Annotated in this window: 174 protein-coding genes, 2 tRNA genes, 1 pseudogene and 1 riboswitch (1 of these 178 only partly in view); of the genes and pseudogenes, 82 read left to right on the plus strand and 95 right to left on the minus strand. The window is 48.9% G+C overall.

Annotation, left to right across the window (positions count from 1 at the left end):
* A protein-coding gene (gene smc / locus DBY95_RS04715; protein WP_107723546.1) for a chromosome segregation protein SMC crosses the window boundary here: on the minus strand, positions 1–570 show its 5' end (the start). It extends 2,916 nt beyond the left edge of the window; 570 of the gene's 3,486 nt are visible here — the first part of the coding sequence; it begins with the start codon at positions 568–570; the stop codon falls past the left edge of the window.
* 362 nt (positions 571–932) lie between these two features.
* Here smc and DBY95_RS04720 point away from each other — a divergent pair, with 362 nt between their 5' ends.
* A complete protein-coding gene (locus tag DBY95_RS04720) occupies positions 933–2,369 on the plus strand; it encodes a transferrin-binding protein-like solute binding protein (protein ID WP_107723547.1) in 1,437 nt (478 codons plus the stop codon).
* Positions 2,370–2,428: 59 nt separating this feature from the next.
* Here DBY95_RS04720 and DBY95_RS04725 read toward each other — a convergent pair whose 3' ends face one another.
* Positions 2,429–3,223 (minus strand): thymidylate synthase, encoded by a 795-nt coding sequence (locus DBY95_RS04725; RefSeq protein ID WP_107723548.1) that lies wholly within the window; start codon positions 3,221–3,223, stop codon positions 2,429–2,431.
* Positions 3,224–3,637: 414 nt separating this feature from the next.
* Between DBY95_RS04725 and gdhA the strand changes: the two genes are divergently transcribed.
* Positions 3,638–4,972 (plus strand): NADP-specific glutamate dehydrogenase, encoded by a 1,335-nt coding sequence (gene gdhA / locus DBY95_RS04730; protein WP_003745850.1) that lies wholly within the window; start codon positions 3,638–3,640, stop codon positions 4,970–4,972.
* 66 nt (positions 4,973–5,038) lie between these two features.
* Here the strand turns inward: gdhA and recG are convergent, their stop codons facing one another.
* The 4 genes from recG to grxC all read right to left on the minus strand — a co-directional run bounded on the left by recG (position 5,039) and on the right by grxC (position 11,348).
* Positions 5,039–7,078, minus strand: coding sequence for an ATP-dependent DNA helicase RecG (gene recG, locus DBY95_RS04735; protein ID WP_107723674.1), 2,040 nt, complete (start codon positions 7,076–7,078; stop codon positions 5,039–5,041).
* 249 nt (positions 7,079–7,327) lie between these two features.
* Positions 7,328–10,372, minus strand: a complete 3,045-nt coding sequence (locus DBY95_RS04740) for a TonB-dependent siderophore receptor (RefSeq protein WP_107723675.1) — start codon at positions 10,370–10,372, stop codon at positions 7,328–7,330.
* Positions 10,373–10,634: 262 nt separating this feature from the next.
* Positions 10,635–11,069: a protein-export chaperone SecB gene (gene secB / locus DBY95_RS04745; protein WP_003745844.1), complete on the minus strand. Its 435-nt coding sequence runs from the start codon at positions 11,067–11,069 to the stop codon at positions 10,635–10,637.
* A gap of 21 nt (positions 11,070–11,090) precedes the next feature.
* On the minus strand, positions 11,091–11,348 hold the full coding sequence (grxC, locus tag DBY95_RS04750; protein WP_003684090.1) for a glutaredoxin 3: 258 nt from the start codon (positions 11,346–11,348) through the stop codon (positions 11,091–11,093).
* 237 nt (positions 11,349–11,585) lie between these two features.
* On the opposite strand from grxC, the gene rng reads away from it, so the two are divergent.
* A complete protein-coding gene (gene rng, locus DBY95_RS04755) occupies positions 11,586–13,079 on the plus strand; it encodes a ribonuclease G (protein WP_049331553.1) in 1,494 nt (497 codons plus the stop codon).
* Between the two features lie 57 nt (positions 13,080–13,136).
* Here rng and DBY95_RS04760 read toward each other — a convergent pair whose 3' ends face one another.
* The 4 genes from DBY95_RS04760 to DBY95_RS04775 form a co-directional block, all read right to left on the minus strand.
* On the minus strand, positions 13,137–13,805 hold the full coding sequence (locus tag DBY95_RS04760; protein ID WP_049331554.1) for a membrane protein: 669 nt from the start codon (positions 13,803–13,805) through the stop codon (positions 13,137–13,139).
* Positions 13,806–13,835: 30 nt separating this feature from the next.
* Positions 13,836–14,462, minus strand: coding sequence for a phosphoribosylglycinamide formyltransferase (purN, locus tag DBY95_RS04765; RefSeq protein ID WP_049331556.1), 627 nt, complete (start codon positions 14,460–14,462; stop codon positions 13,836–13,838).
* A 96-nt stretch (positions 14,463–14,558) separates the two neighbouring features.
* The gene (locus tag DBY95_RS04770) at positions 14,559–15,374 is read right to left on the minus strand and encodes an FKBP-type peptidyl-prolyl cis-trans isomerase (RefSeq protein ID WP_107723549.1); all 816 of its coding nucleotides are present in this window, start codon (positions 15,372–15,374) and stop codon (positions 14,559–14,561) included.
* Positions 15,375–15,534: 160 nt separating this feature from the next.
* Complete coding sequence (locus tag DBY95_RS04775; RefSeq protein ID WP_107723550.1) at positions 15,535–16,800, minus strand: Glu/Leu/Phe/Val family dehydrogenase; 1,266 nt, start codon at positions 16,798–16,800, stop codon at positions 15,535–15,537.
* A gap of 421 nt (positions 16,801–17,221) precedes the next feature.
* Here DBY95_RS04775 and DBY95_RS04780 point away from each other — a divergent pair, with 421 nt between their 5' ends.
* From DBY95_RS04780 to DBY95_RS04790, 3 genes are all read left to right on the plus strand, one after another.
* Positions 17,222–17,935, plus strand: coding sequence for a phosphoglycolate phosphatase (locus DBY95_RS04780; RefSeq protein WP_107723551.1), 714 nt, complete (start codon positions 17,222–17,224; stop codon positions 17,933–17,935).
* Positions 17,936–18,034: 99 nt separating this feature from the next.
* Positions 18,035–18,496, plus strand: coding sequence for a recombination regulator RecX (recX, locus tag DBY95_RS04785; protein ID WP_107723552.1), 462 nt, complete (start codon positions 18,035–18,037; stop codon positions 18,494–18,496).
* A 75-nt stretch (positions 18,497–18,571) separates the two neighbouring features.
* Positions 18,572–18,733 (plus strand): hypothetical protein, encoded by a 162-nt coding sequence (locus DBY95_RS04790; RefSeq protein ID WP_039861975.1) that lies wholly within the window; start codon positions 18,572–18,574, stop codon positions 18,731–18,733.
* A gap of 119 nt (positions 18,734–18,852) precedes the next feature.
* Here DBY95_RS04790 and DBY95_RS04795 read toward each other — a convergent pair whose 3' ends face one another.
* From DBY95_RS04795 to gmk, 3 genes are all read right to left on the minus strand, one after another.
* Positions 18,853–21,009, minus strand: a complete 2,157-nt coding sequence (locus DBY95_RS04795) for a RelA/SpoT family protein (protein ID WP_107723553.1) — start codon at positions 21,007–21,009, stop codon at positions 18,853–18,855.
* A gap of 105 nt (positions 21,010–21,114) precedes the next feature.
* On the minus strand, positions 21,115–21,321 hold the full coding sequence (rpoZ, locus tag DBY95_RS04800; RefSeq protein WP_107723554.1) for a DNA-directed RNA polymerase subunit omega: 207 nt from the start codon (positions 21,319–21,321) through the stop codon (positions 21,115–21,117).
* A gap of 52 nt (positions 21,322–21,373) precedes the next feature.
* On the minus strand, positions 21,374–21,991 hold the full coding sequence (gmk, locus tag DBY95_RS04805) for a guanylate kinase (protein WP_107723555.1): 618 nt from the start codon (positions 21,989–21,991) through the stop codon (positions 21,374–21,376).
* 168 nt (positions 21,992–22,159) lie between these two features.
* Here gmk and DBY95_RS04810 point away from each other — a divergent pair, with 168 nt between their 5' ends.
* Positions 22,160–22,720: an adenine phosphoribosyltransferase gene (locus DBY95_RS04810; RefSeq protein WP_003682296.1), complete on the plus strand. Its 561-nt coding sequence runs from the start codon at positions 22,160–22,162 to the stop codon at positions 22,718–22,720.
* Positions 22,721–22,765: 45 nt separating this feature from the next.
* Here the strand turns inward: DBY95_RS04810 and DBY95_RS04815 are convergent, their stop codons facing one another.
* From DBY95_RS04815 to DBY95_RS04825, 3 genes are all read right to left on the minus strand, one after another.
* On the minus strand, positions 22,766–23,503 hold the full coding sequence (locus tag DBY95_RS04815) for a toxin-antitoxin system YwqK family antitoxin (RefSeq protein ID WP_107723556.1): 738 nt from the start codon (positions 23,501–23,503) through the stop codon (positions 22,766–22,768).
* A gap of 225 nt (positions 23,504–23,728) precedes the next feature.
* Complete coding sequence (gene prmB, locus DBY95_RS04820) at positions 23,729–24,628, minus strand: 50S ribosomal protein L3 N(5)-glutamine methyltransferase (RefSeq protein WP_107723557.1); 900 nt, start codon at positions 24,626–24,628, stop codon at positions 23,729–23,731.
* Positions 24,629–24,723: 95 nt separating this feature from the next.
* The gene (locus tag DBY95_RS04825) at positions 24,724–26,979 is read right to left on the minus strand and encodes a nitric-oxide reductase large subunit (RefSeq protein WP_107723558.1); all 2,256 of its coding nucleotides are present in this window, start codon (positions 26,977–26,979) and stop codon (positions 24,724–24,726) included.
* 400 nt (positions 26,980–27,379) lie between these two features.
* Here DBY95_RS04825 and nirK point away from each other — a divergent pair, with 400 nt between their 5' ends.
* The 4 genes from nirK to DBY95_RS04845 all read left to right on the plus strand — a co-directional run bounded on the left by nirK (position 27,380) and on the right by DBY95_RS04845 (position 32,219).
* Complete coding sequence (gene nirK / locus DBY95_RS04830) at positions 27,380–28,540, plus strand: copper-containing nitrite reductase (RefSeq protein WP_107723559.1); 1,161 nt, start codon at positions 27,380–27,382, stop codon at positions 28,538–28,540.
* A 175-nt stretch (positions 28,541–28,715) separates the two neighbouring features.
* The gene (locus DBY95_RS04835) at positions 28,716–29,471 is read left to right on the plus strand and encodes a formylglycine-generating enzyme family protein (protein WP_107723560.1); all 756 of its coding nucleotides are present in this window, start codon (positions 28,716–28,718) and stop codon (positions 29,469–29,471) included.
* Positions 29,472–29,680: 209 nt separating this feature from the next.
* Positions 29,681–29,950 (plus strand): 30S ribosomal protein S15, encoded by a 270-nt coding sequence (rpsO, locus tag DBY95_RS04840; RefSeq protein ID WP_036491726.1) that lies wholly within the window; start codon positions 29,681–29,683, stop codon positions 29,948–29,950.
* A 175-nt stretch (positions 29,951–30,125) separates the two neighbouring features.
* Positions 30,126–32,219: an AsmA family protein gene (locus DBY95_RS04845; RefSeq protein ID WP_107723561.1), complete on the plus strand. Its 2,094-nt coding sequence runs from the start codon at positions 30,126–30,128 to the stop codon at positions 32,217–32,219.
* Between the two features lie 267 nt (positions 32,220–32,486).
* On the opposite strand, the gene ubiD is transcribed toward DBY95_RS04845, so the two are convergent.
* Positions 32,487–33,965: a 4-hydroxy-3-polyprenylbenzoate decarboxylase gene (gene ubiD / locus DBY95_RS04855; RefSeq protein WP_107723563.1), complete on the minus strand. Its 1,479-nt coding sequence runs from the start codon at positions 33,963–33,965 to the stop codon at positions 32,487–32,489.
* Positions 33,966–34,214: 249 nt separating this feature from the next.
* On the opposite strand from ubiD, the gene DBY95_RS04860 reads away from it, so the two are divergent.
* From DBY95_RS04860 to trmA, 7 genes are all read left to right on the plus strand, one after another.
* The gene (locus tag DBY95_RS04860; RefSeq protein WP_107723564.1) at positions 34,215–34,877 is read left to right on the plus strand and encodes a DedA family protein; all 663 of its coding nucleotides are present in this window, start codon (positions 34,215–34,217) and stop codon (positions 34,875–34,877) included.
* A gap of 66 nt (positions 34,878–34,943) precedes the next feature.
* Complete coding sequence (locus DBY95_RS04865; RefSeq protein WP_107723565.1) at positions 34,944–35,927, plus strand: asparaginase; 984 nt, start codon at positions 34,944–34,946, stop codon at positions 35,925–35,927.
* A 13-nt stretch (positions 35,928–35,940) separates the two neighbouring features.
* Positions 35,941–36,708: a TatD family hydrolase gene (locus DBY95_RS04870; protein ID WP_107723566.1), complete on the plus strand. Its 768-nt coding sequence runs from the start codon at positions 35,941–35,943 to the stop codon at positions 36,706–36,708.
* A gap of 287 nt (positions 36,709–36,995) precedes the next feature.
* Positions 36,996–38,264: an NRAMP family divalent metal transporter gene (locus DBY95_RS04875; protein ID WP_107723567.1), complete on the plus strand. Its 1,269-nt coding sequence runs from the start codon at positions 36,996–36,998 to the stop codon at positions 38,262–38,264.
* Between the two features lie 155 nt (positions 38,265–38,419).
* Complete coding sequence (gene prfA / locus DBY95_RS04880; RefSeq protein ID WP_049329850.1) at positions 38,420–39,496, plus strand: peptide chain release factor 1; 1,077 nt, start codon at positions 38,420–38,422, stop codon at positions 39,494–39,496.
* A 161-nt stretch (positions 39,497–39,657) separates the two neighbouring features.
* Positions 39,658–41,160 (plus strand): phosphate acetyltransferase, encoded by a 1,503-nt coding sequence (pta, locus tag DBY95_RS04885; RefSeq protein WP_107723568.1) that lies wholly within the window; start codon positions 39,658–39,660, stop codon positions 41,158–41,160.
* A 117-nt stretch (positions 41,161–41,277) separates the two neighbouring features.
* Entirely contained in the window at positions 41,278–42,360 is a 1,083-nt protein-coding gene (gene trmA / locus DBY95_RS04890; RefSeq protein ID WP_107723569.1) for a tRNA (uridine(54)-C5)-methyltransferase TrmA, read from the plus strand.
* Between the two features lie 69 nt (positions 42,361–42,429).
* On the opposite strand, the gene DBY95_RS04895 is transcribed toward trmA, so the two are convergent.
* A complete protein-coding gene (locus DBY95_RS04895; RefSeq protein ID WP_107723570.1) occupies positions 42,430–43,470 on the minus strand; it encodes a zinc-dependent alcohol dehydrogenase family protein in 1,041 nt (346 codons plus the stop codon).
* 162 nt (positions 43,471–43,632) lie between these two features.
* Between DBY95_RS04895 and mutY the strand changes: the two genes are divergently transcribed.
* The gene (gene mutY, locus DBY95_RS04900; RefSeq protein WP_107723571.1) at positions 43,633–44,667 is read left to right on the plus strand and encodes an A/G-specific adenine glycosylase; all 1,035 of its coding nucleotides are present in this window, start codon (positions 43,633–43,635) and stop codon (positions 44,665–44,667) included.
* A gap of 6 nt (positions 44,668–44,673) precedes the next feature.
* On the opposite strand, the gene DBY95_RS04905 is transcribed toward mutY, so the two are convergent.
* Together DBY95_RS04905 and DBY95_RS04910 are read right to left on the minus strand one after the other, a co-directional pair.
* A complete protein-coding gene (locus tag DBY95_RS04905; RefSeq protein WP_107723572.1) occupies positions 44,674–45,030 on the minus strand; it encodes a hypothetical protein in 357 nt (118 codons plus the stop codon).
* 3 nt (positions 45,031–45,033) lie between these two features.
* Positions 45,034–45,231, minus strand: coding sequence for a zinc-finger domain-containing protein (locus DBY95_RS04910; RefSeq protein ID WP_003745781.1), 198 nt, complete (start codon positions 45,229–45,231; stop codon positions 45,034–45,036).
* Between the two features lie 112 nt (positions 45,232–45,343).
* Here DBY95_RS04910 and DBY95_RS04915 point away from each other — a divergent pair, with 112 nt between their 5' ends.
* Entirely contained in the window at positions 45,344–45,838 is a 495-nt protein-coding gene (locus DBY95_RS04915; RefSeq protein WP_199903864.1) for a DMP19 family protein, read from the plus strand.
* Between the two features lie 63 nt (positions 45,839–45,901).
* Here DBY95_RS04915 and DBY95_RS04920 read toward each other — a convergent pair whose 3' ends face one another.
* Both DBY95_RS04920 and DBY95_RS04925 read right to left on the minus strand, forming a co-directional pair.
* The gene (locus DBY95_RS04920; RefSeq protein ID WP_107723574.1) at positions 45,902–46,675 is read right to left on the minus strand and encodes a M48 family metallopeptidase; all 774 of its coding nucleotides are present in this window, start codon (positions 46,673–46,675) and stop codon (positions 45,902–45,904) included.
* 108 nt (positions 46,676–46,783) lie between these two features.
* The gene (locus DBY95_RS04925) at positions 46,784–47,692 is read right to left on the minus strand and encodes a serine hydrolase (protein ID WP_371459479.1); all 909 of its coding nucleotides are present in this window, start codon (positions 47,690–47,692) and stop codon (positions 46,784–46,786) included.
* Positions 47,693–48,005: 313 nt separating this feature from the next.
* Between DBY95_RS04925 and clpX the strand changes: the two genes are divergently transcribed.
* Positions 48,006–49,271, plus strand: coding sequence for an ATP-dependent Clp protease ATP-binding subunit ClpX (gene clpX, locus DBY95_RS04930; RefSeq protein WP_107723575.1), 1,266 nt, complete (start codon positions 48,006–48,008; stop codon positions 49,269–49,271).
* A gap of 189 nt (positions 49,272–49,460) precedes the next feature.
* Here clpX and DBY95_RS04935 read toward each other — a convergent pair whose 3' ends face one another.
* Entirely contained in the window at positions 49,461–49,811 is a 351-nt protein-coding gene (locus DBY95_RS04935) for a hypothetical protein (protein ID WP_107723576.1), read from the minus strand.
* A 427-nt stretch (positions 49,812–50,238) separates the two neighbouring features.
* Here DBY95_RS04935 and DBY95_RS04940 point away from each other — a divergent pair, with 427 nt between their 5' ends.
* Complete coding sequence (locus tag DBY95_RS04940; RefSeq protein ID WP_107723577.1) at positions 50,239–51,633, plus strand: DEAD/DEAH box helicase; 1,395 nt, start codon at positions 50,239–50,241, stop codon at positions 51,631–51,633.
* Between the two features lie 182 nt (positions 51,634–51,815).
* On the opposite strand, the gene acnB is transcribed toward DBY95_RS04940, so the two are convergent.
* Both acnB and DBY95_RS04950 read right to left on the minus strand, forming a co-directional pair.
* Positions 51,816–54,401 carry a bifunctional aconitate hydratase 2/2-methylisocitrate dehydratase gene (gene acnB / locus DBY95_RS04945; RefSeq protein ID WP_107723578.1) on the minus strand — a complete coding sequence of 862 codons (2,586 nt, stop codon included), beginning with the start codon at positions 54,399–54,401 and terminating at the stop codon, positions 51,816–51,818.
* A 200-nt stretch (positions 54,402–54,601) separates the two neighbouring features.
* Entirely contained in the window at positions 54,602–55,639 is a 1,038-nt protein-coding gene (locus DBY95_RS04950) for a sensor histidine kinase (protein ID WP_107723579.1), read from the minus strand.
* A gap of 93 nt (positions 55,640–55,732) precedes the next feature.
* Here DBY95_RS04950 and argH point away from each other — a divergent pair, with 93 nt between their 5' ends.
* Positions 55,733–57,112 (plus strand): argininosuccinate lyase, encoded by a 1,380-nt coding sequence (gene argH / locus DBY95_RS04955; RefSeq protein ID WP_107723580.1) that lies wholly within the window; start codon positions 55,733–55,735, stop codon positions 57,110–57,112.
* 168 nt (positions 57,113–57,280) lie between these two features.
* The gene (locus DBY95_RS04960) at positions 57,281–57,805 is read left to right on the plus strand and encodes a hypothetical protein (protein ID WP_107723581.1); all 525 of its coding nucleotides are present in this window, start codon (positions 57,281–57,283) and stop codon (positions 57,803–57,805) included.
* A gap of 50 nt (positions 57,806–57,855) precedes the next feature.
* On the opposite strand, the gene fumC is transcribed toward DBY95_RS04960, so the two are convergent.
* Complete coding sequence (gene fumC / locus DBY95_RS04965) at positions 57,856–59,244, minus strand: class II fumarate hydratase (RefSeq protein WP_107723582.1); 1,389 nt, start codon at positions 59,242–59,244, stop codon at positions 57,856–57,858.
* Between the two features lie 308 nt (positions 59,245–59,552).
* Here fumC and DBY95_RS04970 point away from each other — a divergent pair, with 308 nt between their 5' ends.
* The 7 genes from DBY95_RS04970 (at position 59,553) to DBY95_RS05000 (ending at position 67,300) form a co-directional block, all read left to right on the plus strand.
* Positions 59,553–61,472 carry a TonB-dependent receptor gene (locus tag DBY95_RS04970; RefSeq protein ID WP_107723583.1) on the plus strand — a complete coding sequence of 640 codons (1,920 nt, stop codon included), beginning with the start codon at positions 59,553–59,555 and terminating at the stop codon, positions 61,470–61,472.
* Between the two features lie 57 nt (positions 61,473–61,529).
* Positions 61,530–62,507 carry an ABC transporter substrate-binding protein gene (locus DBY95_RS04975; RefSeq protein ID WP_049248358.1) on the plus strand — a complete coding sequence of 326 codons (978 nt, stop codon included), beginning with the start codon at positions 61,530–61,532 and terminating at the stop codon, positions 62,505–62,507.
* 147 nt (positions 62,508–62,654) lie between these two features.
* Positions 62,655–63,497: a GIY-YIG nuclease family protein gene (locus DBY95_RS04980; RefSeq protein WP_107723584.1), complete on the plus strand. Its 843-nt coding sequence runs from the start codon at positions 62,655–62,657 to the stop codon at positions 63,495–63,497.
* Positions 63,498–63,600: 103 nt separating this feature from the next.
* On the plus strand, positions 63,601–64,398 hold the full coding sequence (locus DBY95_RS04985) for an ABC transporter permease (protein ID WP_107723585.1): 798 nt from the start codon (positions 63,601–63,603) through the stop codon (positions 64,396–64,398).
* Positions 64,398–65,090 (plus strand): ATP-binding cassette domain-containing protein, encoded by a 693-nt coding sequence (locus tag DBY95_RS04990; RefSeq protein ID WP_009310824.1) that lies wholly within the window; start codon positions 64,398–64,400, stop codon positions 65,088–65,090. Before DBY95_RS04985 ends, DBY95_RS04990 begins: the two co-directional genes overlap by 1 nt.
* A gap of 309 nt (positions 65,091–65,399) precedes the next feature.
* Positions 65,400–66,014, plus strand: coding sequence for a CadD family cadmium resistance transporter (locus tag DBY95_RS04995; protein ID WP_036491903.1), 615 nt, complete (start codon positions 65,400–65,402; stop codon positions 66,012–66,014).
* A 188-nt stretch (positions 66,015–66,202) separates the two neighbouring features.
* Positions 66,203–67,300: an NnrS family protein gene (locus DBY95_RS05000; RefSeq protein WP_107723586.1), complete on the plus strand. Its 1,098-nt coding sequence runs from the start codon at positions 66,203–66,205 to the stop codon at positions 67,298–67,300.
* Positions 67,301–67,351: 51 nt separating this feature from the next.
* Here DBY95_RS05000 and pgi read toward each other — a convergent pair whose 3' ends face one another.
* From pgi to zwf, 5 genes are all read right to left on the minus strand, one after another.
* A complete protein-coding gene (pgi, locus tag DBY95_RS05005; RefSeq protein WP_107723587.1) occupies positions 67,352–68,995 on the minus strand; it encodes a glucose-6-phosphate isomerase in 1,644 nt (547 codons plus the stop codon).
* 143 nt (positions 68,996–69,138) lie between these two features.
* Positions 69,139–69,987, minus strand: coding sequence for a DNA-binding transcriptional regulator HexR (gene hexR / locus DBY95_RS05010; protein ID WP_004519348.1), 849 nt, complete (start codon positions 69,985–69,987; stop codon positions 69,139–69,141).
* Positions 69,988–70,063: 76 nt separating this feature from the next.
* Positions 70,064–71,044 (minus strand): glucokinase, encoded by a 981-nt coding sequence (locus DBY95_RS05015; protein WP_039861966.1) that lies wholly within the window; start codon positions 71,042–71,044, stop codon positions 70,064–70,066.
* Positions 71,025–71,720 carry a 6-phosphogluconolactonase gene (gene pgl / locus DBY95_RS05020; protein WP_107723588.1) on the minus strand — a complete coding sequence of 232 codons (696 nt, stop codon included), beginning with the start codon at positions 71,718–71,720 and terminating at the stop codon, positions 71,025–71,027. Before pgl ends, DBY95_RS05015 begins: the two co-directional genes overlap by 20 nt.
* A gap of 63 nt (positions 71,721–71,783) precedes the next feature.
* A complete protein-coding gene (gene zwf / locus DBY95_RS05025) occupies positions 71,784–73,229 on the minus strand; it encodes a glucose-6-phosphate dehydrogenase (RefSeq protein ID WP_107723589.1) in 1,446 nt (481 codons plus the stop codon).
* A 481-nt stretch (positions 73,230–73,710) separates the two neighbouring features.
* Here zwf and edd point away from each other — a divergent pair, with 481 nt between their 5' ends.
* On the plus strand, positions 73,711–75,546 hold the full coding sequence (gene edd, locus DBY95_RS05030) for a phosphogluconate dehydratase (protein WP_107723590.1): 1,836 nt from the start codon (positions 73,711–73,713) through the stop codon (positions 75,544–75,546).
* Between the two features lie 90 nt (positions 75,547–75,636).
* Positions 75,637–76,275, plus strand: coding sequence for a bifunctional 4-hydroxy-2-oxoglutarate aldolase/2-dehydro-3-deoxy-phosphogluconate aldolase (locus DBY95_RS05035; protein WP_003745733.1), 639 nt, complete (start codon positions 75,637–75,639; stop codon positions 76,273–76,275).
* 104 nt (positions 76,276–76,379) lie between these two features.
* On the opposite strand, the gene DBY95_RS05040 is transcribed toward DBY95_RS05035, so the two are convergent.
* From DBY95_RS05040 to DBY95_RS05075, 8 genes are all read right to left on the minus strand, one after another.
* Positions 76,380–76,748 carry a hypothetical protein gene (locus tag DBY95_RS05040; RefSeq protein ID WP_107723591.1) on the minus strand — a complete coding sequence of 123 codons (369 nt, stop codon included), beginning with the start codon at positions 76,746–76,748 and terminating at the stop codon, positions 76,380–76,382.
* 68 nt (positions 76,749–76,816) lie between these two features.
* Complete coding sequence (locus DBY95_RS05045; protein ID WP_107723592.1) at positions 76,817–78,427, minus strand: NAD(P)-binding protein; 1,611 nt, start codon at positions 78,425–78,427, stop codon at positions 76,817–76,819.
* A 69-nt stretch (positions 78,428–78,496) separates the two neighbouring features.
* Positions 78,497–80,212 carry a DUF4178 domain-containing protein gene (locus DBY95_RS05050; RefSeq protein ID WP_107723593.1) on the minus strand — a complete coding sequence of 572 codons (1,716 nt, stop codon included), beginning with the start codon at positions 80,210–80,212 and terminating at the stop codon, positions 78,497–78,499.
* 170 nt (positions 80,213–80,382) lie between these two features.
* Positions 80,383–80,910 carry a hypothetical protein gene (locus DBY95_RS05055; protein WP_107723594.1) on the minus strand — a complete coding sequence of 176 codons (528 nt, stop codon included), beginning with the start codon at positions 80,908–80,910 and terminating at the stop codon, positions 80,383–80,385.
* A gap of 78 nt (positions 80,911–80,988) precedes the next feature.
* The gene (gene speD / locus DBY95_RS05060; protein WP_107723595.1) at positions 80,989–81,372 is read right to left on the minus strand and encodes an adenosylmethionine decarboxylase; all 384 of its coding nucleotides are present in this window, start codon (positions 81,370–81,372) and stop codon (positions 80,989–80,991) included.
* On the minus strand, positions 81,369–81,515 hold the full coding sequence (locus DBY95_RS10600) for a hypothetical protein (RefSeq protein ID WP_162837292.1): 147 nt from the start codon (positions 81,513–81,515) through the stop codon (positions 81,369–81,371). The genes speD and DBY95_RS10600 overlap by 4 nt, the downstream gene beginning before the upstream one ends.
* 1 nt (position 81,516) lies before the next feature.
* Positions 81,517–83,037 carry a DUF4178 domain-containing protein gene (locus tag DBY95_RS05065; protein ID WP_234394586.1) on the minus strand — a complete coding sequence of 507 codons (1,521 nt, stop codon included), beginning with the start codon at positions 83,035–83,037 and terminating at the stop codon, positions 81,517–81,519.
* A gap of 203 nt (positions 83,038–83,240) precedes the next feature.
* On the minus strand, positions 83,241–84,254 hold the full coding sequence (locus DBY95_RS05075; protein ID WP_070607995.1) for an SPFH domain-containing protein: 1,014 nt from the start codon (positions 84,252–84,254) through the stop codon (positions 83,241–83,243).
* A gap of 431 nt (positions 84,255–84,685) precedes the next feature.
* Between DBY95_RS05075 and DBY95_RS05080 the strand changes: the two genes are divergently transcribed.
* Positions 84,686–85,516 (plus strand): outer membrane beta-barrel protein, encoded by an 831-nt coding sequence (locus tag DBY95_RS05080; protein WP_070823170.1) that lies wholly within the window; start codon positions 84,686–84,688, stop codon positions 85,514–85,516.
* Positions 85,517–85,717: 201 nt separating this feature from the next.
* On the opposite strand, the gene DBY95_RS05085 is transcribed toward DBY95_RS05080, so the two are convergent.
* Positions 85,718–86,116, minus strand: a complete 399-nt coding sequence (locus DBY95_RS05085) for a DUF350 domain-containing protein (RefSeq protein ID WP_039861961.1) — start codon at positions 86,114–86,116, stop codon at positions 85,718–85,720.
* 205 nt (positions 86,117–86,321) lie between these two features.
* Between DBY95_RS05085 and DBY95_RS05090 the strand changes: the two genes are divergently transcribed.
* On the plus strand, positions 86,322–87,074 hold the full coding sequence (locus DBY95_RS05090; RefSeq protein WP_107723597.1) for a CPBP family glutamic-type intramembrane protease: 753 nt from the start codon (positions 86,322–86,324) through the stop codon (positions 87,072–87,074).
* Positions 87,075–87,147: 73 nt separating this feature from the next.
* Here DBY95_RS05090 and DBY95_RS05095 read toward each other — a convergent pair whose 3' ends face one another.
* A complete protein-coding gene (locus DBY95_RS05095; RefSeq protein ID WP_003686176.1) occupies positions 87,148–87,495 on the minus strand; it encodes a hypothetical protein in 348 nt (115 codons plus the stop codon).
* A 173-nt stretch (positions 87,496–87,668) separates the two neighbouring features.
* On the opposite strand from DBY95_RS05095, the gene DBY95_RS05100 reads away from it, so the two are divergent.
* Both DBY95_RS05100 and DBY95_RS05105 read left to right on the plus strand, forming a co-directional pair.
* Positions 87,669–88,559, plus strand: coding sequence for a DMT family transporter (locus tag DBY95_RS05100; RefSeq protein ID WP_063067993.1), 891 nt, complete (start codon positions 87,669–87,671; stop codon positions 88,557–88,559).
* A gap of 18 nt (positions 88,560–88,577) precedes the next feature.
* Positions 88,578–88,934 (plus strand): STAS/SEC14 domain-containing protein, encoded by a 357-nt coding sequence (locus DBY95_RS05105; RefSeq protein ID WP_003686136.1) that lies wholly within the window; start codon positions 88,578–88,580, stop codon positions 88,932–88,934.
* A gap of 157 nt (positions 88,935–89,091) precedes the next feature.
* Here the strand turns inward: DBY95_RS05105 and argS are convergent, their stop codons facing one another.
* The gene (argS, locus tag DBY95_RS05110; RefSeq protein ID WP_107723598.1) at positions 89,092–90,810 is read right to left on the minus strand and encodes an arginine--tRNA ligase; all 1,719 of its coding nucleotides are present in this window, start codon (positions 90,808–90,810) and stop codon (positions 89,092–89,094) included.
* A 153-nt stretch (positions 90,811–90,963) separates the two neighbouring features.
* Between argS and DBY95_RS05115 the strand changes: the two genes are divergently transcribed.
* Entirely contained in the window at positions 90,964–91,500 is a 537-nt protein-coding gene (locus DBY95_RS05115; protein WP_107723599.1) for an isochorismatase family protein, read from the plus strand.
* A 13-nt stretch (positions 91,501–91,513) separates the two neighbouring features.
* Positions 91,514–92,014 carry a GNAT family N-acetyltransferase gene (locus DBY95_RS05120; protein ID WP_107723600.1) on the plus strand — a complete coding sequence of 167 codons (501 nt, stop codon included), beginning with the start codon at positions 91,514–91,516 and terminating at the stop codon, positions 92,012–92,014.
* Positions 92,015–92,070: 56 nt separating this feature from the next.
* Here the strand turns inward: DBY95_RS05120 and tehB are convergent, their stop codons facing one another.
* The 4 genes from tehB to DBY95_RS05140 all read right to left on the minus strand — a co-directional run bounded on the left by tehB (position 92,071) and on the right by DBY95_RS05140 (position 94,182).
* Positions 92,071–92,940, minus strand: a complete 870-nt coding sequence (tehB, locus tag DBY95_RS05125) for an SAM-dependent methyltransferase TehB (protein ID WP_070504464.1) — start codon at positions 92,938–92,940, stop codon at positions 92,071–92,073.
* Positions 92,941–93,062: 122 nt separating this feature from the next.
* The gene (locus DBY95_RS05130) at positions 93,063–93,437 is read right to left on the minus strand and encodes a DUF5376 family protein (RefSeq protein ID WP_049330917.1); all 375 of its coding nucleotides are present in this window, start codon (positions 93,435–93,437) and stop codon (positions 93,063–93,065) included.
* A 2-nt stretch (positions 93,438–93,439) separates the two neighbouring features.
* Complete coding sequence (locus tag DBY95_RS05135; RefSeq protein ID WP_070504467.1) at positions 93,440–93,790, minus strand: EndoU domain-containing protein; 351 nt, start codon at positions 93,788–93,790, stop codon at positions 93,440–93,442.
* Positions 93,787–94,182 carry a DUF5376 family protein gene (locus tag DBY95_RS05140; protein ID WP_070504471.1) on the minus strand — a complete coding sequence of 132 codons (396 nt, stop codon included), beginning with the start codon at positions 94,180–94,182 and terminating at the stop codon, positions 93,787–93,789. The genes DBY95_RS05135 and DBY95_RS05140 overlap by 4 nt, the downstream gene beginning before the upstream one ends.
* A 325-nt stretch (positions 94,183–94,507) precedes the next feature.
* Between DBY95_RS05140 and rnhA the strand changes: the two genes are divergently transcribed.
* The 4 genes from rnhA to DBY95_RS05160 all read left to right on the plus strand — a co-directional run bounded on the left by rnhA (position 94,508) and on the right by DBY95_RS05160 (position 96,932).
* A complete protein-coding gene (gene rnhA, locus DBY95_RS05145) occupies positions 94,508–94,945 on the plus strand; it encodes a ribonuclease HI (protein WP_107723601.1) in 438 nt (145 codons plus the stop codon).
* Positions 94,946–94,955: 10 nt separating this feature from the next.
* The gene (locus DBY95_RS05150; RefSeq protein WP_070504477.1) at positions 94,956–95,270 is read left to right on the plus strand and encodes a hypothetical protein; all 315 of its coding nucleotides are present in this window, start codon (positions 94,956–94,958) and stop codon (positions 95,268–95,270) included.
* Positions 95,267–95,665, plus strand: a complete 399-nt coding sequence (locus tag DBY95_RS05155; RefSeq protein WP_070504480.1) for an HIT family protein — start codon at positions 95,267–95,269, stop codon at positions 95,663–95,665. The genes DBY95_RS05150 and DBY95_RS05155 overlap by 4 nt, the downstream gene beginning before the upstream one ends.
* Positions 95,666–95,738: 73 nt before the next feature.
* Positions 95,739–96,932, plus strand: coding sequence for an LD-carboxypeptidase (locus tag DBY95_RS05160; RefSeq protein ID WP_107723602.1), 1,194 nt, complete (start codon positions 95,739–95,741; stop codon positions 96,930–96,932).
* Positions 96,933–96,993: 61 nt separating this feature from the next.
* Here DBY95_RS05160 and serC read toward each other — a convergent pair whose 3' ends face one another.
* A complete protein-coding gene (gene serC, locus DBY95_RS05165; protein WP_107723603.1) occupies positions 96,994–98,100 on the minus strand; it encodes a phosphoserine transaminase in 1,107 nt (368 codons plus the stop codon).
* A 343-nt stretch (positions 98,101–98,443) separates the two neighbouring features.
* On the opposite strand from serC, the gene rimP reads away from it, so the two are divergent.
* The 5 genes from rimP to DBY95_RS05190 all read left to right on the plus strand — a co-directional run bounded on the left by rimP (position 98,444) and on the right by DBY95_RS05190 (position 107,072).
* Positions 98,444–98,875 (plus strand): ribosome maturation factor RimP, encoded by a 432-nt coding sequence (gene rimP, locus DBY95_RS05170; protein ID WP_199903854.1) that lies wholly within the window; start codon positions 98,444–98,446, stop codon positions 98,873–98,875.
* A gap of 27 nt (positions 98,876–98,902) precedes the next feature.
* A complete protein-coding gene (nusA, locus tag DBY95_RS05175) occupies positions 98,903–100,408 on the plus strand; it encodes a transcription termination factor NusA (RefSeq protein ID WP_107723605.1) in 1,506 nt (501 codons plus the stop codon).
* An 11-nt stretch (positions 100,409–100,419) separates the two neighbouring features.
* The gene (infB, locus tag DBY95_RS05180) at positions 100,420–103,314 is read left to right on the plus strand and encodes a translation initiation factor IF-2 (protein WP_107723606.1); all 2,895 of its coding nucleotides are present in this window, start codon (positions 100,420–100,422) and stop codon (positions 103,312–103,314) included.
* Between the two features lie 351 nt (positions 103,315–103,665).
* Positions 103,666–106,404 (plus strand): calcium-binding protein, encoded by a 2,739-nt coding sequence (locus DBY95_RS10740; protein ID WP_107723607.1) that lies wholly within the window; start codon positions 103,666–103,668, stop codon positions 106,402–106,404.
* A gap of 110 nt (positions 106,405–106,514) precedes the next feature.
* Positions 106,515–107,072, plus strand: a complete 558-nt coding sequence (locus tag DBY95_RS05190; protein WP_107723608.1) for a nitroreductase family protein — start codon at positions 106,515–106,517, stop codon at positions 107,070–107,072.
* A gap of 78 nt (positions 107,073–107,150) precedes the next feature.
* Here the strand turns inward: DBY95_RS05190 and DBY95_RS05195 are convergent, their stop codons facing one another.
* From DBY95_RS05195 to yajC, 4 genes are all read right to left on the minus strand, one after another.
* A complete protein-coding gene (locus DBY95_RS05195) occupies positions 107,151–108,032 on the minus strand; it encodes a carbohydrate kinase family protein (protein WP_107723609.1) in 882 nt (293 codons plus the stop codon).
* Positions 108,033–108,356: 324 nt separating this feature from the next.
* Positions 108,357–109,292 (minus strand): protein translocase subunit SecF, encoded by a 936-nt coding sequence (gene secF, locus DBY95_RS05200; RefSeq protein ID WP_003686183.1) that lies wholly within the window; start codon positions 109,290–109,292, stop codon positions 108,357–108,359.
* A gap of 3 nt (positions 109,293–109,295) precedes the next feature.
* Positions 109,296–111,149 carry a protein translocase subunit SecD gene (gene secD / locus DBY95_RS05205; protein WP_107723610.1) on the minus strand — a complete coding sequence of 618 codons (1,854 nt, stop codon included), beginning with the start codon at positions 111,147–111,149 and terminating at the stop codon, positions 109,296–109,298.
* A 75-nt stretch (positions 111,150–111,224) separates the two neighbouring features.
* The gene (gene yajC, locus DBY95_RS05210) at positions 111,225–111,491 is read right to left on the minus strand and encodes a preprotein translocase subunit YajC (RefSeq protein WP_003675720.1); all 267 of its coding nucleotides are present in this window, start codon (positions 111,489–111,491) and stop codon (positions 111,225–111,227) included.
* 177 nt (positions 111,492–111,668) lie between these two features.
* Between yajC and DBY95_RS05215 the strand changes: the two genes are divergently transcribed.
* The 4 genes from DBY95_RS05215 to DBY95_RS05230 all read left to right on the plus strand — a co-directional run bounded on the left by DBY95_RS05215 (position 111,669) and on the right by DBY95_RS05230 (position 117,094).
* On the plus strand, positions 111,669–112,727 hold the full coding sequence (locus DBY95_RS05215) for a histone deacetylase family protein (protein ID WP_107723611.1): 1,059 nt from the start codon (positions 111,669–111,671) through the stop codon (positions 112,725–112,727).
* A gap of 232 nt (positions 112,728–112,959) precedes the next feature.
* The gene (locus DBY95_RS05220; protein WP_003745670.1) at positions 112,960–114,024 is read left to right on the plus strand and encodes a 2,3-butanediol dehydrogenase; all 1,065 of its coding nucleotides are present in this window, start codon (positions 112,960–112,962) and stop codon (positions 114,022–114,024) included.
* Positions 114,025–114,142: 118 nt separating this feature from the next.
* Positions 114,143–115,285: an NADH-dependent flavin oxidoreductase gene (locus tag DBY95_RS05225; protein ID WP_107723612.1), complete on the plus strand. Its 1,143-nt coding sequence runs from the start codon at positions 114,143–114,145 to the stop codon at positions 115,283–115,285.
* A 213-nt stretch (positions 115,286–115,498) separates the two neighbouring features.
* Entirely contained in the window at positions 115,499–117,094 is a 1,596-nt protein-coding gene (locus DBY95_RS05230; protein WP_107723613.1) for a peptide chain release factor 3, read from the plus strand.
* 49 nt (positions 117,095–117,143) lie between these two features.
* Here the strand turns inward: DBY95_RS05230 and DBY95_RS05235 are convergent, their stop codons facing one another.
* Positions 117,144–117,914 (minus strand): sulfite exporter TauE/SafE family protein, encoded by a 771-nt coding sequence (locus tag DBY95_RS05235; RefSeq protein WP_107723677.1) that lies wholly within the window; start codon positions 117,912–117,914, stop codon positions 117,144–117,146.
* Between the two features lie 195 nt (positions 117,915–118,109).
* Between DBY95_RS05235 and DBY95_RS05240 the strand changes: the two genes are divergently transcribed.
* Positions 118,110–118,655: a TIGR00645 family protein gene (locus DBY95_RS05240; protein ID WP_004519303.1), complete on the plus strand. Its 546-nt coding sequence runs from the start codon at positions 118,110–118,112 to the stop codon at positions 118,653–118,655.
* A 68-nt stretch (positions 118,656–118,723) separates the two neighbouring features.
* On the opposite strand, the gene DBY95_RS05245 is transcribed toward DBY95_RS05240, so the two are convergent.
* Positions 118,724–119,674, minus strand: a complete 951-nt coding sequence (locus DBY95_RS05245; protein WP_004519302.1) for a bile acid:sodium symporter family protein — start codon at positions 119,672–119,674, stop codon at positions 118,724–118,726.
* 204 nt (positions 119,675–119,878) lie between these two features.
* The gene (locus DBY95_RS05250) at positions 119,879–120,766 is read right to left on the minus strand and encodes a YicC/YloC family endoribonuclease (protein ID WP_234394587.1); all 888 of its coding nucleotides are present in this window, start codon (positions 120,764–120,766) and stop codon (positions 119,879–119,881) included.
* A gap of 137 nt (positions 120,767–120,903) precedes the next feature.
* Between DBY95_RS05250 and rph the strand changes: the two genes are divergently transcribed.
* From rph to DBY95_RS05265, 3 genes are all read left to right on the plus strand, one after another.
* Positions 120,904–121,632, plus strand: coding sequence for a ribonuclease PH (rph, locus tag DBY95_RS05255; RefSeq protein ID WP_003745651.1), 729 nt, complete (start codon positions 120,904–120,906; stop codon positions 121,630–121,632).
* Between the two features lie 171 nt (positions 121,633–121,803).
* The gene (locus DBY95_RS05260) at positions 121,804–123,024 is read left to right on the plus strand and encodes an aspartate kinase (protein ID WP_107723614.1); all 1,221 of its coding nucleotides are present in this window, start codon (positions 121,804–121,806) and stop codon (positions 123,022–123,024) included.
* A 336-nt stretch (positions 123,025–123,360) separates the two neighbouring features.
* Positions 123,361–124,011, plus strand: coding sequence for a hypothetical protein (locus tag DBY95_RS05265; protein ID WP_107723615.1), 651 nt, complete (start codon positions 123,361–123,363; stop codon positions 124,009–124,011).
* Between the two features lie 87 nt (positions 124,012–124,098).
* Here the strand turns inward: DBY95_RS05265 and DBY95_RS05270 are convergent, their stop codons facing one another.
* Positions 124,099–124,539 carry a DNA polymerase III subunit chi gene (locus tag DBY95_RS05270; RefSeq protein ID WP_107723616.1) on the minus strand — a complete coding sequence of 147 codons (441 nt, stop codon included), beginning with the start codon at positions 124,537–124,539 and terminating at the stop codon, positions 124,099–124,101.
* A 37-nt stretch (positions 124,540–124,576) separates the two neighbouring features.
* Positions 124,577–127,063, minus strand: a complete 2,487-nt coding sequence (locus DBY95_RS05275) for a heavy metal translocating P-type ATPase (protein WP_107723617.1) — start codon at positions 127,061–127,063, stop codon at positions 124,577–124,579.
* Between the two features lie 362 nt (positions 127,064–127,425).
* On the opposite strand from DBY95_RS05275, the gene DBY95_RS10745 reads away from it, so the two are divergent.
* Positions 127,426–127,551, plus strand: a complete 126-nt coding sequence (locus DBY95_RS10745) for a hypothetical protein (protein WP_003678791.1) — start codon at positions 127,426–127,428, stop codon at positions 127,549–127,551.
* A gap of 68 nt (positions 127,552–127,619) precedes the next feature.
* Here the strand turns inward: DBY95_RS10745 and hflX are convergent, their stop codons facing one another.
* From hflX to lptF, 4 genes are all read right to left on the minus strand, one after another.
* Entirely contained in the window at positions 127,620–128,780 is a 1,161-nt protein-coding gene (gene hflX / locus DBY95_RS05280) for a GTPase HflX (protein WP_107723618.1), read from the minus strand.
* A gap of 44 nt (positions 128,781–128,824) precedes the next feature.
* Positions 128,825–130,045: a glycosyltransferase gene (locus DBY95_RS05285; protein WP_234394588.1), complete on the minus strand. Its 1,221-nt coding sequence runs from the start codon at positions 130,043–130,045 to the stop codon at positions 128,825–128,827.
* A gap of 119 nt (positions 130,046–130,164) precedes the next feature.
* Entirely contained in the window at positions 130,165–131,235 is a 1,071-nt protein-coding gene (gene lptG / locus DBY95_RS05290; protein ID WP_070645464.1) for an LPS export ABC transporter permease LptG, read from the minus strand.
* Positions 131,232–132,347, minus strand: a complete 1,116-nt coding sequence (gene lptF, locus DBY95_RS05295) for an LPS export ABC transporter permease LptF (protein ID WP_004519285.1) — start codon at positions 132,345–132,347, stop codon at positions 131,232–131,234. The genes lptG and lptF overlap by 4 nt, the downstream gene beginning before the upstream one ends.
* A 158-nt stretch (positions 132,348–132,505) precedes the next feature.
* On the opposite strand from lptF, the gene DBY95_RS05300 reads away from it, so the two are divergent.
* The 3 genes from DBY95_RS05300 to znuD all read left to right on the plus strand — a co-directional run bounded on the left by DBY95_RS05300 (position 132,506) and on the right by znuD (position 137,005).
* Positions 132,506–133,915 (plus strand): leucyl aminopeptidase, encoded by a 1,410-nt coding sequence (locus DBY95_RS05300; protein ID WP_107723620.1) that lies wholly within the window; start codon positions 132,506–132,508, stop codon positions 133,913–133,915.
* A 100-nt stretch (positions 133,916–134,015) separates the two neighbouring features.
* Positions 134,016–134,498, plus strand: a complete 483-nt coding sequence (locus DBY95_RS05305) for a cupin domain-containing protein (protein WP_107723621.1) — start codon at positions 134,016–134,018, stop codon at positions 134,496–134,498.
* Positions 134,499–134,716: 218 nt separating this feature from the next.
* Positions 134,717–137,005 (plus strand): TonB-dependent zinc receptor ZnuD, encoded by a 2,289-nt coding sequence (gene znuD, locus DBY95_RS05310; RefSeq protein ID WP_107723622.1) that lies wholly within the window; start codon positions 134,717–134,719, stop codon positions 137,003–137,005.
* 85 nt (positions 137,006–137,090) lie between these two features.
* On the opposite strand, the gene DBY95_RS05315 is transcribed toward znuD, so the two are convergent.
* From DBY95_RS05315 to sdhC, 16 genes are all read right to left on the minus strand, one after another.
* The gene (locus DBY95_RS05315; protein WP_107723623.1) at positions 137,091–137,903 is read right to left on the minus strand and encodes a phosphatidylserine decarboxylase; all 813 of its coding nucleotides are present in this window, start codon (positions 137,901–137,903) and stop codon (positions 137,091–137,093) included.
* A gap of 225 nt (positions 137,904–138,128) precedes the next feature.
* A complete protein-coding gene (locus tag DBY95_RS05320; protein ID WP_070645454.1) occupies positions 138,129–138,395 on the minus strand; it encodes a hypothetical protein in 267 nt (88 codons plus the stop codon).
* On the minus strand, positions 138,376–138,783 hold the full coding sequence (locus DBY95_RS05325) for a phage holin family protein (protein WP_107723624.1): 408 nt from the start codon (positions 138,781–138,783) through the stop codon (positions 138,376–138,378). Before DBY95_RS05325 ends, DBY95_RS05320 begins: the two co-directional genes overlap by 20 nt.
* Positions 138,784–138,893: 110 nt before the next feature.
* A complete protein-coding gene (locus DBY95_RS05330; protein ID WP_107723625.1) occupies positions 138,894–139,262 on the minus strand; it encodes a DUF883 family protein in 369 nt (122 codons plus the stop codon).
* Positions 139,263–139,456: 194 nt separating this feature from the next.
* Positions 139,457–140,347, minus strand: a complete 891-nt coding sequence (gene sucD / locus DBY95_RS05335) for a succinate--CoA ligase subunit alpha (RefSeq protein ID WP_003678822.1) — start codon at positions 140,345–140,347, stop codon at positions 139,457–139,459.
* Between the two features lie 10 nt (positions 140,348–140,357).
* Positions 140,358–141,524, minus strand: a complete 1,167-nt coding sequence (sucC, locus tag DBY95_RS05340) for an ADP-forming succinate--CoA ligase subunit beta (RefSeq protein WP_003675098.1) — start codon at positions 141,522–141,524, stop codon at positions 140,358–140,360.
* A 71-nt stretch (positions 141,525–141,595) separates the two neighbouring features.
* Positions 141,596–141,883 (minus strand): hypothetical protein, encoded by a 288-nt coding sequence (locus DBY95_RS05345; protein WP_004519272.1) that lies wholly within the window; start codon positions 141,881–141,883, stop codon positions 141,596–141,598.
* A 124-nt stretch (positions 141,884–142,007) separates the two neighbouring features.
* Entirely contained in the window at positions 142,008–143,441 is a 1,434-nt protein-coding gene (gene lpdA / locus DBY95_RS05350) for a dihydrolipoyl dehydrogenase (protein ID WP_101755269.1), read from the minus strand.
* 258 nt (positions 143,442–143,699) lie between these two features.
* Positions 143,700–144,881, minus strand: a complete 1,182-nt coding sequence (odhB, locus tag DBY95_RS05360) for a 2-oxoglutarate dehydrogenase complex dihydrolipoyllysine-residue succinyltransferase (RefSeq protein ID WP_063075931.1) — start codon at positions 144,879–144,881, stop codon at positions 143,700–143,702.
* 99 nt (positions 144,882–144,980) lie between these two features.
* Positions 144,981–147,809 (minus strand): 2-oxoglutarate dehydrogenase E1 component, encoded by a 2,829-nt coding sequence (locus tag DBY95_RS05365; protein WP_107723627.1) that lies wholly within the window; start codon positions 147,807–147,809, stop codon positions 144,981–144,983.
* Positions 147,810–148,018: 209 nt separating this feature from the next.
* On the minus strand, positions 148,019–149,302 hold the full coding sequence (gene gltA, locus DBY95_RS05370) for a citrate synthase (protein ID WP_107723628.1): 1,284 nt from the start codon (positions 149,300–149,302) through the stop codon (positions 148,019–148,021).
* Between the two features lie 123 nt (positions 149,303–149,425).
* Entirely contained in the window at positions 149,426–149,674 is a 249-nt protein-coding gene (locus DBY95_RS05375; RefSeq protein ID WP_003678830.1) for a succinate dehydrogenase assembly factor 2, read from the minus strand.
* A gap of 3 nt (positions 149,675–149,677) precedes the next feature.
* Positions 149,678–150,385: a succinate dehydrogenase iron-sulfur subunit gene (locus DBY95_RS05380; RefSeq protein WP_003678833.1), complete on the minus strand. Its 708-nt coding sequence runs from the start codon at positions 150,383–150,385 to the stop codon at positions 149,678–149,680.
* Between the two features lie 119 nt (positions 150,386–150,504).
* Positions 150,505–152,268, minus strand: coding sequence for a succinate dehydrogenase flavoprotein subunit (gene sdhA / locus DBY95_RS05385; protein WP_004519265.1), 1,764 nt, complete (start codon positions 152,266–152,268; stop codon positions 150,505–150,507).
* A 2-nt stretch (positions 152,269–152,270) separates the two neighbouring features.
* Complete coding sequence (gene sdhD / locus DBY95_RS05390) at positions 152,271–152,612, minus strand: succinate dehydrogenase, hydrophobic membrane anchor protein (RefSeq protein ID WP_003678837.1); 342 nt, start codon at positions 152,610–152,612, stop codon at positions 152,271–152,273.
* Positions 152,606–152,983, minus strand: a complete 378-nt coding sequence (sdhC, locus tag DBY95_RS05395) for a succinate dehydrogenase, cytochrome b556 subunit (RefSeq protein ID WP_049336763.1) — start codon at positions 152,981–152,983, stop codon at positions 152,606–152,608. The genes sdhD and sdhC overlap by 7 nt, the downstream gene beginning before the upstream one ends.
* Positions 152,984–153,444: 461 nt before the next feature.
* Here sdhC and DBY95_RS05400 point away from each other — a divergent pair, with 461 nt between their 5' ends.
* A complete protein-coding gene (locus tag DBY95_RS05400) occupies positions 153,445–153,828 on the plus strand; it encodes a YkvA family protein (RefSeq protein WP_049329785.1) in 384 nt (127 codons plus the stop codon).
* An 83-nt stretch (positions 153,829–153,911) separates the two neighbouring features.
* Here the strand turns inward: DBY95_RS05400 and DBY95_RS05405 are convergent, their stop codons facing one another.
* The 4 genes from DBY95_RS05405 to dapF form a co-directional block, all read right to left on the minus strand.
* A complete protein-coding gene (locus tag DBY95_RS05405) occupies positions 153,912–154,412 on the minus strand; it encodes a membrane lipoprotein lipid attachment site-containing protein (RefSeq protein ID WP_371440888.1) in 501 nt (166 codons plus the stop codon).
* Positions 154,413–154,566: 154 nt separating this feature from the next.
* Positions 154,567–155,499, minus strand: a complete 933-nt coding sequence (cysK, locus tag DBY95_RS05410; protein WP_107723629.1) for a cysteine synthase A — start codon at positions 155,497–155,499, stop codon at positions 154,567–154,569.
* A gap of 106 nt (positions 155,500–155,605) precedes the next feature.
* Positions 155,606–156,208 (minus strand): hypothetical protein, encoded by a 603-nt coding sequence (locus DBY95_RS05415; RefSeq protein ID WP_107723630.1) that lies wholly within the window; start codon positions 156,206–156,208, stop codon positions 155,606–155,608.
* Positions 156,205–157,056 carry a diaminopimelate epimerase gene (gene dapF, locus DBY95_RS05420; protein WP_107723631.1) on the minus strand — a complete coding sequence of 284 codons (852 nt, stop codon included), beginning with the start codon at positions 157,054–157,056 and terminating at the stop codon, positions 156,205–156,207. Before dapF ends, DBY95_RS05415 begins: the two co-directional genes overlap by 4 nt.
* Before the next feature lie 180 nt (positions 157,057–157,236).
* Here dapF and DBY95_RS05425 point away from each other — a divergent pair, with 180 nt between their 5' ends.
* Together DBY95_RS05425 and DBY95_RS05430 are read left to right on the plus strand one after the other, a co-directional pair.
* Positions 157,237–157,728, plus strand: coding sequence for a NemA protein (locus DBY95_RS05425; RefSeq protein WP_107723632.1), 492 nt, complete (start codon positions 157,237–157,239; stop codon positions 157,726–157,728).
* Positions 157,729–157,867: 139 nt separating this feature from the next.
* A tRNA-Asn gene (locus tag DBY95_RS05430) sits at positions 157,868–157,943 on the plus strand.
* 261 nt (positions 157,944–158,204) lie between these two features.
* On the opposite strand, the gene DBY95_RS05435 is transcribed toward DBY95_RS05430, so the two are convergent.
* Positions 158,205–158,771: a hypothetical protein gene (locus DBY95_RS05435; protein ID WP_107723633.1), complete on the minus strand. Its 567-nt coding sequence runs from the start codon at positions 158,769–158,771 to the stop codon at positions 158,205–158,207.
* Between the two features lie 25 nt (positions 158,772–158,796).
* On the opposite strand from DBY95_RS05435, the pseudogene DBY95_RS10605 reads away from it, so the two are divergent.
* A pseudogene (locus tag DBY95_RS10605) lies at positions 158,797–158,859 on the plus strand (transposase); the annotation flags it as partial.
* Positions 158,860–159,112: 253 nt separating this feature from the next.
* Here DBY95_RS10605 and DBY95_RS05440 read toward each other — a convergent pair.
* Positions 159,113–159,448, minus strand: a complete 336-nt coding sequence (locus tag DBY95_RS05440) for a YbaB/EbfC family nucleoid-associated protein (RefSeq protein ID WP_003678854.1) — start codon at positions 159,446–159,448, stop codon at positions 159,113–159,115.
* A gap of 90 nt (positions 159,449–159,538) precedes the next feature.
* Positions 159,539–161,542, minus strand: a complete 2,004-nt coding sequence (dnaX, locus tag DBY95_RS05445) for a DNA polymerase III subunit gamma/tau (protein ID WP_107723634.1) — start codon at positions 161,540–161,542, stop codon at positions 159,539–159,541.
* A gap of 198 nt (positions 161,543–161,740) precedes the next feature.
* Here dnaX and DBY95_RS05450 point away from each other — a divergent pair, with 198 nt between their 5' ends.
* Positions 161,741–162,454 (plus strand): aldose epimerase, encoded by a 714-nt coding sequence (locus DBY95_RS05450; protein ID WP_107723635.1) that lies wholly within the window; start codon positions 161,741–161,743, stop codon positions 162,452–162,454.
* 58 nt (positions 162,455–162,512) lie between these two features.
* On the opposite strand, the gene mltB is transcribed toward DBY95_RS05450, so the two are convergent.
* The 5 genes from mltB to rpsF form a co-directional block, all read right to left on the minus strand.
* Positions 162,513–163,592, minus strand: a complete 1,080-nt coding sequence (gene mltB / locus DBY95_RS05455; protein ID WP_070825675.1) for a lytic murein transglycosylase B — start codon at positions 163,590–163,592, stop codon at positions 162,513–162,515.
* A gap of 208 nt (positions 163,593–163,800) precedes the next feature.
* Complete coding sequence (rplI, locus tag DBY95_RS05460) at positions 163,801–164,253, minus strand: 50S ribosomal protein L9 (protein ID WP_003678862.1); 453 nt, start codon at positions 164,251–164,253, stop codon at positions 163,801–163,803.
* A gap of 16 nt (positions 164,254–164,269) precedes the next feature.
* On the minus strand, positions 164,270–164,500 hold the full coding sequence (gene rpsR / locus DBY95_RS05465; RefSeq protein WP_003678863.1) for a 30S ribosomal protein S18: 231 nt from the start codon (positions 164,498–164,500) through the stop codon (positions 164,270–164,272).
* A gap of 6 nt (positions 164,501–164,506) precedes the next feature.
* Positions 164,507–164,809: a primosomal replication protein N gene (gene priB, locus DBY95_RS05470; protein WP_191620669.1), complete on the minus strand. Its 303-nt coding sequence runs from the start codon at positions 164,807–164,809 to the stop codon at positions 164,507–164,509.
* Positions 164,806–165,177 (minus strand): 30S ribosomal protein S6, encoded by a 372-nt coding sequence (rpsF, locus tag DBY95_RS05475; protein ID WP_107723636.1) that lies wholly within the window; start codon positions 165,175–165,177, stop codon positions 164,806–164,808. The genes priB and rpsF overlap by 4 nt, the downstream gene beginning before the upstream one ends.
* Before the next feature lie 245 nt (positions 165,178–165,422).
* On the opposite strand from rpsF, the gene hscA reads away from it, so the two are divergent.
* The 3 genes from hscA to fdx all read left to right on the plus strand — a co-directional run bounded on the left by hscA (position 165,423) and on the right by fdx (position 168,158).
* Complete coding sequence (gene hscA / locus DBY95_RS05480) at positions 165,423–167,282, plus strand: Fe-S protein assembly chaperone HscA (protein ID WP_107723637.1); 1,860 nt, start codon at positions 165,423–165,425, stop codon at positions 167,280–167,282.
* A 79-nt stretch (positions 167,283–167,361) separates the two neighbouring features.
* Positions 167,362–167,724 carry a TIGR02328 family protein gene (locus tag DBY95_RS05485; RefSeq protein ID WP_107723638.1) on the plus strand — a complete coding sequence of 121 codons (363 nt, stop codon included), beginning with the start codon at positions 167,362–167,364 and terminating at the stop codon, positions 167,722–167,724.
* A 92-nt stretch (positions 167,725–167,816) separates the two neighbouring features.
* Complete coding sequence (gene fdx / locus DBY95_RS05490; RefSeq protein WP_003686005.1) at positions 167,817–168,158, plus strand: ISC system 2Fe-2S type ferredoxin; 342 nt, start codon at positions 167,817–167,819, stop codon at positions 168,156–168,158.
* A gap of 75 nt (positions 168,159–168,233) precedes the next feature.
* Here fdx and DBY95_RS05495 read toward each other — a convergent pair whose 3' ends face one another.
* The gene (locus DBY95_RS05495) at positions 168,234–168,854 is read right to left on the minus strand and encodes a hypothetical protein (RefSeq protein ID WP_107723639.1); all 621 of its coding nucleotides are present in this window, start codon (positions 168,852–168,854) and stop codon (positions 168,234–168,236) included.
* Positions 168,855–169,165: 311 nt separating this feature from the next.
* Between DBY95_RS05495 and iscX the strand changes: the two genes are divergently transcribed.
* From iscX to metE, 3 genes are all read left to right on the plus strand, one after another.
* Entirely contained in the window at positions 169,166–169,363 is a 198-nt protein-coding gene (gene iscX / locus DBY95_RS05500; protein ID WP_003682097.1) for a Fe-S cluster assembly protein IscX, read from the plus strand.
* Between the two features lie 171 nt (positions 169,364–169,534).
* The gene (gene metF / locus DBY95_RS05505; protein ID WP_049323818.1) at positions 169,535–170,416 is read left to right on the plus strand and encodes a methylenetetrahydrofolate reductase; all 882 of its coding nucleotides are present in this window, start codon (positions 169,535–169,537) and stop codon (positions 170,414–170,416) included.
* Positions 170,417–170,505: 89 nt separating this feature from the next.
* Positions 170,506–172,782, plus strand: a complete 2,277-nt coding sequence (gene metE, locus DBY95_RS05510) for a 5-methyltetrahydropteroyltriglutamate--homocysteine S-methyltransferase (protein WP_107723640.1) — start codon at positions 170,506–170,508, stop codon at positions 172,780–172,782.
* Between the two features lie 92 nt (positions 172,783–172,874).
* Here metE and DBY95_RS05515 read toward each other — a convergent pair whose 3' ends face one another.
* Complete coding sequence (locus DBY95_RS05515) at positions 172,875–175,115, minus strand: right-handed parallel beta-helix repeat-containing protein (protein WP_107723679.1); 2,241 nt, start codon at positions 175,113–175,115, stop codon at positions 172,875–172,877.
* A 1,094-nt stretch (positions 175,116–176,209) separates the two neighbouring features.
* Entirely contained in the window at positions 176,210–177,208 is a 999-nt protein-coding gene (ilvE, locus tag DBY95_RS05525) for a branched-chain-amino-acid transaminase (protein ID WP_049344435.1), read from the minus strand.
* Between the two features lie 213 nt (positions 177,209–177,421).
* On the opposite strand from ilvE, the gene DBY95_RS05530 reads away from it, so the two are divergent.
* The 3 genes from DBY95_RS05530 (at position 177,422) to DBY95_RS05540 (ending at position 179,583) form a co-directional block, all read left to right on the plus strand.
* On the plus strand, positions 177,422–177,745 hold the full coding sequence (locus tag DBY95_RS05530) for a LapA family protein (RefSeq protein ID WP_107723642.1): 324 nt from the start codon (positions 177,422–177,424) through the stop codon (positions 177,743–177,745).
* Positions 177,746–177,770: 25 nt separating this feature from the next.
* Positions 177,771–178,940 (plus strand): lipopolysaccharide assembly protein LapB, encoded by a 1,170-nt coding sequence (gene lapB, locus DBY95_RS05535; protein ID WP_003684462.1) that lies wholly within the window; start codon positions 177,771–177,773, stop codon positions 178,938–178,940.
* Positions 178,941–179,127: 187 nt separating this feature from the next.
* Positions 179,128–179,583, plus strand: coding sequence for a GNAT family N-acetyltransferase (locus tag DBY95_RS05540; protein ID WP_004521061.1), 456 nt, complete (start codon positions 179,128–179,130; stop codon positions 179,581–179,583).
* A gap of 76 nt (positions 179,584–179,659) precedes the next feature.
* Here DBY95_RS05540 and DBY95_RS05545 read toward each other — a convergent pair whose 3' ends face one another.
* Positions 179,660–180,166 carry a thioredoxin family protein gene (locus DBY95_RS05545; protein ID WP_107723643.1) on the minus strand — a complete coding sequence of 169 codons (507 nt, stop codon included), beginning with the start codon at positions 180,164–180,166 and terminating at the stop codon, positions 179,660–179,662.
* A gap of 3 nt (positions 180,167–180,169) precedes the next feature.
* Complete coding sequence (recC, locus tag DBY95_RS05550; protein ID WP_107723644.1) at positions 180,170–183,469, minus strand: exodeoxyribonuclease V subunit gamma; 3,300 nt, start codon at positions 183,467–183,469, stop codon at positions 180,170–180,172.
* Between the two features lie 199 nt (positions 183,470–183,668).
* On the opposite strand from recC, the gene DBY95_RS05555 reads away from it, so the two are divergent.
* Positions 183,669–183,745: transfer RNA gene (locus DBY95_RS05555), tRNA-Pro, on the plus strand.
* Between the two features lie 48 nt (positions 183,746–183,793).
* On the opposite strand, the gene DBY95_RS05560 is transcribed toward DBY95_RS05555, so the two are convergent.
* Positions 183,794–184,675: a lysophospholipid acyltransferase family protein gene (locus DBY95_RS05560; RefSeq protein WP_107723645.1), complete on the minus strand. Its 882-nt coding sequence runs from the start codon at positions 184,673–184,675 to the stop codon at positions 183,794–183,796.
* 108 nt (positions 184,676–184,783) lie between these two features.
* A riboswitch (SAM-I-IV-variant riboswitch) is annotated at positions 184,784–184,894 on the plus strand.
* A 173-nt stretch (positions 184,895–185,067) separates the two neighbouring features.
* Between DBY95_RS05560 and metK the strand changes: the two genes are divergently transcribed.
* The 7 genes from metK to DBY95_RS05600 all read left to right on the plus strand — a co-directional run bounded on the left by metK (position 185,068) and on the right by DBY95_RS05600 (position 192,214).
* Positions 185,068–186,237 carry a methionine adenosyltransferase gene (gene metK / locus DBY95_RS05570; RefSeq protein ID WP_049351011.1) on the plus strand — a complete coding sequence of 390 codons (1,170 nt, stop codon included), beginning with the start codon at positions 185,068–185,070 and terminating at the stop codon, positions 186,235–186,237.
* A 171-nt stretch (positions 186,238–186,408) separates the two neighbouring features.
* On the plus strand, positions 186,409–187,476 hold the full coding sequence (locus DBY95_RS05575) for a DUF1176 domain-containing protein (RefSeq protein ID WP_107723646.1): 1,068 nt from the start codon (positions 186,409–186,411) through the stop codon (positions 187,474–187,476).
* A gap of 124 nt (positions 187,477–187,600) precedes the next feature.
* Entirely contained in the window at positions 187,601–187,921 is a 321-nt protein-coding gene (locus tag DBY95_RS05580) for an accessory factor UbiK family protein (protein ID WP_003684455.1), read from the plus strand.
* A gap of 13 nt (positions 187,922–187,934) precedes the next feature.
* Positions 187,935–189,431 carry a YifB family Mg chelatase-like AAA ATPase gene (locus tag DBY95_RS05585; protein ID WP_107723647.1) on the plus strand — a complete coding sequence of 499 codons (1,497 nt, stop codon included), beginning with the start codon at positions 187,935–187,937 and terminating at the stop codon, positions 189,429–189,431.
* A gap of 154 nt (positions 189,432–189,585) precedes the next feature.
* The gene (locus tag DBY95_RS05590) at positions 189,586–190,692 is read left to right on the plus strand and encodes an SPOR domain-containing protein (protein WP_107723648.1); all 1,107 of its coding nucleotides are present in this window, start codon (positions 189,586–189,588) and stop codon (positions 190,690–190,692) included.
* Positions 190,693–190,703: 11 nt separating this feature from the next.
* Positions 190,704–191,345, plus strand: coding sequence for a thiol:disulfide interchange protein DsbA/DsbL (locus DBY95_RS05595; RefSeq protein ID WP_107723680.1), 642 nt, complete (start codon positions 190,704–190,706; stop codon positions 191,343–191,345).
* Between the two features lie 44 nt (positions 191,346–191,389).
* Positions 191,390–192,214 carry an undecaprenyl-diphosphate phosphatase gene (locus DBY95_RS05600; protein ID WP_107723649.1) on the plus strand — a complete coding sequence of 275 codons (825 nt, stop codon included), beginning with the start codon at positions 191,390–191,392 and terminating at the stop codon, positions 192,212–192,214.
* Positions 192,215–192,281: 67 nt separating this feature from the next.
* On the opposite strand, the gene DBY95_RS05605 is transcribed toward DBY95_RS05600, so the two are convergent.
* Positions 192,282–192,695 (minus strand): type IV pilin protein, encoded by a 414-nt coding sequence (locus tag DBY95_RS05605; protein WP_159068467.1) that lies wholly within the window; start codon positions 192,693–192,695, stop codon positions 192,282–192,284.
* Between the last annotated feature and the right edge of the window lie 100 nt (positions 192,696–192,795).

Below are 192,795 nucleotides of genomic sequence, written 5' to 3' on the forward strand. Positions count from 1 at the left end.
ATGCTCGCGTGTGCCTTTCAGACGGCCTTCCGTCTCCTTACGGCGTTCCTTATATTTGGACACGCCCGCCGCCTCCTCGATATAGGCGCGCAACTCCTCCGGCCGCGCTTCGATGATGCGTGAAATCATCCCCTGCTCGATGACGGCATAACCGCGCGCGCCCACGCCCGTACCCAGAAACAAATCAGTAATGTCGCGGCGGCGCACGGTCTGATTGTTGATGAAATAAGTCGATTCTCCCTGACGCGTCAGCTGCCGCTTGATGCTCACCTCGGCATACTGCCCCCACGCCCCCTGCAAACTGTGGTCGCTGTTGTCAAACACCAGCTCCACCGAAGCCCTCGGCGCAGGACGGCGCGTCGCCGCACCGTTAAAAATCACGTCCTGCATACTCTCGCCGCGAAGCTGCTTCGCCGAAGCCTCGCCCAACACCCAGCGCACCGCGTCAATCACATTCGACTTGCCGCAGCCGTTCGGCCCGATGACCGCAACAAGCTGCCCCGGCACATGAATCGCAGTCGGGTCGGTAAAAGATTTGAAGCCGGAGAGTTTGATGTGGGTAAGGCGCATGGCAATGTTTCGAATCGGAAAAGAAGGCGTATTTTAACGGAAATACGCTTATCCGTTGAGAGAAAAGCATCCATAAAGTCCGACTGCTTTTTTATCTTCAAAAGGCCGTCTGAAAAGTTTGTTAAAAAGAAACAGACTAGCTATAGAACTCACTAAAATATTCAAAATAAATTCATATAAAACAATTAACTAAGAAAATATCCACCCAACCATCTTCCCTTTGATTAATTTTTGTACAGAAATGCAAACAAACTGTTTATTTTTTTATGATTTATGGTTATTATCAGATATTAAAGGTTTAAAAATCAGATAAACGATCTCTCCGACCTTTTAATCAAGCGAATAACCATACAGGGAATCTCATGTCAAACATCCAAACCAAACTTAAAACCATCGTTTTTACAGCCATCAGCACAGCCATCTTGTCCGCATGCGGTGGTGGCGGAGGCGGCGGTTCATCTGCTTTAAGCACCGGCGCGACTCCTACCAATAATACCGGCAACTCTGCTGGCAATAATGGCAATCCTGCCAACAACAGCAATGCCAACAATCAAAAAGAGCCGTCTACTACGCTCACCAACAGTGCCGACAACCTCGCCAAACTGACCGATGAAGCTCCAATCGATCCGGCCAACGTTACCCAGCCTTTGCACACACATTTCATATCTTCCAAAGGTGCACAACAATCCAATCCTAACGTCCAAATCCGCAAAGATGCCGCAGGCAAAATGTTCCAAACAGACAATCAAGACCGCAACCAAAATGGTCTGATCAGTTCTATTGACTTTAACAGCAATGATGAAGTCAAAATGGACGGCGTTGTGTTATTTAACAAGACCACTGATGGCAACGCAACCCAACCTACATGGACAAGCTACGCTTCTGTTATTGCCAAAGTATATTCAAAAGGCAATACTCAAACTGATGTCAGCGAACAAACAGGCAAAGAGAAAAATACCGAATTCGCATATGGTAAATCAACTTTGGATGAACGTATTGTTGAACTTTATAAGAAGTTAGAAGCTGAAAAAGAAAATCTAAAAAAAGAACAAAACTCAGAGTCTGGTCAAGTTGATCATGACAAAATAAAGGAAATTAAAGCTAAAATTGAAGAATTAGACTCTTTATACCAAAAAAATCTGCAACATCGTACTGGTCTGGCAACCTTTAATAAAATTGACAGCGATAAGTTAGCCTACTTCCGCACTGATAAAAATGGCTTAGTCTTCGATAAACAATTCGATGGCGTTTATGTTATCAACTTTGATGACGGCACCAAAATTGTGTTGCATGATCCTTCCGCAGCCGGCTGGACATATCAAACCTTCGCGCATTACACCGACCCTAAAGGACATGTATACCAAGGCTACCAAAGCTTGGGTGATGAGACTGTCTTCACTACCCTGCCTGCAAAAGGTACAGCCACCTACAAAGGTATTTCCACTGCCTATGTGGTTACCGACAAGAACAATCGTCAGTTGACTTCCAATGTCATGGCTATCGTTGATTTCGGCCTCAAAGGTGTCCGTTTTGAAACGTCAAACTCACACTTCCATACTTTGGAAAATGGTAAGCGCGTATCCCAAGCAGATAAAAACTACGATTTCAAAGGTACGGCAAGCTGGAAAGACGGCAACCTCTTCTCCGGTAAAGTCAGCACGGCTGATGACAAATTAAGCGGCAACCTGAACGGCAAATTCTACGGCCCCAATGCTGCAGAAATTGGCGGCACTTACGGCTTGAAAAACAAAGATGCAACCGAACACTTAATCGGTGGCTATGGCGCGAAACGTCAATAAACCTGCCTAAACAAAAGGCCGTCTGAATTTTCAGACGGCCTTTTGTTTTTTAACTTGAATTACACCGATACGGCTGCTTTGATGTGCGGATGCGGATCGTAGCCTTCCAATTCAAAGTCTTCAAATTTGAAGGCAAACAAGTCTTTGACTTCAGGGTTGATTTTCATGGTCGGTAGTTTTCGGAAATCGCGGCTTAATTGCAGTTGGGCCTGCTCGATATGGTTGCTATACAAATGCGCATCGCCAAACGTATGGATAAACTCACCTGCTTCCAGTCCGCATACTTGGGCCATCATCATGGTCAACAATGCGTAGCTGGCGATGTTGAACGGTACGCCAAGGAAAATATCGGCGCTGCGTTGGTAAAGCTGGCAAGACAGTTTGCCGTTGGCAACGTAAAACTGAAACAGAGCGTGGCAAGGCGGCAAAGCCATTTCATCGACCAAAGCCGGATTCCATGCCGATACAATCAGACGGCGCGAGTCGGGATTTTTTTTGATTTGTTCCACCACATTGGCAATTTGGTCGATATGGCGGCCGTCGGGCGCGGGCCAGCTGCGCCATTGGTAGCCGTAAACCGGGCCTAAATCGCCGTTTTCGTCCGCCCATTCGTCCCAAATGGAAACGTTGTTGTCTTTCAGGTATTTGATGTTGGTATCGCCTTTAAGAAACCAAAGCAGCTCATGAATAATCGAGAGCAGATGCAGTTTTTTGGTGGTCAATAGCGGAAAGCCTTCACTCAAATCAAAACGCATTTGGTAGCCGAATACAGAACGCGTGCCGGTGCCGGTACGGTCGGATTTGTCGATACCATTGTCGAGAACATGGCGCATAAGGTCGTGATAGGCTTTCATGGGTTTCCTTAATGTATGTGTTGTGGGAGTTTGATGCGTATTGTACCGAATTTTCAGACGGCCTGCCTCTCTGTCTTCAATGGGGCAATCTTCCCCATATTCGCGTAGTACACTCATTAACAATGTTGACAATTTAGCGCTAATTTACACAAATTTTTGAGCTTAATTAAATTTTTACAAAAAAATTTTCAACATTTTCTAGTTTAATTACTCAGCATTTTATTTTTAATAAAATATATTTAAGAAAATATATTTAAATATTTTTAATTAAATTTGAAATATAATTCCATTTTTACAAATTGGTAAAAAAATAATGTCAACAATCTAGGCAAAATTTTCCTTGGCAAGTAAAATTTTTACAGCTATATTTCAAAACATAAATATTGAAACATCTCACTCAATAGGAGTTGAAAAATGACTGACCTGAACACCCTGTTTACCAATCTTAAACAACGCAACCCCAACCAAGAACCCTTCCACCAAGCTGTTGAAGAAGTGTTCATGAGCCTCGACCCGTTTTTGGCGAAAAACCCGAAATACACCCAACAAAGCCTGCTTGAGCGTATTGTTGAACCGGAGCGCGTGATTATGTTCCGCGTCACTTGGATGGACGACAAAGGCCAAGTTCAAGTCAACCGCGGCTACCGCATTCAAATGAGTTCCGCCATCGGCCCTTACAAAGGCGGTTTACGTTTCCACCCGACCGTCGATTTGGGCGTGTTGAAATTCCTCGCCTTTGAACAAGTGTTCAAAAATGCGTTGACCACCCTGCCTATGGGCGGCGGCAAGGGCGGTTCCGACTTTGATCCTAAAGGCAAATCAGATGCCGAAGTAATGCGTTTCTGCCAAGCCTTTATGACCGAACTCTACCGCCACATCGGTGCTGATACCGACGTTCCTGCCGGCGACATCGGCGTAGGCGGCCGCGAAATTGGCTATCTGTTCGGCCAATACAAAAAAATCCGCAACGAATTTGCTTCCGTCCTGACCGGCAAAGGCCTCGAATGGGGCGGCAGCCTGATTCGCCCTGAAGCCACCGGCTACGGTTGCGTGTATTTTGCCCAAGCTATGTTGGAAACCCGCAACGACAGCATCGAAGGCAAACGCGTGTTGATTTCCGGCTCCGGCAACGTGGCGCAATACGCTGCCGAAAAAGCCATCCAACTGGGTGCAAAAGTATTGACCGTTTCCGACTCCAACGGCTTTGTCCTCTTCCCTGACAGCGGTATGACCGAAGCGCAACTGGCCGCTTTGATCGAGCTGAAAGAAGTACGCCGCGAACGCGTCGCCACTTACGCCAAAGAACAAGGCCTGCAATACTTTGAAAACCAAAAACCGTGGAACATCGCAGCCGAAGTCGCCCTGCCTTGCGCCACCCAAAACGAATTGGACGCAGACGCTGCCAAAATCCTGCTGGCAAACGGTTGCTATGTGGTTGCCGAAGGTGCGAACATGCCGTCAACTTTGGGCGCAGTCGAACAATTTATCAAAGCCGGCATCCTCTACGCTCCGGGCAAAGCCTCCAACGCCGGCGGCGTAGCGACTTCAGGTTTGGAAATGAGTCAAAACGCCATCCGCCTGTCTTGGACACGTGAAGAAGTCGACCAACGCCTGTTCGACATCATGCACAACATCCACGAATCCTGCCTGAAATACGGCAAAGTCGGCGACAAAGTGAACTACGTCAATGGTGCGAACATTGCCGGTTTCGTCAAAGTTGCCGATGCTATGTTGGCGCAAGGTTTCTAAAGGCTACATCAACGCAAATCATAAGGCCGTCTGTTTTCAGACGGCCTTTTTCTTTTCCTGCAAATTTTATACGCCCAAATAACCTTCCCTGCTGGAAAGCCATCTTGCCAAATGCGCTTCGACGATTTCAGGGTTTTGTTCAATCAGCAAAGGGGCGATTTCGCGCGCCTGTTCCAAGAGATGCAGGTCTTCTTCAAGGTTGGCGAAGCGCAGCATGGGGACGCCGCTTTGGCGCGCGCCGAGAAATTCGCCGGGGCCGCGGATGTTGAGGTCTTGGCGGGCGATTTCGAAGCCGTCGGTGTGTTCGTAGATGACTTTCAGCCGCGCCTTGGCAAGTTCGCTCAAGGGTTCTGCAAACAGAAGGACGCACACGCTTTCTGCCGCGCCGCGCCCTACCCGTCCGCGTAATTGATGCAGCTGCGCCAAGCCCATGCGCTCGGCGTGTTCGATCACCATCAGGGCGGCGTTGGGCACATCTACGCCGACTTCGATGACGGTGGTGGCGACCAAGACGTTCAGACGGCCTGCGGCAAATTCCGCCATGACTTCGGCTTTTTCGGCGGCCTTCATGCGCCCGTGTACTAAGCCGATGCTGAGTTCGGGCAAGGCCGTCTGAAGCTGCTCGAGGGTTTCGGTGGCGGTTTGCAGTTGCAGGGTTTCGCTCTCTTCAATCAACGGACAAACCCAGTATGCCTGCTGCCCTTTGCGACAAATATTAAGGACGAAGCCCTCGACTTCAGCGCGGCGGACGTTGTTGACGAGGCGAGTTTTAATCGGCGTACGTCCTGGCGGCAATTCGTTGATGACGGATACGTCCAAGTCGGCGAAGAAACTCATGGCAAGTGTGCGCGGGATGGGCGTGGCGGACATCATCAACTGGTGGACGTCGCGCCCTTTGTTTTTGAGGGCGAGGCGTTGGGCGACGCCGAAGCGGTGCTGTTCGTCCACAATCACCAAGCCCAGATTTTGGAACTCGACGTCGTCTGAAAACAGGGCATGCGTACCGACGGCAATTTTGACAGAGCCGTCAGCCAGTTTGGCTTTAGCTTCGTCTTTGGCTTTTTTGCGCTGGCTACCGGAGAGCCAAACGACTTCGAGTCCTAACGGCTCAAGCCATTGTTTGAACTTGATGAAGTGCTGTTCTGCAAGGATTTCGGTTGGTGCCATTACAGCCACCTGCGCGCCAGATTCAATGGCGGTCAGCGCGGACAAAGCAGCAACAATGGTTTTGCCGCTGCCGACATCGCCTTGCAGCAGGCGGTGCATGGGGTGGGTTTGCGCCATATCGCGGCAGATTTCGGAAACAACTTTTTCTTGCGCATCGGTCAGGGCAAACGGCAAGGCGTTGCGCAGGGCTTGAGTCAATGTGCCGTCGCCGCCCAATGCTGTGGCCGAGCCGCTGACACGCTTCTGCCGCGCCAAGCGCATGGAAAGCTGTTGCGCCAAAAGTTCGTCAAATTTGAGCCGTTGCCATGCAGGCAGCGTGCCGTCTGAAAGTTGATGAATAGTGAAACTCGGCGGCGGTGAATGCAAAAGGCGCAGGCTTTCGGCGAGGTGCGGCAATTTCAGACGACCTAATAAAGTATCGGGGAGCGTGTCGTGCAACGGCGTAACGTCCAAGGCCGTCTGAATAATACGGCGCAAAGTAGGTTGGTTTAAACCATTTACGGTCGGATAAATCGGTGTGAGGCTTTCCGCTAAACCGATGTTTTCAGCATCACGGATTTTGGGATGAATCATCTCGTCGCCGTGAAACCCATGCTTAATTTCGCCCACGGCGCGGATGCGCTTGCCGACCGCCATCTGTTTCTGGTTGCTGGCGTAAAAGTGGATGAAGCGCAGAAAAAGGATGCTGCCGGAACCATCGGCGATTTGAACAATCAGCTGTTTGCGCGGTTTAAATGTCACTTCCTGATGAATGACTTCGCCCTCGACCTGACACGGCACCCCGATCGGTGCATCCTTAATCGGCATAATGTGCGTCTCGTCCTCGTAACGCAGCGGCAGGTGCAACACCAAATCCCATGCAGTATGGAGGTTGAGCTTGTCGAGCTTCTTGGCAGAAACATCAGTAATTTTGAGCTGTTTTTGGGTTTCGGGCGTCATCTTAAAAGGCAGCTGATTTAAAGTTTGCTGTATTTTATCCGAAAACAAAAAGGCCGTCTGAACGCAATGTTTCAGACGGCCTTCAAAGCTGAATACTTGAAACAAATGAATATTTGAAAATACGCCGGCTATCGAATCAACTTCAGCCATTGTTAGGAAACAGCTTTCAAAAAAGAAGGATATTCAACCCATACTTTTATCAGGAATTTAGCCAATAATGTTTACATACCAAATAATGATCCATTCACTCTAAAAATGCCAATCCAATTTCAATTTGACTGTCCGCGGTTCGCCATAGAAATTGTTTTGACCTCGCGTACGGTTGTAGTTGTTTTCAAAATACGTCCTGTCAGCCAGGTTCGTTCCTATCAGGCTGATTCTGCCGTGTTTGTGGAAGTCATATTGAACAAAGCCATCTATAAGTCCGTAGCCTCCTTGGCGAATATTGTAAAGGCTACTTGTGCGACTTTGCGCGGATATTCCGCCACCCAAGGTCAATTTAGTTTGAGGCAAGCGGTAGCTTGTACCGAGGCGGAACATATGTACCGGCGTGAAGTTACTGAAGTTATACGGGTCGGCAGTCGTATTTTTCTCCAACCGCTCCGCATTGACTTCTGCAGCATTTTTATACTTACTTTTGTTATATGTGTAGCCAACAAAAATACGCCAGTTTTCCGACAATTCGCCAGCCAATTCAAGTTCTGCACCGCTACTCTTAACTTTACCCACAGGCTTAGCGATGGTTTGGAATGAACCTCCGTTACGACTAGTATCGGGAACAAATCCGAAATCGACAACGGTACGGTTTTTCTGCTGTAAGACAAACAAGGCAAGCGAAGCATTCAGACGGCCTTGCAAGAACGACCCTTTCCAACCTATTTCATAGTTAGTCCCGATGAGTGGTGGAAGAACGGATTTGCTGGTTACATCAACGTTATCCTGTTGTTTAAAAATCTTAGTATAGCTGGCATACAGGCTTTGTTGCGGTGTCAGGTCGTAGGTAATGCCGGCATATGGCGTGAACCTATGACTTTGCATTTTTGAGGTGTAGTGTTCTTTGTCGATTTTGTTACTGCTCTCAGTTTGGAATGCCGTAGCAGGCTGGCCGTAGCGTACAGGCATTTCTTTGGCTTGTGTGGTTTCATAACGCGTATAGTGTATACCGCCCAAGAGATGTAGGCGGTTGGTTGCATTAAAGCGGGTACTGAAAGTCAAAGAATGTGTTTTATTCGTGTTAAGGTATTTCGAATAATTGTATAACGCCGGAACATGATCATCTGCAACCTGAACAGTTTTCCACAGCGGCGTTTTCAGATATTGGTTTGCCCATTTCAAATTTCCCTCTTCATCCCGCTCCTGTATTTTGTTTCCATTTGCATCCAATTCGTAAACAGGATCTTGCACCATTACGCGCTCACCATTGTCGTTGACTGTCCAGACAGGCTTGCCCTCCGCATCCAAACGGGGAGTATATTTGGTAACATGCGCGCCACTGCATTCCGGCACATAGATCTTGTTATTACCTTTTTCGTTATAAATATGCCAATCTGGTTCGACAATGCCTTTTTCTAAAGGATTACGCTCCGGACCATCGGGATGAATGCCGCAACTGCCTGCACCCGCATAACCTTGAGGACGGACAAAATAACGGTTTTGATATATTTCCGTATAGGCAGAACGGATTTTTTCATTGTTATACGTATAACCGACAAAGAAATCATGTTCACGCCCAAGCAGGCGGTAGTTACCTGTCAGATCCAGCTTAAAGCCCCATTGCACATCGTGTTTGGTATAGTGCAACGGCATGAAGTTGTAACGGCGGTTATATGTGTGGCGAAGATTGTATGCTGAGTCGTATAGACGGTTGGGAAACAGGCCTTCTGCATTGTTAATAATGCCTTGCTTTGCAAGCTCCTTATCAACAAACTCTTTTTTATCTACTTCTACACCCGGATCCTGCCAGTCGTTGCACAGGAAATCCAAACCAATGTCCTGCATACATTGATCAAAACCTGCCCGACGTGCTGCCGCCCTTTGGGAGCGATATTGTTCAAAAGCAGATGCATCGAAATGATGGGCAACGTAATCTGCTTTTTTCTCTTCATATGTTTTAGTGACGCCATCACGATATTCTTTTAATTTTGCCAACGCCTTGTCTTTAGGCTCAAAAGGAATAACCTCCCCCTTTTCAGTTAGGAAACCCGTAGCCTCAGATGCTGAAATACCTGCCGCGTGTTCGTTTTTCAGAAAAAATTGTCCGACTTTGGCATCTGAATCATTACGCGTATAAGAAATTTCGGCATTGAGTTGCCATCCATTGTCAAAGACATGTTTGAAACCGGAAAAAATATTGTATTTATCAGCATTCAGGCGTGACCATGAGGTTTCACCCAAATAAGTTTTACGTGGCAATTTCAAAGGATTGTTACAGGCTGGACTGGAGCTAAAGGCCGCAGTTTTTTGATCCTCACAAGGTAAAATTACGCCGGCAAAATCGGGAATGTCTTTATTTTTCTGATAAGTACCCCCCAAAGTCAGCATACTGTTATCACTCAAATCCGTATCGATCACGCCATAAACCATGTCTTTCTTGTTCCATACACCCTCTTTAAAAGAACGGTGGTCCTCATGAACACCAACCAGCCTACCGCGTACCGTATGTTCATTATTCAAGCTTCCAGATACATCCAAAGCCAAACGCTTGCTGCCCCTATGGTCAGTACTGATTTCACCTGTATGCTTAAACAGAGCTGTTGGCCGCTTACGGATTAAATTAATGGTTCCACCTGGTTCAGAATTAGACTGAGTAAGACCGGTTGCACCTCTGACAACCTCAATGTGATCATAAACAGCAAGGTCTGTACTGGGTGAGACATCGATTTTTGCCGTATAGCCCGAACGTCCAGACACATTAGTGGTAATACCGTCTTCACCAATCTGATCAACATAGAAACCGCGAGACAAAAAACGAGTTTGTAGGCCCGAATCGCGAACCACGTTGATTCCCGTAGTGTTTTTCATTGCATCTTCTAAAGAATATATTGCTTTATCATCTAGCTGCCGACGCGTCATTACGCTCACCGACTGCGGCGTATCCTTGCCTGAAATACTCAATCCAGTCGCCGTTGCCATCGTTCCGATTGTATAAGACTGACTGCGCTCGGTATTCCTTTGTGCCTGCCGTTTGCCACTGACCTTGACCGTATCCATATCTACATGTTCAACTTCTTGATGTCCTGTATCTGCAAAAACAGTTTGGCAAGGCAGTACTAATAACAAACAAATTGTTTTCATTTGAAAATCAGGTTTCACAACTATTTCCTTAATTAATAGAATCTACTTACCTACTTGATAAAAATTATAATTTATTAATTTTAAATGATATTTAATCTATAAAATTAAAATATAATAGTAATGATAGGCGTAATCATTATATACCTGATGCATTAATATATGAACTTTTTGTTATAGATTTTTTCTTATATCCTGATTTTTAGATAAAAAAAGGCCGTCTGAACGCAATGTTTCAGACAGCCTCAATTTAGGTATAACGCGATTAAGCGTTAGCTTCCTGTTGTTGTTGGTAAATGGCTTCGAAGTTGATCGGGGCAAGCAGTACAGGCGGGAAGCCTGCGCGGGTTACGCTGTTGGAAATGGCTTCGCGTGCGTAAGGGAACAGGATGTTCGGACAAGCAACGCCCAGCAGCAGTTGTACGTCTTCTTCAGGAATGTTTTCCAAACGGAAGATGCCGCTTTGGGTAACTTCGTTCAAGAACATGGTGCGCTCTTCGTTCAGTTTGGCAGTCACGGTAACGGTAACGTCAACGCTGTAGAAACCGTCTTCCAGTTTGGTGTTGCCGGTAGAAACGCGCATATCGACTTCAGGCTCGCCTTGTTCCAAGAAGATTTGTGGTGCGTGAGGCACTTCCAAAGACAAGTCTTTTACATACAGACGCTCAACGCTGAATACGGGTTGCAATTCTTCGCTCATTTTATTTTCCTAAGTTAAGGGTTAAGGATTCAGTAATTCGTCCAACTTGCCTTCCTGCTGCAAGCGGTACAAATCGGTAAAGCCACCGACATGGGTGTCGCCGATAAAAATCTGCGGCACGCTGCGCTGGCCGGAAAGCTGCTGCATTTCGGCAAAAACTTCCGGATTGCCGTCGATGCGGATTTCGTTGATTTCTTTCACACCCACCGCCTGCAACAGCCTTTTCGCCATGGTGCAGTACGGGCAATATGGACCGGTATAAACAGTAACGGTTTGCATGATTTCTTCCAAAATACCAATGTTCATGACTATATGGGCATAGGTGCTATTTTACAAGTATTCCCGCCGTACGGTTGTAAAAAACATTCAGACGGCCTCTTGGCCATAAACATTTGTGCAGATGCGGAAAAACCATAATTAAAGTATGATAAGCGCTTTCGCAGAATGACTTTTGCCATTTGTTTTTTGGAGAAGAACACATCGCAAAAGTTTTTCTATTCAAAATCAGGTATCCCCATGCTTTCAGGAATTCCCATCCCCAAGGACGCCGTGCGTCCGTCCGAAACCGTCCTCGTCAACATCACGCCGCAAGAAACGCGTGTGGCTGTTTTGGAAGAGAACAATATCTGCGAGCTGCACATCGAGCGCAACAGCGGCCATAGCTTGGTCGGCAATATTTATTTAGGCGTCGTCAAACGCGTCCTTCCCGGCATGCAAAGCGCGTTCATCGATATCGGCTTGGAGCGCGCCGCGTTTCTGCATATCGTCGACGTCCTCGAACAACGCCGCAATCCGGACGAAACCCAACGCATCGAACACATGCTCTTTGAAGGCCAGTCTGTCTTGGTTCAGGTCATTAAAGACCCCATCAACACCAAAGGCGCGCGCCTGTCCACCCAAATCTCATTGGCCGGCCGTTTCCTCGTCCATCTTCCGCAAGAAGACCACATCGGCATTTCCCAACGTATCGATGATGATGCCGAACGCAGCAGTTTGAGGGAGCGCCTCAACAACCTGCTGCCCGAAAATGCCTGCCACGGCTACATCATCCGTACCAACGCTGAAAACGCCTCCGATGACCAACTGCAATCGGACATTAACTATCTGACCAAAGTGTGGGAACACATTCAAAAACAGGCAAAAATCCAGCCGCCCGAAACCTTGCTCTATCAAGATTTGCCTTTGAGCCTGCGCGTTTTGCGCGATATGTTCAGCCTCGATACGCACAAAATCCTGGTTGACTCCACTGAAAACTACCGCCGCATGACCCAGTTTGCCGAGCAATACGTTCAAGGCGCATTGGGCAGAATCGAGCTGTTCAAAGGCGAACGCCCCCTATTTGAAACCCACAACATCGAGCAGGAAATCGCCCGCGCCCTGCAACCGCGCGTCAATCTCAACTTCGGCAGCTACCTCATCATCGAGTCCACCGAAGCCATGACCACCATCGATGTCAACACCGGCGGCTTTGTCGGCGCGCGCAATTTTGATGAAACCATCTTCCGCACCAACCTCGAAGCCTGCCACACCATCGCCCGCGAACTTCGCCTGCGTAATCTCGGCGGCATCATCATCATCGACTTCATCGATATGGCGCAGGAAATCCACCGCGAAGCCGTCCTGCAAGAGCTTGCCAAAGCCCTCAGTTTCGACCGCACCCGCGTCACCCTCAACGGCTTTACCAGTCTGGGCCTTGTCGAACTGACCCGCAAACGTTCGCGCGAAAACTTAAGCCAAATCCTCTGCGAACCCTGCCCTTCCTGCCAAGGCCGGGGCCGTCTGAAAACGCCGCAAACCGTGTGCTACGAAATCCAACGCGAAATCGTCCGCGAAGCGCGCCGCTATGATGTCCAAGCCTTCCGCATTTTGGCTGCTCCGAATGTCATCGACTTGTTCCTAGACGAAGAATCGCAATCGCTGGCGATGTTGATAGACTTTATCGGCAAACCGATTTCGCTGGCAGTCGAAACCGCCTACACGCAGGAACAATACGATATTGTGTTGCTGTAAAGATAAAAGGCCGTCTGAAAACTTTTCAGACGGCCTTCTTGTTTGAGCGAATAAAGATTACGGTTTCACTACTTTACCGTTGATTTTGACGGAAGTCAGTTTCAAGTTGTAGGTTTTGCCGTCATCGGTATAACTGATTTGCGCAGGGATATTGTCGATATCGGAAGCAAACGAGTAAGTCACGGTATCGTCGCCACGGCGGACGCGATATTTGCTCACAGGCGTTGTACCGCCGCTCAGTTTATAGCTTTCGCTGCCGATTTTGTTCATGCTGCCGACGGTGTACAGTTTTTTACCGTTGGTAATTTTCAAACCTGACGGCAGCCGCACATCATTGGCGGCCAGTTGCCATGCCAAAGTGAACAAGTCCATGGCTGGGCCGGATTTTTCGGTTTTCAAATCGCCTGCTTTGCCGTAAGTGATGTTGCCGCCGGAGAATTTGGCCTCGGCATACACTTTGCCGCCGCGTACATCTTTGTAGTAAGACGGATGCAAGGTCGTGCCGTTGATGCTGCCGCCGGATTCAAAGCGGATATTGTAAAGCGGTACTTTGATGGTAGAGACGATTTTGTATTGGCTGCCGCTGCGTGTGAAGGTCATGGTCGCAGGAATACCGTAGCTGCCTGAGTATTGCAAAACGGCAGATTGTGGCAATTCAGCGGCTTGTGCGCCGATGGAGGCAGTGAGCAGGGAAAGTGTCAGCAGGGTTGTTTTAATCGGATTCATGATGTTTTCCTTGTGTGTATGGTGTTTTAATTAAGCCAACAGGCTTTGTCCGGCGGCATTGCGTTGTGCATTCAAAACGCGGTTGCCTTCGATTTTCAGACGGCCTGCAACGAAATCAGCAACGGCTTGTGGGAAAAGCTGGTGTTCAACCGTCAGCACGCGTACGGCAACATCGTCAGCGGTATCACCGTCCAAAATAGGCACAATGCCTTGCGAAATAATCGGACCGCAATCCAGCTCGGGGGTCACAAAATGGATGGTGCAGCCAGCTACTCGGCAACCTGCTTCCAATGCGCGTTCGTGGGTGTGCAGACCTGTGAAAGAAGGCAGAATGGACGGATGAATGTTGATCAGGCGGTTTTCATAATGTGCGCAGAACTCCGGAGTCAAAATGCGCATGAAGCCCGCCAATACGACCAAATCGGGCTGATAGGCATCGATTTTCTCCATCATGGCCTGATCGAATGCCAGGCGCGAGTCGAAGTTTTTATGGTTCAAACTGTCGGTGGCAATACCGCGCTCTGCCGCCCATGCCAATCCGGCTGCGGTCTCGCTGTTGCTCAATACGGCTGCAATGTTGGCATCGGGAATATTGGCATTCACAATTGCCTGCATATTGCTGCCGCGTCCGGAAATAAGGATGACGATATTTTTCATCACAATTCCTTGTTTATTTGGAACAAAGGCCGTCTGAAACGGAATTTTTCAGACGGCCTTTTATCCGTTGTTTAAGGGCGTAAGCCTTGATTTGGATTATTGAACTTTTTGTACGTCAACTTGTACTGGTTGTTGTGCAGCGGCATCAGGTGCACCTACTTTAACCAGTTTTACGTCGAATACCAAAGTTTCGTTCGGGCCGATTTTATCGCCGGCACCCACTTCGCGGTAAGCCAATTTGGCAGGGATATAGAATGTTGCTTCGCCGCCTTCTTTCAAGAGTTGGATACCTTCAGTCCAACCTGGAATCACTTGGCTTACAGGGAAGCTTACTGGACCGCCGTTGGCTTTGCTGCTGTCAAATACGGTACCATCAATCAGACGGCCTTCGTATTCAACGGTAACCATATCGTCTTTAGTTGGTTTTTTACCTTCGCCTTCTTTGGTGATTTTGTATTGCAGACCGGAAGCGCTGGTTTTCACGCCTTCTTTAGTCGCATTTTCTTTCAAGAACGCTTCGCCTTTTTCCAAGTTCACTTTGGCATCTTCAGCACGTTTGGCAGCTGCTTTTTCTTGTTGCTCTTGCAGGAATTTCATCATCACTTCCTGAGCTTGGGCTTCAGTCATTTTGACTTCTTTGCCTTCAAACATGGCTTCCATGGCTTCGGTGAAGACTTTCAAATCGATTTCCGTACCTTGGTCTTTCATTTGTTTCAATGAACGGCCGATGTCCACACCCATTGCGTAGCTGGCTTGTTGGGCAGTAGAACCGATGGCAGAAGCATCTGCAGTCGCATTTGAAGCTGCTGAAGCAGCTGGGGCATCTTTAGCGGCAGTGTCTTTTTGGTTGCAAGCAGTCAGTGCCAACAAAGCAGACAAAGCCAATGCGCTGAATTTGAAAGTTTTGTTCATGATTATGTCTTTTCCGGAAAGGTCAAAAAAGGGGATTATAGCTGAGTTTGATTGAAATGGAATCAAGGTGGATAAAAATTTGTAAAGGCTCTTATCAAAAACATTAAGGCCGTCTGAAAACAGGTTTCAGACGGCCTACTCTTAGCTATCGGTCAAACGATTAATACCAGCCGCGCAGTTTCATTGCTTTTTCAACACGACGGATACTCATCATGTAAGAAGCAGTACGCAGGTCAACATCGTATTCTTGAGCCAAGTTCCAAATATCGCGGAACGCACGGCGCAGAACAACGGTTTCTTTCTCTTGAACTTCGTCAAACTCCCAATAGTAGCCTTGCAGGTTTTGTACCCATTCAAAATAAGATACAACCACGCCGCCGCAGTTTGCCAAAATATCAGGAACAACCAATACGCCGTTTTGACGCAGGATAACGTCTGCCTCTGGAGTAGTCGGGCCGTTTGCGCCTTCAACCACGATTTTCGCGCGGACTTTACCGGCGTTTTCAGAAGTCAGTTGGTTTTCCAGCGCGCAAGGGGCGAGCACGTCCACATCCAAAGCCAAAAGTTCGGCATTGCTGATTTCTTTGCCGTAGCCGGCTTCGTTGGTGATGAAACCTTTTTCTTGGAATTCTTTGATGATTGCTTCCATATCCAAGCCGTTTTCGTTGTAGATGGCAACGTCAACGGTAGATACGGCAACGATTTTCGCGCCAGCTTTGTGTGCATAGTAACCGGTGTGGTAGCCCACGTTACCGAAACCTTGAATGGCGTAAGTAGCACCCTTCACGTCTTTGCCCAGTTTTTCCAAAGCTTGGACGGCGGCGAAGTTTACGCCGTAACCGGTGGCCTCAGTACGCGCCAAGGAGCCGCCAAACTCAACCGGTTTGCCGGTGAATACGCCCGGTGCAGAATGTTTCACGACGTTTTCATAGGCATCAACCATCCAAGACATGATTTTGCCGTTGGTGTTCACATCAGGTGCAGGAATATCGATTTTCTCGCCAATCAGCGGAGAAATGGCTTCGGAATAAGCGCGGGCGATGCGTTCCAATTCCGCTTCGGAATAGTTACGCGGATCCAAAGTAATACCGCCCTTACCGCCGCCGTAAGGAATACCGGCCACGCAGCATTTGATGGTCATCCAGATAGACAGGGCTTTAACCTCGTCCATATTCACATGAGGATGGAAACGCACGCCGCCTTTGTAAGGGCCGACGGCATTATTGTGTTGTGAACGGTAGCCGGTGAAGTTTTCTACTGTACCGTTGTCGAGTTTGACAGGGAAGTTCACTTCCAAAACACGTTGCGGCTTTTTCAAGATTTCAAATACTGCTGGGTCGGCATTCAGGCGATCGCAGGCAATTTTCACTTGTTTTTGTGCAATTTCAAACGGATTCAGTGTTTCTTTAACAGCAGATGCGGACATGTATTTTTCCTTTTCATACACATGATTAGACGAGAGCCATACTTGTTACTATATACAAAAACAGGAAAAAATGTAATAGCATGTAGTCGATAAAAAGCAAATCCATTCATTTATATATGAATTTAGTTTGAGGCCGTCTGAAAATATCGGCATGCCGACCAAAAAATTTTCAGACGGCCTAGTATAAATGCTCATCAAACCATTCAAAAAAACACACAAACCCTTTGTTTTTTAATGCCTACCAAACCACCCTTTTTGTTGACAAAATCCCTTCCATATTCCAAATAGGCTAACAGCCTTACACCAGCAAAAATTGTTAACAATTTAAACAAATATCCCTTTAAAGAATCAGCAAAATATCGGCAAATCAGGCAAACAATGTTAAAATAAGCGCTTAAATAATATGACAGAAAGCTACTCAATGACTACTGCTGCTTTAGAACACGTTCAAGCCGTTGCCTTTGATTTGGACGGTACCTTATGTGATTCCGTTCCCGATTTGGCCGCAGCAGCCCAAGCCATGTGTGCGCACTTGGGTTTACCTGTTTTGCCTACCCAAACGGTTGAAAGTTATGTCGGCGACGGCATCAGCAAGTTGGTTCATCGTGTCATTACCAATGATCGTGAAAAAGAAGCCGATCCTGAAATCTGGGAAAAAGGCTTCGTGTTCTTTATGAAATATTATCGCGAACACTTAAGCGACTTTACCCGCCCCTACCCTGAAACCGAAGCCGGCCTCGGCCTGCTCAAGTCCTTGGGTATCCCATTGGTTGTCATTACCAATAAAAATGAAATTCTGGCTGCTGAGCTACTGAAACAGCTTAATCTCGATGGCTACTTCAGCCTGGTTCTCGGCGGCGACAGCCTGACTGAGAAAAAACCCAGCCCATTGCCGCTTCAACATGCGGCCGAAGTTTTGGGCATCGACGTTGCCAATATGCTGATGGTGGGCGATTCTAAAAATGACATTCTCGCCGCCAAAGCGGCCGGTTGCTTCAGCGTCGGCGTAACATTCGGCTACGGCGACATGACCTTGCTCTCTCAAGACAAAGCGACCAAACCTGATTTGTTGATTCGCGCCCTGCCTGAAATCTACGAAAATCTGCAACCGCAAAAAAACAAAGACGAAGAATAATTCGGCTTTATTTTCAGACGGCCTTTTCGGTGCTTTCGCCCAATCAGGCCGTCTGAAATGTAATTCAATGTAGTTAAATCCCTCCCCTTCCATATTCCCATGAAACCTCCCAAAACCTTACGCGCCCGCACCTTGGATATTCTTTCCCGTCAAGAAGTCAGCCGTGTCGGCTTGAAACGCAAACTGGCCCCACACGCTGAAAGCGAAGAAGAATTGGAAAAGGTTTTGGACGAATTTGCCGAACGGAATTGGCAATCCGACCAACGTTACGCAGAAGCCTATATTCACAGTAAAAGCAACCGTTACGGCACGCTCCGCCTCAAGCAAGCTTTGGCGCAACAAGGTATCGATGCAGACGACTGTCGGGAGTTCCTACCCGATAGGGAGGACGAGCTGCAAACCGCTATTTCCGTCTTACGTAAAAAATTCAAGCAAGAAGCTCAAGATTTGAAAGAAAAACAAAAACAAGCACGTTTCCTTGCTTATCGCGGCTTTGGTGCCGATACCATTCAGACGGCCTTAAAAACGGCGTGGAATGAAGACGAAGACTTCTATCAATAATCATTCCCACTTGAATCTTTGCTTCTATCGGCGTACCCTTACGTTTTTATTCAATAATTCAATCAGAGCTTCATCATGTCCGACAAACCGCACGATACACCTAATCCCCTACTCGAAGACGAACGCAAAAATCCTGTTTACCGCTTGGGTCAGGCAGTAGCCGGATTCATGTTGCTGGTTTGGGCCGGCGTTTTGGCCTTAGTTTTCTTCTTGGTTTTCCGTTTTTGGTTGAGTTAAACCCAATCCAATTACAAAAAAGCCATAAACCCTCTTAAAAAGAAGCCAACAGCTTTTATTTGTAAACATCAAAAAGGCCGTCTGAAAACACTTTCAGACGGCCTTTGCTTGTAACAAGATTATCCTCGAATCACTTTGCGGATATTTGGATTGGCATGCATTGCATGAATAATCTGATTAACCTGATCCAAGTCTTTGACTTTAATTGTGAATTTAAATTCTACAAAACCTTCCGTTCCTGCTTGCGCTTTGGTTGGAGTATCGACAGATTCGATATCCGCACCGGAATTGGAAATCGCTTGCGCCATTGAGGCAAGCAAACCATGCGCATCTTCGGATTTGACATTGAGGATGGTGCGGTACGTTTGATTTCGCATACTGTCCCAACCGGCATCCAACTGCTCTTCCGGATCGGCTTTAACCAAAGTTTGGCAGGTATCACGGTGAATAATCATGCCCTTGTCTTTGACCAATAAGGCGCGAATCGGATCGCCGGGGATCGGATGGCAACACTCGGCAAAATGAATCCGGCCGGTTTCTTGATCATTGACTTTGATCGGGCTGAGTTTGACTGTACTGCCAAAATGTTGGCCCGCCAACTCGGCAATGTGCATGGCAACATGTACCGGCAAAGTATGCCCCATACCGACATTGTAGAGAACCTCTTCAAACGAGGTTTGTTTGGTATTCAAATCGGCAAGGTATTTTTCTTTGAGGTCGTCTGAAAGCAGAACGTCTTTAGGCAACAGGCTGGATAAAGCTTTTTGCAGCAGGTTCTCACCCAAAACAACGGCATCGTGACGATTCAGATTTTTAATGTATTGGCGGATGGCGCTGCGCGCACGGCTGGAAACGGTAAAATTCAGCCATGCCACATTAGGCTTGGCGTGTTCGGAAGTAATGATTTCTACCGTATCACCGGTTTTCAGCTTGGTGCGCAACGGCATCATGACGTTATTGATACGCGCGGCAACAGTTTTATGACCGATATTGGTGTGAACGGCATAGGCAAAGTCAATCGGTGTCGCTCCTTTAGGCAAGGTAAGAATATCGCCTTTCGGGGTAACGATATAGACTTCGTTGGGGAACAAATCGACTTTGACATGCTCCAGAAACTCGATGGCATTTGAGCTGCTGGCTTGCAGGTCAAGAATATTTTTCATCCACCGGTTCATATGGAGGACGGCTTGGTCCGGAGTGTTTTCACCGGATTTATAAATCCAATGACCGGCAATACCGCCCTCAGCCACTGCATCCATTTCACGCGTACGGATTTGCACTTCGATCGGCAAACCGTAAGGGCCGACCAAGGTAGTGTGTAGGCTTTGGTAGCCGTTGCTTTTCGGAATGGCGATATAGTCTTTGAAACGGCCGGGCTTGGGGTGGTATAAATTATGCAATGCACCCAACGCGGCATAACAGGCAGGAATATTGTTTACAATGACCCGAAAGCCGTAGATATCCATTACTTCGGCAAAACGCAGCTTTTTAGCCAGCATTTTTTGATGGATGCTGTATAAGTTTTTCTCGCGGCCTTTGATTTTGGCTTCAATATTGACACCAACCAAACGCTGACCGAATGCACGCAACACTTTGCCGACAACATCGCGGCGATTTTTGCGGCTGTTGTCCATGGCTTTTTTCAGGGTTTCGTAGCGTCTTGGGTGGAGGTTTTGGAACGATAAGTCTTGAAGCTCTTGATACGCATTGTTCAGACCAATGCGGTTGGCGATTTGAGCATAGATTTCGAGGGTTTCTTTGGCGATGCGGCGGCGTTTTTCCGGACGCATAGAGCCAAGGGTACGCATATTGTGCAATCGGTCGGCAAGTTTGACGACGATGACGCGCACGTCTTTAGTCATGGCGAGGATCAGTTTGCGGAAACTTTCCGCCTGATGCTCGGCATGATCTTCAAATTTGAGTTTTTCCAGTTTGGAGAGGCCGTCTACCATTTCGGCAATGGTATCGCCGAATTCTGCCGCCATTTCGACTTTAGTTACGCCCGTATCTTCCAATACATCATGCATAACGCCCGCGCAGAGGCCTTGAACATCCATGTGCCAAATCGCAAGCTGCGTGGCAACAGCAAGGGGGTGGGTGATGTAGGGCTCGCCGCTTTTACGGGTTTGTCCGTCATGGGCGTGGAAAGCGTAGGCAACGGCTCTTTCAAGCTCGGCCTGCTCATTCTCATTGAGATAGGATGCGGTGCGAAACAGAAGCTCGCGCGCTTCTGCTGTCAGCGGGTCATAGGGGGCGGTAGGCAGTGGGGCTGGCATTTTCAGACGGCCTTTTATGGCTATTTTTTAAGCCGTCAGACTGTATCGGTTGTGATATCGCACCGATACAGTCCGCGCGACGGTTTTATCGGTTTGCCGGTTGGTTTATTTGTTGCGGGTCAGCAGCTCGGTTCCGATTTGTCCGGCTGCGATTTCGCGCAGGGCGGTTACGGTTGGTTTGTTGTTGCGGATGTCGTCAACCAATGGCGCATTGCCGTTTTCGAGCTGGCGTGCGCGACGGGCGGCAACTAGGGTAAGGTCGAAGTGGTTAGGGATTTTACCTGTGCAGTCTTCAGTAGTAATACGGGCCATGTTTGCTTGCTTTCTTTCTATGTTTCAAATAAACGGTTATTTTCGCTGTTTTTTACGAATTTTCCAACAGGTTTGAAATAAATCCCTGTTGAGAGGATTTTTTCAGACGGCCTGCTTTAATAATGTGGAACAAATCGGCTTCGGCACGATCCAAATCGTCATTCACAACGACGTAATCGAACAAAACGGATTGCTCAATCTCATGACGGGCTTTTGAAAGACGTGTTTGAATAACTTCTTCGCTGTCTGTACCACGGCCGATCAAACGTTGCGCCAAAACTTCAAAGGAAGGCGGCAGGATGAAAATGCTGCTGGCTTCAGGCAACGATTTACGCACTTGCGCCGCACCTTGCACATCGATTTCCAAAATTACATCATAGCCCTCTTCGCTCAACGAATTCACGCCGGCGATACTGGTGCCGTAGTAGTTGCCGAACACATTGGCGTGTTCCAAAAAGGCTCTTTGCTCAATTAGTGATTCAAACTCTTCTTTGGGAACAAAGTGGTAATGCACACCATGTGTCTCACCCTCACGTGGCTGGCGCGTGGTATGAGAAATGGAAACACGGATGTCATCATGATTTTTCAACAGGCGCGACACCAAGGTCGTTTTACCTGTGCCGGAAGCGGCAGAAATGATGTAAATATTGCCTTTTTTATGATTTTGCATGGTGGTTCAGCCGATGGTATGTATCTGTAAATTATAACACAACACAATGTTTCTCGAAATTTCAGACGGCATGTTGCAAAATTTGGCTATTGTATCGATTAATTTGGCAAGTCCGCATATGACCGCTACAATATCGTGTTAAAAACTTTTTGATTTCGGAATGTCGAGATGTTGATTCATCCTGAAGTAATGGGCGTAGAAGCTTTGGCGGACAAAATCCGTAAAATTGAAAACTGGCCGCAAAAAGGGATTTTGTTTCATGACATTACTCCCGTTTTGCAAAGCGCAGAATATTTCCGCCTGCTGGTCGATTTACTGGTTTACCGCTATATGGGGCAGAAAGTTGATGTCGTGGCAGGCTTGGATGCGCGCGGCTTCATCATTGGTGCAGCTTTGGCCTATCAACTGAACGTCGGCTTTGTCCCCATCCGCAAAAAAGGCAAACTGCCGTTTGATACGGTTTCTCAGAGTTACGCTTTGGAATATGGCGAAGCAACGGTAGAAATCCATACTGACGCCATCAAGCCGGGCGCACGCGTTTTGTTGGTAGATGATTTGGTAGCAACCGGCGGCACAATGCTGGCAGGTGTCGAGCTTATCCGCAAACTGGGCGGCGAAGTAATCGAAGCAGCTGCCATTTTAGAATTTACCGACTTGGACGGTGGCAAAAAAATCCGTGAAAGTGGCGCACCATTATTTACCCTATGCCAAAACAAAGGCTGTATGTAATAAAAAACCGCAAGCTAATCAGCCTGCGGTTTTTTATTATCACAATTATTCGAGAACGTATCCGTCCGTATCCCAGAAAGTTTTTTTCACCAACTGATCGTCTTTATAAACCAGCTCAGATTTCTTTGCACCATCATCATACCAATCCAAAATGATGCCGCTGCGTTTGCCGTTGCGAATACTCAATTCAGACACGATGCGGCCATTTTCATCCCAACTGATGATCTCCGTTGGTTTGTCATTGCTCATCATCATTTCAGTTTTCGGACTGCCGTCTGAATACCATTGTTTCCAATGGCCATTGGCTTTATCGTGCTTAAACTGAATTTCGCTTTCTTTCACACCATTTCGGTAATAGCGGGAACCCACGCCCTCACTCAGTCCATTTTGATAAGGCATTACTGCGGATTTTTTGCCGTTTGGATACCAGTTGACCCACTCGCCATGCGGTTTGCCGTTGCGATAGCTGCCGACCATCTTTTTCTGACCGTTGAAATGCCACAGGGTCAGCGTACCGTTATCCAAAGCCGGCACAAAAACCTTAATCTGACCGGCAGGTACTTCATAAGGATCAGAATATTTTTTCATCGATGGATAGTAAAAATCCTGCACCTGCGCCTTACCTGCCTCAATCTTGTATTGGCGGACATAAGCAACCGAAGGCATGGTCGCCGTCAGTTTACCGTTTTGATTGAAATAAACGGTATGTTGCTGGGCAAAGGCGGCAACGGGCATACTGAACAAGGCAGCAGCCAACAGGCCTGATTTTAAACAATTATTCATAATATTGGGTTTGGCAGTATATGTTCTACAAAAAGTCAGTAATAAAAATCTACCGGCATTTAAATCTATGACGAATATTATAAGCTATAGTTTCAAAGCCTGCTTGGATTTCATATTCGGCATTCTATAGACATTTGTATTTTCTTAAAACATTAAAAATTATATAGACCAAAGGCCGTTTGAAAATTTTTCAGACGGCCTTTGTTTTATTCATATCAAAATAAACTACTCTTCACCCAATAATTGCTCACGGGTCAACAAGAATACAAACCCATCGCCACCGCTGGTTTCCAACCAAGTAAACGGCAATTCGGGATAAGCCGCTTCCAATACTTCACGGTTATGACCGATTTCAACCAACAATACACCTTTCGGATTCAAATATTTCGCAGCCTGCAAAATGATTTGGCGTGTAGCATCCAAACCATCTTCTCCACTACCCAAAGCCAATTCCGGCTCATGTAGGTATTCATCAGGCAACGCTTCCACAGATTCTGCATCAACATAAGGCGGATTGGAAACAATTAAGTCGTAGGTTTCATCCAAACCTTCAAACAAATCGGTATGCACCAAGCTGATGCGGTCTTCCAAGCCATAATCTTCAATATTGATCGCGGCCACTTCCAGCGCATCCAAGCTCAAATCTACGGCATCGATTTGTGCATCGGGATAGTGGTGCGCCATTTGAATAGCCAAACAGCCGCTACCGGTACACAAATCCAAAGCTCGATGCACCAATTCATCATGTTCAATCCAAGGACGGATACCGTCGCCAAGCAATTCATAAATAAAAGAACGGGGCACGATGACGCGTTCATCGACATAAAAATCAAACTCACCCTGCCATGCCTGATGCGTCAGATACGCGGCAGGAATATGCTCCACTGCGCGGCGTTCGAGAATGGACAATACCTCTTCCTTCTCACTTTGCAACAATTTGGCATCCAAATAAGGCTCCAACGTATCCAAAGGCAGATTCAAAGTGTACAAAATCAGATAGGCTGCCTCATCATGGGCATTATCACTTCCGTGTCCGAAAAACAGTCCGGCATCATTAAAACAGCTGACGGCAAAACGCAATAAATCGCGAACAGTGGTCAGCTCTTGAGCAGCTTGGTTGAACATAATGTTTTGTCTTGTCGATTTAAGAATATTGAAATTATAACAGAAAGGCCGTCTGAAAACTTTTCAGACGGCCTTCGATTTAATTCAGCTTAAGATTATTTATCGCGGCTGAATACGATTTTGGTAGCTTGGATAGCAACGCAGACAGCACCACCGATGAAGATCAAGTCAGCAGCGGTACGAACCCAACGCAGGGTATCCAGAATTTCCATTTGCAGGAATTCTTCGCTACGGGCATACCACAGACCGTGAGTGATAGAAGCATAAGCTTGAATCACGCCGACCGGCAACAGGCTGATGGCAATCATACCCACCAGACCGCCGTTCAGCAGCCAGAATGCCCAAGTCATCAGTTTGTCGTCAAATTGAGCATTAGGTTTCAGGTAACGTGCAACCAGCAATACGAAGCCCAGAGCCAAGAAACCATACACACCAAACAGAGCCGCGTGAGCGTGAACTGCAGTAGTGTTCAGACCTTGAATGTAGAATAGGGAAATCGGCGGGTTAATCAGGAAGCCGAATACGCCGGCACCGATCATGTTCCAGAAGGCAACTGCTACGAAGCACATCAGAGGCCAACGCAGACGTTTCGCCCAGTCGGATAGGTGTTGGTAAGACCAGTGTTCGTAAGCTTCACGACCCAGCAGAATCAAAGGTACAACTTCCAAAGCGGAGAAACATGCACCGATTGCCATAGAGGCAGAGGTAGAGCCGGAGAAGTACAAGTGGTGCAATGTACCTGGGATACCGCCCAACATGAAGATTGCAGCAGCAGCCAAAGTAGAAGCAGTAGCAGTACTACGGCGGACAAAGCCCATGTTGTAGAAGATGAATGCGAAGGCGGCAGTAGCAAACACTTCGAAGAAACCTTCTACCCACAGGTGAACCACCCACCAACGCCAGTATTCCATCACAGCGATTGGAGATTTTTCACCGTAGAACAGGCCAGGAGCATAGAACACACCCACACCGACCATAGAAGCTACGAAGATAGCCAACAGGTTTTTGTCTGTACCTTTTTCTTTAAAGGCAGAGACAGTACAACGCAGCATCAGGAACAGCCACAACAGCAAGCCGACCATCAGCAACAGTTGCCAGAAGCGACCCAGATCCAAGTATTCGTAACCTTGGTGACCGAACCAGAAGTTCAGCTCAGGCGGAATGATGTGGGTCAAAGCAAAGAAGTTACCTGCGTAAGAACCACCGACTACGATGAACAGGGCGATGTACAGGAAGTTCACACCGGCACGTTGGAATTTAGGATCTTTACCGCCGTTCACAATCGGAGCCAAGAACAGACCTGCTGTCAGGAAGCCGGTTGCAATCCAGAAAATAGCGGATTGGATGTGCCAAGTACGGGTCAGTGCGTATGGGAACCAGTCGGCCATTTCAAAGCCCAAGGCGGTATCGATACCGTAGAAACCTTGACCTTCGACAGTATAGTGAGCAGTCAAACCACCCAACAGTACTTGTACGACAAACAGCGCAACAGTCAGGAATACATATTTGCCCAACGCTTTTTGAGAAGGAGTCAGTTGTACTTTGGAAATAGGATCCTCAGTAGGTACTTCAACCTCTTCGTGTTTGGTCAAGAAAGAGTAACCCCACATCAGCAAGCCGATACCCATCAGCAACAATACCACGCTGGTGAAGGACCACATGTAGTTTTCAGTAGTCGGTACGTTGTTGATCAAAGGCTCGTGCGGCCAGTTGTTGGTGTAAGTGAAGTTCTCGTCAGGACGGTTGGCCGAAGCAGACCAAGAAGTCCAGAAGAAGAAGTTGAACAGTTTTTCACGCGCTTCTTGGCTTGGCAATGTGTTGTTTTTCATTGCAAAGTGTTCGCGAGTGGTTTGGAACTTAGGATCGTCGCTGTACACACCGTGGTAGTAAGGCAGAATGCTTTCGATCGCTTTCACGCGAGTATCGCTGATAACGACAGAACCGTCTTCCTTAATACGGCTTTGGTTGCGGTATTCGTCAGCCAAACGGGTTTTCAGAACAGCTTGTTCCTCAGGAGAAACTTCGTCAAATTTTTTACCGTAAGTTTCTTGCGCAGTCAGATCCAACCATGCAACCAGCTCGCGGTGCAGCCAGTCGGCAGTCCAGTCCGGAGCTTGGTATGCACCGTGACCCAATACAGAGCCAACTTCCATACCGCCGGTAGTTTGCCATGCAGATTGACCTGCCAAAATATCGTCTTTGGTCATCAGGACTTTGCCGGATGCAGAAACGACTTGTTCAGGGTATGGCGGAGCCTTTTTATAGACCTCGCTACCCATATAACCAAGAATGGTAAAGCATACTGCCAGTACGGCAAACAGCAAGTACCAAAGCTTCTTGTACTGTCCCATTTTGAGTACTCCTTGATTTTGGTAAAAAGTGGTTGGGTATTAATTCATCAAATATGAATGTTAAAGATTGTATCACGGTTTTAAAAGTAAAGAAATATTTTGTCAATAATATTCCTTTAAAACCATTAACTTACATGATATTGATTCCTATTATCCTGTATAACCCCCTCCCTTGTTATATTTTGTGTTAAGCCCACACTAACATTTTCACACAAAAATAAACTTTTCGGTTTAGTTTTTTATACTACTAAAGGAGTATTTAAGGATTAAAAGATTCATATTCATTGAACAATTTGATTTATGTCAAAATACACCCAAACAAGCGCCTACATAATCATACAAAATTTCAAACCATCCTATCAGGATACTTAACTTTTCTTACAATAAGGAAACTTTAAACATGAAACGCCAAACCTTAGCTGCACTTATCGCTTCTGTATTTGCACTGGCCGCATGCGGCGAACAAGCTGCTAAACCAGCTGAAACTCCGGCTGCCACCGCTTCTGCCGAAGCTCCTGCTGCTTCTTCTGACTCACAAGCTGCTGCCGAGACTCCTTCTTCAGAATTGCCTGTAGTCGATGCCATCATGACTCACGCTCCGGAAGTTCCACCTGCAATCGATCGCGATCATCCGGCTAAAGTACGCGTTAAAATGGAAACCGTCGAAAAAACCATGACTATGGAAGACGGTGTTGAATACCACTACTGGACATTCAACGGCGACGTTCCGGGCCAAATGATCCGTGTACGCGAAGGCGATACCGTAGAAGTAGAATTCTCTAACAATCCTTCTTCTACCGTTCCTCACAACGTTGACTTCCACGCTGCTACCGGTCAAGGCGGTGGTGCAGAAGCTTCTTTCACTGCCCCAGGCCACACTTCTACCTTCAGCTTCAAAGCGCTGCAAGCCGGTTTGTACATCTACCACTGTGCCGTTGCTCCTGTAGGTATGCACATCGCCAACGGTATGTACGGTTTGATCTTGGTTGAACCTAAAGAAGGTCTGCCTAAAGTGGACAAAGAGTTCTACATCGTACAAGGCGACTTCTATACTAAAGGTAAAAAAGGCGCTCAAGGTCTGCAACCTTTCGACATGGATAAAGCCATTGCCGAACAACCTGAATACGTTGTATTCAACGGCCACGTAGGCTCTATCGCCGGTGACAACGCCCTGAAAGCCAAAGCTGGTGAAACTGTTCGTATGTACGTTGGTAATGGTGGTCCTAACTTGGTATCTTCTTTCCACGTTATCGGCGAAATCTTCGACAAAGTATATGTTGAAGGTGGTAAACTGATTAATGAAAACGTACAAAGTACTCTGATTCCTGCCGGTGGCGCAGCGATGATCGAATTCAAAGTCGACATTCCAGGCAGCTACACTGTGGTTGACCACTCTATCTTCCGTGCGTTCAACAAAGGTGCTTTGGGTCAATTGAAAGTTGAGGGTGATGAAAACCCTGAAATCATGACCAAAAAACTGAGCGACACCGTTTACCAACCTGCCGGTGCAGCCGCTTCTGCTCCAGCAGCTGCGTCTGGTGCTTCTGAAGCCGCTAAATAATCTCTCGGTTTTTAATACGCCAAGCCACTGCTGCCCTACTCTTTAGAGCCGCAGTGGCTTCCATCACAATTAATCTTCCTGTTCAATCAGACAGATTGATTTTTCAGACGGCCTTGTTATGATTAGGCTATCTGAAAAATAAATTTTCTGTTTCAATCGATAATAAGGGCGTACCATGAAACTCATACGACTCCTCCTCTTAGGCAGTGCCTTAATCTGCGGCAATACATTTGCTGCCGAAATGGTAAAAATCGAAGGAGGCAGCTACCGTCCTCTCTATCTCAAAAAAGAAACTTCCCTTATTAAAGTCAAACCCTTCCAGCTTGACAAATATCCGGTAACCAATGCCGAATTTGCCGAATTTGTGAAAACACATCCGCAATGGCAAAAAGGTAATATCGGCTCCAAACAAGCTGAAAAAGCTTACCTGAAACATTGGGTGAAAAACGGCAGCAACAGTTATGCGCCTAAAGCTAGCGAACTCAAACATCCGGTAACCAATGTTTCATGGTTTGCCGCCAATGCCTACTGCGTTTCCAAAGGCAAACGCCTGCCGACTATTGACGAGTGGGAATTTGCAGGTTTGGCCTCTGCCACTCAAAAAGACGGCTCTGCCGAACCCGGCTACAACCGTACCATCTTGGATTGGTATGCAGACGGCGGCCGCAACGGCCTGCACGACATCGGTAAAAACAAACCCAACTACTGGGGCGTATACGATATGCACGGCCTAATTTGGGAATGGACTGAAGACTTCAACAGTAGCCAACTCTCAGCCGGCTCGTCCAACACCCAAATGTTCTGTAGCGGCGCATCCGTAGGCTCAAGCGACCCATCCAACTATGCGGCTTTCTTGCGCTACGGCATCCGTACCAGCCTGCAATCCAAATATGTTTTAAATAACTTAGGCTTCCGCTGCGCAAGCAAATAAAGTTTAGTTTTATCACCAAAGCAGCTTTGGCGGTACTGGAAGGTATCGCCGCTTTTTTTGGCCGTCTGAAAAGATGTGGCGCACAAAGACAAATTGTGGCATAATCCGCCCGTCTTTATAAAAAGGCACTTAGGAGTTTGCTTAGGTCGTTTGGCTTGGCAAACTTGTCCGAACCTGAAAAGGTTCTTTTATTTTCGGAGTTATCCATCATGGCATTGACCGTAGAACAAAAAGCACAAATTGTTAAAGATTTCCAACGCAAAGAAGGCGATACCGGTTCTTCTGAAGTACAAGTCGCTCTGTTGACTTTCCGCATCAACGACCTGACTCCTCACTTCAAAGCCAACCCTAAAGACCACCACAGCCGTCGCGGCCTGTTGAAAATGGTTAGCCAACGTCGTCGCCTGCTGTCTTACCTGCGCCGTACTCAGCCTGATACTTACCGTTCACTGATTACCCGCCTGGGTCTGCGTAAATAATTTATGCTTAAAATCAACACCGCCTTTGGGCGGTGTTTTTATTCACATGCCCATGCCGTCTGAAACCAGGCTCACTCTGTGTTATACTTTCACACGCTTAAGCAGCAAGGCTTAAACTTCCAATCACTCCTTAAAGCTCCCATCAAAGCGAGAATCTGAATTGTCTGTTCATTCCATGTTGCACTCAGGAAAATTTTGGCTGAAAACCCTGGTTTTCAGCATTACCGCGCTTTTATGCCTCGCGGCGGTATTGAGTGCCTTAATGTTCCGCATATTCAACACAGAAAATATCGACGCATTCATACAAAAAAACTTTTCCGCCCATGGCTGCCAAATCAAATATAACGCCACTATCGGCAGAAAATGGCTGCCGCGCCCCACGCTGATTTTAAAAGACCTCAGCCTTTCCTCTTCCGAACCTGACACACCGACGCTGAACATCGCCGAATCCAAAATGGGCTTTGGCTGGAGCAGCCTATGGTCGGATGCCCCCATACTTGAGAAATGGATTCTTTTAAACCCGACACTGACACTGGACTCAAAACACCATCTGCCCACCTGCCTGCAACAAGACCCATCGTCAAAAGAAAGTTTTCAGCTCAACCGCGTCATCATCAATAGCGGCAGCATCCGCTATCACAATAAAGAACAAGATATTGCCTTAAACGATCTGCAATTTTCCCTGCGCAGAGCCGATTCAGACGGCCGTCCATTCGATATCAGCGGCACACTGCAAAACATAGGCAACCCCATCAGTTGGCAAGGCGTTGGCCATCTTGTACAAGATGATGCCGGCTGGAGCGTTCCCGCCCTAAAGCTGAACCTACAAACCGTATTACTCAAAAACAAGCTGGATGCCCAAATCGCAGGCAGCCTTAATTGGCAAAACCAAACCGCCCTACTCCGCGACTTCAATCTGCAAGCCGAAAGCGGCTACCAAAACTTGCATATCAACGCACGTTCTCCCCTCTTGCAATTCAAAAACGGCTATTTGCACCTCAATACACTCAACGGTGCATTGACCGCCGGCAGTGAAAACAACCAATGGGACGGCTCATTCAAACTGGACAAAGCCAACCTCTACGCAACCGTTTTGACCGCCGCCAATTTTGAACTCAAAGGCAGCCATAAAAACGACCGCCTCCAAACCAACTTTACCTTTTCCAGCCCGTTGGTTTGGCAAAAAGGCAAAGGCATCGACGCGCCCAAACTGCACCTCAGCACCCTGCAAGACACCATCAACCGCCTTCCCCGTCCACGCTTCATCAGCACACTCGAAGGGCAGGCCAACTTCAGCCTGAACACATGGGAAGGCCGTCTGAAAGGCGCATTTGACAGGCAGGCCCTTGCCTTGGCCTTTAAATACCAACGCGATGCCCAACCGCGTCCGCACCTTGACGCCGGTATTGCCTTACAAAAACTTAATCTGACCCCTTACTTGGAAGACCTGAAAACCCAGCCATCACTGAATCTTCCTTCCCTACTGGCCAAATCCTGGTTGCCCGACATTGAGGCCAACCTCCAAATCGGCAGCATTCAAACTGCCGGCCTGCAATTAGAAAACATCGAATCCCTGCTCACCGCCGATAAAGAACATATCGCCCTGCACCGTTTCAAAGCCGGGCTTTATGGCGGTAAAACCGAGGGTGGCCTAAGTATTGCGGCGACCCAACCTGCCTCCTACCACCTTCAGCAAAACGCAAAAGGCATACAAATTCAGCCGCTGCTGCAAGACCTGTTCGGTTTCCACAGCTTCAGCGGCAGCGGCGACGCCGTTATCGACATTAAAACCACCGGCAACGACCGCGCCCAAATGATACAAGCCCTAAACGGCAGCCTGCTCCTCGATATTACCAACGGCGCATGGCACGGCATCGATATGGACAGCATTCTGAAAAACGGCATCTCTTCGGAAAAAATCGACAACAGCAACCTCAAAACCCCTTTCCATCATTTCATCCTCAATAGCGAAATTGAAAAAGGCATCAGCCATCATATCAACACCGAACTGTTTTCCGACAGCCTGCACGTTGTCAGCAGTGGCTATACCGATTTGAATACCCAAAAGCTGTCCGAAAACCTGCTTATCAGCAATGTACTGCAACCTAAAAACAAACCGATTCCCCTAAAAATCGGCGGAACCGTACAAAACCCTTCTATTACCCTTGATTACAGCCGCTTGACCAATGGCATGAACACGTCTGCAGAAAAACAAAAAGCCCTGCAAGAAACCATACAAGAACAATGGAAGTGGCTCAAACCACGCTAAGTGTTCAAATCAAAGGCCGTCTGAAACCCAAAAAGTTTCAGACGGCCTTTTAACAGATACATTGTCAGAATAAGATGTTTATTGGGGAATAACCATATACACAATCAGTGCAACAATGATGGCAAACCATATAGCCAACATTATCAAGCCTTTTTTTGAGAGTTTTCTTTCTCTCCAATCGAGCCTCAATATTTCTACCGTACCCTCAAACATAGACCCAATCATTTCCATCAATATTTGAAGTAGAAATTCCAATAAATCCGACATCTACAAACCCAAACTCTCCCAAATCTGATCGATTTTGGCTGTAACGGCAGGGTCTTTTTTGATCACACGACCCCATTCGCGGTCGGTTTCACCCGGCCATTTGTTGGTCGCATCCAAACCCATTTTGCCGCCGAGTCCGCTGACGGGGCTGGCGAAGTCGAGATAATCGATGGGCGTGTTTTCTACCAAAACAGTGTCGCGTACGGGATCCATGCGCGTGGTTACCGCCCAGATAACTTCTTTCCAGTCGCGCACGTTCACATCGTCATCAACCACGATGATGAATTTGGTGTACATAAACTGGCGCAGGAACGACCAGCAGCCCATCATCACGCGCTTGGCGTGTCCGGCGTACTGTTTTTTCATGCTGACCACCGCCATGCGGTAGGAGCAGCCTTCGGGCGGCAGGTAGAAGTCAGTGATTTCGGGGAACTGCTTTTGCAAGAGCGGTACGAACACTTCGTTCAACGCCACGCCCAAAACGGCGGGCTCATCGGGCGGTTTACCTGTGTAGGTGGAATGGTAAATCGGGTTTTCACGCATGGTGATGCGCTCGACCGTGAACACGGGGAAATGATCCTGCTCGTTGTAATAGCCCGTGTGGTCGCCGTATGGGCCTTCCAACGCGGTTTCGTTCGGATGGATGACGCCTTCCAGTACGATTTCGGCACGGGCAGGCACTTGTAAATCGTTGCCGATACATTTCACCAGTTCCGTCCGCGAGCCGCGCAGCAGTCCGGCAAACTGGTATTCGCTCAAGGTATCGGGAACGGGCGTTACCGCGCCCAAAATGGTGGCGGGGTCGCAGCCAAGCACGACGGCGACGGAATACGGCGTATCGGGATTGAGTTTGCGGAACTCCTGATAATCCAACGCGCCGCCACGATGCGACAGCCAGCGCATAATCAGCTTGTTTTTGCCGATTAATTGTTGGCGGTAAATGCCGAGATTTTGGCGTTTTTTGTGTGGACCGCGCGTGACGGTCAAACCCCATGTTACCAGCGGCGCAACATCTTCTGGCCAGCAATGCTGAATCGGCAGTTTATACAAATCAACGTCTTCACCTTCCCATACAATTTCCTGACACGGCGCGTTTTTCACCACGTTCGGCGCCATGCTCCAAATGTCTTTCAATAGCGGCAGTTTGGAAAACGCGTCTTTGATGCCTTTGGGCGGTTCGGGTTCTTTCAGATACGCCAGCGTCTGCCCGATTTCGCGCAGCTTGGATACGCTGTCCGCCCCCATGCCCATCGCCACGCGTTCGGGCGTGCCGAACAGGTTTGCCAACACGGGATAGTCGTAGCGCGTACCGTCGGGTTTGATCGGGTTTTCAAACAGCAACGCCGGCCCTTCGGCACGCAGCACGCGGTCGGCGATTTCGGTCATTTCCAAATGCGGCAACACCGGATGCTGAATGCGCTTGAGTTTGCCATCAGCTTCCAATCCGGCGATAAATTCTCGCAAATCTCTGTATTTCATGATTTCATTTTCCTGAACAGGCCGTCTGAAAACAAACTGCCATTTCGGGTTTGAAAGATAAACCAGCGGCTATTGTACCTGCCAAATCTGTTCAAATCCCAACTTTCTACGTCCGAATTTTGAGATTTTTTGCAAACTACCGTCAAATTTAAACAATATCTGCTTGTGATTGCTTTCAGACGGCCTTATCTTTGGTAAAATTCCGACTTAATCCAGTCATCAATCAATATCTATCGTGGGACAGCGGCCATGTTTGCATTTTTAGAATCTTTTTTCGTTGAATACGGCTATGCGGCCGTGTTTTTCGTTTTGGTTATTTGCGGCTTCGGCGTGCCGATTCCTGAAGATTTGACACTGGTTACAGGCGGCGTGATTTCCGGCCTGGGTTATACCAACTCGCATATTATGTTTGCCGTCGGCATGCTCGGCGTATTGGTAGGTGACGGCTTTATGTTTGCGGCCGGCCGGATTTGGGGACAAAAAATCCTTAAATTCAAACCGATTGCCCGTGTGATGACGCCCAAACGCTATGCCCAAGTACAGGAAAAATTCGACAAATACGGCAACTGGGTTTTATTCGTCGCCCGTTTCCTGCCTGGCCTGCGTACCGCCGTTTTCGTGACCGCAGGCATCAGCCGCAAAGTTTCCTACCTGCGCTTTATCCTGATGGACGGTCTGGCCGCGCTGATTTCCGTTCCGGTTTGGATTTATTTGGGCGAATACGGCGCACGCAATACCGACTGGCTGATGAAAAAAATGCACAGCCTGCAATCCGGTATCTTTATCGTACTGGGCATCGGCGCAGTCATTGTCGGCTGGATTTGGTGGAGAAAACACCGCCGCCATACCTTCTTCCGTGAAAAACTGCACGAAAAACGCGCTGCAAAAGCCAAAAAACAAGCCAATCAATAAACCATTCCAGGCCGTCTGAAACACTTCCCCGCTTTCAGACGGCCTCAATCATTCATCAGAAACACCATGAAACAAAAAATCTTCGTCCTCTACACCGGCGGCACCATCGGCATGACCCAAAGCAGCGCAGGCCTGCGTCCCGACACTGCCCTCGTCGATAAAGCCCTTGCCCCCTTTTCAGACGGCCTTGATTTCGAATGGCACGTTTGCCAGCCGCTCATCGATTCTTCCGCGGTAACGCTGCAAAACCAACGCGACTGGCTGGAGCTTATTATCGCCAAACTGCCTGACTATGACGGCATTTTGGTGCTGCACGGCACGGATACCATGGCATACACCGCCAACCTCTTCGCCCTTTCGCTGCAAGGTTTGGACAAACCCGTTATCCTGACAGGCTCGCAATGGCCTTACGATGCCGCCAACAGCGATGCGCCGCGCAACCTTGCTACCGCCGTTTCCGCTTTCTCGCTCAAACTCAAACAAGTGGTCATTGCCTTTGACGGCAAACTCTTCCCCGCCGTCGGCAGCAGCAAGGTCAGCACCGAGACCGCCGCAGGTTTTGACAACCTGCATTTTGGTGCGCTCGCCGAATGGGAGGAAAACAAAGGTTGGCACAATATCCGTACCGCCCCGACCCAACATTCAGACGGCCTCAAACCGCGTCTTCCAAATCCTGAAGCCAAAGTTTCTGTCCGCACGCTGATTCCCGGTTATGCTGCGCAAGAACTTTCAGACAGCCTGCCCCACCTTTCCGCCCAAGCCCTGATTCTGCAAAGCTATGGCCACGGCAATGCGCCGAACAACGATGCGTTTGTCCGAGCCGTTCAAGCCTTTACGCAACAAGGCAAGTTGCTGCTCAACATCAGCCAAGTGCCGCAAGGTTGCGCCGCTGCCGTCTATGCCCAAGGCGATGCTTTGCGTCAGGCAGGTATTATCAACGGCGGCAAATGCAATCTCGAAACCGCCACTGCGCTGATGACCCTCGCCGTATCTCATGACTGGAATGCAGATAAGGTGCAACAAGAATTGCGACAATTAAATCTGCTGTAAACCACCATTAAATATGACTTTCACCGACACCCACTGCCATCTTGCCGATCCCAAACTTGCCGATACGCTGCCTGCCGTGCTTACCGAAGCGCAAGCCGCCGGCGTGGTGCGTTTTATCGTACCGGCTACATCTCCCAATGATTGGCAGGCAGTTGCGCAGTTGGAAAGGCCGTCTGAAAACATCCATATCGCTTTGGGCATTCATCCGTGGTTTTCAGACGGCCTCAACGAAGCGGCATTCCAAGAGTTAGAGAAAGAATTAACCCGGCATCCGCAAGCATGGGTTGGCGAAATCGGCTTGGATTTTTATGGCAAAGAGCAAACCCAAGCGCAACGCGACACGCAAACCGACGTCTTTATCCGCCAACTCATCCTCGCCCAAAACCTCAACCGCCGCGTCATCATCCATAATCTGAAAGCCACCGCCGCCATTGCCGCCGCTGTTAAAATTGCCGGTTTCACACGAGGTGGTATCGTTCATGCTTTCTCCGGCAGCGTAGAAGAAGCACGGATTTTGGTGAAACTCGGCTTCAAAATCGGCATAGGCTCGCTGCTACTCAATCCCAATGCCAAAAAAGTCCGTGCCGCCTTACAAGCTTTAAACGACACGGATTTCGTTCTCGAAACCGACAGCCCCTTTATGCTCGGCCATGAAACCAATACCCCGGCCAACATCCGCCGTATCGCCGAAATTGCCGCCGAATTGCGCTGCGTACCGCTGACACAACTGGCTGAAATAACCGAGCAAAACGTGGATTCCCTGCTCCATACTTCCCCTTAATATGCCGACCTCAAGGCATCAAAAAGCCTTGTCCGGCCATTTCGTTTCCAAACCGACACACTCTGCCCTCCCTACCCCATATTCATGAATAAAAAGCGATACAAGGCCGTCTGAAAAAATGTTTTTGGCACAAAATATCGTTCACTCCGTCATCTCGGCTTTTTAACACCGTATTTTCCCTTTGATTGATAAAAAGTATTACGCATATTATTGGGCAAACTTTTTATTTACGTTAAAATATGCCTTTTTTTGATAATAAGGCCGTCTGAAAAAGGCGGAAACTAATTATGGCTGAACAACATACACACGCTTCCACCTGGAAGAGCAAAATCAATGCTCTCGGCCCGGGTATCATGATGGCTTCGGCGGCAGTCGGCGGCTCGCACCTGATTGCCTCCACGCAGGCAGGTGCGCTTTACGGCTGGCAGCTTGCGCTGATCATTATTCTGACCAACCTGTTCAAATACCCGTTTTTCCGCTTCAGCGCACATTACACGCTGGATACGGGCAAAAGCCTGATTGAGGGCTATGCCGAAAAAAGTCGCGTTTATTTGTGGGTATTTTTGATTTTATGTATTGCATCGGCAACGATTAATGCCGGTGCAGTCGCCATCGTTACCGCCGCCATCGTCAAAATGGCGATCCCGTCGCTGACTTTCGATGCCGGCATAGTGTCCGTCATGATTATGGTTTCCTGCCTGCTGATTTTGGCAAGCGGCCGCTATAAAGCATTGGACAACGTTTCCAAAATCATCATCGTCAGCCTGACCATCGCCACCGTCGCCGCAGCCGCCGTGGCCATGTCTCGCGGCATGCAGATGAAGCCCGACTTTATCGAGCCGACCCCATGGACGCTGACCGGCTTGGGCTTCCTCATCGCGCTGATGGGCTGGATGCCTGCACCGATTGAAATTTCCGCCATCAACTCTTTGTGGGTTACCGAAAAACAACGCATCAACCCTTCCAGCTACCGCGACGGCATTTTTGACTTCAACGTCGGCTACATTACCAGCGCGATTTTGGCGGTCGTTTTCCTCGCCTTGGGTGCATATGTACAATACGGCAACGGCGAGGAAGTGCAAATGGCGGGCGGCAAATATGTCGGCCAGCTGATTAATATGTACGCTGTGACCATCGGCGACTGGTCTCGTCCATTAGTGGCATTTATTGCTTTCGCCTGCATGTACGGCACCACCATTACCGTAGTGGACGGCTACGCCCGCGCGATTGCCGAACCGGTACGCCTGCTGCGCGGCAAAGACAAAACCGGCAATGTCGAATTGTTTGCTTGGAACGTCTGGGTTGCAGGCTCAGGCTTGGCCGTAATTTTCTGGTTCAACAGCGCGATGGCGGAACTGCTCAAATTCGCCATGATTACCGCCTTCGTTGCCGCCCCTGTGTTCGCTTGGCTGAACTACCGCCTCGTCAAAGGCGACAAACGCCACAAACTGACCATGGGCATGAATTTCCTTGCCATTATCGGTTTGATTTACTTGACCGGCTTTACCGTTTTGTTCCTGCTGAACCAAACAGGCATCTTGGCTGCTCCTAAATAAGCCCATATGAAAAAGGCCGTCTGAAACTCAAAAACAAGTTTCAGACGGCCTTTCCAATCCATCATATCTTGTTGAATTTTCATTCAAACCCATTATAATGACTCCTTATTTCGCCGTTGCAGACCACTCGACGGCATCCGTATTTTGGAAAATTTATGAAGCCGTCTATCTTAGAAAAACTACAACAACTCAGCGACCGACTGGAAGAAGTCACGCATCTGCTCGGACAGCCTGAAGCCACGTCCGACATGGACAACTACCGCAAACTCACACGCGAACACGCCGAACTGACCCCCGTGGTCGAAGTGTTCCAAAACTATCAGCTGGCGCAAAGCGACTTGGCGGATGCCGAAGAAATGCTGTCCGACCCTGAAATGAAAGACTTTGCCGCCGAAGAAATCGAAGCTGCCAAAGCCAAAATCGACGAACTCGATACCGAATTGCAAAAACTGCTACTGCCAAAAGATGCCGATGACGACAAAAACATCTTTATCGAAGTGCGCGCTGGTACCGGCGGCGACGAAGCCGCGCTGTTTGCTGGCGATTTGCTGCGTATGTACAGCCGCTACGCCGAGCGCAACCGCTGGCAGGTTGAAATCGTTTCCGCCAACGAAAGCGAATTAGGTGGCTATAAAGAAGTCATCGCCCGCATTATCGGCTTGGGTGCATACAGCCGTCTGAAATTTGAATCCGGCGGCCACCGCGTGCAACGCGTTCCTGCAACCGAAAGCCAAGGCCGTATCCACACTTCAGCCTGTACCGTCGCCGTCATGCCTGAAGCGGACGAACTCGAAGACATCGAATTGAACCCCGCCGACCTGCGCATCGACACCTTCCGCGCATCCGGCGCAGGCGGTCAGCACATCAACAAAACCGACTCCGCCGTCCGCATTACCCACTTACCGACAGGCATGGTAGTCGAATGCCAAGACGGCCGCAGCCAACACGCCAACAAAGCGCAGGCGATGAAAGTCCTCGCTGCCCGCTTAAACGACGCACAAAAACGCGAAGCCCAAGCCAAAGAAGCCGCCGAACGCAAATCCCTAATCGGCAGCGGCGACCGCAGCGAACGCATCCGCACCTACAACTACCCACAAGGCCGCGTGACTGACCACCGCATCAACCTTACCCTGCACAAACTGGATTTTGTGATGGACGGCGACTTGGAAGAAATCACCAATGCCCTGATTGCCGAGCATCAAGCCGAGCTTTTGGCGGCAATGGGGGATTGATGAATTTAGCCCATTGCGTTTATACTTTTCAGACGGCCTGATGACATATGTCAATATGGCCGTGAATATATTAAAGAAACTTCAATCCTGAAGTGTTAAAATGCAGCACCAGCTGCGTCACAGCAACACCCTTCTACAATTAACGAAAGAGAGGACACAAAATGGCAAAAATCCTGATCGCACCGGTATCTACCGGCCTGAGCGCCGATGCAGCGGCAAAAGCATTTGCAGCGGCATTGAATGCACAAGTTTTCCAAGCCGTTGACTCCACTACAGAAGCCCTGTTGGCTCAAGGCAAGAGCGACGACTGGTTTGACGCGCTTGTCGGTAAAGTTGCAGCATTGAACGCAGATAACCTCGTTATCGAAGGCATTACTCCTGATGCGGACAAATTGTTCTTGGCAGGCAAAAACGTCGAATTGGCGTTGTCTTTGGACGCAGGCGTTGTATTGGCGCTGAAATCCGACAACACCGACGCAGCCGCCGTTGCCCAACAATTAAACCTCACCAAACAGCTCTACACCAACTCCCCGGGCTTATTGGAAGGCTTTATCATTGACGGTGCAGCCGCTGCTTTGGGCGCACAAGTTGCCGAACAAACCGGCCTGACTTTCTTCGGCTCCAGCGACAAACTACAAGACGTATCCGCTTTGGCTAAACGCGAAGCCAAACGCCTGTCTCCAGCCCAATTCCGTTACAACCTGATCGATTTCGCACGCAAAGCCGATATGCGCATCGTCCTGCCTGAAGGCGCAGAACCACGCACCGTCGCCGCCGCCGCTATCTGTCACGAAAAAGGCATCGCCCGTTGCGTACTATTGGCGACTCGCGAAGAAGTTGAAGCCGTAGCGAAAGAACGCGGCATTTCCCTGCCCGATTCTTTGGAAATCATCGATCCTGCTTCTTTGGTTGAGCAATATGTCGAGCCTATGTGTGAATTGCGCAAATCCAAAGGCCTGACTCCTGAAGATGCACGTAAACAGCTGCAAGACACCGTCGTACTGGGTACCATGATGATGGCTCAAAACGACGTGGACGGTTTGGTTTCCGGTGCAGTCCACACTACTGCCAACACCATCCGTCCTGCCCTGCAACTGATTAAAACCGCTCCGGGTGCAAGCCTCGTATCCAGCGTATTCTTCATGTTGCTGCCTAACCAAGTTTTAGCTTTCGGCGACTGCGCGGTTAACCCGAACCCAACTCCGGAACAACTGGCCGATATCGCCATCCAATCTGCCGACAGCGCCAAAGCTTTCGGTATCGATCCAAAAGTAGCCATGATTTCCTACTCTACCATCAACTCAGGCAGCGGCCCTGATGTCGATGCAGTAATCGAAGCCACCAAACTGGCTAATGAAAAACGCCCTGATTTGGCCATCGAAGGTCCGTTGCAATACGATGCGGCTACCGTTCCATCTATCGGCCAATCCAAAGCTCCGGGCAGCGCTGTCGCTGGTCAGGCAACTGTCCTGATTTTCCCAGACCTCAATACCGGCAACTGTACTTACAAAGCCGTACAACGCAGCGCCAACGTCCTGAGCGTAGGCCCGTTGTTGCAAGGTTTGCGCAAACCGGTTAACGACTTGTCCCGCGGTGCATTGATTGAAGACATCGTCTTCACCATCGCTCTGACTGCCGTTCAAGCCAAACAAATGCAAGGCTGATTGACAAGCTGATGCTTTAAAATCAAAGGCCGTCTGAAACCGATGTTTCAGACGGCCTTTCGTATCTTTGCGCCAACTATATTATAATTCGCCATTATTTTCCGAAAAACTGCCCCAATGACTGCCTACCAGCAACAACTAGCCGACAAAAAGCAATATCTTCAGCAACTATTCCAAGGGCTGGATTTCCCTGAAATCGAAGTCTTTGAATCTCCGGAACAGCATTACAGGATGCGTGCCGAGTTCCGCATCTGGCATGAAGGCGGCGAAATGTTTTACGCCATGTTTGAGCGCGGGCAAAAGGCAAGCGGGGCAAGCCTGATCCGTTGCGACCAATTTCCTGCCGCGTCCGAATCCATCAATACCTTAATGCCGAAACTGATTGAAGCCGCATCCAATCATCCCGAGCTGAAAAACCGCTGGTACGCCGTCGAATTTTTGTCCACTTTAAGCGGCGAAATGCTGGTTACCATGATTTACCACAAGAAGCTGAACGACGCATGGCAACAAGCCGCGCAAGAGCTGGCGCACAATTTAGGCATCCACATCATCGGCCGCAGCCGCGGACAAAAAATCGTATTGAGCCAAGATTTTGTGACTGAAGCGTTGGAAGTCAACGGCAAGACCTTCCGCTATCGTCAAATCGAGGGCGGCTTTACCCAACCCAATGCCCAAGTGTGCCAAAAAATGCTGACTTGGGCGTGTGATGCTGCGCAAAACTTAGGCAAAGACCTGCTTGAGCTGTACTGCGGCAACGGCAATTTCACCCTGCCGCTTTCGCAACATTTCAATCAGGTGCTGGCGACCGAAGTTTCCAAAACTTCCGTCAACGCCGCCCAATGGAATATTGAAGCCAACCAAATTACCAATCTTAAAATCGCCCGCCTGTCTGCGGAAGAGTTTACCGAGGCCTACACGCAAAACCGTGAATTCCGCCGCCTGCAAGAACAAGGCATTGACTTGAAAAACTATGATTTTTCAACTATTTTTGTCGATCCTCCACGCGCCGGTATTGATGATGAAACGCTCAAATTGGTTGCCCGATTCGACAACGTCCTCTATATTTCCTGCAATCCTGAGACCCTTCGCGCCAACCTAGACACGCTCTGTCAAACCCATACCATCGAACGCGCCGCCCTATTCGACCAATTCCCATTTACCCACCATATCGAAAGCGGCGTTTGGTTGAAGAAGAAATAAAATCATACAAAAAGGCCGTCTGAATGTTCAGACGGCCTTTAATTAACGGCATATTAAGCGATTTTCAAATCAATCCGCTTCCAAAACCACTTTCATGGCTTGGTTTTCAGCAGCGTGTTTGAATACATCGTAAGCTTTTTCCAATTCGCTGAATTTGAAATGGTGGGTCATCATTTTGGTGTAATCCACTGAGCTGCTGGAAATGGCTTTCATCAGCATTTCGGTGGTATTCGCGTTAACCAGGCCTGTTGTGATGGCAAGGTTTTTAATCCAAAGTTTTTCCAGTTTGAAATCAACGGATTGACCATGCACACCGACCACAGCAATATGGCCGCCGGGTTTCACGATGTCTTGGCACATATTCCAAGTTGCAGGGATACCGACCGCTTCGATGGCGCAATCTACGCCGTCTTCGCCGACGATAGCGGCAACTTGTTTGCTTACATCGCCGGAAGCAGGGTTGATGGTATGGGTCGCGCCCAATTCTTTCGCCAGTTTCAAGCGGTTTTCGTCCATATCGCAAACGATGATGGCAGCAGGGCTATACAGTTGCGCAGTCAGCAATGCAGACATACCGACAGGGCCGGCACCGGCGATGAATACGGTATCGCCAGGTTTCACATCGCCATATTGCACGCCGATTTCGTGGGCGGTCGGCAAAGCATCGCTCAACAGCAGGGCAACTTCTTCGTTGACGTTGTCAGGCAGCGGAACCAAGCTGTTGTCTGCATAAGGCGTACGGACGTATTCGGCCTGAGTACCGTCAATCATATAGCCCAAGATCCAACCGCCGTTGCGGCAGTGTGAATAAAGTTGGATTTTACAGTTGTCGCAAGTACAGCATTTGCTAACACATGAAATAATGACTTTATCATCGACTTTGATGTTTTTTACAGCATCGCCGACTTCTTCTACAATACCGATACCCTCATGACCGAGAATACGACCGTCGGCAACTTCAGGGTTTTTACCTTTCCAAATACCCAAGTCAGTACCGCAAATTGTGGTTTTAACGATTTTGACGACTGCATCGGTCGGATCGATAATTTGAGGGCGGGGTTTTTCTTCGAAACGGATGTCGTTTGCGCCATGATAAACCATTGCTTTCATGTGAATCTCCTTGAGCAGTTAATAAACTTTAACAATACAGCGTAAATCCACGTTAACTATATTTATATACCCCTCTACCAGATAAGTCAATCCTGATTATTATTTTGCATGTTATAGTGTAACATGCTGTTTTAAAAATAAATAATTAAAAAGTAAATATTAATGAACACACACACATCCTTTGCACAACGACTCATCGATTGGCAACGGCAGCATGGCCGTCACGACTTGCCTTGGCAGATCAAAGACCCCTATTCCGTCTGGCTTTCAGAAATCATGCTCCAACAAACGCAGGTTGCTACCGTATTGGACTACTATCCGCGTTTCTTAGCCAAATTCCCAACCGTGCAATCGCTTGCCGCTGCGCAGCAAGACGAGGTTTTATCCTTGTGGGCAGGCTTGGGCTATTACAGCCGCGCACGCAATCTGCACAAAGCAGCGCAACAAGTCGTCAGACAATTCGGCGGTATCTTTCCATCCGAACGCAAAGACTTAGAAACGCTCTGCGGCGTAGGCAGAAGTACCGCCGCCGCTATTTCTGCCTTTGCTTTTAACCGACGAGAAACCATCTTGGACGGCAACGTCAAACGCGTTCTCTGCCGTGTCTTTGCCCAAGACGGCAATCCGCAAGATAAGAAATTTGAAAACTCGCTTTGGACGCTTGCCGAAAGCCTACTGCCGTCTGAAAACACTGATATGCCTGCCTACACGCAAGGCTTGATGGACTTGGGCGCAACCGTCTGCAAACGAACAAAACCTTTGTGCCATCAATGCCCGATGGCAGACATCTGCGAAGCAAAAAAACAAAACCGCATTGACGAGCTGCCCCGCAAAAAAACTGCCCCCGAAGTGCAAACCCTACCGCTTTATTGGCTGATTATTCACCACACTGACGGCGCATTATTGCTTGAAAAACGCCCTGCCAAAGGCATTTGGGGCGGTCTGTATTGCGTCCCCTGTTTTGAAAAATTAGACGATTTGTATGCTTACGCCGAACGCTTCGGTATTGTTTCAGACGGCCTTGAAGAACAAACCACATTTACCCACCGCCTGACCCACCGCTTATTGATGATTACCCCTTTTCAGACGCAACAAAGGCCGTCTGAACATCTTTCAGACGGCCTTTGGATATCAGCGGAACAGTTGGCGGATTATGGTTTACCCAAACCTTTAATCAAATATTTGGCGAAAGGCTAAACCGCCCTATTCCACAATCTCTTTAAATACAACTTCTTTCCCACCGCGAATCAATACGGCAAAACCATCGCCAATTTGCCAACGCGAGCTTGGATTGGCGTACTCGACACCCTGACTCTGCAAGCGGACTTGCGCCAGTTTCTCAACCGTATTGCCTTCACGCAACTCAACCATCATCGGGCTGTGGCTGTTGATATAAATTGCAGTAATCGTCCGACCTTGTACGGATTGATAACGGACAGAATACGTCTGCGCCTGTGCAATGACCGGTAACGGCGCGTCTGGACGCACGGCTTTATACGAGCCGCACGAAACGCACAAACTCACGCACAAAGCGCAGATAATTTTATTCAACATAGGCATAGATTAGTAATGGTGATGCGGAATCTCGCCATCAAGCCGGTAATAAGTGCCGCAATACGGGCATTCAATCTCACTGTTGGACTGAATCGGCAAGAACACACGCGGATGGCCGTTCCATGTTTCATGATTAGGGCCGGAGCAATGCAGCGGCAAATCCTGCGGCTTGATGACTACAACGTTTTTTTCAGATTGTGTACTCATGGTTTGGTTCCTCACTATGTTTTCTTATCTTCCGATATTGTAAAGCAAAACGGCCGCTAGGTTCGACTGAAAACATTATATAATCACTTTTTTCAGACGGCCTTTGATGATGATGACTACCCTGCTCCGCCTTCAAGATTTCGATACTTCCGATTCCGCTTCATTTCTTTATACACTCAGTGCAGCCTATTTGGATCACACTGAACAGACAGGCGATGAAGACATGTCCAGCCTCAACGACGAACAGCATACATTAATCGCACTTTGTTACCTCGACAGCCAGGTTCAAGAAGGCGGCTTTGTACAGCTTATCGCTTCAGGATACGGAGAATACATCTTCGGCAATCCGGTTGCTGACAGCCTGCGCCGCTGGCGCATCAAGCCGATACCAAAAATCTTAGACAAAGCCAAGGCTCTGTACGAAAAACACGGCGAATCCATTGAAAAAATGGCAGACGAGCAAAGGGATTTCGACGAAATCCGCAAAGCTTTTCCCGATTTTGAAGAGCTTGACGGCGATTATTATGACGTTGCCGATGAAGACTTGGAAACTGCGGCAGCGTACGTTCAGGCAAATTGGGATAAATTTGCCAAACTGTCAGACTGAAACCATAAAACTTTGCCGGTTTGAATCATCTGTTCAAACCGGCAAAATCATCAATACGTCAAATTAACGTTTGTTTTTCTGATAAATCGGCATCACTTCAGGCAACATTTTGCGGATCGCATTGATACGCGCCTGATTGGTCGGATGGGTCGACAAAATAGCCAATGAGCTGCCGCCCTGTACTTTGTTCATTTTTTCCCACACACTTACCGCAGCCTCAGGATTGTAGCCTGCTTCAGCCATCAAACGCACACCGCCGGCATCCGCTTCGCTTTCCTGATAACGTGAGAACGGTTTGGTCGCCAACAAATCTGCACCCAAACCGACCAAATCACCATCCACACCGGTTGAGCTGGCCAAAATCGAACCGCCCAAGCCGGTCAATACTTGTCCGCCCAAAGCTTTTTTACTGTGTTCCAACAAAGCATGGGTCATTTCATGGCCGACAACGGCGGCAATTTCATCATCAGTCAGCTTCAATTTCTCTACTATACCGGTGTACACGGCCATTTTACCGCCCGGCATTGCCCATGCGTTCATTTCATCACTGCGGATAACGTTCATCTGCCAGTTGAAAGGCACGCCGGTTTTGTTGGCGCGCTCAGCATGAGGACGCAGACGTGCAAACACGCGTTGAACGCGTTGAGCAGTTGGAGATGAAACATCCAAAGCTTTTTGACCACGCGCGTTTTGAATGACTTGTGAGTAACTTTTGGCAGCATCTTCATTCAAAGTCGCAGTATCGTAGCCAACCATATCCGCTACAGAAGTACAGCCGGTCAACGCCAAAATCACACCCATGCCGGCCCAATATTTTTTATTCCATTTTTTCAACATGTTTTCTCTCTGTGTTTTAAAATTAATGTAACGACATTGTACCCAAATTTAATATCCTTTACACAAAAGGCCGTCTGAACGGTTTCAGACGGCCTTTAAGCGTAATATTTAAGAACGGCGCTGCAGCATCCAAGACTCAATCTTACGCGCATCGTTCACGCGGGTTGTGGAAGACGGAGAGTTGAGCAATACAATGGTAATCGGCTGATTCTGTACATTGGCCTTAACCACCATAGAACGTCCTGCTTCACGAATATAGCCGGTTTTCTGCAATTCGATATTCCAGCTGCCCTCACGCACCAAGGCATTGGAGTTTTTGTAGTTTTGACGACCATTTGCCGTCCAAACCGAGCCGTAATTTGAAGTCGAATTTTTGCGAATCAGCGGATACTTACTGGCTGCCGCAACCATGCGGTTCAAATCGCGTGCAGTGGAAACGTTTTGGAAATTCAAACCGGTAGGCTCATAGAAACGACTGCTGGTCATACCCAGGCTTTGCGCTTTGGCATTCATAGCCGCAACAAATGCGCTCATACCGCCCGGATACGTACGGCCCAATGCATGAGTAGCACGGTTTTCACTGCTCATCAGGCTCAGGTGCAACAGTTCGCCGCGTGTCAGCGTCGTGCCGATGCTCAAACGGCTGCCCGTACCTTTCAAACGGTCGATTTCAGCCTCGGTAATCGTAATCGGCTCGTTCATATCCAGATGCGCATCCAAAACCACCATCGCGCTCATCAATTTGGAAATAGAGGCAATCGGCATGACACGATCAGGGTTTTTCTGATACAGCACTTCACCGGTTTTATTATTGAAAATCAAAGCAGATTGCGAAGACAGCAGAGGACCTGCCAAAGCGGCTTGAGCTTCGACTTGGTCGGCATGACTCAATGCAAAAGCTTCCAGCGGGTCATTTTGCACTGGGAAATTTTGCTCCAAAAATTGTCCCAATACATCCATATCATTGGCAACGGCAGGCGCAGAAGCAAAGGCCAATGCCACACCTGTCCATACCATTCCTAAAGTTTTATAGATTTTCATATCTGCCAATTCAAAAAAATACATTTAATTCAACATTCTGTTAAATTTTTCGACAATTGTAAAGCGAGTTGAGAAAACTTTGCGTTTGTTAGCAAGATATTCAAATCCCACGCCCTCATCTGTTTCTTAGACGATACGGCGCAATGCCTGCTCTGATTTGAAAAAACACAAGATAGTCATTATACTTAGGCTCCTTTGTCAGAGGCATTCCCTCAATCCGGCAATACGCCCGAAATATCTGTTCCCCCTTTACAACACAGCCTCCATACAACCATACGAAGAAATTATTATGTCTGAAGAAAAACGCACCTGTTCATTCTGCGGGAAGTCTGAAAACGACGTTAAAAACCTGATCGAAGGCGAACACGCCTTCATCTGCAACGAATGTGTAGAAACTTGCGGCATAATGCTGCAAGACAACGAATCCGGCGAAATTGAAAACGAGCTTGTCAAAGCGAAAGAAGAAAACGCCGAGAAAAAACTGCCTACCCCGGCCGAAATCGTTGCCAACCTCAACGACCACGTTATCGGTCAGGAACACGCAAAAAAAGCGTTGGCAGTATCGGTTTACAACCACTACAAACGCCTGCACCACCCGAAAGCAGAGGGCAAAGTCGAATTGTCCAAATCCAACATCCTGCTTATCGGTCCGACCGGCTCAGGTAAAACCCTGTTGGCGCAATCTTTGGCGCGCAAACTGGATGTCCCTTTTGTCATGGCAGATGCCACAACTTTGACCGAAGCCGGTTATGTCGGTGAAGACGTCGAACAAATCATCACCAAACTTTTGGGCAAATGTGATTTTGACGTTGAAAAAGCCCAGCGCGGCATCGTCTATATCGATGAAATCGATAAAATCTCACGCAAAAGCGACAACCCGTCCATCACGCGTGACGTATCCGGCGAAGGTGTGCAACAAGCCTTGCTGAAACTGATTGAAGGCACTGTAGCCAGCGTTCCTCCTCAAGGCGGACGCAAACATCCGAACCAAGAATTCATCAATGTTGATACCACCAACATCCTCTTTATCTGCGGCGGCGCATTTGCCGGCTTGGAAAAAGTCATCCGCCAACGTACTGAAAAAGGAGGTATCGGCTTTGGTGCAGCGGTACACAGCAAAGATGAAAACGCCGATATTTCAGCCCTGTTTGAAACCGTCGAGCCTGAAGACTTGATTAAATTCGGTTTGATTCCTGAGTTGATCGGCCGTCTGCCCGTGATTGCCACATTGGAGGAATTGGACGAAGACGCTTTGGTCAACATTTTGACCGAACCGAAAAACGCCTTGGTCAAACAATATCAAACCTTGTTTGAAATGGAAGATGTCAGCCTTGAGTTTGAAGAAGACGCTTTGCGCAGCATCGCCAAACTGGCAATGGAACGCAAAACCGGTGCGCGCGGCCTGCGCTCTATCGTCGAACGCTGCCTCTTGGACACCATGTATGCCCTGCCAGATTTGAAAGACGTCGCCAAAGTCGTCATCAATAAAGAGGTGGTAGAAAAAGGCGAGCAGCCAAAACTTTTCCGCAAAGACGGCAGCGAATACAAACAGTAAAACTGATTCTTTGAAAAAGACGTGTAACCGTACACGTCTTTTTTTGAATTAAACTATATTGCCGAACAATTCTATATACGAAACAAAGGCCGTCTGAAACATATTCAGACGGCCTTTGTTTTCAAGTTGCTCTAAGTCTGTCTTCATCCGGAGTATTGATGAGAGTGACTTCCTTGAATTTTATGAAGCTTATTTTTTTGCTTTTTTAGCAGCTTTTTTTGCAGGAGCGGCTTTAGCAGGAGCAGCTTTAGCAGCAGGCTCGGATGCGGCAGCTTCAGGAGCAACATCCTCAGGCGCTGCTACCGGTTCAGAGGCAGCGGGCTCGGAAGCAGCTGACTCAGCCGTACGTTGATAGCCTTTGTCTTTCATGCAGGCATCAAACACAGCACGGTCAGCATTTTCACCAGATGCCTGTTGGCATTGGGTCATTGCTTCTTCAACAGTGACGCGTGGTGCTGCCGCTTCTTCAGCGGGTTTGGAAGAAGAACAAGCTGCCAACATCAGGCTACCGGTTGCAAGAGCGATCAATAAAGTTTTCATAATTGTATATTCCTAAATTTTAATTTTATGGTTTACCGTTAAACGGGAGATACAGGCTGTCAAACAGCCCTGCACCTCAATATTGAGTACCCAATTCCAATTTAGTTTCATTTCATCCTGTAAGTTTTTGATAAATTAATCCTATTGATGTTAAGACAAATGCTTAATTCCCAATAAACTCAAAACCTTGCAGGCCAGTAACTTTTTCTGTTTTTGAACTGTAAAAATATCAAAACTTAGACGATTTTAGCTGCAACCATCATTTGGGGAGTCCCTCTTTTTATGGCATAATGGACTACTTACCGGATAGTTCCGTACCCCTTTTTTCAAACCGCAGAATCAAAATCATACTGCGGTTTATCCATTTCAGAATCAGATTTTTCAGACGGCCTCACCATTCAAAAGGCCGTCTGAACAGAAAGCCACCATCATGAATCCTTTCTCTTCACTCGGTTTAGGCAGCGAATTAGTCTCTGCCCTGACCGATCAGGGTTATGAAAACCCGACGCCTATCCAAGCCGCAGCGATTCCTAAAGCCTTGGCAGGACACGACCTTTTGGCCGCAGCACAAACCGGCACAGGTAAAACCGCCGCCTTTATGCTGCCCAGCCTCGAACGCCTGAAACGCTACGCCACATCCAGCACCTCCCCTGCCATGCACCCCGTCCGCATGTTGGTATTGACCCCGACCCGCGAACTGGCTGATCAAATTGACCAAAACGTACAGGCCTATATTAAAAATCTTCCTTTGCGCCATACCGTCCTCTTCGGCGGCGTCAACATGGACAAACAAACTGCCGACTTGCGCGCCGGTTGCGAAATCGTTGTCGCTACGGTTGGCCGACTGCTCGACCACGTTAAACAAAAAAACATCAATTTAAACAAAGTTGAAATCGTTGTACTCGATGAAGCCGACCGTATGCTTGATATGGGTTTCATCGACGATATCCGCAAAATCATGCAGATGTTGCCCAAACAGCGACAAACCCTGCTTTTTTCCGCCACTTTCTCACCGCCTATCCGCAAGCTTGCACAAGATTTTATGCACACGCCTGAAATGGTCGAGGTGGCCGCGCAAAACACCACCAACGCCAATGTCGAGCAACACATCATTGCCGTTGATGCACTCAAAAAGCGCAACCTGCTCGAACGTCTGATTGTTGATTTGCATATGAATCAAGTCATTGTATTCTGCAAAACCAAACAAAGCGTCGATCAAGTTACCCGCGACCTCGTCCGCCGCAACATTGCCGCCCAATCCATCCACGGCGACAAATCCCAACAAAGCCGACTGGAAACCCTCAATGCCTTTAAAGAAGGCACATTACGCGTTTTGGTTGCCACCGACGTTGCAGCGCGCGGCTTGGATATTGCCGAGTTGCCTTTCGTCATCAACTACGAGCTGCCAACCCAACCTGAAGACTACGTTCACCGCATCGGACGTACCGGCCGGGCCGGTGCCGACGGCGTTGCCATTTCCTTGATGGATAAAACCGAACAGAAAATGTTTGAATCCATTAAAGAGCTGATCGGCAGCGATTTGAATGTGGAACGCATCGAAGGCTTTGAGCCGCATTGGTGGGGCAACGACAATCAAGATGAAGCCAAAGCGCAACCGGTTCAACACAACGACAGCCGCTCTCGCCGCGATGATAGAAACAAACGCAACGAATACGCGAATAAATCAGACAAAAGCTCGAAAAAAGCAGAAGAGAAAAACGATCCGGGTATTGTCTGCGGCAAAATTGCCGGCAGAACACGCCGCAGCCGTCACGAGCGTCAGCCTTGCGCCCTGCTCCAACCTGGTTTTGGCGTAAAGTAAACAACGCTGATTAATCGGTTTCTGATTATTTATCCTAAGCAAAGGCCGTCTGAAACTTATCTTTCAGACGGCCTTTTATTAAACTAAAAATAAAAAGGACGTGATGAACACGCCCTTTATTTTTCCGTTTCAGACGGCCTTTATTATTTAAGGTCGTCTGAAAATCGGTTTACCTTGTTACATTAAACATTCACGGTTTCGGCTACTTCATTGTAGCTGTCGATTTCGTTGAAATTCATGTAACGGTAGATTTGGTCGCCCTGCTCGTTGATGATACCGATATTGGCTTGGTATTCTTCAACAGTCGGGATTTTACCCAGTTTAGAGCAGATCGCCGCCAACTCAGCTGAGCCGAGGTAAACAAAGGTGTTTTTACCCAAGCGGTTCGGGAAGTTACGGGTAGAAGTGGACATTACAGTCGCGCCTTCGTGTACTTGTGCTTGGTTACCCATACACAATGAGCAACCCGGCATTTCCATACGCGCACCTGCACGGCCGAGTACGCCGTAGTGACCTTCGTCAGACAACTCTTTCGCATCCATTTTGGTTGGAGGTGCCATCCACAGACGTACCGGGATGTCGGTTTTACCTTCCAAGAGTTTGGAGGCTGCGCGGAAGTGGCCGATGTTGGTCATACAAGAACCGATGAACACTTCGTCAATTTTGGTGCCGGAGCGTTCAGACATGAAGCACACGTCGTCTGGGTCGTTCGGGCAAGCAATAATCGGCTCTTTAATGTCGTCCATGTTGATTTCAATCACGGCAGCGTATTCGGCATCTTTATCCGCTTCGAGCAATTCAGGATTTGCCAACCATGCTTCCATGGCTTTGATACGGCGTTCCAAAGTGCGCGAATCTTGATAGCCGTTGGCAATCATGTTTTTCATCAACACAATGTTGGATTTCATGTACTCGATAATCGGCTCTTTGTTGAGCTTCACAGTACAGCCTGCGGCGGAGCGTTCGGCAGATGCGTCAGTCAATTCAAAAGCTTGTTCCACTTTCAAATCAGGCAGGCCTTCGATTTCGAGGATGCGGCCGGAGAAGATGTTTTTCTTACCAGCTTTAGCAACAGTCAGCAAACCTTGTTTAATCGCGTACAACGGAATGGCGTTCACCAAGTCACGCAGGGTTACACCCGGTTGCAGTTTGCCGCTGAAGCGTACCAATACGGACTCAGGCATATCGAGCGGCATCACACCAGTAGCTGCTGCGAAAGCAACCAAGCCGGAGCCGGCAGGGAAAGAAATACCGATAGGGAAACGGGTGTGGCTGTCGCCGCCGGTACCAACTGTATCAGGCAACAGCAGACGGTTGAGCCATGAGTGAATCACGCCATCACCCGGACGCAGGGATACACCGCCACGGGTAGAGATAAAAGCAGGCAATTCTTTATGAGTTCTCACATCGACAGGCTTTGGATAAGCCGCGGTGTGACAGAAAGACTGCATCACCATATCTGCTGAGAAGCCCAAGCAAGCCAGGTCTTTCAATTCGTCACGAGTCATCGGACCAGTAGTATCTTGCGAGCCGACAGTAGTCATGCGTGGTTCGCAGTAAGTACCCGGACGCACGCCTTTGCCTTCCGGCAAACCGCAGGCGCGACCAACCATTTTTTGAGCCAATGTGAAACCGGCTTTGCTTTCAGCTGGCGCTTGAGGCAGACGGAACTCGGTAGAAGCAGGCAATTTCAGTGCTTCGCGCGCTTTGGCAGTCAGACCGCGACCGATAATCAGGTTGATACGGCCACCTGCTTGGACTTCGTCCAGCAATACTTGTGATTTCAATTCAAAATCGGCAACGGTTTCGCCGTTTTTCACGATTTTGCCTTCATAAGGCAGGATATCGACGACATCGCCCATTTTCAGAGCAGACACATCAACTTCAATCGGCAATGCGCCGGAGTCTTCTTGAGTATTGAAGAAAATAGGAGCAATTTTGCCACCCAGGCATACGCCGCCGAAACGTTTGTTCGGTACGAACGGAATATCTTCGCCTGTATGCCAAATCACGGAGTTGGTAGCAGATTTACGTGAAGAACCGGTACCGACCACGTCGCCAACGTAAGCAACAGGATGACCTTTGGCTTTGAGTTCTTCCAACAATTTAATCGGACCGACTTCGCCCGGTTTGTCAGGGTTGATGCCGTCGCGCGGGTTTTTCAACATAGCCAGCGCGTGCAGAGGGATATCAGGACGGCTCCATGCGTCAGGCGCTGGAGAGAGGTCGTCTGTATTGGTTTCGCCGTCGACTTTGAAGACGGTAACAGTGATTTTTTCTGGAACTTTGGCGCGGGAAGTGAACCATTCGGCATCTGCCCAAGATTGCAATACTTCTTGCGCGTATTTATTGCCTTTTTCGGCTTTTTCTTGAACATCGTGGAAAGAGTCAAACATCAACAGAGTATGTTTCAGACCATTTGCAGCGATAGGTGCAAGTTTGTCATTGTCCAAGAGTTCGATGAGTGCATGAATGTTGTAACCGCCAAGCATGGTACCCAACAGCTCGGTAGCATACTCAGGGGAAATCAGCGGACTGGATGCGCTGCCTTCGGCAACGGCAGCCAAAAATGAGGCTTTAACTTTGGCGGCATCGTCCACACCGGGCGGTACGCGGTGAGCCAACAGCTCAACCAAGAACTCACCTTCACCGGCAGGTGGATTTTTCAGCAGCTCAACCAAATCAGCAGTCTGCTGAGCAGTCAGAGGAAGGGGGGGAATACCAAGGGCGGCGCGCTCGGCGGCGGCTTTACGATAGGCTTCTAACATCTCTTTGTTCCTTTTTCTGTTTTTTCTTCTGGGCAGTTGCAAATGATTTGCAATTAAGGATTGTAAACAATCCTTTTAAGCATCATAGACCAGTTTTCAAAAAATGGGAACAGTTATGTTGCTGAATGTAATAAATTTAAACTATTTTGTTTAATGTGTTAATAGTTCAACCTATCTAAAGCCGCCCTCTTCTAGGCTTTTTAGCCAAACAGACGGGAAACTTCGGCTGATTTTTTACGGTACGGCAATATGATTTCAACGCGGAACAGGCCGTCTGATTGGATATATCTGATTTTCGCGTCGGTGTCATACATCAGAGTCAGGCGCTCTTTCAGATTGCGCAGAGCCATAGAATTACCTTTATGCGGCTTGGTATTTTCATTAGGTTCCGTTCCGCACGGATTTTCGATACTGATAAAAATAGATGATTTTTCCAATTTTGTTAATACCGTAATTATCCCTGGACGGTGGATAGATTCGACACCATGAAATACGGCATTTTCCAAAAGCGGTTGCAACAGCAGATGCGGCGTTTCTGCATCATCGGGCGCATGGTGCTGCCACATAACCTGTACGCGCATATGTCCCATGCGGATTTGCTCGATGGCAATATATTCCTGCGCCCACTCGATTTCCTGCCCCAAGGTGCTGTTTTGACTACCGTCGCGCAGTTGTGCGCGGAACAGGTTGGCCAGATTCTCCAGCAAAGTTTCCGCATCATACGGACGCAGACGGATTAAGCTGATGGCGGCATTCAGGCTGTTAAACAAGAAATGCGGACGGATACGCGCCGTCAATGCGCTCAGTCTAGCTTCGGAAATGGAAGGTGCAAGGCTGTTGCGACGGGATGCTTCGATGTACATGAAACTGAAACAAAAAAAGGTCAGCAAGAAGAAGTGTTGAATCAGCGGCCAAATTTCCGTCTTCAAAATCACTAGATCGACAAACAAGAAAATCAGCAGGTTGGAGACGTAGGAAACCACAACGCTGTACTGCGAGCGAAGCAGGGACGGCGCAAATGCCTGTAAGAAATAGACCTTGAGTAAAATTAAGAGGATGACGGGGCAAGCCCATGAAAAATGTTGGAAAATCTGTTCCGGATAAGGCACGCCCGATACCGTCATCAACGGAAAGATAAACAAACTGATTAACAAAACAATGAGCAGGCGCACCAGAGTTGCGGAATTGCGCAAATCCGGCACTGCGAAATTCTGGTTTATTTGACGTATAATAGACATGATTTCAACCGTTTTCTTTCATAATGTATAGACGGGTCTGCTATATTGAAGACGTAGACCCTGTTTTTTTATTTATATTTTAAGGATGCTGATATGAGCAAGGACAAAACCTGGTCAGGCCGTTTTAACGAACCTGTTTCCGAGCTGGTCAAAAAATATACCGGCTCGATTGATTTTGACAAACGACTGGCAGAATGGGACATCCAAGGCTCGCTGGCACACGCGCAAATGCTGACACAGTCGGGCGTTTTGAGCGAAGACGACCTCTCCGCCATCCGTCAGGGCATGGCCGAGATTATAGCAGAAATCAAAGAAGGAACGATTCCCTGGTCGCTGGATTTGGAAGATGTCCACATGAACATCGAACGCCGCCTTACCGACAAAATCGGCGATGCCGGCAAACGCCTGCACACCGGCCGCAGCCGCAACGATCAAGTCGCTACCGACATCCGCCTGTGGCTGCGTGATCAAATTACCGTTATTCAAAGCCTGATTCAAAACCTTCAGACGGCCTTGGTCGATTTGGCAGAACAAAACGCCGAAACCGTCATGCCCGGCTTTACCCACCTGCAAGTTGCCCAGCCGGTCAGCTTCGGGCATCACATGCTCGCCTACGTTGAAATGCTCGGCCGCGATTTCGAGCGCATGGCCGACTGCCGCAAACGCGTCAACCGTATGCCGCTCGGTGCCGCCGCACTGGCCGGTACCACCTACCCGATTCAACGCGAAATTACCGCCGAGCTGTTGGGCTTTGAGCAAATCTGCCAGAACTCGCTTGATGCCGTATCTGACCGCGATTTTGCCATTGAGTTCACAGCTGCTGCTTCTCTGATTATGGTTCACCTGAGTCGTCTTTCCGAAGAATTGATTTTGTGGATGAGCCCGCGTTTCGGCTTTATCGATATTGCCGACCGTTTCTGCACCGGCTCGTCCATCATGCCGCAAAAGAAAAACCCCGACGTACCCGAACTTGTGCGCGGTAAATCCGGTCGCGTGATTGGCCACCTGATCGGCCTGGTTACCCTAATGAAATCACAACCTTTGGCATACAACAAAGACAATCAGGAAGACAAAGAGCCTTTGTTTGACACTGCCGACACGCTTATCGACACCCTGCGCATTTACGCCGACATGATGCGCGGCGTGACCGTCAAACCCGACAACATGCGCGCCGCCGTAATGCAGGGTTTTGCAACGGCTACCGACTTGGCGGATTACTTGGTGAAAAAAGGCATGCCTTTCCGCGACAGCCACGAAGTCGTTGCCCAAGCCGTGCGCCATGCCGATGAAGCTGGCGTTGATTTGAGCGAATTGCCGCTTGAAGTCCTGCAAGGTTTCAGCGATTTGATTGCCGACGACGTTTACAGCGTGTTGACACCCGAAGGCAGCTTAAACGCGCGCAACCACTTGGGCGGCACCGCGCCTGAACAAGTCCGTTTCCAAGTCAAACGCTGGCGTGAATTATTGGCTTAAATCCATCTAAACACATAATAAAAGGCCGTCTGAAAATTTTCAGACGGCCTTTTGATTACCCGTGTTACACTCAACCTCAAAATAAAAACAGATAAAACCTAAACTTACCTTCAAACGAGAAAACATGCCTCCTGACTTTGCCGCCATCTTCATACAAAAGGAGCAAGGATGAAAAACATTGTCTTAAAATTGATCATGATCTGCCTATGCTGCGGATGCTATGCCGTATTCGTCGCCTGGGAAAATGGAGGATTCAGCCAGCTCCATGATTTTCAAGCAATAGAGAGCAACGGCATGAGCGCATACCTTCATCAAACCTCCCCCGCAGCCATGCAGGCTGAAAAAAACGAGCTGTCGATTTTGCAAAACAACCAAAACAGCTTAGCCTCTTGCGTCGGCATCGAATCTTTATGCGAACAGGCCAAGCCGGGCATCTGGGTTGAACATGCCAAATTCTTGCAACACAAAGACACGGGCAAATTATTGGTACTTTCGTTGGACTATTTGGAAAACAATAACACCGCAAAAACCCTACACAACCGCTATACTGCATCGCTCCTACCCCAAGCAGACAGAACGGAGGTGTGGCATTACGCCTGGCGTACATTTTTGAGCTCAATAATATTTCTAATGGTCGTCAATCTGACGCCAATGATTTTTGCCCTATTCGAAGAAAAGACAAGCGCAGCATAAAAACATGCCGTCTGAACACATTTTCAGACGGCATGTTTCATTATTAAAGCTTAACGCGGATGAACCATATCGGCGGGTACGACCAGCTCGTCAAACTCTTCGCCTGTCAACAAGCCCAATTCGATGGCTGTTTCGCGCAACGATTTGTCGTTTTTGTAGGCGGTTTTGGCAACTTTGGCGGCGTTTTCGTAGCCGATTTTACGGTTCAACGCAGTAACCAGCATCAGGGAATGGTGCAGGAAATAGTCGATTTTTTCCGGCACGGGTTCGATGCCGACGGCGCAGTGTTCGTTGAAGCTGTTGCACGCGTCACCCAAGAGGCGGATGGATTGCAATAGGTTGTAGGCGATAACGGGCATATAGACGTTCAGCTCGAAATTGCCCGACGCGCCTGCCATGCCGATGGTGACGTCGTTGCCGAACACTTGGCAGCACACCATAGTCATCGCTTCGCATTGGGTCGGGTTGACTTTGCCCGGCATGATGGACGAACCCGGCTCGTTTTCGGGGATTTTGATTTCGCCCAGACTGCAACGCGGACCGCTTGCCAGCCAGCGGATGTCGTTGGCGATTTTGTTCAGGCTTGCCGCCAGCGTTTTCAATGCGCCCGAAGTGGCAACGGCGGCATCGCGTCCGCCCAAGGCTTCAAATTTGTTCGGCGCGCTGACAAACGGCAGACCGGACAATTCGGCGAGTTTGGCAGCAGCTTTTTCGGCGTATTCGGGATGGCTATTTAAGCCCGTGCCGACCGCCGTGCCGCCCAAAGCGAGTTCATACAAGTCTTTAAGTGCATCGTTCAGACGGCCTAAACCGTGATCAAGCTGGGAAACGTAGCCGGAAAACTCTTGTCCCAAAGTCAGCGGCGTCGCATCTTGCAAATGGGTGCGGCCAATTTTGACGATGGGGGCGAATTCTTTGGCTTTTTTGTCCAATGTATCGCGCAAGGCTTTTACCGCCGGAATAAGGTGGCGGTTGATTTCAATCGCGGCGGCGACGTGGATGGCGGTCGGGAACGCGTCGTTGGTTGATTGCGCGTGGTTCACATGGTCGTTGGGATGGACGGGCTGATACGCCGCCAAACCTGTACCGGCGATTTCGTTGGCGCGGTTTGCCAGCACTTCGTTCATGTTCATATTGGACTGCGTGCCGGAGCCGGTCTGCCACACCACCAATGGGAACTGCCCATCGAGCTTGCCGTTCAACACGTCGTCCGCCGCCTGCGTAATCAAATCCGCCTGCTCAGGCTTAATCCTGCCAAGGGAAACATTGGTGGCGGCTGCGGCTTTTTTCACCAGCGCCAAAGCATAAATCAGCGGCTGCGGTAGGGTTTCACCGCCGATTTTGAAATTGTTGCGGCTGCGCTGGGTCTGCGCGCCCCAATAGGCTTCGGATGGGACCTCGACATTGCCCATGGTGTCGTGTTCGGTACGGGTACTCATGCGTTTCTCCTATATTCAAATAGAAATAATAATGATTCGTAAATTTATTATACCCAGCAAAAGGCCGTCTGAAAAGAGAGAGGTTTTCAGACAGCCTTTTGCTTTATTAACCTGAAATACTAATAGAAGATAAAACCCGATTTCGGAGCAAATACAACCTGCGCCGCCGCTCCCCTCTTCTAAAAATTTTCCTCCTTGCCGATTTGTGTTCTACGCTAAGTGTTTATCGACAATAAATACCTTATCGTTTCTTTACTTTATTTCTCTCCAAGAGCATAATGAATAAAAATGATTATCAGGAGATGAAGATGAAACGAAAACATTTGGTTTACCTGTTAATGAGCAGTTTTGCCGCCGCAAACGGCTTTGCCGAAACCTTGGCAGACCCTGATGAAATCCAGCCTGTCAAAACCTTCTCCCCTCCCAAACCGATTGCACCAACCGCCGCACAAGGCTATTTCCCCGAAAACCAATTCGACCGCACCGAACGCAGCGATCATTACTTTGTTACCGAAAACATAGACCAGGCCTTCCGTCCGCTGAAAGCGAACAGCGGCTTCTACGGCAAAAGTTTTTACAATTCCGTTACCGCGCAAGCGCGCGGGGCAAAGGTGTACGGCGTGGCCAACCTCAATCACACCAAGGCCAACGGCTATAAAGACGGCGACGGCAATCAGACCGATTGGAAATACAGCCGTTTCAATCAAGCTTTGGTACTCGGTTTCGTGCCGTCTGAAAATCAAGAATACCGCCTCACTTATCTGCATGACGACATCAACAACGACCGCCAACCGCAGTTCGTCAACGACGCATTGGATACCGAACGACACATCGCCAAACTCAACGCGCGTTGGGGCAATGCCGATTTGAGCAATACGGTCAGCGCGGAAGCAGGAGTCATCAAACTCAAACGCCATGCCGACAATTACTCCCTGCGCCCAAACAACACTCCGCAGCAAGTGTTCGTAGAGCTTGACCGCAAAGTGTACGACTTCTCGCTCAAACACGATGCGGACTTCGGCAAATTCCACAATACCGCCGCCGTCAGCTACCGCAACGACAGCCAAAACGGCGAGCGCAACGCCCACACCGCCATGCGCGATTTCCTCAACGGCTACCGTTTCGCCGATGTACACCTCGACCGCTGGCGCATTGCCGATACCCTGTCTTACAAGTTTGACGACCGACACAAACTGGGCTTGGGCTTAAGCTACGAAATCAACGAAGCGGACGTTCGCAAAAATACAGCGCAACCCACCCATCCGATGAACCGTAATCTCGCCTTCGCCTCATCACAACAAATCTGGAAAACCCATTACGGCTACGACTTCAACGGCAAAGTGCGCCGTCATGCCTTCTCAGGCGAACTCAAATACGATTTCACGCCGTCTGAAACGCAAAAATACAGCGTTTCCCTTGCTCACTTAGAACGCATTGGCGACAACACCGAACGCTTCAACTCGCTTGCCGCCATCGTGCAAAACCGTATGAACGGCGCGTTGACGAACCAAAATCCAGCTGCCGTCATCGCAGGCAATCCCCTGCTGAAAACCGAAAAACACAACCGCATCAAGCTCACCGCCAACAGCCGCAACGACTACTACAACGGCTACATGAACTCGTTAGCAGGCGCTGGCTGGAACGTGGGCGGCACACTTGTGGCGGACAAAGTCAAAGACCTGATTATTTTTGACCGCGCACGCGGACAAAGCGGTATCTCATCCAACGGCGGCGGCATCATCACACGCAACGTGGACGCGCGATTATTTACCGCGCAGGCCTACGCGCGTTACAACTTCAATCCGCATTGGGCAGCAGGCATCAAAGCCACCTACAACTACGGACACAACGAAACCGACGGCAGGCCGCTCTATCAAATCCGTCCGTTTGAAGCCGCCGTCCAAGCCGACTACAAAAACTACTTTGCCCACGGCAGCTACAACATCGGTGTCGCAACACGCTTTGTCGCCAAACAAACCCGCGGCGATTTTGACGCGGCAAGCGGTCTGGGCATAGACAAACGCGAAGCCGCCAAAGGCTTTACCGTTGCCGACGTGTACGCAGGCGTAAACATCAAAGACAAATACGGCTTGCGCCTGGGCGTGAACAACGTGTTCAACAAAAAATACGCCGAACACATCAGCGGTGACCACGTCCTCGCCCTGTCGCCCAGTGTGGTGTATGCACCGGGCAGGACATATTGGTTGAGTTTGCACGCGGCGTTTTAAAATCAGGCCGTCTGAAAGAATGCCTACACTGGCTTATTAAGAATTAGGAGATAAAAAATGGATATGAAAAGACGCGATTTCTTAAAAATGACCGCCGCGCTGGCAGCCGCAGGCGTTTCGCCTTCTCTGCTTGCTGCCGGTAAAGAGCAATTTACCGTGTACGGCGCACCGGCAATGCCCAGCGTTACCATTGCTGTAGCGGCGTTGCAAGGCAAGCTGGCGAAACAGGCAGATGTATCGCTGAAAATTTGGCGCTCACCCGACCAACTGCGCGCAGGCGTAGCAAGCGGACAATTTAAAGTCATGATGAGTCCGAGCAATGTCGGCGTAAACCTGCGCAACCAAGGGCAGAAAGTCGGCATGGTCAATATTTTGACCAACGGCATCACGCAGCTGATGTGCAAAGGCAGCGCGATTACCTCGCCGCAGGATTTGGTCGGCAAAAAAATCCTCGTGCCGTTTAAAAACGACATGCCCGACATCGTGCTGCAAGCCTTGTTGAAAAAACTGAAAATCGACGCACACAAAGTCGGTATCACTTACACCGCCACGCCGCCCGAAGCGGTGGGACTGTTTTTGAGCAAGGACTACCACGCCGCCATCCTGCCTGAACCGATGGCAACCGCCAGCCTACTGAAAGGCAAAACCATGGGCGTAAACGTCGTGCGTGGTTTTGACTTAGTAAAAGCATGGGGACAGGCATTTGACACCAAACCGCTGATTCCGATGGCAGGCATCATCGCCAACGAAGAATATTTCCACGCACACAAAGCGCAGTTCGACCTCTTCCATCAGGATTTGAAAAACGCACTCAACTGGATACTCGCCAACCGCCAAAGCGCCGCGAAAATCGGCAAAAACTACCTCCCCGCCCCTGAACCCGCCCTAGTCATGGGCTTGGACGGCGCGCGGCTGACGGTAACTAAAGGCAGCGAAGTGAAGAACGAGATTTTGAAGTTTTACGAAATCCTGATGCAGTTCAACCCAAAACTTCTAGGCGGCAAGCTGCCGGATAATGGGTTCTTCTTGGCTTAAAAACCTCAGGGTGGGCATCCCCGCCCACCAAAGTTTGGTGCTTCAAAACTAACAACATCAAACGGATATAATAAGATGTTTGGTCATAACCCAATTTGCTATTATGAATATAAAAGAAATATATTTTGAAGAAGCGTACTTTAAATTATGTTTGATACTGAATCTATAGGATATGTCTATATTTTGACTTCTAAAAATTGTGATAGTGTAAAAATTGGAGGTAGTAATTATCCACCGATTAAGCGTATTAAAGAAATCAACCAAACTGAACCTTATAAAAAATTAGGAAAATGGGAACTGGCAGATTTTAGACAAGTAAATAATTGGCGGAAAGTAGAACATTATTTGCATTATCGATTTAGAAGCTGTCTAAATACAAATCAGGCTAACCAAAAGGAGCTTTTTTATTTAAGCGTTAAAGAAGCATCTGATGCTTTGAATGATTTGGATGAAAACCTGATTATTCACAAACCCAAAGTAGATAGGATGTTTCAAGATGAATATTTATGTTCTTATCTAAAGAATTTATTCATATTGTCTGGATTAGTACACTGGTTGGAATACCAAGGGGTATGGACATTTTCACTTTTCCCGTCAACAAATGGCGGCAGATATTTTACGTTGAATATCGGGTCTCATGAGGTAGCTTTTAGTACCTTAAATAGAAAGAATACACAAAGCACCCATATGATATTGTTAGATAAATTAATTTTAGATTTTCCAGAAACAATTTCTTGGATTGAACAACATGGATATATTGAAAAGAGTTATTACAAAACAGTTTTACCGAGAGCGGTTTCCATTTTTTTAAATGGTACCTTTGATATCGCGCTAGATTTTTTAAAAAAAGATGGGGTCAGACGTGCATTAATTGCTTATTGGTATGACTCTTTATTTAATTTGAAAGACAGCAACAAATGCAGTGTTTATGCACGTTTCCATAACTATAACGCCATTGCAAAACTCAATACAATTTGCAGTACACCGTAGTTACTGTTGACTACCTGAAAATAATACTAATGATCTGAAAATTGGATTAAAGCATCCACATACCCAACCTGCTGATTTCAAAATACAAACCAACACCCAAACCATGATTAAAACCGACAAAATCCGCAAACCGCAGCCTGCGCTGTTTTACATCATCGACTACCTTTGGAGCGGCTTTGCCGGTCTGGGCGTGGCGATGGTAGTGGTGGCCTTGTGGGCGTGGGGAAGTGCCGTGTTCGGCGAGTTTATGCTGCCTGCGCCGGTGGAGGTGTTTCAAAAGTCTTTGGATTTATTGAAACATTTTCAGGAAAACGAAATCGGGATTTCGCTGTGGCGGTCGGTGGTGGGGATTTCGGTTGCGTTGGTAGCGGGATTGGCTGCGGGGCTGGTGGCGGGCAGTTTTAAGACGGCGATGGCGTTGCTTAAGCCTGTGATTACGATTTTGTTGGCGATGCCGCCGATTATTTGGGTGGTAATGGCTCTGTTTTGGTTTGGTTTCGGCAATCCGAGCGTGTTGTTTACCATCATTGTGTTGGTTGCGCCGCTGACGTTTGCGAGTGCAGCGGTCGGGATGTCGAGCGTGAACAAGCAGCATGAGGAGTTGTTTGACGCTTATAAATTAGGCCGTCTGAAAAAAATCCGTTATCTGTATATCCCGCATCTGACGGGCTATGTGATTTCCAGCATCGGCGTGGCGGTGGCGATGGGGGTGAAGGTGGTGATTATGGCGGAACTTTTGGGCGCGAGCGAAGGCGTGGGTGCGCGGATTGCGGACGCGAGGGCGATGCTGGAGACTTCGACGGTGATGGCTTATGTGGTGTTGGTCATTGTGTTTGTGTCGCTGTTTGAATACCTGATTACCAAGCCTTTGGAAATTTTGTTTATGCCGTGGAGGAGATGATGCTCTGTCTTGAAAACGTGCGTTTTGAAATTCTCCGCGACCCCATCGTGCGCGATTTCAGTTTGAACCTGCAACATGGCGAAGTGAAAGCTTTGTTCGGGCCGAGCGGCTGTGGCAAGACGACGGTTTTGCGTTTGATTGCGGGCTTGGAAACGCCGAAATCGGGCACGATACGCAATACTTTCCGCAAAACGGGTTTTCTGTTTCAGGAAAACCGCCTGCCGGGAAACTTGACCGCGATGCAGAATATCGCTATTTTTATGGACAAACCCGATGAAGGCGAAATCATCGCGCTGGCGGCGAAAGTCGGGCTGACTGCGGGCGATTTGAACAAATATCCGACCGAATTGTCCGGCGGCATGGCGAAACGGGTAGCATTTTTGCGCCTGCTGCTGTGCGGCTGCGACCTTGCCTTGCTGGACGAGCCGTTCGTCGGTTTGGACCGCGATTTGCGCGATATTTTGGTCGCCATGCTGGTGGAAAAAATCGAGCGGCAGGGCATGGCGTGTATGCTGGTAACGCACGACCGCTTCGAAGCCGCACGCCTGAGCCATGAAATCATGCTGCTTTCCACTAAGGGCATGAACGTGCAAAACGTGATTACCCTGCCTACGCCGCTGTCCGAACGCGATTCGGCTTTTGAAGAAGCCGTGGTGGCAAGAGAGTTTCAGGGGATTCATTATTATGAGTGATAGGAATTTAAATTTCTGACAAACCTTGCGGTTCGTTGCCCTCTCCCTAACCCTCTCCCACGGGGAAAGGGGATCAGGTTTCTCAAAATCAGAGAGCCGTAGAATTGGGAATCAGATGTCAGGTAAACCTGAAAATGTTCAGGCTCGACAGCCCAATTCCCTCTCCCCGTGGGAGATGGCTAGGGAGAGGGTAAGCAAGCCGCAGGCTTGCCTCTTTAGCGAAAGATACGAATCTGTTATCCGAACGCGATTCGGTTTTTGAAAAAGCCGTGGTGCCAAGGGGGCAGGGGATTCATTATGAGGTGCTTTATGTTTTCGACTGTGATTACTGCTGCTGTTTTATATATTGCTACAGCAGTAGATTTGTTGGTAATACTATTAATATTTTTTGCTAGAGCAAATACTAGAAAAGAATATCGAGATATTTATATCGGACAATATTTAGGTTCTGTAATTTTAATATTAGTTAGTTTATTTCTAGCTTTTGTTTTGCATTATGTTCCGGAAAAATGGGTGTTGGGTTTATTAGGTTTAATACCGATTTACTTAGGTATTAAAGTTGCTATTTACGACGATTGTGAGGGCGAAAAAAGAGCTAAAAAAGAATTGGATGAAAAAGGGTTGTCAAAATTAGTCGGTATTGTTGCTTTGGTTACAGTTGCTAGTTGTGGTGCAGATAATATTGGACTTTTTGTTCCTTACTTTGTGACTTTAGATCTTGTCGACTTATTAGTTACTCTTCTTGTATTTTTAATATTGATTTTTGTTTTAGTATATACAGCACAAAGATTGGCTAATATTTCAGGTGTTGGTGAAATTGTAGAGAAGTTTAGTCGTTGGATAATGGCTGTTATTTATATTGGTTTAGGATTATTTATTATTATTGAAAATAATACAATTCAAACAATAATATCAATAATATGAATGATACGGGCATTTGAGTATCTGACAAACCTTGCGGTTCGTTGCCCTCTCCCTAACCCTCTCCCACGGGGAGAGGGTTAGGGAGAGGGCAAGCAAGCCGAAGGTTTGCTTCTTCAATACAAGATACAACCCTGTCCTCCCAATAAATCTATATCCGAAAGCATCTTCATGCAGAATCAAGCCAAACCATGAATAAGTTTTTCACCCACCCCATGCGGCCGTTTTTCGTCGGTGCGGCGGTGCTTGCCATACTCGGCGCGTTGGTGTTTTTCATCAGCCCCGGTGCCGTCATTTTGCACCGCCAAATCTTCTTAGAACTCATGCTGCCTGCGGCATACGGCGGCTTCCTGACTGCAGCCATGCTCGAATGGACGGGTTATAAAGGTCGTCTGAAACCTGTCGCTACTTTGATGGCGGCATTACTGCTCGCCGCATCTGCCATACTGCCCTTTTCGCCGCAAACTGCCTCGTTTTTCGTTGCCGCCTATTGGCTGGTATTGCTGCTGTTCTGCACTTGGCTGATTTGGCTCGACCGGAACACTGACAACTTCGCTCTTTTAATGTTGCTTGCCGCGTTTACTGCTTTTCAGACGGCCTATGCCGTCAGCGGCGATTTGAACTTACTGCGTGCGCAAGTACATCTGAACATGGCAGCGGTCATGTTTGTATCCGTCCGCGTCAGCATTCTTTTGGGCGCGGAAGCCCTGAAAGAATGCCGTCTGAAAGACCCCGTATTCATCCCCAACATCGTCTATAAAAACATCGCCATCACCTTCCTGCTGCTGCACGCCGCCGCCGAACTTTGGCTGCCCGCGCAAACCGCCGGTTTTACCGCGCTTGCCGTCGGCTTTATCCTGCTTGCCAAGCTGCGTGAGCTCCACCATCACGAACTCCTGCGCAAACACTACGTCTGCACTTATTACCTGCTCCAACTCTTTGCCGCTGCAGGCTATTTGTGGACAGGCACAGCGAAACTGCAAAACCTGCCTGCCTCCGCGCCCCTGCACCTGATTACCCTCGGCGGCATGATAGGTGGCGTGATGATGGTGTGGCTGACCGCCGGTCTGTGGCACAGCGGCTTTACCAAACTCGACTACCCCAAGCTCTGCCGCATTGCCGTTCCCCTACTCTTTATGGCTGCCGTCTCACGCGCTTTCTTAATGAACGTGAACCCGATATTTTTCATCACCGTTCCTGCGATTCTGACTATCGCCGTGTTCGTACTGTATCTTTTCACGTTTGTACCGATATTTCGGGAAAATGCGTTTACGGATGATCCGGAATAAAACAAAAGGCCGTCTGAAAATTTCAGACGGCCTTAGCTTTAAATAAATGCTTTATTTGTTGGCATTCAAATAAAGATTAATCAGGCGTGTAGTCGAGCTGTCGTGTTTTTGCACTTCGGTCTCGCCGGTCAATTCAGCAAGAATGGTTTTGGCCAACTGTTTGCCGAGTTCTACGCCCCATTGGTCAAAGCTGTTGATGCCCCAAATAATGCCTTGGACGAAGGTTTTGTGTTCATACATGGCAATCAGACTGCCCATATTGCGCGGGTTGATTTTGTCCATGAGAATGAGGTTGGTCGGGCGGTTGCCTGAGAAGGTTTTGTGCGGAACCAGCTCTTCGATGCGCTCTGCTTCCATGCCTTGGGCTTTGAGTTCGGCACGGACTTCGTCTGGGGTTTTACCGCGCATAAAGGCTTCGGCTTGGGCAAAAACGTTCGCCAACAGGATTTCGTGATGGCCTTGCAAATTGCTGCGTTTTTCAAGCGAGGCGATGAGATCAATCGGCGTGATGTGCGTACCTTGGTGCAGCAGTTGGAAGAAGGCGTGCTGGCCGTTGATACCGGTTTCGCCCCAAATAATCGGCGAAGTTTCGTAACCGACAGCTTTGCCGTCAAGGGTCACTTGTTTGCCGTTGCTCTCCATATCGAGCTGCTGGATAAATTTAGGCAGGCGGTGGAGATGTTGGTCGTAAGGCGCGATAACGTGGCTGCCGCCGCCGTAGTAGTTGATGTACCAAATGCCGATAAGGGCAAGGATAACCGGCAGGTTGCGCTCCAGCGGCGTGTTGATGAAGTGTTGGTCCATCAGGTGTGCGCCGTTGAGCATTTCGATGAAGTTTTCTTCACCGAGATACAGCATAATCGGCAGGCCGATGGCCGACCACAGGCTGTATCGTCCGCCTACCCAGTCCCAAAATTCAAACATATTGGCGGTATCGATACCGAATTCGGCAACGGCTTTTTGGTTGGTGGAGACGGCAACGAAGTGTTTGGCCACGGCGCTTTCATCGCCTGCATGATCCAAGAACCATTTACGCGCGGTCAGGGCGTTGGTCAGGGTTTCTTGGGTGGTAAAGGTTTTGGAGGCGATGATGAAGAGGGTGGTCTCGGGGTGGACTTTGGACAATACGTCGCGCAGTTGGGAGCCGTCCACATTGGAGACGAAGTGCATGTTCAAACGCGGATGGCCGAAAGGCTTGAGCGCGGTACACATCATCAGAGGGCCGAGGTCAGAGCCGCCGATACCGATGTTGACGACGTCGGTAATGACTTGATTGGTATAGCCCAACCAGCTGCCGCTGCGGACTTCATGCGCGAACTCGCCCATGCGTTGCAGGACATGGTTGACCTTAGGCATGACATCTTCGCCATCCACGACGATAGGGGCGTTGGTACGGTTGCGCAGGGCAACGTGGAGTACGGCACGGTTTTCTGTCGTATTGATTTTTTCGCCGTGGAACATTTGCTGCATCCGCTCCGGTACGCCTGCTTCACGCGCCAGCTCGAACAACAGTGCCATGGTTTCGTCGTTGATACGGTTTTTAGAATAATCCAAAGTCAGGCCGCCAACCTGCAGCCAGTAGCGCTCGGCACGTTCGGGATCTTGCTCGAACATTTCGCGCATGTGTTGTTCTTTGGTTTCGTCAAAATGTATCCATAATTTTGACCAAGCTGGTAAATCGTGAAGGTGTTTCATCGGATGCTCTCCTGGATAGTGGACAGTTTTGTTGAGAAAACGGCCGTGAGGTCGTCTGAAACGGGAACGGGGTGGTTTCCGTTTTTTGAGGTTTCAGACGGCCTTGATATGGGACGAGGCCGTCTGAAAATGTCAGTGAAGAATCAATCTTTATCGTATTCGATGTGCTTGTTATGTATGCTTTTTTTACTTTTTTGCAGTTGCGTGCTGGCAGTGTCGCCCAAACGCAAGGCCAAGCCGATGGCAAGAATGTCAATAACGGCTAGCTGCAGAAGACGGGACACCATAGGCGTATAAAGCTCGGCATTTTCCTGAGTGGCAATGCTCAATACGCAGTCGGCCATTTGAGCCAACGGCGAATCATTACGGGTGAGCGCGATAACGGCTGCGCCGTTTTCTTTGGCGATACTGGCCGCGTCTAACAATTCGATAGATGAGCCGGTATTGGAAATCGCCACCAACACATCCTGCTCGGTCAATACGGAAGCCGCCATCAGCTGGGTATGCGTATCAACATAGGCAACGGTGGACATACCGAAGCGGAAGAATTTGTGTTGCGCATCTTGGGCAACGATGCCGGAGTTGCCGACACCATAAAACTCAACGCGTCGCGCGTGCATCAGAATGGCAATCGCGTTTTCAAGCTCGGATTCTTTCAGGAAGCGGCGCTCGCCCAAGAGGGAGGCTGCGGCATTGCCCAACACTTTTTCGACCACGCTGCCCATGTTGTCATCGGCGTTTAATTCTTCATGAACGTAAGGCATGCCTTCGTGGCCGATGCTGGCAGACAAAGCGAGTTTAAACTCAGGCAAGCCTTTGTAACCCAAGCTGCGGCAGAAACGGATTACAGTCGGCTGACTGACGGATGCACGCTCGGCAATTTCCGCCACAGCGGCATGAACGAACCATTTCGGCTCGGCCAGCGCAGATTCGGCAACTTTGCGTTCTGCGCCGGAGAGGTTGGACAATGATTCGCTGATTTTGCTTAACATATACTCTACCCTTTGATTCTTTGACGTTCAGGACAAGGTTTTTTTCACCCCCTGCCCTGCACCGCCGTTTGTGTGTTTAAACGTTATTTAAATGATTGTCTAATGCGACCGCCGCGCCGACGATGCCCGGAAACTCGCTCAATACGACATACACGGGAATAGCGGCAAGATAAGCCTCAAAGCGGCCTTTATTTTCAAAGCGGCTGCGGAACGGGGATGTTTTAAAGTAATCCAACACGCGCGGGATAATCCCGCCGCACAAATACACGCCGCCGCGCGCACCCAATGACAAAGCCAAATTGGAAGCAACCGTACCCAGCATGGCGCAGAAAATATCCAAAGTCTGACGGCAAATCGGCGATGTTCCGCTCAATGTCTTATCGGTGATTTCAGAAGGCTTCAGACGGCATTGTTTGATGTTGTCGCGTTTGGCCAATGCTTCGTAAATCAGGCTCAAACCTGCGCCGCTCAAGAAACGCTCGGCAGAAACATGGCCGTATTTGTTTTTAGCGTATTGCCAAATCAATACTTCCATATCGTCAAACGGCGGGAAGCTGGTATGGCCGCCCTCGCCTGCCAACGCCACCCAGCCGGCAGCGCTGTGCACCAAACCGCTGACACCCAAACCGGTACCCGGACCGATAACGGCTTTAGGCGCAAATTCGATGGGTTTTTGACCGCCGATTTGTATCAAGTCTTTCTTATCGGTTTTTGTTACCGCCAAAGCCTGGGCGGTAAAGTCGTTCAACAGAATCAACGTTTCAAAACCCAAAGCCTGGCGAGTGGTTTCGATGGAGAATGCCCAGTGGTGGTTGGTCATCTGCACCCAGTCGCCCAAAATCGGATTGGCAATCGCAAAGGCGGCGTGCAAGACTTTCGGACTGCCTGCGCGTTCCAAATAAGTTTTAGCGGCATCGACAATGGTGTCGTAATCCTGGCAAGGTAAGACTTCAGCCTTTTCAATGACCTGTGGTGCAGTTTCAAGTGCAAAACGGGCATTCGTACCGCCGATATCGGCAACCAAACGAGGATAAGCTTCAGTGTGCATAGTAGACATGGCAGTTAATTCCTTGGTGATTGAGAATCAGACTGGTCGGATATTCGGTATCGGCCCTTGCAGCAGCTTTGTCGAATACCGCTTTTTTCTCTGCGCCTTGAATGGCCAAAAATACATTCGGCGTTTTGGCAATCGCACCCAAAGTCATGCTCACACGCTCATGCGGCGCGGTAACCGGCGTAGTATGAATCAATGTCGGGTCATCAGCTTCATTGATTGCGGCCTGTAATTGAGGCGCTTGAGGGAACAACGACGCTGTATGCCCGTCTCCTCCCATGCCCAACACCAGCACGTCAGGTTGCTTGTAATGTTTCAATGCATAAGCAACGACAACTTCAGGTTGTAATTCAGTTTCAGACTTTCCGTCTTCAACAACAGGAATCCATGTGGCAACGGCCGCGTTATTTTTGAGCAGATATTCACGTACCAAGCCTGTATTGCTGTCGGCATGCGTGGTCGGGACAATACGCTCGTCCACCAAAGTAATGCCGACATTTTGCCAATTTAAATCTTTTTGCGACAAAGCCTCGAAAAACGCAATCGGCGAACGACCGCCGGAAACAGCCAAAACCGCATGGCCTTTCTCATTCAACGCGGTTTGTAATGCAGCGGCAACGGCATCAGCGAGAGCCTGCGCGGCAGTTGCAGCGTTTTCTTGTTCGTGCCAAACAAACATGTTTCGTCCTTTCATGGTTTCAGACGGCCTTTTGTTGGAAAACAAGGCCGTCTGAAAGAAATATTATTGCTCTTCGTGCCACTTGTTGCCGTCACGCGCCAACAGCGCGCGCGCAGCTTCAGGACCCCAAGAATGGGCTTCGTAAGCATGCGGAGGCGTTGTATTGTTCGCCCAGTTTTCCAGGATAGGCATCACATATTCCCAAGCGGCTTCGAGTTCGTCGCGGCGGTTGAACAAAGCGAGTTTGCCGTTAATCACATCCAGCAGCAGGCGCTCATAAGCCTCAGCGCGGCGGCCCTCTACTGCTGTGCCCAAGTCCACGCCAATCGGTGTCACTTCGACTTTGTTGCCTGCACCCGGGGTTTTTACTTGAGTGTAAAGGCGGACGGATTCGGTCGGTTGTAGTTCAATAACCAAACGATTCGGCGCGGCTTGGCTGTTGTCGAAAATATGGTTTTGCAGCGGACGGAAGTTCAACACGATTTCCGCCACTTTGCCTGCCATGCGTTTGCCGGTACGCAGGTAGAAAGGTACGCCTTTCCAACGTTCGTTTTCGATTTCGGCTTTGATGGCGACATAGGTTTCAGTGAAACTGTCTTTCGGTACATCGACTTCTTCTAGATAGCCGTTCATGCCTTTTGCTGCAACATATTGGCCGCGAATAACATTTTCGTTGACGGATTCGATGGTCAGGGGTTTCAGCGATTTGATGACTTTCACTTTCTCGTCGCGTACGGCATCGGCATCCAAGCTTGCCGGCGCTTCCATCGCAGTCATACAAAGCATTTGCATCAAGTGGTTTTGCACCATATCGCGCAATGCGCCGGTAATGTCGTAAAACTCGCCGCGTTCTTCCACGCCCAACTGCTCGGCGATGGTCAGCTGTACACTTTCAATATATTTGTTGTTCCACAAAGGCTCGAACATCACATTGGCAAAACGCAAGGCCAGCAGGTTTTGCAGGCTTTCTTTACCTAAATAATGGTCAATACGGTAGATTTGCTCTTCTTTGAAATAACGGGCCACATCGGTATTGATTTGTTGGGAAGAAGCCAAGTCCGTACCCAACGGTTTTTCCAAAACCACGCGCACGTTATCGGCATTCAAACCGATTTCAGCAAGGTTTTCACAGGCTTGCGCAAAAAATTTCGGTGCAGTTGAGAGGTAGATCACGACATTTTCAGTATTCTTGCGCGCTTTTACCAAGTCGCCCAAAGCAATGAAGTCCTCTTTCTTTGTCACATCGACTTTCAAATACTCAAGACGTTGGATAAACGATGCCCACGCTTCTTCTGAGAAGTTTTGTTTGACATGGATTTTAGAATTCGTTTCCACTTTGGCCAAAAAGCCGGCGGTATCCAATTCGCTGCGGCTTACGCCCAAAATACGACCTTCGGGATGAAGCAAACCGGCTACATGCGCCTGATACAGGCAAGGCAAAAGTTTACGCATTGCCAAATCGCCGGTCGCGCCAAACAACACCAAATCAAAATTTGTCTGTGTACTCATTGTTTCATCTCTCGTTGAGGAAGCTTGCTTCAAAACTTTTGGACTGTCGTCATCTATAAAAATCGATTAAAATCAAAAGCCTTTAAGCAATAAGCAGTAAAAAACCAATCGCCTGCACCAAAATTTCAAACAAGCGGGCTAATGAGTAGTAATACTACACATGGCTACACATTTTGTCTATTCTCATTTTTACAAATTGTTTGATTTAACATAAAAGTTTGATGACTTTTACAGCCCATCGTTTTACGAATTGACCATACCTCGATTTAAATCAAATTTCTTCCACTTAGTAAATTATTTTGTAACAAAATTACAGATTTTGTACTATAATACGCAGACGCTTCGAAGAGAAATCTTCAAATATTCAGACGGCCCATATTATTCATTCCCACAGCTCAAGGCCGTCTGAAACATACCCAATACAAAAATCAGAAACGCGCAAACAAAATCCCTATCATATCGTTTAGCCAGGAGACCGCACATGAACCCCACTCCTATTCACCCGAAACTCGCCGAAATTACCGAGCGCATCATCGAGCGCAGCCGCCCGACGCGTGAAAAGTATCTGGCGAAAATCCGCAGCGCCAAACAGATGGGACGCTTAGAGCGCAACCAACTCGGCTGCAGCAATTTGGCGCACGGCTATGCCTCCATGCCTAAGAGCATCAAAATCGAAATGCTTCAGGAAACCGTCCCCAACTTAGGCATCATCACTGCCTACAACGACATGGTTTCCGCACACCAGCCGTTTAAAGACTTCCCTGACCAAATCAAAGACGAAGCACAAAAAAACGGCGCGACCGCCCAAGTCGCCGGCGGCACGCCCGCCATGTGCGACGGCATCACGCAAGGCTACGCCGGCATGGAATTGTCGCTGTTTTCCCGCGACGTGATTGCCATGAGTACCGCCATCGGTCTGTCGCATCAAATGTTTGACGGCGGCCTGTTTATGGGCGTATGCGACAAAATCGTTCCCGGCCTGATGATCGGCGCTTTGTCTTTCGGCCATATTCCGGGCATCTTCGTTCCGGCAGGCCCGATGTCCAGCGGTATCGGTAATAAAGAAAAAGCCCGTACCCGCCAGCTTTTCGCCGAAGGTAAAGTCGGCCGCGATGCCTTGCTCGAAAGCGAAATGGGTTCCTACCACAGCCCCGGTACCTGCACTTTCTACGGCACGGCAAACTCCAACCAAATGATGATGGAAATGATGGGCGTACACCTGCCCGCCGCCGCTTTCGTTCATCCTTATACCGATTTGCGCGAAGCTCTGACCCGCTACGCAGCCGGACACCTTGCACGCGGCATTAAAAACGGCACCATCAAACCATTGGGCGAAATGTTGACCGAAAAATCCTTCATCAATGCCCTGATTGGTCTGATGGCGACCGGCGGCTCGACCAACCACACCATGCACCTCGTCGCCATGGCGCGCGCCGCAGGCGTGATTTTGAATTGGGACGACTTTGATGAAATTTCTTCCATCATCCCGCTGCTCATCCGCGTATACCCCAACGGCAAAGCCGACGTGAACCACTTTACCGCAGCCGGCGGCCTGCCTTTCGTTATCCGCGAATTGCTGGACGCAGGCCTGTTGCATGACGATGTCGATACCGTCGTCGGACACGGTATGCGCCACTACACTAAAGAACCTTTCCTCATCGACGGCAAACTCGAATGGCGTGAAGCCCCTGAAACCAGCGGCAATGAAGATATCCTGCGCAAAGCCGACAACCCGTTCTCCCCAGACGGCGGTCTGCGCCTAATGAAAGGCAACATCGGTCGCGGCGTAATTAAAGTATCTGCCGTGCGCGAAGGCTGCCGCATCATCGAAGCACCCGCCATCGTGTTCAACGACCAGCGCGAAGTATTGGCCGCATTTGAACGCGGCGAGTTGGAACGCGATTTCGTCTGTGTCGTCCGCTACCAAGGCCCGCGCGCCAACGGTATGCCCGAGTTGCACAAACTGACCCCGCCTTTGGGCATCCTGCAAGACCGCGGCTTCAAAGTGGCGCTGCTGACTGACGGCCGTATGTCCGGTGCATCCGGCAAAGTGCCTGCGTCCATCCACATGACGCCTGAAGCCTTGATGGGCGGCAATATCGCCAAAATCCGTACCGGCGACCTGATCCGCTTCGACTCCGTTACCGGCGAACTCAACGTCCTGATCAACGAAGCCGAATGGAGCTCTCGCGAAGTCGAACGTATCGATTTGAGCGCGAACCAACAAGGTTGCGGCCGCGAACTCTTCGCCAACTTCCGCAGCATGACCAGCAGCGCAGAAACCGGTGCCATGAGCTTCGGCGGCGAATTTGCCTAAACCCTTTTCAGACGGCCTCTTAAAACAAACAGGCCGTCTGAAACCATGTTATCGACCCTATTACGATACAGTCCCCAACGGAGACCTAAAATGTCTAAACTGACCCCTCGTGAAATTCTGACTGCCGGCGCAGTTGTACCGGTAATGGCGATTGACGACTTGAGCACTGCCGTCGATTTATCCCATGCCCTTGTCGAAGGCGGCATTCCCACCCTCGAAATCACCCTGCGCACCCCTGTCGGCCTCGACGCCATCCGCCTGATTGCCAAAGAAGTGCCCAATGCCATCGTCGGCGCGGGTACGGTAACCAATCCCGAACAGCTCAAAGCCGTCGAAGACGCAGGTGCGGTTTTCGCCATCAGCCCGGGTTTGCACGAATCCCTCGCCAAAGCCAGCCACAACAGCGGCATTCCCCTGATTCCCGGCGTTGCCACTCCGGGTGAAGTCCAACTGGCTTTGGAACACGGCATCGACACCCTCAAACTCTTCCCTGCTGAAGTCGTTGGCGGCAAAGCCATGCTCAAGGCACTCTACGGCCCTTATGCCGACGTGCGCTTCTGCCCGACCGGCGGCATCAGCCTGGCAACCGCTCCCGAGTACTTGGCGCTGCCTAATGTCTTGTGCGTCGGCGGCTCATGGCTGACTCCAAAAGAAGCCATCAAAAACAAAGACTGGGATACCATCACCCGTCTGGCTCGCGAAGCTGCCGCTTTGAAACCAAAAGCCTAATCAGGTTATAGGTTAAAAAAGAAAAGGCCGTCTGAATATGATTTCAGACGGCCTTTTTTTACTGCAAGCATACGAATCAAGCATTATTCGGCTTAATATTTATCCTAACTGGCGGCATTAACACACAAAGATTCAATCTTACCTGCTCTCGGGAAGCGGATGGTGTAACGTCCTTTTTGATCGATTTCGGCAAAGCTGAAGCGGTTTTCAGGCGCATCACCATCAGCCCCTACTTCCAAAGCAATCCGTTTACCTTTCGGGTCTTTCACAACGACACCGGGACTGACAGGCGCGAATGAAAGCACTAAACCGGCATCTGCCGAACTATTAAAACCATACACTTGGCCACGTTTAACCTGTAAGGGTTGGTCAATGCAGCCTGTTTCGTTCAGAGGCAGCATTTTTTCAGCAGAGGCAAATGCCGCGCTCCCTAATCCTAAGGCAACAATCAGAGAAAAGCTCAAATATTTCATATAGTTTTCTTTTAAAATTGAAATTTGAATGTAAACAGAAATTTAGCCGAATATCCGCCTCATTCTAATTATCCTTTTCCCAACACTTTCCGTGCCGCTTCCACACCCCAATACAAAGCCTCTTCAAATACCGAATAGCTGCTTAAATCACTGTGTGCAAATAACAATCCGGCATTTTGGTTTCTGATTTTTAATAAAGCCTCATCGCTTAAATAGCCGGGTTTCGGCACGCTCATGCCATGCCCGCGAACAGTAATGTCAACATGGGAAACGTGCCGCCAAAAGCCTTCACCGTAAGCGGTAAGCAGATCTTGGGCGGCAAGCTGGAGCAGCTCTTCGTCGCTTGCTTCAAGCAGCTGGCGGCGGACGGCTTGTGGCGTATCGTGGTTGAGTGCGGCGTAGGCGGTAAAAATCGTGCGTTCAGGACGGGCAACCCGGATAAGCTGATTGGTCGCAACAACATAGCCCAGCCCTTGGCTGCCGTAAACCACATTGTCCCACGCAAGTTCGCTGTTGTTTTTTTCTTTCGGGAAACTGTGCAGTTCAAAATTGGAAACCAGCCATGGCGCGTATTCTGGGATGTCCAGACCAAATTGTTCAGGAGATTCAATAACGCGGGCGGCAACCATCAGCGGCATGGCGGAGATAACGTGTTGCGCGGTGACGGCAACGGTTTCCCCTTTTGCATTATCACGCAGCCACACTTCAATCTGGCCGTCTGAAAGCGGTTTGATTTTGACGGCTGAAGCATTAACCGAAGCAGGTTTCTCCAAACGGATACGGTTTTCAGACGGCCATTGCCAGCCTTCCTGCAAATCGGCATGACGGCGCAAGTTTTCAGAAAGATGTGCCAAACCTTCAGGCCAAGTGAGGACGGTTTCTGCATTGTTGCGGGCGGCAAAATAATGCAGTCCGGCAAAGGCAGACACTTGCCCGATGCCTTGTCCGTAATCGTCGCGGCAACAATAATCGAGATACCATAAAAGCTCGGGCGAGTGGTAACCTTCTTGCTCAAGCCATTGTTTGAACGTCAGATTATCGAGTTTGCGCCATGTCTCATCTGCCGATGACAGCGCAATCGGAATGGCAAAAATTTTCTTACCGTCATTGCCGTAAGCCTGTTTCAGACGGCCTATCAAATCAAAAAACTTTTTGGAATCCGCATCTTCTTTCGGCAATAAATGTTCCACCCATTTATCCTGATATAAGAGGCGCGATTCGGGCGCATAAACCAAATCGGTTTCCCTAAAGCTGCCGTCCGATTGCAAGATACCAAAATCCGCCAACATCTCGCGCACATACACGCTTTCTTTCGACGGCAAAGCCAAATAATGCGCACCGCTCGGCGCTTTCAGGCCGTCTGAAGACGTATAGGCGGCATTGTTGCCATTGCGTTCAAACCCTTCTGCCAACAATACATCGCAGTGATTATGCTTCGCCAAATACCACAACGCCCCCAAACCCGCCGCACCGCCGCCGAGTATCAGCGTATTGCATTCATAACGACGAGCCGGTGCTTGCAACAATTCCCCGTCGCGCAACAAATGCCCCAACGGCAAGCCGACACGGTTAATAGAAACCGGCGGTTTGTGGTTGAGGTACTTATAAGTCTGCCAAGAGAAAGCAGAGGCAGCGCCAAGCGCGGCAGTATAACTGAGAAATTGACGGCGGGTTAGCATGTTTTATAAAAAGGTCGTCTGAAAAAAAAAAATGAGATAGCGGTTGCTTTAGTTTGAGTGCACCTCGTACTATTTATGTCCACCAGAATAACCACTGTAGCCGCTGCCCGAATAAGACGAATCACCTTCATCTACGCTAACATAGTTGAATAAGGTAGCAATAAAAATCATAAAGAAGAAACCGAAAACCATAACCCCCCTCTCTTCTTCGTAATCGTCGTCATCTTTAAATCTCTCCGCTATCCATATCCACACCAATGCAAACAAACTAACCCCAATGCCTTCAAAGCTCAACAAATCTGGAGACAACCACGCCGGAAGATTGATAACGATGAGAATCAACGTAGCAAAAGCACGGATTCTGTCATCACGATCTTCAGGACGCCTCTCTTCGTTTGTCAGCCATAAGCCAAACGCACCTACCGAATCACGCGGCAGGTCGAATGCCTTTCTCATTTGGCTGTAAGGAATAGGTTTGCTTCTGCTCCAAACCGTTTCATCCTTGCCCTGTTCGGCACACAATCTGGAATTGTCAGAATAATCTGTTGCTGAACGGTATTCGGTATAGTCAATCAAATCCCCGCTTTTGACACACCAATAAAACGCTCCCGCTGCTGTTTCAACCCGCCCGCCGTAACGATCAACCACCTTCTCATCGATAGGGTTGCCGTTGACATCAAACTCCGGCCATGCTTGCAAAGTTTCCGAAAACCGCCAGCTATTTCCCGATTCTACCAACCAAGCAAAGCCCTGCTGCGCATTGTAAAGCAGGTATTCCGTCCACTTCCCAAACCGCTCTTCCTTGACAACATAGTTACGGGTAATACTGCCGAAAGGGATTTCGGCATATTGTACGGCGCCAATCACCCGATATTCCGTATCGTTCAGACGGCCTACTGTGCCAATATTCAGCGTAAACAGGTTTTGCTGTGCCTGCCGTGCTGTATTTTCCTTCATCAATTCGACAGTATCTTTCGTCGTATTCAGACTGCTGCCGCAAGAGGAACAAAGAAGAAAAGAAGTTACGCCACTTGGCCAATGAACCGATGCGCCACAATTAGGGCAGGCTTCGGCGTGAATTTCTCCTTTCAGACGACCTGCACTTGCCTGGATCTCATCATCGCTGCGTAAGTTTTCCAGCTTCAGGCTATTCAAACTGACAACGCGGCCAAGATAAATGGTGAGTGGCGATACTGTAAAATCTATGGTCAGAAACAGCTTGCCACAACGAAAATCACAAACCTTACCTGTCGCCTTTTTTGCGGTCAGGTTAAACGGTAACTCTCCTTGTGCATCAGTGTTGCGGTAATGGATGGTGCGTGCGTCTGAAACGACAAAAGTTTTACCGTCCAACTCGAAAGAGCTCTGCCCAAGGCGAACTGACTCAAAAGTTGTCGGCAACCCTTTTGCCTTGCCTGAAGCCTCACAGGTCATAGCATATAAATCACCAACTTCAGACAGCCAACCGGTCAGATCATCATCGAACAAAGCATACCATTCGTTCCATACGCCGACATCGTAATGCACCTGCAATCTTCCGATCAGCGTAAAATTCCGATGCGCAAAAACACCCCTCGTGCCGATTTGCAATGGACTGAAATCCTCCAAGAGCGCAGAATCCCGCTCCGAATATGAGACAATGCTCCCGCTTTTTTTCTTTCCTTTTCTAACTACCAGCATACTGTGGCAATGGCCACACACCAACGTCACGGCAGTAGCGGAATACGCCTCAACAGGCGCACCACAGCTTGGGCAATCGGTTTTAAAAAAAGGCGTTTTTTCCATATAACGTCAATATTTCAGTTTAAGCAGAACAAGGTTTAAGGCCGTCTGAAAACGGATCGAATATGCTTTCAGACGGCCTGTCTTTTAATAAAGAATACGTTAAATCTTTTTTCTTGATTGTTCTGCCATATGATGACCTTTGTTTTTTTCTTTAACTAAAGCCAAGTTTACTAATCGGCAAAAAATTGTACATCTCTCTCTTTTACCCATCCGGTCGGGCAAACGCCTTTTGCGACAATAAGCAACTGGCCTTCATCATCAACATGAGTAGAAAGACGACATTTTTTGCCTTTGGGTGGTTTGATTTTCCATTCAGTCGGAAAATCGGTAGGTTTGGTGCAGTTGTCAGGTAGGCCCATATCATGACAACTGATTTGGTTTTCTTTGATTGCCAAAGGTACTTTTTTTACTTTTATCCAAGAGTATCCTTCTTCGGTATTTTTGCTGTCATTACCGATAACACAAAGGTATTGCATATGGTGCAATTGAGCGATTGAAGATGCTTTATCGTCCGGTTGGGCTTGCAGGGATGCGCCTTGGTTATTACTGACATAAACTTGATTACGGCAATACTCGGTACGATCATGTGTTAATTTTTTTGCTTCGGCACTTCCCACTCCTAGCAAAAACAAACCTGTAAGCAAAGAAATAACCAACGGTAAGCTTCTATTGCTATTCAAATCTCTTATTTTAAGCATTTTGTTTTAAAACCTTTCTATACAAAATTTGTTATCTAATTTGCTATCAGCCATTTTTTTCAGACGGCCTGACAGATTTTATTGTTCAACCGATGGTTGTATATCGTCCAGTATACCTTCGCCACGTTGCACAACCGTCCAAACAGCTCTTTCAGCCGCCAACTCCCTGCACAAGATTTCCTTCACTTTTTCCAATTTCATACCGCCGCAAATAAATGCGTCAATGGCGGCGAAATGGTGTTCCGGCCAAGTGTGGATACTGATATGAGACTCGGCAAGTAGTAAAACGCCGGTTACGCCGCCTGCGCCGCCGAAGGTGTGGAAGTGTTCGGTCAATATGGTGGCTTCTGCGGCCTGTGCAGCAGCCATCAAAGCGGTTTTCAGACGGCCTTCATCTTTTAAGATGGCTTCATCGCAGCTATATAAGTCCAATAGGCCATGATTACCGGGCATGTGGGTCATTTATGGCCTCCGGAATAACCGCTGCCGCCGTAATAGCCGCCGGAGTGCATACGCGAGCCGTCGGAGTCGGAAGAGCCGTAGCTGATGATCATGGAGATGACGATGATGATGGTGCTGAAAATGATGTAAGTGATTCTCGACATGTTAATCCTCGTCCTCGTCTTTTTTGCCCATGGTCCACAACAACCAGCATCCTATAAAGATGACGGTAAGTGCAGCAGAGCTGTCGCTGGCCAGAAGTGCAGGGAGATTAACAACAACCAAGATAGCAGTCATTATAATTCTTAATGATTTATCAATACCGTCTGCCGCCATGTTTGCAGTGTAATGCGGAGCTTGGCTGGTCAGATTAAACGCGTCTGCAATTTCCCGATAAGCAATTGGGGCACTTCTAGTCCATGCCATTTCGTGACTGTTTAGTTCGGAGCCAATCTTACGGCTTTGCCCGTCTCGGTAATCGCTGTAATAGTTCAAATCACCGCTTCGAACACGCCAATAAAACGCGCCGCTGGCAATCCTGACCCGTCCGCCATAGTCATAAAGTTTGCCATAGCCTTGCGGTTGGCGGTTGCGGTCGAGGCGCGGCCAATCGTTCAAGGTTTCGGAAATATTCCAACCTTCATCAGCTTCAACCAGCCATAAGAAACCCTGAGTTGGGTTGTAAAGCAGATACTCTGTCCACTGCCCTTCTGGTGCCAATGTATGTTTGGCACCTTTGAACAAGTTATCAAATGTTTCCTGCGCATCTGTTTCTAAATATCGGATTGCGCCGATAACATGAAACTCTTTATTTTTCAGACGGCCTGTCGAGCCGACAGGCAGAGTAAACATCGTATTTTGGGACAAACGCAGATTGTTGGCGGTAATAAGCTCCGCTTTATCCCTGCCGACTGCCAATTCGCTGCCGCAACTTTGACAGCTCAGATGGGAAGTCAGCCCGTTTACCCAATGAATGGATGAGCCGCAGTTAGGACAGTTTTCTGAAGTAATACTGCCTTTCAGACGGCCTGCGCTTTCTTTAATTTCATCTTCGTGGCGCGTGTTTTCCAGCTTCAAATCATCTAGGTTTACCATCCGCCCGAAGAAGGCTTCGGGTGTTTCGCTGCTGTAATCGAGCGTGATGAAAAGGTTTTCGCAACGCCAGTCGGAAACCCGATTTTCTGTATCTTCTTTCAAAACAAACGGCAACTCACCCTGCGCGGCCGCATGTTTCAAGCTGATGTTGCGGACATCGGAGGCAATATAGCGTTTATCTTGAAAAATCAGCTCGCTAAACCCGGCTCGCGTGTCTTCAAATTTCGGCGGATTATCGATTTCGACCGGCATGGTCATCACATACAAATCGCCCGCCTCAGAAAGCCAACCGGCCCTACCGTCGTCAAACAGCGCATACCATTCATTCCACGCACCATCGTCGTATTGCACCTGAAGCCGTCCGACCAAGGTAAAGCGTTGAGCGACAAATGTGCCGCTGGTTCCGATTTGCAGCGGACTAAAATCTTCCAGCAATGCGGAATCGCGGCCGGAGTCGACAACACCGTTATCTTGCCGCACCAGCATGCTGTTGCAATAACCGCACACCAGCGTCACGGAAGAAGCAGAATGCGCTTCGACAGGTGCGCCGCAGCTTGGGCAGTCGGTTTTGAAGAAAGGAGTTTGAGACATGGGTTTGCTTTTTCAGAATGGGTTGGGATGTTTCAGACGGCCTTAATGTTTATATCAACTGGTTTTATCAATGATTTCAGATTAGAAACAAACCAAATCGCCGAACAGACTCAATCAAATGATTCAAAAGGCCGTCTGAAACCTTTTCACAGAAGTAGCTCAACGCTTCTTTGAATGATATTTTTCAGACGGCCTTCAATTGATCAACCAATCAGCTGTTTCAACACTTCAGCCTTGGCTTTGTCAAAATCTTCTTGCGAAATCAAACCGCCATCCAGCAAAGACTTAAGTTTCACCAATTTAGCCTGCGGATCTTCGGCAGCCGGCTGAACATTTTGTTGAGCCTGTTGCGCATTCGGCTGCATCATGCCAGACATGGCACCCGCCATCGCCTGACCAATACCGGCACCCACGCCCAAACCTGCACCGATTCCGGCAAGTCCGCCTTCATTTTGTGCCGCAAGCGGGATGGATTCGGCGGTTTGATATTGGGTGTAGCGACCCAAATCGCCGATAACGCCCATCGAAATTTTCTTATCCAACGCAGCCTGGATAGAAGCAGGCAAGGAAATGCTTTCAACCGTAAAGTTTTCCAGCGCCAAACCCAGCTTGGCAAATTCCGCACCGAGCAATTCGCCGATTTTTTGCGACAACAAAACTTGGTTCGCCGCCATATCCAAAAATGGAATACCGGAGCTGCCAAACGCGGCCGCCAATTGGGTAACTGCAATATTACGCAGCTGGTTTTCCAAATCTACGCCGCTGTATTGCGCTGCCACGCCGCTGACTTCTTTGAAAAATTTTGCCGGATCGCTGATGCGGTAAGAATACATACCGAACGAACGCAGTTGCACCGCGCCAAACTCGGCATCTCGCACAGTAACAGGTTGGGACGTACCCCATTTTCGTGCAAGCTGTTGTTTAGTATTGAAAAAGTAAACATCCGATTTAAACGGAGATTCAAAGAGCTTGTCCCAGTTTTTCAAATTGGTCAGCACCGGCAGCGTTTGCGTATTAAGCGTGTAACGCCCCGGACCGAACACGTCGGCGGTCACGCCTTCATCGACAAACATCGCCATCTGCGCCTCACGCACAGTCAGGCTTGCACCGTTTTGGATCTCCTCATCGGCAATCGGAAAACGCCACATCAGCAGGCTGTCATCGGGATTAGGCCATTGAATGACGTCGATAAACTGTTTCTTGATAAAGTTGAACATCGCAGTTCCTTATTTTAAGAAGAAGGGATAACTTATGGGCAGCCAGGTCAATTTGCCTGGTCAGTTATATCGCTTATTTTAAATAGATAAAACGTTATACGATATTAACATTTAAAATGTCTTTAATGTATGTGAATAGAGTGGGCGGCTGTATATACTTTTATCGCAAACTAAATAATAACCATGGTAATATTAACTTATTGAAAATTCAAAATTAAACCTCTTACGACTCAGTTTTACACGTTTTCCAGGTTTTTTTATCCATACTGTCTCATAAAAAAGACAAATATTTGCGATAAATCATTAAAGAAATTAATAAAAGTAAATATATTACCCCATCAGCATTGTTAATATTCATTAAATATTATAAACTTTGCCATGCAATGGTACTAAATTATCACACTGATTTTTCCAAACTAAAAGGAATTTACATGAAAAATTCTGCTCATTTCTGTCTTGCTGTGTTGGCACTGTCTGCTGCAGTAGGCGCACAGGCTGCCCGCCCTGTTGAGTTTACCGTTGGCAGCGAATATTACAACGAAACCTATCGCGAATATGAACAAGATGGTAGCCGAATAATGCAACAAAAAGGCAACCTGTGGTCTATTAATGCGGGGGTTAAATACCGTTTCAACGATCGCCATGCGGCAAAATTGGAAGGCCGTTATTCCCGTGGTAAATCAGATTACACAGGAAGTTTCCAAAATGGATTTGGTGAATCCACAGGTTATGGTTCTGCAACACTCAAAGACGCCCCACGTCGTGCATACGATATCCGTGCCTTATATGAATATACACATCCGATTAACGATCGCTTTAGCCTGACTGCCGGTGCAGGCTTGGGACACCGTGTTCTGAGAGATTTGAGCCGACGTGTCGATCCTGATGATTATGACCGCAAAAACCGAACTACATATGCGCAAATCAATGCCGGTGTGAATGTTGCCCTTCCTGCAAACTTTGAGATTTCTCCTCGTATTGCCTACAATCGTGCCGTTAAGGGCCGCCAGTATTCTTACGAGCCAGATCGAGAAGAAACCAGAATGAAACAAGGTGGCGGACAAGGTATTGAGGTTGAAGTACCTGTATCTAAAAAATTCGCTAACGGTTCTAAAATCACCCTAACCCCGTTCTATCGCGGCTGGAAAGTCAAAGATTCAAACTTCACCGTTACAGAAGACTATGGCTTCGTTCAATTGGGCGCGATCGAACCTAAAAACCGCACCCGAGAAACAGGTGTAAGATTGCAATACTCGTTCTAATTTAGCAAACTTAAGTAGTTAAAACATTTCAGACGGCCTTGTATATAACAGGCCGTCTGAATTTTTTGATGCTTTCAGAATTTCACTATAACGCCAATACCATCAGACATAAGACCTTATCAGTCAAAAAAATCTACCGATAATTTTTCTAGGTAGGAGTCAGGAACAGCACATCTTTTGCTATCCAACCGACCATCAAAATCAAGTCAAGCAAGCCGCATTCAAAATGCCGATCGAGATGGACACTGCACCAAACAACGCGCCGACGGCAACATTGTTACCGATGAGTTCTGCGGTAGCGCCTTTAATCATCATTGTCGCAGCGAAATAGACAAAAATCTGAATTACGGCTGCGGCAAGGGCCCACAGGATAAAATCGATGAAGCTGACGCTGTGTGCAATGCTTGAGGCAAGCGTCAGACAAAAACCGACCAACGCGCCGCCAAATGACAAGGCGCAGGCAAGGTTGCCGTTTTTAATCAGGCGCAATTCTTCAACGGGTGTAATCCGCAGATATACGGCAGCAAAAACAACGGTCATGGCGATACCTGCCAACATGTATTGCAGGTAGAGCAGATATTGGGACAGAGAAATACTCACGATAAGATTCCTTGGTTTGCAATAAAGTGATTATGCCATATTTTTGAAGATAAACCCTTCGAAAAATATGGCATTTTTAGAAGCGCTTCAGGCCGTCTGAAACGGTCTGATTTTTAATTCATGTTTTATTGTGATAATCGTTGACGATTTTTGTATGTTTATGTAACTATTGCGCACCGTTATTTATTAGAGCAAAGAGGAGAATATGAGCATACTCGCCGCTATCCGCCCTAAAGAGCCTTTGCGCCATTTGCGCTGGTTTGACATGCTGATTGTGACCGCTATCCTGTTCGGTCAATTTGCCTACCGTTCTACCCAACTTTATATCGCCAGCCTGATGCCGCAAGTGGAAACAGCCGCGGTTGCCGAAGAGGCGCGCGATACTGCGGTAACCGGCGTGGCTTATTCTGAAAACATGAGCCTGCAGTTGACGCTGCTTGCTATTGCTCTGATTTACCTCGTTATCCGCCGTTTCGACTTCAAACAATTGCCGATTCGTTTTAACTTAGGCGTGTTGTTTTGGACGCCTGTGATTTTTATCCTGATGGGTCTGACCGCCGATGCGGTAACTTCGTTAAGCGGCGGCTACAATTATTTCACTACTGAAATTTTCCAATACATCAAACCATTATCCATCTTCGACAAATTCGCCGCACTTGCGCCGATGGCCATCCTCTACGGCCTTTTAAACGGCTTTTATGAGGAATTCTGTTTCCTCGGTCTTTTGACCTGCGTGGAAGACAAATACAAATGGCAGGCATTGGCCTATTCGACCTTGGTGCGCATCTCCTTCCATACTTATCAAGGTATGCTTTGGGCGACCGTTATCGGCGTTGTTTTCGGCTTGATGTACTACTTCTTCTACAAATACAAAGTTAAAAACCTGCTGCCGTTTTTCCTGATTCACGCCTTGGCAGATATGTTCGGCTCCGGCTTCATCTATTTGATTTGCGCTTAATAGCAACGGTTGGATGAATAAACAAGGCCGTCTGAAACATCATTTTTCAGACGGCCTTTTATCCTCTATCGGTTTACTTAATCAAAGTAATTGCTACATCGGCATCTTCGGTTGCAACTGCCTCAATCACTGCATCGCCGCCAAAACGCAACACCGATCCTGCGCCGACCGTATGTTTTTCAGTCTGATTCAACGTCACGTCAAAGCTTCCTTTTCCAACGGCAAAAATCAGCGTTTTAAAACCCGGATGATCGTGCGGCTTAATTTGCTCCCCTTTCTTCATGTCTTTCTTAACAACCATGTAATTTTCGCCGCTGAAAATCTTACCGTTTTCGGAAGAAACCTCCCCCAAAGGCGCGGCAGAAACGGCAACGGAAAACAAAGCAGACAGTAATACAGCAGAAATATTGGATACTTTCATGACAAGCCTTTCTTAAACAGAGCTTCCATTCTATAAAAACCCACTTCATTGTTCAATAATAATTCTCATTTTCCAATAAAAAAGCCGTCTGAAACCCAACGATATTGTTCAGACGGCCTGATTGACCTGTATAATATTTTCTTATTAATAAAATCGCTTTACATACCCATCAAATGGAAACCATCAGAAAAGATCCGCTCGGCTCGGCATGGGTGGTTATTGCCGCGCTCAGCTTTACCGTCATGAACCTCTCCGTCAAAGCCGCCTCTACACATTTCGGCTTTTCCAGCGGCGAGCTGGTCTTTTGGCGCATGCTGGTCTCCACCCTGTTCTTAGGCATCATGGCCAAAGCGCAAGGCAACACATTTTCCACGCCGCATTGGAAAACCCATCTCAACCGCAGCGTCATCGGCACGCTTGCCATGATGTGCACGCTTTATTCCGTCATACATCTGCCGCTGGCAACAGGCGTCACACTCAACTACACCTCCTCCATCTGGCTGGCCATTTTTTCATTTTTCATTTTAAAAGAACGAATTACGCTTTATACCCAAGCCATTTTGGTTATGGGCTTTGTCGGCGTTATCCTGCTGCTCAACCCATCTTTTCAAGGCGGACAGGAATTTGCCGCACTGGTCAGTTTGGCAGGCGGCGCCATGTCAGGCTGGGCGTATTTGCAAGTGCGCGAACTCTCGCTTTTGGGCGAACCGGGCTGGCGCGTGGTGTTTTATCTGTCGCTTACCGGCCTGATTATGTCCGCCATTTGGAGCTGCTTTACCGGCTGGCATCCGCTGACCGCGTCTTCCCTGCCCTATCTGGCCGGCATCGGCATCTCCGCCATGATTGCCCAACTGGCCATGACCCGCGCCTATAAGGTCGGCAAGAAATTTACCGTTGCCTCGCTTTCCTACCTGACCGTCGTTTTCTCCGCCCTATCCGGCGTATTGCTTTTCGGCGATAAAATCACTTGGCAGGAAGCCGCCGGCATGGTTATCATTGTTGCAGGCGGCGTGTTCAGCAGCTTTACTCCGGCCTCAATCAAAAAATTTCTGATGAAGCAATAATTTAACAAGGAGAACACCATGATTTCCATCCGCGAACAATCTTACGGCTTAAACGTAGCGCTGTACAACGAGTTCACTTTGGACGATTTCCGCCAATTGGAAGAAGCCTTGTTGGCCGCAAAACAAAAAGTCCATCTGCCCGACATCCTGTTGGACTTGTCCATGCTGAAAGACTTCACCATCGATATGGCGGTCGAACAAATCAAATTCCTCAACCAACATGAAACCGACTTTGGCCGCGTTGCCGTCATTACCGACGATATTTGGATCAAACTCGGCGCGCGCCTGTCCAGCCTCTTGACCAACCAACATCCCAAATATTTCAGCGATGCCACCGAAGCACAGGCTTGGTTGTTGGCAAGCAATTTGAAATAAAAACAAGGCCGTCTGAACGCATTACCTGAGCAAATTCAAAACCGCTTAGGCTCAAAATCAACGGTATCACAATATTTTTCAAAGCATCAAAAAGGCCGTCTGAAACCTTGCAACCTGCAAAGTTTCAGACGGCCTTTCATCGTTTTTATTCAAAAACTTACATCACATCCAACACATCAATGCCCAACAACTCCAAGCCTTGTTTCAGCGTGTCGCCGGTGAGCTTCGCCAGTTGCAGACGGCTGTTGCGGGTTGCGCCTTCTGATTTCAAAATCGGGCAGGCTTCGTAGAAACGGCTGAACAAGGTAGCGATTTGATAGAGGTAGGCAGCTAGGTAGTGCGGATACGCAGTATCTGCCACGCTTTGCAGCACGTCTTCAAATTTCAGCAGCTCGGCGGCCAGTTGCTTTTCCAAAGGTTCGATCAAAACGGTTGGCGCAGTTGCGTCCCATTCACCGGCTTTGCGGAACACGCTTTGTACGCGTGTGTAGGCGTATTGCAGGTAGGGGGCGGTATTGCCTTCAAACGAAAGCATGGCGTCCCAGTCGAACACATAATCGCTGGTGCGGTTTTTGCTCAAATCGGCGTATTTGACTGCGCCGATGCCGACGGTTTTGCCGATTTTACCTGCTTCGTCTGTGCCCAATTCAGGATTTTTCTCTTTTACCAAAGCAGTGGCGCGCTCGACTGCTTCGGTCAGCAGGTCAACCAGTTTTACGGTGTCGCCGCTGCGCGTTTTGAACGGTTTGCCGTCTTTGCCCATCATCGTGCCGAAGCCGATAAACTCGGCTTTTACATCTTCCGGCAGATAGCCTGCTTTGCGGGAAGTGGTAAAGAGTTGTTCGAAGTGCAGGGCTTGGCGGTGGTCGACGACGTACAGCAAGCGGTCTGCATGAAGCGTGCTGACACGGTAGCGCAAACACGCCAAGTCGGTGGACGCATAAAGGAAGCCGCCGCCTTGTTTTTGCACGATAATTGCGGCAGGTTCGCCCTCTTTGTTTTTAAACTCGTCCAAGAACACGACTTTCGCGCCGTCGTCTTCGACTGCTAAACCTTTTTGAACCAAATCATCGACTACGGGCTGCAAATCGTCGTTATATTTCGATTCGCCCGCCACATCTTCAGGGCGCAGTTTCAAGCCCAGCGTGTCGTAAACGGCTTGGGCATGTGAGAGCGAAATATCGACAAACTGTTTCCACAACGCCAACACGGTTTCATCACCGCCTTGCAGTTTCACAACATATTCGCGTGCGGTGTCGGCGAAGGCAGGATCTTCGTCAAAGCGTACTTTGGCAGCACGGTAAAACTGTTCCAAATCCGCCAGCTCGAACGCGGCATTATCTTTTTGCTGCTCAACCAAATAAGCGACCAACATGCCAAACTGCGTACCCCAGTCGCCGACGTGGTTTTGACGGATAACGGTGTTGCCCATAAACTCCAACACGCGCGAAATGCTGTCGCCGATGATGCTGGAGCGCAGGTGGCCGACGTGCATTTCTTTGGCCAAATTAGGCGAGGAATAGTCGATAACGACGGTTTTCGGTTGGTCGGTTTTCGCTACGCCGAAACGCGCGTTGTTCAAGGCCGTCTGAATGTTTTGAGCGAGAAATTCAGGACGCAGGCGCAGGTTGATAAAGCCCGGGCCAGCGACTTCCGCGCTTTCAATCACAGCGTTGTCGGCCAATGCTTCGGCCACTTTTTGCGCCAACTCGCGCGGATTTTGTTTGGCTTTTTTCGCCGCACCCATCACGCCGTTGATTTGGAAATCGCCGAAGTCGGGATTTTTCGCCGCCTGCAATACAACGGGGCTGTCGGACAAACCGGCAGCGGCAAAGGCTGCTTGGGCTTCACGTTCGACGGTTTGGTATAAATTCATGTTTTCGGTCTCTATCAATTCAAATCAGGCGGTATTTTAAAAGAATTTCGGGCTTTAAAACAGGGCAAGCTGCAATACTTTTCCAGCGGCTTGTTATATGATTGCATTCTGATTCAACGATTTTGCTGTAAAGGCCGTCTGAAAGGAAAAGCCATGAACCCCAAAAATACGCTTTGTCTGATTGTCGATATTCAAGAACGCCTGCTGCCCGCCCTTTCCGGCGCGGATGAAATGTTGGAACGCTGCCGCCTGCTGATTCAAGGTTTGACGGCTTTGAATGTACCCTTTGCCGTAACCGAACAATATCCGAAAGGTTTAGGCAACACCGTATCCGCTGTATCGCTGCTGTTGCCCGAAGGCACGCCTGTTGTCGAAAAAACCCAATTCTCGGCGTTTTTACCTGAAATTCAGGAAATATTACGCAAAAACGACATCAAAAACATTATTTTGGTGGGCGCAGAAGCGCATATCTGTATGCTTCAGACGGCCTTGGATTTGAAGGCGCAAGGTTACGCCGTATCCCTGCCTTTTGAATGCACCGCCTCGCGTACAACGGCCAACCGCGACAATGGTTTGGCGCAAATGAGCCGTCAAGGCATTATCGTTTCCAATGTCGAAAGTATTTTGTTCCAACTGCTCGGCGATGCCAAACATCCGGCCTTTAAGACTATCTCCAAACTGATTCAATAACAGGCCGTCTGAAATGCAATACACCATCCGCCCTGCCCTGCGCCAAGACTTGCCCGCCATCGTCGATATTTACAACAGCACCGTGGCCACGCACCAATCTACGGCCGATTTGTCGCCGACCACGGTTGCCGAACGCGAAATATGGTTTGCCGCGCACACGGACAAACGCCCGATCTACGCCCTTTACGATGCCGACGGCACCATATTGGCCTGGGGCAGTTTCAGCGACTACCATCCGCGCTACGCCTATCACATTAGCGCGGAAGTCAGCATTTATGTCCGCCACGATATGCGCGGCGCAGGCGTGGGCAAAATCCTGTTGCGGCACATGCTCGAACGCGCACCTTCCTTAGGCATCCACAACGTCATCGCGCTTGTGTTTGGCCACAACTATCCGAGCCTGAACCTGTTTCACCGTTTCGGTTTTGAAGAATGGGGGCGGCTGCCGCAAGTCTGCGATTTGGAAACCATGTTGGCAGACGTGGTGATTTTGGGCAAAAGGATTGTGGATTGATTACGACAAAGGCCGTCTGAAAACTGAATTCAGACGGCCTTTTGACGGCAAAACCTTTATTCCGGTTTCTTCGCCAGCATAGTGACGAATTTAAACTGAATCGGATTGCCAAATTCGTCTTTCGCGTGCATCGAACCCAACTCTTCCTTGTATTCTACCAATTCCCAATCCTTATAGTATTCGCGCAACTCGCCCTCGCCGAACTTGAACGGGAACGGCATCGGGCAAGGGAAATCTTCCGTATCCATCGCAGACACGATCAGGTTGTAACCGCCGGGGTTGGTGTGTTCCTTCATATTGGCAATCACGTCAGGAACGTAACGCGGCATCAGGAACATAAACACCACGGTCGCCACCATATAATCGAAGTTTTCCTGAATATTGGCGGCGTTGAGGTCGTATTCAAACGCGCGGACATTCAATTCTTCAATACGCGCCAGCTCTTCCACGTTTTGAACCGCGTTCGGATTATTATCGACAGCGGTAACGTCAAAACCTTTCAAACCCAAATACAGCGCATTGCGGCCCTGACCACAGCCCATATCCAAAACCTTGCCGACGGGCACGATGCCTTCGGCGGCACGGACAGCCGAATGTGTCGCGCTCATGCCGTATTTCTTATTGAAATAGTCCGCCGCCTCGCAGTAAAACGACAGTTGGATTTCCGTATCTTGCGTTTGCGGCGCGATAAAGTGCCATGCTTGCGGATGGATAATCCAATCGCCGCTTTCAGGCGTCAGCTCGTGCGTGGCCGTAACATTGCCCGCCTCGTCCACTTCATTGAAGTTCAGACGGCCTTGGAGGACATTGAGGCAGCCCCAAGTACCGGCAGCAGTATTGTGTTTGGACAACAAAGCTTCGGGAATCTCGTCCGCCGTCCACACCGGCATCTGTTTGTAACAAAACAATTCTTGCTGTTCGCTCATCATGTTTCCTTTCTATTTTGACGGTTTCAACACGGCTTCTGCCAAGGCTTTCTGAATGGCAATAAAGTGCAGGCAATTTTGAGATATTTTAAAACTCTTTGATAATTGACCGTCCTTCCAATCTAGAACTCTAAGTGCTGTATTAAGCCTTCTTCAGGTTCTTGGCTTCGGAAAATCAGCCATAACCTTAACACATCAACCATAATTCCACGAGGCAAAGTGAGATAAAGTGATTCCTCTTCTTGAGCAAAGAGAAAATAAAAATTCACTTGATCGTTCATCACCTCAACACCCCAAGAATTGGAAGAAATATCCGCTTCTTGAATCGTCTCATCTGTTAAGATTGACAATGAATGATCCAAAAAAGAGAAATAATTTGGACCACCCATTGGATCATTCAAATAGCCGGTTAATGGATTTAATTGGTGATTTTCTTCCAAATAGCAAGCCGGAATAATTTGCCCTTTATGTTGAATATACGTAAAAATAAGTTTCATCTTTACTCCTGCTCAGCACTTGGGAAAGCCGTGACGACAGGATAGGTATAACCTTCTACACGTACGTCTGAATTTGAAATGCCAACCCACATACCTTCAGCTTTACGAATAGAATCTAAATCATCTACTTGATTCATATAAGCAGAATTAATTTCCACTTTGATACGATCTGCCGTCCACGTTTGAGGAAACATCAAGGTCTCCCCATTATTGTTAGTTTTAGTCATATATTGATTAGTTTCACTATCAAAAGCGGAAATTTGTGCAAGATATACGCCATTTGGATAAGTATATAATATCCGATCAACACGTATATTGCCTAAGGCGGCATGTCCACCGATCATGACTGTCATTTATAAGCATCCTCTGAGTCGATAACTTCTTGGTAGTTTGAGTCCTTAATCGATTTATTTAAAAAATCAATCCATCGTCTAATAATAAAGATAAATTCTATTTTAGGTAGTTTAATTTGATATTGCTTATTATCTGAATCATATAAAAAGAATATATAAACATCATCTCCTACTACATCCACTCCCCAAGAATTAGAAGATATATCCTCTTCTCTATTACTTATCAAAATATTCAGAATATCCTTAAGAAATTCTTTATATTCAATTTTATCTCCTAAGTCATCATTCAAATAAGATATTAACGGTGTATAATCCCCCTTAAACTCTGAGTCACATGTTGGAATAAATTCTTTTTTTACCTCATTAAAATAATACTCAAATATAATTCTCATATTTTTCTACTTAAAATCAATTGGCGCTGTTACCTTATAAACATTTTTATTTTCTTGCTCGTTGATGTAATGATCTTTTTGGCGATTAGAAATCCTTTCATTCAATCCTTTATTTCGATTTCCTCCTATATTTAGCTATATCTTCTGATTAATTAACCGCATTTTTAGTCTTGGATTTCAACATCCCTCTAGCCTTAACTAACGCCAATCCCGCGCCACTTAACGAGTGATAAAGTGCAGGGTATTTTACACGTGCAAACCGTATTTGCCGATATTTCAGACGGCCTTATGTTATGATACCGCCTTATTCGACAAAGACATGCCCATGGATAAACCCGTTTACCTCTACACAGACGGCGCATGCAAAGGCAACCCCGGCGCAGGCGGCTGGGGTGTATTTATGCGCTACGGCACGCACGAAAAAGAACTGTTCGGCGGCGAAGCCGAAACCACCAACAACCGCATGGAGCTGACCGCCGTCATCGAAGGACTGAAATCTCTAAAACGCCGCTGCCAAGTCGTCATCTGCACCGACTCGCAATACGTCAAAAACGGCATGGAAAGCTGGATACACGGTTGGAAAAAAAACGGCTGGAAAACCGCCGCCAAAAAACCGGTTAAAAACGACGATTTATGGAAAGAGCTGGATAGTCTGGTTCAACAGCACGATGTCCGCTGGACGTGGGTCAAAGGCCACGCCGGACACCCTGAAAACGAAAAAGCCGACGAGCTCGCCAACCTCGGTGCAGCAAAATTTGCATAACACTTCGTCCATGACTGCACTCAAACATCTCAAACCATTCTTTTGGATTGCTATCATTGCATTGATTTGTGTGACACCAAAAGCACTTATGTTCGCCTATTCGCCCTTTCATGATGTCAATGATTATTTTAACTTTGGATTGTGCGATCACATTGAGAGTGCCGAAGAATGTGACGACTTAATCACGCCTTCCTATTTATTTTGGTGGTTTATACCCAAACCGTGGCTTTTCGCATTCATCACGCTGACTGCTATTTACCTCGTTCTAAAAATTCTGATTGAAATCATCCGATTCCTATTCAGACTGAGAAAGAAAAACCCATGACCTGCCCCATCTGCACTGCCGACAACGAAGACATTTTGCTGCAAACGCCCAACCTGCGCGTTATCGCCGTCCACAACGAAGTCGGCGCACCGGCATTCTGCCGCGTGATTTGGAATGACCATGTTTCCGAGATGACCGACCTTTCCCCTGCCGAACGCAACGAAATCATGGAAATGGTGTATCAAGTTGAAGCCGCAATGCGCCAAGTCTTCCGCCCGGCCAAAATCAATTTGGCCAGCCTCGGCAATGTTGTGCCCCATCTGCATTGGCACGTCATCGCCCGCTTTGAAAACGACGCCAACTTCCCCGCGCCGATTTGGGCCGCGCCCGTACGCGAACACGGTATGGCCTTGCCTGAAAACTGGCCGGAACAAATCAAAAACTTAATCGCTTAAACTTTCAGACGGCCTGTAAGGTCCGACACGCCAAGTTCAGGCCGTCTGAACATATAACGAAAGGAAAACCTCAATGAACTCCACCACGCGCCGCCATTTCCTGCGTACCTGCTCTGCCGCGGCAGGCGCAGGGTTGTTGCAAGCCTGCGGCACAGGCACGACCACCACGCCGCAAACAAAAACCACTTCTACCACCGCGAAAGCCAAAACCGTGCAACCTAAGCAACCCCATCCGCCACGTTCCGGCGACAACCTCCTGCGCGTTGTTGCGCCGTCAGGCTTCGCCGAAGACCCCAACCGCGTAACCACCGGCCTGACCCGCCTCTACAACGCAGGCTTTACCGTGACCAACCAACAGGCAGGCAGCCGCCGTTACCAACGCTTTGCCGGCAGCGACGCCCAACGCGCCGCCGACTTCCAAGAAGTTGCCAGCGGCCGCGTCGAAACGCCTAAAGTCTTGATGGGCCTGCGCGGCGGCTACGGCGCGGCACGCATCCTGCCGCAAATCGACTTTGCCTCACTCGGCGCCAGAATGCGCGAACGCGGCACATTGTTCTTCGGTTTCAGCGACGTGTGCGCCGTCCAACTCGCCCTGTTGGCCAAAGGCAATATGATGAGCTTTGCAGGCCCAATGGTGTACAGCGAATTCGGCAAAGCAGACCCCAGCGTCTTTACCATGGATTCTTTCATCCGCGGCACAACCAACAACGTCAACATCGTTGATGTTCCGACCATCCAACGCGCCGATGTCAACGTAGAAGGCACATTGTGGGGCGGCAACCTCAGCGTTCTCGCCTCCCTCGCCGGCACGCCCTACATGCCCGACATTCAAGGCGGCATCCTCTTTATCGAAGACGTCAGCGAGCAACCCTACCGCATCGAGCGCATGCTCAATACGCTTTATCTGTCAGGTGTTTTGCAAAAACAACGCGCCATCATCTTCGGCGATTTCCGCATGGGTACCATCCGCGACGTGTACGACTCCAGCTACGATTTCTCCGCCGTCGTCAACCACATTTCGCGCACCGCCAAAATTCCTGTGTTGACCGGTTTCCCATTCGGCCACATCACCAACAAAACCACTTTCCCGTTGGGCGCGTATGCCAAAATCCGCAGTACCGGCAACGGCGGTTATTCCGTTACCTTCAGCGGCTACCCTACGCTGAACCCTTCCGCGCTGACACTCGACAGCCTGCTGCCGCCTCCTGTTCCGACTTACGACAGCACCATCTACCGCGACAGCATCACTGAAGAAGTCACCGAATAAGGCTTGTTCAAATCAAAAGGCCGTCTGAAACCCAGTTTCAGACGGCCTTTTTATCTTCATCTTAACCGTAACGCCGTTGAAAATCTTTCATAAAGTCGGCCAACGCGTTCACACCTTCAAGCGGCATCGCATTGTAAATGCTGGCACGCATACCGCCGACGGTTTTATAGCCCTTAAGCAGGCACAAGCCCTGCAACTCTGCTTCCAACACAAAGCGGCGGTCCAAGTCTTCGCTTGCGGTTTTGAAGACCACGTTCATTTTGGAGCGCGCATCAGGATGAATATCGTTGATGTAAAAACCGCCGCTGCCATCTATCGTCTCATACAAGGTGTGCGCCTTTATTCGATTGACCGCTTCAATTTTTTTCACACCGCCCTGCGTTTGCAGCCAGCGGAACACCAAACCCGACATATAAATCGCATAGGTAGACGGCGTGTTGTACATACCGTCGCGGTTGATGTGGGAGCGGTAGTTGAACACATCGGGAATATCGTTCGGACAACGCTCCAGCAAATCCTCGCGGATAATGACCACTGTCGCACCGGCAGGGCCGATATTTTTTTGCGCGCCGGCATAAATCAAGCCGTAATCGGACACATTAAACTCACGAGACAAAATCTCGCTCGACATATCACACACCAGCGGTGGCAGGCCATCTGAAAGTTTGGGGACGTTTTGATACTGCAAGCCGTTTACGGTCTCATTAATCGCAAAATGAACAAACGCGGAATTTGGGTTGACATCCCAATCCTCCACCGCAGGCAGGTTTTTATAGGCATATTGCTCGCCACCATGCGCGGCCAAACGGATTTCGGCATTACTCAAACGGCTCATCTGTTCATAGGCAATACGGCTCCAGTTGCCCGTTACCACCGCGTCGGCAGTCGCAAAACCGTGCGCCAAATTCATGGCCGCCATATTAAATTGCGTGGTCGCGCCACCCTGTAAAAACAGGATTTTATAGTTGGACGGAATATTCAAAAGCTGGCGCAAGTCTTGTTCGGCATGATGCAGAATACTCAAAAACATATCCGAACGGTGGCTCATCGCCATCACAGGGAAACCCGTACCGTTGTAGTCGAGCATTTCCTGTTGTGCGGTACGCAATACCGCTTCCGGCAATACGGCAGGACCTGCGGAAAAATTGTAAATCGGGTGTGCGGACATGGCGGCCTTCTTTCTTATTCGGTGGGTATGAAGAAATTGTAGAACCGCCTTGCACATTGTGCAAGCACGAAAAATCCGGAAATACAAGGCCGTCTGAAAACAAAGCAATACCAATTATTTGTTTTCCAAAATAATTTTAGAAACACCATATCAAAACTTGTCAACAATTTCCTTTTCAGGCGGCCTCAACCCTCCCCTTTACATTTAAGCAATCACTTCAAAAAATCCACGCCAAATCAACACTTTTCTTTTATCTTGAAAACAGTTATAATAGGGCAATTTTTCAAATCACACGAAAAATGGCCGCGCGGCCATTTTTTTGTTTATGTACTTCTGGAGAAGCATGGATATTCAAAGCATTCTTGATAAAACCCTGCCCGGCTTGGGCTACGAGCTGGTCGATTTCGAACTGACCGCACAAGGCGATTTGCGCGTTTTCATCGATAAAGAAGGCGGCATCACCGTCGAAGACTGCGCCACCGTCAGCAACCATCTGAGCCGCGTGTTTATGGTTGAAGACATCGACTACAAACGTTTGGAAATCTCCAGCCCGGGCCTTGACCGCCCGCTGAAAAAAGCCGCCGATTTCATGCGCTTTGCCGGCCAGAACGCCAAAATCAAAACACGCCTGCCGATTGATGGTCAGAAAAACTTCATCGGCCGCATCGAATCTTGCGAAAACGACATCGTTACCGTCTCTTTCGACGGCAAAACTGCCCAAATCGAATTGAGCAACATCGACAAAGCCCGTTTGCGCCCCGAATTTAAATTTTAAAAACCGATTACTTGGAGATTCTAAAAAATGAGTCGCGAAATGTTACAGCTGGCCGAAGCGCTGGCAAGTGAAAAAAACGTTGAAACGGAAGTCGTATTCAAAGCCCTTGAATTCGCCCTCTCTACTGCTGCCAAGAAAAAAGCCGACCGCGAGCACATGGACGTACGCGTCGAAATCGACCGCGATACCGGCGAATACCAAACCTTCCGCCGCTGGCTGATTGTTGCCGATGAAGACTACACCTACCCTGACGTAGAAAAAACCATCGAAGAAATCCAAGAAGAAATTCCCGGCACAACCATCCAAATCGGCGAATACTACGAAGAGCAGCTGCCAAACGAAGGCTTCGGCCGCCAAGCAGCTCAAACTGCCAAACAAATCATTCTGCAACGCATCCGCGATGCAGAGCGCGAGCAAAACCTGAACGAATTCCTCGCTTCTAAAGAAGACATCGTTTCCGGTACGGTAAAACGCGTCGAGCGCCACGGCATCATCGTTGAAGTCGTCACGGGCAAACTTGACGCCCTGATTCCGCGCGAAGAAATGATTCCGCGCGAAAACTTCCGCAGCGGCGACCGCATCCGCGCCCTCTTCCTGCGTGTGGACGAAATCGGCAATACCGGCCGCAAACAAGTCATTTTGAGCCGTACCAGCGGCGACTTCTTGGCCAAACTCTACGCCAACGAAGTGCCTGAAATTGCAGACGGCCTGTTGGAAATCCGCGAAGTAGCACGCGATCCCGGCCAACGCGCCAAAGTTGCCGTTAAAGCCAACGACCAACGCATCGACCCGCAAGGTACTTGTATCGGCGTGCGCGGTTCCCGTGTTAACGCTGTGAGTAACGAATTGTCCGGCGAACGCATCGACATCGTATTGTGGTCTCCTGAGCCTGCCCAATTCGTGATGAATGCGCTGTCTCCTGCCGAAGTGAGCCGCATCGTGATTGATGAAGACAAACACGCCGTTGACGTGATCGTTGATGAAAACCAACTGGCGCTGGCCATCGGCCGCGGCGGTCAAAACGTCCGCCTGGCTTCCATCCTGACCGGCTGGCAGCTGAACATCATGACCGTTGAAGAAGCAGACGAACGCAATGCCGCTGAAGACGCCGTTATCCGCAACCTCTTCACCACCCACTTGAACATCGACGACGAAACCGCCGATATTTTGGTGGAAGAAGGCTTTGCCACATTGGAAGAAGTTGCTTACGTTCCAGCGGCAGAATTGCTCTCGATTGACGGCTTTGACGAAGAAATCGTTGAAACCCTGCGTAACCGCGCACGCGACGCGATCCTGACCATTACCATCGCCGCAGAAGAAAAACTGGGTGAAGTGTCTGAAGACATGCGCAATTTGGACGGCGTAGATTCCGATATGTTGCGCAAACTGGCCGAAGCCGGAGTTACCCAACGCGATGATCTGGCCGAATTGTCTGTTGACGAATTGGTCGAAATTACCGGTGTTGACGAAGAAGAAGCCAAAAAAGTGATTTTGGCTGCACGCGAACACTGGTTTACTGAAGAAAACAACTAAGGGGGTACTGAATGAGTAATACAACCGTAGCGCAATTTGCCGCCGAACTAAACCGCCCCGTCGATGATTTGCTTAAACAATTGAAAGAAGCCGGGGTCAATAAAAACAGCGGTAATGACAGCATAACCACTGACGACAAACAACTGTTGACTGCTTACCTGCAAAAGAAAAACGGCAGCAACAGCGGCACCATCAGCATCCGCCGCAAAAAAACCGAAGTCAGCACCGTTGACGGCGTAAAAGTGGAAACACGCCGCCGCAGCCGTGCCGTTACCATTCCTTCTTCCGAAGAATTGGCAGCGGAAGCCAAAGCCAAAGTAGCAGCGGAAAACCAAAAAGCCGAAGCAGAAAAAGCAGCCGCTCAAGCTGCCGAAGAAAAAGCCAAAGCTGAAGCAGAAGCTGCCGCAAAGGCCGAAGCCCGTGCCAAAGCAGAGGCCGAAGCAGCCAGACTGAAAGCAGCCAAAGCCGCACCAAAAGCGGAAGGCAAACCTGCCGAAGCCAAAAAAGAAGAAGCCAAACCGGTTGAAGCCGTAGAAGCCAAGGCCGAAGCAAAAGTTGAAGCTAAAGCAGACAACAAGCCGTCTGAAAAATCCGTTGAAGCTGAAAAACCAGCCGAAGCCAAAAAACCTGCCAAAGCCAAACAAGACAAAGGCGGCAAAGGCAAAGAAGCGAAAAAAGCAGCCAAACCTGCCGCTCCTGCCGTACCGCAACCTGTCGTCAGCGTGGAAGAACAGGCTCAACGCGATGAAGAGGCCCGTCGTGCCGCCGCCCTGCGTGCGCACCAAGAAGCCTTGTTGAAAGAAAAACAAGAGCGTCAAGCACGCCGCGAAGCCATGAAACAACAGGCCGATCAAGACTCAAAACCTACTAAAGAAGCCAAATCAGGCGAACGCAACAAACCTGCCGAGAAAGCAAAAGCGGCATCCGGCGAAGGCAAATCCGAACACAACGCGCGCGGTAAAAAAGAAGACCGTCGTGACCGTGACGAAGAAAACCAAGGCCGTAACGCCAAAGGCAAAGGCGGCAAAGGTGGCCGTGACCGCAACAATGCACGCAATGGCGAGGACGAACGCGTACGCGGCGGCAAAAAAGGCAAAAAACTCAAACTTGAGCCAAACCAACACGCCTTCCAAGCGCCGACCGAACCTGTCGTACACGAAGTTTTGGTACCTGAAACCATTACCGTTGCCGACTTGGCACACAAAATGGCCGTTAAAGGCGTCGAAGTGGTGAAAGCCCTGATGAAAATGGGCATGATGGTAACCATCAACCAATCTATCGACCAAGACACTGCCCTGATTGTGGTGGAAGAACTCGGCCATATCGGCAAACCTGCCGCAGCCGACGACCCTGAAGCATTCTTGGATGAAGGCGTTGAAGCAGTAGAAGCCGAAGCATTGCCGCGTCCACCGGTTGTTACCGTGATGGGTCACGTTGACCACGGTAAAACTTCCCTGCTGGACTACATCCGCCGCGCCAAAGTGGTACAAGGCGAAGCGGGCGGCATTACCCAACACATCGGTGCATACCACGTTGAAACCCCTCGCGGCGTGATTACCTTCTTGGATACTCCGGGTCACGAAGCGTTTACCGCCATGCGTGCGCGCGGTGCGAAAGCAACCGATATCGTGATTCTTGTTGTAGCAGCCGACGACGGCGTGATGCCGCAAACCATCGAGGCGATTGCCCACGCCAAAGCCGCGGGCGTACCGATGGTGGTTGCCGTTAACAAAATCGATAAAGAAGCCGCCAACCCAGAGCGTATCCGCCAAGAGCTGACTGCACACGAAGTCGTGCCTGACGAATGGGGCGGCGATGTACAGTTTATCGACGTTTCCGCTAAAAAAGGCCTGAACATCGATGCATTGCTCGAGGCAGTCTTGCTCGAAGCCGAAGTTTTGGAACTGACTGCCCCAGTCGATGCACCTGCAAAAGGCATCATCGTTGAGGCACGTTTGGACAAAGGCCGCGGCGCAGTTGCCACATTACTGGTTCAAAGCGGTACGCTGAAAAAAGGCGATATGCTGCTGGCCGGTACTGCATTCGGTAAAATCCGTGCGATGGTTGACGAAAACGGCAAAGCCATCAATGAAGCCGGCCCTTCTATCCCTGTCGAAATCCTCGGCTTGTCCGACGTACCGAACGCAGGCGAAGACGCAATGGTATTGGCCGACGAGAAAAAAGCGCGCGAAATCGCCCTCTTCCGTCAAGGCAAATACCGCGACGTGCGCTTGGCTAAACAACAGGCTGCGAAACTGGAAAACATGTTCAACAACATGGGCGAAAACCAAGCCCAATCCTTGTCTGTCATCATCAAGGCAGACGTACAAGGTTCTTACGAAGCTTTGGCGGGCAGCCTGAAAAAACTGTCCACCGACGAAGTGAAAGTGAACGTGTTGCACAGCGGCGTTGGCGGCATTACCGAATCTGATGTCAACTTGGCCATTGCTTCCGGCGCATTCATCATCGGCTTTAACGTCCGCGCAGATGCTTCCGCACGCAAACTGGCTGAGAATGAAAACGTGGAAATCCGTTACTACAACATCATTTACGATGCCATCGACGACGTGAAAGCCGCCATGAGCGGTATGCTCTCTCCGGAAGAGAAAGAGCAAGTAACCGGTACGGTCGAAATCCGTCAGGTCATCTCCGTTTCCAAAGTCGGCAATATTGCAGGCTGTATGGTTACCGACGGTGTGGTCAAACGCGATTCCCATGTCCGCCTCATCCGCAACAACGTGGTTATCCATACCGGCGAGCTGTCTTCTTTGAAACGCTACAAAGATGACGTCAAAGAAGTCCGCATGGGCTTCGAGTGTGGTCTGATGCTCAAAGGCTACAACGAGATTATGGAAGGCGACCAACTCGAATGTTTCGACATCGTCGAAGTTGCCCGTACTCTGTAATCAGACAGGCCGTCTGAAAAAAAAGAAGCAGGTTTTGCAATGCGAAACCTGCTTCTTTTTTTTCAGACGGCCTTTTTACAACCATTCATAGTTTGAAACTATGGAAATTGATGTGTGGTATATAAGAAACAAAACAGCCGCACAAGGCAAAGCCATTTGGCAAAAGAATAGACGGCAAACTAAGCCTGATAAGGCTCTCTATATATTGTCATATCTTAACGTTTCTGTTGTTTTTATCAAATTTCGGCACTAGTATATACAGCCTAAACACAATACAAATTAAGCAATACCGGCCATATGCCGGATACGTTTACTTCCTTGTTACTCTCATCAATATCTAAAGAAAATATCATGATAATCGAAAAAGCAATGCGCATCCGCAATGCGCAATTTGAATTACGACATTTAGAGCAATTGCAGCCATCTCCCCTTGCACAAGCAACAACAGGTACTTCGAGAGATGACGTTTATTATGTAACCCGCAACGACGATAAAATCATTGAAAACCCAAATGGAGGCGATGATACGGTTTACAGCAACGTCAGCTATACCCTTCCAAACCACGTTGAAAACCTTGTTTTGACCGGTACAGCCAACATCTTCGGCGCAGGCAACAACAGCAACAACATCCTCATCGGCAATGAAGGCCGCAACCGCCTCAACAGCGGCCGCGGTGACGACATCGTTTACAGCGGCGGCGGCAACGATTTCATCAACGGCGGAGAAGGCAACGACCATCTTTTTGGTGAAACAGGCAATGACACCCTCAACGGCGAAGCAGGCAATGATGTGCTTGAAGGTGGCGAAGGCGACGATACCTACCTTTTCTCTGCAAAAAGCGAGCAAGACACCATCATCGACAATCAAGGCCACAACAGCATCCGCTTTCATACCGACCTGAGCCTTAACGATTTAACCGTTGAAGTCCGAAACAATGAAACCGGCGGTCATGACTGGCTGATTGCCGTGAAAAACAGCAACGCCGTTTTAACCATCAAAAACCAATACACTCAAAACGGTACAACACCGGCAGTCTCCCAATTCATCATCGGCACACAAAAACTGGATGTAAACAGCTTTGCCAAATATTTCGATATTTCCCTGACTGAGCATACCGAAAGCGGTCAAACCATCGATGGTAGCGACGGCAATGACCACCTGATCGGCACATCCGGTGATGATATTATCGACGGCAAGGCCGGTTCCGACATTATGGAAGGTGGGGACGGCAATGATACTTACTACATTGATGATGTAAAAGATGTGGTGATTGAAAAAGCCGGCGGCGGCGAAGATACCGTATTCAGCAGCATTTCCCATACTGCCGCTACCCACGTCGAAAATGTTACCTTGACCGGCTCAGCCAATATTTTTGCCGCCGGCAACAACAGCAATAACATTCTGACCGGTAACGAAGGCCGCAACCGCCTCAATAGCGGACGCGGTGATGATACCGTTTACGGCATGGGCGGCAACGACAACCTTAATGGCGGCGACGGCAACGATTATCTGGATGGCGGCGACGGCAACGATGTCATCAACGGTGATGCAGGCGACGATATTTTAGTGGGCGGCAACGGTAAAGACATTCTGAAAGGCGGAGCCGGAAACGATACCTATATTTACGGCAACAACGATACCATTATCGACAACCAAGGCATCAATACCCTCAAGTTTTCAGACGGCCTGAACAATGCCAAGCTCAACCTGAAGACCATTCATAACGATGATGGCAGCCAAAGTTGGGAAATTACTTCGGGGCAAGGTTCAGCCCTGATTCAAAACCAAATCGGCGCAGATGGCAGCATTTCCATCGACCGTTTCCAGTTCAGCGACCAAACTTACACTGCCGCACAATTCCAACAAGCCTTCCAAGCGCTGAAGGCCGAAACCATTAAATTTGTCGGCATAAACGGTGACGATACCTTGCATGGCAATGCAGGCAACAATGAAATCGACGGTGGCAACGACGGCCATGACACCCTTTATGGCCACGACGGCGATGACATTTTGCGCGAACACAGCGAAACCTATTACGGCAACGAACCTGCTTCCGACGATAAACTCTACGGCGGCAACGGTAACGACAAACTTTATGCCCATGTAGGTGCAGACTTACTCGACGGTGGCGCAGGCAATGATTATCTGGAAGGCGGTGAACACAACGACACCTATGTTTTCGGAAAAGGTTACGGTCACGACACCATTTTCGACTACAACTTCGGTTTCGACAGCGAGGCCGGCCTGCACACGCTCAACGCTAATGTCGTTAAATTTACCAGCGGCATTACCCTTGACGACCTTGAAATTACTGTTGAAAAAGGTTACGACAAAACCGGGATTGCCGACATGCCCGACAGCAACCAATTTGTATCCAATCCCCTGTTGGATGGCGATACTTGGCATATCCGCATTAAAGGCACAGACGATGTTTTAACCATCAAAAACCAAAGCGGTATTTATGGTGCGATTTCCGAGTTTCAGTTTGACGGCAATACCTCATACAGCACCGGCGAGCTAATCAACCACTTCAAACTGTCTATCCCGCACATGATCGGCAATACAAACATCGTCCAATACACCGGCCAACCCGTTGAAGAACTCAACCGTGATGTGTACAACAACTTCAATCACACCATCCACGCCGATAGCGACAACAGTGATTTAGATTTGTCGCGTTACACTTCTGTTGTCGAATACAGAGGCAATCGCAGCGATGAAACCATTACTTTGGGCCGAGGCATCAACATCGTTGATACGGCCGGCGGCAACGATACCATTACCGACCCGGGTGCCGACAACACCGTTATCACGTTTGGCAGAAACAGCGGCAACGACACCTTCAATCCGTATGGTGGAAGCGATACCCAAATCCTTTTCAAAGAAGGGCTTACGCTGAAAGATTTACAGTTGAAAACCGGCGATGATTGGGTCTTAACCATCAAAGATACAGGCGACACCCTGACCATCCATGACATTGCCAACAATAATGTCGACAGCTTTGTATTCGGAAACGGTAAGAGCTACACCGCCGACGAAATCAGCAAAGCACTGATTACTGAAAATACACAAAACAACGGTATCCTGTAAAATCCAAAGGCCGTCTGAAACCTTAATTCAGACGGCCTTAATCCTTTGCTGATTTATTTATCTTTCCGCTATATAATTATTCTCATTCTAGTTCACAAGAAAGACTAAAAATGGATGCCTTAAATCTCCTCACCACGCGTCGCTCTTCCAAAAAACTGACTGCTCCGGCACCCAATGCCGAGCAACTGGAACAAATGCTGCAAGCGGCAACGCAAGTTCCTGATCACGGCAATATGCGCCCTTTCCGCTTTACCGTTATTCAAAGCGAAGCCGGCTTGCAACGTTTCCGCGAGCTTTTGAGCAAGACCGTTACCGAACTCAACTTCGGCGATGATGCCATGAAAAAGGCCGAACGTGTCGGTAACATGGCGCCTATGATTATCGGCGTTACATTCGCGCCGAACCGTGAAGTGGCAAAACCCAAACCTGAATGGGAACAAATGCTGACTGCCGGCTGCGCCGCCTATGCTTTACAACTGGCTGCTTCTGCTCAAGGCTTCGACAATGTTTGGATTACGGGCATGTGGGTCAACAGCCCATTATTGCGCGAAGCATTTGAGTGTGCCGACAAAGACAAAATCATCGGCCTGATGATGATTGGTTCGCCAACCGAAGAAGGTGGTGGCCCAAAAAATACTAACTTGGAATGTTTTACAACTTATTGGTAACGCTTGAAAACACTCAGGCCGTCTGAAAACCTAATCTGAAGGTTTTCAGACGGCCTTTCTATATCTATTATCAAAGCATCAAGCCGGATTCATAAACGCTTCAATTTCTTCCAAAGAAATATCTGCCGTTGCACCATGGCGTGAAGCCACCAATGCACCTAACGCACAAGCAAAAGCAATGGCTTCTTGAGGAGGCGCATTATTGAGCAGCTTGTAAGTCAAACCACCAAGAAAGCTGTCGCCGGAGCCGACAGTATCCACCACTTTGACGCGGAAACCGCAATGACGGTATAACTCGCCGTCCTTATACAAAACCGCGCCATGGCTGCCCAAAGTCACGCAAAGAATTTTGACGCCGGTCAGCTCAACGAAGTAGCTGATATTTTGCTCGATACTGTGATAAGGAGAACCGTAAGCTGCAGCCAATTCATACAACTCATCATCGTTGAGTTTGACCATATCGGACTGTTTCATGGTCTCCAACAAGCGGTCAATATCGTAATGGGGCTTGCGCAGATTAACGTCAAAAATTTTGAATTTGGCTTCTTTCAGCAAAACTGCCAAGCTTTTACGCGAAACTTCATCACGGGTTGCCAAGCTGCCAAAAATGAAAGCATCGGATTCTGCCACACGTTTGATTGCCGCATCATCAACCGCAATCCTGTCCCACGCGCAAGGGTAAACAATCTCATAAGACGCACTGCCATACTTGTCCAAGTGTACTTTCACCAAGCTGGTCGCACATTCGTGACAAACCTGCAAATAATCAGTATTGACGTTTTTACTTTGAATTTGACGTAGCAATTCCTCGCCATCGGCATCATCGCCGCGACGACTGATGATGACAGCATCGATACCCAAAGACTGCAAACGGACAGCAACATTTAGGGGTGCACCACCCAATACCTTTCCGTTTGGAAAATCGTCCCACAGCACTTCGCCGAAACTGGTTACTTTCATTCTTGGCCTTCCTTTTTTGAGGTTGATTGGCAGGGTCTGCACACCCGACAGATTTTTGCAAATCATGTACTTGTAGTAAAACTCCAGCATCGGGGGCAAAAGTATTATGTTTTAAAATATTGGGACTGACAAGCAATTAAGGGAATATCAGACAATAAACTTGATTCATCACAAAATTATATTGTTCCTATTTTTTTCTTTTTCTTTCACATTTATCCCCTCCTGTTTCATTAAAACAAAATATTCTGAAATTTAAATACAAAAGGCCGTCTGAAAACTGATTCAATCAATTTTCAGACGGCCTTTATCGCAGCATTGCAGCGATTAAACTACAACTTCTTCTTTTTTCTTCACTTCTTTGGCAATGTTCTCACGACTCAAGCCAAACATCAGCAAGAGCGGGCTGGCAACCAATACGGAAGAGTAAATACCGAACACGATACCGATAGTCAGCGCCATAGAGAAACCGTGCAAGGCTGCACCGCCAAACACCAGCATAGAAACAACCATTGCCTCGGTCGAACCGTGGGTAATGATGGTACGGCTCATGGTTGCAGTAATCGCGTTGTCGATGACTTCCGGCACAGTGTGGCCGCGCATATGCGGCTTGCGGAAGTTTTCGCGAATACGGTCAAATACCACCACAGATTCGTTTACGGAATAACCCAAAACAGCCAAGATACCTGCCAAGACAGTCAATGAGAATTCCCATTGGAAGAAGGCGAAACAGCCGAGAATAATCACGATATCGTGCATATTCGCAATAATCGCGGATACTGCAAAACGCCACTCAAAACGCATGGACAAGTAAATAATAATACCTGCCACCACGAAGCCCAATGCCATCAAACCATTGGTGACCAATTCTTCGCCGACTTGAGGGCCGATGAATTCGACTTGGCGCAAGGTAACGTCAGGATTGTCTTTTTTCAGCAAATCCATCACTTGGTTGGACAATTGGGCGGAGGTTACGCCTTCTTTGTTCGGCAGGCGAATCATGATGTGTTTGTTCGTACCCAATGCCTGAACCTGTACATCACCCATTTTCAGCGTATCGAGGCGTTCGCGCGTTTTATTCACATCCACGCCCTGCTGATATTGGACTTCCATCACTGTACCTCCGGTAAATTCGACAGAGAAATTCAAGCCCTTGGTTACCAAAAAGAACACGGCGGCGATAAACGTAACCAACGAAATAAAGGTCGTCAGTTTGCCGTAGCTCATAAACGGAATATCGCGTTTGATTTTAAATAATTCCATGTTTTACTCCTTGCCTTCTGCCATTTTAGCTTTCGGCTTCCACACCGCACCAATGGAAATATTTTGCAATTTGCGGCGACGGCCGTACCACAAGTTGACCAAAGCACGGAACACGACCACGGATGAATACATCGAAGTCAGAATACCGATACAGTGTACGACCGCAAAACCGCGTACAGGACCGGAACCGAATACCAACAAAGCGATACCGGCAATCAGGGAGGTCAAGTTGGAGTCGACAATAGTTGCCCAAGCATGTTGGAAACCGAGGTTGATGGCCTGCTGCGGTACGACACCGGCACGCAGTTCCTCACGGATACGTTCATTAATCAACACGTTGGAGTCAATCGCCATACCCAAGGTCAAAGCCAAGGCGGCAATACCCGGCAAGGTCAGCGTTGCCTGCATGGCAGACAAAATACCCACCAAAAACAAGATATTGGTACTCAAGGCAATGGTAGAGAAGAAACCCATCAAGCGATAGTAAATCACCATGAATGCAGCAACAGCGGCAAAGCCCCACAAGGTAGAGTGGAAACCTTTTTCAATGTTTTCTTTACCCAAAGACGGGCCGATGGTACGTTCTTCGACAATCTGCATCGGTGCGGCCAGCGAACCGGCACGCAGCAACAATGAAGTATCGTTGGCTTCGGCTGTCGTCATGCTGCCGGAAATCTCCACGCGGCCGCCGGTAATGGCGGCACGGATGACAGGTGCGGTAACGACTTCGGATTTACCTTGGTCGATCAACACCATAGCCATACGTTTACCCACATTGGCCGAAGTCAATTCGCCAAAAATGCTGCCGCCCGCACTATCCAGGCTCAGGCTCACGGCAGGCGCGCCCATTTGGTCAAAGCTAGGTTGCGCATCGTTGATGTTGTCACCGGTCAGTTCAACTTGTTTGTTGACCAAGATAGTTTCCGGATGATCGCCACCGCTTGACAGCAATTCGTAACCGGTCGGCACATTGCCGTTCAAAGCTTCTTGCAATTTGATCGGATCGTCTTCCACCATACGCACTTCCAAAGTCGCGGTACGGCCGATAATGTCTTTGGCTTTGGCAGTATCTTGCACGCCCGGCAGCTGTACGACAATACGGTCAAGGCCGGATTGTTGGATAACCGGTTCGGCTACGCCCAATTCGTTCACACGGTTGTGCAACGTATTGATGTTTTGTTTAACTGCATCAGAACGTACTTTATTGATTGCCTCTTCAGACAAAGTCAGCACGATATTGTTGCCGTCCGGCAGCAGCGTGGCTTCAGGGAACAATTTTTGCAACTGAGGTAAGGCTTTTTGTACATCGGCAGCATCTTGCAAAGGCACGGTCAGACCGTTTTCAGTCTGATGCACCGTGCCGGTACGGATTTTTTCGCGGCGCAATTCTCGGCGGATATCGCCGGAATAACGTTCAAACGTTTTCTGCATCGCGGCTTTCATATCCACCTGCATGGTGAAATGCACGCCGCCGCGCAAGTCCAGACCCAGGAACATCGGATTGGCTTTGATTTTCGCCATCCACTCAGGGCTGTCTGCCAACAGGTTGAGCGCGGTGATATAGCCCTCGCCCAAAGTATTTTCGATGACGTCGCGCGCTTTCAATTGCGTTTCGGTATCTTTGAAACGCACTTTCAGCGAGTTGTCGACGATGAACATACCATCAGTCTGAATACCTGCCTGTTTCAGCGCGGCATCCACTTTAGACTGGGTTTGATCGTTGATCACAATAGCTTGTCGGTTGGTCGATACCTGTACGGCAGGCGTTTCACCGAAAATGTTGGGCAGCGAGTAAACAGCCGCAACCACAATCGTGAACGCAATCAGCAGGTATTTCCATAAAGGATAACGGTTCATGGTAAACCTTTGCTTTATTTATAAAGGCAAACAGCCGCACTCGGAAAATGAGGCGGCTTTTCGCAAAAAAACGGATTATTCGGCTTTCGCGGCAATCGCGTTGCGCTCAACTTCCACTTCGATTTTCGCACCTTGACCGATGTCGACAGTGTAGAATTGCTCGCCGACTTTGGTCACGCGGCCTTTGAAACCTGCCGCCAAAACGACTTTATCGCCGACTTTCAAAGCGGCCAACATCGCTTGGTGCGCTTTGAATTTCTTTTGTTGAGGACGCATAATCAGGAAGTAGAACACCACCATGATCAGCACTAAAGGGGCAAATTGAGCCACTGCTTGATTCATAATATATCCGTTCTTTTGAGTTTTAGATTAAGTAAAAAACTGCACACTGCAATCAAACACATTGGTTGGACTGCAAAATTGAGCTATTCTAAAGGCCGTCTGAAAAATTTCCAAGCATTTCCGTATTTATTAACCATATTTAGCAGTCTTTACGACTTGTCCGACACATACTGTTCCATGTTCAAAAAAATCCTTTGGCGCATCAGCACCCGCCTACGCCGTTTGTTTGGCAAAAACGCCCGCACCGTATGGATTTCGCATCCGATATTCCTACAGCACCAGCCGGGGCCCAACCATCCCGACAGGCCCGAACGCATCAGCGCCATTCAAACCGCCTTAAAACAAGAAGGCATTTGGCGTCGCCTGCAAACCACCGAAGCACCGGAAATCAAAGATGCGCAGCTGGCATTGGTCCACTCGCGCAACTATCTGCACGAGTTGGAAGCCGCCCAGCCGCTCCCCGGTAAAATCCACCGTATCGACGACGATACCGTCATCTGCCACGACTCCCTCCAAGCCGCCCGTTTTGCGGCCGGCGCCGTCGTCAAGGCAGTCGATATGGTGATGAACAAAAAGGCCTGGCATGCTTTTTGCGCCATCCGCCCGCCAGGCCACCATGCCCACAGCAACAGCGCCGGCGGATTTTGCCTGATCAACAACGTTGCCGCCGGCGTGATGCACGCCATTGCCCAATACCGCTTGCAACGCATCGCCATCATCGATTTCGACGTCCACTTCGGCGATGGTACGGCGGAGATTCTCCAAGACGATCCGCGCGTGATGTTTTTCAACCTGTTTGAAACCGACATCTTTCCCTTCCCTCAGGCGGAACAATACGCCGGCAATAAGAATATGCTGCATACGCCCCTCAAACCGGGCACAGGCAGCCGTATCTTCCGCACGACCATCCGCGAACAATGGCTGCCCAAGCTCACGGCTTTCCACCCCGAGTTGGTATTGCTTTCGGCAGGTTTTGACGGGCATAAACAAGACGAAACAGGCCGTCTGAACCTGCATGAAGCCGATTTTGCCTGGCTGACACACAAAATCGTCCAAGCAACGGCAAGCTGTCAGGGACGTGTCGTTTCCGTACTGGAAGGCGGCTATACCTTGGAATCCATGTCAAAATCCGCCGCCGCCCACATCCGCGTATTGGCGGGCTTAAGCAAGGCCGACTACGTCATCGCCTACCAAAAGCATCTGAAGCGCGGCAAAAGTAATAATCCTACACCATAATGCATTCAAACTATTGCCCAGGCCGTCTGAAAACAGATTATCCATTTCAGACGGCCTTTTTTTTCATTTACAAACTTTAATTTGAGCAAAGACAAACCATTTCCATATTATCAGTAGTAAAATAACAAACATAAAACATATCAATAAAAACATTTCACACGCCACACTGCTTCCCTTTCCCCAATTGACCGTCTTTTTCAGACGGCCTCCACTTTAAAAAAGGAGCGTTACAATGAAAGCAGCACGTTTTTACAACAAAGGCGACATCCGCATCGAAGACATTCCCGAGCCAACCGTAGCTCCGGGTACTGTCGGCATTAATGTTGCGTGGTGCGGTATCTGCGGTACCGACCTGCACGAATTCATGGAAGGTCCGATTTTCATTCCGCCTTGCGGCCATCCGCACCCAATCTCCGGCGAGTCAGCGCCAGTAACTATGGGGCACGAGTTCTCCGGCGTGGTTTATGCCGTAGGCGAAGGCGTGGACGATATCAAAGTCGGCCAACACGTTGTTGTCGAACCCTACATCATCCGCGACGACGTACCGACCGGCGAAGGCAGCAACTACCATCTCTCCAAAGACATGAACTTCATCGGTTTGGGCGGCTGCGGTGGCGGCTTGTCTGAAAAAATTGCCGTCAAACGCCGTTGGGTACACCCTATTTCCGACAAAATCCCATTGGACCAAGCTGCTTTGATTGAGCCTCTGTCTGTCGGCCACCATGCTTATGTACGCAGTGGCGCGAAAGAAGGCGATGTGGCATTGGTTGGCGGCGCAGGCCCAATCGGTTTGCTGTTGGCTGCCGTATTAAAAGCCAAAGGTATCAAAGTCATCATCACCGAATTGAGCAAAGCACGTAAAGACAAAGCACGCGAAGCCGGCGTGGCTGACTACATCCTCGACCCATCCGAAGTCGATGTCGTTGAAGAAGTGAAAAAACTGACCAACGGCGAAGGCGTAGACGTTGCATTCGAATGCACCAGCGTCAACAAAGTGCTGGACACCATGGTCGAAGCATGCCGTCCGACTGCGAAAGTCGTCATCGTATCCATTTGGAGCCACCCCGCTACCATCAACGTCCACAGCGTTGTGATGAAAGAGCTGGACGTGCGCGGCACCATCGCCTACTGCAACGACCACGCCGAAACCATCAAATTGGTTGAAGAAGGCAAAATCAACCTTGAGCCTTTCATTACCCAACGCATCAAACTGGACGAATTGATTTCCGAAGGCTTCGAGCGCTTGATCCACAACAACGAATCCGCAGTAAAAATCATTGTCAATCCTAATCTTTAATCCTAAGGTTTAAAGAATAAACAGGCCGTCTGAAACTTTTCAGACGGCCTGTGTACTTGATAAATTCCCGAATGGCCCAATCCTCTGCCAACCATTCACTTATCAAGAGCAAAATCTCATGAATCCAAAATACGCCCCACTCTTTCAAACATACACCCTCAATAACGGCGTAACCATCAAAAACCGCCTTGTCGTCGCACCCATGACCCATTTCGGCTCACAAGCCGACGGTTTGATCAGCGACCAAGAGCGTACCTTCCTCAGCAACCGCGCAGGCGATATGGGCATGTTTATCACTGCCGCCACTTTGGTTCAAAAAGACGGCAAAGCCTTTCACGGCCAACCTGAAGCCACAGGCGAACACTGCCTCGACAGCCTGAAAGAAACCGCACAAATCCTGCAACAACAAGGCGCAAAAGCGATTTTGCAAATCCATCATGGCGGCTCCAAAGCCATTGATGACCTTTTGGACGGTCTCGACAAAATCAGTGCTTCCGCCAGCGAAGCCGAACACGCACGTGAAGCGACCGCAGAAGAAGTCGAAGCACTCATCGCCTCTTATGCGCAAGCCGCCGATTTGGCGCTTCGTGCAGGTTTTGACGGCGTGGAAATCCACGGCGCGAACGGCTATTTAATCCAACAGTTTTACTCCGCCCAAAGCAACCGCCGCAACGACCAATGGGGCGGCAGCTTGGAAAACAGAATGCGCTTCCCTCTGGCCGTTATCGATGCCGTGGTTGCCGTCCGTGAAAAACACCAGCGCGACGACTTCATTATCGGCTACCGCTTCTCCCCCGAAGAGCCGGGCGATGACGGCTTAACCATGACTGAAACCGGCGCACTGATTGACGCATTGGTACAAAAACCGCTGCAATATCTGCACGTTTCCCTGTGGGAATTTGATAAAAAAATCCGTCGCGGCGGCGATACCGCCCAAACCCGTATGCAGTTTATCCACGAACGCATCAACGGCAAACTGCCGCTTATCGGCGTGGGCAACCTGTTTACTGCCGACCAAATTTTGGCCGCCTATGAAACCGGCTGGGCGGAATTTATCGCGTTGGGCAAAACCGTGATGATTAATCCGCACATCGCCACGCAAATCCGTGAAGGCCGCGAAGATGAAATCGAAACCCAACTCGACCCGACGCGTGCCGACCATTACGGCCTCCCCGACACCTTGTGGGGATTTGCCTCCAGCGGTACGCAATCATGGCTGCCGCCGGTAAAAGGCGCAGAATGGAAACCGATGGATATTTAATCATCGATTCATAAACAAAGGCCGTCTGAAACTTTTCAGACGGCCTTTGTTTTGGTGCAAGTATTGAATTATCAAGCATTTTTTTGTACAATTCCGCATCTTTCAATCTATTGCAGGGCGTGTTGCACACGCCCTTATTTTAGCCTGTTTTCCAATACCCATATCCTTCAGGCCGTCTGAAAAAGCGGCCTGAACCTTTTTGCAAAGAAAACCATGTCCCAAGAAATCCTCGACCAAGTGCGCCGCCGCCGCACGTTTGCCATCATCTCCCACCCCGACGCGGGTAAAACCACGCTGACCGAAAAACTGCTGCTGTTTTCAGGTGCGATTCAAAGCGCGGGTACGGTGAAAGGTAAGAAAACCGGCAAATTCGCCACCTCCGACTGGATGGACATCGAGAAACAGCGCGGCATTTCCGTCGCTTCGTCCGTAATGCAGTTCGACTACAAAGACCATACCGTCAACCTCTTGGACACGCCGGGACACCAAGACTTCTCCGAAGACACCTACCGCGTTTTGACCGCCGTCGACAGCGCATTGATGGTCATCGATGCGGCAAAAGGTGTGGAAGCGCAAACCATCAAACTCTTGAACGTCTGCCGCCTGCGCAACACGCCGATTGTAACGTTCATGAACAAATACGACCGCGAAGTGCGCGATTCTCTGGAATTGCTGGACGAAGTGGAAAACATCCTGCAAATCCGCTGCGCGCCCGTCACCTGGCCGATCGGCATGGGTAAAAACTTCAAAGGCGTGTACCACATCCTGAACGACGAAATCTATCTCTTCGACGCGGGCGGCGAGCGTCTGCCGCACGAGTTCGACATCATCAAAGGCATCGACAATCCTGAATTGGAACAACGCTTTCCATTGGAAATCCAGCAGCTACGCGACGAAATCGAATTGGTTCAGGCGGCATCGAACGAATTTAATCTCGATGAATTTCTCGCCGGTGAACTCACGCCCGTGTTCTTCGGATCGGCGATTAACAACTTCGGTATTCAGGAAATCCTCAATTCGTTGATCGACTGGGCGCCCGCGCCGAAACCGCGCGACGCGACCGTGCGCATGGTCGAGCCGGACGAGCCGAAATTTTCCGGATTTATCTTTAAAATCCAAGCCAATATGGACCCGAAACACCGCGACCGTATTGCCTTCTTGCGCGTCTGCTCCGGCAAATTCGAGCGCGGCATGAAGATGAAACACCTGCGCATCAACCGCGAAATCGCCGCCTCCAGCGTGGTAACCTTCATGTCCCACGACCGTGAGCTGGTGGAAGAAGCCTACGCCGGAGACATCATCGGTATCCCGAACCACGGCAACATCCAAATCGGCGACAGCTTCTCCGAAGGCGAACAACTGGCGTTTACCGGCATCCCATTCTTCGCGCCCGAACTGTTCCGCAGCGTCCGCATCAAAAACCCTCTGAAAATCAAGCAACTGCAAAAAGGTTTGCAACAGCTTGGCGAAGAAGGCGCGGTACAGGTGTTCAAACCGATGAGCGGCGCAGATTTGATTTTGGGCGCGGTCGGCGTGTTGCAGTTTGAAGTCGTTACCTCGCGGCTCGCTAACGAATACGGCGTGGAAGCCGTGTTCGACAGCGCATCCATCTGGTCGGCGCGCTGGGTATCGTGCGAAGACAAGAAAAAGCTGGCAGAATTTGAAAAAGCCAATGCAGGCAATCTGTCGATAGACGCTGGCGGCAACCTCGCCTACCTCGCGCCTAACCGCGTCAACCTGAATCTGACGCAAGAACGCTGGCCGGACATCATGTTCCACGAAACGCGCGAGCATTCGGTTAAACTGTAAAACAAAAAGGCCGTCTGAAACTTCCAGACGGCCTTTTTTTCATTCGATATCAACCCAATAAATCCCAAGCAAACTTTCCAATGGTTAGACACAGCAGCAACATAAATCCGTAACGCAGCAGTTTGGTTCCGCCGCGCATTGCCAAGCGCGCGCCGACCACGCCGCCGCACAAGTTCGCCGCTGCCAACGGTATCGCCCATGCCCACACAACATGGCCTTGCGGAATAAAAAACTTCAACGCGGCAAGATTGGTGGTCGAATTGATGACCTTTGCCGAGGCGTTCGCCGCCAGAAAATCGTAGCCGTAAAAGCGGACGAACACAAAAGCCAGCAGGCTGCCCGTTCCCGGCCCGAACACGCCGTCGTAAAACCCGATTAACGCGCCGAAAAATAAGCCCCATAAAGTTTCGCGGCGTGTCAGCTTTTCAGTGCGCACCGTCTGCCCCAAGTCTTTTTTCAAAAAAGTGTACAGACACATGGCAATCATGATGACCAACATTGCCGGTTTCATGTATTGCACAGGGAAATACACCACCGTTTTCGCGCCCAAATATGAAGCGGCAAATGCCAACGCCGCGGCAGGCAGCAGCATTTTCCACGGTACGGGGATTCGGCGCAGATATTGCCCCGTCGCGGTCAACGTGCCGCAGCAGGAAGCAAATTTATTGACACCCATCACCGAGGCCACAGGCGTAGCATTTGGCAATAGGTTGAACAATCCGGGAATCTGCAACAGTCCGCCTCCGCCAACCGCCGCATCCATCAGCCCGGCGGCAAAGCCAACCAATACCAGATAATAAAAAAACGAATCTGCAAGCATAATGTCCATCTCTAAAAAGCAAAGCGATTTTGCGCGTATTTGCCTATTCCGACAACCTACAAGGCCGTCTGAAAATAAGAAACCATATCCTGTTTTCAGACGGCCTTTCTTTTTCAATTCAGCCGCTCAAATTGCAGCTTAAAAATTTTTCCATTAAAATGCCGCCCCTTATCTTTCCTACACACAACACATTATATGGAACATTCCACCCCGACCAAACGCACAGCCCACGACCGAATGGGCATCTTCGCGCATTTCATTTTCGCCAGCCGCTGGCTGCAACTGCCGATTTATATAGGCCTGATTATCGCCCAAGTCATTTATGCCTGTAAGTTCCTCAAATCCTTGTGGCACTTGGTATCCAATTTCAGCATCATGGATGAAAACACCATCATGATCGCCGTATTGAACCTGATTGATGTCGTGATGATTGCCAACCTGCTGACCATGGTCATTGTCGGAGGCTACGAAACCTTCGTTTCCCGCCTACACGTTGACGAACATCCCGACCAACCCGAATGGCTCAGCCATGTCAATGCTTCGGTTTTGAAGGTTAAGCTGTCGATGTCCATCATCAGCATTTCCTCCATCCATCTGCTGCAAACCTTCCTCAACGCCGCCAATCTGTCGGAAAAACAAATCATGTGGCAATGTATTACCCACATCTGTTTCCTGATTTCCGCCCTCGCCATGGCTTTAACAGACAAAATCGTGTACAGCACGACGCATAAAGCGCATTGATAAAAAGCAATCAAAAGGCCGTCTGAAATATTTCAGACGGCCTTTTGTTATCTGGCAATGTTTACAGCTTATTGCTTACGCTTGTCCCACCAGGCAAACAAATTGCCCAAAACCGTTCCCGATACAGAGTGCCAAACGCAGGCAACGGCGGCGGCAACAGCAGACTCGGCATTACCGGGGAAGAATTTAGCGCTCAAACCGGTGGCAAGTCCGGCATTTTGTACGCCGACTTCGATGGCAAGGGTGCGTTTTTTGGCGGTGTTCATGCCGGTCAGTGCGCCGCTGTAATAGCCAAGGATGTAGCCGCCAATGTTGTGGGCAGCGATGGCGAGTACCATCACGAAGGCGGATTCAGCAAAGCGGTGGCCATGAACGGCAGCAACGCCACCAACGATGCAGGCAAACGCGACAACGGCAACGGCTGGCATAATCGCGCGCACGTCTTCAAACCAATGTTTTTTATGCAGCAATATATTGGCGGCAGAACCGATAACGACGGGCAACAGGGTAACGAGCAGCATAAATTTGAACATACCCCAGCCGTCCATTTCGACAGTTTGTCCGACCAAATAAGTCATCCACAGCGGCGTCATCACAGGCGCGAGGACGGTAGAAACAGTGGTCATGCCAACCGAAAAGGCAACATCGCCTTTAGCCAAAAAACTCATGATATTGGACGAAACACCGCCCGGGCAGGTACCGACCAAAACCAAACCCAGCGTCAATCCGGGCGAGAGGTCAAAGGCTCTGGCAATGCCGATGGCGAGCAAGGGCATAATCGTGTATTGGGCGATGGCACCGATAAAAATATCGAGCGGACGTTGCGCCAGAATTTGATAATCTTCTTTGCCCAAAGTCATGCCCATACCGAGCATGATGATGCCGAGTACGACAACTTGCGTATCGCCTTTTACCCATGAAAAAGTGGCAGGCTCAATAAAGGCGATGATGGAGGCAAGGACGATAATCAGGGCGGTGAAGCGGGTCATTTGCCGACTGATTGCGGTTAGAAAGTTCATGTTTTTACTCCTTTGTATGTTCTTATCATGACAATAATTGCCATAATTTAACACATGTTAACTCTTTAGCGCAATAACAGTCACGAAACAAGAAGCCCGCCTCCAATAATGTTTAAAAATAAACTCAACCGGTTCCGTCCCATATCGACACAAAGGCCGTCTGAAACTTTTCAGACGGCCTTGTTTTATCTGTTCGTTATCGATTTATTCGATATTTTGAACCTGTTCGCGCATTTGTTCGATTAAGACTTTCAGTTCAACCGACGCTTGCGTGCATTCGGCGGCGATGGCCTTGCTGCCCAATGTATTGGCCTCGCGGTTGAGTTCCTGCATTAGGAAATCCAAACGTTTGCCTGCGCTGCCCTTGCCTTCGGTAACGATGCGGCGCACTTCGGCGATATGGGTGCGCAAACGGCTGAATTCCTCATCCACATCGGATTTTTGGATGAATAAAGCAAATTCCTGTTGCAAACGGTCGTTGTCGATATTGCCGACGGCTTCTGCCAAACGGGCTTTGACTTTGTCCATATGCGCCTGAAGCAGGCTGGGGAACAATTCGTTCAAAGCGTCCACAATCTCTTCCATGCCGTCCAGGCGTTGCAACAGGTGCTCGCCCAGTTTTTTGCCTTCACGTTTGCGAGCTGCTGCAAACTCTTTCAACGCGCTGGTCAATAAATCTTTAACACCTTTGGCCAAAGCTTCGGCATCTTCGCCCTGACCCGCCAAAACGCCGGGAAAACGCAAAACATCGGCCACGCTCAATTTGGCAAAATCATGCTCCTTGCGCCAAGTTTTGTTCAAATGCGCCAGTTGGGCAACCAAATCCTGATTGACCTCCAAAGTCTGTCCGCCCGAGGATGCGTCCTGCAGCTGGATGCGGCATTCCAATTTACCGCGCGCCACGGCTGCGGCAATCTGCTCGCGCAACGCGCCTTCCAAATAGCGCAACTCTTCCGGCATACGGAATTGGACATCCAAATAACGATGGTTGACCGCGCGGATTTCCAAATTAATCCGCTTGCCGCCGCATTCGCCTGTGGCATTGGCAAAGCCGGTCATGCTGTGGATTTGAATATTTCGTCTTGTAGCCATGGTTTTACTCCGTTTTCAAATACGAGTGAAAGTACGGATACTATAACACACCCGACTGCCGATTTTCAGACGGCCTTTGCCGCCAAATTCCTCTATAATTCAAGGCAACCTGTTTTTTATTTCCCCAAAGGACCATCATGAGCGACTACACACGCACCGGCCGCGCCGCCGACAGCCTGCGCAACATCAAAATTACCCCAAACTTTCTTCCCCACGCCGACGGCTCCTGCCTCATCGAGTGCGGCAACACCAAAGTGATTTGCACCGCCTCCATCGACGAAAATGTCCCACCGTTCCTGCGCGGTAAAGAGCAAGGCTGGGTAACGGCCGAATACGGTATGCTGCCTGCTTCCACTGCCTCCCGTATGCGCCGCGAGGCCGCCGCAGGCAAACAGTCCGGCCGCACACAAGAAATCCAACGCCTGATCGGCCGCTCCCTGCGTGCCGTCGTCGATATGGAAAAACTCGGCGAACGCCAAATCCTGATTGACTGCGACGTCATCCAAGCCGACGGCGGCACGCGTACCGCCTCCATTACCGGCGCCTACGTTGCCCTGCAAATCGCCGTGGACAAACTCCTTTCAGACGGCCTCATCAGCGAAAACCCCATCCGCGAAGCCGTTGCCGCCGTTTCCGCCGGCGTGGTGGGCGGCGTACCGCTTTTGGACTTGGACTATCCCGAAGACTCAGGCTGCGACAGCGACGTCAACATTATCATGACCGCATCCGGCAAAATCATCGAAATCCAAGGTACGGCCGAAGGCGCACCGTTCAGCATCGAAGAATTGGGCAAACTCATTGCCCTCGCGCATAAAGGCATTGCCGAATTGGTCCAACACCAAAAAGCCGCCCTTTTGTCCCGATAAGCAGCAAGGCCGTCTGAAAGATTTCAGACGGCCTTTTTTAACCCCGTCCATTTATGCGCATTTACTCAAAAAAGCGCGTCCCATCCTTGAATTTCATGTAAAAAATAGTAATAATAACCCTTTTTCCAGCAAACCAAGCTGCCCGACAAACCCCACAAGAAAGCACGAAACATGGCGTTAATCGTACATAAATACGGCGGCACATCAGTAGGCTCGCCCGAACGCATCAAAAACGTAGCCAAACGTGTCGCCAAAGCCCGCGCCGAAGGACACGACATCGTAGTCGTCGTATCCGCCATGAGCGGCGAAACCAACCGACTGGTCGCCCTGGCGCACGAAATGCAAGAACATCCCGATCCGCGCGAGCTGGACGTCGTCCTTGCCACCGGCGAACAAGTAACCATCGGCCTGCTGGCCATGGCCCTGAAAGACATCGGCGTTGACGCCAAAAGCTACACCGGCTGGCAGGTTGCCCTCAAAACCGACACTTCCCACACCAAAGCCCGCATCGAAAGCATCGATGACGAAAAAATGCGTGCCGATCTCGCCGAGGGCAAAGTCGTTATCGTAGCCGGTTTCCAAGGCATCAGCAGCGAAGGCAATATCTCAACCCTCGGCCGCGGCGGTTCGGACACCTCTGCCGTTGCCATCGCCGCAGCCCTCAAAGCCGACGAATGCCAAATTTACACCGACGTGGACGGCGTTTACACCACCGACCCGCGCGTCGTACCCGAAGCACGCCGCATGGACACGATCACATTCGAAGAAATGATCGAATTGGCCAGCCTCGGCTCAAAAGTTTTACAAATCCGCTCCGTAGAATTCGCCGGAAAATACAAAGTGCGCCTGCGCGTACTCAGCAGCCTGCAAGATGGTGGCAACGGCACCCTGATTACCTTTGAAGAGGACGACAACATGGAAAGAGCAGCCGTAACCGGTATCGCATTCGACAAAAACCAAGCCCGCATCAACGTACGCGGCGTACCCGACAAACCCGGCGTTGCCTACCAAATCCTCGGCGCAGTTGCCGATGCCAACATCGAAGTCGACATGATCATCCAAAATGTCGGTAGCGAAGGCACAACAGACTTCTCCTTCACCGTTCCACGTGGAGACTACAAACAAACCATCGAACTCCTGCAACAACGCCAAGACAGCATCGGCGCCGCCTGCATCGATGGCGACGACACCGTATGCAAAGTCTCCGCCGTCGGCTTGGGCATGCGTTCACACGTCGGCGTGGCCGCCAAAATCTTCCGCACCCTCGCAGAAGAAGGCATCAACATCCAAATGATTTCAACTTCCGAAATCAAAGTATCCGTCCTGATTGACGAAAAATACATGGAACTGGCTACCCGCGTTCTGCATAAAGCATTCGACTTAGGCAACTAATTCCAGCCAATCAAAAAGGCCGTCTGAAACTTTATTGTTTCAGACGGCCTTTTTTATTTCCATTACATAAATCAACAACATCTTAATAAAAAAATCTACTTTAGCTCAAAACAGTGTAGCCTTGCTTATTATTACCCTTGTTAATTTCATTATATGTTCAATATTTTACAACCATCCACCTTCGCCGTTTAATTCCAAAAACATACCACTTAACCTAATTTGAGAAAAATAAACAAATCTGTAATAAAATAGAACAAAAGTACAAACAATTATCTACGCTCATCAATAAAAACAAATTTCCCCCAATTTTCTCCTAACTTAAGAAGGAATCTTAATATGAACGTATTAAACAAATTCGGTATGCTAATCTTGACCGCTTCCCTGCTGGCAGCCTGCGGCGACTCCGGTAATAAAGGCAGCAGCGACAAACCGGCAGAACAAGTTACCCAAAGCGAATCTAGCTCTGCCAACAAATACGAAAAAGCCCTGAGCGAATTCCCTGAAGCAGATCCTAAACTGGCCGAACCTATCGTCATTTCCGATAAAAAATCCCCGGACGGTCTTGCCGAATTACAAAAATTCATTCATTTCACCACTGGTGAAGAAGCACAAAACATCGGCAAAATGGGACAAGAATTGCAACAACTGGCCAGCCAAGGTAAAGAAAAAGAAGCTTTGGAGCAGATGAACAAACTGACGGCCGCACTGGAACAATTCCATCAGAGCGCAGCTGCTCTCGATATCAAAGATCCTGAAATCAAAGCAGTTATGGATCGTACACTGCAAGTCAGCAGTGCTGCCAACAACCTGATGATTTATGCAGGTAAGTATTCTTCTGAGTTGACTATCGATGGCAAAGATAAAGATTCGCTCAAATTTGCCAAAGATTTCCAAGACAAATCTCAAAAATTGCAAGAAACCCTGCGTGCAGCCAATCAAGAAGTAGAAAAGGCTGCCACAGCCTTAGGCAAGAAATATTCCCAATAAGCCTATTGTTTCCAATAAATAGCAGAAAGGGACATCATCAAAATGTCCCTTTGTTTATATTCAGACGGCCTTGAATATCTCCAACACTCAATCCTTCCCTTCTCTCGAAAAATGCTCAATCTCGAATCCACTCTGACGATACGCTCGGAAACGGTCTCGGGCTTCGGCCAAATCTTCTAAGCTGTTGCCGACAATTTCAAGGATACGGTTTGGAATGGCCGGGGCTTGGCTCCAAAAATCGGCAGACAGGTTTAAAACCGTGCGATCCTGCGGAATATTCGGCAATGCGTTTCCAAACGCAAGCAATACCGGCGTTTCAGACGGCATGGGGTCGATAGGCAACCAGACTTCATGCGGAATAAAGCTTTCGGGAATCTGCTGCCACAAATCAACGTCGAGTTGCTGTACTGCCGCAGCAGAATCCGACCACACCAAAATCTGCCCGCCATCGCGTATGGCGTGTGCAATCAAGCGGCAGGCAAAGGCGGCCGGCTGGGCAACGTGTGTATAAAAATTGGCTTTAGGCATGGCGTATTCTTTCGTTTAGGCAATGGATTTACTGTTTTCAGACGGCCTTTTTGGTTTTCAACAATCTCAAGGCATTGCCCAACACCAGCAGCGAGCTGAAACTCATGCCGAGCGCGGCGATCCACGGGGTAACGTAACCAAACACGGCCAGCGGAACGGCAACCAGATTGTATGCGCTCGCCCAAGTCAGGTTTTGGCGGATGATTTGATGGGTACGGCGTGCCTGTTCCATCATCACGGGCAAAACGTTCAAATCATCATTGAGCAAAACCACATCGGCCCCGTCTCGCGCCACATCGGCACTCGTGGCCACGGCTGCCGATACGTTTGCTTGGGCAAGGACGGGGGCATCGTTAATCCCGTCGCCAATCATCATGACTTTACGTCCTTGTTTTTGCAGATTTTCCACATAAGCCAGCTTGTCTTCCGGCGTGGCTTCGGCACGATAGGCATCCAATCCCAGCTCTTGCGCGACTTGGGCTACGGCAGCTTGACGGTCGCCGCTTAAAAGGTGCAGACGGATGCCGTGCTGTTTCAGGTTTTGCAACATTTCAGCGGCGCTGTCTTTGATTTGGTCTTCCAATAAAAAGGCCGTCTGAAAACCGCTTTGATTGCCCAAGAAAATAATGCCGCCTGTGTGGTCGATATGGGCAAATGTTTCAGGCAGATTACCGGCAATTTCCGAAACAAACGCCGCTTTGCCCAAAGCCCAAACTTGGGTTTCGCCATCAAATTCAATTTGCGCGCTGACACCGTACCCAATACGGTTGACCCGTTGCTTCACTTTCACATCAAGCGCGGATACAGGGCCGTCTGAAAGCGTATGGTTCAAAATGGCACGGGCGATGGGGTGCTCGGATTGCTGTTCCAATGCCTGGGCGATAGCAAGGGCTTGGACTTCGTTCAGACGGCCTGCTGACAACATACGGCTGACGGAAAGCTGCCCTTTGGTCAGCGTACCGGTTTTATCGAACACGACATCGTCAATTTGGGCAAGCGTTTCCAGGCTTTGTTTGCCGCTGATGAGAATGCCGTCTTTGGCAAGTGCGCCGGTCGAAGCAGCCAGCGCAGTCGGGGTAGCGAGCGACAAGGCGCACGGGCAGGTGATGACCAGCAGGGCAACGGTAATCCACAAGGCGGTGTGTGCATCTGCATACCAAGCCCAGCCGATAAAAACAGGAATCGCAAGCAAGAGTTCGCCAAACACAAAACTGGACGCGTATTTCTCGGCCAACTCGGCGGCACGCGGTTTTTGCGCCAACGCGCGGTCAAGCAGTTTGACGATATAGGACAGGCGCGTGTTGCCGCCGGTATGGTCAGTGCGGATGATTAAAGGGCTGCTGGTGTTGAGCGTGCCGGCGGTTACTTTTTCAGACGGTCTTTTCACGATAGGCAGGCTTTCACCGGTCAACATGGCTTCGTTAACTTCGCTTTCGCCGGACAAAACCGTACCGTCCACCGGAATGACTTCGCCAGGCTTCACAACAATCGTATCGCCGATATTGAGGCGGACGACTGCAGCTTCCTCGATGGCTTCGCTTTCCGGATAAGACGGCAAACGGTGGCAGAATGCCGGAACCAGTTTGACCAACCGCTCCGCCGCATCGCCTGCTTTGCGTCGGGCAATCTGTTCCATAAAACGCCCGCCCAACAAGAAAAACAGCAGCATAGCGATGGATTCAAAATACATGCCCTGCCCTGCGTTGGTAGCCAAGCTGTAAATACCGGCGATAAAGGTCATCACAATGGCAATGGCAATCGGCGTATCCATGCCGACACGGCGGTTTTTCCAGTCACGCCATGCGCCGCGGTAAAACGGCAACGCGCTGTAAAACACAACGGGCAACACCATCAAAAAGCCGCCCCAATGCAGGATTTCCAAATAAAGCGGCTCGATGTCGCCGCCGTAAAAATAAGTCGGCAGGGCAAACATCATCGTCTGCATCATGCCCAGACCGGCCACGGCCAATCTGACGATAAACTGTTTGCGTTCCTTCTGCGCCTGCACTTCGATTTTTTGCGCATCATAAGGCGCGGCGGTATAACCGGTTTGGCGGATTTTCAGCAAAATGTCCGACAATTCAATGTGGGCGCTGTCCCACACCACTCGGCAGCGGTGGGTACTGTAATTCAAATCCACACGCACTACGCCCTTCATACGCAACAACTGCTGCTCAATCAGCCACACACACGCGGCGCAGGTAATGCCGCCCAGCATTAACACCGCCTCGCGCTCATCCCCTGCACCGACCTCGACAAAATCAGCCTGCACTTCGGGCAAATCGTATAGCTTTAATTGCGACAACACTTCCGGTGGCGGCAATTCGGATTTTTCCGCGTCTGCGGTACGCTGTTTGTAATAATTACCCAAACCGGCATCAATAATACTCTGCGCCACCGCTTGGCAACCGGCGCAGCAGGTTTCGTGTTCTTCGTCTTCAAAACGAACCGTCAAATGCAGATGCTCCGGGACTTCAAGTCCGCAATGGAAGCAGTTTTTTTGGGGATGTGTGGAAGATATCATAATGTGTTCGATTTATTTTTCAGACGGCCTGAAACAATCATTTCAGGGTGTTACATTTTAGCAAAAAGCGTTTTTCCGCCTCATTTCATTTACTTTTGAATTAATAGACTGTCGAATTTTATAAAAAATATGGAAAACAAAGTATTGACCGTTTATCAAATGATGAACGGTAACATATAAATACCGTTTATCTTTAAAAACTTCCAATTATTTTAATGTAAAAATGGAACTTTTTTAAAAAATCCAATACATTTTTTATTGACCTCAATCCATTTAAGCAGCATACTTTAGCCATTCCGCGAAGACGGAAATAAAAAAAACACACATTTACTTATAACACTAACTTATTGGGAAACCTCACCATGATTGATCGCCTTATGCCTATCTTCGCCGTTATCGGCATTTTGTCCAGCACTGTATACCTGAGCCTCGCCGCTTGGATGCTTTACGAAAGCGTGTTCAAAAAGAAAAGCCCTCTGTCGGCATAATCCTCGGATTTAAAATTTTACGGTAAGGCCGTCTGAACATTCAGACGGCCTTGTTTCATTCCATACTATCAAGCACTTGATTGTACGGCCAATTCAATCATCGCTTCGCGCAAACCGTCCAAACCCAAACTTTCGGCAACGGAAACATTCACGCCGACGGCATGCCCGAAATTGTCGCGCAAAATGCCTGCTTCACGCATACCCGACGGCAGCAAATCAATTTTGTTGTACACCACTAATTGCGGAATCTCATGCGCGCCAATTTCTTCCAAGACTTCGTTGACATCGTCCATCTGCCGTTCAAAATCGGGATTGGACGCATCAACGACGTGCAGTAGCACATCCGCCATCGCCGTCTCTTCCAAGGTGGCGGAAAACGCCGATACCAGCTTGTGCGGCAAATCGCGGACGAAGCCGACGGTATCGGTCAAAATCACGCTCGCCTCGTGCGACAGAAAAAGCCGACGCGCTGTGGTATCCAAAGTGGCAAACAACTGGTCTTTCGCCAATACGTCTGCTTTGGTCAGGCGGTTGAACAGGCTGGATTTTCCGGCATTGGTATAACCGACAATGGCAAAGGTTTTCAGACGGCCGCTCATGCGCGATTTGCGGCGCGTGGCGCGTTGTTTGCGGACATCGGCAAGCTGTTTTTTCAATGCCGTGATTTTTTGTCCGATTAAACGGCGGTCGGTTTCCAACTGGGTTTCGCCCGGCCCTTTCAAGCCGATACCGCCCTTCTGACTTTGCAGGTGTCCATAACCGCGTACCAGCCGTCCGCTCAAATGGTTCAACTGAGCCAGCTCCACCTGCAACTTACCTTCCTGCGATTGGGCGCGTTTGGCAAAAATCGCCAAAATCAAACCCACTCTGTCGAGGACGCGGCATTGAAGCTCTTTTTCCAGATTACGCTCTTGTGTCGGCGTGAGTTCGTGGTTGAACACGACCAGCCCGACATCATGCTGCTTGACCACTGCCGCCAACTCTTCCGCCTTGCCCGTACCGACAAACAAAGCCGGATGCGGTTTGTCGCGACGTGAAGTTTCGATAGAAACCAAATCGCCGCCAGCCGCGTTTACCAATTCTGCCGCTTCGGTCAAGGCCGTCTGAAAGCCGCGTTCGCGCGTTTCGTTTGCGCCGGAATAGTCCGCCGTCAGCATTACGCCGACCAAGAGGACGCGTTCGGGCTTTTCCAAAGATTTATCGACGGAAAACAGATTGCGCTTGCTCAAAAAATTTCCTTTCAGACGGCCTGACGGCTGGGTCAAAGTGCTGATTAACGGTTTTTCAAAATATCGGCAAAATATTCGGTCACTTCCGCCAAACGTCCACCCTGCTCGGCATAAGGCTGCATGACGGCCACCAGCTGCTCCAATACTTCGCGCGTTTCGGTTTGCGCGTGTTCGCGGTAGAGCCACATATTTTGCATGGTCACCGTGGTCAATTCCTCGCGTACATTCAGCAAGAGCAAGTGTCGGCAAGACTCATAGCCTTGACGCAAATCTCCGGCCGCATAGGCGGTAACCGACAATTCATAGTCGATGTCCAACTGATAAACATTGCTTTGGACAAAAAGAATATCGTCTTTTGGGAACGGGATACGTTTCGCCATCAGACCGATCGCATGGGAAATGCGGTATTTCCCTTCCTGGCGCAACATGGTTTGCGCAAGGTAGAGACATTCGGCACGGCGCGGGTTGTAATCGTAGCCTGCCAACCAAGTCGCCAAGGCTTCATCGCGTTTGCCCATTAATTTGTAGCACTCGCCCAGCTGTTGGTAAGAAACCGACACTTCCTCGATCCAACCGCCCAACTCGATGCGTTTTTTAAACCATTCGCTCGCACGCTCGGGCATATCAGAGTCCCAATAAGAACGCGCCGCATAAAAGGCGTAACGCGGTTTCAGGTCTTCATCTTCAGGGCTGTAAAACGCTTTTTCCAAAGAAACCGCGTCAAGCAGGTATTTGTTCGCCATATTGCTGCGTGCGCCGAAACGGCCACTGAGAACCGTATAGTCACCATGAAGCGTGGCTTCGCTGGTATCTTGTTTATCGGTTTCGATAAATTCGTGCAACACGCCGCGCCAGTAGAATGTACCGTCATTGCGCAACAACAGCGGACGGTAATAAACCACGCTGCCCATGGCATTTCTCATGCGGAGGCGGTAACGGTCGACGGTCAGTTCGGGTAATTCCAATTTGCCTTCAAAGCGGTCGTCTGCATCAAAAATCAACACGTAATCGGTTTTGCCTTTTGCGTGTTTCAACGCCTGATTGCGGTTGTATGCAAAATTTTGCCAACCATCATGATGAATCTCGCCTGCGATGCCCTTTGCATCGAAAAAGCGGCGGATCACGCCGACGGTATCATCGGTCGAGCCGGTGTCGCTGATGACGTAGTAGTCAAGTTTGATGTGGTCAGTGATGTTGGCCAGTGTTTCTTCGATGATTGCCGCTTCGTTTTTGACAATCATATTCAAGCAGATGGTTTGGGACATTTTCAATAGCCGCATTGGTTTGGAAAGGTATTATTTTACTTTAGCATTTTGTTTTTTGCACACAAAATACTCAGGCCGTATGAAGATTGCCTTTCAGACGGCCTGAAGTTTATTTTGCCTTATCTTTTTTCCTGACGGCGTATCAGATACACCGCCAACAGTGCAAACAAAACCGTCGGCAATGCGCCTGCCAAAAACGGCGGCACGCCGTACAACTGGCTGGTAAAGCCGAAGAGCCGTCCGGCAAAGTGGAACAGCAAACCGAGACAGATACCGCCGAAAAGTTTCAAGCCCATATTGCCGTGGCGTGTGGTTTGCGGGGTAAAGGCGAAGGCAACAAGCGCCATCACCCATGCGGCAACGGGATATACCAGCTTGCGCCACCATGCGATGGCATAGACTTGGGTATTTTGGTTGTTTTTTTCCAGATGGTCGATGTAGGTGGTCAATTCGCCGACAGACATTTGGTCGGGCTTGACGAGCAATACATCCATCAGGTTGCGTTTGACGGAAATCGGCCAGTTTTCTTCAGTGGCAGTAGAAACTTCGACTTTATCTTCGCCCAATATGCTGCGGCGGATATTTTTCAGCTGCCAACTGCCGTCTGGATTCAAAACGGCTGATTCTGCTTCCGCCGCTTGGGTCAGTTCGTTTTTATCGTTGCGCTGCCAAATTTTGATGCCCAAAAGCGTATGGTCGGGCAACATTTCGCGCACGTTGATGATGCTGTTTTTTTCTTTCAGCCAAAGGCCGGTATTGCCGGTACTGATTTTGCCGTTGATGGCCGCGGCTTTGATGTTTTCGGCTTTTTGGCTCAGCGTGGGCGCAACCCATTCGCCAAGTGCAACGGTGGCAATGGCGAAAATCAAACCAAACTGCGACAGAATCAACAGCAGCTTTTTGGTGCTCATGCCGCTGGCTTTGATAACGGTCAGCTCGCTGCCGGAAGCCAGTTGGCTGAGGGAAATCAGGCCGCCGATCAAAACGGCAAGCGGCATCAGTTCATATGCGCGCGCAGGCATCTGCATTAAAACATACTGCCCCAATTTTGCGCCGTTATAGCTGCCTTTTCCAAGATCGCCGACTTCGTTGATGATTTCAAAAAAGCTGTACAAAGCGAGGAAGGCAAGGAGGGCGTAAACCGCCATAACCGCCATTTGACGGATGATGTAACGTGAAATCAGGTTCATTTTCCGCCTTTCAATGTCAGACTTTTGGCAACCGCCTGCCAGAAGGGTTGGCTGGGCATACTGCGCACGCGTAGCAGGACGACGGCAATCACAAACATGATGATGTGCATAGGCAGCAGTCCGAGCCAAAAATGGATTTTGCCGTCTTCCACAGCATTGCGCAGGAAGGTCAGCCCGTTTTGGTAAACCAAAAACAAACCGATGGCAATCAAGATATTGTAGGTATGGCCGCTGCGCGGATTGAAATAAGAAAGCGGCACGGCAAGCAGACACAACAACAAAACGCTGACGGTCAAGGAAATACGCCACATCAATTCCGCTTGATGTTGGGGATTGCTGCTGCCAATCAGTTGGGCGGTCGGAATGGTACGGCGATGTGAAACAGGGTCGATAAGTTTGGGCGTGGTGCTGATAATCAGGCTGAGATGTTGAAAAGAAACGCGGTTGTAATCGGCTTTGCCGGGCGTACCGCTGTAACGGTAGCCGTCGCGCAATTCAAGCGTGCGTTTGTTGTCGGTCAGCGAAAAATTGCCCTCTTTGGCAAAAACGATGTTGTCATTGCCGTTTTTATCCTGCTCGCGCAGGAACAGGTTTTTCATGATGCCGGATTCAGTATCGAAGGTTTCGACAAAATAAACCCTGCCGTTGCGCTTACCCAAGCTATTGAACTCGCCGGCTTCCACCAAAGACAACTCCTGCTTCTGCTTCAAAATTTCGGCATATTCACGACTGCGTAACTCTGCCCACGGCATTACCCAAAGCTGCATGACGGCAATCAAAATGGCAAACGGCACGGCAAACTGCATGACCGGGCGTATCCATTGTTTCAATGCCAATCCGCAGGAAAGCCAGACCGACATTTCGCTGTCGCGCCAGTAGCGGGTCAATACGGTCAACGTACTGATAAATGCGGTCAACACCAGCAAAAGCGGGGTCATGCCGATTACCCAAAAGCCGACTAAAGCCAACACGGCATCGATGGCGACACGCCCGTCGGCTGCACGGCCAAGCAGGTTGATGGCCTGCGTGGACACCAATACCGCCAAGAGAACGACAAAAATGCCGACGGCGGTAAAGGAAAGTTCTTTAATAAAGTTTCTTTGGTAAATCATAAGATTGAGCGTGGTATACGGTTTATGGGAAACCTATATTTATTAATAAGGCTTCAGACGGCATGACACAAATGGAGTACAATGATTTTCATCTGTTCGGACGGCTGGTCAACAGGCCGTCTGAACAACCGACAACCGTTCCAATCAGGAGAATAAACGTGAAATTTAGCACAAAAGCCGAAACTTTGCAGGCTCAACAGGCAGGTGCGCAATTATTTGTCTGCGCCGAAGCATCGCAACTGAGCAACCCGACTGCCCTTGCCCTCTTCGCATCCCTTGAAGAAGGTCAAAATTTCGCCGACACCAAAATCCCGACGGACAACGGTTTGCAAGCCATTGCCGTCACCCGCCTCGAAAAAACCGACCGCACCGCATTGAACAAAGCTGCAGCCGAAGCCGCCAAATGGGCGCAAAATCAAGAAACGGTCAATGTGGACGTTTATGCCTTTGAAGAAGCGCAAGCGGCAGCCGTTGCCGAAGCGTTTGCGATTGCGTTCGGCAATACCGCCTACCGTTTCGACCGCTACAAAAAAGAAGCCAAACCGGCTAAATTTGCAGAAGCCGTGTTCCACAGCGCGCACGAAGCCGCCGTCAAAGAAGCCCTGCGCGTTGCCGAAGCGCAAGTTTACGGACAAAGCCTCTGCCGCGATTTGGGCAATGCCGCACCGAACGAATGCACGCCTGAATTCCTCGCGCGTACCGCCAAAGCCGAAGCCGAAAAACTGGGCGCACACGCCAAAATTATTGAAAAAGACTACATCAAAGAAAACATGGGTTCGTTCTGGTCTGTCGCAAAAGGCAGCGTCGAAGACCCATATTTGGTTGAACTGAGCTATTTCGGTGCAGCCGACAAAGAAGCCGCACCTGTGGTATTGGTCGGCAAAGGCATTACCTTCGACACCGGCGGCATCTCCCTCAAACCCGGTCTGAACATGGACGAAATGAAGTTCGATATGTGCGGCGCGGCAACCGTCATCAGTACCTTCTGCGCCGCCGTCAAACTGCAACTGCCGATCAACCTGATTGCCATCGTCGCCACTTGTGAAAACATGCCTTCCGGCGCAGCCAACAAACCGGGCGACGTCGTAAAAAGCATGAAAGGCTTGACCATCGAAGTGTTGAACACCGATGCCGAAGGCCGTCTGATTTTGTGTGACGCGCTCACTTACGCCGAACAATTCAAACCCAAAGCCGTTATCGACGTCGCCACCCTGACCGGTGCGTGCATCATCGCCCTGGGTCATGACGTCAGCGGCGTGATGGGCAACAATCAAGATTTGGTCGACAGCCTGCTGGCCGCTTCCCGCAACGTGGACGACAAAGCATGGCAACTGCCGCTCTTTGAGACCTACAAAGACCAACTCAAATCCAACTTTGCCGACATTCCAAACATCGGCACGCCGGGTGCAGGCACGATTACCGCCGCAACATTCCTGTCTTACTTTACCGAAGACTATCCATGGGCACACCTCGACATCGCAGGTACAGCATGGAAATCTGGCGGTGAAAAAGGCGCGACCGGCCGTCCTGTTCCTTTATTGCTGAACTATCTGCGCAATGTGAAATAAATCTTGGGGGAAGCCTGCGGGGTTAATCGTTTCAACCCTGCAGGCCGTCTGAAAACGGAATCCGCATTATCTGACTCAACCTGACAAACGGAGAACCACCATGAAACCACTATTTGCCGCATTATCTGTCGCCCTTCTGCTCGGCACATCCATAAGCGCTCAAGCTGCCGAACAAACCACTCCCACCGACCGCAGCATCCAAGTGTACAAAAAAGCCGACTTAGCTGAATGGAACCGCGAAAACGCAGCCGGAGGCCAAGGCCCCTTGCTCGGCAGCTTTGCCTTCACGCGCCATCAAACCGCCGACCAAGACGCATTCAAAGAAATCGGCTGGCTCACATTACCGCCGGGCGCCTCCATTGGGCAACACAAACATACCGGCAATGAAGACGTTTACATCATCGTATCCGGCAAAGGCCTGTTTACCGATAGCGAAGGCAAACAAACCGAAGTCGGCGCCGGCGACATTACCATCGCCCGCCCCGGCCAGTCCCATGCTTTGAAAAATATCGGCAAAAAGCCGTTGGTATTCCTTGATCTGATTGCCGAGACCGCTGGCGCTAAAGCCGCCGAAACCAAGTAATACTTTCAATGAAAGCAAACCATCTGCCATGACTTTCTGCCTTACCCAAACCAGGCAGCAGAGAGATTGTTCCGTTTTCATTTAAACCTACATACAAGCTAAAGGCCGTCTGAAAACCACGCTTCGTTTTCAGACGGCCTTTTTTCTCAAAAATCTTATCATATAAACAATGAAATGTTATATAATAACAGCCTTTCGAAATATGATGAGAAACTAAAATGACACAAACCACACTCAAACCCATTGTTTTATCTATTCTTTTAATCAGCACCCCCATCCTTTCCCAAGCGCATGAAACCGATCAGTCGGTGGACTTGGACGAGGTTACCGTCGTCGGCAAAAGCCGTCCGCGCGCGACTTCGGGGCTGCTGCACACTTCAACCGCCTCCGACAAAATCATCAGCGGCGATACCTTGCGCCAAAAAGCCGTCAACTTGGGCGATGCTTTGGACGGCGTACCGGGCATTCATGCCTCGCAATACGGCGGCGGCGCATCCGCTCCCGTTATTCGCGGTCAAACAGGCAGACGGATTAAAGTGTTGAACCATCACGGCGAAACGGGCGACATGGCGGACTTCTCGCCAGACCATGCCCTGATGGTGGACAGCGCCTTGTCGCAACAGGTCGAAATCCTGCGCGGCCCGGTTACGCTCTTATACAGCTCGGGCAATGTGGCGGGGTTGGTCGATGTTGCCGACGGAAAAATCCCCGAAAAAATGCCTGAAAACGGCGTATCGGGCGAAGCCGGATTGCGTTTGAGCAGCGGCAATTTGGAAAAACTGACGTCCGCAGGCATCAATATCGGTTTGGGCAACCACTTCGTGCTGCATACCGAAGGCTTGTACCGCAGATCGGGCGATTACGCCGTACCGCGCTATCAAAAAGAAGAAGGCCGTCTGAAACGACTGCCCGACAGCCATGCCGATTCAAAAACCGGCAGCATCGGCCTGTCTTGGGTGGGTGAGAAAGGTTTCCTCGGCGTGGCGTACAGCGACCGTCGCGACCGCTACGGCCTGCCTGCCCACAGCCACCTCTACGACGACTGCCACGCCGACATCATCTGGCAAAAAAGCTTGATTAACAAACGCTATTTGCAGCTTTATCCACACCTGCTGACCGAAGAAGACGTCGATTACGATAATCCGGGTTTGAGCTGCGGCTTCCACGACGACGATAATGCACACGCCCATGCCCACAACGGCAAACCGTGGATAGACCTGCGCAACAAACGCTACGAAATCCGCGCCGAATGGAAGCAGCCATTCCCCGGTTTTGAAGCCCTGCGCGTACACCTGAACCGCAACGACTACCACCACGACGAAAAAGCAGGCGATGCAGTAGAAAACTTCTTCAACAACAAAACACACAACGCCCGTATCGAGTTGCGCCACCAACCCATAGGCCGTCTGAAAGGCAGCTGGGGCGTGCAATATTTGGGACAAAAATCCAGCGCGCTCTCCGCCATTCCCGAAACCGTCCAACAACCGATGTTGATTGACAACAATGTCCGCCATTACAGCTTTTTCGGTGTAGAACAGGCAAACTGGGACAACTTCTCGCTTGAAGGCGGCGTACGCGTGGAAAAACAAAAAGCCTCCATCCAGTACGACAAAGCCCTGATTGATCGGGAAAACTACTACAACCAGCCCCTGCCCGACCTCGGCGCGCACCGCCAAACCGCCCGCTCGTTCGCACTTTCGGGCAACTGGTATTTCACGCCACACCACAAACTCAGCCTGACCGCCTCCCATCAGGAACGCCTGCCGTCAACGCAAGAGCTGTACGCACACGGCAAACACGTTGCCACCAATACCTTTGAAGTCGGCAACAAACACCTCAACAAAGAGCGTTCCAACAACATCGAACTCGCGCTGGGCTACGAAGGCGACCGCTGGCAGTACAATCTGGCACTCTACCGCAACCGCTTCGGCAACTACATCTATGCCCAAACCTTAAACGACGGGCGCGGCCCCAAATCCATCGAAGACAACAGCGAAATGAAGCTCGTACGCTATAACCAATCCGGCGCCGACTTCTACGGCGCGGAAGGCGAAATTTACTTCAAGCCCACGCCGCGCTACCGCATCGGACTTTCCGGCGACTATGTACGAGGCCGTCTGAAAAACCTGCCATCCCTACCCGGCAGGGAAGATGCCTACGGCAACCGTCCTTTCATCGCACAGGACGACCAAAACGCGCCCCGTGTTCCGGCTGCGCGCCTCGGCTTCCACCTGAAAGCCTCGCTGACCGACCGTATCGATGCCAATTTGGACTACTACCGCGTGTTCGCCCAAAACAAACTCGCCCGCTACGAAACGCACACACCCGGACACCATATGCTCAATCTCGGCGCAAACTACCGCCGCAATACGCGCTATGGTGAGTGGAATTGGTATGTCAAAGCCGACAACCTGCTCAACCAATCCGTTTACGCCCACAGCAGCTTCCTCTCCGATACGCCTCAAATGGGCCGCAGCTTTACCGGCGGCGTGAACGTGAAATTTTAAAATTGGACAGGCAAACAAAAAAGGTTTTCAGACGGCCGTCTGAAAACCTTTTTTCTTATTTTAACCAATCATTTAAAACTGACTATTAATCTTTCAACACATCTTGCACAGCCGCTTGAATTTTAGCCGCCGCTGCTTCGATTTGCTGCTGTTCGGTAGATTGGCTTACCACTGTTTCAACCGGAGCAGCTTGTGAAACTGGCGCGGCTTGTGGAGCTGCGGCTTTAGGCTCAGATTCAGCTTGCGGCGCAGTCAGCGGCAAACGCGCCAATACAGTGCTGACGCCGGTGACTTTATCGCCAATCGCCACTTGCACCTGCGCATCGACAGGCAGATACATATCCACGCGCGAGCCAAAGCGGATAAAACCATAGCGTTCGCCGCGAGACAGTTTCGCACCTGCTTGGGTGTAGCATAAAATACGGCGCGCCACCAAACCGGCTACTTGAACAAAAGTAATTTCACGACCAGAAGCCGTAGTCGCCAAAACCGCATTACGTTCATTTTCTGTGCTGGCTTTGTCCAAATCCGCATTCACGAATTTGCCTTTGTTATAGACCACTTTCGTTACCGTACAATCGGCAGGCGATTTTTGCGAATGCACGTTGAACACGTTCATAAAAATACTGATTTTCAAAGCATCGACATCACGATACGGATCGCGTGCGCGCTCGACCACCACGATACGGCCGTCAACAGGGCTCAACACCGCTTCAGGATTTTGCGGAATCTCACGCGCAGGGTCGCGGAAAAACTGCAAAGCAAATACAGTAAACACCCAAAACGGCAAAGACCACCAGCCGCAGCACATAGACACTAGCAGGCTCAAAGCCAAACCGCCGCCGATAATTGGCCAGCCCTCACGGGCAATAATCGGGTGGGGATACAAACGGTTCATCATTTATCCTTCATTTAATAATTTCAAAATTGCCGCCATTATATCTGAAACTCCAAACATTGAGGCCGTCTGAAATGTTCAGACGGCCGGTGTCTTTTGTAAAAAATACTCAACATAGATAAAGTTTCAGTTTCGGCAACACAATGACGCAGCGTCCTCAACACGCGGCTCACACGAGCCAACAATACGCTGCAAATATCATTTCGACCAAACCTCTGCCCTCGATTATCTCGACAAGCCCAGTATGACCGCCAATACCAGCCAAATCCAATGCCGACGGCGCGATGTAGAAAACAAAGCGCGCTGAGACAGCAAACGCGTTTGGCTCAACTGATACGCCACATCTGCGAGCTTAATCAACTGATTTCCCTGTCGTGTTTTGCTTTCTTCCGCTTTACGCAGTTTCAAATTTTCCGCTTCAATCCTCAGCCGCACCAGCTTGGCTTCTAAAAGCAGCAGCTCGCGCTCTTCTTCATACTCCTGTTGCTTCATCGTCCGTATCCTTGTCTATCTCACCGCGCAAATACGCAATGTCCGATCGAATATCCTGCAAGGTTTCAGCCACGCGACTGCCCTGCTCCCGATAGTCCGCCGATACTTTGCGGAACAATACAGCAATAATCAGCAGACTTACAAAGAAAATGCCGAAAAATACCCACAAAGCGGCCACATCCGACAGCACGCGGTTCAAGCCGAACAGCAAACCGACCAAGCCCACCATCAACAGCGCGCCGGACAACACCAGCCAAATCGCCAAACGGAACACATTCTCCGCCTGACGCGTCAAATCCAAGCCCAATACCTGCAAACGCAGCAGCAGCAAATCCGCGCCCTGATTCAACAAAGCCTTGCCATGTTCAAAACGCTGGCGAATTCCCATCTTAACTATCCTTTTTTTCAGGAAAACATAAGGCAGAGGCCGTCTGCACGGCGCAATGAAACCCATGATTTCATGTACACACCTGTTCAGACGGCCTTAACATATTCGCATTAACGGCGGTTCAACAACACACCGACAACCAAACCGGCCAATGCGGCAAAACCCATTGCGTAATATGGTTTTTCATGTACCACTTCATCAGCTTGTTTGGCACCGCGTTTCAAGCGCGCACCAGTATCTGATTCTAAATCGGAAAAAAGCTCTTTACCATCGTTAAATCGTTCGCTAATTTCTTCTTGAAAGCTGCTAAAACGCTCTTTGGCTTCTGCCAATTTTGCTTCCAATTTAGCGCGAATTTTACTACCTTCTTCCGAACCGGCTTCAACACCATTGCGGTACAGTTCGTCCACATCATCCATTACTTCTCGGATATCTTCCAACAAAGCATCACGACGTTTTTCAAAATTATGTTTTTTCATAATACATACTCTCCTATAGATTGATATGGTTACAGATTGTTCATCTGTTAATAACATTATAACCATTTATTTCCAAATAAACGTTAATTTAAATTAAATTAAGTGCTTATTCTGAAAACAAGTAAATGAAATTTAAAAAAAGGCCGTCTGAAAACTTCAGACGGCCTTTTCAATTCAGCTTAAAGACTTAAGTCTTATGCCAAACCTTTTGCTTTCAACACTTCCAGCATGGTAGTGCCCAACTCGGCAGGACTGCGGGTGTAAGCGATACCGGCTTTTTCGAAAGCGGCGAATTTTTCTTCGGCAGTACCTTTACCACCAGAGATAATCGCACCGGCGTGGCCCATACGTTTGCCTTTAGGAGCAGTAACACCAGCGATGTAACCTACAACAGGTTTGGTTACGTTGGATTGGATGTATTCGGCTGCTTCTTCTTCCGCAGTACCGCCGATTTCACCGATCATGATGATGGCATCGGTATCTGGGTCTTCTTGAAAGAGTTTCAGTGCGTCGATTTGGTTCATACCAGGAATCGGGTCGCCGCCGATACCGATACAGGTTGATTGACCCAAGCCCAGTTTGGTGGTTTGTGCCACGGCTTCGTAAGTCAATGTACCGGAACGGGAAATAATACCGATACGGCCAGGTTGGTGGATGTGGCCCGGCATAATACCGATTTTGCACTCACCCGGAGTAATCACGCCCGGGCAGTTAGGGCCGACCAAGCGGGTACCGTTGCCGTTGGTTTCCAAGTAACGTTTGGCTTTGAGCATGTCCAGAGTAGGCACTCCTTCGGTAATCACAACGACCAAGCCTACGCCTGAATCAACTGCTTCAACGATAGAATCCAAAACAAACGGAGCTGGAACGTAAATTACGGATGCGTCCGCGCCGGTTTCTTTAACGGCTTCTTTCATAGTGTTGAATACAGGCAGGTTCAGGTGGGTTTGACCGCCTTTACCCGGGGTAACGCCGCCGACAACTTTAGTGCCGTAAGCCAGAGCTTGTTCGGAGTGGAAAGTACCGTTTTTACCGGTGAAACCTTGAACCAATACTTTGGTGTCTTTATTAATCAATACGCTCATTCTTTTCTCCTTAGGCGTTTACGGCTGCAACAATTTTTTCGGCTGCGTCATTCAGGCCGTCTGCAGAAGTCAGTTTCAGACCTGATTCGTTCAGGATTTTCGCGCCGAGTTCGGCGTTGTTACCTTCCAAACGAACAACGACAGGAACGTTGACGTTGATTTCTTTAACGGCTGCCACGATGGCTTCCGCAATCATGTCGCAACGTACGATACCGCCGAAGATATTGATCAATACGCCTTTAACGGATTTGTCTTCCAGAATCAGTTTGAACGCTTCAACCACGCGGTCTTTGGTTGCGCCGCCGCCAACGTCCAAGAAGTTGGCAGGTTGGCCGCCTTTGAGTTTGATGATGTCCATAGTAGCCATCGCCAAACCGGCACCGTTAACCATACAGCCGATGTTGCCTTCCAGGGCAACATAGTTCAGGTCGAATTCAGAAGCTTTCAGCTCACGTTCGTTTTCTTGAGATTTGTCGCGCAATTCAGCGATTTTTGGCAGGCGGTAGAGCGCGTTGCTGTCGATGCCGATTTTGCCGTCCACGCAAGCCAGTGCGCCGTTTTCGCGAACTGCCAGTGGGTTTACTTCAAACAGGGCGAAGTCGTTTTCGATAAACGCTTTGTACGCACCGGTCATCAGTTTGACGAACTCGTTGATTTGTTTGTCTTTTAAGCCCAGTTGGAACGCAACTTCGCGAGCTTGGCAAGGTTGCAGGCCAACCAGCGGATCAACGGTTACTTTGAAGATTTTTTCTGGAGTTTCGGCAGCAACTTTTTCGATTTCCACGCCACCTTCGGTAGAAGCCATGAATGTAACGCGGCGGGTAGAACGGTCAACCACTGCGCCCAAGTACAGCTCGGTTTGAACCGGATACATATCTTCGCAAACCAAAACGCTGTTGACAGGTTGGCCGTTGGCATCGGTTTGGTAAGTTACCAAGTTGGTGCCAATCAGGCTTTCAGCCACTTCTTTAGCTTCTTCGCGGCTTTTAACGACTTTTACGCCGCCCGCTTTACCGCGGCCGCCGGCGTGTACTTGTGCTTTGACAACAGCGAATTTGCCGCCCAATTTGTCGTAAGCTGCAGCGGCTTCTTCGCCGTTGTGTGCCAAAATACCGCCTTGTACGGGCAAACCGTAGCTAGCCAGCAGTTCTTTAGCCTGATACTCGTGTAAATTCATGGATTTCTCCTTAAGGTGAGTGGGTTTTAGGAATCGCCCTGCGGCCAATCCCATATTTTCAGACGGCCCTACTATTTACTGAAGGGCAACCACATCCGCGCCAGCAGATACATGGTTGCGCCGCCTCCCCCGAGAATAAAAAAGACAATGCCTTTTTTACGCGAATTCGGGCAGAGCAGATAAACGGCAAGGCTGAAACTGATAAACAACAATGCCACGCGCCAAACCAATTCTTTATCTTTGAAACGGTTGAGCGTATAAGTTTCGGTCATCATCACATACATTTGCCACAATGCGGCCATACACATGCTGATGATGCCCATCGGTATAAAGAAAATACCGACTATTTCTTTGTTCATAACGAATGTAAATGCTGTTTGTTTGCCTGACGGAATTATAAATCAGAAAACGAAGCTCTCGAAACATTCAATTTGTCGAAGGTCTTAAAGCCGTCTGAAAAGTTTCAGACGGCTTTAATGTCTATCAACCGTGCAAAGCGCGTTTGTCGGCCGCCAATGCAGCTTCGTGAACCACTTCGGACAAGGTTGGGTGAGCATGGATAATGCGGGCAATATCTTCGCTGCTGGCGAAGAATTCGAGCGCAGTCACGCCTTCGGTAACCAATTCGCTGACAACCGGGCCGATCATGTGTACGCCCAAGATGCGGTCGGTTTTGGAATCTGCCAACACTTTAACCGTACCTTTGGCTTTGCCCATTGCCAATGCGCGACCGTTTGCACCGAAACCTGAAGTACCTTTTTTGTACTCCACGCCTTCGGCTTTGAGCTGCTCTTCGGTTTTACCCACCCAAGCGATTTCAGGGTCGGTGTAAATCACGAATGGTACGTTGTTGAAGTCGATATGCGGTTTTTGACCGGCAATGCGTTCGGCAACGGCAACGCCTTCGTCGCTGGCTTTGTGTGCCAACATCGGGCCGCGAACCACGTCGCCGATTGCCCATACGTTAGGCAGGTTGGTACGGCATTCGCCATCTACTTTGATAAAGCCGCGTTCGTCTTTTTCCAAGCCTACGGCTTCGGCGTTCAGGCCTTTGGTGTTTGGAATACGGCCGATGGCAACGATCAGTTTGTCGAATACTTCGGTTTTGGCTTCGCCGGCAGCTGTTTCGTAAGCAACGGAAACGCCTTTGCCTTCAGATTTGATGTCACCGATTTTCACGCCCAATTCGATGCTCAGACCTTGCTCTTTGGTGAAGTATTTGAAGGCTTCTTTGGCGATTTGTTGGTCTGCGGCAGCCAGGAAGGTCGGCGCGGCTTCAAGAATGGTAACTTCTGCACCCACGCGGTTCCATACGGAACCCATTTCCAAACCAATCACGCCGGAACCGATCACGCCGAGTTTGGCAGGTACTTCGGTCAGGTTCAATGCGCCTTCGTTGTCCAACACGTTCACGTTGTCGATAGCGACTTGTGGCAGCGGACGCGGTACGGAACCGGTCGCTACGATGACGTGTTTGGCTTCGATAACGGTTTTCTCGCCTTTGTTATCGACTTCGATTTGGTAAGCATCGCCATTTTTACCGGCAAAGGAAGCAGTACCGAACAGGCTGGTAACTTTATTTTTTTGGAACAGGAATTTCACGCCGCCGGTCAGCTTGGTCACGATGGCATCTTTGCGCTCAATCATTTTGGCCGCGTCGAATTTTACGTCGCCGACAGTGATACCGTGTTCTGCAAAATCGTGTTGCGCAGCGTGGAAATGTTCGCTGGATTGCAACAAGGCTTTGGAAGGGATACAGCCTACGTTCAAGCAAGTACCGCCCAATGCTGGGGCGTTGCCCGCTTTGTTAACGCCTGCGTCAACGCAAGCGGTTTTGAAACCCAGTTGCGCGGCACGAATGGCGGCAACGTATCCGCCCGGGCCTGCACCAATCACTACTACATCATATTGAGACATCGTGTCATCCTTTGTTTTTGCAGTATCTCAAAATAAAAACGATACTTTTTGTTTCTTTTTTATTTTGAATGACTGCGTTTTGATGGTTTTAAGAAAAGGCCGTCTGAAAGTCCATATCTGCCGATTCATTCGAATCAAATGTTTCAGACGGCCTCAATCGTTTGTTGAGCCTATTGTAGCACGATACTACATTACGCCACATCTAAATAAAAATTCAGACGGCCTTTTCATTAACAAATAAAAGGCCGTCTGAAACGATTACAGATCCAACAACAGGCGGGCTGGGTCTTCCAACGCGTCTTTAATGGCTACCAAGGTCAATACAGCTTCGCGGCCGTCAATGATACGGTGGTCGTAAGACAGAGCCAGATACATCATTGGACGGACAACAACTTGGCCGTTTTCAACCACAGCGCGCTCTTTAGTGGCGTGCATACCCAAAATCGCAGATTGAGGCGGGTTGATGATCGGGGTAGACATCATAGAACCGAAAGTACCGCCGTTGGTGATACTGAAGGTACCGCCGGTCAGATCTTCGATAGCGATTTTGCCGTCTTTAGCTTTTTTCGCGTAATCAACAATTGCTTGTTCGATGTCGGCAATGCTCATTTGGTCGGCATCGCGCAGGATTGGCACAACCAAACCGCGTGGGCTGCCAATTGCGATACCGATGTCGAAGTAGCCGTGGTACACGATGTCTTTGCCGTCAACAGAAGCATTCACAACCGGGTATTTTTTCAGGGCGGCAACAGCGGCTTTAACGAAGAAGGACATAAAGCCCAGTTTCACGCCGTGTTCTTTCTCGAATTTATCTTTGTACTTCGCACGCAAGTCCATGATTGGTTTCATGTTGACTTCGTTGAATGTAGTCAAAATGGCGTTTTCTTGTTGAGAAGCCAGGAGGCGTTCTGCAACACGGGCACGCAGGCGGCTCATTGGTACGCGTTCTTCAGGACGTGCGCCGGCAGGAAGTGCAACAGCAGGAGCAGCGGCTGCGGCAGGTTTGGCAGCGGCATTTTGTACGTCTTCTTTCAATACGCGACCGTCACGGCCGGAACCTTGCAATGCGTTCACGTCAACACCGGTCTCGGCAGCCAGTTTGGCGGCGGCAGGCATCGCGGCGTTGTTTTGTGCAGCAGCAGGAGCGGCAGCCGGGGCAGCTTCGGCAGGAGCGGCTGCAGGTGCTTCAGCGGCGGCAGTAGCAGCGGTATCGATGCGTGCCAAAACTTGATCGGCAACAACGGTTTCACCGTCTTGCGCTACGATTTCAACCAATACGCCGGCTTGTGGAGAAGGTACTTCCAAAACCACTTTGTCAGTTTCGATATCGATCAGGATTTCGTCACGGGCAACGGCTTCGCCAACTTTTTTCTTCCATTCCAAGAGCGTGCCTTCAGATACGCTTTCAGACAGCATAGGTACTTTTACATCAATAATCATTTTGTGTCTCCAATGGCCCTTTCAGACGGCCTGTTGTGTGTTTTTAATTCTGCATATGGGTATTCCGCCTGAGCAGACTCAGACGGAATGCTACTTGGTTTACAATGCCAAAGCGTCTTCAACCAATTGTTTCAATTGAGCAATGTGTTTGCTTGAGTAGCCCACTGCAGGTGATGCGCTGCTTGGACGACCGGCATAAGACAGTTTTTGCTCTTCGCTGATAACGTCTTCGATGCGGTGGCGGATTTGGTAGAACGCGCCTTGGTTTTTCGGCTCTTCTTGTGCCCAAACCACAGATTTTGCGTTCGGATATTTCGCCAGCTCAGCTTTAACCTCTTCGTATGGGAACGGATACAGCTGCTCAACGCGGACGATAGCGACATCATCTTCCAGTTTACGCTCGGTACGGCCTGCTTCCAAGTCATAGTAAACCTGACCGGCACACAATACCACACGTTTCACGCTGTCGTTGCTTACGCGTTCGGCGGTATCGCCGATAACCGGACGGAAAGTCGAACCTTCGGTGAAGTTTTCCAGCGGGCTCATTGCACCTTTAAAGCGCAACAGGCGTTTGGACATGAAAATCACCAGCGGTTTGCGGTATGAACCCAAGACTTGACGTTGCAAGAGGTGGAACATTTGCGACGCTTCAGACGGCATGATGACTTGCATATTGTTCTCAGAACACAGTTGCAACCAACGTTCTACACGTGCAGAAGAGTGCTCAGGGCCTTGACCGTCGTAACCGTGCGGCAGGATGGTGGTCAGACCGCACAAGCGACCCCACTTGGTTTCGCCTGAAGACAGGAATTGGTCAATAGTCACTTGCGCGCCGTTGGCGAAGTCACCGAATTGCGCTTCCCAAATGGTCAGCTTGTCAGGAGCGGAGCAGGCAAAGCCGTACTCGAACGCCATTACGGCTTCTTCGTTCAAGATAGAGTCGATAACCAGGAACTCGCCCAAGCCTTCGCCCATGTTGCGCAGAGGAACATAAGTACCGTCGTCCCATTTTTCGCGTTTTTGATCGTGCAGAACGGCATGACGGTGTGAGAATGTACCGCGGCCGGAGTCCTCACCAGAGATACGCACGCCATGACCTTTGGTCAGCAGGCTTGCGTATGCGAGGGTTTCGGCCATACCCCAGTCGATGGCTTGTTTGCCGGATGCCATGGCTTTACGCGCTTCGATCACACGTTTTGCAGTCGGATGCAGGGCAAAGCCTTCCGGTACGGCGGTAAATTTCTCGGTAAGACGCTCGATGTCGGCGGCAGGCAAACCGGTTTCGATTTTTTCGCGCCAATCTTTACCTTGGTATTTACTCCAGTCGATTTGTGTGCGTTGGAAGTTGCTCAAAGTTGTTTGTTCAACATGTTCGCCTTTGTCCAAAGCATCACGGTAGGCTTGGATGTAACCGTCAGCCTCAGCTTGAGTTACCACGCCTTCGGCAATCAGTTGCTCGGTGTACAAAGCACGCGCACCCGGGTGTTGCGATACTTTTTTATACATCATCGGTTGGGTCAAGGTCGGATCATCGCCCTCGTTGTGGCCCCATTTACGGTAGCAGACAACGTCGACCACGATGTCTTTATGGAATTTTTTGCGGTAATCCAAGGCAGCTTGGATGGCAAAGCAAACGCGTTCAGGATCATCGCCATTCACATGGATAACCGGAGCGGAAACCATTTTTGCGATATCGGTACAGTGTACGGTTGAACGGGTATCGCGGGTATCGGAAGTCGTAAAGCCGATTTGGTTATTGATCACGATGTGAACAGTACCGCCGGTGGTATAACCGCGTGTTTTAGACAGGTTGAATGTTGCTTGGTTAACACCCAAACCGATAAATGCGGAGTCACCGTGAATCAATACTGGCAAAACTTTATCGCGGCCGTTTTCGCCCAAACGTTTTTGTTTGGCGCGCGCAGAACCTTCCACTACTGGGTTAACAATTTCCAAGTGTGACGGGTTAAATGCCAAAGAAACGTGCATTGGGCCGTGCGGAGTGGCGATGTCGGAGCTGAAGCCCATGTGGTATTTCACGTCGCCGCTAGGCAATTTGATTTCGGCACGGCCTTCAAATTCGGCAAACAGATCAGCCGGTTTTTTACCCAAAATGTTAACCAAAACATTCAGACGGCCACGGTGTGCCATACCGATGATGACTTCTTCCACACCGTCTTTACCGGCGTTTTGAATCAGGTAATTCAAACCAGCAATCGCGCTTTCGCCGCCTTCTACACCAAAGCGTTTTTGACCGACATATTTGGTATGCAGGTAGCGTTCCAGAGTTTCGGCAGCAGTCATTTCTTTCAAGATACGGCGTTTTTGTTCAACGTTGTAGCTTGGCGTAGACAGTACGCTTTCAAAATAATTGCGAACCCAGCGGCGCTCTTCGGTATTTGGAATGTAGATGTACTCTACCGCAATATGGCCGCAGTAGGTTTGTTTGAGGTTGCTGATGATTTGGGACAGAGGCAGTTTGCTCTGACCGGAAAAATCGCCCTCGCCCATATTGAACTGAAGCGCCATATCGGCATCTGACAGACCGTGGAATTTAGGATCGAGAGCTTCGATATTTTGAGGAGGGATACGTTTGAGCGGATCAAGTTGGGCTGCACCCACGCCTTGGATACGATAGGCAGAAATCAGTCGCAAAACGCTGACTTGCTTTTTCATCATTGCCTCATCCACACCGCCTGCGACGGCTGCGGCAATTTTCTTTTTAGCCAAAGTGGCAAATGATTCACGAATCGGTGTATGGGCAACATCGACAGCGACTGCGCCCGGCTGTTTACTCAAATCGGTAAAGTACTGTTTCCATTTTTCATCGACAGATTCCGGATTATCCAGAAACTTTTCATACAACTCCTCGATGTATGGCGCATTAGAACCAAACAGATAAGAGAAATTGAGTTTTTCGTCCATCATGGCGTGAGCTCTTTTCTTTAAAATATAAACAAAGGGTAGAATCCCGTGTTCTCCGAACGGAATTCAGGCCGTCTGAAATGACACTTTATTCTACCCTATTTCAAATCAAATTACCTGCTATCAACTTAATTAATTACGACCAACCTCATTGAAAACGGCAATTCGATTTTTTCAAACGACTTTTCAACAATATATTAATGTATTGTCTATTAGCGTTTATCTACCGGAACGTAATCGCGACGTTCTGCACCGGTATACAGTTGACGTGGGCGACCGATTTTCAGTGCCGGATCGCTAATCATTTCATGCCAATGAGAAATCCAACCTACACTGCGCGACAATGCGAAGATAACGGTAAACATTTCAGTTGGAATGCCCAATGCGGACAAGACGATACCGGAGTAGAAATCGACGTTTGGATACAGCTTGCGCTCAACAAAGAATGGATCTTTCAGTGCTATTTGTTCCAATTCCATCGCCAGCTTGAATTTAGGACTGTCTTCCAAGCCCAATTCTTTCAAGACTTCATAACAGGTTTCGCGCATGATGTTGGCTCGTGGGTCCATATTGCGGTATACGCGGTGACCGAATCCCATCAGACGGTATCTGCGTTGTTTCACGCCTTCCATGTATGCAGCAACATTAGACACATCGCCGATTTCATCCAACATTTTCAACACAGCTTCGTTTGCACCGCCGTGTGAAGCACCCCACAGACAGGCGATACCGGCAGCGATACAGGCAAACGGGTTCGCGCCGGAAGAACCGGCCAAACGCACGGTTGAAGTTGACGCGTTTTGCTCGTGATCAGCATGCAAAATAAAGATGCGGTCGAGCGCGCGGGCCAAGACTGGATTAGGTTTGTATTCTTCACACGGTGTGGCAAACATCATGTGCAAGAAGTTTTCAGCATAGGAAAGGTTATTTTTTGGATAATTGAACGGCAAACCGTTGGAATAACGGTAACACATTGCCGCAATGGTCGGAATTTTGGAGATTAAGCGGTAAATCGCGATTTTGCGGTGTTCAGGATTGGTAATATCCAAGCTGTCTTGATAGAAAGCAGACAAAGCGCCAACCACACCCACCATCATCGCCATCGGGTGCGCATCGCGACGGAAACCGCGGAAGAACCAAGTCAACTGTTCATGCACCATAGTATGGTGGCTGACTGTAGCATCAAATTCTTTTTTCTGTTCGGGCGTAGGCAATTCGCCGTAAATCAACAGATAGCAAACTTCCAAGTAATCGGATTTTTCGGCCAACTGCTCGATAGGATAACCACGGTAATACAACAGACCTTTATCGCCGTCAATATAAGTGATTTTGGATTCGCAACTTGCAGTGGACACGAATCCTGGGTCGAATGAAAACAGACCTGTATTTTTTGTCAACGCACGGATGTCAACCACATCATGGCCGATACTTGCTTCCAATACTGGCAGTTCCAAGGTCTCTTGATTTGGGGTGGTGAGCTTGACTGATTTAGACATTCTTAAACTCCTTTGTAAGTTGGGGCTTTCGTTGCCGCCCAAGCGGCACGGTCCTTTTTTCAGACGGCCTCAGTATGGAAAAAGCTTGTTCGGATTGGCATCGCAAACAAGCTCTATAACACATCATGCCTGTCTGATTTTTTCAAGCATGGGAATCAGGTGTTTCTTGTCCGTTGCCGAATGTCCGTTAATCAAGGCAAGCAACTCTTGGTCTTGAAATTCGAGGATTTCGGAAAATTCGGACAACTCCTGATCACTCAGGTGCTCGAATTCTTTTTCCATAAACCTACCGAAGATTAAGTCTAATTCCAACAATCCCCGGCGGGTTTGAAAACGGATTTTCCGTTTGGCAATATCGTCAAAAACCATCATTTCTTAAACGGCTCGTTTCAACATAATCTCTTTAATCTTACCGATGGCTCGGGTCGGATTCAAGTGTTTAGGACATACGTCTACGCAGTTCATAATGGTGTGGCAACGGAACAAACGGTATGGGTCGTTCAGATTATCCAAACGCTCATTAGTGATGGTATCACGGCTATCCGCAATGAAACGGTAAGCATTCAGCAAGCCAGACGGACCAACGAATTTATCAGGATTCCACCAGAATGACGGGCAGGCAGTCGAACAGCAGGCGCACAAAATACACTCGTACAAACCGTCCAACTCTTTACGCTCTTCCTGAGTTTGCAGACGCTCTTTGTCCGCATCGATAGGGTTGTCGTTGACAACGTAAGGTTTGATTGAGTGATATTGTTTGAAGAACTGGGTCATATCCACAATCAGGTCGCGGATAACAGGCAGACCTGGCAGAGGGCGGATTTTAACCGGCTGTTTCAGGCTGCGCAGATCGGTCAGACATGCCAAGCCGTTTTTACCGTTGATGTTCATACCGTCAGAACCGCAAATACCTTCGCGGCAAGAACGGCGGAAAGACAATGTATCGTCTTGTGCTTTCAGGCGCACTAAAGCGTCCAAAAGCTTAACGTCGGTTGGTTCCAATTCCAACTCGTAACGTTGCATATAAGGTTTGGCATCAACGTCCGGGTTGTAACGGTAAATTTCAAAACTCATTTTTTCCATGAGAAGTGTTCCTTTTCTCATAAACTGCTCAATGATTTTGTATTATGAATTCAAGCAGTTCAATGTGGGTATGGTTAGGTTTCAGACGGCCTTTAAGGTAAAGGCCGTCTGAAAACTCATCAATAAACGCGTTTAGCCGGTTTGATGTATTCCACGCTCAAAGGCTTGGTATGTACCGGTTTGTAAGACAAAGTATTGGTATCTGAATGATACAGGGTATGTTTCATCCAGTTTTCGTCATCGCGCTCAGGATGGTCGTCTGAAGCGTGTGCGCCACGCGATTCTTTACGTGCTTCGGCAGACACCAAAGTCGCTTTCGCTACTTCAATCAGATTATCCAATTCCAAAGCTTCGATACGCGCGGTATTCCATACTTTGCTCTTGTCTTTGATTTCAGTACGTTTCACGCGCTCGGCAATCTCCATGATTTCTCGAACGCCTTTGCTCAGAATCTCATCGGTACGGAACACACCGGCATGCAGTTGTACGGAGCGTTGCAGTTCGCGACGCAATGCATCAACGTTTTCACCATCGGTTTGGTTGTCCAAACGCTCGATACGTTGGCGGGTCAATTCACCGGCATTAGCAGGCAGAGGTTTCCAGTCGCTTTGCTCTTTGATGAATTTAATCATACTGTCGCCGGCAGCTTTACCGAATACCACCAAGTCCAACAGGGAGTTGGTACCCAAGCGGTTCGCACCGTGTACGGAAGCACAAGCGCACTCACCTGCTGCATACAGGCCTTTTACAGGCACTTCGTAATCTTCACCTTGCGGAACAACAACTTCGCCGTGGTAGTTGGTCGGAATACCGCCCATCATGTAGTGGGTAGTCGGCACAACAGGAATCGGGTCTTTAATCGGGTCAATACCAGCAAACTGAATGGAAATCTCGCGGATGCCCGGCAGTTTTTCCATAATTTTTTCTGCGCCGATATGGTCGATTTTCAGCAATACGTGGTCTTTGTTTTTACCACAGCCGCGTCCTTCGTAGATTTCCATTGCCATCGCACGGGAAACCACGTCACGGGAAGCCAAGTCTTTTACAGTCGGAGCGTAACGTTCCATAAAGCGTTCGCCATCGGCATTCAGCAGAATACCGCCCTCACCGCGCACACCCTCAGTAATCAATACACCGGCACCGGCTACACCGGTCGGGTGGAATTGCCAGAATTCCATGTCTTCCAACGGAATACCTGCACGGGCACAAATACCCAAACCATCACCGGTATTCATATAAGCATTGGTAGAAGAAGCATAAATACGACCGCCACCACCGGTAGCAAACATCACAGCTTTAGCGTGGAAAATATAAACTTCGCCGGTTTCCATTTCCATAGCGGTTACACCGACTACGTCGCCGTTTTCATCACGAATCAAATCTTGCGCCGTCCATTCCACAAAGAATTGTGTATTGGCACGGACGTTTTGTTGGTACAAAGTATGCAACATCGCATGACCGGTACGGTCGGCAACCGCACATGCACGTTCTACCGCACGTTTACCGTGTTCGGCAGTATGACCACCGAAAGGACGTTGGTAGATTTTGCCACTTTCCACACGGTCAAAAGGCATACCCATGTGTTCCAACTCAATTACGGCTTCAGGCGCAGCGCGACACATAAACTCAATCGCATCTTGGTCGCCCAACCAGTCGGAACCTTTCACGGTATCGTACATATGCCAATCCCAACGGTCTTCCTGCACATTACCCAATGAAGCAGAAATACCGCCTTGAGCCGCTACAGTATGAGAACGGGTTGGGAACACTTTAGACAAAACAGCACAATTCAGGCCGGATTTAGACAATTGGAGGGCTGCGCGTAAACCTGCACCACCACCGCCAACAATCACGGCATCAAACTTGCGAACAGGAAAACCCATATTTACCCCCAAATTACTTTAACTGAATACACCAAGCAGCCTACCAACCAAACGATGGTGGCAACTTGTAAAAACAAACGCAGGCCGAAAGGCTTAATGTAGTCCATCCACAAATCGCGGATACCTACCCATGCATGCAGGAATACGGCCAAGAAGCTCACTTGGGTAAATACTTTCACCCAAGTTTGATCAAAAAATGCCTGCCATGCCGAATACTCTTTAGGCAACGTAAACAAAACAACCAAAAGAACCACGGTGTACACCAACATGATGACCGCAGTTGCACGTTGCATTGCCCAATCGCGCAAACCGTAATGCGCACCTGTCAATTTACGTTCTACCATAACAAAGCTCCCAAAACGACGGTCAGAATCAAAGCAGAAGCAAATACAACTTTAGCAGTAGTACGGGCAGTATTTAATTCCAAGCCTTTGTGTACATCCAAAAACAGAAAGCGGATACCGGCGAAAAAGTGGTGCAGATATGCCCACAACAGACCGATAAGGATCAGCTTCACAAACGGATTGGAAATAGCAGTACGATATGCTTCAAACGACGCTTCGCGATCCAGCGTTCCGGAGAAGAAATACAAGAGAACAGGCAGCATCACAAACAAGCCGACGCCGCTGATACGGTGAAGAATAGATACAATCCCCGGTATGGGCAATCGGATATTCGGAATTTCCAAAAATACCGGGCGTGATTTGGCGGACATGGTCAGTTCCTCTAGATTTATTATCAGCTCAAAACCTATAGCTCAGCACTACAATAAGCTACATAAACCATAATTTACCTGTTTTATCTCATTTTGAACAGTGCAATTTATGAATGCTCTAATGATTTTTACCAAAAGACTAATAAAATCAAACAATCATTCTTAGATTTTTTTTTGTGTGGCTAGCCTTTTTTGTTACTTTCCTGCAATTAAGCCATCTCCCCATCAAAGCACTTACGATAACATCATTATTGTTTGAGAATTGTATCTATTGTGAGATAAATTCTCACTCTTGATACCTAATCTTTACAAAGGCATAAGCCATTCTTAACTTATTACCATTGCATTATCATCACTACTCTTACATAGTTATACATTCAAAGACATTTCATCCGCCCCAAATAGACTAAAATACGACGTAACACCAACCATGTTTCCATACCTTATAAGGAAGCTGCATCATGACACACTCCCCTCATCAAAACACACCCGATCCGGAAGACTACATCCCCTCCTTCCGCCGTCGAAACTTAGACACATCCGGCTTCATGAAAAAACTCGGACGCTTTGCCGGTCGCTTGGGTAAACCTGTCGTCCGCCAGCTTTATGCGCTTTATTATCTCTGGGAATCCGAACATACACCCAAACGTGCAAAAATGATTATTGTCGGCGCACTGGTTTACTTCCTCAGTCCTATTGACAGCATTCCCGACCTTCTGATTCCATTTGGCTTCAGCGATGACATTGCCGTCATTGCGCTGGTTTATTCTCAGATGAAAAACTATCTGACCGAAGATATTCAAGAAAAAGCCCGTCAAGCGGCTGACAAGCTGTTTGGTTCTTAATTGGATAAAGTCCGACTACACATATATAAATACAAAAAGAAGGCCGTCTGAATATTCAGACGGCCTTCTCAGTTTATGACTTTTTATTTCAAAGGCTGCATACCCATAACTTCCATCAGGAAGTTGGTAAACGCAGGATTGCTTGGTTTGGTATCCATGTTTTTCCAACGCTGTTGCCAACCGCGCAAAGCACCTTGGATGTACTGTTTGGATTGCTCGGTAGTAATTTCACCACGTTGGCTGTCAACGGCAGAACGCAGATAAACTTCGTACATACTGTCATCGACAGAGTTGCGTCCCACTTGTTGGATACGGAAGCGGTTCAAATATTGTGCAGCCTGAACTTTGGTCAGACTACCTTGGCTCACTTGGGTACTCAAGCGACGTGCTTCATCATGAATCTTGGAAACATCTGCCCAATGCGAAGGAGCTAAATGATAACCGGTAGCTGAAACTTGTGAATCAGCCTTAGGTTTCTTAACGTTGGTTGGTCGAACTGGCACTTCTTTCAATGTTGGAACATAAATCGATTCACAACCGGCAAGTGCCGCCACAGCAAAGATAGGAAGAATGTATTTTTTCATAATGCGCATTATAAGCATGATTCGTTGAAGAAACCAACTTTTGAATAATGGTATTCAAAGCTCATTAACTGAATTACAACAGATTTCATACGATATCTCAAGCCCATACGCAAAAAAGGCCGTCTGAAAACGGCCTTTTAACAACAATCCTATATTATGCCAAATCGGCAAACAGAGGCGTAGAAAGATAGCGTTCGCCATATGATGGCAACAAGACAACGATCAACTTACCTTCGTTTTCAGGTTTTTTAGCCAGTTGCAATGCGCTCCATACTGCGGCACCTGAAGAAATACCTACCAAAATGCCTTCTTTTTCAGCCATAGCGCGCGCAGTTTCAAACGCTGCCTCGTTAGGTACTTTGGAAATGCTGTCGTAAACAGTCGTATTCAAAACGCTGGGGATAAAGCCTGCACCCAAACCTTGAATCGGATGCGGACCTTTCTCGCCACCGCTCAATACTGGGGAAGCTTCAGGCTCGACAGCCACGATTTGAACTTCGGGTTTGTATTTTTTCAATACTTCGCCCACACCGGTAATCGTACCGCCTGTACCTACACCGGCCACGAAAATATCTACTTTACCGTCTGTATCGCGCCAAATTTCTTCGGCAGTGGTTTTGCGGTGAACTTCAGGATTAGCCTCGTTATCAAATTGGCGCGGCATAAAGTAAGTATCTGGATGTTCGTCCACCAAAGACTGGGCTTTAGCAATAGCGCCCGCCATACCTTCGGCAGCAGGTGTCAAAATTAGCTCTGCACCGAATGCACGCAGCAGCATTTTGCGTTCTTTACTCATGCTTTCAGGCATAGTAATCGCCAATTTATAACCGCGGGCCGCACACACCATGGCCAAACCGATACCGGTATTGCCACTGGTTGCCTCGACGATAACGGTATCTTTATTGATTTTACCGGCTTGCTCGGCCGCTTCAATCATAGATTCGGCAATACGGTCTTTCACGCTGCTGCCCGGATTGAAAAATTCAAGTTTAACGGCGATTTGCGCTTTTAAACCTTCGGTCAGGCGGTTCAGTTTCACCAGAGGTGTGTTGCCGATCAGCTCGGTAATATTATTTGCAATTTTCATTTCCTGCTCCTGATTTAGATGTAATACAGCCTGCATATTAAACTCAGGCCGTCTGAAAAACCAATATCGAAAATTTCTTTCTTTATAACTTTTGGTTCAAGCGCGGTCAATATCCACTGCGCTCAAAAATCAATGTAACGGCAACTACAGCCTGCATCACGACGGCAACCATCCAACCTGCCCACATCTGCCGCATACTGAAAAGAGAGGCAGACTGCTTGCAAACAACCACACGGTGCAGATAAAACACCAGCATCAGGACGCCCTGCAATGCAAACCAATAAATGGGTTTCAAAGCATAAATTTTCAGTAAGGCCGCCCATGCAAAAACCGCGCCAGCCAGCGGCAAGATGAAATAAACCACGCCTGCCAAGAAAACAAAAGCCAAAGTCATGACGACATTGGAAACCGCAAATAAGGTTAAACCGGCATATTCGCCTGCCGACCAAAACTTTTTGTCTTCCGTTTTACTACAGTCATCGATAAAGAAGAAAATACTGGCGATTGTCAGATAAAAATGAGGGATGAACAAAGGGCCTGTATGCGTAAAGCCCCACATTCCGGGCAACAAGCGTGCACCCAATGCCGAAACCCCCAGCCACAACAACACCGTAGCCCAAAGCCATTGAAACCGCTGTGCGCGAAAAATAAATGCCAACGATACCGCAGCATACGCGACGGCAAACCAAAAATCCAAAGAAACCATCATGAATACTGCAACTCGCCTTCAAAAACGGTTTCAGCAGGGCCGGTCATTTGCACATCGCCACCTTCTTCCCAACTGATAAACAATTCGCCGCCAGGCAGAGTAACACGCACAGGCGCACCCGCTTTCAGCAAGCCATTGCGCACGCCTGCCACCACTGCCGCACACGCTCCAGTGCCGCAAGCCTGAGTTTCCCCCACCCCGCGTTCAAACACGCGCAGGCGGACTGACAATTCATCTTCAACCTGCAAAAAGCCGACATTGACCCGTTCAGGAAACTGCCCGTGCGATTCAATAGCGCCGCCCCAATGCTCCACCGGTGCGGTTTCAACATTATCAACCAAAATCACCGCATGCGGATTACCCATATTCACGCAGCTTACCGGTACAGACTCCAAACCGACTAAGACAATATGTGTCAACGCATCTTCCGTTTCACCATGCGCAGGCACAAACGGAATTTCAGACGGCATGAAACGCGGTTTACCCATGTTGACGGTAACCAAACCGTTATCCAACAGCTTCGGCACAATAATCCCTTTGGCCGTTTCGACTAAAATTTCCGTTTTATCCGTCAAACCCTTATCCGCGACAAAACGCGCAAAACAACGCGCTCCATTGCCACACTGCTCTACTTCCTGACCATCGGCATTGAAAATGCGGTACCGAAAATCGACCGCATCAGAAGAAGGCTTCTCCACTACCAAAAACTGATCAAAACCCACGCCGCGATAGCGGTCTGCCCATTGGGTAAGCGGCGCAGCCAACGGATCAAAGTCCTGCTCGATGGCATTGACCACCATAAAATCATTGCCCAAGCCGTGCATCTTCGTAAATTTCAAAGTTTTCATTATTCATTCACATTCTTATTAAATCATTATTTCGGCACATTCTACACCAGAATGATATATTCGTTTCTATCTTGTTCTTCAGACGGCATTGCGCCCTTTTACCAATACTAACACCAGCCACCCCGCAAAAATACTATACTTCTCACATTACAAACATTTCTTATTACAAGGATACACATTATGAAAAAAGTTCTCTTACCTGCCCTTTTGGCCGCTTCACTCAGCGCATGTACAGTCGGCACGCCAGGTGTTTCCGTCGGTTTAGGCGTCGGCACCAGCATCGGCCGCCATGTCGGCTTGGGTACATCCATCAACATCCCTGTCGGCTTGGATAAAACCAAAACCACCAAAGGCACGGATTCAGACGGCATCCGTATCTCAGAAGAACAAATCGTGACCTATTTCGATGCACACGGCACACCCAGCAACAGCGCAGTCAAAGGCGGCTTCCATCGCCAACTGATCAGCAAACGCAACAACGAATACGTTGTCCAAGACTTTTACAGCGACAACAGCCAAAAACGCACGGACCCCTACGTCCTCAGCCGCAACCAACTGATGCAGTTCCGCGCCACGCCAAGCAACGGCTCGCTGACCACTTACGCCTACAACGGTACAGTGATGCAGCAGCAAGTATTCCAAAACGGCAAATTGGTTACCGCCAAATACTAAAGGCCGTCTGAAACGGCTGGGAAGCATGTGAAACTTGATTACAAAATATTTTTAACATTCAAACATTTGAAATATTTTGCACCATTTTCTTGAAAATACTGATTGACACATTTTTTCCAGCCATTATAATACGCCCCATTCCCCGATAGCTCAGTCGGTAGAGCGACGGACTGTTAATCCGCAGGTCCCTGGTTCGAGCCCAGGTCGGGGAGCCAAATTTCAAAAGCCTGAACTGCTGTTCAGGCTTTTTTACATCAATAAGGAACGATTGTTCTTTCCCAAAGAAAGCCCATGAATCCTCATGAGACCTTTGCCAAGGTCTCTATCCGCCAAACTGGCAACCTTACGCCCTACCCGCTTCGTCTGGCGAACAAGTGCAAACAGCCCGAAACCTTTTTTCAGTCAGGTTTCGGGCTGTTTCGTTTTTTGAATGAACGGCATCTTTTCAGACGGCCTTGTCCATCAAATTTGGCACATCATTTCACACACGGATTATCTAAAACGACCGAGACATTGCGTTCGGCTTTGTTTATATACGTCATGTGGACTTTCTTGCCTTTGAACTCTGCCTCGACGGCGGATTCCAGCGTGGCAACATCTTGGGGGAAGCCGAATTTTTTGTCGTTTGCAGCAATGAATTTGACCGGTTTTTCATGGAACAGCGAGTAGAAAGACACGCCTTTATTATCTGCGGTCACGGCGCATTGTGTTTTGCTGTCGGTGGCGATGACGGAGGAAAGCGTATGGGGCTTGTGGGTACGGTCGGCGAAGGTGGTGTAGGAATCATACGACCCGAAGCTGGTTCTTAATGCAAAGGTATTGCCAAGCCATTTATGGCTTGTCCTGTCTTTGGGAAGATTTTTTTCGATGGCTTTTTTGCCTGCAAAGAAAGAGCATTCTTGGGTTTTGTGGTTGCAGACTTTTTTAATGCTGAACTGCTTGTCCGGAGAAGTAAGGATGGTTTCGGCGGCAAAGCTGTTTGCGCTTGCTGCGGCGAGCATACAGCTTAGAAGAAGTGAGCGGATGGGAAGGGACGGTTTCATTTTGTTTGGTGTGTCGGTTGGTTTTTATAGTGGATTAAATTTAAATCAGGACAAGGCGACGAAGCCGCAGACAGTACAGATAGTACGGAACCGATTCACTTGGTGCTTCAGCACCTTAGAGAATCGTTCTCTTTGAGCTAAGGCGAGGCAACGCCGTACTGGTTTAAAGTTAATCCACTATAATATTGATTGAGTGGGTTTGAATGCAATAAACACTCAATATACCTTCGGCGGAATGACCGTAGATATGTTGATTTTAATCTGCAAAACAGATAGTACGAAGGCCGTCTGAAACTGATTTTTGGCGTTTCAGACGGCCTTTGTTTGCTTTGCAGCGGGGGTTAGCGGAAGAAATCGCCCATGCCTGCCGGCAGGCCTTGGGTAAATGCACCCATGGTTTTGTTGGTTGTTTCCTCGGCTTTTTCAGAAGCGGCATTGATGGCGGCCAATACCAAATCTTCCAGCATTTCTTTGTCGTCAGCGGCTTCTTGAATTAAATCAGGGCTGATTTCAAGTTTGCGAACAACGTGCGAACACGTCATCACAACTTTCACTAAACCATTGCCTGCTTCACCTTCAACTTCGGTTTCAGCCAGCTTGGCCTGTGCCTTTTTCATGTTTTCCTGCATTTGTTGAGCCTGCTTCATCAGGCCGCCTAATCCGGCTTTTCCGAACATGTTTTACTCCTATGGGTTTGAATAAATGGGTTTCACTCATGCCGTCTGAAAAACGCTATTGCCTGTCAGACGGCCTTGTATGTCAGTATTTTAAGAATGCCCTGCCAACTCTAAAGAATCCGGCAGCCATTGCGCTTCAAAGGTTTGCAAGATTGTCTGCGCCGTTGTATCCGCTTCCAGCAAATCTTGCGCCTGCTGCCGCCCTTCTTCTTGAATACGGTTGCGGCGCATCACCGGCGTTTCCCAGCCTTTATCATCCTGCCAAGGCTCGGTTTGCAGCCTTAAATTGCCAAGATGGTAGGCCTCGCTCAACGTCTGGCAGATTTTGTCCAAGCGCTCTTTATTGGCAGTGGCTTTGGCTTCATCCGTCAACGACAGCATGATTAAACCTGCTTCCGCATCATAACTCGTCCATGCCGCATTTTGCGCCAACATCTGCGCCGCGCCTAATTTACGGGCGAAGCGTTCGATAATGCTGTGCCAATTCTCTGTTTTAAACTCAGGCAAAGGAGCGAATTGAAGCTCTTCTTCATCTCCTTCCTCTTCTTCAGGCTCAGCAGACGCAACCGGCTGAGGTACTTCCATCACATCAGAACGGTGTGAATCTTCATATGTATATGCTTCATCAAAAAACGGGGGCGGAATTTCCTCATCCATATGCGGATATGCTTCCGGTTCAGGGGCCGTCTGAACTTTTGCAACAGGCAATGGCTCCGCTGCTTCTTGTATCTGTACCGTTTGAGTTTGAGGCGGCTCAGCCGACACTAGGCTCGGCATGTCTTCCCAAGGCGGTACATCCGCCTCTTGTTGCTGAATAGGCTGAACGGTTTCTTCAGACGGCCTTTCAACGATATCCTGTTTGCTCGGAACAGCCCCTTTCTCAACCGCCGGTGCTGCTATCGGCTCAGATTTCGGCAGCTGAAAAGGCTTTTTTTCGGCCTCAGCTTTCTGATGGTCGGAATGCAAATCCGTGTGTTCAATCTGACTTTGCGTATCGCAACCCGAAGCGGCCAACGGCGCAAATGCAAGCATGCGCAAAAGCGTCATGACAAAACCGGCATACTCGTCCGGAGCCAGCGGCAAATCCTGTTTACCATGAATAGCACATTGATAATAAAGCTGAATCTGCTCGCCACTCAAAGCCTGACTTAATCGCAGCAAAGTTTCACGTTCAGGGTCGTCATTCGCCAAGGCGGAAGGAATGGTTTGAATCAAAGCCAAACGTTGCAACAGCATGGCCAATTCTGCCAATGCGCTGTCAAAACCAATCGCTCTGGCGGACATTTCCTGAGCTTTTTCCAGCAAGGCCTCACCGTTTTGATTGATGATTCCTTCAAGCAATTCAAACAAGTATTGTTTATCGACTGCTCCGATCATCTGGCAGACATCTTGTTCGGCAACTTTACCCGAACCCATGGCAATCGCCTGATCCAAAAGGCTCAACGCATCGCGCATCGAACCGGCGGCGGCACGTCCCAAAAGTTGCAAAGCCTGCGGCTGATAAGGAACGTTTTCACGATCCAAGACATATGCCAAATGCTCGGCAACCTGCTGGGTTGTCATGTTGCGCAACACAAACTGCAGACAGCGGCTCAATACGGTAATGGGGACTTTGTGCGGATCGGTGGTCGCCAAAATAAATTTAACGTGCTCAGGCGGCTCTTCCAAAGTCTTCAGCATGGCATTGAACGCGCTTTTGGAAAGCATATGCACTTCGTCGATGATATAGACTTTGTATTTACCCGCAGTCGGCGCGTATTGCGCGTTTTCCAATACTTCGCGGATATTGTCGATACCGGTATTAGATGCCGCGTCAATTTCCAATAAATCCACATAACGGCCGCTGTCGATTTGCGTACAGCTTTCACACTGACCGCACGGCTCACCATGCACGGCATTTTCACAGTTCAAGCTCTTGGCCAAAATCCTGGCAATCGTGGTCTTGCCCACACCGCGCGTCCCTGTCAGCAGATAGGCATGGTGCAGACGGCCTTCGTCGAGCGCGTTGCGCAGAGCTTTGACGACGTGTTCCTGACCGACCAAATCGGCAAAGGTTTTCGGACGCCATTTTCGTGCAAGAACTTGATAAGCCATGTTGTTTCTCTACGGGAAATAAATCGGAAGGCCGTCTGAAAAGAATTATCCGCTTTTCAGACGGCCTCAGAAAATGGCATATATTCTAGCATTTTTTTGATTTTTATTAAGGATTTTCTATCAAGCCCACAGCGACAGCATGTCATCTCAATGTTAGAATGCTACATAAATGATAAACAATTTAAAGCTTAAATCATTATGTCTGAAATCATACTACGCAACCAATCAGCCACTATGAAAGTTAATACAATGGGCGGATATATTGATTCTCTGATTCTGAAAGGACGGGAAGTCTTATTTCCGAAAACCAGCGTCCAAGTCGCCAATGACACAAAATTACGCGGTGGCATGCACGTTTGCTTACCCCAATTCGGACCGGACAGCAAAAATCATCTGGCCCAACATGGTTTCGGCAGAACTTCAGACTGGGAAATCCGCCATCAAAATGAATCGGATATCGGCTTAAAATTAATCAGCACAGAAAAAGGCTATGAACACGTCGAATGGTTGCTTGATTACAGTCTGCCTAACGAAAATGAAGCCATCGCCATCCTAACTGTCTGCAATTACGGCGAATCACCCGTCCGCACGTCCCCAGGATTCCACCCCTACTTTACCGCCGCCGGCACACAATTTGATTTCAACGGCGCCCCATACGATGCCGACTATATCTCCCATACCGAATTTGTTTCCTCCGACCAGGATGCACACGTTGCATTTGACGGCTTGAAACTGGATATCCGTACCCACAATCTGCCTGTGTATGCCCTTTGGAGCGATCGAAACGGTCAATATACTTGTGCAGAGCCAACCGCAGAAGGCAATGCGTTTTTATCCCCTGCCCGAGGAGGACAGTTTGTTTCAGGACACAGCAAAAAACGTTACGCCATGAAAATCAGACTGATAGCTTAACCCCCTTTACAAATCCTCGATATTTAAAAACCACCCCAAAGGGTGGTTTTCTTATGGCTTACAGGCCATTGTTATTGATTGCATTCGCAATATCGCGTACCGCTGTTACATACATGCGGCTGTGGTTGTATTGCCATACTGTGTAGAAGTTATTCAGGCCCAAATAGTATTCAAATACGCCCGGGCTGGTTTCCAAAGCATACAATACAGCCTTTTCATTATCCGCAACAGCAGCTTGAGGCACGACACCCAAAGCTTTGAAATCCGCAACAGTACGTGTCAAAGCAGTTTTCTCATCGATAATCGCCTGCAAGTGCGGAGTAATCGTCAGACTTACCGGCACAACCATCTTACCGCCGGTCTGCCAGCCATGCTGTTTCATATAATTGGCGACAGAAGCCGCCACATCGCCAACATTATTCCAAATATCACGATGCCCGTCACCATCATAGTCCACCGCCCATTTACGGTAGCTTGAAGGCATAAATTGCGGCATGCCCATCGCGCCGGCATAGCTGCCTTTAAAGTCAAAGATATTTTCTTTTTCTTCTTTTGCCATCAGCAAAAGTTCGCTCAATTCGTTTTGGAAAAATTCGGCACGGCGGGGATAATCAAAGGCCAATGTACTCAAGGCATCGGCAACGCGGAAGCTGCCCGTATTTTTGCCGTAATTGGTTTCAATACCGAGAATCGCCACAATCAATTCGGCAGGTACGCCGTATTTGCGCGCCACATCATCGATTACGGCACGGTTTGCCGCATAGAATTGTCTGCCGCCGTTAAATTTGGCTGCACCGGAGTTACCGGTGCGGAATTCATACCACGGACGCGAAGTGCTTGGGCGGTACATAATGGTAATAATATTGCCTTTATACACCACGCCATTAAAGAAATTACGCAATTCTTCCGCACTGAAACGACGGTTTTTCACTTCATATTGGATAAACTGCTGAACATTGACGTTTTCATTAAAACCGCTACTGGCAACAGATTCAGCCGCAGCATCAAATACAGGTCGTTTTGCAGAGGAAACAGGCTCGACAGGTTTTGCCGTATCAACAGCAGGCTTTTGCGGAGTGCCGCATGAAGCTAAAGCCAAAGCAGTCAGACCTATCCCAAAAATTTTAATTTTATTCATAAATAATCTCTTTACTAAATAATACGACAAACCCGAACACGAATGAATATTCGGACAATACATCATCTCTCTATGCCAACCGCCATACTTTTTAATCAGCCAAAAATATAAACAACTCGGCACCGATTTGCTTCGGCTCAAACACATAAACAAGGCCGTCTGAAATCCAAGGAAACCCTTGATTTTCAGACGGCCTTGAATGAATCAATTACTCAGCGGCTGCAACAACAGCAACGGTAATTTTAGCAACAGCGTCAGTGTGCAGAGCCACTTCAACTTCGTATTCGCCAACAGCTTTCAAAGGACCGTTAGGCAGACGTACGTTTGCTTTAGCAGCTTGGATACCGGCAGCAACAATCGCTTCAGCGATATCAGCATTGGTAACAGAACCGAACAGACGACCATCAACACCGGCTTTTTGAGCAACAGTAATGGTTTGGCCTTCCAGTTTTTCTTGACGTGCTTTAGCATCAGCCAAGATTTCAGCTTGTTTGGCTTCCAATTCAGCACGACGTGCTTCGAATTCTTTCATGTTGGCTTCGGTTGCACGTTTTGCTTTACCAGCAGGGATCAGGAAGTTGCGTGCGTAACCGTTTTTAACGGTAACGATGTCACCCAAGTTACCCAGACCGCCGATTTTTTCTAACAGAATAATTTGCATGATTTAAACTCCAAAATTATTTGTGTTGATCGGTGTAAGGCAACAGAGCCAGGAAACGGGCACGTTTCACAGCAGTAGCCAACTGACGTTGGTAGTGTGCTTTAGTACCAGTAATGCGGGCAGGGATGATTTTGCCGTTTTCAGAGATGAAGTCTTTCAACAAATCAACTTGTTTGTAATCAACTTCTTGGATTTTTTCAGCCGTAAAGCGGCAGAATTTTCTACGTTTGAATGATTGACGAGCCATTGTCGTTTAACCTTTATATTCTTTAATGTTCTGTATGCGTAGTACCGGCTTGGGGAAGCGTTGGCTGCGTTGCGCCAAAAAACCTTCCGACTCGATGATGGCATCTTGCCGATACTGCCATTCCTCAGCCTGCTTACCTAAAATCCGCGCAGGAATTTCAAATTTGACCAGACATTTCTGTCCGTTTTCTTCCTGCCAAGATTCATGTTGCAACACAACATCTAAAACAGGAATTCCTGCCGGCGTATATCTCAAAGGCTGAACCTGTAAAATACGGGCGGTAAGCTTAATCAGATTGTTCAATCTTATTCGACTGCTGCAACTTCTTCAGCTGCACCGTTCAGCAAGTTTTTTGCTTTTTCGCCTCCCAGCATTGGGGAAGCTTCAGTTACAGCGTGTTTTGTTTTGATGGTCAGGTGACGCAGTACGGCATCATTGAAGCGGAAAGCAGTTTCCAGCTCTTCAACCACTTCAGGAGTAGTTTCGATATTCATCAAAACATAGTGTGCTTTGTGGATTTTGTTGATTGGGTAAGCCAATTGACGACGGCCCCAGTCTTCCAAACGGTGGATTTTACCGTTGGCTTCAGTAATCATGGTTTTGTAACGCTCAACCATAGCAGGCACTTGCTCGCTTTGATCAGGATGAACGATAAACACGATCTCGTAATGACGCATGTTATCTCCTTATGGATGATTAAAAACAGCCTTTCACCATGCGAAGTAAAAGGCAAGGCAAAGAGGCTGAATTTTATCCGCATTTCTTAAAAAATACAAGTCCGGATTCAAAATCCACTTTCTTTTCAATCAAAAAACAACATTAGGCCTTATGGTTATTTCCTAGCAAACTACTCAACTATCTGCCAAAAATCTGCTAAAATCTGCCCCATCCTAATAAATACAGCATCAGAAGGCACACAATCATGGCTCTTTTGCAGATTTCCGAACCCGGCATGTCCGCCGCCCCCCATCAACACCGCCTCGCCGTAGGCATTGATTTAGGCACAACCAACAGCTTGGTAGCCACCGTACGCAGCGGCAGCGCAGTCTGCCTGCCCGATTCAGACGGCCGCACCACCCTACCTTCAGTTGTCCGTTATTTGGATGGCGGAGTTGAAGTCGGCAAAAACGCCCTTTCTGCCCAAAAAACCGATCCGCTAAATACAGTCAGCTCCGCCAAACGCCTGATCGGCCGTACCCTTACCGACCTCGCACAAGAGGCGCAATACCTGCCCTATCGATTTACACCCAATGAGCGCGTGGTCGAGTTAAACACCCGTCAAGGTGCAAAAACGCCTATCGAAGTATCTGCAGAAATCCTCAAAGCCCTCAAATCTCGTGCTGAAGAAACATTGGGCGGCGATTTGGTCGGTGCCGTCATTACTGTACCCGCTTATTTTGACGATGCCCAACGTCAAGCTACCAAAGATGCCGCGCGCTTGGCAGGCTTGAATGTCTTGCGCCTCCTCAACGAGCCGACTGCCGCCGCAATCGCCTACGGACTGGACAACGCCTCAGAAGGCACGTTTGTCGTTTACGACTTAGGCGGTGGCACATTCGACGTATCCGTATTGCAACTGACCAAAGGTCTGTTTGAGGTTAAAGCTACCGGCGGCAACAGCGCATTGGGCGGCGACGACTTCGACCATCGTTTGTTCTGCCACCTGCTCGAACAAAACAACCTTTCCAAACTCAACGAACAAGACAGCCAGCTTCTGCTTTCCCTTGTCCGTAGCGCCAAAGAAAAACTGACCACTCAAACCGAAGCCGTCATTGAAACCACACTTTCAGACGGCCATAAAGTTCATACCGTCATTACCCGCCAAGAGTTTCACAACCTGACCCAAAATCTGGTACAAAAAACCATCGAACCCGTCAAACAGGCTTTGAAAGATGCCGGCGTGACCAAGGCAGATGTCAAGGGCGTGATTATGGTTGGTGGCTCTACCCGCATGTTGCACGTTCAACAAGCAGTTGCCACATTCTTTGGTCAAACCCCACTGAATAACCTCAACCCTGACGAAGTCGTCGCGCTCGGCGCCGCCATACAGGCAAATGTCCTTGCCGGTAACAAAACCGACGGCGAATGGCTGCTGCTGGACGTTACACCTTTGTCGCTTGGTTTGGAAACCTACGGCGGTCTTGCCGAAAAAATCATCCCGCGCAACTCCACCATTCCTACCGCACGCGCGCAGGACTTCACCACTTTCAAAGACGGTCAAACCGCCATGACGATACACGTCGTACAAGGCGAGCGCGAACTCGTTTCCGACTGCCGCAGCCTTGCCAAATTTACTCTGCGCGGCATTCCGCCCATGACCGCAGGTGCAGCGCGTATCCGCGTGACCTTCCAAGTTGATGCCGACGGATTGCTGTCCGTTTCCGCACAAGAACAAAGCACCGGCGTACAGGCGCAAATCGAAGTCAAACCTTCCTACGGTTTGGACGACAGCACCATCACCCAAATGCTCAAAGACAGCATGAGCAACGCTGCCGAAGACATGGCCGCACGCGCACGCGCCGAAGCCGTGGTCGAAGCAGAAAGCCTGACCGATGCCGTCAACGCCGCCCTTGAGTTGGATAGCGATTTGTTGGAAGCCGAAGAATTGCAACAAATTCAACAAGACATCGCCAACTTGCAAGGCCGTCTGAAAGACGGCAAAGCCGAAGACATCCGTGCCGCCGTTGCCAAACTCAGCCACAGTACCGACAACTTCGCCGCCAAGCGCATGAACCGTAACATCCAACGCGCGTTAACAGGGCAAAGCGTTGATAATATTTGATGCCTAAACAGTTTCAGACGGCCTCGGAAGATACAAAGGTCGTTTATCTAAATATCCAAAAACTGAAACGATTTCTTTTATGCGACTCTGGCACCAAACCCTTATCCCCCTACTCCCCCGTGCCCAGCTTTTGGGGCAACACCGCGAATGCGCCGCTTTACGCGGAGCGGGCTGGGGCAGGCCGCATGCGACGGTTAATTACGTTTTTACCCATTCGCCCTACAAACTCTATCTATATCACGCGTTGATTATGGAAGAGATGAAAAAGCGCGGTTACAAACCCGATGCTTTATGGAAAGACCCGCTATATCGCGGTAAAGCCGTTGCCCCATACCATTCGCACGCAGCTGAAACAGCTACTTCGCCGATTTATGCCGAACATGATGATGCTTATCTGGACGAGTGTTTGGAAAATTTAAGAAGTAAAGGCATCATGTTATAAACCCATTTTCCAGACAGCCTGAATATTGAATATCCAAGGCCGTCTGAAACCACTTTAACCACAACCACTCTTAAACAACCGAGACAATAAAAATGCCAAAAATTACCGTACTCCCACACGCGACATTATGCCCCGAAGGCGCGGTTATCGAAGACGCACCGGAAGGTCAAACCGTCCTTGACGTGCTGCTCGACCACGATATCGAAGTCGATCACGCCTGTGAAAAATCCTGTGCCTGCACAACCTGCCACGTGATTATCCGCAAAGGTTTTGACAGCCTGGAAGAACCAACCGAATTGGAAGAAGACCTGCTCGACCAAGCATGGGGCTTGGAAGCCGATTCACGCTTGAGCTGTCAGGCAGTCGTTGCCGATGAAGATTTGGTCGTAGAAATTCCTAAATATACGATCAACCACGCGCGTGAAGACCATTAAAACAAGGTTTAATGAAAAGGCCGTCTGAAACCATAAATTCATGGTTTTCAGACGGCCTTTTGGTTATGCAGCAAACTATTTGATATGAGGGAAAATAAAACGCATACGTGAAATCTGCATAGAGGTCACTTTCTGCGTAGCGGAGTAATTTTCAATTTTTTCTTGCATTCTGATTCGATGCATATTGCCATTATAACGGGGAGCAGCATTCTGAGATTTGTTTACGGTCGGCAGCTCAGCCTCTGCCTTCAACACTTCCTCCGCCTCAATGGCCGAAAGTGCAGCCTCATCTCTTACCAAACCGAAACGCTCGATAATGGCATTGGCTTCATCTATATAATGAGATTTGTCCGCGCCATTTTCCAACACTGCATCTTCAAGCACGACCGACAAATGCTTTCCGCATTTTTCGATACGCTCGGCGATGCGCGAATAAACCATCCAACGTTTCAACCTCAATGCACCTGCATCGTCATTGGGTGAAGCAGCATCCAGTTTAATCAAGCCATAGTGCTTGCCGTAATACAGACGGAACACCAGCTGCTTCAAACCTTCTGTTTCGTCCAGCATCCGATAAAGTTCGCGAACCAACAGCAGCAAACGGTCAAATGCGCCTGCTTTGGACAGATACTCCGGATCATCGGAAGCGAGCGCGTAAATCAGTTTGGACAGCTTGGCGTTGAGTGCGTTATTCATCTTTTTTCCTTTTATTTTTAAGCGATGGATTTTCTTAAGAGCCATTCCAAAAAATTTGGTTGCATAACAAAGTGTAAATTTTGTATGAAAACCAAATCATTCAAAGCGGAATAGAAAGTGTAAAACGGCAGATTCAAAGAGAATATGCCGTAAGTTTTAAGTGTCTTGCCGTATTTTAACGCAAATATGCTATTTTGTTAAAAAATAACATCATTATTTATCTGCCCATCTTCCGTAAAACAATCTGGCAGTCCGACTTCTTCTTGATTAAAATAATTACTAATAGCCCAAACCCAATAAAGGAACACATCATGAAATGGACAGATACCCAACGCATCGCCGAAGAACTCTACGACTTACACGGCGACAGCATCGACCCGAAAACCGTACGTTTCACCCAACTGCGTGATTTGATTATGGCTCTGCCTGAATTTGACGATGATCCGGCGCGTTGCGGCGAGCGTATTCTCGAAGCCGTGCAACAAGCATGGATAGATGAAGCAGAATAATCTTTCCTCCCTTCCCTATCAAACAAGACCTCAGGCAGTTTTTCAGACGACCTGAGGTCTTTATTAAATCTATTCATACAATTTCGGAAAATTTCGAAATTGACTCATACCAACCTCAAATTTATTATGCAGTCTGACAACAAATAAAAGATATGCAGAAGGTGCATAACCATGAATCACGCTCGAGAAATCGCCGCTTTAAACAACAGCCTTTCAGATTTAAAAGGCGACATCAATGTTTCGTTCGAATTTTTCCCGCCGAAAAACGAACAAATGGAAACCATGCTGTGGGATTCCATCCATCGCCTGCAAACCTTGCATCCGAAATTCGTTTCCGTAACCTACGGTGCAAACTCCGGCGAACGCGACCGCACACACAGTATCGTTAAACGCATCAAACAAGAAACCGGCCTTGACGCAGCCCCCCACCTGACCGGTATCGACGCCAGCCCTGACGAGTTGCGCCAAATCGCCAAAGATTATTGGGACAGCGGTATCCGCCGCATTGTCGCCCTGCGTGGCGACGAGCCGCCCGGCTACGAGAAAAAACCTTTCTATGCCGAAGATTTGGTCAAACTGTTGCGCTCCGTTGCCGACTTTGATATTTCCGTAGCGGCCTATCCAGAGGTGCACCCGGAAGCCAAATCCGCACAAGCCGACTTAATCAATCTGAAACGCAAAATTGATGCGGGTGCAAACCACGTTATTACCCAATTCTTCTTCGACGTGGAAAGCTATCTGCGCTTCCGCGACCGTTGCGTGATGATGGGCATTGACGTTGAAATTGTTCCCGGCATCCTGCCCGTAACCAATTTCAAACAATTGACCAAAATGGCCCAAGTGACTAATGTCAAAATCCCAAGCTGGCTGTCTAAAATGTACGAAGGTTTGGATGACGACCAAGGCACGCGCAACCTTGTTGCCGCCAGCATCGCCATCGACATGGTCAAAGTCCTCTCTCGCGAAGGTGTCAAAGACTTCCACTTCTACACCCTCAACCGCAGCGAACTGACTTACGCCATCTGCCATATTTTGGGTGTGCGCCCCCGTTAATAAAACAGACGGCCTCCCCATTCTGATTTACAATATCGAACATTCAGGCCATACCGGCCTGATTCAAAATTCCAACTAGGAGAGTTAACATGACAACATTGCATTTTTCAGGCTTCCCGCGCGTCGGTGCCTTCCGCGAATTGAAATTCGCACAAGAAAAATACTGGCGCAAAGAAATCAGCGAGCAAGAATTGCTGGCTGTTGCTAAAGACTTGCGCGAGAAAAACTGGAAACACCAAGCTGCTGCCAACGCCGATTACGTTGCCGTAGGCGATTTCACTTTCTACGACCACATCCTCGACCTGCAAGTTGCCACCGGTGCCATCCCTGCCCGTTTCGGCTTCGACAGCCAAAACCTGTCTTTGGAACAATTCTTCCAACTGGCGCGTGGTAACAAAGACCAATTCGCTATCGAAATGACCAAATGGTTCGACACCAACTACCACTACTTGGTGCCTGAATTCCACGCCGATACCGAATTCAAAGCCAACGCCAAACACTACGTTCAACAACTGCAAGAAGCCCAAGCTTTGGGCCTGAAAGCCAAACCGACCATCGTCGGCCCATTGACTTTCCTGTGGGTAGGTAAAGAAAAAGGCGCTGTCGAATTCGACCGTCTGAGCCTGTTGCCTAAACTGTTGCCTGTTTACGTTGAAATCCTGACTGCCTTGGTTGAAGCCGGTGCCGAGTGGATTCAAATCGATGAGCCTGCTTTGGCTGTCGACCTGCCAAAAGAATGGGTAGAAGCATACAAAGACGTTTACACCACTTTGAGCAAAGTAAACGCCAAAATCCTGTTGAGCACTTACTTCGGTTCTGTTGCCGAACATGCTGCTTTACTGAAATCCCTGCCTGTTGACGGCCTGCACATCGACTTGGTACGCGCTCCTGAGCAATTGGACGCATTTGCCGACTACGACAAAGTTCTGTCTGCCGGCGTTATCGACGGCCGCAACATTTGGCGCGCCAACCTGAACAAAGTTTTGGAAACTGTTGAGCCTCTGCAAGCCAAACTGGGCGACCGTTTGTGGATCTCCAGCTCTTGCTCTCTGCTGCACACTCCATTTGACTTGTCAGTTGAAGAAAAACTGAAAGCCAACAAACCTGACCTGTACTCTTGGTTGGCATTTACCCTGCAAAAAACCCAAGAATTGCGCGTTCTGAAAGCCGCATTGAACGAAGGTCGCGATTCTGTTGCCGAAGAACTGGCTGCCAGCCAAGCTGCCGCCGACTCACGCGCCAACAGCAGCGAAATCCACCGTGCAGACGTTGCCAAACGCCTTGCCGACCTGCCTGCCAACGCAGACCAACGCAAATCTCCATTTGCCGACCGTATCAAAGCGCAACAAGCATGGTTGAACCTGCCTCTATTGCCGACTACCAACATCGGTTCTTTCCCACAAACTACCGAAATCCGCCAAGCACGCGCAGCCTTCAAAAAAGGCGAACTGTCTGCCGCCGATTACGAAGCCGCGATGAAAAAAGAAATCGCCTTGGTGGTTGAAGAGCAAGAAAAACTGGACTTGGACGTACTGGTACACGGCGAAGCCGAGCGTAACGACATGGTTGAATACTTCGGCGAATTGTTGAGCGGTTTTGCATTCACCCAATACGGCTGGGTACAAAGCTACGGCTCACGCTGCGTTAAACCACCTATCATCTTCGGTGACGTAAGCCGTCCTGAAGCCATGACTGTCGCTTGGTCTACTTACGCACAAAGCCTGACCAAACGTCCGATGAAAGGTATGTTGACCGGCCCTGTCACCATTCTGCAATGGTCTTTCGTTCGCAACGATATTCCTCGCTCTACCGTGTGCAAACAAATCGCACTGGCCCTGAACGACGAAGTATTGGATCTGGAAAAAGCAGGCATCAAAGTCATCCAAATCGACGAACCTGCCATCCGCGAAGGTCTGCCTTTGAAACGTGCCGATTGGGATGCCTACCTGAACTGGGCCGGCGAATCGTTCCGCCTGTCCTCTACCGGTTGCGAAGACAGCACCCAAATCCACACTCATATGTGCTACTCTGAGTTCAACGACATCCTGCCTGCCATCGCCGCTATGGATGCTGACGTCATCACCATCGAAACTTCACGTTCCGACATGGAGCTCTTGACTGCATTCGGCGAGTTCAAATACCCGAACGACATCGGCCCGGGCGTTTACGACATCCACAGCCCACGCGTACCGACTGAAGCTGAAGTTGAGCACCTGTTGCGCAAAGCCATCGAGGTTGTACCGGTTGAACGTCTGTGGGTAAACCCAGACTGCGGCCTGAAAACACGTGGCTGGAAAGAAACTCTGGAACAACTCCAAGTGATGATGAACGTAACCCACAAATTGCGTGCCGAACTGGCTAAATAATGTGAGTTAGATGAAAAGGCCGTCTGAAAATTTTCAGACGGCCTTTTTTTATTTATCAATATTTAAAACATAAAGATTACGACTTCAACAACTTACAAAATCCCTGTCGTTGTATGATGTTCTTCCACTCCTGATGTATACACGTTCTGAGTATGGTGATACACAGTCTCTTTAGTCGTTTCAACAATATGGTTGGCTTCTGACAAAATATCGCTCAATGCCACTTTACTGTCGGTCGTATTCACTTTTTTCAGTGCTGCGCCGTTATGGCTATTGCCTTCAGAATACGTGTTGATGTCATTTTCAAAGCGCAGCCATGAATCATACAACTTGCCTTTAATGTCCGTCAGGATTTTGTTGTTGGCCACATTTAAAGATGCCTTACCCTTAGGGTTGGTACTGTGTACGTCTATCAAAGCATCATTCAAATTACCGCCAAGTTTCAATGTATTATTGGTGATGTTGTACTCTTTAGCATTGCTCTTTAAATAAGCAAATTCGACATAGCCGGCAGATTCTTCACGCACGGAAATTTTGTTGTTGTGAATCGTTACCGCCCCATGCATAGCGACATTACCATGGTGTTCTTCCACATAAACCGGTACTGCGCCTTTCATGATCTTGCCGATATCGGCGTCATTGCCGCTGATGGTAATGGTACCGCTGCCCATGCCGTTTTTAGATAAAACGCGGTCATAGGTATCGTTGATGACGGCAATCAGATATTTGGTGGATTCGCCGCTGATCTTGTTGTTTGCCATATTGAGCGTGTAATCCATTTTGCTTTCATGGTTACGGAACTCAATCGCGTAGGTCTGAATATTGTTTTGATAAACCGTCAGATTTTTAATGACATTATCGCTGATATCAAAATAGCCTTTGTCAGCCGAGTGCAAATCTCTGTATTGGGTATTGGTTTGCACCTGAATACCTGAATACATGTGGTAGTACTTGCCCAAGTCATCATCAACATTCAAACGGAAGCTCGGATCTTGAATAATGGTATTGCCGGTAATTTTGACTTTATCCATAGAAAACTGGCGGTTGTAGGCAACAATACCATATAGCCGGTCACCCGTTAACACATTGTTTTCAATGACAATGCCTGTACCATCGTGCACATCCAAACCCTTGCGGTAGTTATGGTCGGTCGTGTTTTTACGGTATGTGATGCCGTAATTGTAGCTACCGGCAGCCACGGCCATACCGTACCCTGTCCCGCCATCCGCTTCGTGGCCGTTCCAATCCAAACGGTTGCCCTCGCCGATAAAGTTTTGTTGGAAACCGATCAGCGCACCGGCAACGCGGTTGTGGTGTAGATACGAATCAACAATACGGTTGTTTTCACCCAAAGGCAGCGCTTCGTATTTTTCATCAATTTCGCCGCTTTGTACGCGCGCTTTAAAGGTCAGTTTTTGACCTTTTTCCGTTTCCAAAGAAGCGGTTGACGTAAACATCACACCAGCACGATTGGCACCGGAAACCTCTACTTTGCTGATTAAAGTATTGTCCGCATCGTTCACTAAAATGCCGTTTACCTTGCCAAAATAGCTTAAGCCTTTGCGGTAAAAATCAGGGTTGGTATATTGAACCGACAAGTCGGCAATGGTTTTATTGTTTTGCCCATCAATCAAGATACCGGCAAATTGGCGAATGTCATCATGGTTGGTGTCCGGATTGAACACACCCGTCTGCGCCTTATCAAACGTTACCTTGGTTTTGCCCATCCCCGAACCAAACAAGCCACGCGCGCCGGAGACGGTTTTATCCATCACAATCTGATTGGAAATATAGTAAGTACCATCCAAGAAAACCATGGCTTTTTCTTTGTGCGCCGCCTCTAAAGCTGCTTTAAATGCCTGAAGGCTGTCTTTCTTACCCTGTGCATCGGCACCAAAATCATTCACGCGGATGTAATTACCGTACTCTTTGGATTCATACACGCGGTATTTTCCAGATAGACTTACCCTGCCTTCGGCATGATCGTCAATTTTGTTTGCTTTACCCGAACTGAGGTGTCCGTCGTGACTATTGATTGCTTTTTTGCCGGAAGAAACGCCCGCTATTTTGTCATGGCCGTCTGAATCCTTCAGATTCTTTTTATGCGCAATTTCAACTGTTTCTTTTCCTTCGGCAATTCTGTCTTCTGCCTCTTTCTCTTTGCGGGCGGCTTCTTGTTTGGCTTTACGCTCTTCAATCGCTTTTTCGACTGCCGCTTTATGCGCTTCTTTTGCGCGCTCAACCGCCTTTGCTTTAGCTGCGGCGGCTTCGGCTATTTTTTTTGCTTTAGCCTCTTCGTAAATTTTTTGCCTTTCAGCCAGGACTTTTTCCATCGATTTATTGACTGGTTTGGCTGCCGTTGCTTTATCGGTAGCGGCAGGTTTATTTGTTACTTTAGGCGCAATGGTGTTTTTACTGGAAACGCTGCTTACAGAAGCAACGCTGGCTCGTGCGACATGCATTTTTGTCACAAGACCGTCTGAAGATGATGAAGTGCTGTCCAATCTTTCTGCCTCAGCTACATGAACCGCCTCTCTCGTTACAGTATTTTTACCGCTTAATTGCTTGGGTTCTGGAAAAACCGACGGACTATCCCCCCAATTTTGAGTGTGTATCCATTCTTTTAGCGGAGAAGATGATTTGGAAGTGGTTTCAGGAGTTGAGGAGCCGTGACGGATATGGGTACGGCCAAGAGGAGCAAGTTTATGTGACATAATCAGCGTATTTCCTTGTATCAAATATCGTTCTTTCCCACCGCACAAGCGTGCAACAAAAAAGTTCGATTGAATAAAGAGGTAAGACGGATTCTGTCGTAACAGCAATTGCCTGTATAAAGGCCAAACTGAAGCTGGCCACTTTGAGAAACTCGGCAGCGTTTCCCCTTCTGCCGGTTTTCTAATTGGAAACGGTAATGGTGTTTAGACAGAACCCTTGGATGACTTTTATAGGCAATCTGTCCGCGCACCATGTATCCGGTTATTTTTGACGGAAATGTATCAGAGTCCCTTTTTAATTGATTAGTTCATCCAAAGTTAAGTTATTTTTGATTTTTATAGCAAAATAAAAATGGTTTTATCTTGCATCTTTTTCCTTTTTGACTTGACAGAGTGAATCCCGCGAAGCCAAAAAGGAGGGAAATTCTAACACGATATGTTTTTAGCATTCCCTATTTAACTAAATTTACAAAATATACAGAATAAATATCTATAACTGTTTTTAACTTCATCGAAAAATCAATAAAATTCGATATTTCCAATATGTATTTTTACAACATGACTATTCATTATATACCGATTATCTTAAAATACTACCGTTTATTTGCAAAATTTAGTATTTTATTATTGCTTTCACCATCTAAAAACCAATAAAAAAAGGCCGTCTGAAAAAATATTTCAGACGGCCTTTTTTTTTATTAAATGCGTTCTATTCAACAAACTTCGACCAACCAGCCGTGTTTGTCTTCTGTCAAACCGTATTGAATGTCGGTAATCGCCTTACGGATTGCGTAACCGCGCTCTTGGCTTTTCACTTCGATTTCTTTGCCGTCAATCACGAAAGAAGTTACCGGAGAAATGACCGCAGCCGTACCGGTCAGAATCGCTTCCGCACCATTCTCAATCGCAGTTTTCAGCTCGTCGACAGTAAAGTTGCGCTCGGTAACAGTGTAGCCCAAATCTTTGGCAACAGTCAGCACGGAATCACGGGTAACGCCGTGCAGGAATTCGTCTGTCAACGGTTTGGTAATGATTTCATCGCCGTTAATCAGGATAAAGTTAGACGCGCCGGTTTCCTGAACGTCGCCATTCGGGCAGAACAATACTTGGTTTGCACCATGCTCTGCTTTGGCTTTCAATACCCAAGGCATGGCGGAAGCGTAGTTGCCGCCGCATTTCACACGACCCATATGTGGGGCGCAACGGATATGTTCGGTTTCCACCAAGATTTTAACGGGCGAACCGGCTTTGAAATAGTCGCCGACAGGAGAAGCCAGAATGTACAGCAAGGCTGTTTCGGAAGGAGAACCGGCTTTGCCGATCACAGGGTCGGTACCGATCAAAGTCGGACGCAGGTACAAAGCGGCAGGCGCATCAGGGATTTCCTCGGCGGAACGTTTGACCAATTCGATCAAAGCATTCAAATAAGCCTCTGTCTCAGGACACGGTAGGTGCAGAATATCTGCGCTTTGCTGCATACGCGCGATGTTAGCAGTCGGGCGGAACATCACGATTTTGCCGTTTGCCTGACGGAATGCCTTCAAACCTTCAAAACATTCGCTGCCATAATGCAAAGCATGTGCGCCGGGGGCGAGTGTCAGGTCTTTGGAAGATTGCCATTCTACCGGTTGCCATTTACCTTCACGATAAGCGATAACGGGCATTTCAGCGTGGAAAACGCTGCCGAATACGGCTGGGACTGGTCTGCTCATGATGATTGCCTTTCTTATTCTGATTTGTAAGATAATAACTAAAGACTGAACAATACGCCTTTCAATATGGGTTTGACAAGTACCCGTCAGCATAAAGACACCATCTCCCCTGCCGTCTGAAACATGCCGTTCTATCCGAAATCCGGCAAATCGTTTAAACTGATACCATTTTTCAGACGGCCTGCCCCAACCGCAGCCAACCCGGAGTAACCCATGAAACTCATCTATACCATCATCAAAATCCTGATTCTTCTTGTTTTCCTCCTGCTGGCCATTACCAATACCCACACCGTATCCTTCTTCTACCTGCCCGGCCAAAACATCAATCTGCCGCTAATTGTCGTGCTTTTCGGTGCATTTATTATCGGTATCGTGTTCGGTATGTTTGCCCTCTTCGGCCGTCTGCTGTCCCTGCGCAGCGAAAACAACCGCCTGCGCGCCGAAGTAAAAAAACACGCCCACCTTTCCGAAAAAGACCTGACCCCAGTCAAAACCGAAACACCGGCAACGACTTCCGAAGCCACTCCCAAAGCGTAACGCCACCAATCAATAAAGGAATACCATGGACAACGAATTGTGGGTCATCTTACTGCCCATCGTCCTCCTCCCCGTTTTCTTCGCTATGGGCTGGTTTGCCGCGCGCGTCGATATGAAGACCGTCCTGAAACAGGCCAAAAGCATACCGGCCGGCTTTTACAAAAGCCTTGACGCCCTCGTTGACCGCAACAGCGGCCGCGCCGCGCGCGAATTGGCGGAAGTCATCGACCAGCAGCCGCAGTCATACGATTTGAACCTGACCTTAGGCAAGCTCTACCGCCAACGCGGCGAAAACGACAAAGCCATCAATATGCACCGCGCCCTGCTCGATTCGCCCGACACCGTCAACGAAAAACGCGCGCGCGTGCTTTTTGAATTGGCGCAAAACTACCAAAGCGCAGGCTTGGTGGACCGTGCCGAACAAATCTTCCTCGGTTTGCAGGAAGGCGATATGGCACGCGAAGCCCGCCAACACCTTTTGAGCATCTACCAGCAAGACCGCGACTGGGAAAAAGCCATCGAAATGGCGCAGCTCTTGAGCCATGACGAACAGACCTACCAGTTTGAAATCGCCCAGTTCTATTGCGAAATCGCCCAAGCCGCGCTGTTCAAATCCAACTTCGACGCCGCCCGCTACAATATCGGCAAAGCACTCGAAGCCAACAAAAAATGTACGCGCGCCAACATCATCCTTGGCGACATCGAATACCGTCAGGGCAATTTCCCTGCCGCAGTAGAAGCGTATTCCGCCATCGAGCAGCAAAACCATGCCTATTTGAGCATGGTCGGCGAGAAACTCTATGAAGCCTATGCCGCACAAGGCAAACAGGAAGAAGGCCTCAACCGCCTCATCGGCTATATGCAAACCTTTCCCGATCTTGACCTGATCAACGTCATCTACGAAAAGGCCCTGCTGCTCAAAGGCGAAACCGAAGCGGCGCAAATCGCTGTCGAACTCGTCCGCCAAAAACCCGACCTCAACGGCGTGTACCGCCTGCTTGGATTGAAACTCAGCAGTATGAATCCGGAGTGGAAAGCCGATACCGATATGATTCGTTCCATTATCGGCCGCCAGCTGCAAAAAAGCGTTATGTACCGCTGCCGCAACTGCCACTTCAAATCCCAAGTCTTCTTCTGGCACTGCCCAGCCTGCAACAAATGGCAAACCTTTACGCCGAATAAAATCGAGATTTGATAAAGCGTTAAGCATTAAAAAAAGGCCGTCTGAAATCTTTTCAGACGGCCTTTTTATTACAAAGCAAAGAAAGGAAGCAAGAATCGTTCCAACAAGAAAAAAATAAAGTTGAATCATACTTAATTATTCGGAAAAAATATGAGAAAGAGTATAATAGTTGGATATAAGAGAAGTTTTAGGAGCAAATATGAAAATTCACTTTGAAAAAGGACTTCAGTTAGAAAATGCCCAACTCATTTGTCAGTGGTCTAATGCTTTGGGAGAAAGTTTTCAGAAGCAATGGATGGGGCCAAAGATTTCTTATCCCTTGATTGCCCAATCCTTGCAAAAGATGGAAGGGATTTTTTCCATTTTTGTTGGAGAAGAGTTTGTAGGCATCATCCAGAAAATCAAACTAGAAGATAAAAATCTTCATATTGGAAGATTTCTCATAGCTCCACAGAAGCAGGGAAAAGGATTAGGTAGAAAAGCTTTTCAATACTTTCTTCAAGAAATGTTTGAAAATGAAGAAATAGAAAGTATTTCCCTAACGGTTTTTGAGTCAAATCAAATAGCTAGAGACCTCTACCAAAAAGAGGGATTTGAAATTGTTCAAACCATTGAAGTTCCAGAACGTAAATACATAATGAGAAAATCTAGGTAAGAACTAAATTACACTAGAAATTGTCCCCTTTATCAAAGTGGCTCAAAATATAGTCTTACACACCAACAATATCTACTCAACAACGCTGCTCTGCCCATGCCAAGGCCGCTACAACCTGAGCCTCAATATCGGCATTAAACTCGCCGGCACGGTACGCGTCGCGCAATTCCGTGCGACGGGTTTCATCTGCCGCAATTTGGTTTAACACCACTTGCGGAAACTCGTTAAACACAGGCCCTTCCTCTTCATGACCCATCAAAAACAGCGCAGGAATTTTTTGATTGGCGCGGACGATTTCCTGTTGGCACGGATTCTCAAAACGGCTGCTGTCGTCAAAATCGTTTCGGGCAATATAGTTGACGCGGATATTGGGGTTCAACTCCGCCATTTTCTGAATAAACGGCACAAACACGCGGCAATCAGGGCAGTATGGTGAAGCGGCAAGCAGCCAGTTTTGCGGACGGATGATCTTTTTAACCGCCGCTACCGTTTGCGCCGACAGCTCGGTCGCCTGATAGAGTTGCTGCTGTTTCAATTTGTCTTCTTCGGTATCAAAATCCAAATATTCTGCATAAGTAGCCATGCTTTACTCCTGTTCTGTTGTATTGGTTTTACCTGCCACGCCGGTCAAAAGCGGCACAAGCAGATTGACGACGAGATTTTCAAATAGCGGCTCATCAAGAGGTGATTCATCCGAATGACCAAACACCAACTTCACTTCGGTATATTCTTTCTGCGCTTTGCTCATTTTATTGCCGTTAAAAACCTTATAGGCTTCTCTCAAGGCAGCATCCCAATCTTCTTTCTTGCTGTACTCCTCCGCAGCGGCAAGGCTGGTTTTGGCAAAAAACGGCAAGGGGGTATTTTGTCCAATTCGGAAATATACCAACCATTCTTTCAAAAGTGCCCTCGCGGCCTCTTGCCCGATGGCGGTATAGGTTTCGGCCTGCCCCAAACTGACAATATAGGTTTGTCGGTTTGCAACGGATTTAGGGGCGACGGCGCAAAAAATCAAATGCTCCAATAAACGGGCAATGCGGTTGGGCGCATTGTCTTTTTGATTTAGGAACACAATGCGGCCGCATTCGTAAAGATTGCTGATGGTGCCTTGTAAAACCAAGTCGTCAAAGGATTCTTCATAAGGTTCAGACGGCCTTTTGTTACTGCGTATCAACTCGGCATCCACGTTTTTCGCAGATATCTGATACTGCTTCTGCCACAAACCGCCCAACTCGCCTACCGGCATCAGACTTTCTGCATTCAGCCGAATGGCCGTATCTTCAAAATCTTCACCTTTGCGCCGCGCATCCAAATAGGCATCGGCAATCCGACCTTCATGTTGCGGTTCAAACGGTTCAGCAGACTCCCATGCGCCGTCCAGATACGGCTGATCCCAGCTTAAATTTTTCTTCAGCCAAACTTTGACAGGATTGCGCCAAAAACTGACGAGCTCGCCCTGATGAATGGTTTTGCCAGGTTCTTCCTGACTTAAGGCCTCACAGAAAAACGGCTGCGCTTCCGCTGACGGTTGGTTCAATGCATCGGCGTAATCTTGGCGCGTACTGAAGAGGCCGTCTGAAAGCGCATCCTTTTGGAAATAACGGCGTGAAAACGCCTGCAACGGATAATGTTTCACCCATTTCTCCGACAACTCGCGCCCACTTTTCCCCGTCATGGCGGCAATGGTATCCAGCAGCTCGCTGATTAACGAAGACGGCGCAAACTCGGCATCATTGCGTATATCGCGGCCGATATAAGACAAATACAGCATTTCACGTGCGCTGATTAAGGCTTCAAGGAAAAGATAACGGTCGTCGTCGCGGCGGGCGCGGTCGCCTTTTTTCGGATGTTTGGCAATCAGGTCGAACACCGCCGCTTTGGTATTGCGCGGAAAATCGCCGTCATTCAGACCCAACAGGCAAACCATTTTAAACGGCAGGCTGCGCATCGGCACCATACTGCAAAAAGTAATGCCACCGCTCAAAAATCCGGCTTGGCTTTCGCTGTCCAAAAAGCGGCGGATATGGCGGATAACGGTTTTACACGGCAACAATCCGTCAAATTCGGCCAACTGGGCCTCTTCCTGCCATTTCGCCAAAGATTGCTCAAACTGTTGCTTGGCGTATTGGTCGTCCGTATCCGGAGCAAACATTTTCTCCAGCAAATCTCGACAACGCTGCACCCAGCTTTCCACATTGGCAGGCTCTTGCCATTGCGCCGCCATATCGGCCAAAGTACGGACAAATTCGGCAAAACCGCTGAACACGTCCAACTGGTTGACATTGCTATGCCACGCGCTCACTCCCTGCCACATACCGTTGCCGCCTTCAGGCAGCATCCAGCCCAAGGCCAAACGCTCTACCGCCTGCTGCCAAGTAAAGAGGTTGTCTTTACCCTCGCGCATGGTTTGGTCCAAACCCCAATGCACATTTAATCCGGCAACAGTCTCATGCAGCAGTGGCACATCTTCCTCGCTCAAACCGAAGCGTTGCAGCACCAACCGGCTTTCCAGCAAAGGCAAAACCTTGTCTACTTCAAACCGGCTTTCCAGCAAGTCCAAAGTTTGCGCCAAAGCATACAGCAACGGCTGACGACGGCTGAGCTTCACATCCGAAATCGAATACGGCAAAGCCTGGCTGCCTGCCTGCTCCTGTCCGAAAACAGCTTCGATAAACGGGCTGTACGGCTCAATGTTCGGTGTCAACACGGCAATATCGTGCGGCTGCCAGTCGGGATTTTTTTGCAACACCAGCGACAGCTCTTCTTTCAAAATCTGCAATTCGCGCAAAGGGCTGTGGGCCGCGACGATTTTAATGGAGCCGTCATTCAACAATTTGTCCGGCTCGACACTCACTGGATTGCCATCCGCATCGTGAACCTGAACCAAAGCCGACTGCGCGCCTACTTCGCTTTCTTCCTGTTGATACAAGCGTTCAGACGGCATGATTAAGTTTTGGATATCGTTTTGCAGGCAATGCAACAAGGTATCGTCTTTTCCCTCTTCATAAACCTGAATATCCTGCTCGGTTTCCACTTCCGACAGAAAATCAAAGAAATCGCGTCCCTGCTTGCCCAAAGAAGCCAACAGCGGATGCCCTGCCTGCGACAAATCCGCCTCATCGCCCCTTTTCAAAATCTGCGCCTCGTCGATGACCTCGCCCCAATATTGGCTGCTTGGGTTGAGCGCGAACACAAAAACATCGCAATGCTTGGAAATTTGGTGCAGCAGTTGCAGATACATCGGCGCCATTGTCGAAATACCGAATACGAACAACCTTTGCGGCAAGACCGATTTATCCAACTGCGCCAACAGCTTTTCCCACAAGGCCACGCGGTGCGGCGCAGATTGGCTGCCATCGTCCAAATAGCGCCACAGCCGCGCCTGCCAATCCTCATCATCGCCCAAACCCAGCAGCTTCCCAGCCTGCCACGCATCAATCCAATCCGGACGGTACACCAAATATTGGTCGAAAATATCCGCCATCTGTCCGGCAAGCTGATAATCCGCCGATGCCGAGCTGTGCAAATAACTTTCCAGCTTCAAGCGCACGTTTTCGTATTCTGGGGCCGTCTGAAACGCTTCGCTGCGGAACAAATCCAGCAAACGCCAGCGCATAACTTCAGGCGAAAACGGACTGAGCGGCGGCACATCGGGAACCAATTTACGCATCAGCTGCCACGCCAAACCGGCAGGCAGGCTGAACTTCAAATTCGCCGCCACGCCGAGTTTGCGCGCAAAAAACACATTCAGATAACGCCGCATCCCCTGGCTCTGCACCACCACTTCTTCCTGCGCCAATACAGAATCCAAGGGCAAGGCCTGATGAATATGCGCGCACATTTCGGCAAGCGCTTCCAAACGGTCGGACTGATAAAGATAAAACATAACAGACAATCTAAAAAACAATTGCCCACATTATAATGCCATTAGGACAAATGCTTCAGCAGAAGCGGCAAACAAAAACACAGGCCGTCTGAAACACATCGCTTCAGACGGCCTAAAACAAACCCATCGGCAGCCAATTATTAATTATTTATCGACCCCTGTACAAACCGGCTTCTCCTATCCTATAATTTCCCACATTCGGAATGTAGCGCAGCCCGGTAGCGCACTTCGTTCGGGACGAAGGGGTCGGAGGTTCGAATCCTCTCATTCCGACCAAATACAAAACCTGCTTGAGTCCAAGCAGGTTTTTTACATTCGGCAAGCCTATACTTCCGGCGGCGGCAACGGCGCGCCTTCCGGATGTTTGTAGCGGTTGTACATAAACAAATATTGTTCCGGAAAACGGCGTATCCAATATTCGGTATTTTCATTGATCACGCGCGCGTCGTTCTCCTTATCGCCGTTCAATTCGCCGCGCAAAGGCTCGATGTGCAGGACAAAGCCTTTGCCGTCGGGCAAACGCTCGCCGCAGAAAAACAAAGCCTTTACGCCTTTGACTTGCGCCAGCTTGCCCGCCAACGTCATGGTGTAGGCAGGTTTGCCGAAAAAGTCTACCCACACGCCGTCGCCGCCTTCTTCCGGAGACGGCACATGATCCGGCAACACAATGGTCGCTTCGCCGCCGCGCAGCGCTTTGATGATTTGTTTGACGCCCTGAATACTGGTCGGCGCAGTCTTGCCTTTGCCGCGCACGCGCCCTGCCTGCATCACCGCATCAAAAGCCTTGATTTTAGGCGGTTTGTACATCGCCGTCAGCGGAAACGGCAGTTGCTGGCTGATGTAGCGGCCCGCCAAATCATAGCTGCCGATGTGCGGCGTGATAAACAGCAAACCTTCACCCGCGCTCAAGGCCGTCTGAACATGTTCCCAACCATTGACGCTGACAAACAGGTTTTCAATTTCCTCAGGTCGTCTGAAAAACGCCACCGGCAATTCCAAGCCACCTTTTGCCGTTTCACGAAAAACTTTTTTTACCGCCTCGTCCGTCGGGTTCAATCCGGCAAGTTTCATGTTTTCGAATACCCGCCGGCGATCTTTCGACAGCACGCGGAAACCCAAACTGCCGAGTAGGTTGCCTAATTTGTGCAACCAAGCCAAAGGCAGCGCGGCCAAAAATTTAAAAACAAAGGTAACAAGCGTTTGCATAAGGTTTTACCAAAATGAAGTGGACAGATTGTAAACGAAACAGGCCGTCTGAACAAAACAGACTTCGGGCAAATATATTGCGGCACACCTGCTTTTCTGCTACTATCCGCGCTGCATTAAGAGTTGGGAATTCCATGCCAACCTGCTTTTCAAACGGAAAGGTAAGGTGGACGGTTGAAAAACCGATGTGGCTCGCCAGAGCAATCCAAACCCGCTTAATGCGGGAATTTTTTTGCCTGTAAGAAACGTGCAACAGGATTCCGAAACAGCAGGCAAGTGCGAATATTTCTCACTTGTATAGAGAAAAAGCGGAGTTTTTGTTATGATTTCCGCTGTCCGAAATAAAAGGCCGTCTGAAAACACAGCAGCCTGTTTTTAATGAAAGAATAGCAATGAGCGAATATCTGTTTACTTCCGAATCGGTATCCGAAGGCCATCCGGATAAAGTTGCCGACCAAGTATCCGATGCGATTTTGGATGCCATCTTGGCACAAGACCCCAAAGCTCGTGTCGCCGCAGAAACCTTGGTTAACACAGGCTTGTGCGTATTGGCAGGCGAAATTACTACCACTGCCCAAGTGGACTACATCAAAGTCGCACGCGAAACCATCAAACGCATCGGTTACAACTCCTCCGAGCTGGGCTTTGACGCCAACGGCTGCGCAGTTGGCGTGTACTACGACCAACAATCTCCGGACATCGCCCAAGGCGTGAACGAAGGCGAAGGCATCGACCTGAACCAAGGTGCGGGCGACCAAGGTTTGATGTTCGGCTATGCCTGCGACGAAACCCCTACCCTGATGCCGTTTGCCATCTATTACAGCCACCGCCTGATGCAACGCCAAAGCGAATTGCGCAAAGACGGCCGCCTGCCTTGGCTGCGCCCTGATGCCAAAGCCCAACTGACCGTGGTTTACGACAGCGAAACCGGTAAAGTAAAACGCATCGACACCGTCGTCCTGTCTACCCAGCACGATCCGTCTATCGGCTACGAAGAGCTGAAAAACGCCGTGATCGAACACATCATCAAACCGGTTCTGCCGTCTGAACTGCTGACCGACGAAACCAAATACCTGATCAACCCGACCGGCCGCTTCGTTATCGGCGGCCCGCAAGGCGACTGCGGTTTGACCGGCCGTAAAATCATCGTCGATACCTACGGCGGCGCAGCTCCGCACGGCGGCGGCGCATTCTCCGGCAAAGACCCGTCCAAAGTGGACCGTTCCGCCGCTTACGCCTGCCGCTATGTTGCGAAAAACATCGTAGCCGCCGGTTTGGCAACCCAATGCCAAATCCAAGTTTCCTACGCCATTGGCGTTGCCGAACCGACTTCGATTTCCATCGATACTTTCGGTACCGGCAAAATCAGCGAAGAAAAACTGATTGCCCTGGTTCGCGAACATTTCGACCTGCGTCCTAAAGGCATCGTCCAAATGCTCGACCTGCTGCGCCCGATTTACAGCAAGTCCGCCGCCTACGGCCACTTCGGCCGCGAGGAGCCTGAATTTACTTGGGAGCGCACCGACAAAGCAGCCGCATTGAAAGCAGCCGCAGGCGTGTAGAAAAACAATAAAGGTCGTCTGAACGGGAGTTTCAGACGGCCTTTTTACATCTAAATATTCAAAACCTTTTTACGAACGACACATCGTATTTTCACAAAAACAGTGCAATGAAATTTTGGATTGCTATGCTTTCCTTGTGAATCTACATAAATAAAACTGAAAGCATACATCATGAAAAAATGGCTGCTGGCTGTTTTGCCTGCCACCGCACTGGCTGCTCCGCCTCAAGGCTTTTATCAAAATTACAAAGACTGGGACATTGCTTGCGACAATACCGGCACCTGCCGTCTTGCCGGATATCAGGCAGATGAAACAGAACCGCCGGTTTCTATCCTGTTTACCCGACAAGCAGGGGCGAATGCCGCCGTAATTGGCGAAGTTTCCTTGCTGTCATTTAATGACGATGACACACAACTCGCCAGCATTGCAACCCGCAACGAATTAGTATTGAACGGTAAATCACTGGGCAAATTGGCGTTGAACAAAAAAGGCCAAGGCAAATTGAGCAGCGCGCAAACCAGTGCCTTACTCGAAGCATTGAAAAAAGAGAGCAAAATCAGCATCCGATCTGGAAAATATGAATGGCATTTGTCCGACAAAGGCGCAGCGGCGGCAATGTTGAAAGCGGATGAATTCCAAGGCCGTCTGAACACACCTTCCGCGCTGATACGCAAAGGCAACAGCAATCAGGCAGTCCTCAATCCTCAACCCAAACCCGTTATCCGTGCCGTTGCCGTACTACAAAAAGCAAGCGATACGCTGGAGCAAAACACGTCGCGCCACAATGCCGTCATGAAACTGCTGCGAGACAGCAACAACTATGCTCCCACTGACGATGACAATTACTGCCCCGCCCTGCATGATAAAGAGCACATGGATTGGAATCGCAGCCTAAGTATTTATCCGCTCAACAAACAACAAGTATTGGTAGAGGCCATCTGTATCGGCGGAGCCTATCAAACCGGCGGCTACTATGCCATTGCCAACAAAGAATTAACCAAAATCGAACAAGTGCTGCCGCCAATGACATACGGCGGTCACGGCGGATTCGATGAGAAAACAGCCACCCTTAGCGGCAGCTTCAAAGGCCGAGGGATCGGCGACTGCTGGTCTGGCAATGCAGCGGTGTGGGACGGTAAAACGTTTGTCCGCAGTGAGGAACACACCACCGGCTCATGCAAAGGCTTCACAGGCGGCGCTTGGCTGATGTCTATTTTTGAAGCCCGTGTTGAACGTTAAAATACACGGAATATTTACGATAGAAAGCAAAGGCCGTCTCAAAATTCCCGTTTTCAGACGGCCTTTTTCCTTATACAATAGCCACTTGAATTTCTATATACATTCTGAATAAAGGATACGGATTATGTTCGGCAAACAACTTTTTGAAGAAGTCAGCTCCAAAATCAGCGAAACCATCGCCAACAGCCCTGCCAAAGACATGGAAAAAAACGTTAAAGCCATGCTCGGCAGCGCATTCAACCGCATGGATTTGGTGACCCGCGAAGAATTCGACATCCAACAACAGGTTTTGATTAAAACCCGTACCAAACTGGCTGAATTGGAAGCCCGTTTGGCCAAACTCGAAGCCGCTCAAGAGCCTGAAGAAGCTGCTTTGAAAGCGGCCGAAGCTGCTGCAGAAGAAGCTGTTGCCGAAATCAAACAACAAACTGAAGCTGCCGAATAAGGCCGTCTGAAACATGTCGCTTGCTTTGGTTTACAGCCGCGCCTTAAGCGGCATGAATGCGCCGTTGGTCGAAGTGGAAGCCCACCTTGCCAACGGCTTGCCACATTTCAATATCGTCGGTTTGCCCGATACTGAAGTTAAAGAAAGCCGCGACCGTGTGCGTGCCGCCATTATCCAAAGCGGCTTCGACTTTCCCGCCAAGAAAATTACCGTCAACCTCGCACCGGCCGACCTCCCAAAAGAATCCGGCCGTTTCGATTTGCCGATTGCCTTAGGCATTCTTGCCGCATCGGGACAAATCAATCCTGAAAAGCTCTCCCAATATGAGTTTGCCGGAGAATTGGCGCTATCCGGCCTGCTGCGTCCCGTGCGCGGTGCACTGGCCATGGCATGGCAGGGAATGCAGGCAGGCCGTTCGTTTGTATTGCCGCAAGAAAATGCCGAACAGGCTGCCGTTATGCGCGGTATCGCGGTTTATGGAGCGCGTTCTTTGGGTGAAGTGGCCGCCCATTTAAACGGCATCGAACCGTTGACACAAACCGAATGCAAACTGCCACAAAGGCCGTCTGAACAAAGTAAAATTCCTGATTTAGCTGATGTTAAAGGCCAGCATACCGCCCGCCTTGCTTTGGAAATCGCAGCGGCAGGCGGACACAGCCTGCTGATGATGGGTCCGCCGGGTACGGGCAAATCCATGCTTTCGCAACGTTTGCCCGGCATCCTTCCGCCTTTGACCGAAGACGAATTAGTCGAAGTATGGGCATTGCGTTCGCTCCTACCCAACCATCAACAGCAACTCGACAGTAACCGCCCTTTCCGCAGCCCTCATCACAGCGCCAGCTCGGCTGCCATGGTAGGTGGTGGTTCAGACCCGCGTCCGGGCGAAATTTCATTGGCACATCACGGTGTGTTGTTTTTAGACGAATTGCCCGAGTTTGACCGTAAAGTATTAGAAGTGTTGCGCGAACCTTTGGAAAACGGCGAAATCCATATTTCCCGCGCCGCACGCCAAGCAGTTTATCCAGCCAAGTTCCAACTTGTCGCCGCCATGAACCCCTGCCCTTGCGGCTATCTTGGTCATCCATCCAAACCTTGCCGCTGCACGCCTGAAAGCGTTGCCCGCTACCGCAACAAAATTTCAGGGCCATTGCTCGACCGTATTGATTTAACCATCGAAGTACCCAGCCTTTCCGCTGCCGAGTTGATGCAACAGGAAGCAGGCGAATCCAGTGCTACCGTATTGGAACGCGTTACCGCCGCACGCAAAATCCAATACAACCGACAAGGCAAAGTCAATGCAGAACTGAGTGTCGGCGAGCTCGATGGCAAAGCTCGTATTCAAAAAGAAGCGCAAGAAGCCTTGGGAACTATGCTCGAAAAACTGTCCCTTTCCGCCCGAAGTTTCCACCGCATCATGCGCGTCGCCCGTACGCTGGCCGATTTGGCGGGTGATGAAGAAGTCAGCAAAACCCATGTGATGAAAGCCATCGGCTTCCGTCGCGCCCTTTAACTTGTCAGACGGCCTGAATCTTTATGTTTAAGTAAAACTAGAGTAAACAAAGCATCAGGATTTTGCCGTCCATAACGGTTATTGATAAAATATCGAATCCAAACTCAGACAGTCTCCCTTCAGACCGTCTGAACACATTATTACAAGGTAAGTCATGAAAAAATCTACACAATATGGCAAAGGCTTGGCCGGTTTCTTTTTCGGCCTGATACTGGCAACAGGTATTATTGCCGGTATTTTGTTCTTCTTGAACCAAGGCAACCAAAACGTTTTCAAAGAGCTGACTCAGCCTAAACAAAGCGAAGAACCTGAAATCCTGAAACCTCAGGACAAAGCAGAGAAACGCCCAGCTACCGACAACTCGTCCAGCCAAGCAGATGAAGAAAAAGCCAAAGCTGAAAAAGAAGCGGCGGAGAAAGAAGCCAAAGCAAAAGAAGCGGCTGAAAAGGCTGCCAAAGAAGCTGAAGAGAAAGCTCAAGCAGAAAAAGAGGCTCAGGAAAAAGCCGATCGCGAGGCCAAAGAAAAAGCGGATAAAGCTGAAACAGAAAAAGCCGAACGCGAAGCTAAAGAAAAAGCTGAAAAAGCCGCCGCCGACAAAGCCGAACGCGAAGCCAAAGAAAGAGCAGACAAAACTGCCGTCGACAAAGCCGAACGTGAAGCCAAAGAAAAAGCCGCAAAAACGGAAGCAGAAAAAGAAGCCACCAAGAAAAAACTGGCCGAGAAAAAAGCCGAATTAGAGAAAAAACGCGCAGAAAAAGCCAAAGCTGAAAAAGAAGCTACTGATAAAACTGCAAAAGATAAAAAAGCAGCCGACCAACTGACCGACAAACAAAAAGAGCGTGCCGAGCGCAAATTGGCTGAGAAAAAAGCAGCCGAAGTCAAAAAACAAAACAAGCCGACACCTGAGCAAATCCTCAACAGCGGCAGCATCGAAAAAGCACGTAAAGCAGCAAATGCCTCTACAACAAAAGAAAGCAGCAACACTGCAAGTAAACAGTCAGCAGAAAAAGCCGAAGCAGCTGTGAACAGCGGTAAAAAAGCCTTCCTGCAACTTGGTTCATATGCAGACCGCTCCAGCGCAGACTCACAACGTGCAAAACTAGCTATTTTAGGTGTTTCTTCCAAAGTGGTTGAATCGCAAAACGGCGACAAAACCATTTACCGAGTTCAAAGTAATACCATGCCGCAGGAAGCCGCTGTAAAACTGCAAAAAAACCTGCAAGGCCATAATATCAACAGCTTGATTCGTTCTAGCAAATAATGGAATCACTGATGAAGCAGCATATAAAACAAACCATTTCCGCACTCAGCCTGAGCCTGCTCAGTCTGAGTGCGCAGGCTGCTACCGAGGGCGTGGACTATACTGTCCTCAGTCGCCCTATTCCGCAGCAACAAGCCGGAAAAATTGAAGTGCTAGAATTTTTTGGCTACTTCTGCGTCCATTGTTACCATCTCGATCCCGTTTTGTTGCAACACAGCAAAACCTTTGCCAAAGATGTTTCCTTACGGACAGAACACGTCGTTTGGATGCCTGAAATGTTAGGCTTGGCCAAAGTAGCCGCTGCCGTCAATCTTTCAGGTTTAAAATATCAGGCCAATCCAGTCATCTTCAAAGCAGTTTACGAACAAAAAATCAACCTGGCTGATGCAAATGTATTCCGATCATGGGTTGGTAAACAGACAAGTTTTGACAGTCAAAAACTGCTTCAAGCCTACAATAGCCCTGCTGCCGCGTCGGCTGCTGCAAAAATGCAGCAATTGACGGAAACTTATCGAATTGAAAACACACCAACTGTCATCGTCGGTGGTAAATACAAAGTCAATTTCAATGGTAGCGACTGGAAAGTCGGTATGAAAACCATAGATGACCTCATCGTCAAAGTCCGTCGCGAACAATCCTCAAAACCACTTTAACTATTCAACAAAAGAAAGACGGCCTCAAGGCCGTCTGAAAACTTATGGACATTCTGATTTTATTTAAAGCACTTATTCTCGGTATTATCGAAGGTTTAACCGAGTTCCTCCCTATTTCAAGTACCGGTCACTTGATTGTATTCGGTGACTTAATGAACTTTCAAAGCAACGGAAAAGTATTTGAAATTGCTATCCAACTCGGTGCCGTATTAGCCGTCGTATTCGAATATCGCCAACGATTTACCCATATCATAAAAGGACTCGGTAAAGAACGGACAGCCAATCGCTTTGTACTGAATTTATTTATTGCCTTCATACCTGCTGCGGTTGTTGGCCTCTTATTCAGTAAACAAATTAAATTACATCTTTTCAACCCGATTACCGTTGCTACCATGCTGGTATTAGGTGGCTTCTTCATTTTATGGGTTGAAAAACGCCAAACAAAAGCCAAACCTAAAGTCAACCATGTCGATGATATGCGCCCAATTGACGCATTTGTTGTAGGATGCGCCCAAATTTGCGCCCTTATCCCTGGTACATCACGTTCAGGCAGTACGATTATGGGCGGTATGTTGTGGGGACTGGAACGTAAAACGGCTACCGAATTTTCATTTTTCCTTGCTGTGCCAATGATGATTGCGGCAACAGGTTACGACATCTTAAAAAACTACAAACTCTTTACCTTGCAAGATGTCGGACAAATTGCTATCGGTTTTATCGCTGCATTTATCGCCGGTTTATTGGCAGTAAAAGCTTTGCTGAAATTTGTCTCCAGTAAAAACTATGTGCCTTTTGCCTACTACCGTATTGTATTTGGTGGTCTGATTCTCCTTACTTGGATGCTGGGCTGGGTCAGCTGGAGTGAATAACCCCTTTCCCGAAAGGACGTGCCTGTGCACGTCCTTTTTACTTTCTTATCTCCTTTCCACTCTATTGTCACCCCATAAAAGGCTTACACTCCGCATCATTGCCCCTAAATATCTCCTCACCGTCCGTACAGCTGCCCTTCCCCTTCATCTTCCCGCATACCACCGCCGTCAGCGACTCGTTCAAACGCAGCACCCTCGGCTCCGCTTCCCTATCCAGCGCCACCGCCTTCAAGGTAAACTTACCCTCCAGGATGCCCTTAGCCTGACCGCTCATCCTGATACAGAAACCGCCCGCCTCCTTCACCGGCAGTTCCGGCCACTTCGTCGACGTCAGCTTAAAGCTGCCCTTTTTCGCGTAGAACTGCTCCATAAAGCGCGCATTTTCCAGCAGCGCGGCATGCGCTGCACGCAGGTTGGCCGAGCGGACCGATTCCCGATAGACCGTAAAGGCAGCCGTCGCCAATATCGAAACCAACAGCATCACCACCAACAGCTGTATCAAAGAATACCCCCTCTGCACAGTTGCCCTATTCCGTTTTCCGTTAAATGCCTTTGAGTACATATCTTTATTCCCTTTATCT

It is taken from the genome of Neisseria subflava, assembly GCF_003044935.1.
GTDB classification, from domain to species: Bacteria; Pseudomonadota; Gammaproteobacteria; order Burkholderiales; family Neisseriaceae; genus Neisseria; species Neisseria subflava_E.

What these genes read in the sequence shown, in the direction of transcription:
- DBY95_RS04720 (WP_107723547.1), top strand. Translation starts at nt 933, where the DNA reads ATGTCAAACATCCAAACCAAACTTAAAACCATCGTTTTTACAGCCATC.
- DBY95_RS04725 (WP_107723548.1), bottom strand. Translation starts at nt 3,223, where the DNA reads ATGAAAGCCTATCACGACCTTATGCGCCATGTTCTCGACAATGGTATC.
- gdhA (WP_003745850.1), top strand. Translation starts at nt 3,638, where the DNA reads ATGACTGACCTGAACACCCTGTTTACCAATCTTAAACAACGCAACCCC.
- recG (WP_107723674.1), bottom strand. Translation starts at nt 7,078, where the DNA reads ATGACGCCCGAAACCCAAAAACAGCTCAAAATTACTGATGTTTCTGCC.
- DBY95_RS04740 (WP_107723675.1), bottom strand. Translation starts at nt 10,372, where the DNA reads ATGAAAACAATTTGTTTGTTATTAGTACTGCCTTGCCAAACTGTTTTT.
- secB (WP_003745844.1), bottom strand. Translation starts at nt 11,069, where the DNA reads ATGAGCGAAGAATTGCAACCCGTATTCAGCGTTGAGCGTCTGTATGTA.
- grxC (WP_003684090.1), bottom strand. Translation starts at nt 11,348, where the DNA reads ATGCAAACCGTTACTGTTTATACCGGTCCATATTGCCCGTACTGCACC.
- rng (WP_049331553.1), top strand. Translation starts at nt 11,586, where the DNA reads ATGCTTTCAGGAATTCCCATCCCCAAGGACGCCGTGCGTCCGTCCGAA.
- DBY95_RS04760 (WP_049331554.1), bottom strand. Translation starts at nt 13,805, where the DNA reads ATGAATCCGATTAAAACAACCCTGCTGACACTTTCCCTGCTCACTGCC.
- purN (WP_049331556.1), bottom strand. Translation starts at nt 14,462, where the DNA reads ATGAAAAATATCGTCATCCTTATTTCCGGACGCGGCAGCAATATGCAG.
- DBY95_RS04770 (WP_107723549.1), bottom strand. Translation starts at nt 15,374, where the DNA reads ATGAACAAAACTTTCAAATTCAGCGCATTGGCTTTGTCTGCTTTGTTG.
- DBY95_RS04775 (WP_107723550.1), bottom strand. Translation starts at nt 16,800, where the DNA reads ATGTCCGCATCTGCTGTTAAAGAAACACTGAATCCGTTTGAAATTGCA.
- DBY95_RS04780 (WP_107723551.1), top strand. Translation starts at nt 17,222, where the DNA reads ATGACTACTGCTGCTTTAGAACACGTTCAAGCCGTTGCCTTTGATTTG.
- recX (WP_107723552.1), top strand. Translation starts at nt 18,035, where the DNA reads ATGAAACCTCCCAAAACCTTACGCGCCCGCACCTTGGATATTCTTTCC.
- DBY95_RS04790 (WP_039861975.1), top strand. Translation starts at nt 18,572, where the DNA reads ATGTCCGACAAACCGCACGATACACCTAATCCCCTACTCGAAGACGAA.
- DBY95_RS04795 (WP_107723553.1), bottom strand. Translation starts at nt 21,009, where the DNA reads ATGCCAGCCCCACTGCCTACCGCCCCCTATGACCCGCTGACAGCAGAA.
- rpoZ (WP_107723554.1), bottom strand. Translation starts at nt 21,321, where the DNA reads ATGGCCCGTATTACTACTGAAGACTGCACAGGTAAAATCCCTAACCAC.
- gmk (WP_107723555.1), bottom strand. Translation starts at nt 21,991, where the DNA reads ATGCAAAATCATAAAAAAGGCAATATTTACATCATTTCTGCCGCTTCC.
- DBY95_RS04810 (WP_003682296.1), top strand. Translation starts at nt 22,160, where the DNA reads ATGTTGATTCATCCTGAAGTAATGGGCGTAGAAGCTTTGGCGGACAAA.
- DBY95_RS04815 (WP_107723556.1), bottom strand. Translation starts at nt 23,503, where the DNA reads ATGAATAATTGTTTAAAATCAGGCCTGTTGGCTGCTGCCTTGTTCAGT.
- prmB (WP_107723557.1), bottom strand. Translation starts at nt 24,628, where the DNA reads ATGTTCAACCAAGCTGCTCAAGAGCTGACCACTGTTCGCGATTTATTG.
- DBY95_RS04825 (WP_107723558.1), bottom strand. Translation starts at nt 26,979, where the DNA reads ATGGGACAGTACAAGAAGCTTTGGTACTTGCTGTTTGCCGTACTGGCA.
- nirK (WP_107723559.1), top strand. Translation starts at nt 27,380, where the DNA reads ATGAAACGCCAAACCTTAGCTGCACTTATCGCTTCTGTATTTGCACTG.
- DBY95_RS04835 (WP_107723560.1), top strand. Translation starts at nt 28,716, where the DNA reads ATGAAACTCATACGACTCCTCCTCTTAGGCAGTGCCTTAATCTGCGGC.
- rpsO (WP_036491726.1), top strand. Translation starts at nt 29,681, where the DNA reads ATGGCATTGACCGTAGAACAAAAAGCACAAATTGTTAAAGATTTCCAA.
- DBY95_RS04845 (WP_107723561.1), top strand. Translation starts at nt 30,126, where the DNA reads ATGTTGCACTCAGGAAAATTTTGGCTGAAAACCCTGGTTTTCAGCATT.
- ubiD (WP_107723563.1), bottom strand. Translation starts at nt 33,965, where the DNA reads ATGAAATACAGAGATTTGCGAGAATTTATCGCCGGATTGGAAGCTGAT.
- DBY95_RS04860 (WP_107723564.1), top strand. Translation starts at nt 34,215, where the DNA reads ATGTTTGCATTTTTAGAATCTTTTTTCGTTGAATACGGCTATGCGGCC.
- DBY95_RS04865 (WP_107723565.1), top strand. Translation starts at nt 34,944, where the DNA reads ATGAAACAAAAAATCTTCGTCCTCTACACCGGCGGCACCATCGGCATG.
- DBY95_RS04870 (WP_107723566.1), top strand. Translation starts at nt 35,941, where the DNA reads ATGACTTTCACCGACACCCACTGCCATCTTGCCGATCCCAAACTTGCC.
- DBY95_RS04875 (WP_107723567.1), top strand. Translation starts at nt 36,996, where the DNA reads ATGGCTGAACAACATACACACGCTTCCACCTGGAAGAGCAAAATCAAT.
- prfA (WP_049329850.1), top strand. Translation starts at nt 38,420, where the DNA reads ATGAAGCCGTCTATCTTAGAAAAACTACAACAACTCAGCGACCGACTG.
- pta (WP_107723568.1), top strand. Translation starts at nt 39,658, where the DNA reads ATGGCAAAAATCCTGATCGCACCGGTATCTACCGGCCTGAGCGCCGAT.
- trmA (WP_107723569.1), top strand. Translation starts at nt 41,278, where the DNA reads ATGACTGCCTACCAGCAACAACTAGCCGACAAAAAGCAATATCTTCAG.
- DBY95_RS04895 (WP_107723570.1), bottom strand. Translation starts at nt 43,470, where the DNA reads ATGAAAGCAATGGTTTATCATGGCGCAAACGACATCCGTTTCGAAGAA.
- mutY (WP_107723571.1), top strand. Translation starts at nt 43,633, where the DNA reads ATGAACACACACACATCCTTTGCACAACGACTCATCGATTGGCAACGG.
- DBY95_RS04905 (WP_107723572.1), bottom strand. Translation starts at nt 45,030, where the DNA reads ATGCCTATGTTGAATAAAATTATCTGCGCTTTGTGCGTGAGTTTGTGC.
- DBY95_RS04910 (WP_003745781.1), bottom strand. Translation starts at nt 45,231, where the DNA reads ATGAGTACACAATCTGAAAAAAACGTTGTAGTCATCAAGCCGCAGGAT.
- DBY95_RS04915 (WP_199903864.1), top strand. Translation starts at nt 45,344, where the DNA reads ATGACTACCCTGCTCCGCCTTCAAGATTTCGATACTTCCGATTCCGCT.
- DBY95_RS04920 (WP_107723574.1), bottom strand. Translation starts at nt 46,675, where the DNA reads ATGTTGAAAAAATGGAATAAAAAATATTGGGCCGGCATGGGTGTGATT.
- DBY95_RS04925 (WP_371459479.1), bottom strand. Translation starts at nt 47,692, where the DNA reads ATGGTATGGACAGGTGTGGCATTGGCCTTTGCTTCTGCGCCTGCCGTT.
- clpX (WP_107723575.1), top strand. Translation starts at nt 48,006, where the DNA reads ATGTCTGAAGAAAAACGCACCTGTTCATTCTGCGGGAAGTCTGAAAAC.
- DBY95_RS04935 (WP_107723576.1), bottom strand. Translation starts at nt 49,811, where the DNA reads ATGAAAACTTTATTGATCGCTCTTGCAACCGGTAGCCTGATGTTGGCA.
- acnB (WP_107723578.1), bottom strand. Translation starts at nt 54,401, where the DNA reads ATGTTAGAAGCCTATCGTAAAGCCGCCGCCGAGCGCGCCGCCCTTGGT.
- DBY95_RS04950 (WP_107723579.1), bottom strand. Translation starts at nt 55,639, where the DNA reads ATGTCTATTATACGTCAAATAAACCAGAATTTCGCAGTGCCGGATTTG.
- argH (WP_107723580.1), top strand. Translation starts at nt 55,733, where the DNA reads ATGAGCAAGGACAAAACCTGGTCAGGCCGTTTTAACGAACCTGTTTCC.
- DBY95_RS04960 (WP_107723581.1), top strand. Translation starts at nt 57,281, where the DNA reads ATGAAAAACATTGTCTTAAAATTGATCATGATCTGCCTATGCTGCGGA.
- fumC (WP_107723582.1), bottom strand. Translation starts at nt 59,244, where the DNA reads ATGAGTACCCGTACCGAACACGACACCATGGGCAATGTCGAGGTCCCA.
- DBY95_RS04970 (WP_107723583.1), top strand. Translation starts at nt 59,553, where the DNA reads ATGAAACGAAAACATTTGGTTTACCTGTTAATGAGCAGTTTTGCCGCC.
- DBY95_RS04975 (WP_049248358.1), top strand. Translation starts at nt 61,530, where the DNA reads ATGGATATGAAAAGACGCGATTTCTTAAAAATGACCGCCGCGCTGGCA.
- DBY95_RS04980 (WP_107723584.1), top strand. Translation starts at nt 62,655, where the DNA reads ATGTTTGATACTGAATCTATAGGATATGTCTATATTTTGACTTCTAAA.
- DBY95_RS04985 (WP_107723585.1), top strand. Translation starts at nt 63,601, where the DNA reads ATGATTAAAACCGACAAAATCCGCAAACCGCAGCCTGCGCTGTTTTAC.
- DBY95_RS04990 (WP_009310824.1), top strand. Translation starts at nt 64,398, where the DNA reads ATGCTCTGTCTTGAAAACGTGCGTTTTGAAATTCTCCGCGACCCCATC.
- DBY95_RS04995 (WP_036491903.1), top strand. Translation starts at nt 65,400, where the DNA reads ATGTTTTCGACTGTGATTACTGCTGCTGTTTTATATATTGCTACAGCA.
- DBY95_RS05000 (WP_107723586.1), top strand. Translation starts at nt 66,203, where the DNA reads ATGAATAAGTTTTTCACCCACCCCATGCGGCCGTTTTTCGTCGGTGCG.
- pgi (WP_107723587.1), bottom strand. Translation starts at nt 68,995, where the DNA reads ATGAAACACCTTCACGATTTACCAGCTTGGTCAAAATTATGGATACAT.
- hexR (WP_004519348.1), bottom strand. Translation starts at nt 69,987, where the DNA reads ATGTTAAGCAAAATCAGCGAATCATTGTCCAACCTCTCCGGCGCAGAA.
- DBY95_RS05015 (WP_039861966.1), bottom strand. Translation starts at nt 71,044, where the DNA reads ATGTCTACTATGCACACTGAAGCTTATCCTCGTTTGGTTGCCGATATC.
- pgl (WP_107723588.1), bottom strand. Translation starts at nt 71,720, where the DNA reads ATGTTTGTTTGGCACGAACAAGAAAACGCTGCAACTGCCGCGCAGGCT.
- zwf (WP_107723589.1), bottom strand. Translation starts at nt 73,229, where the DNA reads ATGAGTACACAGACAAATTTTGATTTGGTGTTGTTTGGCGCGACCGGC.
- edd (WP_107723590.1), top strand. Translation starts at nt 73,711, where the DNA reads ATGAACCCCACTCCTATTCACCCGAAACTCGCCGAAATTACCGAGCGC.
- DBY95_RS05035 (WP_003745733.1), top strand. Translation starts at nt 75,637, where the DNA reads ATGTCTAAACTGACCCCTCGTGAAATTCTGACTGCCGGCGCAGTTGTA.
- DBY95_RS05040 (WP_107723591.1), bottom strand. Translation starts at nt 76,748, where the DNA reads ATGAAATATTTGAGCTTTTCTCTGATTGTTGCCTTAGGATTAGGGAGC.
- DBY95_RS05045 (WP_107723592.1), bottom strand. Translation starts at nt 78,427, where the DNA reads ATGCTAACCCGCCGTCAATTTCTCAGTTATACTGCCGCGCTTGGCGCT.
- DBY95_RS05050 (WP_107723593.1), bottom strand. Translation starts at nt 80,212, where the DNA reads ATGGAAAAAACGCCTTTTTTTAAAACCGATTGCCCAAGCTGTGGTGCG.
- DBY95_RS05055 (WP_107723594.1), bottom strand. Translation starts at nt 80,910, where the DNA reads ATGCTTAAAATAAGAGATTTGAATAGCAATAGAAGCTTACCGTTGGTT.
- speD (WP_107723595.1), bottom strand. Translation starts at nt 81,372, where the DNA reads ATGACCCACATGCCCGGTAATCATGGCCTATTGGACTTATATAGCTGC.
- DBY95_RS10600 (WP_162837292.1), bottom strand. Translation starts at nt 81,515, where the DNA reads ATGTCGAGAATCACTTACATCATTTTCAGCACCATCATCATCGTCATC.
- DBY95_RS05065 (WP_234394586.1), bottom strand. Translation starts at nt 83,037, where the DNA reads ATGTCTCAAACTCCTTTCTTCAAAACCGACTGCCCAAGCTGCGGCGCA.
- DBY95_RS05075 (WP_070607995.1), bottom strand. Translation starts at nt 84,254, where the DNA reads ATGTTCAACTTTATCAAGAAACAGTTTATCGACGTCATTCAATGGCCT.
- DBY95_RS05080 (WP_070823170.1), top strand. Translation starts at nt 84,686, where the DNA reads ATGAAAAATTCTGCTCATTTCTGTCTTGCTGTGTTGGCACTGTCTGCT.
- DBY95_RS05090 (WP_107723597.1), top strand. Translation starts at nt 86,322, where the DNA reads ATGAGCATACTCGCCGCTATCCGCCCTAAAGAGCCTTTGCGCCATTTG.
- DBY95_RS05095 (WP_003686176.1), bottom strand. Translation starts at nt 87,495, where the DNA reads ATGAAAGTATCCAATATTTCTGCTGTATTACTGTCTGCTTTGTTTTCC.
- DBY95_RS05100 (WP_063067993.1), top strand. Translation starts at nt 87,669, where the DNA reads ATGGAAACCATCAGAAAAGATCCGCTCGGCTCGGCATGGGTGGTTATT.
- DBY95_RS05105 (WP_003686136.1), top strand. Translation starts at nt 88,578, where the DNA reads ATGATTTCCATCCGCGAACAATCTTACGGCTTAAACGTAGCGCTGTAC.
- argS (WP_107723598.1), bottom strand. Translation starts at nt 90,810, where the DNA reads ATGAATTTATACCAAACCGTCGAACGTGAAGCCCAAGCAGCCTTTGCC.
- DBY95_RS05115 (WP_107723599.1), top strand. Translation starts at nt 90,964, where the DNA reads ATGAACCCCAAAAATACGCTTTGTCTGATTGTCGATATTCAAGAACGC.
- DBY95_RS05120 (WP_107723600.1), top strand. Translation starts at nt 91,514, where the DNA reads ATGCAATACACCATCCGCCCTGCCCTGCGCCAAGACTTGCCCGCCATC.
- tehB (WP_070504464.1), bottom strand. Translation starts at nt 92,940, where the DNA reads ATGAGCGAACAGCAAGAATTGTTTTGTTACAAACAGATGCCGGTGTGG.
- DBY95_RS05130 (WP_049330917.1), bottom strand. Translation starts at nt 93,437, where the DNA reads ATGAAACTTATTTTTACGTATATTCAACATAAAGGGCAAATTATTCCG.
- DBY95_RS05135 (WP_070504467.1), bottom strand. Translation starts at nt 93,790, where the DNA reads ATGACAGTCATGATCGGTGGACATGCCGCCTTAGGCAATATACGTGTT.
- DBY95_RS05140 (WP_070504471.1), bottom strand. Translation starts at nt 94,182, where the DNA reads ATGAGAATTATATTTGAGTATTATTTTAATGAGGTAAAAAAAGAATTT.
- rnhA (WP_107723601.1), top strand. Translation starts at nt 94,508, where the DNA reads ATGGATAAACCCGTTTACCTCTACACAGACGGCGCATGCAAAGGCAAC.
- DBY95_RS05150 (WP_070504477.1), top strand. Translation starts at nt 94,956, where the DNA reads ATGACTGCACTCAAACATCTCAAACCATTCTTTTGGATTGCTATCATT.
- DBY95_RS05155 (WP_070504480.1), top strand. Translation starts at nt 95,267, where the DNA reads ATGACCTGCCCCATCTGCACTGCCGACAACGAAGACATTTTGCTGCAA.
- DBY95_RS05160 (WP_107723602.1), top strand. Translation starts at nt 95,739, where the DNA reads ATGAACTCCACCACGCGCCGCCATTTCCTGCGTACCTGCTCTGCCGCG.
- serC (WP_107723603.1), bottom strand. Translation starts at nt 98,100, where the DNA reads ATGTCCGCACACCCGATTTACAATTTTTCCGCAGGTCCTGCCGTATTG.
- rimP (WP_199903854.1), top strand. Translation starts at nt 98,444, where the DNA reads ATGGATATTCAAAGCATTCTTGATAAAACCCTGCCCGGCTTGGGCTAC.
- nusA (WP_107723605.1), top strand. Translation starts at nt 98,903, where the DNA reads ATGAGTCGCGAAATGTTACAGCTGGCCGAAGCGCTGGCAAGTGAAAAA.
- infB (WP_107723606.1), top strand. Translation starts at nt 100,420, where the DNA reads ATGAGTAATACAACCGTAGCGCAATTTGCCGCCGAACTAAACCGCCCC.
- DBY95_RS10740 (WP_107723607.1), top strand. Translation starts at nt 103,666, where the DNA reads ATGATAATCGAAAAAGCAATGCGCATCCGCAATGCGCAATTTGAATTA.
- DBY95_RS05190 (WP_107723608.1), top strand. Translation starts at nt 106,515, where the DNA reads ATGGATGCCTTAAATCTCCTCACCACGCGTCGCTCTTCCAAAAAACTG.
- DBY95_RS05195 (WP_107723609.1), bottom strand. Translation starts at nt 108,032, where the DNA reads ATGAAAGTAACCAGTTTCGGCGAAGTGCTGTGGGACGATTTTCCAAAC.
- secF (WP_003686183.1), bottom strand. Translation starts at nt 109,292, where the DNA reads ATGGAATTATTTAAAATCAAACGCGATATTCCGTTTATGAGCTACGGC.
- secD (WP_107723610.1), bottom strand. Translation starts at nt 111,149, where the DNA reads ATGAACCGTTATCCTTTATGGAAATACCTGCTGATTGCGTTCACGATT.
- yajC (WP_003675720.1), bottom strand. Translation starts at nt 111,491, where the DNA reads ATGAATCAAGCAGTGGCTCAATTTGCCCCTTTAGTGCTGATCATGGTG.
- DBY95_RS05215 (WP_107723611.1), top strand. Translation starts at nt 111,669, where the DNA reads ATGTTCAAAAAAATCCTTTGGCGCATCAGCACCCGCCTACGCCGTTTG.
- DBY95_RS05220 (WP_003745670.1), top strand. Translation starts at nt 112,960, where the DNA reads ATGAAAGCAGCACGTTTTTACAACAAAGGCGACATCCGCATCGAAGAC.
- DBY95_RS05225 (WP_107723612.1), top strand. Translation starts at nt 114,143, where the DNA reads ATGAATCCAAAATACGCCCCACTCTTTCAAACATACACCCTCAATAAC.
- DBY95_RS05230 (WP_107723613.1), top strand. Translation starts at nt 115,499, where the DNA reads ATGTCCCAAGAAATCCTCGACCAAGTGCGCCGCCGCCGCACGTTTGCC.
- DBY95_RS05235 (WP_107723677.1), bottom strand. Translation starts at nt 117,914, where the DNA reads ATGCTTGCAGATTCGTTTTTTTATTATCTGGTATTGGTTGGCTTTGCC.
- DBY95_RS05240 (WP_004519303.1), top strand. Translation starts at nt 118,110, where the DNA reads ATGGAACATTCCACCCCGACCAAACGCACAGCCCACGACCGAATGGGC.
- DBY95_RS05245 (WP_004519302.1), bottom strand. Translation starts at nt 119,674, where the DNA reads ATGAACTTTCTAACCGCAATCAGTCGGCAAATGACCCGCTTCACCGCC.
- DBY95_RS05250 (WP_234394587.1), bottom strand. Translation starts at nt 120,766, where the DNA reads ATGGCTACAAGACGAAATATTCAAATCCACAGCATGACCGGCTTTGCC.
- rph (WP_003745651.1), top strand. Translation starts at nt 120,904, where the DNA reads ATGAGCGACTACACACGCACCGGCCGCGCCGCCGACAGCCTGCGCAAC.
- DBY95_RS05260 (WP_107723614.1), top strand. Translation starts at nt 121,804, where the DNA reads ATGGCGTTAATCGTACATAAATACGGCGGCACATCAGTAGGCTCGCCC.
- DBY95_RS05265 (WP_107723615.1), top strand. Translation starts at nt 123,361, where the DNA reads ATGAACGTATTAAACAAATTCGGTATGCTAATCTTGACCGCTTCCCTG.
- DBY95_RS05270 (WP_107723616.1), bottom strand. Translation starts at nt 124,539, where the DNA reads ATGCCTAAAGCCAATTTTTATACACACGTTGCCCAGCCGGCCGCCTTT.
- DBY95_RS05275 (WP_107723617.1), bottom strand. Translation starts at nt 127,063, where the DNA reads ATGATATCTTCCACACATCCCCAAAAAAACTGCTTCCATTGCGGACTT.
- DBY95_RS10745 (WP_003678791.1), top strand. Translation starts at nt 127,426, where the DNA reads ATGATTGATCGCCTTATGCCTATCTTCGCCGTTATCGGCATTTTGTCC.
- DBY95_RS05285 (WP_234394588.1), bottom strand. Translation starts at nt 130,045, where the DNA reads ATGTCCCAAACCATCTGCTTGAATATGATTGTCAAAAACGAAGCGGCA.
- lptG (WP_070645464.1), bottom strand. Translation starts at nt 131,235, where the DNA reads ATGAACCTGATTTCACGTTACATCATCCGTCAAATGGCGGTTATGGCG.
- lptF (WP_004519285.1), bottom strand. Translation starts at nt 132,347, where the DNA reads ATGATTTACCAAAGAAACTTTATTAAAGAACTTTCCTTTACCGCCGTC.
- DBY95_RS05305 (WP_107723621.1), top strand. Translation starts at nt 134,016, where the DNA reads ATGAAACCACTATTTGCCGCATTATCTGTCGCCCTTCTGCTCGGCACA.
- znuD (WP_107723622.1), top strand. Translation starts at nt 134,717, where the DNA reads ATGACACAAACCACACTCAAACCCATTGTTTTATCTATTCTTTTAATC.
- DBY95_RS05315 (WP_107723623.1), bottom strand. Translation starts at nt 137,903, where the DNA reads ATGAACCGTTTGTATCCCCACCCGATTATTGCCCGTGAGGGCTGGCCA.
- DBY95_RS05320 (WP_070645454.1), bottom strand. Translation starts at nt 138,395, where the DNA reads ATGAAGCAACAGGAGTATGAAGAAGAGCGCGAGCTGCTGCTTTTAGAA.
- DBY95_RS05325 (WP_107723624.1), bottom strand. Translation starts at nt 138,783, where the DNA reads ATGGGAATTCGCCAGCGTTTTGAACATGGCAAGGCTTTGTTGAATCAG.
- DBY95_RS05330 (WP_107723625.1), bottom strand. Translation starts at nt 139,262, where the DNA reads ATGAAAAAACATAATTTTGAAAAACGTCGTGATGCTTTGTTGGAAGAT.
- sucD (WP_003678822.1), bottom strand. Translation starts at nt 140,347, where the DNA reads ATGAGCGTATTGATTAATAAAGACACCAAAGTATTGGTTCAAGGTTTC.
- sucC (WP_003675098.1), bottom strand. Translation starts at nt 141,524, where the DNA reads ATGAATTTACACGAGTATCAGGCTAAAGAACTGCTGGCTAGCTACGGT.
- DBY95_RS05345 (WP_004519272.1), bottom strand. Translation starts at nt 141,883, where the DNA reads ATGAACAAAGAAATAGTCGGTATTTTCTTTATACCGATGGGCATCATC.
- lpdA (WP_101755269.1), bottom strand. Translation starts at nt 143,441, where the DNA reads ATGTCTCAATATGATGTAGTAGTGATTGGTGCAGGCCCGGGCGGATAC.
- odhB (WP_063075931.1), bottom strand. Translation starts at nt 144,881, where the DNA reads ATGATTATTGATGTAAAAGTACCTATGCTGTCTGAAAGCGTATCTGAA.
- DBY95_RS05365 (WP_107723627.1), bottom strand. Translation starts at nt 147,809, where the DNA reads ATGATGGACGAAAAACTCAATTTCTCTTATCTGTTTGGTTCTAATGCG.
- gltA (WP_107723628.1), bottom strand. Translation starts at nt 149,302, where the DNA reads ATGTCTAAATCAGTCAAGCTCACCACCCCAAATCAAGAGACCTTGGAA.
- DBY95_RS05375 (WP_003678830.1), bottom strand. Translation starts at nt 149,674, where the DNA reads ATGATGGTTTTTGACGATATTGCCAAACGGAAAATCCGTTTTCAAACC.
- DBY95_RS05380 (WP_003678833.1), bottom strand. Translation starts at nt 150,385, where the DNA reads ATGGAAAAAATGAGTTTTGAAATTTACCGTTACAACCCGGACGTTGAT.
- sdhA (WP_004519265.1), bottom strand. Translation starts at nt 152,268, where the DNA reads ATGGGTTTTCCTGTTCGCAAGTTTGATGCCGTGATTGTTGGCGGTGGT.
- sdhD (WP_003678837.1), bottom strand. Translation starts at nt 152,612, where the DNA reads ATGGTAGAACGTAAATTGACAGGTGCGCATTACGGTTTGCGCGATTGG.
- sdhC (WP_049336763.1), bottom strand. Translation starts at nt 152,983, where the DNA reads ATGTCCGCCAAATCACGCCCGGTATTTTTGGAAATTCCGAATATCCGA.
- DBY95_RS05400 (WP_049329785.1), top strand. Translation starts at nt 153,445, where the DNA reads ATGACACACTCCCCTCATCAAAACACACCCGATCCGGAAGACTACATC.
- DBY95_RS05405 (WP_371440888.1), bottom strand. Translation starts at nt 154,412, where the DNA reads ATGAAAAAATACATTCTTCCTATCTTTGCTGTGGCGGCACTTGCCGGT.
- cysK (WP_107723629.1), bottom strand. Translation starts at nt 155,499, where the DNA reads ATGAAAATTGCAAATAATATTACCGAGCTGATCGGCAACACACCTCTG.
- DBY95_RS05415 (WP_107723630.1), bottom strand. Translation starts at nt 156,208, where the DNA reads ATGATGGTTTCTTTGGATTTTTGGTTTGCCGTCGCGTATGCTGCGGTA.
- dapF (WP_107723631.1), bottom strand. Translation starts at nt 157,056, where the DNA reads ATGAAAACTTTGAAATTTACGAAGATGCACGGCTTGGGCAATGATTTT.
- DBY95_RS05425 (WP_107723632.1), top strand. Translation starts at nt 157,237, where the DNA reads ATGAAAAAAGTTCTCTTACCTGCCCTTTTGGCCGCTTCACTCAGCGCA.
- DBY95_RS05435 (WP_107723633.1), bottom strand. Translation starts at nt 158,771, where the DNA reads ATGAAACCGTCCCTTCCCATCCGCTCACTTCTTCTAAGCTGTATGCTC.
- DBY95_RS05440 (WP_003678854.1), bottom strand. Translation starts at nt 159,448, where the DNA reads ATGTTCGGAAAAGCCGGATTAGGCGGCCTGATGAAGCAGGCTCAACAA.
- dnaX (WP_107723634.1), bottom strand. Translation starts at nt 161,542, where the DNA reads ATGGCTTATCAAGTTCTTGCACGAAAATGGCGTCCGAAAACCTTTGCC.
- DBY95_RS05450 (WP_107723635.1), top strand. Translation starts at nt 161,741, where the DNA reads ATGTCTGAAATCATACTACGCAACCAATCAGCCACTATGAAAGTTAAT.
- mltB (WP_070825675.1), bottom strand. Translation starts at nt 163,592, where the DNA reads ATGAATAAAATTAAAATTTTTGGGATAGGTCTGACTGCTTTGGCTTTA.
- rplI (WP_003678862.1), bottom strand. Translation starts at nt 164,253, where the DNA reads ATGCAAATTATTCTGTTAGAAAAAATCGGCGGTCTGGGTAACTTGGGT.
- rpsR (WP_003678863.1), bottom strand. Translation starts at nt 164,500, where the DNA reads ATGGCTCGTCAATCATTCAAACGTAGAAAATTCTGCCGCTTTACGGCT.
- rpsF (WP_107723636.1), bottom strand. Translation starts at nt 165,177, where the DNA reads ATGCGTCATTACGAGATCGTGTTTATCGTTCATCCTGATCAAAGCGAG.
- hscA (WP_107723637.1), top strand. Translation starts at nt 165,423, where the DNA reads ATGGCTCTTTTGCAGATTTCCGAACCCGGCATGTCCGCCGCCCCCCAT.
- DBY95_RS05485 (WP_107723638.1), top strand. Translation starts at nt 167,362, where the DNA reads ATGCGACTCTGGCACCAAACCCTTATCCCCCTACTCCCCCGTGCCCAG.
- fdx (WP_003686005.1), top strand. Translation starts at nt 167,817, where the DNA reads ATGCCAAAAATTACCGTACTCCCACACGCGACATTATGCCCCGAAGGC.
- DBY95_RS05495 (WP_107723639.1), bottom strand. Translation starts at nt 168,854, where the DNA reads ATGAATAACGCACTCAACGCCAAGCTGTCCAAACTGATTTACGCGCTC.
- iscX (WP_003682097.1), top strand. Translation starts at nt 169,166, where the DNA reads ATGAAATGGACAGATACCCAACGCATCGCCGAAGAACTCTACGACTTA.
- metF (WP_049323818.1), top strand. Translation starts at nt 169,535, where the DNA reads ATGAATCACGCTCGAGAAATCGCCGCTTTAAACAACAGCCTTTCAGAT.
- metE (WP_107723640.1), top strand. Translation starts at nt 170,506, where the DNA reads ATGACAACATTGCATTTTTCAGGCTTCCCGCGCGTCGGTGCCTTCCGC.
- DBY95_RS05515 (WP_107723679.1), bottom strand. Translation starts at nt 175,115, where the DNA reads ATGGAAAAAGTCCTGGCTGAAAGGCAAAAAATTTACGAAGAGGCTAAA.
- ilvE (WP_049344435.1), bottom strand. Translation starts at nt 177,208, where the DNA reads ATGAGCAGACCAGTCCCAGCCGTATTCGGCAGCGTTTTCCACGCTGAA.
- DBY95_RS05530 (WP_107723642.1), top strand. Translation starts at nt 177,422, where the DNA reads ATGAAACTCATCTATACCATCATCAAAATCCTGATTCTTCTTGTTTTC.
- lapB (WP_003684462.1), top strand. Translation starts at nt 177,771, where the DNA reads ATGGACAACGAATTGTGGGTCATCTTACTGCCCATCGTCCTCCTCCCC.
- DBY95_RS05540 (WP_004521061.1), top strand. Translation starts at nt 179,128, where the DNA reads ATGAAAATTCACTTTGAAAAAGGACTTCAGTTAGAAAATGCCCAACTC.
- DBY95_RS05545 (WP_107723643.1), bottom strand. Translation starts at nt 180,166, where the DNA reads ATGGCTACTTATGCAGAATATTTGGATTTTGATACCGAAGAAGACAAA.
- recC (WP_107723644.1), bottom strand. Translation starts at nt 183,469, where the DNA reads ATGTTTTATCTTTATCAGTCCGACCGTTTGGAAGCGCTTGCCGAAATG.
- DBY95_RS05560 (WP_107723645.1), bottom strand. Translation starts at nt 184,675, where the DNA reads ATGCAAACGCTTGTTACCTTTGTTTTTAAATTTTTGGCCGCGCTGCCT.
- metK (WP_049351011.1), top strand. Translation starts at nt 185,068, where the DNA reads ATGAGCGAATATCTGTTTACTTCCGAATCGGTATCCGAAGGCCATCCG.
- DBY95_RS05575 (WP_107723646.1), top strand. Translation starts at nt 186,409, where the DNA reads ATGAAAAAATGGCTGCTGGCTGTTTTGCCTGCCACCGCACTGGCTGCT.
- DBY95_RS05580 (WP_003684455.1), top strand. Translation starts at nt 187,601, where the DNA reads ATGTTCGGCAAACAACTTTTTGAAGAAGTCAGCTCCAAAATCAGCGAA.
- DBY95_RS05585 (WP_107723647.1), top strand. Translation starts at nt 187,935, where the DNA reads ATGTCGCTTGCTTTGGTTTACAGCCGCGCCTTAAGCGGCATGAATGCG.
- DBY95_RS05590 (WP_107723648.1), top strand. Translation starts at nt 189,586, where the DNA reads ATGAAAAAATCTACACAATATGGCAAAGGCTTGGCCGGTTTCTTTTTC.
- DBY95_RS05595 (WP_107723680.1), top strand. Translation starts at nt 190,704, where the DNA reads ATGAAGCAGCATATAAAACAAACCATTTCCGCACTCAGCCTGAGCCTG.
- DBY95_RS05600 (WP_107723649.1), top strand. Translation starts at nt 191,390, where the DNA reads ATGGACATTCTGATTTTATTTAAAGCACTTATTCTCGGTATTATCGAA.
- DBY95_RS05605 (WP_159068467.1), bottom strand. Translation starts at nt 192,695, where the DNA reads ATGCTGTTGGTTTCGATATTGGCGACGGCTGCCTTTACGGTCTATCGG.